The 172983-nt window shown below is 50.0% G+C and carries 164 protein-coding genes, 3 tRNA genes and 2 pseudogenes; 63 read left to right on the forward strand and 106 right to left on the reverse strand.

Annotated features, from left to right (window positions below; translation table 11 throughout):
- Window positions 1-35: 35 nt before the first annotated feature.
- Together OGX98_RS09860 and OGX98_RS09865 are read right to left on the reverse strand one after the other, a co-directional pair.
- Window positions 36-752, reverse strand: coding sequence for a YebC/PmpR family DNA-binding transcriptional regulator (locus OGX98_RS09860; RefSeq protein WP_045441888.1), 717 nt, complete (start codon window positions 750-752; stop codon window positions 36-38).
- 312 nt (window positions 753-1064) lie between these two features.
- Complete coding sequence (locus tag OGX98_RS09865) at window positions 1065-2006, reverse strand: LysR family transcriptional regulator (RefSeq protein WP_045441878.1); 942 nt, start codon at window positions 2004-2006, stop codon at window positions 1065-1067.
- 136 nt (window positions 2007-2142) lie between these two features.
- Here OGX98_RS09865 and OGX98_RS09870 point away from each other — a divergent pair, with 136 nt between their 5' ends.
- Window positions 2143-3573, forward strand: coding sequence for an aspartate ammonia-lyase (locus OGX98_RS09870; RefSeq protein ID WP_286595223.1), 1431 nt, complete (start codon window positions 2143-2145; stop codon window positions 3571-3573).
- A gap of 107 nt (window positions 3574-3680) precedes the next feature.
- Window positions 3681-4979, forward strand: coding sequence for an anaerobic C4-dicarboxylate transporter (locus OGX98_RS09875; RefSeq protein WP_286595224.1), 1299 nt, complete (start codon window positions 3681-3683; stop codon window positions 4977-4979).
- Window positions 4980-5311: 332 nt separating this feature from the next.
- Here the strand turns inward: OGX98_RS09875 and OGX98_RS24060 are convergent.
- Both OGX98_RS24060 and OGX98_RS09885 read right to left on the reverse strand, forming a co-directional pair.
- Window positions 5312-5467, reverse strand: a pseudogene (locus tag OGX98_RS24060) (NADP-dependent isocitrate dehydrogenase); the annotation flags it as partial.
- Between the two features lie 404 nt (window positions 5468-5871).
- Entirely contained in the window at window positions 5872-6852 is a 981-nt protein-coding gene (locus tag OGX98_RS09885) for a Rossmann-fold NAD(P)-binding domain-containing protein (protein ID WP_286595225.1), read from the reverse strand.
- Window positions 6853-6950: 98 nt separating this feature from the next.
- Here OGX98_RS09885 and OGX98_RS09890 point away from each other — a divergent pair, with 98 nt between their 5' ends.
- Window positions 6951-7838 (forward strand): LysR family transcriptional regulator, encoded by an 888-nt coding sequence (locus OGX98_RS09890; protein WP_045441863.1) that lies wholly within the window; start codon window positions 6951-6953, stop codon window positions 7836-7838.
- Between the two features lie 308 nt (window positions 7839-8146).
- Here OGX98_RS09890 and icd read toward each other — a convergent pair whose 3' ends face one another.
- Window positions 8147-9397: an NADP-dependent isocitrate dehydrogenase gene (icd, locus tag OGX98_RS09895; RefSeq protein ID WP_198904455.1), complete on the reverse strand. Its 1251-nt coding sequence runs from the start codon at window positions 9395-9397 to the stop codon at window positions 8147-8149.
- Between the two features lie 201 nt (window positions 9398-9598).
- Here icd and rluE point away from each other — a divergent pair, with 201 nt between their 5' ends.
- The 9 genes from rluE (at window position 9599) to roxA (ending at window position 18404) form a co-directional block, all read left to right on the forward strand.
- A complete protein-coding gene (gene rluE, locus OGX98_RS09900; protein ID WP_225760776.1) occupies window positions 9599-10222 on the forward strand; it encodes a 23S rRNA pseudouridine(2457) synthase RluE in 624 nt (207 codons plus the stop codon).
- A 43-nt stretch (window positions 10223-10265) separates the two neighbouring features.
- Entirely contained in the window at window positions 10266-11195 is a 930-nt protein-coding gene (locus OGX98_RS09905) for a lysozyme family protein (protein ID WP_286595226.1), read from the forward strand.
- Between the two features lie 10 nt (window positions 11196-11205).
- Window positions 11206-11667 carry an NUDIX hydrolase gene (locus OGX98_RS09910; RefSeq protein ID WP_225760774.1) on the forward strand — a complete coding sequence of 154 codons (462 nt, stop codon included), beginning with the start codon at window positions 11206-11208 and terminating at the stop codon, window positions 11665-11667.
- Window positions 11668-11720: 53 nt separating this feature from the next.
- Window positions 11721-12827, forward strand: a complete 1107-nt coding sequence (gene mnmA, locus OGX98_RS09915) for a tRNA 2-thiouridine(34) synthase MnmA (protein WP_045441850.1) — start codon at window positions 11721-11723, stop codon at window positions 12825-12827.
- Between the two features lie 35 nt (window positions 12828-12862).
- A complete protein-coding gene (gene hflD, locus OGX98_RS09920) occupies window positions 12863-13504 on the forward strand; it encodes a high frequency lysogenization protein HflD (protein WP_045449571.1) in 642 nt (213 codons plus the stop codon).
- 3 nt (window positions 13505-13507) lie between these two features.
- Window positions 13508-14878 carry an adenylosuccinate lyase gene (gene purB / locus OGX98_RS09925; protein ID WP_045441847.1) on the forward strand — a complete coding sequence of 457 codons (1371 nt, stop codon included), beginning with the start codon at window positions 13508-13510 and terminating at the stop codon, window positions 14876-14878.
- 181 nt (window positions 14879-15059) lie between these two features.
- Complete coding sequence (gene phoP, locus OGX98_RS09930; protein WP_045449570.1) at window positions 15060-15731, forward strand: two-component system response regulator PhoP; 672 nt, start codon at window positions 15060-15062, stop codon at window positions 15729-15731.
- The gene (phoQ, locus tag OGX98_RS09935) at window positions 15731-17194 is read left to right on the forward strand and encodes a two-component system sensor histidine kinase PhoQ (RefSeq protein ID WP_045441845.1); all 1464 of its coding nucleotides are present in this window, start codon (window positions 15731-15733) and stop codon (window positions 17192-17194) included. Before phoP ends, phoQ begins: the two co-directional genes overlap by 1 nt.
- 88 nt (window positions 17195-17282) lie before the next feature.
- Window positions 17283-18404 (forward strand): [50S ribosomal protein L16]-arginine 3-hydroxylase, encoded by a 1122-nt coding sequence (roxA, locus tag OGX98_RS09940; RefSeq protein WP_045441843.1) that lies wholly within the window; start codon window positions 17283-17285, stop codon window positions 18402-18404.
- 56 nt (window positions 18405-18460) lie between these two features.
- On the opposite strand, the gene pepT is transcribed toward roxA, so the two are convergent.
- Complete coding sequence (pepT, locus tag OGX98_RS09945) at window positions 18461-19687, reverse strand: peptidase T (protein ID WP_048221637.1); 1227 nt, start codon at window positions 19685-19687, stop codon at window positions 18461-18463.
- Window positions 19688-19936: 249 nt separating this feature from the next.
- Between pepT and potA the strand changes: the two genes are divergently transcribed.
- From potA to OGX98_RS09970, 5 genes are all read left to right on the forward strand, one after another.
- Window positions 19937-21073, forward strand: a complete 1137-nt coding sequence (potA, locus tag OGX98_RS09950) for a spermidine/putrescine ABC transporter ATP-binding protein PotA (RefSeq protein WP_045441837.1) — start codon at window positions 19937-19939, stop codon at window positions 21071-21073.
- Window positions 21057-21914 carry a spermidine/putrescine ABC transporter permease PotB gene (potB, locus tag OGX98_RS09955; RefSeq protein ID WP_045441829.1) on the forward strand — a complete coding sequence of 286 codons (858 nt, stop codon included), beginning with the start codon at window positions 21057-21059 and terminating at the stop codon, window positions 21912-21914. Before potA ends, potB begins: the two co-directional genes overlap by 17 nt.
- A complete protein-coding gene (gene potC, locus OGX98_RS09960) occupies window positions 21911-22690 on the forward strand; it encodes a spermidine/putrescine ABC transporter permease PotC (protein WP_003030794.1) in 780 nt (259 codons plus the stop codon). The genes potB and potC overlap by 4 nt, the downstream gene beginning before the upstream one ends.
- A 23-nt stretch (window positions 22691-22713) precedes the next feature.
- Window positions 22714-23760, forward strand: a complete 1047-nt coding sequence (gene potD / locus OGX98_RS09965) for a spermidine/putrescine ABC transporter substrate-binding protein PotD (RefSeq protein ID WP_045441827.1) — start codon at window positions 22714-22716, stop codon at window positions 23758-23760.
- 139 nt (window positions 23761-23899) lie between these two features.
- The gene (locus tag OGX98_RS09970) at window positions 23900-24406 is read left to right on the forward strand and encodes a methyltransferase (RefSeq protein ID WP_286595227.1); all 507 of its coding nucleotides are present in this window, start codon (window positions 23900-23902) and stop codon (window positions 24404-24406) included.
- 37 nt (window positions 24407-24443) lie between these two features.
- Here OGX98_RS09970 and cobB read toward each other — a convergent pair whose 3' ends face one another.
- From cobB to lolC, 5 genes are read right to left on the reverse strand one after another with little or no spacing between them, the layout of a single operon-like run.
- Window positions 24444-25265, reverse strand: a complete 822-nt coding sequence (cobB, locus tag OGX98_RS09975; RefSeq protein WP_286595228.1) for a Sir2 family NAD+-dependent deacetylase — start codon at window positions 25263-25265, stop codon at window positions 24444-24446.
- Between the two features lie 15 nt (window positions 25266-25280).
- Complete coding sequence (nagK, locus tag OGX98_RS09980; protein WP_286595229.1) at window positions 25281-26192, reverse strand: N-acetylglucosamine kinase; 912 nt, start codon at window positions 26190-26192, stop codon at window positions 25281-25283.
- An 18-nt stretch (window positions 26193-26210) separates the two neighbouring features.
- Entirely contained in the window at window positions 26211-27455 is a 1245-nt protein-coding gene (lolE, locus tag OGX98_RS09985) for a lipoprotein-releasing ABC transporter permease subunit LolE (protein ID WP_045441808.1), read from the reverse strand.
- Window positions 27455-28156, reverse strand: a complete 702-nt coding sequence (lolD, locus tag OGX98_RS09990) for a lipoprotein-releasing ABC transporter ATP-binding protein LolD (RefSeq protein WP_045441805.1) — start codon at window positions 28154-28156, stop codon at window positions 27455-27457. Before lolD ends, lolE begins: the two co-directional genes overlap by 1 nt.
- A complete protein-coding gene (lolC, locus tag OGX98_RS09995; RefSeq protein ID WP_045441803.1) occupies window positions 28149-29348 on the reverse strand; it encodes a lipoprotein-releasing ABC transporter permease subunit LolC in 1200 nt (399 codons plus the stop codon). The genes lolD and lolC overlap by 8 nt, the downstream gene beginning before the upstream one ends.
- A 260-nt stretch (window positions 29349-29608) precedes the next feature.
- On the opposite strand from lolC, the gene OGX98_RS10000 reads away from it, so the two are divergent.
- From OGX98_RS10000 to ldtC, 3 genes are all read left to right on the forward strand, one after another.
- Window positions 29609-30673 carry an acyltransferase family protein gene (locus OGX98_RS10000; RefSeq protein ID WP_286595230.1) on the forward strand — a complete coding sequence of 355 codons (1065 nt, stop codon included), beginning with the start codon at window positions 29609-29611 and terminating at the stop codon, window positions 30671-30673.
- A gap of 117 nt (window positions 30674-30790) precedes the next feature.
- On the forward strand, window positions 30791-34237 hold the full coding sequence (mfd, locus tag OGX98_RS10005; RefSeq protein WP_048221643.1) for a transcription-repair coupling factor: 3447 nt from the start codon (window positions 30791-30793) through the stop codon (window positions 34235-34237).
- Between the two features lie 147 nt (window positions 34238-34384).
- Complete coding sequence (gene ldtC / locus OGX98_RS10010; protein ID WP_286493696.1) at window positions 34385-35350, forward strand: L,D-transpeptidase LdtC; 966 nt, start codon at window positions 34385-34387, stop codon at window positions 35348-35350.
- Between the two features lie 85 nt (window positions 35351-35435).
- Here ldtC and bhsA read toward each other — a convergent pair whose 3' ends face one another.
- On the reverse strand, window positions 35436-35693 hold the full coding sequence (gene bhsA, locus OGX98_RS10015; protein ID WP_045449568.1) for a multiple stress resistance protein BhsA: 258 nt from the start codon (window positions 35691-35693) through the stop codon (window positions 35436-35438).
- A gap of 242 nt (window positions 35694-35935) precedes the next feature.
- Here bhsA and comR point away from each other — a divergent pair, with 242 nt between their 5' ends.
- Entirely contained in the window at window positions 35936-36571 is a 636-nt protein-coding gene (gene comR / locus OGX98_RS10020; RefSeq protein ID WP_045441792.1) for a TetR family copper-responsive transcriptional repressor ComR, read from the forward strand.
- A 249-nt stretch (window positions 36572-36820) separates the two neighbouring features.
- Complete coding sequence (locus OGX98_RS10025) at window positions 36821-39007, forward strand: TonB-dependent siderophore receptor (protein WP_286595231.1); 2187 nt, start codon at window positions 36821-36823, stop codon at window positions 39005-39007.
- Between the two features lie 61 nt (window positions 39008-39068).
- On the opposite strand, the gene OGX98_RS10030 is transcribed toward OGX98_RS10025, so the two are convergent.
- The 9 genes from OGX98_RS10030 to OGX98_RS10070 form a co-directional block, all read right to left on the reverse strand.
- Window positions 39069-39608 (reverse strand): glycine zipper 2TM domain-containing protein, encoded by a 540-nt coding sequence (locus tag OGX98_RS10030; protein ID WP_045441787.1) that lies wholly within the window; start codon window positions 39606-39608, stop codon window positions 39069-39071.
- Between the two features lie 392 nt (window positions 39609-40000).
- Window positions 40001-41305: an NADH-quinone dehydrogenase gene (gene ndh, locus OGX98_RS10035; protein WP_045441784.1), complete on the reverse strand. Its 1305-nt coding sequence runs from the start codon at window positions 41303-41305 to the stop codon at window positions 40001-40003.
- 237 nt (window positions 41306-41542) lie between these two features.
- Window positions 41543-42085, reverse strand: a complete 543-nt coding sequence (gene ycfP, locus OGX98_RS10040; RefSeq protein ID WP_003030817.1) for an alpha/beta hydrolase YcfP — start codon at window positions 42083-42085, stop codon at window positions 41543-41545.
- Between the two features lie 21 nt (window positions 42086-42106).
- Window positions 42107-43132 (reverse strand): beta-N-acetylhexosaminidase, encoded by a 1026-nt coding sequence (gene nagZ, locus OGX98_RS10045; RefSeq protein ID WP_045441780.1) that lies wholly within the window; start codon window positions 43130-43132, stop codon window positions 42107-42109.
- A 10-nt stretch (window positions 43133-43142) separates the two neighbouring features.
- Window positions 43143-43967 (reverse strand): thiamine kinase, encoded by an 825-nt coding sequence (thiK, locus tag OGX98_RS10050; protein ID WP_225760768.1) that lies wholly within the window; start codon window positions 43965-43967, stop codon window positions 43143-43145.
- Entirely contained in the window at window positions 43948-44589 is a 642-nt protein-coding gene (gene lpoB, locus OGX98_RS10055) for a penicillin-binding protein activator LpoB (RefSeq protein WP_045441778.1), read from the reverse strand. Before lpoB ends, thiK begins: the two co-directional genes overlap by 20 nt.
- A gap of 13 nt (window positions 44590-44602) precedes the next feature.
- Window positions 44603-44977, reverse strand: a complete 375-nt coding sequence (locus tag OGX98_RS10060; RefSeq protein ID WP_045441772.1) for a YcfL family putative periplasmic lipoprotein — start codon at window positions 44975-44977, stop codon at window positions 44603-44605.
- 2 nt (window positions 44978-44979) lie between these two features.
- Window positions 44980-45339: a purine nucleoside phosphoramidase gene (hinT, locus tag OGX98_RS10065; protein ID WP_045449566.1), complete on the reverse strand. Its 360-nt coding sequence runs from the start codon at window positions 45337-45339 to the stop codon at window positions 44980-44982.
- A gap of 354 nt (window positions 45340-45693) precedes the next feature.
- Window positions 45694-45769, reverse strand: a tRNA-Asn gene (locus OGX98_RS10070).
- Window positions 45770-45929: 160 nt separating this feature from the next.
- Between OGX98_RS10070 and OGX98_RS10075 the strand changes: the two genes are divergently transcribed.
- The 5 genes from OGX98_RS10075 to OGX98_RS10095 all read left to right on the forward strand — a co-directional run bounded on the left by OGX98_RS10075 (window position 45930) and on the right by OGX98_RS10095 (window position 52493).
- Window positions 45930-47417: an EmmdR/YeeO family multidrug/toxin efflux MATE transporter gene (locus OGX98_RS10075; protein ID WP_286595232.1), complete on the forward strand. Its 1488-nt coding sequence runs from the start codon at window positions 45930-45932 to the stop codon at window positions 47415-47417.
- Window positions 47418-47516: 99 nt separating this feature from the next.
- Window positions 47517-47592: transfer RNA gene (locus OGX98_RS10080), tRNA-Asn, on the forward strand.
- Between the two features lie 217 nt (window positions 47593-47809).
- A complete protein-coding gene (shiA, locus tag OGX98_RS10085; RefSeq protein WP_286595233.1) occupies window positions 47810-49126 on the forward strand; it encodes a shikimate transporter in 1317 nt (438 codons plus the stop codon).
- Window positions 49127-49244: 118 nt separating this feature from the next.
- The gene (locus tag OGX98_RS10090; RefSeq protein ID WP_045441737.1) at window positions 49245-50699 is read left to right on the forward strand and encodes an AMP nucleosidase; all 1455 of its coding nucleotides are present in this window, start codon (window positions 49245-49247) and stop codon (window positions 50697-50699) included.
- A gap of 15 nt (window positions 50700-50714) precedes the next feature.
- Window positions 50715-52493, forward strand: coding sequence for an aminopeptidase P family protein (locus tag OGX98_RS10095; protein ID WP_200011875.1), 1779 nt, complete (start codon window positions 50715-50717; stop codon window positions 52491-52493).
- A 52-nt stretch (window positions 52494-52545) separates the two neighbouring features.
- On the opposite strand, the gene ptsG is transcribed toward OGX98_RS10095, so the two are convergent.
- From ptsG to yceD, 14 genes are all read right to left on the reverse strand, one after another.
- Complete coding sequence (ptsG, locus tag OGX98_RS10100; RefSeq protein WP_045441733.1) at window positions 52546-53979, reverse strand: PTS glucose transporter subunit IIBC; 1434 nt, start codon at window positions 53977-53979, stop codon at window positions 52546-52548.
- Between the two features lie 293 nt (window positions 53980-54272).
- On the reverse strand, window positions 54273-55070 hold the full coding sequence (locus OGX98_RS10105) for a metal-dependent hydrolase (RefSeq protein WP_225760765.1): 798 nt from the start codon (window positions 55068-55070) through the stop codon (window positions 54273-54275).
- Between the two features lie 10 nt (window positions 55071-55080).
- Window positions 55081-56085 (reverse strand): DNA polymerase III subunit delta', encoded by a 1005-nt coding sequence (gene holB / locus OGX98_RS10110; protein ID WP_045441728.1) that lies wholly within the window; start codon window positions 56083-56085, stop codon window positions 55081-55083.
- Window positions 56082-56723, reverse strand: coding sequence for a dTMP kinase (gene tmk, locus OGX98_RS10115; RefSeq protein ID WP_045441726.1), 642 nt, complete (start codon window positions 56721-56723; stop codon window positions 56082-56084). Before tmk ends, holB begins: the two co-directional genes overlap by 4 nt.
- On the reverse strand, window positions 56713-57735 hold the full coding sequence (gene yceG / locus OGX98_RS10120; RefSeq protein ID WP_048221652.1) for a cell division protein YceG: 1023 nt from the start codon (window positions 57733-57735) through the stop codon (window positions 56713-56715). The genes tmk and yceG overlap by 11 nt, the downstream gene beginning before the upstream one ends.
- Before the next feature lie 2 nt (window positions 57736-57737).
- Window positions 57738-58547 carry an aminodeoxychorismate lyase gene (gene pabC / locus OGX98_RS10125; RefSeq protein ID WP_048221653.1) on the reverse strand — a complete coding sequence of 270 codons (810 nt, stop codon included), beginning with the start codon at window positions 58545-58547 and terminating at the stop codon, window positions 57738-57740.
- Window positions 58548-58685: 138 nt separating this feature from the next.
- A complete protein-coding gene (gene fabF / locus OGX98_RS10130) occupies window positions 58686-59927 on the reverse strand; it encodes a beta-ketoacyl-ACP synthase II (RefSeq protein ID WP_045441718.1) in 1242 nt (413 codons plus the stop codon).
- 86 nt (window positions 59928-60013) lie between these two features.
- The gene (gene acpP / locus OGX98_RS10135; protein ID WP_000103754.1) at window positions 60014-60250 is read right to left on the reverse strand and encodes an acyl carrier protein; all 237 of its coding nucleotides are present in this window, start codon (window positions 60248-60250) and stop codon (window positions 60014-60016) included.
- Window positions 60251-60404: 154 nt separating this feature from the next.
- Window positions 60405-61139 (reverse strand): 3-oxoacyl-ACP reductase FabG, encoded by a 735-nt coding sequence (gene fabG, locus OGX98_RS10140; protein WP_005129017.1) that lies wholly within the window; start codon window positions 61137-61139, stop codon window positions 60405-60407.
- Window positions 61140-61151: 12 nt separating this feature from the next.
- On the reverse strand, window positions 61152-62081 hold the full coding sequence (fabD, locus tag OGX98_RS10145; RefSeq protein ID WP_045441712.1) for an ACP S-malonyltransferase: 930 nt from the start codon (window positions 62079-62081) through the stop codon (window positions 61152-61154).
- A 15-nt stretch (window positions 62082-62096) separates the two neighbouring features.
- Entirely contained in the window at window positions 62097-63050 is a 954-nt protein-coding gene (fabH, locus tag OGX98_RS10150) for a beta-ketoacyl-ACP synthase III (protein WP_045441710.1), read from the reverse strand.
- Window positions 63051-63127: 77 nt separating this feature from the next.
- Window positions 63128-64207: a phosphate acyltransferase PlsX gene (gene plsX / locus OGX98_RS10155; RefSeq protein ID WP_071828916.1), complete on the reverse strand. Its 1080-nt coding sequence runs from the start codon at window positions 64205-64207 to the stop codon at window positions 63128-63130.
- A 123-nt stretch (window positions 64208-64330) separates the two neighbouring features.
- Window positions 64331-64504, reverse strand: a complete 174-nt coding sequence (rpmF, locus tag OGX98_RS10160) for a 50S ribosomal protein L32 (RefSeq protein ID WP_003036242.1) — start codon at window positions 64502-64504, stop codon at window positions 64331-64333.
- A 16-nt stretch (window positions 64505-64520) separates the two neighbouring features.
- Window positions 64521-65042: a 23S rRNA accumulation protein YceD gene (yceD, locus tag OGX98_RS10165; RefSeq protein ID WP_003036239.1), complete on the reverse strand. Its 522-nt coding sequence runs from the start codon at window positions 65040-65042 to the stop codon at window positions 64521-64523.
- A 197-nt stretch (window positions 65043-65239) separates the two neighbouring features.
- Here yceD and OGX98_RS10170 point away from each other — a divergent pair, with 197 nt between their 5' ends.
- Window positions 65240-65824, forward strand: coding sequence for a Maf family protein (locus OGX98_RS10170; RefSeq protein ID WP_045441703.1), 585 nt, complete (start codon window positions 65240-65242; stop codon window positions 65822-65824).
- A gap of 80 nt (window positions 65825-65904) precedes the next feature.
- On the opposite strand, the gene rluC is transcribed toward OGX98_RS10170, so the two are convergent.
- Window positions 65905-66858, reverse strand: coding sequence for a 23S rRNA pseudouridine(955/2504/2580) synthase RluC (rluC, locus tag OGX98_RS10175; protein WP_167493963.1), 954 nt, complete (start codon window positions 66856-66858; stop codon window positions 65905-65907).
- Window positions 66859-67430: 572 nt separating this feature from the next.
- Here rluC and rne point away from each other — a divergent pair.
- Window positions 67431-70679 (forward strand): ribonuclease E, encoded by a 3249-nt coding sequence (gene rne, locus OGX98_RS10180; RefSeq protein WP_286595236.1) that lies wholly within the window; start codon window positions 67431-67433, stop codon window positions 70677-70679.
- 40 nt (window positions 70680-70719) lie between these two features.
- On the opposite strand, the gene OGX98_RS10185 is transcribed toward rne, so the two are convergent.
- Window positions 70720-71745, reverse strand: coding sequence for a LysR family transcriptional regulator (locus tag OGX98_RS10185; RefSeq protein ID WP_045441694.1), 1026 nt, complete (start codon window positions 71743-71745; stop codon window positions 70720-70722).
- Between the two features lie 21 nt (window positions 71746-71766).
- On the opposite strand from OGX98_RS10185, the gene OGX98_RS10190 reads away from it, so the two are divergent.
- Entirely contained in the window at window positions 71767-72966 is a 1200-nt protein-coding gene (locus tag OGX98_RS10190; RefSeq protein WP_286595237.1) for an MFS transporter, read from the forward strand.
- Between the two features lie 78 nt (window positions 72967-73044).
- Here OGX98_RS10190 and flgL read toward each other — a convergent pair whose 3' ends face one another.
- The 11 genes from flgL to flgB all read right to left on the reverse strand — a co-directional run bounded on the left by flgL (window position 73045) and on the right by flgB (window position 82971).
- On the reverse strand, window positions 73045-73998 hold the full coding sequence (gene flgL, locus OGX98_RS10195) for a flagellar hook-associated protein FlgL (RefSeq protein WP_200011892.1): 954 nt from the start codon (window positions 73996-73998) through the stop codon (window positions 73045-73047).
- Between the two features lie 14 nt (window positions 73999-74012).
- On the reverse strand, window positions 74013-75671 hold the full coding sequence (flgK, locus tag OGX98_RS10200) for a flagellar hook-associated protein FlgK (RefSeq protein WP_048221657.1): 1659 nt from the start codon (window positions 75669-75671) through the stop codon (window positions 74013-74015).
- Window positions 75672-75735: 64 nt separating this feature from the next.
- Window positions 75736-76686 carry a flagellar assembly peptidoglycan hydrolase FlgJ gene (flgJ, locus tag OGX98_RS10205; protein ID WP_045441680.1) on the reverse strand — a complete coding sequence of 317 codons (951 nt, stop codon included), beginning with the start codon at window positions 76684-76686 and terminating at the stop codon, window positions 75736-75738.
- Window positions 76686-77762, reverse strand: coding sequence for a flagellar basal body P-ring protein FlgI (locus OGX98_RS10210; protein WP_233617170.1), 1077 nt, complete (start codon window positions 77760-77762; stop codon window positions 76686-76688). The genes flgJ and OGX98_RS10210 overlap by 1 nt, the downstream gene beginning before the upstream one ends.
- Window positions 77763-77795: 33 nt before the next feature.
- A complete protein-coding gene (gene flgH / locus OGX98_RS10215; protein ID WP_032939885.1) occupies window positions 77796-78494 on the reverse strand; it encodes a flagellar basal body L-ring protein FlgH in 699 nt (232 codons plus the stop codon).
- 57 nt (window positions 78495-78551) lie between these two features.
- The gene (gene flgG / locus OGX98_RS10220) at window positions 78552-79334 is read right to left on the reverse strand and encodes a flagellar basal-body rod protein FlgG (protein WP_045441663.1); all 783 of its coding nucleotides are present in this window, start codon (window positions 79332-79334) and stop codon (window positions 78552-78554) included.
- Between the two features lie 13 nt (window positions 79335-79347).
- A complete protein-coding gene (locus OGX98_RS10225; protein WP_048211227.1) occupies window positions 79348-80103 on the reverse strand; it encodes a flagellar basal body rod protein FlgF in 756 nt (251 codons plus the stop codon).
- Between the two features lie 20 nt (window positions 80104-80123).
- Window positions 80124-81410, reverse strand: coding sequence for a flagellar hook protein FlgE (gene flgE, locus OGX98_RS10230; RefSeq protein WP_045441659.1), 1287 nt, complete (start codon window positions 81408-81410; stop codon window positions 80124-80126).
- Between the two features lie 26 nt (window positions 81411-81436).
- Complete coding sequence (gene flgD, locus OGX98_RS10235) at window positions 81437-82135, reverse strand: flagellar hook assembly protein FlgD (RefSeq protein ID WP_045441657.1); 699 nt, start codon at window positions 82133-82135, stop codon at window positions 81437-81439.
- An 11-nt stretch (window positions 82136-82146) separates the two neighbouring features.
- Complete coding sequence (gene flgC, locus OGX98_RS10240; RefSeq protein WP_045441655.1) at window positions 82147-82551, reverse strand: flagellar basal body rod protein FlgC; 405 nt, start codon at window positions 82549-82551, stop codon at window positions 82147-82149.
- A 3-nt stretch (window positions 82552-82554) separates the two neighbouring features.
- The gene (flgB, locus tag OGX98_RS10245; RefSeq protein ID WP_048221659.1) at window positions 82555-82971 is read right to left on the reverse strand and encodes a flagellar basal body rod protein FlgB; all 417 of its coding nucleotides are present in this window, start codon (window positions 82969-82971) and stop codon (window positions 82555-82557) included.
- Between the two features lie 157 nt (window positions 82972-83128).
- On the opposite strand from flgB, the gene flgA reads away from it, so the two are divergent.
- The 3 genes from flgA to flgN all read left to right on the forward strand — a co-directional run bounded on the left by flgA (window position 83129) and on the right by flgN (window position 84600).
- Complete coding sequence (gene flgA / locus OGX98_RS10250) at window positions 83129-83788, forward strand: flagellar basal body P-ring formation chaperone FlgA (RefSeq protein ID WP_045449563.1); 660 nt, start codon at window positions 83129-83131, stop codon at window positions 83786-83788.
- A 92-nt stretch (window positions 83789-83880) separates the two neighbouring features.
- Window positions 83881-84174 carry a flagellar biosynthesis anti-sigma factor FlgM gene (gene flgM, locus OGX98_RS10255; RefSeq protein WP_045441651.1) on the forward strand — a complete coding sequence of 98 codons (294 nt, stop codon included), beginning with the start codon at window positions 83881-83883 and terminating at the stop codon, window positions 84172-84174.
- 3 nt (window positions 84175-84177) lie between these two features.
- Window positions 84178-84600, forward strand: coding sequence for a flagella biosynthesis chaperone FlgN (flgN, locus tag OGX98_RS10260; protein ID WP_045441649.1), 423 nt, complete (start codon window positions 84178-84180; stop codon window positions 84598-84600).
- Between the two features lie 44 nt (window positions 84601-84644).
- On the opposite strand, the gene murJ is transcribed toward flgN, so the two are convergent.
- The 4 genes from murJ to rimJ all read right to left on the reverse strand — a co-directional run bounded on the left by murJ (window position 84645) and on the right by rimJ (window position 88612).
- Window positions 84645-86180: a murein biosynthesis integral membrane protein MurJ gene (gene murJ, locus OGX98_RS10265; protein WP_048221661.1), complete on the reverse strand. Its 1536-nt coding sequence runs from the start codon at window positions 86178-86180 to the stop codon at window positions 84645-84647.
- A 239-nt stretch (window positions 86181-86419) separates the two neighbouring features.
- Window positions 86420-87343 (reverse strand): Gfo/Idh/MocA family protein, encoded by a 924-nt coding sequence (locus OGX98_RS10270; protein ID WP_048221662.1) that lies wholly within the window; start codon window positions 87341-87343, stop codon window positions 86420-86422.
- A 1-nt stretch (window position 87344) separates the two neighbouring features.
- On the reverse strand, window positions 87345-87992 hold the full coding sequence (locus tag OGX98_RS10275; RefSeq protein WP_200011897.1) for a YceH family protein: 648 nt from the start codon (window positions 87990-87992) through the stop codon (window positions 87345-87347).
- A gap of 35 nt (window positions 87993-88027) precedes the next feature.
- Window positions 88028-88612 carry a ribosomal protein S5-alanine N-acetyltransferase gene (rimJ, locus tag OGX98_RS10280; protein WP_045441640.1) on the reverse strand — a complete coding sequence of 195 codons (585 nt, stop codon included), beginning with the start codon at window positions 88610-88612 and terminating at the stop codon, window positions 88028-88030.
- A gap of 259 nt (window positions 88613-88871) precedes the next feature.
- Here rimJ and mdtH point away from each other — a divergent pair, with 259 nt between their 5' ends.
- The 9 genes from mdtH to OGX98_RS10325 all read left to right on the forward strand — a co-directional run bounded on the left by mdtH (window position 88872) and on the right by OGX98_RS10325 (window position 95626).
- A complete protein-coding gene (gene mdtH, locus OGX98_RS10285; protein ID WP_045441637.1) occupies window positions 88872-90080 on the forward strand; it encodes a multidrug efflux MFS transporter MdtH in 1209 nt (402 codons plus the stop codon).
- Between the two features lie 115 nt (window positions 90081-90195).
- A complete protein-coding gene (locus tag OGX98_RS10290; protein WP_045441634.1) occupies window positions 90196-90756 on the forward strand; it encodes a lipoprotein in 561 nt (186 codons plus the stop codon).
- 104 nt (window positions 90757-90860) lie between these two features.
- Window positions 90861-91907, forward strand: a complete 1047-nt coding sequence (gene pyrC, locus OGX98_RS10295; protein WP_286595238.1) for a dihydroorotase — start codon at window positions 90861-90863, stop codon at window positions 91905-91907.
- A 75-nt stretch (window positions 91908-91982) separates the two neighbouring features.
- Window positions 91983-92228: a DNA damage-inducible protein I gene (gene dinI, locus OGX98_RS10300; RefSeq protein ID WP_048221665.1), complete on the forward strand. Its 246-nt coding sequence runs from the start codon at window positions 91983-91985 to the stop codon at window positions 92226-92228.
- Between the two features lie 340 nt (window positions 92229-92568).
- A complete protein-coding gene (bssS, locus tag OGX98_RS10305) occupies window positions 92569-92823 on the forward strand; it encodes a biofilm formation regulator BssS (RefSeq protein ID WP_003036154.1) in 255 nt (84 codons plus the stop codon).
- Window positions 92824-92937: 114 nt separating this feature from the next.
- Window positions 92938-94056 carry an N-methyl-L-tryptophan oxidase gene (gene solA / locus OGX98_RS10310; protein ID WP_045441622.1) on the forward strand — a complete coding sequence of 373 codons (1119 nt, stop codon included), beginning with the start codon at window positions 92938-92940 and terminating at the stop codon, window positions 94054-94056.
- 50 nt (window positions 94057-94106) lie between these two features.
- Window positions 94107-94220, forward strand: a complete 114-nt coding sequence (locus tag OGX98_RS10315; protein ID WP_003846814.1) for a YceO family protein — start codon at window positions 94107-94109, stop codon at window positions 94218-94220.
- Window positions 94221-94482: 262 nt separating this feature from the next.
- Window positions 94483-95049, forward strand: coding sequence for a cytochrome b (locus tag OGX98_RS10320; RefSeq protein ID WP_048221666.1), 567 nt, complete (start codon window positions 94483-94485; stop codon window positions 95047-95049).
- A gap of 1 nt (window position 95050) precedes the next feature.
- Window positions 95051-95626, forward strand: coding sequence for a YceI family protein (locus tag OGX98_RS10325; protein ID WP_048221667.1), 576 nt, complete (start codon window positions 95051-95053; stop codon window positions 95624-95626).
- A gap of 28 nt (window positions 95627-95654) precedes the next feature.
- Here OGX98_RS10325 and trhO read toward each other — a convergent pair whose 3' ends face one another.
- On the reverse strand, window positions 95655-96707 hold the full coding sequence (trhO, locus tag OGX98_RS10330; RefSeq protein ID WP_286595240.1) for an oxygen-dependent tRNA uridine(34) hydroxylase TrhO: 1053 nt from the start codon (window positions 96705-96707) through the stop codon (window positions 95655-95657).
- A 220-nt stretch (window positions 96708-96927) separates the two neighbouring features.
- On the opposite strand from trhO, the gene OGX98_RS10335 reads away from it, so the two are divergent.
- The 3 genes and pseudogenes from OGX98_RS10335 to OGX98_RS10345 all read left to right on the forward strand — a co-directional run bounded on the left by OGX98_RS10335 (window position 96928) and on the right by OGX98_RS10345 (window position 99682).
- The gene (locus OGX98_RS10335) at window positions 96928-97848 is read left to right on the forward strand and encodes a Kdo(2)-lipid IV(A) acyltransferase (protein WP_045441601.1); all 921 of its coding nucleotides are present in this window, start codon (window positions 96928-96930) and stop codon (window positions 97846-97848) included.
- 155 nt (window positions 97849-98003) lie between these two features.
- Window positions 98004-99223: pseudogene (mdtG, locus tag OGX98_RS10340) on the forward strand (multidrug efflux MFS transporter MdtG).
- Between the two features lie 81 nt (window positions 99224-99304).
- Complete coding sequence (locus OGX98_RS10345) at window positions 99305-99682, forward strand: MysB family protein (protein ID WP_048221668.1); 378 nt, start codon at window positions 99305-99307, stop codon at window positions 99680-99682.
- Here OGX98_RS10345 and OGX98_RS10350 read toward each other — a convergent pair whose 3' ends face one another.
- The 3 genes from OGX98_RS10350 to mdoG all read right to left on the reverse strand — a co-directional run bounded on the left by OGX98_RS10350 (window position 99683) and on the right by mdoG (window position 104041).
- Complete coding sequence (locus OGX98_RS10350; protein ID WP_045449561.1) at window positions 99683-99910, reverse strand: YceK/YidQ family lipoprotein; 228 nt, start codon at window positions 99908-99910, stop codon at window positions 99683-99685. It abuts the gene before it with no gap.
- 74 nt (window positions 99911-99984) lie between these two features.
- Window positions 99985-102513 carry a glucans biosynthesis glucosyltransferase MdoH gene (gene mdoH / locus OGX98_RS10355; RefSeq protein WP_286595241.1) on the reverse strand — a complete coding sequence of 843 codons (2529 nt, stop codon included), beginning with the start codon at window positions 102511-102513 and terminating at the stop codon, window positions 99985-99987.
- A complete protein-coding gene (mdoG, locus tag OGX98_RS10360) occupies window positions 102506-104041 on the reverse strand; it encodes a glucans biosynthesis protein MdoG (protein WP_136345533.1) in 1536 nt (511 codons plus the stop codon). Before mdoG ends, mdoH begins: the two co-directional genes overlap by 8 nt.
- 271 nt (window positions 104042-104312) lie before the next feature.
- On the opposite strand from mdoG, the gene mdoC reads away from it, so the two are divergent.
- Window positions 104313-105473: a glucans biosynthesis protein MdoC gene (gene mdoC / locus OGX98_RS10365; protein WP_200011903.1), complete on the forward strand. Its 1161-nt coding sequence runs from the start codon at window positions 104313-104315 to the stop codon at window positions 105471-105473.
- Window positions 105474-105488: 15 nt separating this feature from the next.
- Here mdoC and OGX98_RS10370 read toward each other — a convergent pair whose 3' ends face one another.
- The 6 genes from OGX98_RS10370 to csgB all read right to left on the reverse strand — a co-directional run bounded on the left by OGX98_RS10370 (window position 105489) and on the right by csgB (window position 109367).
- Window positions 105489-106979, reverse strand: coding sequence for a phospholipase D family protein (locus OGX98_RS10370; protein ID WP_413814566.1), 1491 nt, complete (start codon window positions 106977-106979; stop codon window positions 105489-105491).
- Window positions 106912-107454: an O-acetyl-ADP-ribose deacetylase gene (ymdB, locus tag OGX98_RS10375; RefSeq protein ID WP_200011908.1), complete on the reverse strand. Its 543-nt coding sequence runs from the start codon at window positions 107452-107454 to the stop codon at window positions 106912-106914. The genes OGX98_RS10370 and ymdB overlap by 68 nt, the downstream gene beginning before the upstream one ends.
- A gap of 100 nt (window positions 107455-107554) precedes the next feature.
- Window positions 107555-107875, reverse strand: a complete 321-nt coding sequence (locus tag OGX98_RS10380; protein ID WP_045441579.1) for a YmdA family protein — start codon at window positions 107873-107875, stop codon at window positions 107555-107557.
- Between the two features lie 150 nt (window positions 107876-108025).
- Window positions 108026-108358: a curli assembly chaperone CsgC gene (gene csgC / locus OGX98_RS10385; protein ID WP_075261783.1), complete on the reverse strand. Its 333-nt coding sequence runs from the start codon at window positions 108356-108358 to the stop codon at window positions 108026-108028.
- Window positions 108359-108418: 60 nt separating this feature from the next.
- Window positions 108419-108871, reverse strand: a complete 453-nt coding sequence (csgA, locus tag OGX98_RS10390; protein WP_045441577.1) for a curli major subunit CsgA — start codon at window positions 108869-108871, stop codon at window positions 108419-108421.
- A gap of 40 nt (window positions 108872-108911) precedes the next feature.
- Window positions 108912-109367 (reverse strand): curli minor subunit CsgB, encoded by a 456-nt coding sequence (gene csgB, locus OGX98_RS10395; protein WP_045441574.1) that lies wholly within the window; start codon window positions 109365-109367, stop codon window positions 108912-108914.
- A gap of 761 nt (window positions 109368-110128) precedes the next feature.
- On the opposite strand from csgB, the gene csgD reads away from it, so the two are divergent.
- The 4 genes from csgD to csgG are packed head-to-tail and all read left to right on the forward strand — an operon-like array spanning window position 110129 to window position 112474.
- A complete protein-coding gene (gene csgD / locus OGX98_RS10400) occupies window positions 110129-110779 on the forward strand; it encodes a biofilm master transcriptional regulator CsgD (protein ID WP_045441572.1) in 651 nt (216 codons plus the stop codon).
- 4 nt (window positions 110780-110783) lie between these two features.
- Complete coding sequence (gene csgE, locus OGX98_RS10405) at window positions 110784-111176, forward strand: curli production assembly/transport protein CsgE (protein ID WP_045441570.1); 393 nt, start codon at window positions 110784-110786, stop codon at window positions 111174-111176.
- 25 nt (window positions 111177-111201) lie between these two features.
- The gene (csgF, locus tag OGX98_RS10410; RefSeq protein WP_048221671.1) at window positions 111202-111615 is read left to right on the forward strand and encodes a curli production assembly/transport protein CsgF; all 414 of its coding nucleotides are present in this window, start codon (window positions 111202-111204) and stop codon (window positions 111613-111615) included.
- A 25-nt stretch (window positions 111616-111640) separates the two neighbouring features.
- Window positions 111641-112474, forward strand: a complete 834-nt coding sequence (gene csgG / locus OGX98_RS10415; protein WP_045441566.1) for a curli production assembly/transport protein CsgG — start codon at window positions 111641-111643, stop codon at window positions 112472-112474.
- A 45-nt stretch (window positions 112475-112519) separates the two neighbouring features.
- Here the strand turns inward: csgG and OGX98_RS10420 are convergent, their stop codons facing one another.
- The 4 genes from OGX98_RS10420 to ghrA all read right to left on the reverse strand — a co-directional run bounded on the left by OGX98_RS10420 (window position 112520) and on the right by ghrA (window position 115638).
- The gene (locus tag OGX98_RS10420; RefSeq protein ID WP_045441564.1) at window positions 112520-113002 is read right to left on the reverse strand and encodes a DUF1097 domain-containing protein; all 483 of its coding nucleotides are present in this window, start codon (window positions 113000-113002) and stop codon (window positions 112520-112522) included.
- A gap of 101 nt (window positions 113003-113103) precedes the next feature.
- Complete coding sequence (locus OGX98_RS10425; protein WP_045441562.1) at window positions 113104-113658, reverse strand: TorD/DmsD family molecular chaperone; 555 nt, start codon at window positions 113656-113658, stop codon at window positions 113104-113106.
- Between the two features lie 22 nt (window positions 113659-113680).
- Window positions 113681-114418, reverse strand: a complete 738-nt coding sequence (locus OGX98_RS10430; protein WP_045441550.1) for a phosphatase — start codon at window positions 114416-114418, stop codon at window positions 113681-113683.
- Window positions 114419-114699: 281 nt separating this feature from the next.
- Window positions 114700-115638 carry a glyoxylate/hydroxypyruvate reductase GhrA gene (ghrA, locus tag OGX98_RS10435; protein WP_200042082.1) on the reverse strand — a complete coding sequence of 313 codons (939 nt, stop codon included), beginning with the start codon at window positions 115636-115638 and terminating at the stop codon, window positions 114700-114702.
- Between the two features lie 236 nt (window positions 115639-115874).
- On the opposite strand from ghrA, the gene OGX98_RS10440 reads away from it, so the two are divergent.
- A tRNA-Ser gene (locus OGX98_RS10440) sits at window positions 115875-115962 on the forward strand.
- A gap of 105 nt (window positions 115963-116067) precedes the next feature.
- Here OGX98_RS10440 and torD read toward each other — a convergent pair.
- From torD to torC, 3 genes are read right to left on the reverse strand one after another with little or no spacing between them, the layout of a single operon-like run.
- Window positions 116068-116679: a molecular chaperone TorD gene (gene torD / locus OGX98_RS10445; RefSeq protein ID WP_045441544.1), complete on the reverse strand. Its 612-nt coding sequence runs from the start codon at window positions 116677-116679 to the stop codon at window positions 116068-116070.
- Window positions 116680-119223: a trimethylamine-N-oxide reductase TorA gene (torA, locus tag OGX98_RS10450; protein WP_286595243.1), complete on the reverse strand. Its 2544-nt coding sequence runs from the start codon at window positions 119221-119223 to the stop codon at window positions 116680-116682.
- Window positions 119213-120391 (reverse strand): pentaheme c-type cytochrome TorC, encoded by a 1179-nt coding sequence (torC, locus tag OGX98_RS10455; protein WP_225760754.1) that lies wholly within the window; start codon window positions 120389-120391, stop codon window positions 119213-119215. Before torC ends, torA begins: the two co-directional genes overlap by 11 nt.
- Window positions 120392-120520: 129 nt before the next feature.
- Between torC and torR the strand changes: the two genes are divergently transcribed.
- Window positions 120521-121213, forward strand: a complete 693-nt coding sequence (gene torR / locus OGX98_RS10460) for a two-component system response regulator TorR (protein ID WP_045441535.1) — start codon at window positions 120521-120523, stop codon at window positions 121211-121213.
- Here torR and torT read toward each other — a convergent pair.
- Window positions 121186-122199, reverse strand: coding sequence for a TMAO reductase system periplasmic protein TorT (gene torT / locus OGX98_RS10465; protein WP_370637139.1), 1014 nt, complete (start codon window positions 122197-122199; stop codon window positions 121186-121188). The two genes, torR and torT, sit on opposite strands and share 28 nt — an antisense overlap.
- 105 nt (window positions 122200-122304) lie before the next feature.
- On the opposite strand from torT, the gene torS reads away from it, so the two are divergent.
- Both torS and OGX98_RS10475 read left to right on the forward strand, forming a co-directional pair.
- Window positions 122305-125061: a TMAO reductase system sensor histidine kinase/response regulator TorS gene (gene torS, locus OGX98_RS10470; protein ID WP_286595244.1), complete on the forward strand. Its 2757-nt coding sequence runs from the start codon at window positions 122305-122307 to the stop codon at window positions 125059-125061.
- A gap of 139 nt (window positions 125062-125200) precedes the next feature.
- Window positions 125201-125494 carry a YciI family protein gene (locus OGX98_RS10475; protein WP_045449557.1) on the forward strand — a complete coding sequence of 98 codons (294 nt, stop codon included), beginning with the start codon at window positions 125201-125203 and terminating at the stop codon, window positions 125492-125494.
- A 51-nt stretch (window positions 125495-125545) separates the two neighbouring features.
- On the opposite strand, the gene phoH is transcribed toward OGX98_RS10475, so the two are convergent.
- The 8 genes from phoH to putP form a co-directional block, all read right to left on the reverse strand.
- Window positions 125546-126334: a phosphate starvation-inducible protein PhoH gene (phoH, locus tag OGX98_RS10480; RefSeq protein ID WP_045441531.1), complete on the reverse strand. Its 789-nt coding sequence runs from the start codon at window positions 126332-126334 to the stop codon at window positions 125546-125548.
- Window positions 126313-126609, reverse strand: coding sequence for a hypothetical protein (locus OGX98_RS10485; RefSeq protein WP_045441528.1), 297 nt, complete (start codon window positions 126607-126609; stop codon window positions 126313-126315). Before OGX98_RS10485 ends, phoH begins: the two co-directional genes overlap by 22 nt.
- Window positions 126610-126855: 246 nt before the next feature.
- The gene (gene efeB / locus OGX98_RS10490) at window positions 126856-128139 is read right to left on the reverse strand and encodes an iron uptake transporter deferrochelatase/peroxidase subunit (RefSeq protein WP_286595246.1); all 1284 of its coding nucleotides are present in this window, start codon (window positions 128137-128139) and stop codon (window positions 126856-126858) included.
- Window positions 128140-128144: 5 nt separating this feature from the next.
- A complete protein-coding gene (gene efeO, locus OGX98_RS10495) occupies window positions 128145-129272 on the reverse strand; it encodes an iron uptake system protein EfeO (RefSeq protein ID WP_286595247.1) in 1128 nt (375 codons plus the stop codon).
- Between the two features lie 57 nt (window positions 129273-129329).
- Window positions 129330-130163, reverse strand: coding sequence for an iron uptake transporter permease EfeU (gene efeU / locus OGX98_RS10500; protein WP_045441522.1), 834 nt, complete (start codon window positions 130161-130163; stop codon window positions 129330-129332).
- Window positions 130164-130582: 419 nt separating this feature from the next.
- A complete protein-coding gene (locus OGX98_RS10505) occupies window positions 130583-131443 on the reverse strand; it encodes a DUF2920 family protein (RefSeq protein WP_353622279.1) in 861 nt (286 codons plus the stop codon).
- Complete coding sequence (locus OGX98_RS23980; RefSeq protein ID WP_353622278.1) at window positions 131404-131757, reverse strand: DUF2920 family protein; 354 nt, start codon at window positions 131755-131757, stop codon at window positions 131404-131406. The genes OGX98_RS10505 and OGX98_RS23980 overlap by 40 nt, the downstream gene beginning before the upstream one ends.
- Window positions 131758-132092: 335 nt before the next feature.
- Window positions 132093-133601, reverse strand: coding sequence for a sodium/proline symporter PutP (putP, locus tag OGX98_RS10510; protein WP_045441517.1), 1509 nt, complete (start codon window positions 133599-133601; stop codon window positions 132093-132095).
- A 422-nt stretch (window positions 133602-134023) separates the two neighbouring features.
- Here putP and putA point away from each other — a divergent pair, with 422 nt between their 5' ends.
- Together putA and OGX98_RS10520 are read left to right on the forward strand one after the other, a co-directional pair.
- Window positions 134024-137986, forward strand: coding sequence for a trifunctional transcriptional regulator/proline dehydrogenase/L-glutamate gamma-semialdehyde dehydrogenase (gene putA, locus OGX98_RS10515; protein ID WP_286595248.1), 3963 nt, complete (start codon window positions 134024-134026; stop codon window positions 137984-137986).
- Between the two features lie 756 nt (window positions 137987-138742).
- Window positions 138743-139138, forward strand: a complete 396-nt coding sequence (locus tag OGX98_RS10520) for a lysozyme inhibitor LprI family protein (RefSeq protein ID WP_045449555.1) — start codon at window positions 138743-138745, stop codon at window positions 139136-139138.
- Here OGX98_RS10520 and rutR read toward each other — a convergent pair.
- The 3 genes from rutR to OGX98_RS10535 all read right to left on the reverse strand — a co-directional run bounded on the left by rutR (window position 139135) and on the right by OGX98_RS10535 (window position 141080).
- Entirely contained in the window at window positions 139135-139773 is a 639-nt protein-coding gene (gene rutR / locus OGX98_RS10525) for an HTH-type transcriptional regulator RutR (protein ID WP_045441513.1), read from the reverse strand. The genes OGX98_RS10520 and rutR overlap by 4 nt on opposite strands.
- A 58-nt stretch (window positions 139774-139831) precedes the next feature.
- Complete coding sequence (locus tag OGX98_RS10530) at window positions 139832-140746, reverse strand: DMT family transporter (protein ID WP_045441512.1); 915 nt, start codon at window positions 140744-140746, stop codon at window positions 139832-139834.
- A gap of 160 nt (window positions 140747-140906) precedes the next feature.
- On the reverse strand, window positions 140907-141080 hold the full coding sequence (locus OGX98_RS10535; RefSeq protein WP_045441510.1) for a con-10 family general stress protein: 174 nt from the start codon (window positions 141078-141080) through the stop codon (window positions 140907-140909).
- Window positions 141081-141465: 385 nt separating this feature from the next.
- Between OGX98_RS10535 and wrbA the strand changes: the two genes are divergently transcribed.
- Together wrbA and OGX98_RS10545 are read left to right on the forward strand one after the other, a co-directional pair.
- Window positions 141466-142062, forward strand: coding sequence for an NAD(P)H:quinone oxidoreductase (gene wrbA / locus OGX98_RS10540; RefSeq protein WP_045441508.1), 597 nt, complete (start codon window positions 141466-141468; stop codon window positions 142060-142062).
- Between the two features lie 20 nt (window positions 142063-142082).
- A complete protein-coding gene (locus OGX98_RS10545; RefSeq protein ID WP_003036015.1) occupies window positions 142083-142310 on the forward strand; it encodes a YccJ family protein in 228 nt (75 codons plus the stop codon).
- A 36-nt stretch (window positions 142311-142346) separates the two neighbouring features.
- On the opposite strand, the gene agp is transcribed toward OGX98_RS10545, so the two are convergent.
- From agp to OGX98_RS10625, 16 genes are all read right to left on the reverse strand, one after another.
- A complete protein-coding gene (gene agp, locus OGX98_RS10550) occupies window positions 142347-143588 on the reverse strand; it encodes a bifunctional glucose-1-phosphatase/inositol phosphatase (RefSeq protein WP_045441506.1) in 1242 nt (413 codons plus the stop codon).
- 87 nt (window positions 143589-143675) lie between these two features.
- Window positions 143676-144383 carry an ArsR/SmtB family transcription factor gene (locus OGX98_RS10555; protein ID WP_284096470.1) on the reverse strand — a complete coding sequence of 236 codons (708 nt, stop codon included), beginning with the start codon at window positions 144381-144383 and terminating at the stop codon, window positions 143676-143678.
- Window positions 144384-144451: 68 nt separating this feature from the next.
- On the reverse strand, window positions 144452-145207 hold the full coding sequence (locus OGX98_RS10560) for a sulfite exporter TauE/SafE family protein (RefSeq protein ID WP_286595249.1): 756 nt from the start codon (window positions 145205-145207) through the stop codon (window positions 144452-144454).
- Window positions 145208-145293: 86 nt separating this feature from the next.
- Window positions 145294-145782 carry a hypothetical protein gene (locus OGX98_RS10565; RefSeq protein WP_045441500.1) on the reverse strand — a complete coding sequence of 163 codons (489 nt, stop codon included), beginning with the start codon at window positions 145780-145782 and terminating at the stop codon, window positions 145294-145296.
- Between the two features lie 24 nt (window positions 145783-145806).
- A complete protein-coding gene (locus tag OGX98_RS10570; protein WP_048221684.1) occupies window positions 145807-146292 on the reverse strand; it encodes a TlpA family protein disulfide reductase in 486 nt (161 codons plus the stop codon).
- On the reverse strand, window positions 146279-146974 hold the full coding sequence (locus tag OGX98_RS10575; protein WP_045441496.1) for an ABC transporter ATP-binding protein: 696 nt from the start codon (window positions 146972-146974) through the stop codon (window positions 146279-146281). Before OGX98_RS10575 ends, OGX98_RS10570 begins: the two co-directional genes overlap by 14 nt.
- Before the next feature lie 4 nt (window positions 146975-146978).
- Entirely contained in the window at window positions 146979-148109 is a 1131-nt protein-coding gene (locus OGX98_RS10580) for an ABC transporter permease (protein ID WP_045441495.1), read from the reverse strand.
- Complete coding sequence (locus OGX98_RS10585; RefSeq protein WP_200011931.1) at window positions 148099-149382, reverse strand: ABC transporter permease; 1284 nt, start codon at window positions 149380-149382, stop codon at window positions 148099-148101. Before OGX98_RS10585 ends, OGX98_RS10580 begins: the two co-directional genes overlap by 11 nt.
- A gap of 2 nt (window positions 149383-149384) precedes the next feature.
- The gene (locus tag OGX98_RS10590; RefSeq protein WP_048221686.1) at window positions 149385-150764 is read right to left on the reverse strand and encodes a Fe-S-containing protein; all 1380 of its coding nucleotides are present in this window, start codon (window positions 150762-150764) and stop codon (window positions 149385-149387) included.
- Window positions 150765-150965: 201 nt separating this feature from the next.
- Window positions 150966-151493: an iron transporter gene (locus OGX98_RS10595; protein ID WP_045441492.1), complete on the reverse strand. Its 528-nt coding sequence runs from the start codon at window positions 151491-151493 to the stop codon at window positions 150966-150968.
- Window positions 151494-151522: 29 nt separating this feature from the next.
- Entirely contained in the window at window positions 151523-153472 is a 1950-nt protein-coding gene (locus tag OGX98_RS10600) for an FTR1 family iron permease (RefSeq protein WP_370637075.1), read from the reverse strand.
- A 272-nt stretch (window positions 153473-153744) separates the two neighbouring features.
- Window positions 153745-154497 (reverse strand): NADH:ubiquinone reductase (Na(+)-transporting) subunit C, encoded by a 753-nt coding sequence (nqrC, locus tag OGX98_RS10605; RefSeq protein ID WP_200042075.1) that lies wholly within the window; start codon window positions 154495-154497, stop codon window positions 153745-153747.
- A 195-nt stretch (window positions 154498-154692) separates the two neighbouring features.
- Window positions 154693-155199 carry a protein disulfide oxidoreductase gene (locus OGX98_RS10610; RefSeq protein WP_045441489.1) on the reverse strand — a complete coding sequence of 169 codons (507 nt, stop codon included), beginning with the start codon at window positions 155197-155199 and terminating at the stop codon, window positions 154693-154695.
- Complete coding sequence (locus OGX98_RS10615) at window positions 155189-155812, reverse strand: DsbA family protein (protein WP_286595250.1); 624 nt, start codon at window positions 155810-155812, stop codon at window positions 155189-155191. The genes OGX98_RS10610 and OGX98_RS10615 overlap by 11 nt, the downstream gene beginning before the upstream one ends.
- The gene (locus OGX98_RS10620) at window positions 155809-157689 is read right to left on the reverse strand and encodes a protein-disulfide reductase DsbD family protein (protein ID WP_048221689.1); all 1881 of its coding nucleotides are present in this window, start codon (window positions 157687-157689) and stop codon (window positions 155809-155811) included. The genes OGX98_RS10615 and OGX98_RS10620 overlap by 4 nt, the downstream gene beginning before the upstream one ends.
- A gap of 48 nt (window positions 157690-157737) precedes the next feature.
- The gene (locus OGX98_RS10625; protein WP_286595251.1) at window positions 157738-158100 is read right to left on the reverse strand and encodes a copper resistance protein; all 363 of its coding nucleotides are present in this window, start codon (window positions 158098-158100) and stop codon (window positions 157738-157740) included.
- 412 nt (window positions 158101-158512) lie between these two features.
- Here OGX98_RS10625 and dsbA point away from each other — a divergent pair, with 412 nt between their 5' ends.
- The 4 genes from dsbA to OGX98_RS10645 all read left to right on the forward strand — a co-directional run bounded on the left by dsbA (window position 158513) and on the right by OGX98_RS10645 (window position 161407).
- Window positions 158513-159136: a thiol:disulfide interchange protein DsbA gene (gene dsbA / locus OGX98_RS10630; RefSeq protein ID WP_286595252.1), complete on the forward strand. Its 624-nt coding sequence runs from the start codon at window positions 158513-158515 to the stop codon at window positions 159134-159136.
- Window positions 159137-159352: 216 nt separating this feature from the next.
- Window positions 159353-160273: a curved DNA-binding protein gene (gene cbpA, locus OGX98_RS10635; RefSeq protein ID WP_048221691.1), complete on the forward strand. Its 921-nt coding sequence runs from the start codon at window positions 159353-159355 to the stop codon at window positions 160271-160273.
- Window positions 160273-160578: a chaperone modulator CbpM gene (gene cbpM, locus OGX98_RS10640; RefSeq protein ID WP_045441483.1), complete on the forward strand. Its 306-nt coding sequence runs from the start codon at window positions 160273-160275 to the stop codon at window positions 160576-160578. The genes cbpA and cbpM overlap by 1 nt, the downstream gene beginning before the upstream one ends.
- Before the next feature lie 142 nt (window positions 160579-160720).
- Window positions 160721-161407, forward strand: coding sequence for a Crp/Fnr family transcriptional regulator (locus OGX98_RS10645; RefSeq protein ID WP_045441482.1), 687 nt, complete (start codon window positions 160721-160723; stop codon window positions 161405-161407).
- Window positions 161408-161453: 46 nt separating this feature from the next.
- On the opposite strand, the gene OGX98_RS10650 is transcribed toward OGX98_RS10645, so the two are convergent.
- The 5 genes from OGX98_RS10650 to OGX98_RS10670 all read right to left on the reverse strand — a co-directional run bounded on the left by OGX98_RS10650 (window position 161454) and on the right by OGX98_RS10670 (window position 165564).
- Window positions 161454-162290: a nucleoside-specific channel-forming Tsx family protein gene (locus tag OGX98_RS10650; protein WP_045441481.1), complete on the reverse strand. Its 837-nt coding sequence runs from the start codon at window positions 162288-162290 to the stop codon at window positions 161454-161456.
- Between the two features lie 95 nt (window positions 162291-162385).
- Window positions 162386-163540, reverse strand: a complete 1155-nt coding sequence (gene tsgA, locus OGX98_RS10655; protein ID WP_045441480.1) for an MFS transporter TsgA — start codon at window positions 163538-163540, stop codon at window positions 162386-162388.
- A gap of 38 nt (window positions 163541-163578) precedes the next feature.
- A complete protein-coding gene (gene deoD, locus OGX98_RS10660) occupies window positions 163579-164286 on the reverse strand; it encodes a purine-nucleoside phosphorylase (RefSeq protein ID WP_286595253.1) in 708 nt (235 codons plus the stop codon).
- A gap of 186 nt (window positions 164287-164472) precedes the next feature.
- Entirely contained in the window at window positions 164473-164829 is a 357-nt protein-coding gene (locus OGX98_RS10665; protein ID WP_045441478.1) for a YcgJ family protein, read from the reverse strand.
- Between the two features lie 78 nt (window positions 164830-164907).
- Window positions 164908-165564 carry a FadR/GntR family transcriptional regulator gene (locus OGX98_RS10670; RefSeq protein ID WP_048221693.1) on the reverse strand — a complete coding sequence of 219 codons (657 nt, stop codon included), beginning with the start codon at window positions 165562-165564 and terminating at the stop codon, window positions 164908-164910.
- Window positions 165565-165709: 145 nt separating this feature from the next.
- On the opposite strand from OGX98_RS10670, the gene OGX98_RS10675 reads away from it, so the two are divergent.
- Entirely contained in the window at window positions 165710-167026 is a 1317-nt protein-coding gene (locus OGX98_RS10675) for an anaerobic C4-dicarboxylate transporter family protein (protein WP_081918197.1), read from the forward strand.
- Between the two features lie 89 nt (window positions 167027-167115).
- On the opposite strand, the gene OGX98_RS10680 is transcribed toward OGX98_RS10675, so the two are convergent.
- The 4 genes from OGX98_RS10680 to OGX98_RS10695 all read right to left on the reverse strand — a co-directional run.
- The gene (locus OGX98_RS10680) at window positions 167116-168432 is read right to left on the reverse strand and encodes an anaerobic C4-dicarboxylate transporter family protein (protein WP_045441476.1); all 1317 of its coding nucleotides are present in this window, start codon (window positions 168430-168432) and stop codon (window positions 167116-167118) included.
- Window positions 168433-168494: 62 nt separating this feature from the next.
- Window positions 168495-169871, reverse strand: a complete 1377-nt coding sequence (argH, locus tag OGX98_RS10685) for an argininosuccinate lyase (RefSeq protein ID WP_286595255.1) — start codon at window positions 169869-169871, stop codon at window positions 168495-168497.
- Window positions 169872-170544: 673 nt separating this feature from the next.
- The gene (locus tag OGX98_RS10690) at window positions 170545-171792 is read right to left on the reverse strand and encodes a VasL domain-containing protein (protein ID WP_286595256.1); all 1248 of its coding nucleotides are present in this window, start codon (window positions 171790-171792) and stop codon (window positions 170545-170547) included.
- A 220-nt stretch (window positions 171793-172012) separates the two neighbouring features.
- On the reverse strand, window positions 172013-172983 hold a 971-nt coding region (locus OGX98_RS10695; RefSeq protein ID WP_286595257.1), incomplete at its 5' end, for a putative type VI secretion system effector.

Genomic DNA, 172983 nt, shown 5'->3' on the forward strand with positions numbered 1-172983 from the left:
AATCTGCCAGAATGACAGATTCCTTTAATTTATAATTAGAGATTTGCAACGTTATGGTATACTTTTTGTACATCATCGTCATCTTCAAGGGCATCAACAAGTCCTGCAAAGATTTCTAAATCTTCTGGTGAAAGCTCAACTTCTGATTGAGCAATCATTTCTAATTCTGTTGTTGAGAATTCAGTAATTCCAGCTGCTTTTAGAGCTGCAATTCCTTTGTGAAGATCTGTAGGTTCAGTATAAATAACGATGTTTCCTTCTTCTTCGGTTACATCACGAACATCAACTTCAGCATCAAGCAAAATTTCAAAAATATGGTCAGGGTCTGTGCCTTCAAATACAATCACGCCAGTATTGTCAAACATATAGCTGACAGCACCTGCCGCTCCGATATTCCCGCCTTTTTTATTGAAAATAGTGCGGACATTAGCAATCGTACGGTTAACATTTGATGTCAAGGTTTCAGCGATAATCATTGAACCATTTGGCCCAAAGCCTTCATAACGCCCTTGCACGAACGTTTCATCTCCGCCACCTTTGGCTTTATCAATTGCTTTATCAATAACATGCTTTGGAACTTGTGCTTGTTTTGCACGTTCAATAACGAATTTTAAAGATGAGTTTGATTCTGGATCTGGTTCGCCTTGTTTAGCAGCAGCATAGATTTCCACACCGAACTTTGCATATACTTTTGACGTTGCACCGTCTTTAGCCGTTTTTTTAGCAACAATATTGGCCCATTTACGTCCCACTGGAATGCTCTCCTCGACAATTTATTTACATTACTGGCAGGTTAATAACCTGCCAGTTTTTTCCGTCATATTATATCATAATATGTAAATACTCGTCTATGAGAAATAAAACATCCAAACTTTACGAAATGTTACTTTGATTTTATCAATAGCTAATATTGTAGATAAGCTACTTCCGAACTTCCTTCTGGTTCTTTTGTTTTTTCTTAATAATTGATCTGCAGCAATAATACATAAGGCAAGAGAAACAAAAGTGATAATCCAGACAAAAACACCTACTGTGTCGGAGAGATGCTATGTTCGTATACATATTTATGATGGCAAATTAGCATCCAAATCCACCTGGTTATAAAACTCCTGCTCCAGTTTCGTTTCCAGTATCGAACGAATCTCAAATGCCAGATTTTTATAAAAAACCGAAAACTCGTCATTTTTGCACAACAGAACAATTTTGCGACGCTCTTTACGTTTTTTGATCCGGATGATCTTTAGCGAGTCAGAAAAAGCTGGAATAGTAGTAATAAACAGCGGCGTAGTTAACGTCCACCCGTAACCACAGGCTATCAGTTTCAAAATCTCATCAGCATTGTCCATTTCAAACTGAATGGCAGGAGAAAAGTTTTGCCATTTTAGCCAGTTGAGTGTCTGGATTCCCGTTGGCGTATTTTGGGTATAAGCAATGTAGTTCCGCTGCTTACATAATTCTTCCAACTCTGTTTCCGGCCATGTTTTGGGACAAATACATAGAAACTCTTCCTCAATCAACGGGTACATTCTAACATTGGGCGGCATTTCAGTATGTAACATGGTTACAGCCAGATTAATATCCCCCTTATTAAGCGCCTGGAGCAATCCAGATGCTGTGCCTGTCACCTGAAAAATATGCTTCACCTGTGGTTGCAGAAACTTTAGGATATCCAGGCCAACGGTTTTACTAATTGAATCCACAAAACCAATTTTCAGATTCGAAATATGTCCGTCGCTTATTGCATTGATATGTTCTTGCAGGTGAACACCGTTATCAATAATTTTTTTTCCTAGCGGGTAGAGTGCTTGCCCGGCAATTGTCATCTGGATTGGTCGCTGTGAACGGTTGACCAGAGCAGTATTTAATCCTACCTCCAGGTTTGCAACCTGCTGCGAAATTGATGACTGAGTCACGTTGAGTTTCCTGGCTGCAGCTGTAAATGAGCCTGTGTCTATCACGGCTAAAAATGCCTGTAATTGCTTAAAATCGAAGTTAATATCCTTCATTCTCATCCCTTAGCATTACATTTTTTAATAGTATCTATCTAACTTTTAAATGGTATTTTTTCTTTGAGCTACTTCAAACTATCTGTCATATCACTAAATTAAGGTATAACCACCTTAATACACAAGAGAAACAGAAATGCGTGAAGAAAAGGATTTATTAGGAACTTTAATGGTGCCAGATGAAGCTTACTACGGTATTCAAACACAACGTGCGATGCTGAATTTCTCAGTGTCGGGCAAAACAGCAGGAGAAATCCCACACTTTTTATGGTCTATCGCCGCAATCAAGCAAGCGGCAGCACAGGCGAACAGACAAATTGGTGCGCTGGATCAGCAGAAAGCGTCGGCCATCGTTACAGCATTGAAGGAGGTAATGGCCGGTGATTTTGATGCCCATTTCCCCATTGATGTTTTTCAGGGAGGCGGCGGCACTTCAACCAACATGAACATGAATGAAGTGGTCGCAAACCGTGCTAATGAGCTAATTACCGGCAAACGTGGATATGATGAGATTCACCCGAATACCCACGTTAATATGGGACAGTCAACGAATGACGTCATCCCTGCGGCGATGAAAATGACCAGCCGCATGAATATAGATCAATTGTTAGTCCAATTGGAAAAACTGGAAGCAGTGTTAACAGAAAAAAGTTGCCTGTTTGCTGACAAGGTGAAATTAGGGAGAACCTGCTTACAAGATGCAGTGCCGATGACGTTTGGCCAGCAATTTGGCGCTTATCGCACGCAGGTAAGCAGACTTAAAGCAAAAATGGTGGAAGTCAGAGAAGAAGCATTATTTTTACCGTTGGGAGCGACAGCTATAGGTACGGGATTGTCCACTCACGAAGGATATATCCCGGCAGTTTATCAGTGGCTGGAAATTATTACTGGTGATAAATATACCCCGGAAGCAGATTTCTTTGATGGTCTCCAGCACGGTGACTTTTATATTGAATTTTCCGCACAGCTTAAAAAAATAGCTGCGTTTCTCTCCAAAATGGCTACCGATTTTCGTATTCAGGGTTCAGGGCCAAGAGCTGGCTTTAATGAAATTATTGTCCCTGCGGTGCAACCGGGCTCTTCAATTATGCCAGGCAAAATTAATCCTGTAATGCCCGAACTGATAAATCAAATTGCGTATCAGGTGATTGGCAATGACCTAACTGTGACGATGGCTGTTGAGGGTGGTGAACTTGATCTGAACGTGTGGGAACCGGTGCTGTTGAAAGCGCTCTTTGAATCCTGCTCGTTATTGACTAAAGGGATACCTTTATTTATTGACAAGTGCCTGAAGGATATCGCGATCAATGAAGAAGTGAGCGCTCGTTATGCAGAGGAAAGTACAGCGCTTGCGACCATTATCGCAACACTGTTTGGCTATCAGGTTGGCTCTCGAATTGCCAAGACTGCGTTTCAGCAACGGACCAGTGTAAAGCAGGTCGTGTTAGCAGAAAAGCTGCTGACGCCAGTACAGGCAGATTATTTGCTTGATCCAATGAATATGACCGATCCACAAAAAAGTACAGCAGTGATTAAACGCTATCAAAAAGAAATGAATATTTCGTAGTTTATCAATTAAATAAATAATCAGTTTTAACCGGGGGTAATGAATATTTATATTCATTACCTAACCATCCCTTTTGTGAGAATTATAAATAAAAACAGGTCAATTTTATGGTGATGTTACATATCGTGTTATTGCTGGGAACTATCATGCTTGCCGCCCGTTGGGGGGGAATTGGCGTAGGGTTTGCTGGCGGGATCGGATTAGCAATTTCAGTTTTTATTTTTGATGTTCCGGCTGGTACTCCACCTGTCGACGTCATGCTCATTATTCTATCTACTATTGTTGCGCTCTCTGCAATGCAACAGGCTGGTGGAATGGATTATTTAGTAACTCTGACAGAGAAATTATTACGCAATAACCCAGGTTACCTAAATATTCTCGCGCCAACAGTGACCTTTATCCTGACTGTACTTTCCGGTACGGGATATACCGCCATGTCGGTCATGAATGTGATTCAGGAAGTTGCAAAAGATAACGGCATTAGACCCAGCCAACCATTAAGCTCTGCCGTTGTAGCTTCACAGCTAGGTATTACAGCCTCACCAATCTCTGCAGCCACGGCAATTATGTATGGCACCGTGGAGATAATGGGAGTCAGTTTTGGTGATGCTATGTTGATTGTTTTTCCCACCGCTTTTTTTGCTATGTTGATCGCAGCTTTCATCGCCAGCAGACAAGGTGAAAGTCTGGCTAACGATCCCGTTTGCCTAAAAATCATGCAGGAAAATAAAGTCGTTATAAATAAACATACCAGCTGTAAAATCCCCGCCAGTGCTAAATCCTCGGTAGTAATATTCCTGGTAGGTGTTGTATTTGTTGTTTGCATGTTGATGTTTAAATCGGTTATCGGACATACAATTAACTCCCGTGATCTAATAATCATTACTATGTTTATAGTTTCCACGCTAATTATTTTTATCTGTAAACTAGACATGAAAGAACTGAAGAACTCACCTATATTTAAATCTGGTGCTGAATCACTGGTTGTGGTGTTAGGTATTGTATGGTTAAGCAGCACACTTATTGGCGCCCATATCGACGAGATAAAAATACAAGCTAGTGATATGTTACGTATGTATCCAGGACTACTGGCGGTAGTTTTTTTCTGTACCAGCGCAATGTTGTTCAGCCAGGGTGCTACATGTGCTTTATTAATGCCTATTGCTGCTTCTATTGGCATTAGCGCTGACGCAATATTAGCTAGTTTCGTCGCTGTTAGCGCGCTTTATCTCACTAATATTTACCCAACAACTGCATTTGCAATTGCAACTGATGATACAGGATCTTTTTTAAGTAATCGGTGGAATGGATCTAAGATAATTAATCATCCATTCTTTTTGCCAGGTTGCATTTCTATATTGACTGCAGTCCCAGTAGGTTTCGCTTTGGCAAAAGTTATTCTTTAATTTATAACATTACTAAGTAAGTATAGGAAATAGTAAGAAACAACCCAAAATATGTTGTCATTCACAGATAAATGACAATTAATTTCTTGCAAAACTATCAAAAACAACGTCCGCTCCAGGCAAGAATGGAGCTGAATATTAACGAACATCCACCAGTAATAACCGCAAAAAAAATTGAGGTATATCTAACTGAAACCTGACGGTATAACTACCATCTGACCATCCAACCTCCCCCAAACTACTGCGGGGGTTTGATAACTTATTTTGATAACCTTTGGCAGCCTAACCCAAAACAACGGGAGCGTTACGCTCCCGTTAGTAAATTTAACAAATTATCGCATTACATGTTTTTCGATGATCGCGTCACCAAACTCGAACATTTCAGCAGCTTAGCTGCCGTCCATCAGACATTCGAAATTATAGGTTATAGATTTCGCGTTAATCGCGCCTTCCATATCCTTAACGATCAGGTCAGCCACTTCTACCCATATGTCGGTGAAGTAGTTAGATTGTTCAATCACAACAATATGATATTAAAGTATAATTTAACCAATTTTCATATATCTCACTGACTATTGGGACTCTCATAACCCACTGATGATCAATATATGTTTTAGGGTTTTGATAACCGTTTTTGGGTAAATACAACCACCCGACCATTCAAAATGGTTACCGCTAATGGCAACTCTCAATGCCTACCATGCTAAAGCCATACAGCCGTATAGATCCGCTATGAGCGAGAAGCATACGTTGAATAAAGTCCTATCGAGGGATATAAGTTACTTCTGGTAAGTACGACTTACTTGAAGTGTTTTTACTGGCATCAATCCCCGTAGGTATGAGTTTGTCTTTGTACGAATCAAAACTCATAAATGACGAGTACGAAAACTGGTTAGGCCGTAATCAATACGACACCTGCATCCTGCATCGCTGTGAAGGCCGCCTCTTGATCCATTATTTGCTCTGGCAACATAAAACCGGTCAATGGGCTTTTGAGTAGCGCTTCGATGACGATAGTAACGCCAAGGGCTGTGAAATGCGCCTGTCCTTGTGGGTCTGAAGCGATAATTCGTTTGGACTCTGAAGCGCCTGACACGTTAACACCCTGTATATCAACATACAGTTCTACCGACGCTTGAGTGGCATTTCTCTTACCCTCTGAAGTCCCCACGGCGACATCCAGCCTGATATTGTCAGCACGAGTCATTGCCGCAATAGCGCTGACATCCAGGATACCAAACGGCGTAGTCTCGACACATTCACCACTGATAAGGCAAATGTTACTCTGCTCAGCGGTATAACCCCAGATACCATCTTCCCGTACAAATGCAGGAGCTATCGCCTGATTAAGCTCTTTTTCAGTGACTTTACCTATAGGATCTTCTGGGTCGTGCACTGCGGTCAGCTGTACACGTTTAACAGAATTAAACTGGCTGGCAAGTTTATCAACCAGCGGTAAAAACATTCCCGCCTCATAGTAACCTAATGGTACGATCGGCGAAGTCGCATGATGGAGCAGCGCCATGTTCAGTAGAGGTGCATAGCCGTCGGCAGTCCCTACCGTAATATCAATAAAAGCAATATTGTTGCGAATAGCGTATTCACCTAGCGTATGTTTTGGATCGGGTACGGCGCTGATAATAAGCTGTGAAGTCGATACAAGCGGCGGAAGCTCCCCGCTCATCAAATCAAGACAAACAGTCATGGCGTTTCCCAACTGGGCCGCAAGTTTTTCGCCATTTTGCGGCGAGCGGCCTGCCAGGATTAATTTCGCATCCGGAAAACGCGTCCGCAGCTGGGTGGCCAGATTACTGCCTATCATCCCATATCCGCCGGCAATAAAAATCTGCTGTGTCAGTTTGAAATTCATCATATTTCCTCATTTAACGTTGCTGATGAGGTGACTTTAGAACACAAATAAACTTTAATTAAGCTCATTAATTTTTATGAGTTAGTGAGTTTAAATCAGCAATGAATGTTAAAATTTCCGATTTTGAACCCTTTATCGCAGTAGCAACTTTTCGTAGTTTCCGGTTGGCAGCAGAAGCCGCAGGCGTGACATCTTCGGCAATGAGTCATTCGATCCGCCAGCTCGAGGAACGATTAAAGGTACGATTATTTAATCGCACGACTCGCAGCGTATCTCTAACGGATGCCGGGCATAAATTATTTGAATCGCTTTCCCCACTTTTCAATCATGCGATGGATGCCATTGAAGCAATAAATGATTATCGTGCCACACCCATAGGCACGCTACGCATTAACGCGGTCAGGCTGGGGGGGCGTTACCGACTCGCCCCTTTGGTTGCTGGGTTTAACAAGGACTATCCCGACGTCAGAGTGGAAATAATTCAGGACGATAATCTGGTTGATATTGTGAGTAGTGAATACGACGCCGGAGTGAGGCTGAGTGATATCATCGAAAAAGACATGATTTCTATCCCACTTGGTCAGCCTGTTCGTTACGCCGTTGTGGCAAGCCCAGAATACCTCCAAACGCATACCAGCCCAAAGCAGCCTCAGGATCTTCTGAATCACTCCTGTATCCAGTTTCGCTATCCTGGTGGGCGCAGCTATCAGTGGCAATTTGGTCGAGATAACGAGCGCATTGAGATTAATGTGAAGGGAATGCTTGAGGTAAATGACCTCGATGTTGCACTAAGTCTCGCACTGAATGGCGCTGGTATCAGCTACGTGTTGTATGAAATGGCTGAACCCCATATACACAGTCGCAAACTCGTTTCATTACTTGAGGATTGGCTGACAGATCTTCCCGGCTTCTATCTTTATTATTCCAATCGAAAATATGCCTCCGCAGCATTTCAGGCTTTTGTTGAGTATATAAAAAATCATCACTAATACCTGCAACGTCAGGGGAATGCCCGTAATAAGTACTCCTCGTTTTATAGAACATATGAATGTCATTAACGTCCGCAACTGGCACAGAACGGACCTAAATATTAACGAGCGTGCACCAGAAATAATAAAAAGCTGAGGAATGCCTAATGGGAACCTGGCAATAGAACTTCCATCTGACCGACCAACCTCCCCCAAACTACCAGGAAGTTTTGATAACTTATTTTGATAAAATTTTGATAACCGTTAGCAGCCTAACAAAAACAACGGGAGCATTAAGCTCCCGTTAATGAATTTAACAAATTACCGCATTACATGTTTTCGATGATCGCGTCACCAAACTCTGAACATTTCAGCAGCTTAGCGCCGTCCATCAGACGTTCGAAGTCATAGGTCACGGTCTTGGCGTTAATCGCGCCTTCCATACCTTTAACGATCAGGTCGGCCGCTTCTACCCAACCCATGTGGCGCAGCATCATTTCAGCAGACAGGATGATTGAACCTGGGTTCACTTTATCCTGGCCTGCATACTTCGGAGCGGTACCATGGGTTGCTTCGAACAGTGCGCATTCGTCACCGATGTTTGCACCCGGAGCGATACCGATACCACCAACCTGTGCAGCCAGTGCATCGGAGATATAGTCACCATTCAGGTTCATACAGGCGATAACGTCATACTCAGCCGGACGCAGCAGGATCTGTTGCAGGAACGCATCTGCGATAACGTCCTTAACCACGATCTCTTTACCAGTTTTCGGGTTCTTAATTTTAACCCACGGGCCACCGTCGATCAGTTCACCACCGAACTCTTCACGCGCTAACTGGTAACCCCAGTCTTTGAACGCGCCTTCGGTGAACTTCATAATGTTACCTTTGTGTACCAGGGTAACAGAATCACGGTCGTTAGCGATGGCGTATTCAATCGCTGCACGAACCAGACGTTTGGTTCCTTCTTCAGAACACGGCTTGATACCAATGCCGCAATGTTCCGGGAAGCGAATTTTCTTCACGCCCATCTCTTCGCGCAGGAATTTAATCACTTTCTCAGCATCAGCCGAGTCAGCTTTCCACTCGATACCTGCGTAGATGTCTTCAGAGTTTTCACGGAAAATGACCATATCGGTCAGTTCAGGATGCTTAACCGGGCTTGGGGTGCCCTGGTAGTAACGTACCGGACGCAGACAAACGTACAGGTCAAGTTCCTGGCGCAGTGCTACGTTCAGAGAGCGAATACCGCCGCCAACTGGCGTAGTCAGTGGGCCTTTGATGGCAACACGGTAGTCACGAATCAGATCAAGGGTTTCAGCAGGCAGCCAGACATCCTGGCCGTAGACTTGGGTGGATTTCTCGCCGGTGTAGATTTCCATCCACGAGATTTTACGCTCGCCTTTATAGGCTTTCTCGACAGCAGCATCGACTACTTTAATCATCGGTGGGGTTACATCAACGCCGATACCGTCGCCTTCAATGAACGGGATAATCGGATTTTCAGGAACGTTGAGTTTGCCGTTTTGCAGGGTGATCTTCTTACCTTCCGCCGGAACAACTACTTTGCTTTCCATTCACCTCTCCTTCGAGCGCTTCTGGTTCTGCTCGTCTGTCATCACGCTGCATGTGCGTTTGCGTCCTGCTACACGGATGCGTTAGAGCAACTTTTGTTAATGATTTGTAATGAGCGTGTCAATACTACCCTATTGTTCGCCGCCATGAAAGACACTCGTTCTTAGGCTATAATGCGGCAATTGATATAATCTGAAAATACCATGCAAAAAACTTCTTTTAGAAATCACCGGGTTGAGCGATTCAGCTCACGACAAGTCACTAAACAGCGTAAAGAAAACCAGCCAAAACGCGTGGTTTTGTTCAATAAACCCTACGATGTTTTGCCGCAATTTACTGACGAAGCGGGCCGAAGAACGTTAAAAGATTTTATTCCTGTACAGGGTGTCTATGCCGCTGGCCGTTTAGATCGGGACAGCGAAGGACTTTTAGTGCTAACTAATGATGGAGCACTACAGACCCGTCTGACACAACCGGGCAAGCGCACCGGAAAAATCTATTACGTCCAGGTAGAAGGTGAACCAACACCGGAAGCCCTGGAGGCCCTGCGCAATGGTGTGACGCTCAACGATGGCCCAACGCTACCAGCGGGCATTGAGATTGTTGAAGAACCAGAGTGGTTGTGGCCAAGAAATCCGCCTATACGCGAACGGAAAAATATTCCCACCAGTTGGTTGAAAATCACTTTGTATGAAGGTCGTAACCGCCAGGTGAGGCGTATGACGGCGCACGTTGGTTTCCCTACGCTGCGTCTGATCCGTTATGCGATGGGCAACTACACCCTGGAAAGCCTTGCTAACGGTGAATGGCGGGAAGTGCAGCCATAGCATCGTCTCTTAATGCAACCATTAACAGGGAAGAAACAACATCATGGATAAACGGATCATTGCAACGTTGATGCTGTGCGGCATATCACCATTTTGCTATGCAAAGCAGGATTGTGAAGGAATAGCCGGAATCGCGGCAGGAGAGGCAAATTATCTTTACGCCTCTGCTAAAGTGGACACTGGGTCCAGGCTGCATTTCTACTCCGCTCCAGCCAGCAAATGCCAGCTTCCCGCTTTTTTGGTCAATAGCGACACAGTAGAGGTGCTGAGAAGTTCGCAGCGTTATGAAAGCACAGGCATGCTTTCCAAAGACGAACCCTTTCGTTATGTCCGTTATCGGGACACAAACGGCACCTTCGCTACCGGTTGGGTCACAGTAGATGGGCTCGCACCGTTAACTAATCCGCTACCTGTGAGCCCAGCATGTGAGGCGTGGGCAAATAAAGCGATGTCACAGCGCGAAAAGATGCCCCCAGCCGCAAGTAACCTTTATCAGATAAACGGCAGCACGCGCGCAGGATTCTATTCGATGCCGGATGAGCAGTGTCGGAGCCGCTCCACCTTCCTGATTCCCGGCGACATCGTTTCTGCTCAGGAAGAGTCAAAAGATGATTTTATTGAAGTAGTCTACTACACCGCCGATCGCCATATCGTACGCGGCTGGTTAAAAAAATCACAGCTGCAACCTTTAAACAAGGGTGACCGCTATCGTGACGACATTAATCCATTATCTACGGATAAAGCGACACGAGTCGCTACCCTCGATTTGCGCCATGACTATCAATGTGTTTTTTATGAGAGCTGGAATGCTAAGAACGCAATTGAGATTATCGTTCGCGAAGACCATCAAACGGAGTTATGCCGAGGTGCAGCCGATCCACAAACATCCCCTCCGATGGCCTATATCAGTATCGATAAAGCCACTGGCGAAATTAGCTGGCCAGATGTAGCTGAAGGCTTTAAAGAAGAATAAGAGGTGAACCATGTTTAAACCGCACGTCACCGTAGCCTGTATTGTGCATGCAGAAGATAAATTTTTAGTCGTTGAGGAGACCATCAACGGTAAAGCGTTGTGGAACCAACCAGCCGGACATCTGGAGGCGGATGAAACCCTGGTACAAGCTGCCGCGCGCGAGCTGTGGGAGGAAACCGGCATTCAGGCACAGCCGCAACACTTCATTCGCATGCATCAGTGGATCGCGCCTGACAAAACACCCTTTTTGCGTTTTCTGTTCGCTATTGAGCTTGCCAATATGTGCGCTACTGAACCTCATGACAGCGATATAGACTGCTGTCGCTGGGTGAGCGCGGAAGAGATCATCACTGCGCCAAACCTGCGGTCTCCGTTGGTTGCTGAGAGTATCCGCTGTTATCAGAGCGGACAACGGTACCCACTAACAATGATCGGTGAATTTAACTGGCCGTTTACAGAGGGTGTCAAGTAAAGGGCTGCGTGCTAGAATATGCCGCCTTGAAGTTCAATGTCGTGAGTATTCCTATGTCTGAAAGCCCAAAAAAAGTGATCGTCGGCATGTCCGGCGGTGTCGACTCCTCCGTTTCTGCCTGGCTGTTGCAACAACAGGGTTATCAGGTAGAAGGCCTGTTCATGAAGAACTGGGAAGAGGACGATGGTGAGGAATACTGTACAGCGGCCGCCGATCTTGCGGATGCACAGGCTGTCTGTGACAAACTCGGCATTGAGCTGCATACCGTAAACTTTGCTGCAGAATATTGGGACAACGTCTTTGAGTTGTTTCTTGAGGAGTACAAAGCGGGTCGTACACCGAATCCGGATATTCTGTGCAACAAAGAAATTAAGTTTAAAGCCTTCCTTGAATTTGCCGCTGAAGATTTAGGTGCTGACTACATCGCCACCGGTCACTACGTTCGCCGCGCGGATGTGGACGGCAAAAGCCGCCTGCTGCGTGGCCTCGACGGTAATAAAGACCAGAGCTATTTCCTCTATACTCTCGGTTATGAGCAAATTGCACAAAGCCTGTTCCCGGTTGGAGAACTGTCCAAGCCGCAGGTGCGTAAAATTGCCGAAGATCTCGGTTTGATTACCGCGAAGAAAAAAGACTCTACTGGTATCTGTTTTATCGGCGAACGTAAATTCCGCGAATTTCTCGGTCGTTACCTTCCTGCTCAGCCAGGAAAAATCATCACCGTTGATGGCGAAGAAATTGGCCAGCACCAGGGGCTGATGTACCACACCCTGGGTCAGCGTAAAGGTCTCGGCATCGGCGGTACGAAAGAAGGTACAGAAGATCCATGGTATGTGGTCGACAAAGACGTTGAGAACAATATCCTCATTGTCGCGCAGGGCCATGAACACCCACGTCTGATGTCCGTTGGCCTTATCGCACAGCAATTACACTGGGTCGACCGCGAACCGTTTACCGGCACAATGCGCTGTACGGTGAAAACCCGCTATCGCCAGACAGACATTCCGTGCACCGTTAAAGCACTGGATGACGAACGTATTGAAGTTATTTTTGATGAGCCGGTAGCAGCGGTAACCCCGGGTCAGTCAGCCGTCTTTTACAACGGTGAAGTGTGCCTCGGCGGCGGTATTATCGAGCAGCGCTTGCCTCTGCCGGTATAATTATTTTATTGGTTTAATACAAGGAAGCAGTGAACGTGGCAAAGAATTATTATGACATCACCCTCGCCCTGGCAGGCATTTGCCAGTCAGCACGCCTGGTGCAACAACTGGCACACCAGGGGCACTGTGATGCCGATGCCCTACACGTTTCACTGAACAGTGTTATCGATATGAACCCCAGCTCTACGCTGGGCGTATTTGGTGGTAGCGAAGCCAATTTACGTCTCGGACTGGAAACACTGCTTGGCGTACTTAATGCCAGCAGCCGTCAGGGGCTGAATGCGGAACTCACTCGCTACACACTAAGCCTGATGGTGCTGGAGCGTAAGCTGTCAGCAGCCAAAGGCGCAATGGACACGCTGGGAGACCGTATCAACGGCTTGCAACGCCAGTTAGACCATTTTGATTTGCAGTCAGAAACGTTAATGAGTGCAATGGCGGGTATCTACGTTGACGTCATCAGCCCACTCGGTCCGCGTATTCAGGTAACAGGTTCGCCAGCCATCCTCCAGAGCCCGCAGGTACAGGCAAAAGTACGCGCTTCGCTTCTGGCTGGCATTCGTGCCGCTGTGCTCTGGCATCAGGTTGGTGGAGGCCGTCTGCAACTCATGTTTTCTCGTAATCGCCTGACCACTCAGGCAAAACAAATTCTTGCTCATTTAACCCCGGAGTTGTGATCTATGGAATTATCCTCACTGACCGCCGTTTCCCCTGTCGATGGACGCTACGGCGATAAAGTCAGCGCGCTGCGCGGGATTTTCAGCGAATACGGTTTGCTGAAATTCCGTGTACAAGTTGAAGTACGCTGGCTGCAAAAACTGGCCGCGCACGCAGCGATCAAGGAAGTTCCTGCTTTTGCTGCCGACGCAATCGGTTTCCTTGATACGATCGTCGCTAACTTCAATGAAGAAGATGCCGCGCGTATCAAAACCATTGAGCGTACGACCAACCACGATGTGAAGGCAGTTGAGTATTTCCTGAAAGAAAAAGTGGCTGATATCCCGGAACTGCACGCAGTTGCCGAATTTATCCACTTCGCCTGTACTTCTGAAGACATCAATAACCTGTCTCATGCGCTGATGCTAAAAACCGCTCGCGACGAAGTGATCCTGCCTTACTGGCGCAAACTTATCGACGCAGTGAAAGATCTCGCAGTGCAGTATCGCGACATTCCCCTGCTCTCCCGTACCCACGGTCAGCCCGCCACACCATCTACGCTGGGCAAAGAAATGGCTAACGTGGCCTACCGTATGGAACGCCAGTATCGCCAGTTAAATCAGGTGGAAATTCTCGGTAAAATCAACGGTGCAGTCGGCAACTATAACGCCCACATCGCCGCCTACCCGGAAGTTGACTGGCATCAGTTCAGTGAAGAATTTGTCACCTCTCTGGGCATTCAGTGGAACCCGTATACCACACAGATTGAACCGCACGACTACATTGCCGAACTGTTCGATTGCGTGGCGCGATTTAACACCATCCTGATCGATTTTGATCGTGACGTCTGGGGCTATGTCGCGCTGAACCACTTCAAACAGAAAACCATCGCTGGCGAAATTGGTTCATCCACCATGCCACACAAGGTTAACCCAATCGACTTCGAAAACTCCGAAGGAAATCTGGGCCTGTCTAATGCGGTGCTACAGCATCTGGCCAGTAAACTGCCGGTTTCCCGCTGGCAGCGTGATCTGACGGACTCAACCGTCCTGCGTAATCTGGGTGTGGGTATTGGCTATGCGCTCATCGCTTATCAGTCCACGCTGAAGGGTGTGAGTAAACTCGAAGTGAACCGTGACCATCTGCTGGACGAACTGGATCATAACTGGGAAGTACTGGCAGAGCCAATTCAGACCGTAATGCGCCGCTACGGTATTGAAAAACCATACGAAAAACTGAAAGAATTGACCCGAGGCAAGCGTGTTGACGCCGAAGGCATGAAACAGTTTATTGATGGTCTGGCACTGCCAGAAGAAGAGAAAACTCGTCTGAAAGCGATGACGCCTGCCAACTATATTGGTCGCGCTATCACCATGGTTGATGAGCTGAAATAATCTCTCCTGCGCCGGATGACGCTTATGTTTATCCGGCCTGTCTGCCTCCCCCGGATGCCGGATAAGCTTTCCCTGCCGCCATCCGGCGCTTCACATCCCTTCTGGTTTATTAAATGTTTATCCCCACAGCACCATAATCAGCGTTAAACTATTCATACCGTTAATTAATGGAGCAGCGATGATGCGCGTACTGGTTGTTGAGGATAATGCATTATTACGTCACCACCTGAAAGTTCAGTTACAGGATTTAGGCCACCAGGTTGATGACGCAGAGGATGCAAAGGAAGCAGACTATTATCTTAACGAGCACCTGCCAGATATTGCGATCGTCGATTTAGGACTTCCTGATGAAGATGGCTTGTCGCTGATCCGCCGCTGGCGCAGCAGTGAAGTCTCCCTTCCCATTCTTGTATTAACCGCCCGGGAAGGCTGGCAGGACAAAGTGGAAGTGCTCAGCGCAGGCGCTGACGACTATGTGACCAAGCCATTTCACATTGAAGAGGTAATGGCGCGAATGCAGGCGTTGATGCGCCGCAACAGCGGTCTGGCGTCACAAATTATCTCCCTTCCGCCTTTTCAGGTTGATCTCTCACGTCGTGAATTGTCTGTCAATGACGAAGTCATTAAGCTCACGGCTTTCGAATACACCATTATGGAAACGCTGATCCGTAATAACGGCAAAGTGGTCAGTAAAGATTCGCTGATGTTGCAGCTTTATCCGGATGCCGAGCTGCGCGAGAGCCACACCATCGATGTTTTGATGGGACGTCTGCGCAAAAAAATTCAGGCTCAATATCCGAATGAAGTGATCACCACCGTACGTGGTCAGGGATACCTTTTCGAACTGCGCTAATGAATAAATTCTTGCGACATTTTTTCCCGCTATCGCTGCGTGTACGCTTTTTGCTGGCTACTGCAGGCGTGGTACTGGTGCTCTCTCTGGCCTATGGCATGGTCGCTTTAGTTGGTTACAGCCTGAGCTTTGATAAGACAACCTTCCGCCTGTTGCGCGGTGAAAGTAACCTGTTCTACACCCTTGCGAAATGGGAAAACGGTAAGATAAACGTCGAACTGCCTGAAAATCTCGATATGCAAAGCCCTACAATGTCGCTGATTTATAATGAAAACGGCAAGTTGCTATGGGCGCAACGCGATGTCCCCTGGCTGATACAAAGCATTCGTCCTGACTGGTTAAAAACCAATGGCTTCCATGAGATTGAAGCCAACGTCAATGCTACCAGCACGTTACTCAGCGAGGATCATTCAGCACAGCAGCAGCTTAAAGAAGTCCGGGAAGATGACGACGACGCCGAAATGACCCACTCCGTCGCAGTAAACGTTTATCCTGCCACGGCCAGAATGCCCCAGCTTACTATTGTCGTTGTCGATACCATCCCTATTGAGCTGAAGCGCTCGTATATGGTCTGGAGTTGGTTTATCTACGTACTGGTAGCCAACCTGTTATTAGTCATACCGCTATTATGGGTCGCCGCCTGGTGGAGCTTACGTCCCATTGAATCACTGGCCCGCGAGGTCCGTGAACTCGAAGAGCACCATCGTGAGATGCTTAACCCCGCAACCACGCGCGAGCTTACCAGTCTGGTACGCAACCTCAATCGGTTGCTGAAAAGCGAACGTGAACGTTACGATAAGTACCGCACTACCTTAACCGACCTCACGCATAGTCTGAAAACACCGCTGGCCGTATTGCAAAGTACATTGCGCTCTATGCGCAGTGAAAAGATGAGCATGAGTGATGCGGAACCCCTTATGCTGGAACAGATCAGCCGTATTTCTCAGCAAATTGGCTATTACCTGCATCGCGCCAGTATGCGAGGCAGTAGCGCTCTCCTCAGCCGCGAACTGCACCCTGTTGCCCCTTTACTGGATAAACTGACATCCGCCCTCAATAAGGTGTATCAGCGCAAAGGCGTCAATATCAGTCTCGATATCTCACCCGAAATCAGCTTTGTTGGCGAGCAGAATGATTTTGTCGAAGTGATGGGTAACGTCCTGGATAACGCCTGTAAATACTGCCTGGAGTTCGTCGAAATTTCAGCGCAACTGTCGGAGGACCGCCTGCATATTCTGGTTGAAGACGACGGTCCAGGAATACCACAAAGCAAGCGTGAAATCGTATTTGATCGCGGTCAGCGTGTTGATACGTTACGACCAGGTCAGGGCGTGGGGCTGGCGGTAGCCCGTGAAATTACCGAACAATATGACGGACAAATTATCGCCGGTGACAGCCTGTTAGGCGGTGCACGAATGGAAGTTATTTTTGGCCGTCAGCATCCGGGGCAAAACGACGAGTAAGCTGTTTGTAATATTTATGTGCAGACATCACTTATCTGGTTAAGCATCCGTTATAATCGGAGCAACTAACAGCCTGCGGATGCTCATTATGGAATACCAATTAAACCTCAACTGGCCCGATTTTCTTGAACGCCACTGGCAAAAGCGCCCTGTGGTCTTAAAGCGTGGTTTTAACAATTTTATTGATCCGCTCTCCCCTGACGAACTGGCTGGCCTGGCAATGGAAAGCGAAGTAGACAGTCGACTTGTCAGCCATCAGGATGGTAAATGGCAGGTTAGCCACGGTCCTTTTGAGAGCTATGACCACCTTGGCGAAAACAACTGGTCGCTACTGGTGCAGGCTGTCAATCACTGGCACGAACCCACCGCTGCGCTAATGCGCCCTTTCCGGGAGTTACCGGACTGGCGTATCGACGATCTGATGATCTCCTTTTCGGTACCTGGTGGCGGCGTGGGCCCGCACCTGGATCAGTATGATGTATTTATTATTCAGGGTACTGGTCGCCGTCGCTGGCGTGTAGGTGAAAAACTCCAGCTCAAGCAACATTGTCCGCACCCGGACCTGCTACAGGTCGACCCGTTTGAAGCCATTATTGATGAAGAGCTGGAGCCTGGCGATATTCTGTATATTCCACCAGGATTCCCGCACGAAGGTTATGCGCTGGAAAACGCGATGAATTATTCGGTAGGTTTTCGCGCGCCCAATACCCGGGAGCTTATCAGCGGATTTGCTGATTACGTTCTGCAACGCGAGCTGGGTAGCACTTACTACAGCGACCCGGATCTGCCAGCCCGTGATCATCCGGCGGATGTTCTGCCGCAGGAAATGGACAAACTGCGCGAAATGATGCTTGGGCTGATTAACCAGCCTGAACATTTTAAACAGTGGTTTGGCGAGTTTATTTCCCAGTCTCGTCACGAGCTGGATATCGCCCCACCAGAGCCGCCTTATCAGCCAGACGAAATCTATGATGCCCTGAAACAGGGTGATGTGCTGGTGCGTCTCGGTGGATTGCGCGTATTACGTGTAGGTGATGATGTCTACGCTAACGGTGAAAAAATTGACTCTCCGCATCGACCTGCCCTTGAGGCGCTGGCCAACCATATTGTGCTGACAGCCGAAAACTTCGATGATGCGCTGGAAGATCCCTCTTTCCTTGCAATGCTTGCTGCACTGGTAAACAGCGGGTACTGGTTCTTCGAAGGATAATTGTTGTCGTCATGCCGGATGAGGCGTCAGCCGTCATCCGGCATCTACAGATAAACTTACTGCTGTTTTGCGGTCAATTCCGCAATACGCACGATCACCTGCACTGCTTTTTCCATTCCCTCCAGCGTCACAAACTCATGTTTACCATGATAGTTGTAGCCGCCAGTAAACAGATTCGGACATGGTAATCCCATAAACGACAGCTGCGCGCCGTCGGTGCCGCCACGAATGGGTTTCAACACCGGCTGAATATCACAATCACGCATCGCCTGCTGTGCAATATCCAGAACATGTGGATGTTCAACGACTTTTTCGCGCATATTGTAGTAACTGTCTTCTATCACCAGTTCAATATAGCAATCCGGGTGTAACCCCTTGCCGACTTTTTTGGCGATATCCATAATTTTACGTTTACGTGCTTCAAACTGTTTGCGGTCGAAATCACGGATGATGTAGTGCATATCCGCCCGATCAACCGTACCTTTCATGCTTGCCAGGTGATAAAAACCTTCATAACCCTCAGTGGTTTCCGGGCTTTCATCGGCTGGAACTTCAGCATGAATGCGGGCTGCCAGCGACAGCGCATTCACCATTACCCCTTTTGCCGTGCCAGGATGCACATTATTGCCGACGATCTTGATATTGACCGATGCCGCATTGAAGTTTTCAAACTCCAGCTCACCCACGCCACCACCGTCAACGGTATAAGCCCATTTCGCATCAAAGGCTGCAACATCAAAATGCTTTGCTCCTTTGCCAACCTCTTCGTCAGGCGTAAAGGCCACGCGAATATCACCATGCGGAATGTTTTTCTGTATCAGTACGGCCAGCGCGGTCATGATTTCCGCCACGCCCGCTTTGTCATCAGCTCCCAGTAACGTTTTGCCGTCTGTGGTAATCAACGTCTGCCCCAGAAGTTGATGCAGCACCGGGAACATCACCGGCGACAGAACCTCATCACCAATACCTAGCGCAATATCGCCGCCACGGTAGTTTTCAACGATTTGCGGATTGACGTTTTTGCCACTGAAATCCGGTGAGGTATCCACATGGGAAATGAAACCGATAGCGGGAATATTACCTGCCACGTTAGCGGGCAACGTTGCCATCAACGTTCCCTTGTCGCTCAATGCAACGTTAATCAGCCCCATCTCTTCGAGTTGCTGCTTAAGCAACTGCAATAACTTCCACTGTCCTTCGGTGCTGGGAACCTGCCGCACGCCCGATTTTGATTGGGTGTCCAGCGACACGTAGTGTAAAAAACGCTCAAGTAGTTTATCCATGCAGTCACCCTCACTTTTTGTGACAACATTATCAATAAGCAACAAAAGACAAATATTGCGTCAGGTCACTTTTATCCCCGCAAATGAGAATATTTCGCCATGACATCCTTCTGAATATAAAGCTAAGTCAGTAATTCGCAACAAGGATTGGCGATTACAATGGTTTGCCGTAGAATAACGGCCCTCATTAAGAGACATCAAGGTGGTCAACCACAAACCCCGCAATGGTCAGAAATCCGTTGCGTTTACATGGGACAGAGTAAAAAATTGAATAAACAACCGCGTTCGCTTTCTCCACTGGTGCAATTAGCGGGAATTCGCAAAAGTTTCGATGGTAAAGAGGTGATTTCTAACCTGGATTTGACCATCAACAATGGCGAATTCCTCACGCTGCTTGGCCCCTCTGGCTGCGGTAAAACGACCGTTCTTCGCCTGATTGCGGGTCTGGAAACGGTTGATTCCGGTCATATCATGCTAGACAACCAGGACATCACTCACGTTCCTGCGGAAAACCGCTACGTGAACACCGTATTCCAAAGCTATGCGTTATTCCCCCACATGACCGTTTTCGAAAATGTGGCTTTCGGTTTACGTATGCAGAAGACCCCCGCAGCTGACATTCCTCCTCGCGTCACCGAAGCCTTACGTATGGTGCAACTGGAAGAGTTTGCCCAGCGCAAACCACATCAACTCTCCGGTGGGCAGCAACAGCGTGTGGCGATTGCCCGTGCGGTAGTCAACAAACCTCGTTTGCTGTTGTTGGATGAATCACTCTCTGCGCTGGACTACAAACTGCGCAAGCAGATGCAGAACGAACTGAAAGCACTGCAACGTAAGCTCGGCATTACTTTTGTTTTTGTCACTCACGACCAGGAAGAAGCTCTGACGATGTCAGACCGCATCGTAGTGATGCGTGATGGCCGTATAGAACAGGACGGTACGCCGCGTGAAATCTACGAAGAGCCAAAAAATCTGTTCGTTGCCGGATTCATCGGTGAGATCAATATGTTTAATGCGACCGTTATTGAACGTCTGGACGAACAGCGCGTTCGCGCTAACGTTGAGGGTCGCGAGTGCAACATTTATGTGAATTTCGCGGTTGTTCCAGGACAGAAATTAAACGTCCTGCTGCGTCCGGAAGATTTGCGCGTTGATGAGATCAATGATGATAATCATATCGAAGGACTTATCGGCTACGTGCGCGAGCGCAACTACAAAGGCATGACGCTGGAGTCAGTTGTCGAACTGGAAAATGGCAAGATGGTGATGGTCAGTGAATTCTTCAACGAAGACGACCCTGACTTCGATCACTCTCTCGACCAGAAAATGGCCATTAACTGGGTAGAAAGCTGGGAGGTCGTGCTGGCTGATGAAGAACACAAGTAAATTCCAGAGTGTGGTGATCGTCACCATTGTCGGTTGGCTTGTGTTATTTGTCTTTCTGCCCAACCTGATGATCATTGGCACCAGCTTTTTGACCCGAGACGATGCAAATTTCGTCAAAATGGTCTTTACGCTGGAAAACTACGCTCGTCTACTCGATCCGCTCTATTTTGAGGTACTGGTTCACTCCCTCAATATGGCGCTAATTGCCACACTTGCTTGTCTTGTGCTCGGCTATCCTTTTGCCTGGTTTTTAGTAAAGCTGCCAGAAAAAGTTCGGCCACTGCTACTGTTCCTGCTGATTGTTCCATTCTGGACCAACTCGTTAATTCGCATCTATGGACTCAAAATTTTTCTCAGCACCAAAGGCTATCTCAACGAGTTTCTTCTATGGCTCGGTGTGATTGACACGCCAATTCGCATCATGTTTACCCCCAGTGCAGTAATTATCGGTCTGGTTTACATCCTGCTGCCGTTTATGGTGATGCCGCTCTACTCCAGCATTGAGAAGCTGGACAAGCCACTACTGGAAGCGGCACGCGATCTGGGAGCAAGCAAATTTCAGACCTTTACCCGCATCATTATTCCGCTGACCATGCCGGGGATTATCGCTGGTTGTCTGCTGGTTATGCTGCCCGCGATGGGACTGTTTTACGTTTCCGATCTAATGGGCGGCGCGAAAAACCTGTTAATTGGTAACGTGATTAAAGTTCAGTTCCTGAATATCCGCGACTGGCCATTTGGTGCAGCTACCAGCATTACTCTGACCATCGTGATGGGGCTGATGCTATTGATATACTGGCGTGCTTCCCGCCTACTGAACAAGAAGGTGGAACTCGAATGATCGGTCGACTGCTTCGCGGCGGTTTTATGACCGCAATCTACGCGTATCTGTACATTCCAATCATTATTTTGATTGTGAACTCTTTCAACAGCTCGCGCTTTGGCATCAACTGGCAAGGTTTTACCACCAAATGGTATGGCCTGTTGATGAATAATGACAGCCTGTTGCAGGCAGCGCAGCATTCACTGACCATGGCCGTGTTATCTGCAACATTTGCGACCCTGATTGGTTCACTGACGGCAGTTGCACTTTATCGCTATCGTTTTCGCGGCAAACCGTTTGTCAGCGGCATGCTGTTTGTGGTGATGATGTCACCAGATATCGTAATGGCGATTTCACTGCTGGTGCTGTTTATGCTGATCGGGATCCAACTCGGCTTCTGGTCACTGCTGTTCTCGCATATCACCTTCTGCCTGCCTTTTGTGGTAGTGACAGTTTACTCGCGCCTGAAAGGATTTGACGTGCGTATGCTTGAGGCAGCGAAGGATCTGGGGGCCAGTGAAGTGACTATTTTGCGCAAAATTATTCTACCACTGGCCATGCCTGCGGTAGCTGCAGGCTGGTTACTGAGCTTTACCCTGTCGATGGATGATGTCGTTGTCTCATCATTCGTTACCGGACCTGGCTATGAAATTCTGCCACTAAAAATCTACTCAATGGTTAAAGTAGGCGTTTCACCGGAAGTTAACGCGCTGGCTACCATTTTGTTGGTTCTGTCGCTGGTTATGGTTATCGCCAGCCAGCTTATTGCACGTGATAAAACCAAGGGCCGCTAAGGCCGATACTCAGGGGACGTTAAATGAAAAAATGGTCACGCCACCTGCTCGCGGCGGGTGCTCTGGCACTGGGCATGAACACTGCCACAGCTTCCGATAGCAATACACTCTATTTCTATAACTGGACCGAGTACGTTCCACCAGGACTGCTGGAACAGTTTACAAAAGAGACTGGTATTAAGGTTATTTATTCAACCTACGAGTCGAATGAAACCATGTATGCCAAGCTCAAAACCTATAAAGAAGGCGCCTACGACCTGGTGGTACCTTCCACCTATTACGTGGATAAGATGCGCAAAGAGGGCATGATCCAGAAAATTGACAAGTCGAAGTTAACCAACTTCAACAACCTCGATCCGGAAATGCTCAACAAGCCGTTTGACCCGAACAATGACTTCTCAATTCCGTACATCTGGGGGGCAACGGCGATTGGCGTCAATAGTGATGCCATTGATCCGAAAACCGTAACCAGCTGGGCAGACCTGTGGAAACCTGAATACAAAGGCAGTCTGCTGTTAACTGATGATGCCCGTGAAGTATTCCAGATGGCACTACGTAAACTGGGCTATTCCGGCAATACCACCGATCCGAAAGAGATTGAAGCCGCCTATAACGAGTTGAAAAAGCTAATGCCCAACGTAGCCGCATTTAACTCCGATAACCCGGCGAACCCCTATATGGAAGGTGAAGTGAACCTGGGCATGGTGTGGAACGGATCCGCATTTGTCGCGCGTCAGGCTGGCACACCACTGGAAGTCGTGTGGCCGAAAGAAGGAGGTATTTTCTGGATGGATAGCTTGTCTATTCCGGCGAACGCCAAAAATAAAGAAGGTGCGCTGAAACTGATTAATTTCCTGCTGCGCCCGGACGTGGCGAAAGAAGTAGCAGAAACCATTGGTTATCCAACACCTAACCTGGCGGCGCGTAAGCTGCTAAGCCCGGCCGTGGCGAATGATAAAACGCTCTACCCTGACGCGGAAACTATCAGCAAAGGCGAATGGCAAAACGATGTCGGTTCAGCCAGCGCTATTTATGAAGAGTATTATCAGAAGCTGAAAGCAGGACGCTAATACTCTTGCAACCCGGCGAAACATGGCAACGCCGGGTTGCTAGCTGCAATCCCCGAAGTTGATTACGTCTTTCGACTGATTTATTTACCCCCGCCACCAGCTACGCTTACTCTATTCCGACTCTGCTGTGAGGCTCCCAATGGCAACGCTATGGATGCTACTTGAGCTGGTTAACCTCATTGTTTTCACTCTTTTTATTCTCCCTCGCCCTCAACCGGTAGGCGCTCGTCCTTTGCTGCCGATAGCAGCAACCCGACTATTGCGCCTGACCTTCTTACTGCCGATTCTGGCTTTTGGCTACAGTCTGTTTTTTGATCATCAGATTAATCCAGCGGACTGGGGGTACCTGGCGATAGCGATCATCGGTAACGCGCTGGTTATCAAGGGGAAATGGGATCTTGGCGGCAGCCACACCTGGACAGGATATTATTTACCCAACGCTAAACGAGTTACACGCGGCATTTTTGCCTGGATTGCGCACCCTATGTACACCGGGATTATTTTAGTGATTATCTCGTGCAGCCTGGTTTACATTACCCGACTGCCCATATGGCTGAGCGCGTTGGCACTGATCTGTTGTTTTTACATTACAGGATTTTTGATTCTGGCGGCCCTGCGCGAGAGCCGCCAGCTTGTACAGGCTTAAAGAACGTTGCCGGTAAGGGCTTTGGCACAAAAGACGCTTACAGTCCTTTCAGTAACTTCTCAACAAACTCAGGTACTACCTGACTTGCCGGACCGTAATACTTCTCTTCAAACTCGCTTCCCACCTGGCTCGGTTCAAGATTTAACTCCACCGTATGAGCCCCATGCAGTCGGGCTTCGTGCACAAAACCCGCAGCCGGATAGACATGGCCCGATGTGCCAATGGCAATGAAAACATCCGCCATTGCCAGCGCCATATAGATTTCATCCATACCCAGAGGCATTTCACCAAACCACACGACATGCGGGCGAAGCTGTGCCGGAAACTGGCAGCAATGACATTTATCTTCCGGAGTGACATCCTCCGTCCAGTCTAAAATCTGCCCGCTTTGCGAACAGCGTACCTTGAGCAGCTCGCCATGCATATGGATAACATTCCGGCTACCCGCACGTTCATGCAGATTATCGATGTTCTGCGTCACCAGCAAAAAACGGTCGCCAAGCTCTTCTTCGAGTTTCGCCAGCGCGATATGCGCAGCGTTTGGTTGGATCTCGGGCTGCTGAAGTTGTTGGCGGCGAGCGTTATAAAACGACTGAACAAGCCCTGGATTACGACTAAATCCTTCCGGGGTCGCAACATCCTCAACCCGATGTTCTTCCCAAAGGCCATCCGCAGCGCGGAAGGTACGAATACCTGACTCGGCAGAAATCCCCGCTCCCGTCAGGACTAATACTCTTGGTTTTTCCATCAATTCAGGCACCACTCCGTCTCTGAAAAAGATCCGTTGACGCAGGCGATCGCGCATATGGCGTTTATTTTTACGAAAACGGCTTAACCAATGACCCCGACGCGACAGCATAACAACCTCTTTGTATTAATCGGTAAGATGTAGGAAAGCGGCCCCGCGCATCCCACCCGCATCACCGTGTCGTGCCCGCTCAATACGTGGCACACGGGCAACTGGCAGCAGATGGCGTGGCAGTCGGTCTGCCAGTTGCGTTGTTATCGCGGTAAAATTCGACAAACCACCACCAATCACCACTAAATCAGGATCGACGATAGTCAGGATATTCCCCAGGCAAACCGCCAGCAAATCCAGATAGCGTTCGACGTGCGCGCGCGCATGCTCATCACCCTGCTCCCAGAGCGAGATAATTTCGCGGGCATCCAGCGGTTGATGGTAGTAATGCTGATACAGCCACGCAAATCCGCCACCGGATAGATAGCTCTCGATACATCCCAGTTGACCACAACCACAGCGACGCAACGGGAAGTCAAACCCCATCAGCGTCAGCGCATCTACTGGTAAACGGATATGACCGAACTCACCGGTGATATAACTGCGTCCAGTGATGGATTTCCCATTAAGGATCAGGCCTCCACCAACGCCCGTGCCGAGGATTAATCCCATCACTAAGGGATACTGGGTGAACTCATCGTCCCAGGCTTCGGAGAGTGCAAAACAGTTGGCATCATTATCCAGGCGAACATCACGATCCAGCCGAGCACTGAGGTCGGCGCGGAGCGGTTTGCCACTGGCGGCAGGAACGTTAGCCGCGTACAGCGTACCGTCTTCAGTTTCCGGCATACCGGGGATACCAATACCCACCGAACCTTTGACACCAAATCGCTGATCGGCTTCCGTCACCAGATTACAAACTGCATCCAGGAAAGCCTCATAGCTGTCGCGTGGCGTAGGGACACGAATTTCCCACTGCAAACGACGTTGGTTATCAAAAACGCCTAGCGCAATTTTAGTCCCGCCGATGTCAAATCCGTAATACATCACCGCTCCTTATTATTTTTACTGGCCGCTAAGTACTCTCGCAGGATCAATATTACTGGCGCGCCGCGCCGGATACCAACTCGCTAAAAGACTCAGCAATAATGCTGTAACCAGCACGTAAATAACATCCAGCCAGTGTAATTCGGATGGCAGGAAGTCAATAAAATAGATATCACCAGAGAGGAACTGATGACCGATAATTGCTTCAATCCCGTTAATAATCGGCGTCAGCTGCAGCGAGACAACAACCCCGATAACGACGCCTGTCAGGCTACCAAACAGACCCGCCAGCAATCCATACCAGACAAAAATGGCGCGAATCAATCCATCTTTAGCGCCCAGCGTTCTTAATACCGCAATATCGCCACTCTTGTCTTTTACCGCCATCACTAACGTCGAAACGATATTAAAACAGGCGACGCCTATCACCAGGACCATTGCCAGATACATAATGGCGCGGATCATCTGTATGTCGCGATACATATAGCCGTAGGTGCCAATCCAACTCTTAATGTAGACATAGTTATTGGTTACTTCACCGGCATCTCTGACCAGTTTATTGGCATTAAAGACATCGTTAACCTTGAGGGCGATCCCGGAAACGCTGGATCCCATATCCAGATACTGCTGCGCATCTTCCATTGGGATCATAGCGAAGCTGTGATCGAGCTGACCACTCAGTTGCAGAATGCCTGTGACATGTAATCGCACGCGCTTAGGTTGCTGTAACTTGTGATCGGCACTGGCGTTAGGGATCATAATCGACACCCAGTCACCCTGTTTCACCTTCAACGCATCGGCAATACCTTTGCCAATAATGACCTGTTGCTCACCGGCTTTGAAATTGTCCCAGGCGTGGTTTTGCACAAACGAAGGCAGCGCACTCAGACGCTGTTCCTGTTTGGGGTCAACACCTTTCACTTGTACGGCGCGTAAATTCGCCCCACTCTCCACCAGTCCGGTAAAGTTGATGTAGGGTGCTGCTGCCGCAATACCCGGCACTTTCTGCACGTTGTCCAGTGCTTCCTGCCAGTTGTTCCAGGGCTGATTAACCGCTTCAATCTCACCGTGCGGAACAACCGCCAGAATGCGGTTATTCAGCTCGCGCTCAAAGCCGTTCATGGCGCTCAAACCAACGATCAATACCGCTACACCTAATGCGATACCAATGGTAGAAATAACGGAAATCAGCGAGACCATGCCACCGCGCCGCCGACCACGGCTAAAGCGCAGCCCAATCAATAACGATAAAGGCGAAGCCATTACTCTGCTCCCATCAGGCTCAGTTCAGCCGTCAGACGACCATCGCGCATTTCAAGCTGACGACTCATTCGCTTCGCCAGTTGCAGATCGTGCGTCACCACCAGAAATGCCGTGCCCTGAGAACGATTCAGTTCTCCCAGAAGCTCGAAAATACTGTCCGCGTTGCGCGCATCAAGGTTACCCGTCGGCTCATCCGCGAGGACCAGACGCGGGTTATTCACCAATGCGCGAGCAATAGCCACACGCTGGCGCTCGCCGCCCGAAAGTTCAGAAGGACGGTGGCTGGCACGGTGATCCAGCCCAACCGCTTTCAGCATATCGCGCGCACGCTCGGTAATTTCAGCCGGTTTTTTCTTACCGATTAACAAAGGCATCGCCACGTTTTCCAGCGCGGTAAAATCCGGTAACAGATGGTGGAACTGGTAAATAAAACCGAGCTTCTGATTACGTAACTCCGCTTTTGCCGCAGACGAAAGTTTGCTCATTGGCTGGCCGCTAAAAATCACATCGCCTGACGTCGGCGTATCCAAGCCACCCAGCAGATGCAGCAAGGTACTTTTGCCGGAGCCTGAGCTGCCGACAATCGCCATCATTTCACCCTCGCCGACGCAAAAACTGACATCGTGCAACACATCAGTTTGTACGGAGCCTTCCTGATAGCGTTTGCACAGGTTGTCGCATTGCAACAGGATCTTATTCATAACGTAAAGCCTCAGCGGGTTGAGTGGCGGCAGCGCGCCAGGAAGGATAAAGCGTAGACAGCAGCGCGATGGCCATTGCCACCAGCGCAATGACGATAACCTGTAGTGGTTCAATAGCGACCGGCAACGCTGCGCCATCCAGGAGCGTCCCGATAATTGGCATCAGGTTATTCAACTGGCTGGCAAGCAACGCTCCCAGCACAGCGCCCAGCAGCGCGCCAATAATACCTGCGCTGGCCCCCTGAACCATAAACACCATCATTATTTGTCGCGGCGTTAGCCCCTGGGTTTGTAAAATTGCCACTTCCCCTTGCTTCTCCATCACCATCAGGCCCAGCGAAGTAATAATATTGAACGCCGCGACAGCCACGATCAGGCTCAACAGCAGTCCCATCATGTTTTTTTCCATCCGCACAGCCTGGAACAGCTCGCCTTTGCGCTCACGCCAGTCCTGCCACTTAGTCCCCTGCGGCAGCGTTTGCTGACTCAGTGTATCGACCTTCAATGGTTCGTTCAGCCACAGACGCCAGCCTGTGATATTGCCCGCTGGATAGCGCATCAGACGTGATGCGTCCTGGATATTGGTCAGCATCTGGTAGCCATCGACTTCGCTGTTGGCGGCAAAAGTGCCAATCACATTGAACAAACGCTGACTTGGCAGACGTCCCATTGGCGTGAACTGGCTGGCTGACGGCACCATAACGCGGACTTGATCACCCCGGTTCACGCCCAACTGCCCGGCAAGCTGTTCACCGAGGATGACATTATACTTGCCCGGTGCGAGATCTGTTTGCTTCACATTGACCAGATACGGCGTCAGCGGATCTTTTTGCGCCGGGTCAATGCCCAGCATAACGCCAACAGCAACGCTGCGCGCACTTTGCAGGACGACATCCCCCGTCGTCAGCGGTGCAACACGATTGACGCCATTCAATACCACGGCTTTTTCAGGCAGCTGTTGCGGGTTAACGGAGCCCTGTTCAGAAGAGAGAATGGCCTGAGGCATCAGACCAAGAATGTTATTTTGCAGCTCGCGCTCGAAACCGTTCATTACCGACAATACCGTGACCAGTGCCATTACCCCGAGAGTAATGCCTATGGTTGAGAGCCAGGAAACGAAGCGACCGAAGCGATCAGCTGCACGCCCACGCATATAACGCAGGCCGATGAATAGAGCGACAGGTTGATACATGAAATCCGTCTGGTTGCTGTAGCAAAGCCACGAGTATATAAGCGAAAGCGGAATGGGTAAATGACTGAACCGTAAGTGTTCGTCAGCTTTAATCTGAAAAGCATAAACAAATCAATTCACTATAGTTATCTCTCCTCGCATCGTTCTTTGTCCCTGATCTTAATCTGAAAAAAATAAAAAGCAGACGGTTACGCATTACAGCGTTCCCCTGTATCCGCAGGATGACAGACTATCTCACTCAATATGGATACGCCGTCGCAATGAACCAAAAAGAATTATGGATTAATCAAATCAAAGGGTTATGTATATGTCTGGTGGTTATTTACCACTCAGTTATTACCTTTTACCCTCATCTCACCACTTTTCAGCATCCTCTTGCAGAAATGCTGGCCAAAAGCTGGATTTACCTCAACCTGTATCTGGCACCGTTTCGGATGCCAGTATTTTTCTTTATTTCGGGTTATCTCATTCGTCGTTATATCGACAGCGTCTCCTGGACCACCTGTGTGGATAAGCGGATCTGGAATATTGTCTGGGTACTGGTACTGTGGGGAATAGTGCAATGGCTCGCATTAACGACGCTCAATGGCTGGCTGGCCCCGGAACGCGACCTGGCCCATGCAGCCAATGCTGCTTATGCCGATTCCGCGCGTGACTTTACGCGTGGCATGCTTACTGCCAGCACCAGCCTGTGGTATCTGTACGCACTGGTGGTCTACTTTATCCTGTGTAAAACTTTCAACCGCTGGGCATTTCCGCTGCTGCCGCTGTTGATGTTGCTCAGTATAGCGATAAACTTCTTCCCAACGCCGTGGTGGGGAATGAACAGCGTATTACGCAATCTGCCGTATTACAGCCTCGGTGCCTGGTCTGGCGCAACGCTGATGGCGTGGATTAAAGAAGTTCCCCTGGGCCGCCACGCTCTGATATTTACATTTACCGCCTTACTGTCCGTCATGGCCTGGCTGGCAAATGTTTCGCTGCTACTGTCACTGCTCTCCATTGTGCTTATTATGAAAATGTTTTATCAGTTCGAGCAGCGCTTTGGCATGCGGGCCAACAGTCTATTAAGTGTGATTGGCGCGAACACCATCGCTATCTACACCACGCACCGTATCCTGGTCGAGGCGTTCAGCTTAACGCTAATCCCCAAACTGAATCACGCCGCATGGCCTGCAAAAGCGGAACTGGCTGTGTTACTCATTTATCCGTTTGCCAGTTTGTTATTGTGCACCCTCGCCGGACTTATAGTGCAAAAGTTTTCGCAGAAAGCCGTGGCCGATCTGCTTTTTTCCCCGCCGACTTTGGCGACCGTCACCCGCTAACCTCACCGTTTTTTGCCCCCATTTGGGGGCGATTCAATTTGCTTATGAGAAACGATCACGGATAATAAAGAACATTGCTTATCAGACGTATATCTAAACGAGATCCTGACAACCGTTATGCCTGAACAACATCGTTATACGCTCCCAGCGAAAGCTGGCGATCAGCGCCAGTTAGGTGAACTTACCGGTGCCGCCTGCGCTACGCTGGTGGCAGAAATCGCCGAGCACCACGCTGGTCCGGTGGTGCTCATCGCGCCGGACATGCAAAATGCCCTGCGCCTGCATGATGAAATTCGTCAGTTCACCGACCAGATGGTGATGAACCTTGCAGACTGGGAAACACTCCCATACGACAGTTTTTCCCCTCATCAGGAAATCATCTCCTCACGGCTCTCTACATTGTATCAACTGCCTTCCATGCAGCGCGGTGTACTGATTGTGCCGGTAAACACTCTGATGCAGCGCGTGTGCCCACACAGCTATCTGCACGGCCATGCACTGGTGATGAAAAAAGGCCAACGCCTGTCGCGCGATGCCCTGCGTGAGCAACTGGACAGCGCAGGTTATCGCCACGTTGACCAGGTCATGGAACACGGCGAATATGCCACACGCGGCGCGTTACTGGACCTGTTTCCGATGGGCAGTGAACTGCCTTACCGCCTTGATTTCTTTGATGATGAAATTGACAGTTTGCGTCTGTTTGATACAGATACTCAACGCACACTGGAAGAAGTCGACGCTATTAACTTATTACCCGCACACGAATTCCCTACGGATAAAACGGCCATCGAGCTGTTCCGTAGCCAGTGGCGCGATACTTTTGAAGTTAAACGCGATGCGGAGCATATTTACCAGCAGGTCAGTAAAGGCACGCTGCCTGCCGGGATCGAATACTGGCAGCCGCTGTTTTTCAGCGAACCGCTGCCGCCGCTTTTCAGCTACTTCCCCGCAAATACGCTGCTGGTGAATACTGGCGATTTAGAGACCAGCGCAGAACGCTTTCAGGTCGATACGCTATCGCGCTTCGAAAACCGGGGCGTCGATCCGATGCGCCCTCTTCTGCCGCCGGAATCATTGTGGTTACGCGTGGATGAGCTGTTCTCTGAGCTTAAACGCTGGCCACGCGTTCAGCTCAAAACTGAGAGCTTGCCGAAAAAAGCTGCAAATACCAACCTGGGATTCAAGAAGCTCCCGGACCTGGCGGTACAAGCGCAGCAAAAAGCACCACTGGATGCGTTACGTAAATTTCTCGAATCATTTGATGGCCCGGTGATTTTCTCGGTTGAAAGTGAAGGACGCCGTGAAGCGCTTGGCGACCTTCTCGCCCGCATCAAGATTGCTCCGAAACGTATTTTACGCCTCGATGAAGCGGTCGATGCCGGTCGCTATCTGATGATTGGCTCAGCGGAACACGGGTTCATCGACAGCAACCGGAATCTGGCGCTGATCTGCGAAAGCGATCTTCTCGGTGAGCGAGTGGCGCGTCGCCGTCAGGACTCGCGCCGCACCATCAATCCGGACACATTAATCCGTAACCTCGCTGAACTGCACCCAGGTCAGCCGGTGGTGCATCTTGAACACGGCGTGGGACGCTATGCCGGTATGACCACCCTGGAAGCCGGCGGTATCACTGGTGAGTATCTGATGCTCACCTACGCCAATGACGCCAAACTGTATGTGCCGGTGTCGTCGTTACATCTTATTAGCCGCTACGCCGGTGGTGCGGAAGAGAATGCGCCACTGCATAAACTTGGCGGCGATGCCTGGTCGCGTGCCCGTCAGAAAGCCGCCGAGAAAGTTCGCGATGTCGCAGCAGAACTGCTGGATATCTACGCCCAACGCGCCGCAAAAGAAGGTTTTGCCTTTAAGCATGATCGTGAACAGTATCAGTTGTTCTGTGACAGCTTCCCGTTTGAGACCACACCGGATCAGGCCCAGGCCATTAACGCTGTACTCAGCGACATGTGTCAGCCACTGGCAATGGACAGACTGGTCTGTGGCGATGTGGGCTTTGGTAAAACCGAAGTGGCGATGCGTGCTGCATTCCTTGCCGTAGAGAACCACAAACAGGTCGCCGTGCTGGTACCGACCACCCTGCTCGCCCAGCAGCACTTTGACAACTTCCGCGATCGCTTTGCCAACTGGCCAGTACGCATTGAGATGCTATCCCGTTTCCGCAGTGCCAAAGAGCAGGCGCAAATTCTCGAACAGGTCGCTGAGGGGAAAATCGATATCCTGATTGGTACTCACAAACTGCTGCAAAGTGATGTGAAGCTAAAAGATTTGGGCCTGCTTATCGTCGATGAAGAGCACCGGTTCGGCGTACGACATAAAGAGCGCATTAAAGCGATGCGCGCTGACGTAGATATTCTGACGCTGACGGCAACACCCATCCCGCGAACCCTCAATATGGCAATGAGCGGCATGCGCGATCTGTCGATTATCGCTACACCTCCTGCCCGTCGCCTGGCGGTTAAAACCTTTGTTCGTGAGTATGACAATCTGGTGGTACGTGAAGCAATCCTGCGTGAGGTTCTGCGCGGTGGTCAGGTCTATTATTTGTTCAACGATGTCGAGAATATCCAGAAAACTGCCGATCGGCTGGCGGAGCTGGTGCCTGAAGCGCGCATTGCCATTGGACACGGACAAATGCGCGAACGGGAACTGGAACGCGTGATGAACGATTTCCATCACCAGCGCTTTAACGTGCTGGTGTGCACCACCATTATTGAAACCGGAATCGACATCCCAACCGCCAACACCATTATTATCGAGCGCGCAGACCATTTTGGGCTGGCACAGTTACACCAGTTACGCGGTCGCGTCGGGCGTTCGCACCACCAGGCTTACGCCTGGCTGTTGACACCGCATCCGAAAGCAATGACGACTGATGCCCAAAAACGCCTTGAAGCTATCGCCTCGCTGGAAGATCTGGGTGCCGGATTTGCGCTGGCAACTCACGACCTCGAAATTCGCGGTGCGGGTGAACTGCTGGGTGAAGACCAGAGTGGCTCAATGGAAACCATCGGCTTCTCGCTGTACATGGAACTACTGGAAAACGCTGTCGATGCTCTGAAAGAAGGCCGGGAACCGTCGCTGGAAGATCTCACCAGTCAGCAAACTGAAGTGGAATTACGGGTACCGTCGCTGCTACCAGATGACTACATTCCCGATGTTAATACACGACTGTCGTTCTATAAACGCATCGCCAGTGCGAAGAACGAAAATGAGCTGGAAGAGATCAAGGTCGAGCTGATCGACCGTTTCGGTCTGCTGCCCGATCCGGCCAGGACATTGCTGGATGTCGCCCGTTTACGCCAGCAGGCACAGAAACTGGGTATCAGAAAGCTCGAGGGAAATGAAAAAGGTGGCACGATTGAGTTTGCAGAGAAAAACCACGTCAACCCGGTCTGGTTGATTGGACTATTGCAAAAACAGCCGCAACATTTCCGTCTGGATGGCCCTACCCGTCTGAAATTCATGCAGGAACTGAGCGAGCGAAAAAAACGCATCGAATGGGTGCGTCAGTTTATGCGCCAGCTTGAAGAGAACGCGGTAGCGTAAACGGCGGGTCGGGTGAGAACAACGCTCACCCGACCCGGTATTTACAAACTCTTTGCACTTCCCTGCACTTCCCGACAGAGCAAACCGCCATAATTCCTGTTTACTTTTACATAACAATAACCACGTAAAAACAATGGATTTATGGTGATGTTAAACAATATATCTATCTCTCGCTGGTTCACATTTGTTACGCTCGCCGCAACCATGGTTTTGGCCCTTCCGGCTCAGGCAAATACCTGGCCGCTACCTCCTCCCGGAAGCAAGGTGGTTGGTAAAAACGCCGTTCACGTTGTCGAAAATAATGGCGGTTCACTGGAAGCTATTGCGAAAAAATACAACGTTGGTTTTTTAGCTCTGCTACAGGCGAATCCTGGCGTTGATCCTTTCGTACCTCGGGCGGGCAGTGTGCTGACTATTCCGTTGCAGACCTTGCTGCCGGATGCACCGCGCGAAGGCATTGTGATTAACCTCGCTGAGCTGCGTCTTTATTACTATCATCCGGGTAAAAATTCGGTGACCGTGTATCCCATTGGCATCGGTCAGTTGGGCGGAGACACACTGACACCAACAATGGTTACCACCATTTCAGATAAACGAGCCAACCCAACCTGGACGCCAACCACTAATATTCGCGCACGTTATAAAGCGCAGGGGATCGACCTACCGGCTGTGGTACCTGCTGGCCCGGACAACCCCATGGGCCACCATGCCATTCGCTTAGCGGCATACGGTGGTGTTTATCTGCTGCATGGCACAAACGCTGATTTTGGTATCGGTATGCGCGTCAGCTCTGGTTGTATTCGCCTGCGCGATGGCGATATTGAGACCTTATTCCGCCAGGTAACTCCTGGAACAAAGGTCAATATCATTAACACGCCAATTAAAGCGTCTGTTGAACCAAACGGTATGCGTCTGGTTGAAGTGCACCAACCGCTGTCGAAAAATATAGATGACGACCCGCAGGTACTGCCGATCGTACTGAATACGTCAATGCAGAACTTTAAAAATGCAGTGCAAACGGACCAGACCGTCATGGAGCATGCGATGGAGCTACGCTCAGGGATGCCGGTCGACGTGACACGCCATCACGACGTTACTCAGCAGACACTGTAAAACACAACCCATGAAAAAACCCCGCTGGACGTTGTTCAGCGGGGTTTTTTATTTAAATCGCAGTGGCATTACGATGGGTTAAAACTTATTTATAAATAACCGCAGTCCCGTGGAGGGTGTTAGGACCGGTAACGGAAGTAATGCGGAACGACTTCGCGCCCATTTCATCCGCTTTCTGTGCCAGTTGATCTTCCAGAGAACCTAAGTTGGTACCTGCATTAGCAGAAATAGTCCCAACTTTCTGTTGGTCTGCAGGCGTTGCCTGAACCTCAACAGCAGCAAAGCTGGCGAATGAAAGTGAACTCAGAACGGTAGCAAGAAGGAGTGTTTGTACGTTTTTCATAATTGTGACCTTTAGCAGATGAATGTGCGTCGCAAAGATTAACTTAACGATCGATAGGTAAATCATAGATGTGATCCAGGTCACACGTCAACAATTTTTTATAATGATCGTTATACAAATCATAAAGGCCTTATCTTTCATGCTAATAGCCATGAATTATTTTTATCGTGAATCTGCTGGAGAGTGTGGTCGAATATTTTTATAATGGTTATTCAACAAACCCAATCAGGTACGACGGCACCATGACAACTGAAACAACGAGTTGTACAAAGAAAAGCCGTGGCCGACCAAAAGTGTTCGACAGGGAAGCCGCGCTTGATAAGGCCATGACACTCTTCTGGCAGCACGGGTATGAAGCGACATCGCTCTCCGATCTCGTGGAAGCAACCGGTGCTAAAGCGCCCACGCTGTATGCGGAATTTACCAATAAAGAAGGATTATTTCGCGCCGTGCTGGACCGCTACATCAGCCGTTTTGCGGCAAAACATGAAGCTCAGCTTTTTTGCGAAGAAAAAAGTCTTGAGTCTGCACTGGAAGACTATTTCACAGCCATAGCCACCTGTTTCACCAGCAAGGACACACCTGCGGGATGTTTTATGATTAATACCTCCGCAACGCTTGCTGCTTCCTCCCGTGACATTGCACACACGGTTAAAACCCGCCACGCTATGCAGGAACAGACGCTTGCCCGGTTTCTTTGCCAACGCCAGGAACATGGTGAAATTCCTGCCCACTGCGATCCGCAGAAACTGGCCGAATTTCTGAACTGTATTTTACAAGGGATGTCGATCAGTGCCCGTGAAGGCGCAACGTTCGAAAAACTGATGCAGATAACACATACTACCTTGCGGCTGTGGCCAGAATTACTCAAAGAGTAATGCTTTACCGTGACAAATTTTCATTTCTAAGATTATCGGGAGTTTATCTCGCTCCCGACCCCCTCTGAATCACCCTACTTTTATCATTGTTTTCATAACCTTAATGCTACATTTTTGTAAAAACAATTGATAATCACAATCAATATCAGCAATATTCGCATTTGTTTTAACATCCATTTCCCAATGTAACTATCGGTTTCTACGCCGCAATAAAAAAAACAGACCGACTCTTTTTTAAAAGGAATGCGAATGAATAAGCGTCTTTGGGTGCTCAATCCAATCTTATTATCTTTAACCCTGCCGGTAATGGCGGCACAGAATGAAGAAGAAAATCTCATCGTCAGCGCCAACCGTAGCCAGCGAACTGTGGCTGAAATGGCGCAAACCACCTGGGTCATTGAAGGCAGCGAGATTGAACAGCAGGTTCAGGGTGGTAAAGAGTTCAAAGATGTGCTGGCTCAGTTAATCCCTGGAATTGACGTCAGCAGTCAGGGACGGACGAACTACGGGATGAACATGCGTGGACGCGCCATCGTTGTGTTGATTGACGGTGTTCGCCTGAACTCCTCCCGTACCGACAGCCGCCAACTGGATTCCATTGACCCCTTTAATATTGCGCATATCGAGGTTATCTCTGGTGCAACGTCGTTGTATGGCGGTGGAAGTACCGGTGGGTTGATCAATATTGTCACCAAAAAAGGCCAGCCAGAACGCGAAGTTGAACTCGAACTGGGAAGCAAAAGCGGCTTCAACAACAGTAACGATCATGACGAACGTGTCGCCGCAGCTGTCAGCGGAGGAACCGATCACGCTTCCGGACGCATGTCCGTCGCTTATCAACGATTTGGCGGCTGGTATGACGGCAACAACGATGCCTTAATGCTGGATAACACTCAAACCGGCCTTCAGCATTCCGATCGTCTCGACATCATGGGCACCGGGACAATAGAGATTGATGACAACCGTCAACTACAACTGGTAACCCAGTACTATAAAAACCAGGGGGATGATGATTACGGATTATATCTGGGCGAGAATATGTCGGCGGTGACGGGAACGGGGAAAGCCTACACCAGCAGCGGTCTGAGTTCCGATCGCATTCCCGGCACGGAGCGTCATCTTATCAGCCTGCAATATTCCGATGCTGACTTCTTCGGCCAGAATTTGGTCAGTCAGGTTTACTACCGTGATGAATCTCTGACATTCTACCCCTTCCCTACACTGAGCAAAGGCAAAGTCACCAGTTTCTCCGCATCACAGCAGGATACCGATCAATTTGGCGCAAAAATTACCCTTAATAGCCAACTGATGGAGAACTGGGAGCTGACATGGGGTATCGATGCGGACCATGAAACCTTCGACTCCAACCAGAAATTCTTTGATCTTGCCTGGTCCCTGCCCTCTGGCGGCATGGATAACCGCACCGCCTATACCACCGGGCGTTATCCTGGTTACAGCATTACCAACTTCGCGCCTTTCCTGCAAAACAGCTATGACATAAACGACATCTTCACGTTAAGTGCCGGCGTTCGCTATCAATGGACCGAAAACCGGGTTGATGATTTTGTCGGCTATGCGCAGCAACAAGGGATTGCTAATGGGCTGGCACACTCTGCAGATGTGATTCCTGGCGGGAAAACTGATTACGATAATTTCCTGTTTAATGCGGGCATTCTTGCACATCTGACTGACCGTCAGCAGACATGGTTTAATTTCTCTCAGGGTGTGGAGCTTCCCGATCCGGGGAAATACTACGAGAACGGTACTTACTCACTTGTCGGTGACCATTATCAACTCCAGCGTAGTGTCAATGTGGCAGATTCTCGGCTGGAAGGCATAAAGGTAAACTCTTTCGAACTGGGTTGGCGCTACACCGGTGATAGCCTGCGCACTCAACTGGCGGCCTACTACTCTACCTCGGATAAGTCGATTGTCATTAACCGCAGCGATATGACCATTAACGTACAACCAGACGATCGCCGGATATATGGCCTCGAAGGTGCCGTGGATTATTTCATTGCTGACACTGACTGGAGCCTGGGAAGTAACTCCAATATCATCAAATCGGAAGTCAAACAGAACGGCAAATGGCAGAAGTGGGACGTCACACTGGCCTCGCCATCAAAAGCAACCGCCTGGGTCGGCTGGGCGCCTGAACCGTGGTCGTTACGTATACAGAGTCAGCAGACATTTGACCTGAGCGACGCCAGCGGCAACAAGCTGGACGGGTATAACACCATGGATTTCATAGGCAGCTATCAGCTCCCGCTGGGTAAACTGACCTTCAGCGTTGAAAACCTGCTGAATGAAGAATACACCACACTTTGGGGACAACGTGCACCGTTACTTTACAGCCCAACCTACGGTAGCCCTTCACTCTATGAATACAAAGGCCGCGGTCGCACCTTTGGTCTGAACTATGCCTTAACCTTCTGATAAAAAAAGCCCCCCAGCCTGAGCGATTGGGGGGCTAATTGATGTGCAGAGTAAAGCTTTTTTACGCTTTGTTATTCAGAACCAACTGGCCATTGTTATCCAGTGGAATTTGCGAACCAGGATCTTTATCCATCCGGATTTTGCCCTGCTGATCGCCAATTTTGTACGTTACGTCGTAACCAAGCATTTTTTCCGACTTGTCATACACCGTTTTACAACGTTGCTGTGTGGTGGTGTATGTATCGTTTTCCTGCATTGAACCCTGGATCTGGTTACCAGCATAACCGCCACCTAAAGCACCAGCGACGGTCGCAATGTCTTTACCTCGTCCACCACCAAACTGATGACCGATAACACCACCCGCAACAGCGCCCAGTACCGAACCGGCAATACGATTCTCATCCTGCACAGGTTTACGATGGGTAACGGTAACGTTACGGCACTCCTGACGCGGCGTTTTTACCGTTTCTTTTATCGGCGTCGCAGAGACGACGTGTGCATATTGTGGGCCACGTTCAAAAACGTTCAGACTGGCTACCGCCGCCACGCCCAGCGCAGCCGCCACGCCAATCCCTATACCCGCCAACATTGATTTATTCACGGGACATCCTCCTTTTTTGCTATTAGCAACAACTTTGCAACAGGATGTAAGGAATGCCAATCAGAATGGGGATGAAAATAGCGAGGGTAAGCGCGAAAGCAGCGTGATTCAGACGGTTCTGAATCACGCAGAACAGGATGTCATATAATGCTGTTCGAATAAAAACCTGCAGCCACTACCATTCCGGTTGGTACATTGCTTAACCCGGTGATCGGTATCTGCCAGAATACAAACTGCATACTTAGCACTTCAGTGGAGAGACTCATCGACTCGCGCGGCTCATCGGTCAGGTTCACTATTGGATCTCAAGGAAGGCCATGTTTCGATATAGTAGGAGGGCAGGAGCTGAAAAACGTCTACCGGGCCACTGTGTGGCCCGGTTATTTGATATTTTAATGCAATTTCAGACGTGGACGAATCACACGGTTAATACTGCCAACCAGCATCATCAGACCGGTTTTGAAGTAACCATGCAACGCAATCTGGTGCATACGGTACAGTGAGATATACACAAAGCGCGCAATACGCCCTTCCACCATCATCGAACCGCGCGTCAGGTTCCCCATCAGGCTACCCACGGTAGAGAAGTTGGAGAGGGAAACCAGAGAGCCGTGGTCTTTGTATTGATACGCTTTCAGCGGCTTGCCATTCATCTGCGCCAGAATATTGTTCATCGCGCAGGAAGCCATCTGATGAGCAGCCTGAGCGCGCGGTGGAACAAAGCCACCTTCCGGGCGGGCGCAGGAAGCACAGTCACCAATAGCATAAACATCCGGATCGCGTGTGGTTTGCAGAGTAGGCTCCACCACCAGTTGGTTGATGCGGTTAGTTTCCAGACCACCAATGTCTTTCATAAAGTCTGGCGCTTTGATACCTGCCGCCCACACCATCAGATCGGCTTCAATGTACTCGCCATCTTTAGTATGTAACCCGCCCTCATCAGCGCTGGTCACCATCGTCTGAGTCAATACACGCACGCCCAGCTTGGTCAGTTCATTATGCGCAGCACTGGAAATCCGCGGCGGCAATGCTGGCAGAATTCTTTCACCGGCCTCCACCAGAGTCACATTCAGCGCTTCGTTGGTCAGCCCCTTGTACCCATAGCTATGCAGTTGTTTTACCGCATTGTGCAACTCGGCGGAGAGTTCTACACCTGTTGCACCACCTCCCACAATGGCGATATTCACTTTGCCATTCGCGCCCAGATTCGCGGAGTATTTCAGGAACAGATTCAACATTTCCTGGTGGAAACGACGCGCCTGATGCGGGTTATCGAGGAAGATGCAATTATCTTTGACACCCGGCGTGTTGAAATCGTTGGACGTACTGCCAAGCGCCATCACCAACGTGTCGTAAGGCACTTTACGCTCAGGAACCAGTAGATCACCCTTCTCATCGCGCAGCTCAGCAATAGTGATGGTCTTCGCTTCACGATCGATATCTACAACCGAGCCAAGCTGAAACTGGAAGCCGTGGTTACGCGCATGTGCCAGATAGCTCAGCGCATCAACGCCTTCATCCAGGGATCCCGTCGCCACTTCGTGCAGTAAGGGTTTCCACAAATGGCTGTGGTTTCTGTCTACCAGCGTGATTTTTGCCTTTTTCTTACGCCCCAGTTTTTTTCCCAGCTGCGTCGCCATTTCCAGTCCACCAGCACCACCGCCGACAATAACGATTCTTTTTAATGGTGTAGTCAACGTGACCCCCTTAAATTTATTAACCAATTGTTAATTAAAAGTTATTAACATAGCCTTTAATTAACAACAAGTTACGATAATGAAAATCTTCTTCGAGACTGAGAATAACACGAACGGTGCATTGGTCATACCAAAATTGATATGTATCAAGTTTTGATGATGAAAAGATAGACAACCCTAGCTTTAACAACAAAAAAACCAGCCCGAAGGCTGGCTTTGTTCAACGTAAATCGGCGACTAACCTAACGTCTTGAACGCTTTGATTCGCTGCAAATGAGGAGAGATATTTTTGAATTTATGGGTTTGTTCTTCATCCCATACAATTTCATAGAAGTGGTGCAGCTCCTCAGAGGAACGTTGACTGTTCAGTGCTTCGTCATGGCGTGAAAGGATAACCAGGCACCGATCGCGATTCTTTTCACGGAAATTAGTCACGCATTTTGTGGCGATGTCCGCATACTCTTCGGGCCTGTCGATTTTCCCTTCCATATTCTCATACGGAAACAAGTTGGGATTAAACACGACTTGCCGAATATCACACAGAAAACCAATTCGTTCAGCCCAGTAACCACCCAACCCCACGCCGCAAATCAACGGGCGATCGTCCACATTAAGCTGCAACATTTTGTCCACTTCTTTCAGCAGATGCTGCATATCATGCTTAGGATGCCGTGTACTGTAGCTGATCAGTCTGACATCCGGGTCAATGAACTGCAGCTGTAACACTTTCTCGTGGTTTCCCGGACTGTTAGAGTCAAAACCGTGTAAATAGATAATCATCGCATCCTCACCAAACGTGCGTTAATGACCTGCTTTTTCTTCCTGCCAGCGCTCATGAAGCTGGTTGAGCTGGGCGCTAATCGTTTTCCAGCGTGCCGAATCCATCAGTTCCTGACGCGAAAATGAACCTTTATGATACAAACGTGTAACACGTTCCGCATTGATCGGCGACAGATTATCTAACACACTGACCGCTCCCTTACGATTATTGCAGACCAGGATCATATCGCAACCTGCATCAAGCGATGCCTGCCCACGCTCTGCGTAGCTCCCCATGATAGCTGCGCCTTCCATCGACAGATCGTCGGAGAAGATCACCCCATCAAAACCAAGCTCCTGACGCAGCACCGTTTTTAACCAGTGGGGGGAACCACTCGCCGGACGCGGATCGACTTCACTATAGATCACGTGTGCCGGCATAATGGCATCAAGTTTATTTTCCGTAATTAACGTCTTAAACACCGACATGTCTTTGGCGCGAATTTCCGCTTCCGGTCGCGGATCGGTTGGTGTCTCTTTGTGCGAATCCGCCGTCACCGCCCCATGCCCGGGGAAATGTTTACCGGTGGTTTTCATGCCCGCGGCATGCATGCCATCAATAAAGCGGGTTGCCATTGCCAGCGCCTTTATTGGATCGGCATGGTAAGAACGCTCGCCAATCGCCGCGCTAATATGGCCCACATCCAGGACGGGGGCAAAGCTGATGTCGATGTCCATCGCAATCATTTCACTGGCCATGAGCCATCCGGCATCCTGAGCCAGCTTGCCTCCCTCTTCCAGTCCGTGCAGTGCAGCAAAAGATTGCGCCGCCGGCAGGCGGGTAAACCCTTCACGAAAACGCTGTACACGCCCCCCTTCCTGATCCACTGCCACCACCAGATGATTACGTGATGCCTCACGGATTTGGCGAACAAGTTCACGCAACTGTTCCGGGTCGTGGTAATTTCGGGTAAAGAGGATCAACCCACCCACCAGCGGATGCGCCAGAATCTCACGCTCTTCAGCGTCCAGCTCATACCCTTCGACATCCAACATTACTGGACCCACACTGCTCTCCTTATCCTTTCATTGTTAGCTGCCGCCAGGTTTCATCGGCCAGCCTGATAAATTGTCGATCGCTGGTTTGCTGCCAGCGATACTCGAACCACCCCGCCTTCAGCACCATCACCCACGGTTGCCACTGTCTGACCTGCCGCCAGAGGGCATCCGGATCAATGTGCGCATGCTGAGCATAGGCGTTCACCAGTTGCCGGTGCTGAGATTCATCAACGGTCCACACCGCAGCCAGCTCCAGCGCAATATCACCGTCTCCGGCATATTCCCAGTCAATCAACCGCAGCCCCGACGCTGTGCGCACTATGTTGTCGCCGTGGACATCCATATGTAACGGCCCGAGACGTATCGGGCGAGGTTCGCGTTGTTTTCTTAACCGCTTTAGCACGCGCAACCAACCAGGCGTCCGGCGCGCCGGATCACAACACTGCCAGTACTGTTCAAGTAATGGCAGCACTCTGATTTGCCAGCCCAGACGAGGTTGTTGGTGAAGATGATACAGTAAGCCTGCAAGTTCGTCGGCTTCCGGTAATCTGGATTCTACCTTACCGTGAAAATAGTCTACTGCCATCCACCCTTGTGTATAAAAACAGGGTTTGGGAGCAAGACTTTCGGGCAGTTTTTTCAGCGCATGATAGTGCCGTAAAAAATGGGACTCGGGCGCGTGAGGATCATGATGGCAGCGCAGCACTAAACGATGGGGATGATTTTCGATGATACAGCTCCCGCCGCTCAAGCCGCTTTGGCTGCCCGCGACGGGATGATACTGCGGGAAATAGCGCGACAAAACCTCGTCGCGCGTCAGTCTGTTATTGTTGCTGAACAGCACCTTTACCTGACCAGATTATCTCGCCAGTTTGTACCAGCATTAATTGCATTTGCAGTGCCGGCGTATTGACGTTGCCGGAAGCGCTGGAATACAGCACATACTGCGCTCCTACATTACGGGCAATACCAATGGCTTTACTGCGCGTACCCAGGCTGTCGTGTGGTGATAAACCTAATTGTTGCTTCGCCAGCGACAATTGTTGTGCCGAGACCAGGGTAAATTTGCCGTTATTCGCCAGCGCATTACGCAATGTTTCGGTTGCGTCACCAGAGTTGAGAGAACCATTGGTGCGATTATTCACGCTGTCGACCAGCAAGACACCTCCAGCTTTGACGCCATCAGCCTGCAGCATTTTCGCCACCATCGGTTGCATTGCGCCATTCCAGTCATAATGACGTTCCCGGGGCGTCGGCTGCGCCGTTTGATCCTCATGTTCAATCGGACCAGGCTGCTGCGGTATGGTTGGCACCGTTGGGACAACCGGTACCGGCTGTTGCGGTTGCTCGGGCTGCTCCGGCACCGGTTTGACTTCATCTACCGGCGCTGGCTCTCGTTGCGCCACACAACCAGAGAGAAATATCGCCAGCGCGGCAATCAATGCGTAGCGATTCATTTTGATCATCAAGATTCACCCCTTACAAATAAAGATAAAGTCTAACCTTGTGCGCCCCCAGAAAATTGGCGCTGCCGTACAGAGTCACCGACGAACGTGCCGGGATAGTGACGCTGCGTGGCGCTTCCAGAGGGTGCATCTCCAGCCCTCTGGCGTCATACCAGTAAAACCGATAATGAACGGTAACGGGTTCTTGTCTTTCGTTATAGAGTCGTGAGGATGCAGAGGGCTGAATATCAGACGTGGTTAACGCAGGCTGTTCTGCTGTTATACCTGCAGCCAGTATCGTTGATTCCATCACCAGCGACTGTTCATCACTCACCGGAATTTCAGGATGTGAACGACAGCCTGCCAGTAACAGCACCCCCAGTGACAGCACTAAGCATCCTCTGGTCATTATTAAAGACCTTTATGCGCAAGCATTGGACCAAGAGTACGCCCACCCAGTAGATGCATATGAATGTGATACACCTCCTGACCCCCGTGGCGGTTGGTATTCATGATCAAACGATATCCATCTTCGGCAATGCCTTCCTGCTCAGCGATCTTCGCCGCGACCGTGATCATTCTCCCCAACGCCTGCTCATGTTCAGCCGTAACATCATTAACGGTTGGGATCAGGACATTTGGAATAATCAGGATATGCGTAGGCGCCTGAGGTGCAATATCGCGAAACGCTGTGACCAGTTCGTCCTGGTACACGATATCTGAGGGGATTTCACGACGAATAATTTTGCTGAATATAGTTTCTTCTGCCACGACGTTTTCCTTTTTCATTAAGAGCCCTTCGTTGTGCCATGCTACGCCGAGCTACTCTGCGAGTATAGAGTATGAGTGAGTTACTCACGCTCTTTCAACTTTAACCCTCGATTTTTTAAGCAAAAAGTTTTCCTTATGCTGCTCTTATAACCATTTCCCGTTGCTATTGCTCAGACATAGTACTGAAACAATATTTCATACTGGCAAAAATTCCACCTGCTCATCGGGTGGATTTTGCACTCATAGCCAAAATACGGGGGACTAAAGCTGACGTTAACGCTTACCCAGGCAGAGAAATGTAAACGCTAAAAAAACAAAAAGCCTGCTTAGTTTCCTAAGCAGGCTTCTTAAATATGGCTCCTCTGACTGGACTCGAACCAGTGACATACGGATTAACAGTCCGCCGTTCTACCGACTGAACTACAGAGGAATCGTTGTGGAGGCTTATCTTAGCGGCGAAAAATCTTTTGTCAAACCCCATTTCCTTCATTGAGTATCAATTGGTGCTTCTCTCGACAGTTTGTTGCATTTACAGACATTTTATATGGAAAAAACTTTGCAGCTTTTTTGATTCTCCCTCATCATTTGAAATGAGGTTTCAACTTTCTTCATTAAGGTCCACTTTGAACGTGTCCGCTGCCTTACGTCAGGTCGTTTCCCGTACGCCCTGGTATGCCAAACGCAAGAGTTACAAAGTACTCTTTTGGCGTGAAATCACTCCTTTAGCCATTCCCATTTTTCTGGAAAATACCTGCGTATTATTGATGGGAGTACTGAGTACTTTCCTTGTTAGCTGGTTGGGTAAGGAAGCAATGGCGGGTGTCGGACTCGCCGACAGTTTCAATATGGTTATCATGGCGTTTTTCGCCGCTATCGATCTTGGCACGACGGTGGTCGTTGCTTTTAGCCTTGGGAAACGCGATCGCCGACGGGCCAGAGCTGCCGCCAGACAGTCACTGGTAATCATGACGATTTTTGCCATCGTGCTGGCAGCGGTGATTCACTATTTTGGCGAGCAGATTATTAATGTTGTCGCCGGTGAAGCGACTCCCGAAGTAAAGGCACTGGCGCTGACCTATCTGGAATTAACGGTGCTCAGTTATCCGGCAGCAGCCATTGCATTGATCGGTAGCGGAGCACTGCGTGGGGCCGGGAATACCAAGATACCGCTGTTGATTAACGGCGGCATGAATATACTGAATATCATCATCAGTAGCATCCTGATCTACGGCATTTTTTCCTGGCAAGGGCTGGGATTTGTAGGCGCAGGTCTTGGGTTAACGATTTCCCGCTACATTGGTGCTATCGCCATTATCTGGGTGCTGAAGATTGGTTTTAACCCAGCGCTGCGTATTTCACTGAAAAGTTATTTTAAGCCGTTAAATCTCGCCATTATCTGGGAGGTGATGGGGATAGGTATTCCTGCAAGTATCGAATCCGTTTTGTTTAACGGTGGCAAGCTATTAACTCAGATGTTTGTCTCGGGTATGGGTACCAGCGTTATTGCCGGTAACTTCATCGCATTTTCTATTGCGGCTCTGATTAACCTGCCGGGAAACGCATTAGGATCCGCATCCACCATCATTACCGGCAGACGCCTGGGTAATGGGCAGATTGCCCAGGCAGAAATTCAGTTGCGACACGTATTTTGGTTATCCACAATCGGTTTAACTGCCATCGCCTGGCTGACTGCACCGTTTGCCGGTGTCATGGCCTCGTTTTATACCCACGATCAGGACGTAAAAGAGGTCATAGTCATACTGATTTGGCTCAATGCGGCATTTATGCCGATATGGGCAGCATCCTGGGTCCTTCCCGCTGGTTTTAAGGGAGCGCGTGATGCACGTTTTGCTATGTGGGTTTCCATGCTGGGTATGTGGGGCTGCCGTGTTGTAGCAGGTTATACCCTAGGGATCGTATTAGGATGGGGAGTGGTCGGCGTCTGGATGGGGATGTTCTTCGACTGGGCGGTCCGCGCCGCGCTATTTTACTGGCGAATGGTCACCGGTCGATGGCTGTGGAAATATCCACGCCAGGAACGTGAAAAGTGTATAAAACAACCCGTTGCGTCTGAATAAACGGCGAAATGAAGAATATTTCAGCAAACGATCGCGTTTCTACATTCAGGCTTTGACAACGCTGACCGGCATCGCTAATATTCGCCCCGTTCACACGATTCCTCTGTAGTTCAGTCGGTAGAACGGCGGACTGTTAATCCGTATGTCACTGGTTCGAGTCCAGTCAGAGGAGCCAAATTTAGAAAAGCCCGCTTAAGGAAACTTAAGCGGGCTTTTTGTTTTTCTGTTTTTCCTTTCGTCTTATTTTTCATCTTGCCCCGTTATAAGGGATAAAATCGTTTTCTCTTCCCGTCTGTCGCGGTAGTCTCATAACAGTCGTTAATATATCGACTGCAATGTGCGTAACCTTATTCCAATACTAATAATTAGAAATCAGTACAGACAGGATAACTATGGATTCCACCCTCATCTCCACGGGTCCCCAGGAGGACACATCTTCGCTTAGCCGCGCCCGACGCGCAGCACTCGGTAGCTTCGCTGGTGCCGTGGTCGACTGGTATGATTTTCTGCTTTATGGCATCACTGCCGCACTGGTCTTCAATCGCGAGTTTTTCCCGCAGATAAGTCCCGCGATGGGTACGCTCGCCGCGTTCGCCACCTTTGGTGTCGGATTTCTGTTCCGCCCATTGGGTGGAATAATATTCGGGCACTTCGGCGATCGCCTTGGCCGTAAGCGCATGCTGATGCTCACTGTCTGGATGATGGGGATTGCCACTGCGTTGATTGGCATTATCCCCTCTTTTGACACCATCGGCTGGTGGGCCCCCATCTTACTGGTGACACTGCGCGCCGTTCAGGGATTCGCCGTCGGCGGTGAATGGAGCGGCGCGGCATTACTTTCCGTCGAAAGTGCCCCAAAAAATAAAAAAGCGTTCTACAGCAGCGGCGTTCAGGTGGGTTACGGTGTCGGCTTGCTGCTCTCTACAGGGTTAGTCTCGCTGATTAGCTCGCAAACGACTGATGAACAGTTCCTGAGCTGGGGCTGGCGTATTCCGTTCCTGTTCAGCATCGTATTAGTTCTGGGCGCATTGTGGATGCGTAACAGAATGGAAGAGTCCGCAGAGTTCGAGCTGCAAAAACAAGAACCACCGCAGGCGAAAAAACGACTACCGGTCATCGAAGCGCTAACCCGCCACCCGGGGGCATTTTTAAAAATTATTGCCCTGCGCCTTTGTGAACTGCTGACGATGTATATAGTCACCGCTTTTGCACTCAACTACTCCACCCAAAATCTGGGACTACCACGCGAATTGTTTCTCAATATCGGGCTGCTGGTAGGTGGGCTAAGTTGTCTGACTATCCCCTGCTTTGCCTGGCTTGCCGACCGCTTTGGTCGTCGCCGGGTCTACATTACCGGGGCGCTGGTCGGCACACTCAGCGCATTCCCGTTCTTTATGGCCCTGGAAGCACAGTCAATCTTCTGGATCGTATTTTTCGCGATTATGCTGGCAAACATCGCCCACGACATGGTGGTCTGTGTCCAGCAACCCATGTTTACCGGCTTGTTTGGCGCAAGCTACCGCTACAGTGGCGCAGGAGTTGGCTATCAGGTCGCCAGCGTGGTTGGCGGCGGCTTTACCCCGTTTATTGCTGCAGCACTGGTCACGTTCTCCGGCGGAGACTGGCACAGTGTAGCCATTTACCTGATGGCGGGTTGTCTGATTTCTGCTGCCACAGCAATAATGATGAGAGATAAGCAGCACGGTTAAGTCTTTTCGCGAAGACCATCTGGTCTTCGCATTTTCTTCCTCAACGTCTGACTTTTGTTTCACATTCCTGTGACATACTATCGGGAGAGCAGCACATCTGTGGAACAAGGAGACAGACATGAACAATAAGGGCTCCAGCCTGACCCCGGCTCAGGCGCTGGATAAACTGGACGCATTGTATGAGCAATCAGTTAAGGCTCTGCGTAGCGCCATTGGCAAGTACATTGATACCGGGACACTTCCTGATGTAATCGCCCGAGATAAAGGTCTTTTTGTTTACCCTTCACTTTCTGTAACCTGGGATGGCAGCGCCACCAATCCACCAAAAACTCGCGCTTACGGACGTTTTACTCATGCTGGTTGCTATACCACGACCATTACCCGCCCGTCGCTCTTTCGCCCTTATCTTGAAGAACAGCTGACGCTGCTGTATCAAGATTATGATGCTCACATCTCCGTCGAGCCATCGCAGCACGAAATCCCCTATCCCTATGTGATTGACGGTTCTGAACTGACACTTGATCGATCTATGAGTGCCGGATTAACGCGTCATTTCCCTACCACCGAGCTGTCACAGATTGGCGATGAAACCGCAGACGGGACTTATCATCCGGCGGAATTCTCCCCACTGTCACATTTCGACGCCCGACGGGTAGATTTTTCACTGGCACGACTGCGTCACTACACGGGCACGCCGGTTGAACATTTCCAACCCTTTGTACTGTTCACCAATTACACCCGTTATGTTGATGAATTCGTACGCTGGGGATGCAGCCAGATCCTCGATCCTGACAGTCCATATATCGCGCTCTCCTGTGCGGGAGGGATTTGGATCACCGCTGAAACAGAAGCCCCGGAAGAGGCTATCTCCGACCTTGCCTGGAAAAAACACCAGATGCCTGCCTGGCATTTAATCACCGCCGACGGCCAGGGGATCACGCTGGTAAATATTGGCGTAGGCCCGTCTAACGCTAAAACCATTTGTGATCATCTGGCGGTCCTTCGCCCTGATGTCTGGTTGATGATTGGGCACTGTGGTGGTCTGCGCGAAAGCCAGGCAATTGGTGATTATGTTCTTGCCCACGCCTATCTGCGTGACGACCATGTGCTTGATGCCGTACTGCCTCCTGACATTCCTATTCCGAGCATAGCGGAAGTTCAGCGCGCACTGTATGACGCCACCAAAGAGGTCAGCGGTATGCCCGGTGAAGAGGTGAAGCAACGGTTGCGTACCGGCACTGTCGTTACGACCGACGATCGCAACTGGGAATTACGCTACTCCGCTTCTGCGCTGCGCTTTAACCTCAGCCGCGCCGTAGCTATCGATATGGAAAGCGCCACTATCGCTGCTCAGGGCTACAGATTCCGCGTCCCTTACGGCACTCTGCTTTGTGTTTCCGACAAACCGCTGCACGGTGAAATTAAGCTTCCTGGTCAGGCTAACCGATTTTATGAAGGTGCGATTTCTGAGCACCTGCAGATTGGCATCCGGGCTATCGACCGCCTTCGTGCTGAAGGTGACCGACTGCACTCCCGCAAATTACGTACGTTCAACGAACCGCCGTTCCGTTAAGGCCTGAAGGTAACTATGCACAACTCAACTCCCCTTTCCGCTCTGCGCAATCTACTGTTGGCCCTGGGGCTTGACGGTATGATTGTTCCACGCGCTGATGCGCACCAGAGCGAGGATTGCACGCCACACGACAATAAACTGGCCTGGCTCACAGGCTTTAGCGGCTCAGCAGGCCTGGCGTTAGTCCTTCGCGATCGCGCCTTAATGTTTGTCGATGGACGCTATCAGGTTCAGGTACGTAACGAAGTCTCCCTTGATGATTTTGAAATTCATCATCTGCACGATGAGCCGCTGGCGGACTATTTACAGGCACACGTCGCACCAGGCACTCGTATTGGCTTTGAACCCCTGTTGATGGTTAACAGCCAGTTTGAATCCCTGTCGGCCACCCATTGCGAACTGGTGGCTCTGGAAACCGATCCTTTCGACCAGGTATGGCTCGATCGTCCTGCGGCACCGTGCGGCATCATCCGGGAAATGCCTGTTGAAATCAGCGGTGAAAGCAGTACACAAAAACGTGCACGGATCGTAGACCAACTTGCCCGGCATCAGGCTGATACTCTGGCTATTACCCTTCCTGATAATATTGCCTGGCTGCTCAATGTGCGTGGTTCAGATCTTGATATGGTCCCCGTCCCTTTTTCATTTGCCCTGCTGCACCGCACCGGCGAACTGGAGTGGTTTGTTGATACCAACAAAACAAAGCAGTTACCCGAAGCCCTGCTGAGCACGTTGACCCTTGCACCACAAGAGGGTTTTCTCTCTCGCTGCCAGCAACTGGCACAGGGAAAACGTTTTCTGGTTGATAAGGACTATGCCCCGGTTGCTTTGCGTTTTGCGATTGAACAGAACGGAGGTGAAGTTCTTTGGGCCCCGGATCCAATCACATTGATTAAAGCTCATAAGAATGACACTGAACTGGCAGGCTATCGTGAATGCCATGAACAGGATGGTGCTGCATGGGTTAACTTCCTCGCCTGGCTGGCGCATGAGGTACCACTACGTGAGGCGGCCGGTAATCCGGTAACCGAGCTGGAAGCACAAGCCAAACAGTTGGCGTTTCGCCAGCAACAACCCGGGTTTATTGAGCAAAGTTTTGGCACTATTTCAGCTTCAGCCAGTAATGCGGCGATGTGTCATTATCATTCCAGTGAAAAGACAGATACGCCGATTACCTCACAGGCCATGTATCTGAATGACTCCGGTGGTCAGTATCAAAACGGTACCACAGATACGACGCGTACCCTCGCCTTTGGCCCACAGGATCCGCAGCGCCGACTGCACTATACGGCAGTACTGAAAGGCTTTATATCGCTGATCACGCTACAATTCCCCAGCGGCACTCAGGGTCATCAACTGGATGCGTTTAGTCGTCGGGCTCTTTGGGAGCTGGGGCTGGATTACGATCATGGCACCGGACATGGCGTGGGCCACCAGCTACTGATTCATGAGCAGCCCCACCGTATTGCCAAAAAAGTAAATCCTTGGCCTCTGGTCGCAGGCAATATTATTACTATCGAGCCGGGATATTATCTGGCAGGTCAATATGGGATCCGCATCGAGAATCAGGTAGAGATTATCGAGAGTCGTCCAGGCTTTTGCCGGTTCGCCTCACTGACGCAGGTCCCTATCGATTTGAACCTGGTTGAGTTACATCTGTTGAGCGAAACAGAAAAGCAGTGGATTGATGACTACCACCAGCAGGTAAGAGAAACACTGTCGCCACGCGTGGACAGTGACGCACGTCCATGGCTATTTGCAGCCACAGCACCGATTCGTGTTCAGGCCAATTAACGTAAAAAAGGCAGCCCTCAGGCTGCCTTAGTTCTCCCCAACGTCTTACTGCTTAGCTGTTACGGATGTATTCATCCATTTCAGTTTTCAGGTTATCGGACTTAGTCCCGAAGATAGCCTGAACACCGGAACCAGCAACCACGACGCCCGCAGCACCCAGTTTCTTCAGGCCAGCCTGATCAACTTTGGCAACGTCAGCAACGCTGACACGCAGACGAGTGATGCACGCATCCAGGTTAGTGATGTTTTCTTTACCACCAAACGCAGCAACCAGAGCCGGAGCCATTTCACCTGTCGCGCCAGCTTTGCTGTCTTCGGTGGCGTCTTCACGACCCGGAGTTTTCAGGTCCAGCGCTTTGATCAGTACACGGAAAATGGTGTAGTAGACGATTGCATAGCCGAGGCCGACAATCGGGAACAGCCACAGTTTGCTGCTGTTACCGGACAGTACGATAAAGTCGATCAGACCGTGGGAGAACGATGTACCGTCACGCATACCCAGCAGGATACAGATTGGGAATGCCAGACCTGCCAGAATCGCGTGGATGATGTACAGGATCGGCGCCACGAACATGAAGGAGAACTCGATCGGCTCGGTAATACCGGTCAGGAACGAGGTCAGCGCCGCGGAGATCATGATACCGCCCACTTTCGCGCGGTTTTCCGGTTTTGCAGAGTGCCAGATTGCAATAGCAGCAGCCGGCAGACCGTACATTTTAAACAGGAAGCCACCGGACAGTTTGCCCGCAGTCGGGTCACCTGCCATATAACGAGGAATATCACCGTGGAACACCTGGCCTGCAGCATTGGTGTACTCACCGATCTGCATCTGGAAAGGAACGTTCCAGATATGGTGCAGACCAAACGGTACCAGGCAGCGTTCAACGAAGCCGTAGATACCGAATGCCACTACCGGGTTCTGATACGCAGCCCACTGGGAGAACGTCTGAATAGCAGTACCGATTGGCGGCCAAATGAAGGACAGAACCACACCCGTGAAGATGGCAGCCAGACCAGAAATGATAGGAACAAAGCGCTTACCGGCAAAGAAGCCCAGATACTCAGGCAGTTTGATACGGTAGAAGCGGTTGAACATATACGCTGCGATCGCACCGGAGATAATCCCCCCGAGAACACCGGTATCAGCCAGGTGTTTAGCGGCGATTTCTTCTGCAGGTAAATGCAGAACCAGCGGCGCAACCACAGCCATGGTCTTAACCATGATGCCATAGGCGACGACTGAAGCCAGGGCGGATACACCGTCATTGTTGGTGAAGCCTAACGCAACACCGATGGCGAAAATCAGCGGCATGTTTGCAAAAACAGATCCGCCTGCTTCTGCCATCACATGCGATACAACGGCTGGCAGCCAGCTGAAGTTAGCGGAACCGACACCCAGCAGGATACCTGCAATAGGGAGTACGGATACCGGCAGCATCAGCGATTTACCGACCTTTTGCAGGTTAGCAAATGCATTCTTAAACATAATTAGGAGTGCTCCTGAGTATTTGTGCTTTTCTACGTTCTCACGCATTGGCGAGGGGGGAGAACCTCGCCGTGGACAGGGCATCTAAGTACCCTTTATTTATTACACAGAGTAAAATAATTCAGTTCGTTTTTGTTTGACGGCTATCACAATTCAGTTGTGGGTGGCCGCAAAATTCGCACATTCCGATAAAATGAGTATCTGAATGTTTCCAACTGGTTACTCACCGCCCATTCTGGGGCGGTGAACTTTACTCGCTTTACTTATTAATTACGAGCTTTAAAAAAACTCAGTTAACAGGCAGATTGCAGGCGAGATGCGTCGATGTGAAACAGGCGGGCAAAGTTATCGGTGGTGATCTGCGCCAGTTCTTCAACGGCAACACCTTTCAAGACAGCCATGTACTCTGCAACATCACGAACCATTGCCGGTTGGTTCTCTTTTCCACGATGCGGCACCGGCGCAAGGTAGGGAGAATCGGTCTCAACTAACAAACGGTCCAGAGGTACATAGCGTGCAGCATCGCGTAGTTGTTCGGCGTTACGGAACGTGACGATGCCAGAGAAGGAAATATAGAATCCGAGATCCAGCAATTTGCCCGCAGTTTCCCTGTCCTCTGTAAAACAGTGTAGTACGCCGCCACAATCCGTCACTTTTTCTTCGCGCAGAATCGACAGCGTATCCGCTCGCGCATCGCGGGTATGAACAATCACCGGTTTCTGTAACTCGCGACCAATCTGGATGTGGTGAATGAATGATTCCTGCTGGCGAACCTTCGTTTCTGGCGTATAAAAATAGTCCAGCCCGGTTTCGCCCATCGCCACCACGCCCTCCTCGGCGGCAAAACGACGCAGCTCTTCAACATCATATGGCTCATCCTGATTTAACGGATGCACGCCACAGGAGAAAACCACATTGTCACGCACACCAACCAGTTCACGCATGCTGCGGTATCCTGGTAACGTGGTCGCAACGGCAAGACAGAACTTCACATCACGCGCGGCCGCTTTCGCCAGCACGTCATCCACGTTCTTATGCAAAGATTGATAATCCAGGCCATCAAGATGGCAGTGTGAGTCGACTAAAAACATAATGTCTCTCTCAAATATGGGGAACAGGCAGCACAGTGCCTGGTTGCAGATAATGCTCTATGCGGAGGATAAGATCGGTTAATACCAGCTCACGGTTTACGCCCGTCACATTTAGCAACTGCTGACGGCAATGACAAACATCACCAAGTATTGCCTGTATCTGTGCGGCAGTGAAGCGTTCAGCGATTGATGATATCAATGCCAGAGCATCGGGATTAGTCAGATGGGAAACACCATATGGACGTTTAAGAGCATCCGTAAGCAGCGTCGCCAGCCAGTGTAAGCGGACAGCAGCCTGCTCATGATTTAGCACGGCCATCAGCATATACCAGTCGCCAGAGTGCAATGTATTGGCCAGCGCCGCACAGAAATCAGTACGGTGCGTCCAGCTTTCTGCCTGTAACAGCGCTAATGCCGCACCAGGCGAGCCTGCGCTCAAGCGTAATGCGCTAAGAAGTGCGTCCTGTGAGGCCGTCACCTCACGGGCAAGCCAGGAAATTGCGTACGATTCTGCCGGGGGAGCAAGGTGATGCAAGCGACAACGGCTACGTAATGTAGCCAATAAACGTGCAGGTTCCGTACTGGCGAGGAAAAACCAGGTCTGTGCCGGTGGCTCTTCCAGAGTCTTCAACAGAGCGTTGGCAGCGGCATCGGTCAACTGGGCTGCATCAGGGATCCACACCACCTTCGCACCACTCAAACGAGAATGCTCATACAGTTTCTCACTGACTTCGCGAACCGCATCAACGCCCAGTGTACTTTTGCCTTTTTCCGGGAGCAGCGAATAGTAGTCAGGATGTGTTCCCGCCTGCATCAACTGGCATCCGCGACAGTGTCCACAGCTTTTATGACCTTCAGGTTGCTGGCACATCAGATAGCGGCTGAGGGCGTAAATCAGCGCGTCATCCCCCATGCCTGGTAACGCCTGAATCAGTAACGCATGGTGACCACGACCCGCCTGATAACTGGCTACCAGTTTTTCAAAATCCGGTCGTAACCATGGATACCATTTCATGCGCCCTGCTCCTGCACCCAGTGGGTGATGGTATTACGGATATCACTCATCACAGCCTCAAGGGGTTGCGTCGCATCAATAGTCCGAATACTGGAATCTTTAGCGGCCAGTTCAAGGTAGCGGGCACGCGTGCGATTGAAGAAATCAAACGATTCCTGTTCAATGCGATCCAGTTCGCCACGAGCGCGGGCACGTTTTAAACCTACCTCGGGTGTCACATCCAGATAAATTGTCAGGTCAGGGCGAAAATCCCCCAGTACCGCATCACGCAACGTTGCCAGCATAGTCTGGTCAATTCCGCGTCCGCCGCCCTGATAAGCCTGGGTCGACAGATCATGACGATCGCCAATCACCCAACTGCCTTTTGCCAGCGCAGGTTTAATAACGGTTTCCACCAGTTGTACGCGTGCGGCGTAAAACATCAGGACTTCCGCTTTATCGGTAATAATCTCATCACCGACCGATTTGATGTCCAGCACCAGACTTCTTAATTTCTCTGCGAGCTGGGTGCCGCCAGGCTCGCGGGTAAAAACCATGTCGCGAATACCGAGTTGCTCAAGTGTCTCCACTACCACATCGCGCGCAGTGGTTTTTCCGGCGCCTTCCAGGCCCTCAATGACGATGTAATTACTGCCCATTTTTTTCCTTAAGCACTTTCAGATAATCCTGTACCGACCGGTTGTGGCTGGCAAGATTAGTGTTAAACGTGTGACCACCTTTTCCATCAGCCACAAAATAGAGATACGGCGTTTTTGCCGGATGTGCAGCAGCCTGCAACGAGGCTTCTCCAGGCATGGCAATCGGCCCCGGTGGCAGCCCCGTAATGGTATAGGTGTTATAGGCGGTCGGGGTTTCTAAATCCACACGCGACAATTTGCCATTATAACGTGTCCCCATCCCGTAAATCACGGTTGGATCGGTCTGCAGACGCATGCCAATACGTAACCGGTTTATAAATACCGAGGCTACCTGGTCGCGCTCACTGGCAACCGCCGTTTCTTTTTCAATGATAGAGGCCATCGTCACCAGTTGATTTTTATCTTTGTAAGGCAGACCTTCAGCACGACCTTCCCAGACGGTATCCACAGCCTTAACCATTTTTTGATACGCGCGTTTCAACAGCGCGACATCTGTGGTATTGGCGGTATACATCCAGGTATCAGGCCAGAACCAACCTTCCACCCACTCAGGGTTTTCCAGTTTCAACGCCTTAGCAACGGTCTCGTAGTTATCATCGCTGAGCGTATGTTTAATAAATGGCGCATCACGCAGTTGTTTGAGGTAATCGCTCAGGCGCATCCCCTCTACCAGACGTAGCGGGAACTGCGCTTCTTTACCGCTTTCCAGCAGTTTCAGCATATCCCGCACGGTCATGTCAGGTGTAAAGCGATAGGTTCCCGCTTTAAAATGCGAAAGATCCGGCTCAATACGCAACAACCACTGAAACACGCGCGGACGATTGATAACCTTGTCTGCATACAACTGTTCGCCTAACGCCAGTCGACCAGTGCCGGCTTTAAGCGTAAAAATCGTTTCTTCTTTGATCAATAATTTACTATCCGCCAGATGGCGAACTTTCCACATTCCCACTCCCGCGGCAATGCCCAGCACAACCAGCAATAAAACGACAACGAGTAACAATTTTTTCATGACTAATTTGGGTGCTCACAAAGTGGGGCTAAAAAATCGAATAATAAACGTGAAGACAACTGTATGTCGCCACATGCACGCACGGGAATAACAGGCATTAACGCATTGCAAATGATCATCTCATCAGCCTGCATAACCTCCTCCTTCCGGGCATTTACTTCGACAATCTGGAAAGGAGATTGTGCCAGCACTCGCATACAGAATTGTCGCATAATGCCATCTACACCTGCCTGATCCAGGCGGGGAGTGTAAACCACATTATCTTTACGCCAGAATAAATTAGCCGCACAGCATTCCGTAACCCATCCCTCGCTGTCAAGGACCAGAGCCTCATCGGCGTTTGTCTGCTCAAGATGAGACCTAATCAGCACCTGTTCCAGACGGTTTAGGTGCTTCAGTCCGGCAAGCATTGGATTGCGCCCCAGACGGACGGGGCTTAACGCGAGGGTGATTCCTTGCTCTCGCCAGCAATCATAATGTGCAGGCCAGGCAGAAACAGAGAGGATACGGCTGGCACTATGGCAGTTGGCGCCACTGTAGCCCCGACCTCCGCTGCCACGACTGATGATCACCTTCAGTACACCACGGGCATGGGCCACTGCTAACATTTCCATTTCCCGTTGCAGTTCGGGCCATTTCTCGAAGGAGATCAGCAATTTTTGGCAGGTGTCTTGTAAACGCTGGAGATGCGCCGCAAGGAGGCTAACTTTACCGTCGATAATTCGCGCCGTGGTGAAACAGCCATCACCAAACTGCGTCGCCCGATCGCTCGCAGCCAGCATATCTTGCTGACAGCCATTAATTAAGAACATGGTGGCTCCTTATTCGTGGTCCGCTAGTTTGGCAGGATGAGTAACCCAGGACAAGGGCAGAAAATCGAATAAAAAAAGGTCCGACAAGCGGACCTTTTTTTCATCTGGCAAGGACGCTAACGCATCACCTGCAGGCACTTAGATCTTTTTAAAGATCAAGGAACCGTTGGTACCACCGAAACCAAAGGAGTTACAGAGCGCATATTCCATACCGCTAACCTGACGCGCTTCGTGCGGCACGAAGTCCAGGTCACAACCTTCATCCGGGTTATCCAGGTTGATGGTTGGTGGAACAACCTGATCGCGCAGCGCCAGAATAGAGAAAATTGACTCTACAGCACCCGCCGCACCTAACAGGTGTCCGGTCATGGATTTGGTCGAACTGACCATTACGCTACGTGCAGCATCGCCAAAGACAGATTTTACTGCCTGGGTTTCAGCTTTATCGCCTGCCGGTGTGGATGTGCCATGTGCGTTAACATAGGCAATCTGACCAGGTTCAATAGCCGCATCACGCAATGCGTTAACCATCGCCAGTGCAGCACCTGCACCGTTTTCCGGTGGTGACGTCATATGGTAAGCATCGCTGCTCATCCCAAAGCCGACCACTTCAGCATAAATTTTTGCGCCGCGCGCTTTTGCATGCTCATACTCTTCGAGTACAACCATGCCCGCACCGTCACCCAGCACAAATCCGTCACGCTCTTTGTCCCACGGACGGCTCGCCGCTTGCGGGTTATCATTACGCGTAGACAGCGCACGTGCTGCGCCAAAACCACCGACACCCAGCGGCGTACTGGCTTTTTCTGCACCACCCGCGACCATCGCGTCTGCGTCGCCGTATGCAATGATACGTGCAGCATGACCGATGTTATGCACGCCTGAAGTACAGGCGGTCGCGATAGAGATGCTTGGTCCTTGCAGACCATACATGATGGTCAGATGACCAGCCACCATGTTAACAATCGTCGACGGAACGAAGAACGGGCTAATCTTACGCGGTCCACCGTTTACCAGTGAGGTATGGTTTTCTTCGATAAGACCGAGACCGCCAATACCGGAGCCAATAGCGGCGCCAATACGGTGAGCGTTCTCTTCCGTAATCTCGAGGCCAGAATCCTGCATGGCCTGAACGCCAGCGACAATTCCATATTGAATGAAGGCATCCATCTTGCGCTGTTCTTTGCGCGAGATAATGTCATCACAGTTAAAATCCTTTACTAAGCCAGCAAATTTCGTTGCATAGGCGCTAGTATCGAAATGGTCGATCAGGCTGATGCCACTCTGACCGGCAAGGAGAGCTTTCCAGGTAGACTCTACGGTATTGCCGACAGGAGACAACATGCCCAGTCCGGTCACAACTACACGACGCTTAGACACGGTTGTCCTCCAGGGAGGGAAAAATGATTCAAGTGGGATAAAAAGATAAAACTCAGGCGGTCGAATGACCGCCTGGAGATGTTCACTTACGCCTGGTGGCCGTTGATGTAATCAATGGCAGCCTGAACGGTAGTGATTTTCTCAGCTTCTTCGTCCGGAATCTCAGTATCAAACTCTTCTTCCAGGGCCATTACCAGCTCAACGGTGTCAAGAGAATCCGCGCCCAGGTCTTCAACGAAGGAAGCATTGTTGGTAACTTCTTCCTGCTTAACGCCCAGCTGTTCGCCGATAATTTTCTTAACGCGTTCTTCGATAGTGCTCATACTCTTAAATTTCCTATCAAAACTCGCTTTCGCGATGGTTTTCGTAGTGTATAAAATGTTGAAAAATTTGCAACTAAATCCCGGCAGTTCTTACCACGATTTTACGTTATTTTGAGGCTAATCCCTAGAATAACGCAAATCTTTTTCATCGTGGTTAAACCATGTACATCCCGCCGTTGACGTGCAAAGTCTCACCAGTGATGTAACTTGCTTCGTCAGAAGCTAAAAATGCAACCGCACTGGCAATTTCCTGAGCGCCACCAAGGCGACCCGCAGGAACCTGTGCCAGAATACCCGCACGCTGATCATCAGACAGCGCACGCGTCATGTCCGTTTCAATAAAGCCCGGAGCAACAACGTTTACAGTAATACCACGGGACGCAACTTCACGCGCCAATGATTTACTGAAGCCGATCAGACCCGCTTTCGCCGCAGCGTAGTTAGCCTGACCCGCATTTCCCATGGTACCAACCACAGAACCGATAGTGATAATACGACCATGACGCTTTTTCATCATAGCGCGCATTACCGCTTTTGACAGACGGAAAACAGATGACAGGTTGGTTTCGATGATATCGTTCCACTCGTCATCTTTCATGCGCATTAACAGGTTATCACGAGTAATCCCGGCATTATTGACCAGAATATCGACTTCACCAAATTCTGCGCGGATATTTCCCAGAACAGATTCGATAGATGCAGGATCGGTCACATTCAACATCAGACCCTTACCGTTTGCACCTAAGTAATCGCTAATGGCCTGCGCACCACTTTCGCTGGTTGCAGTACCGATAACTTTCGCGCCACGGGCAACAAGTGTTTCAGCAATTGCGCGGCCAATGCCACGGCTTGCACCGGTTACCAGCGCGATTTTTCCTTCAAAACTCATGATATTCCTCTTTTATTGCGAAAGTGCCGCAGACAGCGCCGCCGGCTCATTCAGTGCCGAAGCCGTCAGGGTGTCAACAATACGTTTCGTCAGGCCGGTGAGGACTTTACCCGGGCCAACTTCATACAGGTGTTCTACGCCCTGGGATGCCATAAACTCAACAGTTTTGGTCCACTGAACTGGGCTATATAACTGACGAACAAGCGCGTCGCGGATGGCATCTGCTGTTGTTTCGCATTTCACGTCAACGTTGTTAACAACCGGTACAGTCGGTGCGTTGAAAGTGATTTTCTGCAGCTCAACGGCCAGTTTATCAGCCGCAGGCTTCATTAGCGCACAGTGAGATGGCACGCTAACCGGCAACGGCAGTGCACGCTTAGCGCCAGCAGCTTTACAGGCGGCACCTGCACGTTCAACAGCTTCTTTATGCCCGGCAATAACCACCTGACCCGGTGAGTTAAAGTTTACCGGAGAAACGACCTGACCGTCGGCTGACTCTTCACACGCTTTCGCAATGGATGCGTCATCCAGACCGATGATAGCAGACATGCCGCCAGTGCCTTCCGGTACAGCTTCCTGCATGAATTTACCACGCAGTTCAACCAGACGTACGGCATCAGCAAAATTGATGACACCCGCACACACCAGTGCAGAGTATTCACCCAGGCTATGCCCTGCCATCAGTGCAGGCGTTTTACCGCCCTGCTGCTGCCAAACGCGATACAGCGCGACAGAGGCGGTTAACAGTGCCGGCTGTGTCTGCCAGGTTTTATTCAGTTCTTCCGCCGGCCCCTGTTGAGTCAGTGCCCATAAATCATAGCCCAGCGCTGCTGAAGCTTCAGCGAAAGTTTCTTCTACGCATGGGTAAGCTGCTGCCATTTCAGACAACATCCCAACGGTTTGAGAACCCTGTCCCGGGAACACAAATGCAAATTGCGTCATGATTAAATCCTTATACTAGAAACGAACCAGCGCGGAACCCCAGGTGAATCCACCACCAAAGGCCTCAAGCAATATCAGTTGCCCTGCTTTAATGCGCCCGTCACGGACAGCTTCGTCCAGTGCGCACGGTACGGAAGCAGCGGACGTATTGCCATGTCTGTCCAGCGTTACCACGACATTATCCATCGACATACCCAGCTTTTTCGCTGTTGCGCTGATAATGCGGAGGTTTGCCTGATGTGGTACCAGCCAGTCCAGCGCAGAACGGTCAAGATTATTTGCTTCCAGCGTTTCATCAACGATGTGAGCAAGCTCGGTAACTGCGACTTTAAATACTTCGTTACCCGCCATCGTCAGATGAATCGAGTTTTCCGGGTTCACACGATCGGCATTGGGCAGCGTCAGCAGTTCTCCGTAACGCCCATCAGCATGCAGATGTGTAGAGAGGATGCCTGGCTCTTCTGAGGCGCTCAGTACCACTGCGCCCGCACCATCACCAAAAATGATGATCGTCCCACGATCGGTTGGATCGCAAGTACGCGCCAGCACATCAGAACCGACTACCAGAGCGTGTTTCACCGCGCCTGACTTAACATATTGATCGGCAACGCTCAGCGCGTAGGTAAAGCCAGCGCATGCCGCAGCGACATCAAACGCCGGGCAGCCTTTAATTCCCAGCATACTTTGAATCTGGCACGCTGCACTTGGAAATGCGTGCGTTGATGACGTGGTAGCTACCACGATCAAACCAATTTGTTCTTTATCGATGCCGGCCATTTCAATAGCGCGGTTTGCGGCGGCAAAGCCCATCGTCGCAACTGTTTCGTTTGGCCCTGCAATATGGCGTTCACGGATACCTGTACGAGTGACGATCCACTCATCAGATGTCTCGACCATTTTTTCCAAATCGGCGTTAGTACGCACTTGTTCAGGCAGATAGCTGCCGGTACCAATAATCTTCGTATACATGTACGCTCAGTCACTTTTTGGTTATATACCGCCACGAGCAAATCACTGGTACGTTGACTTCATTCACGACCACACTGTTATCTGTGCACCCGCGAATTTGTGCTTTCGTCACCGTCCAGCAGTTCGAATCCAGCTGGGTATACCGATTCCAGGCGAGCGGCAATTCGCTGAGGAACTTGTCGCTGCACCGCCTGCACTGCCTGTTCTATCGCGACTTCAAATGCTCGCTGATTGGCCGCACCATGACTTTTAATCACCGTGCCGCGTAATCCTAACAGACAGGCGCCATTATACTGGTCGGGGTTGAGGTGACTGAATCGCCTCGTCAGGCTTTTTTGTAACCAACGTTTTAATAACAGCAGCCACCACGACCGTTTTTTGCCCTCACCCTGAGACTTCAGCAGTGAAAGGAACATTCTTACAACACCTTCCATCGTCTTTAATGTGACATTACCTGTAAAGCCGTCACAAACCAGCACATCAGTTTTGCCGGTCAGCAACTCATTGGCTTCAAGATAGCCGATATAGTTGATAGAAGGGATTGTTTTTAGCACAGCAGAAGCGTCCCGAATGCTATCGAGACCCTTGGTTTCTTCTTCGCCAATGTTGAGCAATGCGACCCGAGGATTGGCAATCCCAACCACCTCTTCTGCCAACACGGAACCCATGACGGCAAATTGCACCAACATATTACTGTCGCAATCCACGTTGGCACCTAAATCCAGTACCACCGTTTTGCCCTTTTGCTGATGAGGTAATACCGTCACCAGCGCAGGACGCTCAATCCCCTCAAGGGGTTTGAGTAATAACTTCGCAAGTCCCATAAGTGCGCCCGTATTACCGGCGCTCACACAGGCTTGTGCTCGACCTTCTTTCACGAGCTCCAGGGCAACACGCATTGAGCTTCCACGACTGGCGCGGATAGCCTGCGAGGGCCGGGCATCACTGGCAATAACTGACTGAGCAGGAATCATCTGCAGACGTGAACGTTGTTCGAAGTCAGCTTTGGCAAGTAATGGCGTGATTGTATCGGGATCCCCGACTAAAAGAAGTGTGAGTTGCGAATTAGAATTCAGTGCCTGCAGTGCTGCAGGCACTGTCACGGTAGGGCCAAAATCTCCCCCCATGACATCTAACGCCAGGGTTAGACGTGTCAAGGTATCGTCGCTGCCCGGTTAGGTGTTTCCCCAGTTACCCGGGGAAAGCCTCACTAAGCTTCATCACGCTTGTACTCTTCATCTTTCTCACAGAAGTGCGAAGTCCGTCGAGCAATAGCGTGATTACTTAGCGATTACCTTACGGCCACGGTAGAAACCGTCGGCAGTGATGTGGTGACGCAGGTGTTGTTCACCAGAAGTTTTGTCTACAGACAGGCTGGTGACTGCGGTCAGAGCGTCATGAGAACGACGCATGCCACGTTTGGAACGGGTTGGTTTATTCTGTTGTACGGCCATGGACCTTACTCCTCAATTACTTACGCTTTAAGCTGGCTAATACGGCAAATGGGTTTGGTTTTTGCGCTTCATCAGGCAATTCGCCAAAGACCATGTCCGCCTCGGACACTTCACAGTGTTCAGAATCATGCACCGGAACTACCGGCAAGGAGAGGATAATCTCATCTTCAACCATTGCAAGCAGATCGATTTCACCGAATTCGTTAACCTCAATCGGCTCATACGCTTCCGGGAGTGCTTCAGCCTGCTCGTCTGAACGGACAGGACTAAAACAATATGTTGTGTGAACATGAAGTGGGAACGGTTTCCCGCAACGCTGACATTCGAGCGTAACCGATACCTTTGCATCGCCGGTTATAACCGCAAGGCGTTGGTTGTCGATCGCGAACGACATGGAGCATTCCACATCACTGTCCACACTGACTACAGAATCGGCGACGCGCTCAACCAGATCAGAAGTATAGATACCTTCATAATCGAGGCGTTTTTGAGCCGTACGAACCGGATCAAGAGTCAGGGGTAATTTTACCTTTTGCATAGGGCGCGCATATTAACTTTGTAACGTCATATAGTCAAAGAAAAAGGCAGCCTGAGGTTGCCTTTTGCCAATAATTCGCACACATTGCGGGTCATCGACTTAAAATCGATCAAGACAAGCCATCGCAGCCAGCTTGAAGGACGAAGTCCATAGTTTAAAATGGCTCTCATCATTACGCTATATGCGGGGGAAAAAATATGCCTCAACTGATTCTTGCGTCTACCTCTCCCTGGCGTCGCGCATTGCTCGAAAAACTGGCTATCCCATTCGAATGTGCAGCACCTGAGGTTGATGAAACACCGTTACCCGGCGAAACACCTCGACACCTGGTATTACGCCTGGCACAGGAGAAAGCGCAATCCCTTGCCCACCGTTTTTCTTCGCACCTGATTATTGGTTCAGATCAGATTTGTGTGCTTGATGGAGAAATAACCGGAAAGCCGTTAACAGAAGAAAAAGCGAGACTACAATTAGCTAAAGCCAGTGGCAATATTGTCACTTTTTATACCGGGCTGGCACTTTATAATTCCGCGAACGGACATTTACAAACCGAAGTCGAACCGTTTGATGTCCACTTTCGTCATTTAAGCGAAACAGAAATAGAAGATTATGTGCGCAAAGAGCGTCCTCTGCATTGTGCCGGAAGTTTTAAAAGTGAAGGGCTAGGTATTGCTCTCTTCGAGCGTCTGGAAGGTCGCGACCCTAACACGCTGATTGGTCTGCCTCTGATAGCGCTGTGCCAGATGTTGCGCCGGGAAGAAATGAACCCACTGAAGGCCTAGTTGACGGGCCGGATGACGCTAAAGCGTCTTATCAGGCCCACAACGAAACACTCCCCACAGGCCTGATAAGCAAAGCTCTATCAGGCTTTATTACGTAACACCTCAAGGCAGCGTTTCAGCTGTTTATCCATCGGCGCTTCAATTCTCATAACTTCACCAGTGCCTGGATGGGTAAATTTCAATGCTGCAGCGTGCAGAAAGAGTCGGGACAACCCCGTGCCAGCCAATTGTTTATCGAACTCACGGTCGCCATAGCGATCGTCAAACGCAATCGGATGCCCTGCATGCTGTGTATGTACACGAATCTGGTGCGTACGCCCGGTCACAGGGCTACAGCGTACAAGAGTGGCAAACGCATAGCGCTCCTCTACTTTAAAGCGCGTTTCCGATGGCTTGCCTTCCTGATTAACTCGCACAATACGCTCACCGCTTTGTAAAATATTCTTTAACAGCGGTGCCTGCACGGCTTTGACATGCGACTGCCACTGACCTCTTACCAGCGCCAGATAGTCTTTCTGCATCCCTTTTTCCCGCAGTTGCTCATGCAGCGAACGCAACGCTGAACGCTTTTTGGCAACCAACAGCACGCCTGAGGTATCACGGTCGAGGCGATGCACCAGCTCGAGGAAACGCGCTTCGGGACGTAGCGCACGTAAGCCTTCAATCACGCCAAAGCTTAACCCACTGCCGCCATGCACAGCAGTGCCTGAGGGCTTGTTGAGCACCAGAATATGGTCATCTTCATATAAAATGACATCAGTAAGCGCCGCAACTTTTTGCAGATGCGGTGAAATAGCTTCTTCTTCACGCTCAGCCACGCGCACAGGTGGTATACGCACAATATCCCCGTCTTCGAGCTTATATTCGGGTTTGATGCGTTTTTTGTTCACCCGCACTTCGCCTTTACGCAAAATGCGATAAATCATACTTTTCGGCACACCTTTGAGCTGGGTGCGTAAAAAGTTGTCGATGCGTTGCCCTGCTTCATCGGCAGTAATGGCAACTATTTTTACGGCTGGAGTCTCTGTTTTCATGGGGGCCGATTTTAAATAGCCATCAAGATTCGCGCCACACATTTTTCTATGCTTATATTAACTGCTATACCCTATTACTTAAGTTTGACAGTTCCAATTTGATGGTTATTAAACCAATCACTCTGCGGAAGTGCAAAAACTGTGAGTAACCGGGTGATAAATGGCAAAAGTCATCTTGCTATAACAAGGTTAGCAGTGGAATAATGTGGTCGTCTCCGTGTTGAATCTTGTTAAAACAAGAACTTTTCCGGAATGACCCAATTTTGCCCGACCGATCATCAACGCAGCAATGGCGTAAGACGTATTGATCTTTCAGGCAGTTAGCGGGCTGCGGGTTGCAGTCCTTACCGGTAAAAGGAAGCTTCTCTGGAGAGTTTTCCCAGACTGTTCCCCTGATAATTGCGCTGTGTTTCCGTATGAAATACAGGCAACCGACACTCTGCGCCTCTTTGAGCTGACGATAACCGTGAGGTTGGCGACGCGAATAGACACGAGGCCATCGGTTCACACCCGGAAAGGCATTACTCTGCCCGCAGCTTAGTCGTCAATGTAAGAATAATGAGTAAGTTACGATGAAAAGAATGTTAATTAACGCAACTCAGCAGGAAGAGTTGCGTGTCGCCCTTGTAGATGGGCAGCGTCTGTACGATCTGGATATCGAAAGTCCTGGACACGAGCAGAAAAAAGCAAACATCTATAAAGGCAAAATTACCCGTATTGAACCGAGCCTGGAAGCTGCTTTTGTTGATTACGGCGCTGAACGTCACGGTTTCCTCCCGTTAAAAGAAATTGCCCGCGAATACTTTCCCGCAAACTACAACTCCCATGGTCGTCCAAACATTAAAGATGTGTTGCGCGAAGGCCAGGAAGTAATTGTTCAGATTGATAAAGAAGAACGCGGCAATAAAGGTGCTGCGCTGACCACTTTTATCAGTCTGGCTGGCAGCTATCTGGTTCTGATGCCGAATAACCCGCGCGCGGGTGGTATCTCTCGTCGCATTGAAGGCGATGACCGTACCGAATTAAAAGAAGCGCTGGCAAGCCTGGAACTACCTGATGGTATGGGGCTTATCGTGCGTACCGCAGGCGTCGGCAAATCCGCCGAAGCGCTGCAGTGGGACCTGAGTTTCCGCCTGAAACACTGGGAAGCGATTCAAAAAGCCGCTGAAAGCCGCCCTGCTCCGTTCCTGATCCACCAGGAAAGCAACGTAATTGTTCGCGCATTCCGCGACTATTTACGTCAGGATATTGGTGAAATTCTCATCGATAACCCGAAAGTGATGGAGATGGCACGTCAGCATATCGCTGCGTTAGGTCGTCCGGATTTCAGCAGCAAGATTAAGCTCTACACCGGTGAAATTCCGCTGTTCAGCCATTATCAAATCGAGTCTCAGATTGAATCTGCATTCCAGCGTGAAGTCCGCCTGCCTTCCGGTGGTTCTATCGTTATTGATAGCACCGAAGCACTGACCGCCATCGACATCAACTCCGCACGCGCAACACGCGGTGGCGATATCGAAGAGACCGCATTTAACACCAACCTCGAAGCCGCCGATGAGATTGCTCGTCAGTTACGTCTGCGCGACCTGGGCGGTCTGATCGTCATCGACTTCATCGATATGACTCCGGTTCGTCACCAGCGTGCGGTAGAAAACCGTCTGCGTGAAGCCGTACGTCAGGATAGAGCTCGTATTCAGATCAGCCATATTTCCCGTTTCGGCCTGCTGGAGATGTCTCGCCAGCGTCTGAGTCCGTCACTGGGTGAATCCAGTCATCACGTATGCCCGCGCTGTAGCGGCACTGGCACCGTGCGTGATAACGAATCGCTGTCACTCTCTATTTTGCGTCTGATTGAAGAAGAAGCGCTGAAAGAGAATACTCAGGAAGTTCACGCAATTGTTCCTGTGCCAATTGCGTCTTACCTGCTCAACGAAAAACGTACTGCGGTCAATGCCATTGAAACCCGCCAGAACGGCGTGCGCTGTGTGATCGTGCCAAACGATCAGATGGAAACCCCGCACTATTCCGTACTGCGCGTGCGTAAAGGGGAAGAGACTCCAACCCTGAGTTACCTGCTGCCGAAACTGCACGAAGAAGCGATGGCATTGCCGACAGAAGAAGAATATGTCGAGCGTAAACAGCCTGAACAACCGGCACTTGCGACCTTCGCAATGCCAGATGTTCCGCCTGCGCCGGCTCTGCAGGAGCCGGCCGTTAAAGCGGCTACCGCACCAAAAGCCACGGCAACCGCAACTGAAGCCGCACAGCCTGGTTTGTTTAGCCGTTTCCTCGGCGCGCTGAAGTCTATCTTCGGTGGCAATGACGAAGTGAAACCTGTTGAGCAACCAGCTCCGAAAGCTGAAGAGAAATCCGAACGCCAGCAGGATCGTCGCAAACCACGTCAAAACAATCGTCGCGACCGTAACGATCGCCGTGATAATCGCGATAACCGTGGCGATCGTGATAACCGCAATGAGCGCGCTGAAAGCAGCGAGAACCGTGATGAAAATCGCCGTAACCGTCGCCAGGCGCAGCAGCAAAATGCTGAAACACGTGATAACCGCCAGCAGTCTAACGATGCCGCTGATAAAGCGAAATCAGGTGACGAGCAGCAGGCTCCGCGCCGTGAACGCAATCGCCGTCGTAACGATGATAAACGTCAGGCACAGCAGGAAGTTAAAGAACTGAATCTGGCTGAACAACCGGCACAGGATACGGAACAGGAAGAGCGTGTACGCCAGCCTCAGACCCGCCGTAAACAGCGTCAGTTAAACCAGAAAGTCCGTTTCACTGATAGTGCGCCGGTCGAAGCTGAAGTGGTTGCCGCAGCGATAGCTGCTGAAGCCCCAGTTGTTCAGCAGGTTGCGCCAGTTGTACCAGCCCAACGTACCGAACTGGCGAAAGTTGATTTACCAGCTGTCGTTGCACCGGAGCAGGAAGACAACAGCGAAGCGCGCGATTCCAACGGTATGCCGCGTCGTTCCCGCCGTTCTCCTCGCCATCTGCGTGTAAGCGGACAACGTCGCCGTCGTTATCGTGACGAGCGTTATCCGGTTCAGTCACCGATGCCGTTAACTGTTGCATGTGCTTCTCCGGAATTAGCGTCCGGTAAAGTGTGGATCAGCTACCCTGTCGCGCGTCCTCAGGATATGCATGTTGAAGAGCAGCGCGAGCAGGAAGTTACACCTGTCCAACCGGTTGTCGCTGAACAGCAAGCCATTGCTGCTGTCGTTGAAACCGTAGCTGAACCTGTGGTTGAAGCAGTAGCGGAAGCACCGGTTGTGACTGAAGCCATTGTTGCTGAACCTCAGGCTACCGTTGTTGAAACTACGCATCCTGAAGTTATTGCTGCGCCGGTCGAGGAACAACCGCAGATCATCGCTGAATCCGACGAACCTGTTGCTGAAAAAATTGCTTCAGAAGCCGAACCTGTTACAGAAGTCGCTGAAGTGGCTGAAACGCCAGTTGTCGAAGAGCCTGTTGAAGTCGCGGTCTCCCAGCCAGAAGTGGTTGAAGAGACTGTTGATGAAACACCGGTTGCGCAAGCACCAAAAGATGACGTTGACGTTATTGCCCCCGTCGTGGTGGCTGAAGAAACCGCTACAGCAAGCGCTCCTGCTACTGTGGAAATCCTGGCGGCCCACAGCCATGCAACCGCACCAATGACCCGCGCACCTGCGCCGGAATATGTGCCGGAAGCGCCGCGTCAAAGCGACTGGCAGCGCCCTGCTTTCGCCTTTGATGGTAAAGGTGCAGCAGGCGGGCATAGCGCCACACATCAGGCCACAGCGCCAGCAACGCGCCCACAGCCTGTTGAGTAAGACATAATCGTCACAAAAGCCGACCTTCGGGTCGGCTTTTTTATATCTCGTCTACGCGCTTCATTCCCGCCAGTCGTGGCATTACATCCTTCATCAGCGCCAAAAATTTACGCAATCGGGTAGGATAATAGCGCGCCCAGGGGTACACCAAATGAACCGGCAGTGGCGCTGCATGCCAGTCTGGTAACAGCTCTACCAGGCGCCCATGAACAATATCCTCTTCTACCATCCAGCTTGAAACAATCGCCACTCCCAGCCCTGCAAGGGCTGCATTTCTTGCAACATAAATACTGTCCGTGCTTAACCTGGGAGAAATATTTACCGTAAAGGGTTCATTGTTCTGTTGGTGAAGCAACGACACGCTACGTTGATAAAATGTGCTTAGCGCGATCCAGGGCAGCGATGATAACTGCTCAGGATGCGTAATCTCGTGATACTGCATCAGCAGTTTCGGACTGATCACCATGCTACGGGGAACTTCAGCCAGTAATACCGAGACCGTTGCCGGATCGACCTCGGCCCCGACTCTGATGGCGCAATCTATATTATCGCTGAGAAAATCAACCGTTTTGTCATTGAGCATCCACTCCACCGAGAGCTGCGGGTAGCGTGAAAGAAACTGTAATAGCGGCTCAAGGAGCTGCTGCTGGCCGAACGCATGTGGTGCCCGTACCCGAAGCGTACCTACCGGGTCGTCTTCCTTAACATTGAGACCATCTTCCAGCGCCAGCCAGGCATCAATAATATGCCTGGCGTGATGATATCCACGCTCACCGTCATCAGTTAATTTCATCGCATGAGTGGTGCGTAAAATCAGTTTAACGCCCAGCAATGTTTCAAGAGACTGCAGTCTCCGGCTTATAGTCGCCTGGGTTGTACCCATCTGTTTTGCCGCCGAAGATAGCGATCCCGCTTCAACGATACGTACAAATGTCCGCATCAGCTCAACCCTGTCTATACGTTCTGTTTTAATCATTCCCGCAGTCACCATACGCCAAACGTATAACTGTTTTACCACCACACTCGCTACCGAACCACCCACTGAAAGATAAAAATAGCCGTACATCTTGTGATTGAGGAATCATTCGTGAACACACATACCGCACTCTCCCGTTGGATCATTTTTGTTATGGCATTGGGCGCTGGGTTCAGCGTTGCTGCTATCTACTATGCCCAGCCTCTATTGCCATTGATGGGCCAGGATCTGGCCTTGAGTATCACCGGGATGGGACTGATTCCGACGCTGACCCAGGCGGGATATGCACTCGGCATTCTATTTTTATTACCACTGGGCGATCGCTATGACCGGCGGACATTAATCCTGCTGAAAAGTCTCTCTCTGGCCGTACTTCTTTTGGCATGCAGCTTTGCCGGACAGCTTCATTCGCTGCTACCAATCAGTCTGCTGATGGGGATGGCAGCCACAATGGCCCAGGATATTGTTCCCGCCGCGGCTATCCTTGCGTCTGAAGGAAAACAGGGTAAAACAGTGGGTACCGTTATGACCGGTCTTCTGTTGGGTATTCTGCTTTCGCGTACCGTCAGTGGCCTGGTGGGCGAGGCATTTGGCTGGAGAGAAATGTATCAACTCTCAGCCGTCAGTATTGCAGTAATTACCGCAATCATGTGGAGAATGCTGCCCCGCTTTACGGTGCATTCCACACTGAACTATCCATCATTAATGCTTTCAATGGCACAGCTCTGGCAACGTTACCCCGCACTGCGCCGTGCTGCGCTGGCACAAGGTTTCCTGTCGATAGCCTTCAGCGCTTTCTGGTCGACACTGGCGGTCATGTTATCCGAACATTACCAAATGGGCAGTGCAGTAGCAGGGGCTTTTGGCGTCGCTGGCGCCGCTGGTGCGCTTGCAGCACCAGTGGCCGGTCACCTCGCAGATAAAGTCGGCGCCGAAAAAGTCACTCAACTTGGTGCTTTGTTAGTTATGTTATCTTTTGCGCTTATGTTCTTTTTACCTGTCTTACCTGTGCCAGGTCAGTGGTTGCTGATTGCCTTTGCTGCGGTAGGCTTTGATCTCGGATTACAGTCAAGTCTGGTGGCCCATCAGAATCTGGTTTATAGCCTGGAACCACAGGCCCGGGGTCGCCTGAATGCTCTGCTGTTTACTATAGTGTTTATCGGTATGGCGCTGGGCTCAGTTCTCGGAAGTCAAGTCTACGCGCTGGCGAACTGGCAAGGCGTGGTGGGGCTAGCGACCCTCAGTAGCGCTATTGCGCTGGTGATAAGAATGACTGGTAAAGTGCCGGTTAGTCGGACGGAAACAGCCTAAAAAAATGCCCGCGCCGGGGTGTGAATGGAGCGGGCAGACAAACATATCCAGTTTCATGATATGTTTCAAAAATGGTTGTTACCGATTTATCTGGAACAGCGACATGCCCTGCATATCAGTAAACGCTTTGTAAGAAGCCTGTAATGCCGCCTGCTGCATTACATAGGAAGAGATTGCCGCATTCCAGTCAACATCTACCAGATTACTCATCTGCTGGGTTTGCCCTAATGCACGATCTGCTCCCAGCGAATCCAGTGAACTCAGTTCACTGAGTTGGGTACCTAATTCTGCGCGAACGGACAGGACGTTATTGAGCGAGTTTTTCAGGCCACGGTTGGTTTTATCAATCGCTTCAGCAGCCTTGGCTTTGGCTACATCATCGCCTGCGATAGGTGTTTTGAGGGCATCAATAGCGGTATCCAGCATTTTGAACAGGTTCTTTTCCTGAGTGCTACCCGCCGGCTCCGGTACGGCATTGCTGGTCACATTGGCAAAAATTTTATCGCCTGTATGGCCAATTACCATGGTACGGGCCGCATCCACCTGCTGAGTCACATTTTGGGTTCCGCCTGTATATGTACCATCAGCCTGAGTAAATGGTGCGGACTCTGTTTTATATCCGCCGAAAATGTAACGGCCATTGCCATCTGTGCTGTTCGCCAGGTTCATTAGCTGATCGCGAATCCCCTGCAAATCGGTTGCCAGCGATGCGCGATCATCATCGCTTAGCGTGCCGTTACCTGCATGGACAATTTTTTCCTGCGCAGTCTGAATTGCCGTCGTTACCTGCCCCAGCACGTTCTCTTCCAGCGATACTTTCTGCGTCGCGAAAGTACGCGCCAGCGTATACTGGCTGTTCTGCGCTTGTGCCTGAGACAACACGATAGCCTGTGACGCAGCAATTGGATCGTCAGACGGATTAATTACGCGTTTGCCTGTCGACATCTGCTCGCCGAACTTCATCCATTCGGCCTGAGAGTTAGTGATGCCACGCATGTTCTGCTGGTACATCATCTGGGTACTGATACGCATTGAGTCCCTCTCCCTTAGCGAATATTCAGAAGTGCATCAAAGAGTGAGTTCGCAGTTTGCAGGACCTGGGCGTTAGCCAGATAATACTGCTGAAAGCGCTGCAAGTTACCGTACTCTTCGTCGAGGTTAACCCCGGAAATAGACTGCTGCTGATTAGAGAGCTGCGTAACCACATTGTTCTGTGTGGTGCTGCTGGTTTTAAGCGTGGCAGTTTTGTTGCCAACATCGCTCACCAGCGTAGCGTACGCGTCGTTAAAGGTTTTATTCCCAACGGTGGATTTAGTTTGCAGATCCAACAGTTTCTGACCGTTGCGGTTATCGCTTTTTCCCTTGTCCTTATCTGGATCCAGGTCATTTTTGGAGACTTCGGCCATGGCGATTTTCGACTCATCGGTCACCATAACTTTCATATCAACGATGGCATTGCTCACAGGTTTCAGAGTAAAGCTATCATTCGCCTTCGCGCCAGCACCTACCGTTATCTCCATCCCGTCAAAGGACATTTTCCCGCCGGTAACAGTAGCTTTAAAGCTGGTATTGTCTGCCAGACGGGTGACCTGCCAGTCTGTACCATCAAAAACGATTTTATAATCAGTAGCCTGAACAGCGGAGCTGTCAGTAATTTTTGCAGTTAACGAGCCTGTACCGGTGTTTTTGGCATTACTGAATGTAGACGGGCTGCCGATGGCAAAGAAATCTTTGCCCGCATCACCGTTGGCATCAAATCCCTCTTTGTGCTGCGTATTAAACGCATCTGCAAAGGCGAGTGCCAGTTGGCCCAGGGTATTACGCGTCTGGTCCAGCTCCTCAGAGCGAAACGTCAACAGTCCACCCAGCGAACCGGTATTCAATAGTTTCTCTGGAATTTCAATATTTCCGGCAACGCTGTCAACATACGCTACAGTGGTACGGGAAGGATCGGCGCTGGAAGGTACCGCCGCGAGCTGACGGGCATTGCTACCCTGCACCAGCGAATAACCATTCGCCATGTTCACGTTGTAAGTGCCACCGTCCTGAACGCTGACTTCCACACCCACAATCTTGTTCAACTCGCTCACGAGCTGATCACGCTGATCAAGCAGGTCGTTAGGTGATGCACCTGCGCCAACGCCGGTCAAACGGGAGATTTGATCGTTGAGACTGGCGATTTGCTTCGAATAGTTATTGATCTGGTCAACGCTGGCGTTGATAGCGATATTTACCTGTTTATCCTGATCGCGCAGGTACTGGTCAGTCGTTTTAAACTGATTGACTAAACCATCGGCTTTGCCAATCAGCGCCTGGCGTGCCGCCGGATCTTCTGCGTTACTGACCAGTGTTTGCAGGCTGGTGAAAAAACCCTGCATTGAAGTCGAAATTGAGCTGGTTTTACTGGAAAGCAGATTGTCAATTTTCGACATTTGTTCATAACGTGTCGTCAGACCGCTACTCTGATTCTGCGCTGCACGTAACTGATTAGTGATGAATGAATCATACTCACGCTGCACGCCAGAAACATAAACACCATTGCCAACCCAGCCCCCCGCCCCCAGCGTGCTGTTCAATTGCGCCATAATTGTCGTTTGCCGAGTGTAACCGGCGACGTTATAGCTGTTGATGTTATTACTGGTCGTGTTCAACGCGGCCTGCGCTGCGCTGAGTCCACTCATGGCGTTATTGATCAAGCTGGACATGGAGGTTCCTTGTAATCCTTCAATACTCGTTATTATCGGCAGCGGTTTTGTAGACTTGAGCTATTTAAAAGAGATTGTCGAGATTCGTACTGTAGGTTTTACTCACTTTCTCACTCATTGATTTCAACTGCTGGATCATACTGGTTAATTTACGCGCATAATTAGGGTCGGTGGCGTAACCTGCGTTCTGCAGCGCCTGTGCCCCCTGCTCTGCGGTTGCGGCAACGGTCACCGCCGCGTAGCGCGGATTACGCGAGATTAACCCGACATAATCCGACAACGCCTCAAGATAAGAGCTATAGACGCGGAATCTGGCTTTCACCTTTTTCGCCTCACCGTTTTCATATTCGGTAGTGGTGATTTCGGTTGTCGGTCCTTTCCAACTTCCCGAGGCCTTCACGCCAAAAATGTTAAAGCTTGGCTCACCGTTCTCACGACGAATTTGTCGCTGTCCCCATCCAGATTCCAGCGCGGCCTGCGCCAGAATCAGATGATGGGGTACACCGCTCTGCTGACTTGCCAGTTTTGCCGGCAGCGAAAGCTGGGCCAGGAAGTCTTTGCTGTCGCCCGACAGCGGCTCATCGTTGCTTTCTGTCGTTCTGGGGATCGCTTTACGGACCAGTTGGGTCAGTGCCTGATTTTGATAGCTGGTCACCGTTTCCAGTGAGAACTTCATTGGCACCTGCGGCGCATCATCAGCAGGCTGCGCCTGACCCTCTGTCATTTGCTTAACCATCATTTCCGCCAGCCCCAGTCCTTTACCTGCAGTCATCTGCTGGGCAATTTGCTGGTCATACATGCTGGTGTACAAACGCGTGGAGTCGCTGCTAAACACACCGTCTTTCGGCAGCGCCTCACGCATACTTTTCAGCATCATCTGCACGAACATCCCTTCCACCTGGCGAGCAACCGGACGGATATTCGCCGCCGGATCCTGGCCCGCTTTCGCTTTCAGTTCGTTCAGCGACTGTGCATCCCAGGCAGCACTGGTGAGCAGTTTGCTATCGCCAATCATCAGATGATTTCCAGTTTGGCACGCAGGCAACCTGCGCTCTGCATTGACTGCAGAATGGACATCAGATCCATTGGCGTTGCGCCGAGGGCATTAAGCGCGCGTACAACGTTGTTCAGATTGGCGCTGGAACGCACACTTTGCAACGAACCACTGCTCTGGCGCAGATCGATCTGGGTTTGCGGCGTCACCACGGTTTGGCCACCGCCAAACGGCGTATCTGGCTGGCTGACGTTAGCCTGACGATTAACTGTAATCGACAGATTACCCTGCGCAACAGCACAGCTGTCCAGCGTGACTTCGCGGTTCATCACCACGGACCCCGTACGCGAGTTAATAATCACTTTCGCATCCTGCGGCGTAACGTTTACCTCAATATTCTGAATGTCGGCCAGGAAGCGTACCTGTGAACTATTACCGCTGGGCACACGCACCTGAATCGTCCGCGCATCCAGCGCGGTGGCGCTACCAAAACCACGAGAGCGGTTGATGGTGTCGGTAATCTGTTGCGCCATAGTGAAATCTTCATTATTGAGCTGCAGATTGATGGTGTTGCCGCCACCAAACTGGCTGGGCAATTCACGTTCAATGATGGCCCCGTTGGTAATACGCCCACCATTAAGCTGGTTAACCTGTACGCTACTGCCTCCTGCTGAAGCCCCCGCGCCACCAACCAGAATATTCCCCTGCGCCAGCGCATAGACCTGACTATCGACTCCTTTCAAAGGGGTCATCAGCAGCGTGCCACCGCGCAGGCTTTTGGCGTTACCCATTGAAGAGACCACTACATCAATGGTTTGTCCCTGACGTCCAAATGCCGGGAATGATGCCGTAACCATCACCGCCGCCACGTTTTTCAATTGCATGTTAGTTCCGGTCGGAACGGTGATCCCCAATTGGGAGAGCATGTTATTGAGCGTTTGCGTGGTGAATGGCGTCTGAGTTGTCTGGTCACCCGTACCGTCCAGCCCCACCACCAACCCATAGCCAATCAGTGAGTTTTCACGTACACCCTGAACGCTGGTCAGATCACGTATACGATCTGCATGAGCAAACGTGGCTGACAGCACCAGTACCATTCCAACAAGAGCTTTAATCACTGGATACCCCGCTTACATCGGCGACAAATTAAGGAAGAAACGCTGCAACCAGCCCATATTCTGCGCTTCGTTGATATAGCCGTTACCGACATATTCAATACGCGCATCCGCAACCTGAGTTGACGGAACGGAGTTGCTGCCACTGATGGTGCGCGGGTTAACGACCCCGGAGAAACGGATAAATTCAGTGCCCTGATTGATGGCGATCTGTTTTTCACCCACAACGTGTAAATTGCCATTCACCAGAACCTGGTCAACGGTCACCGTCAATGTGCCGCTAAAGGTGTTACTGGCGTTCGCGCCACCTTTTCCATTGAAGGTATTGCCGCCAGAAGCTTCCACGTCGGCACGCTCGTTGCCAAACAATCCCTGCAGATAACGTGGCACCGTGTCAAAGCCGAAGTTAGTCTTGCCATCACGGCTGGCGTTAGCGGAAGAGCTTTTGCTCGCGCTGACATTTTCCTGCAATACGATGGTCAGCGTATCGCCAATATTACGTGGACGGCGGTCTTCAAATAGCGGTTGATAGCCATAGTTAATCGGCTGTGCCGACTGGAATATAGAGCCGTTCGCGACCGGCGTCGGGCCAGGGATCGGTTGGGCAGACGTCGCGCCCTGCACGAGCGGAGTGGCCGGGATCCAGGCGCATCCTGTCAGCGATACCACCAACAGGGCTAAAATCGGGTAAGGGTGAAGCGCGTATTTTCGCATTGCCTTCATCTTCAAAATCAGTGTGCCGGCGAGACACCCGCCCCGCCGGACAACACTTTAGAGTTGCGTCAGTTTCTGCAGCATCTGATCGGTGGTAGATACCGCTTTACTGTTGATTTCATAAGCGCGCTGAACCTGGATCATATTCACCAGCTCTTCCGCCACATTCACGTTAGAGGTTTCAACATAGCCCTGATAAAGTAGCCCCGCGCCGTTAAGCCCCGGTGTACTCTCATTCGGCGCGCCGGAGGATTGCGTTTCGGTGTACAGATTCTCACCAATGCTTTCCAGACCGGTATCGTTCATAAAAGTGGTCAGGTTGAGCTGTCCTACCTGAACAGGTGCAGCTTGCCCCTGCTGCGTAACGCTGACGATGCCGTCTCGCCCAATGGTGATGCTCAGCGAGTTTGCAGGGATGGTGATAGCAGGCTGAACCTGAAAACCACCCGCCGTCACCAGCTGACCATTCTGATCTACCTGGAAAGAACCATCACGGGTATAAGCTGAGGTACCATCCGGCAGCATGACCTGGAAAAATCCCTGACCTTTAATAGCAACGTCTTTGCTGTTGTTGGTCTGTGACAGGTTGCCCTGGCTGTGTAAACGCTCAGTCGCAACCGGACGCACACCGGTACCGATTTGCAGGCCTGAAGGCAGTACGGTCTGTTCCGAAGACTGCGCGCCAGGTTGACGAATCGTCTGGTACAGCAGATCTTCAAACACCGCACGTTGACGTTTAAAACCATTGGTACTGACGTTTGCCAGGTTGTTGGCAATCACATCCATGTTGGTTTGCTGCGCATCCAGGCCGGTTTTGGCGATCCATAATGAACTGATCATAAAATGTCCTGTATTAACTCATCGACAGCAGTTGGTTGGCACGACCCGCGTTATCATCCACGCTACTGATAATCTTCATCTGCATTTCGAAGCGGCGAGCGCTGGCGATCATGTCGCTCATCGCGGCAACCGGTTTGACGTTACTGCCTTCCAGCACACCCGACATTACGCGGATGCTTGGGTCAGCCTGCAACGTCGGTCCACGGGTCGCCTGTGCAGCCGCGCTCAGACGAAACATACCGTCATCACCACGTTGCACTTCACTCCCTGTTGCCTTCACCAGCTTCAAACGCCCCACTGGTGCTACCGTATTCGCCGGATCGCCTGGGTTGAGTGCGGAAATCGTCCCATCAGCAGCGATGGTCACTTCCGACCCTTCCGGAACCGCTATTGGCCCGGCTTCGCCAATCACCGGATGTCCCTGAATCGTCAGTTCACCGGTCGGGCTCACCTGAATTGCGCCATTGCGGGTATACCCTTCGCTACCGTCAGCGGTCTGCACCGCCAGCCAGCCATCCTGTTGCAACGCCACGTCCAGTGGACGAGAGGTGTAGTCCATCTGGCCAGGCGTCATATCGGCCCCCGGCGTTGAAGCCACCACCAGCGTACGCGTTGGCAAAGAGAGTCCTTCAACAGGTACCGCACGCAGCGCGTTAAGCTGCGCGCGGAAACCCGGCGTGGAGGCATTTGCCAGGTTGCTGGCCGTCACCGCCTGCTGATTTAGCGTCTGACTGGCCGCGCCCATGGCGGTATATATTGCGTGATCCATTAAGCCATCCCGTCAGGCGCTTAGCGCAGGTTGACCAGCGTGTTGAGGATCTGATCCTGGGTTTTGATAGTCTGCGCATTCGACTGATAGTTGCGCTGCGCGACGATCATGTTCACCAGTTCTTTACTCAAATCTACGTTTGATGATTCCAGCGCACCGTTAGTCAGTTTGCCGAAGTTACCAGTACCTGCAGTACCGAGCAGTGCCACGCCAGAGGACTGTGTCGCGGCCCAGACGTTATCGCCCTGAGAAGCCAGACCTTCATTATTGGCAAAGTTAGCCAGCACGATCTGCCCCAGAACCTGTTTCTGTTCGTTGGAGTAGTTACCCACCACGGTACCGTCGTTGTTAATCTGATAGCTCACCAGATCGCCCGGTTTGTAACCATTCTGGTTGGTGGCAACGATGTTGTTGGCGCCCGTATTTTGCTGCATGGAGTTCAGGAAGCTGAGAGAGAACCCAGCCGGAACCGCGCCATTGATGGCACCGGTAGTGATCTGAATCTGCGGTTGAGCGTTAGCAGGACCTTCAACCAGGTGTTTAGGGCCAGTTGGATCTAGCGGGTCTACTGGTTCTTCAACATAGTTATTCACTGAGGCCAGCGTGCCGTTAGCACTAAAATTCATCACAGCATTTTTAGTGGCGACTGACCCGGCAACGCTGGCATCCTGGGTATAGACATCCCATTTGTTATCCGTAGTTTTGACATAAAAAATATTCATGTCATGGGCATTACCCTGGCTATCGAAAACGGTAACGGTGCCTTTTTTGTTGTACGAATCCGCATCACTCGGGTTGAATGGTGCTTTTGACGGGACCTTGTCAGTTGAGTTCAGGTTGATCTGCATTGACGCAGTGGTCGTGGCTTTTGCCGCCATCAGGGTATTCGGGATGGTGATCGGTGCCGGGTTAGCGCCCTGTTGAACTGTTGGCGGTGTCCCGGTGGCCGGATAACCTGTCAATTGCAGCCCCTGCATGTTGACGATATTGCGGTTTTCATCGAGCTTGAACTGGCCGTTACGGCTGTAAAACACTGAACCGTTGCTGTCGACCATGCGGAAGAAACCGTTTTGGCTGATGGCAACATCCAGACCACGTCCGGTGTTAGTCGTAGTGCCATCGGTAAAGTCCTGGGTTATACCCGCAACTTTAACACCCAGACCCACTTTAGAGCCGGCAAACATATCCGCAAATGAGGCCGTACCGGATTTAAAACCATAGGTGGCGGAGTTGGCGATGTTATTACCAATGACATCGAGGTTGGTCGCTGCAGCGTTCAGACCGCTGACCGCTTGAGAAAAGGCCATGACTTACTCCTGATAAGTGTGAAGGCTTAGATTATTTGCCGTACTTCGTCGAGGGTGGTGGTTCCATAGGTGCCCAGGTCCAGCGTATTACCGCCATTACTGCGAATAACCCCCTGCACCAGCGCAAACTGAAGAGGCTGCGCCACGAGTTGCGTACCACCATTGCTGGCGGAAATCGCGACGTTGTAAGAGCCGTTCGGCGCAGCCGTGCCATCTGTCATGGTGCCGTCCCAGCTAAAGGTATGCACACCCGCCTTCAACCCACCGATCTCAATGGTGCGAATGACCTTACCGTCCTTATCGGTAATGGTCGCGGTGACCTTATCTGCTGGCTGCTGCAGTTCAACGCCAAACGGCGTAGTGGTGGTCGTTGCTCCCTCTTCCGTTCCTTTGCCGGTAAGGATAGTGGTCCCCGGGATCATGACACCGTGGCCGATAAGGGTACTGGCCTGCAGCGACTGACTGTTGTCGATTTGTCCGGAGATCGAGCCCAGCGTGGTGTTCAGCTTCTCAATACCGCTCACGGTGCTAATCTGCGCCAGCTGGGTGGTCAGCTCATTGTTTTGCATAGGATTGGTCGGATCCTGGTTTTTCAGCTGTGCAACCAGGAGCGTCAGAAAGCTGCTTTGCAGATCGGCAGCATTGCTGCCTGTCAGCGAACTTTTGCTACTGGCAGCATTAACGCCCGTACTGCTCGGGTCATTCATTTTTACAGCAATTGACATGTGCGCCTCCTTTACTGGCCTAGCGTCAGCGTTTTAAGCATCAAGCTTTTCACTGTGTTGAGCACTTCAACGTTTGCCTGATAGCTACGCGAGGCTGACATGGTGTTGACCATCTCCCCGACCACGTCCACATTCGGCATTTTTACGTAACCATTTGCATCGGCCAGCGGATTGCCAGGTTCATAAACCAGCTTATCTGGCGCCTGACTTTCAATGACGTCAGCGACTTTTACGCCGCCGGTAGCCGCACCCGGCGCTGCATCGACCTGAAAAACAACCTGCTTCGCGCGATACGGCTGGCCATCGGGTCCGGTCACGCTGTCCGCATTCGCCATGTTGCTGGCCGCGACGTTCAGGCGCTGGGATTGCGCCGTCAGCGCGGAGCCTGCGATATCAAAAATATTTAACAGCGCCACGAATTAGTTCCCTCCTTGCAGCACGTTCATCATGCCTTTGATTTGTCCACCCAATGCGGTAAGCCCCATCTGATACTTGAGACTGTTGTCCGCAAACTGTGTGCGTTCCCGATCCATATCAACCGTGTTGCCATCCAGGGACGGTTGGTCTGGGATGCGATAGAGCAACTCCGTGGAGGGAGCCGAGGTGGTCTGGGCCGGAATATGTTGTGCAGAGGTCAGCGTCAACGAGACACCGCCGGTTTCTTCCCGTCCTCGCACCATGACTTTTTTTAACTCACTGGCGAAATCCAGGTCACGCGCCTGGTACCCTGGCGTGTCGGCATTGGCAATGTTGGCCGCTAATACTTCCTGGCGTTGGGCGCGCAGATTCAGCGCTTCTTGTTGAAAACGTAAGGCGGCGTCGAGCTTATCGAGCATATCTCCTCCGCAAATGACAAAATTCAGCCGACAGCTTAAATCCCATCACGCGCGCGTTATCGTCGGAATAAACGCAAAATGCGTCGCTATTTGTTGCGTTGATGACTGCCTCACACAGGTAAAATCCCGTCACTACCTGAAAAAGCATGAGGTTTTGATGCAAACGTTTAAACGAGGAATAGCCGTGGCAGCGCTGCTGTTCAGTCCCCTGACGCTGGCGCAAGACCTCAATTCGCAGTTAACGGCATGGTTTTCAGAACGGCTGTCGGGGTTCAGTGATGAAGTGGTTGTCACTGTTCGCACACCGCCTAACCTGCGACCGGGCTGTGAGCAGCCGACGTTGAGCGTAGCTGGAAGCGCGAAGTTATGGGGCAATGTGAACGTCCTGGCCAGGTGTCCCAATGAAAAACGCTACCTGCAGGTGAATGTACAAGCCACGGGCAACTACGTAGTCGCCGCCGCTCCCATTGCACGAGGCAGCGCGCTTAACGCATCCAGCGTGACCTTAAAACGCGGTCGGCTGGACCAACTTCCGCCACGAACCGTTCTGGATATTAATCAGGTCCAGGATGCCGTAAGCCTACGCGACCTGGTCTCTGGCCAGCCGCTACAGCTGACGATGTTGCGTCAGGCATGGCGGATAAAAGCCGGCCAGCGCGTTCTGGTTATCGCAAACGGCGAGGGCTTTCGCGTGAATGCAGAAGGTAAAGCGCTGAATAATGCGGCCGTCGCGCAAAACGCGAGAGTGCGGATGCTTTCAGGACAGGTGGTGAGCGGAGTCGTCGATTCTGATGGGAATATTCTTATTAACCTATAATAGGTTAAAGATTTTTTAGCGGATGCCGATAGATAATCAACCAATGATTAAAGCGGGTCGCTATAGCGTAACCCCTCGATGAGGATAAAAAAATGAGCATTGATCGTACCTCACCATTGAAGCCAGTAAGCACTGTCCAACCACGCGAAACCAGCGACACGCCGGTACAAAAAGCGCGGAAGGAAAAAACATCAGCGACCAACAGCACCAGTGTGATGTTAAGCGACGCTCAGGCCAAGCTGATGCAACCCGGTACCAATGACATCAATATGGAGCGTGTTGAAGCATTGAAAATCGCGATCCGTAACGGTGAGCTGAAAATGGACACTGGGAAAATTGCAGACTCGCTGATCCGCGAGGCACAGAGCTACCTACAGAGTAAATAAAGTATGACTCGCTTGTCAGAAATACTTGATCAGATGACGACCGTCCTCAATGACCTGAAAACAGTGATGGATGCTGAACAGCAGCAGCTTTCCGCGGGCCATATCAACGGTAGCCAGCTACAGCGTATTACAGAAGAAAAAAGCTCTTTACTGGCGACCCTGGATTATCTGGAACAGCAGCGACGTCTCGAGCACGACTCGACGCGCAGCGCCAACGATGAGATAGCCGAGCGCTGGCAGACCATCACGAATAAAACACAGCATTTACGCGATCTCAACCAACATAATGGTTGGCTCCTGGAAGGGCAGATCGAGCGTAATCAACAGGCGATCAAGGTGCTGAAACCGCACCAGGAACCGACTCTGTATGGCGCTAATGGCCAAACCTCTGCGACGCATCGCGGCGGGAAAAAAATCTCTATCTGATATTGCGATAAGGGGAGCCACCTGACGGCAACTCCCCCTTTCTGTTACGCCGTCCGGCGTACAAACTCTTTCACTTTAAAGCCCAGAACGGCCAGCGCAGCAAAGTAGGCTGTAATACCAACAACGACAACAGCCATCAGACGCAGCAGACGCCACAGCATCGTTCCCTGCGACCACTCCGGCATGATGTAAAGCATGCCTACGAGCGCCGCAGACATGACCAGTACAGAAATCACCAGACGCGCCAGGAACCAGCCCCAGCCAGGTTGAGGGGTGAAAATTTTCTGTTTACGCAGTTGCCAATACAGCAGTGAGGCGTTCAGACATGCCGCCAGACCAATCGAGAGCGACAGTCCGGCATGTTTTAACGGGCCGATAAACGCCAGGTTCATCACCTGAGTCATAATCAGCGTCACAATGGCGATTTTCACCGGAGTTTTAATGTCCTGACGCGAGTAAAACCCAGGCGCAAGCACTTTCACTACGATCAATCCAATGAGACCAACCGAGTACGCCACCAGAGCGCGCTGGGTCATCAAAGCATCAAATGCAGTAAATTTACCGTACTGGAACAGGGAAACCGTCAGCGGCTTTGCCAGGATCCCCAACGCCACAGCACTGGGTAGTGCCAACAGAAAGCACAGGCGCAGCCCCCAGTCCATCAGTCGGCAATATTCATCATGATTTCCGCTGGAAAAACTCTTGGACAGCGATGGCAGCAGAATGGTCCCCAGAGCAACGCCCAGGACGCCTGACGGGAACTCCATCAGGCGGTCAGCATAGTACATCCATGAAACCGATCCTGAAGCCAGGAATGAGGCGAAAATTGTGTTGATGATCAGGGAAATCTGGCTGACAGATACGCCCAGGATTGCCGGGCCCATCTGCTTTACGACGCGCATCGCACCGGCATCGTGAAAGTTCACGCGCGGCAGCACCAGCATACCAATTTTTTTCAAATGCGGGAGCTGGTAAACCAGTTGTAATACCCCACCTACGGTGACGGCCCAGGCCAGCGCCAGTACCGGCGGGTTAAAATAAGGTGCAGCAAACAGCGCGAAACCGATCATGCTGATGTTCAGAAACGTCGGTGCAAACGCCGGAATGGAGAAACGGTTCCAGGTGTTAAGAATAGCGCCCACCAGCGAGGCTAGCGAAATTAACAGAATATAGGGAAAGGTTATCCGCAGCAGTTGAGTGGTAAGCGCAAACTTGTCGGCCGTATCGGCAAAGCCAGGCGCGGTGACCATAATCACCCACGGCGCTGCGAGCATTCCGACAACCGTGACCACCGCCAACGCCAGCGTCAACAGCCCAGAAACGTAAGCGACGAACACACGGGTGGCATCTTCACCCTGCTTACTTTTGTACTCTGCAAGAATTGGCACGAACGCCTGAGAAAACGCGCCTTCAGCAAAAATTCGACGCAGCAGGTTAGGAAGTTTGAATGCCACAAAAAAGGCATCTGTCGCCATCCCTGCGCCAAAAATTCTGGCGACAATCGCATCACGCGCAAAACCCAGCACGCGTGAAAACATCGTCATCGAGCTGACGGCCGCCAGCGACTTTAATAAATTCATCTATTTTATATTCCAGACCCTGGAGCAAAACCCCGCATGGCGAAACCGTAGACCAGATAACGCATTTAAGCGGTCATCCGGCAACATCACCGCACCCGATGGAGACGCATAAAAGTCTTATCAGGCAAACAGTTCACCCCACAGGTTGCCATCATTCACTGTTAGAAAGAGGAGTTATTTTGAGTGGGCATATAGTACCTGGATTACGATGAATTACTACCGCCAGATGTTACAGGGGGTTATTCAGCCATGGCATCCCGCCACAGCTTTTCGACCACGCGCTGAGCCAGAATCGCCTGTTCACCCGCCGTCTCAGGAACCGTCTGATTTTGCACGCATTCAATAAAGTGACGCGCGCATCCGGCAAAGCCACGTTGTTCCAGGGTTGTTTGCCAGCCTGGAACCGGCTTGTGTACTACGCCCTGTCCACGCTCCTCACGCCATTCCCGCATATCAGTAACGTCTATTAATCCTCCGTTCATCACCACCTGTACACTTTCTCGTTGGCTGCCCGCCCGACGATGCATACTGGTGGTTACTTGCACCTGACCCGCAGAAAAATGGTGTTCGGCATAAAGCATCGCCCCGGATTCGTTGGTCAACAGCGTACCGCTATTTATCAAAGCCTCTCCCCCGGACAGCCACAGCGCGGTGTCCACGACGTGCAGATAATCATCCAACAGCGTAAAACGCAGATCGTGCGGCCCAACACTATCCGTACGATGCTTGTCCATTCTGACAGAAGCAGCATCACCTAACTGCGCTTTTAAATCCCGGTAAAGCGGCGCAAACCGGCGATTGAAACCCACCATCAGCGTCAGTTTTTTCCGCGCCGCGAGTGCCACCAGTTGTTCAGCATCGCGCAAATTTTCCGCCAGGGGTTTATCCACGCAAACATGGATCCCGGCATTAAGCAATTCACTCACCACAGCATAATGTGTTGCGGTACTGGAATGGACAAAAACGGCATCGCAGGTTGCTGCCAGATTCGCCAGTGAATCAACGTATGGCATCCGCCAGGTTTCGCAAATACGCTCTGCTTTTTCCCGCGAAGGTGACCAGGCTCCCTGTAGTGTCCACTCCGGAGCCGCGCCAAGGACGGGTAACCAGGCTTTTTGCGCAATGCCGCCCAGCCCGACAACACCGATACGTAATTTTTTCACATTAGTCTCCCAGATGCGCCAGTAGCGAATCGAGCCGCTGTTTTAGCTCTGCCACTTCAGTTTCCAGCGCCTCGACGCGCGCCTGCAAACCACCAGAAGCAGCCGGAGATTCATCTGCCGTTGCGATCGGCTCATCAACTTCACCGCAAAACAGGTGCATATAACGGCTTTCGCGCTTACCGGGTTCACGTGCCAGACGGACAACATAAGGACCATCTTCACGGGTGGCCAGTGTCTCCAGAGTCGATTCAACTTCTGCCATGTCACTGAATTCATACATACGGGATGCTCGACTACGCAACTCTCCGGGCGTTTGTGCGCCGCGCAATAATAACGTCGTAATTAACGCCACTTCTCCTGCACTGAGCTTCAGATTGCCAAACTCTGAGTTACAAAAGCGTTGCTCGTATTTGGTTACGCGATTACCAAACCCGCTTACAGTACGCAGAAAATGCCGTTTAACCAGGTTATCCAGTTGGTCCTGCACTTCCGATTCCGACAGGTTCATCACCGGTTCACGATTGGTTTTTTGATTGCAGGCGGTCACAACGCCATTCACGGAGAGCGGATACTGTTCTGGCGTTGTTACCTGCTTTTCCAGCAGACAGCCAATCACGCGGGCTTCGGTGGCGGTTAATTCGTATTTCATCGTCTTCTCCATTAATCAGCCAATACAGCTGAAACTTAGCGACCCGGGGTCCATTCTGATGTTGTCAACGCCGTTAGCACGTGATCGCGCCACTGCCCGTCAATCAGCAGGTAGTCTTTTGCATACCCTTCTTTTTCAAAACCAAGCCGCGCCAGCAAATCGCCGCTACGTTTATTATGTGGCATGTAATTCGCCATAATGCGGTGAATATGCTGTGAGCGCTGCATATAACGAATGGCCGCGGTTAAGGCTTCATACATCAGCCCCTGTCCCTGCCACTTCTGCGCAATGGAATAACCGAGATAACATGCATGAAAAGATCCACGCACGACGTTAGAGAAGTTCGCGACGCCGATGATCTCTTTCTCTTCTGGATCGAGCAACGCAAAATAATAAGCAGACCCTTGTTTATGAAATTCAGAGATCATACTCAGACGCGCCTGCCAGCCAGAAGGATAACAATGGCTTTCATCGCGAACAGGTTCCCAGGGTTTTAAGAAATGACGATTTTCTGCGTAATAATCTGCCAGACGCCAGGCATCACGCTCATGCACTAAACGCACGACCAGGCGGTCCGTGGTTAAGCGCACTTTTGGCACGTTACTGCGATAGCCAAACATTCTATACCTACTCCTTCCCGTAACGTCTTCAATACGCTATTTGCGATACTATACCTGTGCAAATACACCCTGTGAAAAGAGCAAAACATCATTTTTTGAATTATTCACACATTTTGATGAAAACTCTCTATCAAGACTGGCTTTTGATAAAAAAATATTGTTTCCCCAGGGGTGGGAAAAGATCAGACGACACCGCAGAATAGGAGGTGCTTATCTTTTAAACTCTAATCAGAGTGACGAGTTTTTCCCTGGAGGGGAAATGTCGCAAGTTTCGCAGGCGAGGAACCTGGGTAAATATTTCCTGCTCATCGATAATATGTTGGTCGTACTGGGTTTCTTCGTCGTATTCCCGTTGATCTCTATTCGTTTCGTCGACCAAATGGGCTGGGCTGCCGTAATGGTTGGTATTGCGCTTGGATTACGCCAATTTATTCAGCAAGGGCTGGGTATTTTTGGCGGAGCGATTGCAGACCGTTTTGGTGCAAAACCGATGATTGTCACCGGCATGCTGATGCGCGCCGCCGGATTCGCCACTATGGGTATTGCCCATGAACCCTGGCTGCTGTGGTTTTCCTGTTTTCTCTCCGGATTAGGCGGCACACTGTTCGATCCTCCCCGCTCCGCGCTGGTGGTCAAACTGATCCGCCCGGAAAAACGTGGGCGTTTCTTCTCTATCCTGATGATGCAGGATAGTGCCGGCGCGGTCGTTGGTGCGTTACTCGGAAGCTGGCTGCTACAGTACGACTTCCGACTGGTATGCGCCACGGGCGCGATTTTGTTTGTCCTGTGCGCTGCCTTTAATGCCTGGCTTCTCCCCGCGTGGAAACTGTCGACGGTGAAAATTCCGGTACGCGAAGGGATGAGTCACGTGATGCATGACAAGCGATTTGTCACCTATGTCCTGACATTAGCGGGTTATTACATGCTGGCGGTGCAGGTCATGCTGATGCTACCGATTATGGTTAACGATATTGCGGGTTCACCGTCCGCCGTGAAATGGATGTATGCCATTGAAGCATGCCTCTCCTTAACGCTGCTCTACCCGATTGCTCGCTGGAGTGAAAAGCGTTTTCGCCTGGAACACCGCCTGATGGCCGGTTTGTTGGTGATGTCTCTCAGTATGATGCCCATTGGTCTGGTCGGTAATTTACAGCAGCTTTTCACTCTGATCTGTACGTTCTATATCGGTTCCATTATTGCGGAACCAGCGCGGGAAACGCTCAGCGCATCGCTGGCGAATGCGCGGGCACGGGGGAGTTACATGGGCTTTAGTCGGCTGGGATTAGCTATCGGCGGCGCAATAGGTTACATCGGCGGCGGCTGGTTGTTTGACATGGGCAAAGCGTTGTCGCAACCCGAACTGCCATGGATGATGCTCGGGGTTATCGGCCTTATCACTTTTCTGGCTCTGGGCTGGCAGTTCAGCCACAAACGCACATCACGCGGTATGCTGGAGCCAGGTGCCTGATATTTAGCCAGCCGCATGGACACATTTTCAGTTTTTTCTGCTGGTGTCCGGCGTGCTGGTACTAGATGCTGCTTTGTGTCACGATTACGCCACAAGCATCATGTTGAGGAACCCCATGAAAAAGTTTTTTTTTGCCGCTGCACTAATTGTCGGCGGCCTGTTGGTTGGTTGTAATCAACTCACGCAATACACGGTTAGCGAGCAAGAAATTAATCAGGCGCTGGCGAAACACAATAACTTTTCTAAAGACATTGGCTTGCCCGGTGTTGCTGAAGCACATATTGTTCTGAGCAATCTCGCCAGTCAGATCGGTCGTGAAGAGCCGAATAAAGTGACCCTGACCGGGGATGCCAATCTGGATATGAACTCCCTGTTTGGCAGTCAGAAAGCGACCATGAAGCTGAAGTTAAAAGCATTGCCGGTCTTCAACAAAGAAAAAGGCGCTATCTATCTGCAAGAGATGGAAGTTGTTGATGCAACCGTCACACCGGAAAAAATGCAATCGGTTCTGCAAACCCTGATGCCTTATTTAAACCAGTCGCTGCGGAATTATTTCAATCAGCAACCGGCTTATATCCTGCGAGAAGATAGCAGTAACGGCGAAGCGCTGGCGAAAAAGCTGGCCAAAGGTATTGAGGTGAAACCGGGAGAAATAATCATTCCGTTTACTGATTAATAAAAATGAGGGTGCATCAGCACCCTTTTTTTCGTGCAAACGAAAACGTTTCCGCTTATCCTTTGTTTCCGGCAAAAATGACTATCCTCAGCCGGAGCATATTGATGACTGCACCATCCCAGGTTTTAAAGATCCGCCGCCCAGACGACTGGCATCTTCACTTTCGCGATGGCGACATGTTAAAAACTGTCGTGCCCTATACCAGTGAAATTTATGGGCGCGCGATTGTCATGCCCAACCTGGCACCGCCTGTCACTACGGTTGACGCCGCTATCGCGTACCGTCAGCGCATTCTTGACGCGGTGCCTGCCGGTCACGATTTCACCCCATTAATGACCTGCTACTTAACGGATACGCTGGATCCCAATGAGCTGGAGCGCGGATTCAAAGAAGGTGTATTCACTGCAGCCAAACTCTATCCGGCGAATGCCACCACCAACTCCACACACGGCGTGACATCTATTGATGCCATCATGCCAGTGCTGGAGCGGATGGAAAAACTCGGCATGCCATTGCTGGTACATGGCGAAGTGACCCATGCGGACATCGATATTTTTGATCGCGAAGCGCGCTTTATTGAAACTGTGATGGAGCCATTGCGTCAGCGCCTGACCGCGCAGAAAGTCGTGTTTGAACATATCACCACCAAAGATGCAGCAGAGTACGTGCGTGACGGGAATGAATTCCTCGCAGCAACGATAACGCCACAGCATTTAATGTTTAACCGCAACCATATGCTGGTAGGCGGAATTCGCCCGCATCTGTATTGCTTACCGATCCTCAAGCGTAACATCCACCAGCAGGCGCTGCGTGAACTGGTCGCCAGCGGTTTTACCCGCGCATTCCTTGGCACTGACTCGGCACCACATGCACGTCATCGCAAAGAGTCCAGTTGCGGCTGCGCGGGTTGTTTTAACGCACCGACCGCGCTGGGCAGTTATGCCACCGTATTCGAAGAGATGAATGCTCTGGCCCATTTTGAAGCCTTCTGCTCGCTTAATGGCCCTCGATTCTACGGACTGCCGGTTAACGAAACCTTTATTGAACTGGTTAGAATTGAACAGCAGGTACCGGAGAGCATCGCGCTTGAAGATGACACACTGGTCCCCTTCCTCGGCGGAGAAACGGTACGCTGGTCTGTAAAAAGATAAAAAAAATATAGCCAACTGTTGTCAATTACTGAAGTTAACTGTATAAATAACCAGTATATTCAACAGGGGGCTATTATGCGTATTGAAGTCACTATTGCTAAAACTTCACCTTTGCCTGCCGGTGCGATTGACGCCCTGGCAGGTGAACTCTCCCGCCGTATTAACCATCATTTCCCGGATAACGAAGGTAATGTCACCGTTCGTTATGCCACCGCAAACAATCTGGCGGTCATTGGCGCGACCAAAGAGGACAAAGAACGCATCAGCGAGATCCTGCAGGAAACATGGGAAAGCGCAGATGACTGGTTCATCAATGAATAATAAATGATATGCAGTGATGTTTATTTGCCGGGTCGCCCCGGCTTTTTTACACACATTGCCTTTTAATCAATAGCGTAATCCTGCTACCAAAACGGGTAACGTTTATTTACGCAACTGATTATCTTTTAGCCTGAGCATCAAAATAACTGCATAACATGCCAAAAAAATATGAATAAGGTGCCGATTTATTGTTCGGATAACACTTAAAACATAAAATTTATGCGTCTCCCTCTTTAAATTTCCAGTGAATACCCATATTTATTGATATACTGAAGTTGCTTCAGAAAAAACGCATTGAACCTCGAAAACCGTTGTCTAGTAACACGAATTAGGGGGCATGATGGAAAAGAATAATGAAGTCATTCAGACTCATCCGCTTGTAGGATGGGACATCAGCACCGTTGATAGCTATGATGCGCTGATGCTGCGTTTGCACTACCAGACCCCGAATCGTCCGGACCCGGATGGGACTGAAGTTGGTCAAACGCTCTGGTTAACCACTGATGTTGCCAGGCAATTTATTTCGATATTAGAAGCAGGAATCGCCAAAATTGAATCAGGCGATTACCAGGTGAATGAGTATCAGCGTCATTAAATCTGATGCACCCAACCATCAAAAGGCACCTTAACGGTGCCTTTCTTATTTCCTGGTTGAATAATGCTGGTCATTTATTTACCCTGCAACTATCGCGATTGCAGAGAGAAGCGGATGAAATACGACTTAATCATTATTGGCAGCGGTTCCGTGGGTGCCGCAGCTGGATACTATGCCACTCGCGCCGGTCTGAATGTTCTGATGATCGATGCACATATGCCACCACATCAACAGGGCAGCCACCACGGCGACACACGATTAATTCGTCATGCGTATGGCGAAGGCGAAAAATACGTTCCGCTGGTACTGCGTGCGCAGACATTGTGGGATGAACTCTCCACGCAAAATGAAGAACCCGTGTTTGTCCGTTCAGGTGTTATCAACCTCGGCCCGGCAGATTCAACCTTCTTATCTAACGTGGCGCAAAGCGCAAAACAGTGGCAGCTAAACGTTGAGCAACTGGACGCAGCCGCGATTATGGCGCGCTGGCCCGAAATCCGTGTACCTGAAAACTATATTGGCTTGTTTGAAGCAGAGTCAGGTTTTTTACGCAGTGAGCTAGCCATTAAAACCTGGATCCGTCTGGCTGAGGAAGCAGGCTGTGCACAGCTATTTAAATGTCCTGTCACCGCAATTCATCATCATGATGATGGCGTCACGGTTGAAACAGCGGACGGAGACTACCATGCTAAAAAAGCGCTGATTAGCACCGGAACCTGGGTTCAGGCACTGGTGCCCGAACTGCCAATACAACCGGTGCGCAAAGTGTTTGCATGGTACCAGGCAGACGGGCGCTACAGCATTAAAAACAAATTCCCGGCATTTACCGGTGAGTTGCCGAATGGCGATCAGTATTACGGTTTCCCGGCTGAAAATGACGAGCTGAAGATTGGTAAACATAACGGCGGGCAGATCATCCATTCCGCCGAAGAGCGTAAACCGTTTGCCGCAGTTGCCAGCGATGGTTCCGAAGCTTTCCCATTCCTGCGTACTATTCTGCCCGGTGTTGGATGTTGCCTGCATGGTGCGTCCTGCACTTACGATAACTCTCCGGACGAAGACTTTATTATCGATACGCTGCCAGAGCATGACAATACGCTAATCATTACCGGGTTGAGCGGTCATGGCTTCAAATTTGCCTCCGTGTTGGGGGAGATCGCTGCGGATTTCGCCCAGGACAAACCGTCAGCCTTTGACCTGTCCCCGTTCAAACTTACCCGTTTTAAACAATAATCACTAAATGGCCTCTCTGTGAGGCCATTTCTATTTAAGGAATACTTTTGATGCGTCGCATCTTTCATTACCTGGTTAATAATATTCGCGAGCATTTTATGCTCTACATTATTTTATGGTCACTGCTGGCCATTATGGACGTTATATACATTATGTTTTTCTGACCAAAGAATACTGACAGTAATTGACAAAAATTTAGAATTTCTTAATTTTCATTGCAATAAACTGAATAACAAACAAACCAACAAACACCCTTAAATTAAGCCATAATCTGCCCACTCACACTAATCCGCTGATGTTTACCTTGTAAATAAATCAAATTTATTGAATTAAAAATAAATATCATCACCATTGTTATTTATTAGTTGCATTAATGTCTTTTTCACGCCATTTTCATTCACTCCTGTAATATCTATCGGTGTGTTTATGCAATTCAATAATAGTCCACAGCGCTATGGCGTCGTATCTGCGACATTACACTGGGTGATTGCTATTGCCGTGTATGGCATGTTTGGTTTGGGTTTATGGATGGTAACACTCAGCTATTACGATGGCTGGTACCACCAGGCCCCGGAACTGCATAAAAGCATCGGTGTACTGCTCATGATGGGGTTGGTCATCCGCATTGCCTGGCGGATTTTCTCCCCTCCGCCCCCGGCGCTGAAAAGCTATTCCCGTTTAACTCGCCTCGCTGCGGCACTGGGCCACCTCGCGTTATATATCCTGCTGTTTTCTATTGTGATCAGCGGTTATCTGATTTCTACCGCTGACGGTAAAGCTATCAGTGTTTTTGGCTGGTTTGAAATTCCCGCCACGCTCGCTAACGCGGGAGCACAGGCCGATCTTGCCGGTAGTCTGCATCTTTGGCTGGCCTGGAGCGTAGTGGTTTTATCCCTTCTGCATGGCCTGATGGCCTTGAAACATCACTTTATCGATAACGACGATACCCTTAATCGCATGTTGGGAAGATCGTCATCTGACTCTGGAGCATAAAATGAAGAAAAGCCTGCTGGGGCTCGCCCTCACCTCTCTGTTATTCACCACCGGTTCTGCAATCGCGGCAGATTACAAAATCGACAAAGAGGGACAACATGCCTTTGTTAATTTCCGTATTCAGCATCTGGGATACAGCTGGCTGTACGGCACATTTAAAGACTTCGATGGCTCGTTTACCTTCGACGAGAAAAATCCTGCCGCCGATAAAGTAAATGTCACCATTAACACCAACAGCGTTGACACCAATCACGCTGAACGTGATAAACACCTGCGAAGCGCAGATTTCCTCAATGTCGCTAAATTTCCACAGGCGACCTTCACCTCTACCAGCGTGAAGAAAGAGGGTAACGAGCTTGATATCACCGGGAATCTGACCCTTAACGGCGTGACCAAACCGGTAACGCTGGATGCGAAGCTGACAGGGCAAGGTGGCGATCCGTGGGGTGGTACGCGCGCAGGTTTTGAAGCACAAGGAAAAATTAAGCTGAAAGATTTCAACATCACCACCGATCTCGGCCCTGCTTCGCAGGAAGTCGATTTAATCATTTCGGTGGAAGGCGTACAGCAGAAGTAATTGTTCGCGCGTCTTATCCGGCACAATGTTATGACGCTGGATCCGGAATACCCAGTTTCGTATTCAGGCGACCACGAGATTTATTGAAGATTTTATTGCCATTTTCGCGACCAGCACGACGGCGGCGTTGTTCTTCTTCTGGCAATTCACTTTCTTCACAGCACAGTTCGCTGCAGCAGCCTTTATACTTGCCTGCACATGCCGGGCACTGAATAAACAGCAAATGGCAGCCATCATTTTTACAATTAGTATGGCTGTCGCATGCCACACCACATTGATGACAATGCGCGATCACATCTTCAGAGATTCGCTCTCCCATACGTTCATCAAATACAAAATTTTTGCCGATAAAACGCACGGGTAGCCCCTGCTCACGCGCTCTACGCGCATATTCAATAATGCCACCCTCAATGTGCCATACTTTGCTGAATCCGTTGTGTTTCATCCAGGCACTGGCCTTCTCACAACGAATTCCACCTGTGCAGTACATCACTATTTTTTTATCTTTATGTTCCTGCATCATTTCGACGGCTTTCGGCAGTTGATCGCGGAAAGTGTCTGCAGGAATTTCCAGCGCATTATCGAAGTGGCCAACCTCGTATTCATAGTGGTTGCGCATATCAATAAATACCGCGTCTGGATCGTCGAGCATGGCGTTCACTTCTGCAGCTTTCAGGTAATCACCAACATTGCTGGCGTCAAAGCCAGGATCATCGATACCATCAGCCACAATTCGATCACGGACCTTCATGCGCAGTACCCAGAATGATTTTCCGTCATCATCCAGTGCAATATTCAGACGAAGTCCGGCAAATGCAGGATCAAAAGCGTAAAGTTGATCGCGGAATCTCTCAACATTACTTTGCGGCACGCTGATTTGTGCGTTAATCCCTTCATGCGCAAGATAAACCCGTCCGAAGACATTTAACGCGGTGAACATCTGGTACAGCGCATCACGCGTGTGCTGAGGCTCGACGATATTGAAGTATTTATAGAACGAGATTGTCGTTCGCGGCTCAGACTCTGCCAGCATCCTGGCTTTGAGCGCGTCATTCGAAATGCGGTTGTGTAACACTGGCATGGTGTACGTATCCTGCAGGAAGTAAAAATTGAAAATCGGCCGGCATCATAAAGCAAACATCGCCAATTTACATCCACACATTTTACGCTACATTTCATACTTCACGATAAAAACACAACAACAAATGATGATTTAATGACCGTTCCTGCGTCACAAATTTTTGATACGCGCGAAAAAATGCGACAATACAGGGAATTGGTCGTTTAAAGACAGGATAGACATGACGAATTTACCCAAGTTCTCGACTGCATTATTGCATCCACGTTATTGGTTAACCTGGGCAGGTATTGGTATCCTTTGGTTGATCGTGCAGTTACCCTATCCGCTCCTCTATAAGTTAGGCTGTGCATTAGGTCACCTGGCATTACGTGTAATGAAGCGTCGGGCAAAGATTGTTTCCCGGAATCTTGAGCTGTGCTTCCCGCAGATGAGTGAACAGGAACGCCAGCAGATGGTGGTAAAAAACTTCGAATCTGTAGGTATGGGCGTGATAGAAACCGGAATGGCCTGGTTTTGGTCCGATCGCCGAATTTCACGCTGGACTGAAGTTATCGGAATGGAACATATCCGTGACGTTCAGGCGCAGAAGCGAGGGATCCTGCTTGTCGGACTGCACTTTCTGACGCTTGAGCTAGGTGCTCGTCAGTTTGGCTTACAGGAACCCGGGATCGGCGTTTATCGCCCCAATGACAACCCGCTTCTCGACTGGCTACAAACCTGGGGGCGTATGCGCTCCAATAAATCAATGCTCGATCGCAAAGACCTGAAAGGGATGATCAAAGCGCTGAAAAAAGGTGAAGTGGTCTGGTATGCGCCGGATCATGACTACGGTCCGCGATCCAGCGTATTTGTTCCTCTGTTTGCCGTTGAACAAGCCGCAACGACCTCCGGGACCTGGATGCTTTCACGTCTGTCCAATGCATGTCTGGTACCGTTTGTTCCCCGCCGTAAACCCGACGGCAAAGGGTACCAACTGATTATGCTGCCTCCGGAATGTTCCCCACCTCTGGACGACGCAGAGACCACTGCTGCCTGGATGAATACAATTGTTGAGAAGTGCATCATGATGGCACCGGAGCAATATATGTGGCTACACCGTCGCTTTAAAACACGTCCTGAAGGTGCCCCTTCCCTTTACTGAGACGCCTTGCAGCCCGCCGGGCTGCAACACCTCAGATAACCTCTTTAGGTTTAACTGCTATCCGCATTGCAGCGCCTATAAACCAGGCGCATAATTAGCCTGCTTACTTAATATTCAAACAATAGCGCAAACAGCGCGCCACACTGCGGATCGCTATGTCACCCTCTGATGTCCCCATAAACTGGAAACGCAATCTCACTGTTGCCTGGCTGGGTTGTTTCCTGACCGGCGCGGCATTTAGCCTGGTCATGCCCTTCTTACCGCTCTATGTCGAAAATCTGGGCGTGACGGGTCATAGCGCCTTAAATATGTGGTCAGGCCTGGTCTTTAGCATCACTTTTCTCTTTTCTGCTATCGCCTCACCTTTCTGGGGGGGCTTGCTGACAGAAAGGGCAGAAAAATAATGCTATTGCGTTCAGCGCTGGGCATGGCGATCGTGATGCTGTTAATGGGGCTGGCGCAAAATATCTGGCAGTTCCTTGTCCTGCGCGCCCTGCTCGGACTTCTGGGGGGATTCATTCCCAACGCCAATGCCCTGATCGCCACGCAGGTTCCGCGCAATAAAAGCGGTTGGGCGCTGGGTACACTTTCCACCGGGGGCGTCAGTGGCGCCCTGCTTGGCCCACTGGCTGGCGGGTTACTCGCCGACCATTTTGGGCTGCGTCCAGTTTTCTTCATTACCGCCAGCGTACTGCTGCTTTGTTTTATTCTGACGTTATTTTTTATCCGTGAGAATTTCCGGCCGGTGAGTAAGAAAGAAATACTGCATATGCGGGAGGTCGTCGCTTCATTAAAGAATCCTAAGCTGGTATTGAGCCTGTTTGTCACGACGTTGATCATTCAGGTAGCGACTGGCTCTATTGCACCTATTCTGACGTTGTATGTACGCGAACTTGCCGGTAACGTCAGCAACATCGCCTTTATCAGCGGGATGATTGCCTCAGTTCCTGGCGTGGCGGCCCTGCTTAGTGCACCCAGGCTCGGCAAGTTAGGCGACAGAATTGGCCCGGAGAAAATCCTGATTGTCGCATTGGTTATTTCAGTGCTGCTACTGATCCCAATGTCATTAGTACAGACGCCGTGGCAGCTTGGCGTTCTGCGCTTTTTACTCGGCGCTGCCGACGGTGCTCTGCTACCTGCCGTACAAACCCTGCTGGTCTATAACTCAACTAACCAGATAGCCGGGCGAATATTCAGCTATAACCAGTCATTTCGGGATATTGGCAACGTGACAGGGCCACTGATGGGGGCCGCCATATCGGCAAACTATGGTTTCCGTGCCGTTTTCTGTGTGACTGCGGGCATCGTATTATTCAACGCTATCTATTCGTGGAACAGTCTGCGCCGCCGCCGAGATGCTCAGGTCCCAGGATGATTTTTACGCATTAATACTTGCTATATCAGAGAATCAACTATTATTTCCCTGAATACCTCATTAAATCAAAGGGAGACTCTGATGACTATGTATGCCACGCTGGAAGAAGCCATTGATGCAGCCCGTGAAGAGTTTCTGGCTGATAACCCCGATCTTGAACCTGACGAAGCCAGTGTTCAGCAACTGAACGTACAAAAATACGTACTACAGGACGGCGACATCATGTGGCAGGCCGAATTTTTCGCCGACGAAGATGACGAAGGTGGCGAATGTCTGCCAATGCTGAGCGGCGAAGCGGCGCAAAGCGTTTTTGATGGCGATTATGATGAGATTGAAATTCGCCAGGAATGGCAGGAAGAAAATACCCTCCACGAATGGGATGAGGGGGAATTCCAGCTTGAACCGCCCCTTGATACAGAAGAAGGTCAGACAGCAGCAGATGAATGGGATGAGCGATAATTACTCATAAGGCCCATGGTGGATATCGAGTGGCAGCAGCAGCGTATCAAACACCAGCGAAAATGGCAGGTCGAGGATGGTGACGTAACGCCACGCCGAGTCCCGGACATCCCACTGGACGCCAGGATAGTATTGATTGCCGTGCCCCTGCCCCGGGATCGTCCGGCTAATAATGCTGCCACATCCGCTCAGGAGTAAGACCATTATTCCAACAACCAGTATTCGCACCTGATACCTCATGACCTTTTGTATTCAGTATAAAAAAATACCGGCCCGGGGCCGGTATTTTCACGTCAGAACGTTTATTTTTTCCTGAGCGCCAGTGGGTTCAGGGTGATCCCCTGGTAATAATTGACCCACGAAGAATACCTGTCCGGTGAGTTCCAGACACGATAATGCAAACGTGCCATGGTCACCGGATCGCTCAACAGCACAAGGCGGCGATCGCGATTCAGTTTCTCCGGCGTTTCGTTCAGCGCTTGCTCCACGTGACGGTCTCGTGCAATTTCAAGCACATTACTGGCACGATGGCGTGCGGTGGCCATCGCCGTTACCAGCGCGTTAAATGACGGGTTAAACACTGCATGCATAAAGCCGTCATCCAGCGAACGATTACGATTCATCACCAGATAATTGTCAGTATCCACCAGCACTTTAGGCGGAGAATACTCTTCCGGGATCAGGAAAAGCTTCCAGCGTTTAGTTCGTAACCCCACCGTTGAACGGCTGGATATCACGGAAACAAACGGCGACAGGATCAGCGAAAAGACAATCGGTGCCAGCCAGAACAGGAAGCGCAGATCCAGCCACGCCATACCCACAGCCCATACCAGACCCAGCAACAATTGAGATCCGTGACGCATAAACGCTTCGCCCCACGGGGTGGAGTTGTCATCGCGCTGCGGTGAGTTCCAGACCACTTCCCAGCCAAGAAATGCGCTCACTACGAAGACCGTGTGGAACAGCATACGCACCGGCGCCAGCAGCACGGAGAACAGAACCTCCAGCAGCAATGACAGTGTTACACGGATAAATCCGCCGTACTCTTTCGTCCCTTTACACCAGATGAGTAAAATACTCAGCAGCTTCGGCAGGAATAACAGCACCATCGTTGAGGCAAACAGCGCGATCGCCAGCTCCGGACGCCACTGCGGCCAGACCGGGAACAGTTGGCGCGGTTGCAGGAAGTATTGTGGTTCCGTCAGCGCATGAACCACCTGCAGTGCAGTTGAGAGCGCGAGGAACATAAACCACAGCGGAGCCGACAGATAGGACATGACGCCGGTCAGGAATACCGCACGGTGAACCGGGTGCATCCCTTTAACCAGGAACAAACGGAAGTTCATCAGGTTACCGTGACACCAGCGTCGGTCACGCTTGAGTTCATCCAGCAGGTTCGGTGGCAGCTCTTCATAAGAACCCGGCAGATCGTAAGCAATCCACACGCCCCACCCTGCACGACGCATCAATGCAGCTTCCACGAAGTCATGGGAGAGAATCGAGCCTGCAAACGAGCCTTCACCCGGTAACGGTGCAAGCGCACAGTGCTCGATAAACGGCTTCACGCGAATAATCGCGTTGTGACCCCAGTAGTGCGACTCACCCAACTGCCAGAAGTGAAGTCCTGCGGTAAACAGCGGGCCATACACGCGAGTAGCAAACTGTTGGCAGCGCGCATACAGCGTGTCCATCCCGGATGCTTTTGGCGAAGACTGGATAATCCCGGCGTTTGGATTCGCCTCCATTAGACGCACCAGGCCGGTCAGGCAGTCGCCACTCATCACCGAGTCCGCATCCAGCACCACCATGTAGCTGTACTGATTCCCCCAACGACGACAGAAATCATCAATGTTACCGCTTTTACGCTTCACACGACGCCGACGACGGCGATAGAAAATCTGCCCTTCACCCTGCACTTCAGCAATCAACTCCATCCACGCTTTTTGTTCCGCTACGCAGATATCAGGGTTGTAGCTGTCACTCAGAATGTAGACATCGAAATGCTCGGCATTGCCCGTGGCTTTAACCGACTCCCACGTGGCACGCAGACCCGCAAATACACGGTCAACGTCCTCGTTACAGATAGGCATAATCAGCGCAGTACGATGCTCAGGATTAAGAGGTTCATCCCCTACCGTTGAGGCTGAAATACTGTACTTATCACGCCCAATCAATAGTTGCAGGAAGCCCATCAAAGCAGTCCAGAACCCCGCAGATACCCAGCAGAAAAGGACGGCAAACAGAATAAGTATCCCACTCTGGAGCACATAGGGCAGCAACTGCATAAAGGAAACCCACAGGTTCTGCCCCATCATGTCTGCAGGATTAATGAACGCCCAGCCCTGATACGGAAGAATTGTCTTCATATACCAGGTCGCAACGACCGTTTGCGCCAATGTTAAGATCAGCAGAATGTAACGGCGGATCGTCCCAACGGTACGCCATTTCTGTTCATTCTCTTGTTCTTCTTTCGTCAGACGTGAAAGATAACGCGGTGTCACATCCCGTCCACGCAGACGATCCCAAAAACGGCCTACCGGGTTAGTACGCCAGGGGTCGGGAAACATCGAAGTGCGTGTTGCCTTTGGCATGGCCTGCAACTGGTCACGCCCTTCATCGTCCTTAATCAACTGCTCTTTGGCCAGAGAGTCCGGCCAGGCTTGCTCAAGGCGAGCTTTAACAGACCCCTGCGGTGAATCATCTTCGCGCGCGTAAGTACGGTGCTCGGCATCCAGCGCCTGATGAACGGCGCGGATGTCAGTTTTCGGCAGTGCCGCTTTCTCGGTATCCGAAAGCGGCATTGCGTCAATATACTCAGTTGTCTTATTCATTGGCAGGTAACTGGTAGCTCCAGGTTTCACTCAACGTCTGATCGGCATTGGCCAACGCAGCACGCATTTCAGTGGGTTTCTTCGCATCTTTCACTTTCACGCGCAGCATCAAACGCCAACCCTTAGTGACCGGGTTATAACGCACTGTGCTTTCAACGATCTCACCGTTGTCGCCAATGCTGGTTTGCGCGGTGACAGGGGTGTCCTGAGGCAGTTTTTTCATATCTGCACCGGCGAAATCCACCACAAATGCAATGGTGCCGTCAGGCTGGCGAATAAGATTTGACTGTTTGACATCACCTGTTGAGCGGCGAGTCTGCTGTACCCAGGCACTTTCCGGGGCATGAAGCTTATCTTCATCGCGAGTGAACGTCAGGGTGTACTTGAAGTTCATCTCTTTGCCTGCTTCAGGCAGTTGATCCGGCGTCCAGTAGGCAACGATGTTATCGTTCGTTTCATCGTTGGTTGGAATTTCAACTAACTCAATTTTACCCTTACCCCAGTCGCCTTTTGGTGTGATCCAGGCGCTCGGACGCAAGTCGTAGCGGTCGTCGATATCTTCAAAACGGGAGAACTGACGACCACGCTGCAGCAGACCGAATCCTTGCGGATTTTCCATCGCAAAGCTACTCACTGCGAGGTGTTTCGGGTTATTCAGCGGACGCCAAATCCACTCGCCATTGCCAGCATGGATAGACAAACCGTTAGAGTCATGCAGTTCCGGACGATAGTTAGTCGTCGGAGACGGCTGGTTCGGCCCGAACAGGAACATACTGGTTAGCGGTGCTACGCCCAGCTTGCCCACTTTATCGCGCAGGTAAACTTTGGACTGAACATCCACAACCGTGTCACGCCCAGGAATAATCACAAAGCGATACGCTCCGGTCGCACGCGGAGAGTCCAGCAAGGCATAAATGGTTAAACGTTTATCAGTTGGTTTTGGACGTTCGATCCAAAACTCACGAAAGCGGGGAAACTCTTCGCCCGAAGGCAGAGCGGTATCAATAGCGAGACCTCGCGCAGACAGGCCATAAACCTGACCTGCACCCAGGACGCGGAAATAGCTGGCACCGAGCATGCTGACGATTTCATCGTTTTTATCTTTGCTGTTGATCGGATACAGCACTTTGAACCCGGCGAAACCGAGATCTTTTACCGTGTCTTTATCATGCTGGACATCGCCAAAATTAAAATAATCCGGGCTGTATTTGATTTTTTTTACCGCTGTGGCGGTAACTTCATTGATTCTGACCGGCGTGTCGAAATACATACCCTGGTGGTAGAATTCGAGCTTAAATGGGGTCTTAAGGTTACTCCAGTAGGCTTTATCGCGATTAAACTGGATCTGCTGATAATCCGCATATTTCATATCGCGGAAAACGGAGGGCAAGTTACTTTTTGGCGCCTCATAGCCTTTATCGGCTAAGGATTGAGCTTGTTTAGCAACATCATCAATGCTGAATGCCCAGCTCGATGATGTGTACAGCGTTAACATGACTGCTGCACCCAACCAACGCATTTTCATCATTTGTAGTTTATGTTTCATAATTAGTAAGCACTTCCCCCTTTGTGTGCTTATATTGATCCGATCCATTTTAATGGATAATCGGGTAATCCGACAACTGAATCCCTGTATTGTTCGCGCGCTGGCTCATGGTTTAATCAGGTTCGTATGCCTGTTTTCACTTTGCGTGCTTATCCTGGAGACAGGTTGTAAGACTTCGTGTAGGGTTGGCCTCGAATGTAACCATTATTCGCCTTAGGGATAAGACGAAAAGTCTGAGAATACGTAACTGTCTATGAGCTCTGTATCTCCACCGCGTGAATACTTTCTTGACTCCATCCGCGCCTGGCTGATGTTGTTGGGTATTCCCTTTCATATCTCATTGATCTACTCCACACATACCTGGCATGTGAACAGTGCAGAGCCATCGTGGTGGCTGACCCTTTTTAACGACTTCATCCATGCGTTTCGCATGCAGGTTTTCTTCGTTATTTCGGGTTATTTTTCATACATGCTTTTTTTGCGTTACCCATTAAAACGCTGGTGGAAAGTACGTGTTGAACGTGTGGGGATCCCTATGTTAACCGCGATTCCGTTGCTTACGCTGCCGCAATTTATCATGCTGCAATTTGTGAAGGGAAAAGCAGACAGCTGGCATACTCTCAGCGGGTACGATAAATACAACGCGCTTGCGTGGGAGCTTATTTCACATCTGTGGTTTTTACTGGTCCTTGTCGTTTTAACGACCGTAAGCATGTGGGTATTCAGCCAAATGAAAAAACGGCTGACAAGCGCAGATGACTCGAGCTCAGCACCTGCTTCAATGACTAAGCTAACACTAGTTTTTTTGTTGCTTGGCGTGGGATATGCCGTTATCAGACGGACAATTTTTATCCTCTATCCTTCTATTCTCAGTGACGGCATGTTTAATTTCATCATCATGCAAACGCTGTTTTATGTGCCTTTCTTTATGCTTGGCGCCCTGGCGTTTATCAATCCCAGGTTAAAAGCGCTGTTTACTACGCCATCGCGTGGCTGCACGTTAGCCGCAGGATCCGCGTTCGTCGCCTATCTGCTTAATCAGCGTTACGGAAACGGCGATGCCTGGATGTACGAAACCGAATATGTGATAACCATGGTCATGGGCCTGTGGATGGTTAACGTTGTCTTTTCACTCGGCTACCGCTTGTTGAATTTCCAGTCAGCCCGCGTCACCTATTTCGTAAACGCGTCGTTGTTTATCTACCTGGTACACCATCCGTTAACGCTGTTTTTCGGCGCCTATATCACGCCGCATATCTCATCGAATATTCTGGGCTTTTTGTGTGGGCTGCTATTTGTGGTCGGAATTGCGCTGATACTGTACGAAATCCATTTACGTATTCCGGTTCTGAAATTTCTCTTCTCGGGTAAACCGCCTGTTAAGCAGGATAAAAGCAAAGCCGTTGCCGGTTAGCTGACATTGCGTGGTTCAAAGTAACCACTCAATAGGTAGCAGTGACGCAAGTCTCACCAGAACCCGCTTCCAGAATCCTGTGGCGGGTTCCTTTTTTAGCACCACTTCCGTGTCGTGCTGGCGATCGACCCAGTTAATCCGGCCCCAGCGATCAAGGCGCAATTGCCAGGCGACATCACGCTGGCTTTGCATAAAACGCTTATGAATCAGTGCGGCCAGCACTTCGCTCTCAATGACAAACCCCATTTCGGTATTGAGTAACGTTGAACGTGGATCAAAATTTAGCGAGCCGATAAAGACTTTTCGACCATCAATACTGAAGGTTTTCGCATGCAGGCTTGAGCCTGAGTTACCAGTTAACCCGCGATCGTGTAACACAGTGGCCCGATCGCGGGTTGGTTTAAGTTCGTACAACTCCACACCATAGCGCAACAGTTTCTTTCGCCAGCGCGCATAACCAGCATGGACGACAGCAACATCATTCGCCGCCAGTGAATTCGTTAAAATAGCAATCCTGACCCCTTTCCTGACCAGACGCAGAAGCTGCGCCACGCCAGCCCGGGTCGGCACAAAATAGGCGGAAATAATATCAATGCGCTCAGTAGGCGATCCCATGACATCAAATAAACGCTGGGGCAACAACGAATGACGCGGCGCCTTCCCTTCACCTTTAACCGGGTCGTCACTGAGCAGGCGCGTTTTTGCCCAAATCAGCGGCAAGGCCCCCTGGTCCAGACTGGTCATAAACTGGCTGGTTTCCAGCTTATGCAGGTAGCGACGAGTAATATCATCATTGTACCAGGATTCAGGCAATTCAATACGCTGGGTCGGCTCAGGTTCAGACAGCTCCAGTACTTTCTGTAACGTTGAAACAGAACGGCACTGCCAGTAACGCTCAAAATCATCCGCGACCTCTTTAACTACGGGGCCGATGGCCATCACGTCGAGATCGGAAAACAGCGGTTGTTCGCCTGCGCCAAAATAAGCATCACCAATATTGCGCCCCCCGACGAGAGTCACGACGCCGTCAGCGGTATAGCTTTTATTGTGCATGCGGCGATTAAGTCGGGCAAAGTCGGTTAAATAGCCCAGAGCGCGCAGTATCCGAAACGAAAAGGGATTAAACAGGCGAACTTCAATATTAGGATGGTTATCAAGCAGGCGCAGCGTATCATCCAGACCCGGTGTGTTGTTGTCATCCAGCAGCAAACGAACGCGCACACCTCTTTTCGCCGCAGCTAACAGAACCGAAAACAGCAATAGCCCGGACATGTCGTTTTCCCAGATGTAATACTGTACATCCAGTGAGCGTTCCGCCATTTCAGTTAACCGATAGCGAGCCGCGAAAGCATCCAGGCTATCATCCAGCGTAAGAATACCGCATCGTTCAGGATGGTTTGCACAAAGAGGGGTAATGGCACGCTCTAGTCGCGTCATATCAGGCCGTGTGATCATCGCCTTGTTGGGTGAGTAATCTGTTATAAAGCCGGGTGTTTTCATCGTCAAAGCAAACAAAGTAAATTTGCTCAGGTAACGCCCGACGAGTGATAAATTTCAGTATCGTATTCACCGCTATCTCCGCCGCTGCTGCGCGCGGATAACCATACGCTCCCGTGCTGATTGCCGGAAAAGCAATGGACTGATACCCATTGGCCAATGCCAGTTGAAGGGTATTTAAATAGGCCTCTTCAAGGCGTTCGGCTTCGTGATGACCGCCCCCTTGCCAGACAGGTCCCACAGTATGGATCACCGCCTTTGCGGGCAGAGATCCGGCCAGGGTAATCACTGCATGTCCGGTTGGACATTCTCCCTGTTGCTGTATTACTTGTTTGCAGGCTTCCAACAATGCAGGCCCGGCTGCGCGATGAATTGCCCCATCCACGCCTCCACCACCCAGCAGAGAAGAGTTGGCGGCATTGACGATCACATCAACAGCTATAGTCGTAATGTCGCCATGTAACACATGAACACGCGATTGCATAAGATTCCCCTGACAAAACACTCTCTACTAAGTGTACAGCAGGGTTTTCCATGAAATCTTACTTTTTAACAAAACGGCTGCATATCTACGCCAGAACGGTTCATTTATATTCAATGCTAAGAATAGCCAGACTTTTCTGCGTATTGAGGTAATGCATTTTCACCGAGGCTAGTTGCTTAAAACTCTGAGGAGCCATCGTCACCTGCTGTCCGCTAAAGCGACTATTGTACATTTCGCCGTCACGTATGCATGACAATTCAATCTGCTGTTGATGGGTGTTTACCTCACAAGGCGGTTCAACTATTTCACCACGGAAGTGAATAACCCCGCCAGATGTGATTTGCTGGGCGATTGCGGAGACCGTATAAAGAGAAAAAACACACAAGCTGGTACCTAAAATACTTTTTGCTAATGTATGCATATGGGTTCCTCAATGATTAACCATCCTTGAGGTATCGGTGTGGTCCTTCACCGCTGCGGTTAACGGACAAATAAAAACGTATTAACGTTTCTATATTCATAGAACAGCAGCGCATTACCAGCCACACCCATTATGCAAATACATCAAAAATCATGAGTGACTGGTTGAGTCAGGCCACTGTTGCGAGAGATGCAGAGATTGTCCGTCCGAAACGGTAACAACGATTTTAACCGAATCCTCAGTTGATATATTTAAACTAAGTTTTGTTAAATCGATCGGTTGATTAGCGGGTATAGAAAGGGTTGTTTTCTGCTGAGTTTGACTTTGTCCACTTTTCCCTTCCCGTAAAGCGAGAACTTGTACCTGGCACACACACGGCTGCGATAGCGTTACCTGAGGAACGATGGTGTACATTTCGCCTTGCTGGGTTGTATTGAACGTAATTTGATTTGAGAGCGCGGCAATAAGTAATAGCGTATGCATAATATTCTCCCGAAAAAAAACAGGGCTTTCGCCCTGTTTATTCTCAGTCAGAAGACTGAATTAATGTTGGTTTGCGGTGGCGTTGTTGCCGTAACCAACCTGGCGAACCAGAACATTGGAGTCAGACGCTGTCTGATTAACCACTGCACCGTTGCGGCCACCGTATTGGGTCACGCTGATATCAGCATGCTTAGCATTCCACTGATTGATGTCAGCGCTGTTACTGAAGCCTGTTTGTTTCAGACTAATGGTACTGTCATCAGCACCTTGTCCAACGGTTGCCCCGTTACCACGACCATGCTGGGTGATGGTCACATCGGACTTACGTGCATCACTTTGCAGCGCATTCGCAATGTTGCCAGAACCATACTGGTAAATACTCATTGATGAGTCCGGACCATTGTTATTACCACCGTTATGATGACCACTACCGCCCCATTGCGGAACAACACCAGCCAGAGCACTACCAGAAACAACGATTGCTGCGAATGCTGCCACTTTTAAAAATTTCATGGTAAACCCCCATCGGATTGATTTAAACGTCGTTAATGGATTAGCGTTGAGTCACGCGAATGGCCATTTGCGACTGTCTCTGCACCACAACTGCTGTTTTTTGTGTACCGTACTGGGTAATATTTGCTTTATTACCAGAACCTTTCTGGATAATAACAGCCGTATTACCGTAAGAACCTTGTTTTATACTCGCATCATTAGAACTACCCGCCTGATCAATATAAGAAAGATTATATGATCCTGTCTGGTCTATTTTAGCCCGGTTACCTGAACCGTCTTGAGAAATGACCGACAATAACTTTGAGCCCCCCTGTCGAGTATTTGCACTGTTCGCAGTGCCAACTTGACCAATAATGGCTGCCTGATTAAATGAAGACTTGCTTAATTCATTTACCGCAAAGTTATATTCTGAATTAGCCAGATCATAACTTGTTGCGGATGCAATCCCAGGCACACCCAGCATTGTAAACATCATAAATAACAACTTGTTTTTCATGTTGTCACCCTGGACCTGGTCGTACATGAAGTTAAATTATTTACCACTCAATTTTGTTGTTAACATGACTTTGTTTTGTTAACGCCACGTTACGATGAAGAGTATGTCCGTTGAAACATTTTAAATAACTCACCCGCGAGTGGTATTTTTATATTTAGATTCACACCAAAGTACTAATTAAGAGCCAACAACGCTGTTATATGTATCGATTTTATTTTTGGACAATCGCTGGTTATGCATTTCTATGCAATGGTAGAAAAAAGCTGCATTCAACGATTTCAGGGCCTCGCAGCGCGGCCTCGCGATAGCTGCAGGTACAAGTCGTGACAAACATCATTTTTTTCTATCTAAAATTGTTCAACGTAAAGCGAGGCAAAATAATCGAAATTCATTAGAATGATAAAACTTACTAAGTATAAATTAAAACCATATAAATCAATCAATTAATATAATTTGTATGATTTTTTAAATCTGTGCAATAACAGTGAAATGTACAACTTTACTATCAAATCTAAACTCAATAAAAACCACAAAATCACATTTTAATATATAATTTTACATTTTGTAACAAGTTTAACACTTGCTTTAAGATTTGTAATAGCTAGATTGAAATCAGTTGAAGTCCATTTGTTTTAATATTTTCACCCCTGTGGGTCGATATTTTATTTCTACACAGCAGTGCAACATCTGTCAGTACTTCTGGTGCCTCTATTTTAGTAGAGACAGCTGTCGGGTGTGCGACTAAAAAGTGGAGTTTCATCATGTTTAATGAAGTCCATAGTATTCATGGTCATACATTATTGTTGATCACTAAACCCTCTCTGCAGGCAACTGCATTATTACAGCATTTAAAACAATCGTTGGCGTTATCTGGAAAACTACATAATATTCAACGTTCTCTGGATGATATATCCGCTAGCTGCATTGTTTTACTGGATATGATGGAGGCAGATAAAAAACTGATCCATTACTGGCAAGATAATTTAAGCCGTAAAAACAACAATATAAAGACGTTATTGTTGAATACACCCGATGATTATCCTTACCGGGATATCGAAAACTGGCCGCATATCAATGGTGTGTTTTACGCAGCAGAAGATGAACAGCGTGTCGTTAGCGGGTTGCAAGGTGTCTTGCGAGGCGAATGCTACTTTTCGCAGAAATTGGCCAGTTACTTAATCACTCATTCTGGAAACTACCGTTATAACAGCACGGAGTCGGCACTACTCACTCATCGTGAAAAAGAGATCCTTAATAAACTGCGTATCGGCGCCTCAAATATTGAGATCGCACGCTCACTGTTTATCAGTGAGAATACGGTAAAAACGCATCTTTATAATCTTTTCAAAAAGATAGCTGTCAAAAATCGTACGCAGGCGGTCTCATGGGCCAATGATAACCTCAGGCGATAAAGCCATGAAACGCTATTTGACCTGGATTGTGGCAGCAAATTTATTCCTGGCTGCCGGGAATCTACACGCGGCTGTAGAAGTGGAGGTACCCGGACTGTTAACTGACCACACTGTCTCCTCAATTGGGCATGATTTTTATCGTGCATTTAGTGACAAGTGGGAAAGCGAGTACACAGGAAATTTAACCATCAATGAAAGGCCCAGTGCACGTTGGGGAAGTTGGATCACAATAACGGTTAATCAGGACGTTATCTTCCAGACTTTTTTATTCCCAACGAAAAGAGACTTCGAAAAAACAGTGGTCTTCGCATTGGCACAAACTGAGGAAGCATTAAGTCGCCGGCAAATAGATCAGACCCTATTAAGCACGAGCGATTTAGCGCGCGATGAATTCTAAAACATGATTTTGTCCGGAGGCTTTCATGCGTGTCAAACATGCAGTCGTTTTGCTCATGCTGATTTCACCATTAAGTTGGGCCGGAAACATGACTTTCCAGTTCCGCAACCCGAACTTTGGTGGCAACCCTAACAACGGTGCTTTTTTATTGAATAGCGCCCAGGCACAAAACTCTTATAAAGATCCGAGTGGTGATGATTTTGGGTTTGAAACCCCTTCAGCACTGGATAACTTTACCCAGGCTATCCAGTCACAAATACTCGGCGGCTTGCTGACCAATATTAATACTGGTCAGCCGGGGAGGATGGTAACCAATGATTTTATCATCGATATCGCCAACCGGGATGGACAACTGCAATTGAATGTCACGGACAGAAAAACGGGGAAAACTTCGACTATCGAAGTGTCGGGTTTGCAAACACAGTCAACCGATTTCTAAGACTTAGCCACGAAAGGAAAAAATCATGCAGCGCTTACTTATTTTGGTTGCCATGTTTTTACTCAGCGGTTGCTTAACATCCCCACCCCAGGAAGCCGCTAAACCAACATTAATGCCTCGGGCCCAAAGCTATAAAGATTTAACGCATCTGCCAATGCCGACAGGTAAGATCTTTGTCTCAGTTTACAATATTCAGGATGAGACGGGTCAGTTTAAACCTTACCCGGCAAGTAACTTCTCAACCGCCGTCCCGCAAAGCGCCACGGCAATGTTGGTTACTGCACTGAAAGATTCGCGCTGGTTTATTCCGCTGGAACGCCAGGGATTGCAGAACTTACTGAATGAACGGAAAATCATACGTGCGGCACAAGAGAATGGCACTGTTGCCATTAATAACCGCATTCCACTCCAGTCGCTGACCGCTGCGAATATTATGGTAGAAGGGTCAATTATCGGTTATGAAAGTAACGTTAAATCGGGTGGTGTAGGTGCGCGCTATTTCGGTATTGGTGCAGATACTCAGTATCAACTCGATCAGATAGCGGTAAACCTGCGTGTAGTTAACGTCAGTACTGGTGAGATCCTTTCTTCGGTCAATACCAGCAAAACTATTCTGTCTTATGAAGTTCAGGCTGGGGTATTCCGCTTTATTGACTACCAGCGTCTTCTGGAAGGAGAAATTGGTTATACCTCTAACGAGCCGGTTATGCTTTGTCTGATGTCAGCCATTGAAACTGGTGTAATCTTCCTGATTAATGACGGGATTGATCGCGGGTTGTGGGATTTGCAGGATAAGAAACAAGTTGATAACGATATCCTGGTTAAATACCGCCATATGTCCGTGCCGCCGGAATCCTGATTATCGATATAACACAGGAAGCGTGAGGGAAACCTCACGCTTCTATTATTTACTGGTCAGCGATTGTGATATCCGATTTTCACGACGTGACGCCAGCCACAGACCACTGTTTTTCATTGCATAACCGAATACAAGTCCTAACGCCAGAGAAGGCAAAACCAGTTGCCAGTTCCCCTGCCCTGCAAATGTTGCACATGCGCCGATAAAAGTACCTGGCACAAATGAAAGCAACCATTGTTTTGCCTGAATGCACATCAAAAACGCGACAATGCCGGTAATGACATAGCCGATGATGTCCATATGCGGAGCAAGCGCACTACCATTAATAATCACCAACGCCCACACCACACCACTTAGTAGCGTGCACGCTGAAATCCCCAGCCCTTTCAGCCCGCCCTGCGGACAGGCGAAATAGGCCGTGCAACCGAGGAAGCCAGCCCAACTGAGTAAACCAAGAGAAACGGCCACCCATCCCCAGATCCCAGAGAGAATGCCCGTCGTGATTGCAATAGAGATAAGTATATTCATGCCGCGCATCTTAGCAGAAAAACGGCATATTAATGAGATCGTGCACACAATTTATGCAAGATGATAAATCAAGTTGCATAGCATAGTGATCTAAATCACGTTTATTCTTCTGTATCTTCCTGCAACTCATCCCACATTGCGCCAATTGCATCGCGCGTCAGAGGTGCCATGGTACGCCAGAATGGCGAGCTCGCGTGTGCTTCAACCTTACCAAGGAAAGTGCCGCACCACGGAAGCAGATACTCAACAAACAGTGTTTCCAGCGCTTCACTTTCATCTTCAGCAGACTGGTCTTCCAGCCAGGAAGCAGCCAGCAACAGTGTGCCAATATGATCGGCTGGCGTATCGGCCAGCGGCATACCACGCGCAGATAGGAATGTGCGCACCTCAGATTCAGTTGCACCTTCTACCCAGGCGCTGCGATAAGGTGGTACCGCACACTCTTCACCAACAAACAACGCGTTATAATCTGCGGCCACTTGTGACATGTCGCAGCTTTTCTGTAGACGAGCCAGCAGCTCGTCTTGCTCCAGCGGCCAGTTTGCTGACAGTTTACCTTCACCGATCATGGTATACAGGGGAACCAGTAAAGGGTCCTGCGGTTGGCGGTAAAACAGCGAGCCCAGGACACGACACAGGATAGAAAACTCGTTCATCGATATATTCCAGTTAGTAACATTAAAGATCAGCAAATTCCGCGATTGGCTCCATGCCTCGCGATTCCAGAAACGCCAGTAAGCGTTTTGGCGATACGTTCAAGATTCGGTCTTCGGGGAAGTTTACGTCATCCAGAATCTTGCGACACTCGCCGAACTCCCCAAGGGTGAAAGCGGTGTGAGAATCCGAACCTAATGCAACCCAACCCCCGGCATCACGCACAGCCGCAGCAACCAAGCGACAATTGGCTTCACTGCCTTTACGCGAATGCAGAAATGAGGAGTTATTGATTTCCAGCGCAACATGGTACTTCGCTGCTGCCTGCGCAACTGCGGTAAAATCAATCGGGTATTTCGGGTTTCCGGGATGGCTGATCATGTGAACATGTCCGCTCGCCATCGCGGCAATCATGGCCTGAGTATTGGTGTCTTTATCATGCGGGGCAAAAACCGGCTCATGAAAACCAGCAATAATCAGATCCAGGGAGTCGAACATCGGACCGGAGCAGTCGATCTCCCCCTCAATATTCTTAATGTTCGCTTCAATACCGCGGAGAATTCCCACCCCGTCCACCATACGCGGCCAGATACGCATATTAATAAAGTGCCAGTGGTGTGGAGCATCTGCCATATCCGGCCCATGATCGGTGATTGCAAACAACTTAACACCTTTGCGTTTGGCTTCAGCGATGTAGTCACTCAAGGTGCTGTAGGCGTGGGTACTGGCGACGGTATGCATATGCAGGTCAACGGGATACATAACTCTCTCCTGTAGTCATTTTTGGTCAAGGATAGCAGGAATCGACGCCATTAATACCCTAAATAATTCGAGTTGTAGGCAGGCGGCAAGGGTGTGACAAATTCGTCAGGAATGAATTTGGCCAGCCGGAGACTGGCCTACGGTAAGGGACAGAGATGTCCCTTTTAATCCCAATAAACATACTGTGGTCAGTAATTCGGGCGAGCAACCGTAGCTAACGCACATCCAACCTGGAGTATGACGGGTATTTAAATCGAAACCCGGCCAGCGCCGGGTTGTTATCAGTATCCCCGAACGCGATCGACCTGACCTGTTACGGCTTCACCGTTCTCCAGATTCAAAATCGTGCGGGAAATATAATCCACCGCTTCTGCCGGACGTGTTACCGCAGCAATATGCGGCGTCATCGCCACACGTGGATGTTTCCACAATGGGCTATTCTCCGGCAGTGGTTCGCGGCTATAGACATCAAGCATGGCGCCCTTGAGTTTTCCGCTATTCAGCGACGCCAGAAGATCGTCTTCATTAAGATGAACTCCGCGCGCCAGGTTCAGTACATACGCGCCATCCTGCAATTGATCCAGCACCCCGGCGTTAATAATTCCCACCGTTTCAGCCGTATTAGGCAGTAGGTTAATCAGCACCCGCGTTTGACTTAAAAATGCGCCTAACTCTTCAGTGCCGGCGAAGCTTTCCACGCCAGGCCAGGATTTACGGGTACGACTCCAGCAACGCAGTGGGAACCCCCATGATTGCAGACTCTCAGCGACTTTCGCCCCTAGCACCCCTGCTCCCATAATCCCGATCGAAAACTCCTCACGGGTATATTCCTGCAACGGCTGCCATTTTGCCTGAGTTTTGAGAGCCTGATAATCATCAAAGCGGCGAAACCAGTGCAACACCTGGCTAACGGCGTATTCCTGCATTTGCAGCCCCATGCCGGTATCTTCCAGACGGAACAACGGGATCGACTCGTCCAGCATTTCCGGATGGGCTTTCAACTTGCTTAGAATGGAATCCACCCCCGCACCCAACGCAAATACGGCTTTTAACTTTCTTCCGGCCAACATTTCAACTGGTGGATGCCAGACAAGCGCATAGTCTGCATGCGCATTATCACCCGATTTCCACTCACGGACATTAGCGCCAGGGATTGCCTTAGCCAGCGCGTTCAGCCACCAGGCTGTATCAAATGTCGGGTGATAGAAAATTATTTCCATATTGCCTCCTGAATATTGTTGTGCGGAACTTTCTCGCACTTATTATCATCATTTCTTAAGGAAACATCAGAATAACAAATTTTAGTGTGCTGGCAAAAAAAGCAATTCCCGCTCACTTAAGCTTCATGTTGATTGAAGTTTGTGTAAATGAACGTTTTTTTCAAAAAGAAGATTGACGTCGGGGAGGCATTTCCCCTACATTAGCGCCCGTTCCGGTAACGCAGGAACAACAATATGGTGAGGTGTCCGAGTGGCTGAAGGAGCACGCCTGGAAAGTGTGTATACGGCAACGTATCCGGGGTTCGAATCCCCGCCTCACCGCCATATTTAAAGAAGAGCTCGTACGCAAGTACGGGCTTTTTTTTCGCCTGTGACCCGCCCTGAATAGCGTGGTATCGCTGCACCTTTGCAGCGATACCAACACACTCATCACCGGTTATCGAGTTGCACAAGCGCCAGCCCCAGTTGACTCAGAGCAGCGTAGAACCCAAAAGCGTCATATTTACAACAATTGGCTGAAAACTCCGGCAGCCATCGTAGTAACACTGATACGGTTTTTCTGCGTAATGCATTGATGCGCAGATGGTTAAGGTTCTCCTCCCCCAACGAAAAATGCAAATGACTCAGTAACTCGAGAAAAATAGCCAGATGATCGCCGGGTTCGTTAAAAGTCTCACTCGTCTGCATTCCCGCTTCAAACAACAGGTGTTTGATCTCGCTGTCACCCGACTCGCACTGCTCATAAACTGAGGCATATGGCAAAGCGGCCTGAGTATCCGACATAAGAAACAGGCCACAAAAGTCTGCGGCAAGTTCCAGTTGCCCCTCTTCACGTAGCTTAAGCGCGGCGATTTTTTCTTCCAGAATCGTCACCGGTTGATTCAACGACGGTTCGCGTTTTAACAGCGAATACCAGTCCTGCATGTCCGAGGCGTGAAGTTGCAGCAAACTTTCACTATCCAGTTCACGGGAGAACAGTCGCGCCAGCCACGCGTAAACGCAGGCAATTTGTTCCTCCGTCAGATGTTTTTGGCTATCCATTTATTTTACCTGCTGCGCTGGGACATACTCACATTGCGCCACCATTTCCAGTGGGCCATTGAATGCAGTCACGCGATCCACTTGACCATTGTATTTCTCGATCTCCACCAGCGTGGTATGCGCACTGGTTGCCTGAGCCAACTGAGAAGTACCGATATCCAGCGTTAAGACGTTAGGGTTACCGTATTTACACAGCGCATTGATCTCTCCACCTTTATCGGGATCGTACCAGGCGCCTTCATGGATACGGACCACGCCAGGCTTATAAAAATCAGAAACAACCGCACCGGCTAATACTTGTCCACGACCATTGAAGACCCTGACAATATCACCGTTTTGGATACCACGAGCTTGTGCATCCTGTGGGCTGATAAAAACAGGTTCTTTACCGCTAACAGCATAGTGCTGCCGCAACGTTTCCGATTCGCAGAGCTGCGAATGCAGGCGAAAATCCGGATGTACTGACTGTAAATGTAATGGCCAGCGCTGTGAGCCCGGCCCGCCATGTGAACGCTCGATTTTTTCGAACCACATCGGATAGCCCTGACAGTCGTCATAGTGCATTTCGGCAATCGTTTTAGAGTAAATTTCAATCAAACCACTCGGCGTTCCCAGCGGTTCAAGATCGGGATCTTCGCGAAATGCCTGGTGACGTACAAACATTTGCGGATGCTCGAACTCGATATACTCCTGTTGATTCCAGAACACATCAAATGCTGGTAAGTGGACACCGCGTCCTTTCCCCTGCTGGCTGCCTTCCTGCCAGATGCGCTTCAACCAGCCCATTTCATCCAGACCTTCGGTGAAAGCTTCCTCACGGTTAAAACGACGGCAGAGATCGCGGAAAATATCAAAATCATTACGCGCTTCAAATTGCGGTGCTACCAGTTGTTTCATAGCAATAATTCCGCGATTGGAATGGTTGCCATATTGGTCAAGATCGTTACGTTCAAACTGGGTTGTCGCAGGCAAGACGATATCAGCAAAACGACATGTAGAAGTCCACTGGTTATCAATCGCAATGACTGTTTCCAGCTTGCGCCAGCCTTCCATGATCCGGTTGATCTGCTGATGGCGGTGGAACGGGTTGGTTCCCGCAAATACGCACATTTTTAGCGGCGGTAGTTTTACTGTTTTGCCGTTCCAGTTAATGGTTTTCCCTGGCTCCAGAATTGCGTCGATGAAACGCGCGATAGGGATAGTGCTGCTATATCCTTTGTAATCAGTGCTGTCATGCACTGGAGGCACCGTCGTCGAGCCGGAAAAACCGCTTAAAATAATACCTTTGCGACTGGGCGTTCCCGCACCATTATAGTGCCAGCCAAACCCAAAGCCTCCCCCTGGCAAACCAATTTGACCCAGCATTGAGGCCAGTACCACTACCATCCACGCCCATTGCTCGCCATGCTGCATACGCTGTACGCACCACCCTGCAATAATCTGCGTTCTTCCTGAGGCCATTTGTCGTGCCAGAGCACGGATTGTTTCGGCATCAATACCACACAATTTCTCTGCCCACTGGGCATCTTTTGGCTGACCATCGCTCTCCCCCAGCAAATAAGGGAGAAACTGTTCAAAACCGACGCAATAGTTACTAATGAAATTTTTATCGTACAGATTTTCGGTATATAGCGTATGCGCCAACGCCAGCTGTAGCGGAACATCAGCCTGTGGATTGACGGCTATATGCTTAACCTTGTCGCGACCCAGGTAGTCATGCGTTGACGTCACTACCGGATCCACACTAATTACCGAGATCTCATCCCGTGCGACTTTCTCTTTCAGTTGCTCGTAATAACCATAAACATCATGATCCGGACACCACCAGTTGGCCTGCTGGTTTTTGATCAGATCGGCCCCCCACAACACGATGGTTTTGCTATTTTGCAGAACCAGCGGCCATGAAGTTTGCTGCTCGTAGACTTCCATGGATCCGACCACGCGCGGCAAAATCACCTGCGCCGCCCCGGTGGAGTAGTCTCCGCCGGTGCTGACGCTATTGCCATGCAGCGCAATGGCTCGGGCCAACATACCGGAGGCGTTATGGAACATACCCGTCGATTGCCAGCCGCTCGCCGTCAGCAGTGCACTGGGGCCGTAGGTTTTCTGGATACGCTCCAGTTCCTGATAAAAAAAGTCCAGCGCTTCATCCCATGAGACACGAACAAAACGGTTATCTCCACGTTGCGTAGTATCGCTTTGGTGGCGTTTACGCATCCAGTCCACGCGTACCATTGGATAACGAATGCGCGCTGCACCATGAACATGGTCCGGCAGACCTGCAATCATTTTCGATGGATATCTGTCACGTTCAAAAGGTTTAACCGCAATAAATCGTCCATCTACGACCGTGGCGCGGATTGCCCCCCAGTGGGAGCCAGTAAGGATCCCCTCTTTTACCACAGCGCCTTGTTCACCCATGGCGGCCGCAGTTGCACTACGGGGAGTCAGTAACGAAGGCCCTAACATACCTGCAACGGTCATTCCCCCCAGTTGCAGAAGAAAGCGCCGACGTGATACCTGCAATGTGTCTTTACTTTTCATTGTTCTCTCCCTTATCACTATGGGGCTTATCCGTGGTGTCTGACGCGTTCAACTGGAGGTATTTCAACAAGGTACGTTCTTCTCGTTTATCCAGACTGGTAAAGCCAATCATGCCATTGAGCGTGCCAATCCAGCCGTTCGCATCAAAGTGCGATTTTTCCGGCGCGCCGTGGCACTGGTTACAGGTACCGTTATATAGCGAGTCGGCATAAGCCCAGATCGGCTTGATGTCATTCACCATGTCGCTCTTTTGCATCCACGCAGTGGCCTGCAACTTACTCCACTCAGTGTTAGTCGCAGTGACGGTGGTTTTTTCCAGCGTTTTCACATGTTGCTGAACATCGCCACGGATGGATGCCACAAAAATTCGCTTACCTGGAAGTTGAGTCAGAACGCGTTGACGTCCCTGGCTTTCCGTCCAGCCGGTAATTTGTACCTGCAGCCATTCACCGTCACGTTTCAACACCGTCACTTCTGAAGCTGGCAGTAACGAGCCTGCAGGTTCTTTATCACCTTTAGACGCATAAATAGGTTTGATATCAAGAGAGTACAGAGTATCGCCGTCGCTGTTAGCATTGGCGCGTAATTCATCAAATTGCTTGCGGAAACCGCTGCTCATATCGGGTAACTGGTGGGCAATACCTTTATGACAGTCAATACAGGATTGGTTATCTTTGGCGGCAATTTTCATCTGACGTGCGGCTTCAGGATGTTGCTTAGCATGATCCATCGCATCATAGTTATGGCAGGAGCGGCAGGTTGAGGAGTTATTTTCCTTCATCCTCGCCCACTCCCTTTCCGCCAGCTCAGCACGCTTGGCTTCGAATTTTTCAGGTGTGTCAATCGAGTGAGCGATAAACGTCTGGTAAATATCGTTGCTGGCTTCAAGTTTACGTTTCACCATCCCGGGAATATCCGATGGAATATGACAGTCGTGACATTCAGCGCGAACCCCGGAGGCATTCTGGAAATGCGCCGACTGCTTATATTCCTGATAGACCGGCTGCATACTGTGGCAACTGACACAAAACTCTGTCGAACTGGTTAACTTGATTCCAACGTGTGGGAGTACAATCAGTGCGATACCGATCAGTATCCCAACAATCACCAGCGCCAGTATTGACCAGCGCGCACTTGGCCTGAGTAACGCTCTCCATAGTCTCCGCATAATAGCCCCTGTAAATATATGGTTTAGTTACGGGAGATCTTATTCAGCAAATGTGAACAGCGACACTGGTCAGGATGAACGACTTACTGCAAAATATGAACGAATATGAACAGAGAGACAGAACACAGGATGTCACATCACATTGTCATTGTTGAAGATGAGCCAGTGACCCAGGCACGGCTGCAGGCTTATTTTGAGCAGGAAGGTTATCAAGTCTCGGCTGTTGCTAGCGGCGCTGGTCTGCGCGACATTATGGACCAACAGTCTGTTGATCTTGTCCTGCTGGATATTAATCTTCCGGATGAAAATGGTTTGATGCTGACCCGATCGCTACGAGAGCGCTCAACGGTTGGGATCATTCTCGTAACGGGACGATGCGATCAAATTGACCGAATTGTCGGACTGGAGATGGGTGCCGATGATTATGTGACCAAACCGCTGGAATTGCGCGAACTCGTCGTGCGGGTGAAAAACCTGCTCTGGCGCATCGATCTTGCCCGCCAGGCACAACCTGCTGCGAAAGATAATTGCTACCAATTTGCGGGATACTGTCTGAATGTTTCTCGCCACACGCTGGAAAAAGAAGAGGAAACGATTAAGCTCACCCGCGCTGAGTACGAAATGCTGGTGGCATTTGTGACTAATCCGGGTGAAATCCTCAGCCGCGAAAGGCTACTCCGCATGCTTACGGCACGCAGAGTGGAAGACCCCGATCTGCGTACCGTCGATGTGTTGATCCGTCGTTTGCGCCATAAACTGAGTCCCGACCTGTTCGTTACCCAGCATGGCGAAGGCTATTTTTTAGCCTCCGACGTATGCTGATACAAATATACTGGCCGGAATCCCCCCGGAGATAGCGAGCTACGGCTATGTTTGCTGTCCGCATTTTCTGGGGTCAGTACTAAAATCGGCGGGCTGACGTTATCGGGAACGTTACGTCCCTGCAATACATTGATCGCTTGTTCGACCGCCAGTTGACCTTGCCAAACCATTTGGTCACTGGCAGCCATCAGTACCCGTCCACGCTTGAGACCGCGATAAACCTGATGTGACAGGTAAAATGAGACCACCGTGAGAGGGGTCGCCAGATTGCGTCTTTCCCCCATTGCCGCTTCCGCTGCAATGGCCGTCCCGGCAACCACATCAATATCCGGATGGCGTTCCAGCATCTCCTGCAACAGATTGCGCTGTACTTCTATATCATTGTCCCCAAGGGCGACATCCACAATTTGCACCTGGCTTCCGGCGATCGCATCGCGGAACCCGGCGACCATTTCCCTACTGCCTCCGGCATCATCAGGTCCTGGCATTAAAAGCAACTTCAGTGGTTTTCCCCCACTCCACTTCACCAGGTAACGACCCGGTTGATAGCCCATTTGAAACCAGGGAACCCCGACTCGCGTTCGGGTTGTCGCGTCATGAATGGCATTCACCACCTCAATAACCGGCAACGTGCCGACCTGTTTTTTGAGATCAGGAAATGATGTGGTGCTGCTGCCTAGTAAAATGGCATCTGCGCCCCACTCTTTACACTGGGCAATTTGCGTTTTCTGCGTCGAAAGCTGCCGATACCCTCCAGCTTCCTGCACTTTCAGGCTGACGCCGTAACGCCGTGCCGCTTGTTGCATGCCGTAGTTAACCGAGAGCCAATAGGAATCTTTGAGACTAGGGTAGAGCGCACAAAGTTTCCAGACCTGATGCGCTGTGACCGTTTCCTGCTGCTGAGGGGAAAAGTGTTGCTCGTCGTGCCAACGGATCAGAGACTCTCCTGCTCCGGCCGCCAGACCTTGTACAGAAAAGAAAGTCATCACCCAAAAAACGCATGCTCGCATGATAGCCTCATTATCAATAAGGCTTTATCCTAGTTGCTTTCCGCTTTTGGACTCAACCTTTTTAATCTGTGGCGACACTCCGTGAATTTATCTCTGACCAGAAGACTGTGGATGGGCTTCGCGCTGATGGCGGCACTGACCCTCATGAGTACACTTGTAGGTTGGTACAGTCTGCGTTTTGTCAGCCAGGTTGAGCAAGCCAATACACAAGAACTAATCCCGACAATGAACATGGCGCGTCAATTGAGCGAAGCCAGTGCCTGGGAGCTTTTTTCCGCGCAGAACCTGACCATCGCCGACAGTGAAAATATGTGGCTGGCACAGGGCCGAATGTTAACAGCACAAAGTCTCAAAATTACCGCATTGCTTAAAACGCTACGTCAGCAAGGTTTTGACACCACGGCGATAGAACTGCAGGAGCAGGAAATCGCACAGTCGTTAAGTCAGCAGGGAGAGTTGGTTGGACAACGGCTGAGACTCCGCGATCAGCAGCAACAACTCAGTCAACGTATTGTCACCGCCGCAGGCGATATCGCTGAAATGGCTCACGGTCAGGCGAATAATGCGGCGACTTCCGCAGGTGCGACACAAGCGGGAATATATGATTTGATTGAAAATAATCAGCGTCGGGAGGCTGAACAGGCACTGGATCGTCTCATTGATACCGATCTGGAATACGTTAATCAGATGAACGAGGTGCGTCTGAGCGCACTACGCGTGCAACAAATGATTATGAATCTGAGTGCCGATCAGGCGCAATATAACGCCGCAGCGATGGATAACCGATTGAATGCCGCAGTCAGAATTCTGCATCGTCGACAAATACGCATTGAAGATCCAGTGGTGCGCGAACAGGTTGCGGAGTCAGTGAATACGGTAGGACGTTATGTCGAGCTGCTGGCGCTATACCAGCAGGATAATGACATCAGCACCCGGCTACAGATCCTGTCGCAGAATAACATTTATCAGTTTACCCGTTTCAGCAGTGAAGTCAGCCAGTTAGTCAACACTATCGAAGAACGTAACCGTGCAGGGTTAACTTCACTGAAACAAGCCAGCGAGCGCGGACAAACCTGGCTGCTGTTGCTCGGCGCTGTTTCGCTGATATCGCTGATCCTAATCCTCTGGCGCGTGGTTTACCGTTCAGTGACGCGCCCTCTGGCCCAGCAAACACAGGCATTGCAGGAACTGCTTGAAGGTAACATTGACTCCCCCTTTCCAGAAACCGCAGGCGTTCGGGAACTGGATACTATTGGACGTTTAATGGATGCGTTTCGTGCCAGCGTCCACGCCCTCAATAATCATCGGCAGCAGTTGGCTACGCAGGTAAAATCGCGTACCGCCGAGCTTCACGCGCTGGTCATTGAACACCGTCAGGCGCGGGCTGAAGCTGAAAAAGCAAATCAGGCAAAATCAGCATTTCTTGCGGCAATGAGCCATGAAATACGCACCCCACTTTACGGGATCCTCGGCACTGCGCAGTTGCTTTCAGAAAACCAGGCACTGGCTCAACATCAGGAAAACCTGCGTGCAATCACCGATTCCGGCGAATCACTACTGACTATTCTCAACGATATTCTGGATTACTCAGCAATTGAGGCCGGTGGAAAGAATGTCTCTGTTAGTGATGAGCCCTTTGAGCCCAGACCTTTGCTGGAAAGTACACTCCAGTTGATGAACAGTCGCATCAACGGGCGGCCTGTTACACTTGTTGCGGACTTTTCCAGCGCTCTCCCCCTCGCACTACAGGGCGATCCTCGCCGTATTCGTCAGATAATCACTAATTTATTAAGCAATGCACTGCGATTTACCGATCGTGGTCTTATTACGCTACGCAGCTTCACTGAAGGTGAACAGTTGTGTATCGAGGTTGAGGATACGGGCAGTGGTATCGAAGCCTCTCGCCTGGCTGACATTTTTAAGCCCTTTGTTCAGGTAAGCGGCAAACGTGGCGGGACAGGACTGGGGTTAACGATCAGTAGCAGCCTTGCACAGGCTATGGGTGGTGAACTGACCGTGACCAGCACACCTGGTGTTGGGAGTTGCTTTCAGTTGCGACTTCCTTTACGTCCCGCTTCGCGCCCTACCCCTAAATGTCCCCATCGCCCGGTCAATTTACAGGGGATACGTTTACTGTTGATTGAGGACAATCCCCTCACCCAGCGTATTACCGTGGAGATGTTAACCACCAGCGGAGCCCTGGTGATGGTAGCAAGTTGTGCCGCCGACGCACTACATGTCCTGCAAGGTAATGAGCACTATGATGCCGTGCTGGTTGATTTTGATCTCCCGGATACCGACGGTATTACGCTCGCCCAACAACTGACACAGATTTATCCAACCCTGCCTCTGATTGGGTTCAGCGCTCACGTGATTGATGAGACCCTAAGCCGTCGTACCAGTACGTTGTTTCGCGGTATTATTCAAAAACCGGTGCCGCGAGACGCCCTGGGTCAACTCATCACACACTATATTTCAGGTACAGAATCCCCTTACGTCGCTGAACCACTTAGCGAGTGTCTTCTGGATACGCATCAATTATCAGAAGATGCCCGCATCATGGGACATAGCAAAATTGGTGAATGGCTGCGTTTATTTACCCAACATACACTGCCTTTACTCGACGAAATTGATACCGCTCGCTCGCAAAAAGACGTTGAGAAGATCAGACGTCTTGCACACCAGTTAAAAAGTAGCTGCGCCAGCATGGGGATGGTTACCGCCCGCCGCGCATGCGAGGCTGTTGAACAACATCCGGAAGATAACTGCGCCCTCAGAGAAGAGATATTAAAAGGCCTGCGTGCAGTTGCATCCTGGCTGGAGAACGAAATGAAATAATCAAAATGGGCCAGGGGAAACGGCTTCCATCTGTACACAACCGTTAACAGAATATCTTTCAGCCGGGCCAACAAATCTATTCTGTCCTTAGTCAACCACATGCTAACGTAATCTCCCCTCCAGGATTATGGATAATAAAATGAGCGTTATTGGTGTTGTCGTTTTAACTTATATAAAACCGTTAAATGAAGTCGATAATTTACTTCCCGCGCATGTGGAATGGCTGAAAAAAGGGTACGCGAAGGGTTTATTCCTCGCCTCAGGACGCAAAATCCCGCGCTCAGGAGGCGTAATACTGGCAAAATGCGATGATGAAGAAGCGTTAAAAAGTTATCTCAGCCAGGATCCCTTTCAACAATCAGGGGTTGTAAAAGTCGAGCTGATCCCTTTTGAAGCAACAATGATGGCTGCTGAGCTAAAAGATATTCTGTAAGCGTAATAAAAACAAAGCCCGGTTTCCCGGGCCTTGAAGACGAAGAGCATATCAGTTGTAAGCATTAAGCGTCCGCTGACAGAGCGCCGAACGAACGCAATCATCTTTATTGAAACGAACGATCCCAATCATCTCATCTTCTTCGAAGCGGGCCAGCGCATCGCTTAACCCGGATCGAACATGCGCCGGTAAGTCACACTGGGTAACATCCCCGTTCACAATTACCGTCACATTCTCTCCAAGGCGAGTTAAAAACATTTTCATTTGCGCAGCAGTCACATTCTGAGCCTCGTCGAGAATAACAACTGCATTTTCAAAGGTACGTCCGCGCATATAAGCGAACGGCGCGATTTCCACCTTACCAATCTCAGGTCGCAGGCAATATTGCATGAAGGAGGCTCCCAGTCGTTTTACCAGCACGTCGTACACGGGTCGAAAATAGGGAGCAAACTTCTCGGAAACATCTCCAGGTAAGAAGCCGAGATCTTCATCAGCTTGCAGAACTGGACGGGTTACAATGATCCGGTCCACATCTTTGTGGATCAGGGCCTCTGCTGCTTTTGCCGCGCTGATCCAGGTTTTACCACACCCGGCTTCACCCGTGGCGAAGATCAGCTGTTTACTCTCGATAGCATTCAGGTACTGCGCCTGAGCTTCATTTCGCGCCATGATAGGTGTGGCGTCGCGACTGTCACGCGCCATACCGATCGCTTCTACGCCGCCCATCTGCACAAGCGAGGTGACCGATTCATCTTCACGTTGCTTATGGCTACGCGAATCCCGTCTCAGCACACGTTTTGCTTCACGACGAGCTTTGATCACTGCTTTTTGTCTTCCCATGGATAGCACCTTGAGTTGTAGGTATACATCACACGCACCGCTTGCGGCACGATTATGCGCACGAACATCTGAGGTTTGGCTTCCTTGTAAGCCATTGCTTGCCTTCGAATAAGACACCACGCACGGCTACGCGCACCGTACAGGGCGTCGGTAACAAGGATAAGATATGGAAGGGAGAGGAATTTAGCGGTGACGAGATGGCTGGCGGAAGAGAAACGTCCGCATAACATGGTATTGCTGCTGTGAAAAGCGAGTCCATTACAGGACATTACCATTCGCGATCTCCATAGTGAATGACCATCACCGCCGGGAACTACCGCTGTTACCTATAATTACAACAGAATTTATTGTCAGCGCAACAATATTTTTACTTATTGTTAACTAAATTACATCCTGCCGCTGAGAACAGTCTCTTACAGAGAGATGACAAAATTATTTCAACGCTGCAGACATCACGAAAAATAATTGGTCCATTCATCAAGTTGTCAGGAAATACCCCGCGGGAGTGCGGGGCTCAGGTTTCAGGCCTCAAGAAGAGATTGCCCAAGATAACGATCAGGGTCTTTGACACCAGGCAAGGCAAAGAAATATCCGCCACCAATCGGCTTCACATACTCTTCCAGCGCTTCACCATTCAGGCGTTTCTGCACGGTCAAAAAACCTTTTTCCAGATCGTGCTGATAGCAAACAAACAGTAAACCCATATCCAGTTGACCAGAATTGGTGACGCCAAGCGAATAGCTGTAACCACGACGCATCATCAGGCTGGACTCCGACTCCCGGGTTCGCGGGTTTGCCAGACGGATATGGCTGTCGAGCGCAATCACCTCACCTTCAGGATCGCTGGCGTAGTCAGGTACATCGTGCTCGTGCTGCATACCTAATGGTGCACCAGTCTGTTTGTCTCGCCCGAAAATAGTCTGTTGCTCTTTAAGCGGTGTACGATCCCAGAACTCAACGCGAAACTGAATAAGCCTTACCGCCTGATAACTCCCGCCTTCCGCCCATTTCGGCTCGTCTTGATCGGACGTCACCCACACCACATTTTGCATCAGCTTTTTATCTGTGCCATCCGGGTTAGCGGTCCCGTCTTTAAAACCAAGCAGATTGACTGGTGTCTCTTTGCCTTTACTGCGTGCAGCATGATCAGAGATAAACCCTTCGCGCTTCCAGCGAACGCTGAGGAGATCCGGTGTGTGCTTAATGATATCGCGCAGCGCATGTATGACGGTGTCTTGCGTGTTGGCGCAAATCTGTAACAACAAATCGCCATGACACAACGCTGCATCCAGCGAATCATTCGGAAAGCGCGTCATTTTTTGCAGTTTTTTCGGCATGCTGGTGCTAAGACCATAGCGCTCGTCGAACAGCGAATGCCCCACCGACAGCGTCATCGTCAGGTTATCCGGCGCAATGTAGGCACCGAGAATGCCGGAATCCATTGGCGGTAAACGCGGGTTTGGCGTCTCGGGCGCGGGCCCGCCGGTCGTCAGGAACGCAAAACGACGGGTCAGTAACCGGAACAGACGCTCAAGGTCAGCTTTATCGCTGGCGAGAACATCAAACGCCACCAGCATCATGGATGCCTGCTGTGGCGTCAGGATCCCAGCCTGATGCGGGCCATAAAATGGCTGTGCTTCACCGCGAGCATCCGGCGATAGCGTTCCCGGCGCACTCTGCGGTTTTTGCGCATGCGCAACCGGGCAGCCGCCAGCCAGTGCCAGTACGCCACCCAGCGCGCCCATCCCTTTCAGTAAACGTCGGCGCGACGGCTCGCTCACGCCGTTTTCATTATCATGCTGCATGATGCTCAATCCAGACCCAGTACACCGCGTAATTGAGACAAATCTTCCGCCAGCGTAGTAATTGGCCCTTTCAGCGCATTGCGGTCAGCATTGGTCAGTTTGTCATAGGTTTCAAAACCGTCTTTGGTACGATATTTCGCCATGATAGCATCGACTTTTTTGAAGTTTGCATCCACTTTTGCCAGCAGTTCAGCATTGGATTTTTGCAACTGAGGACGCAGGATATCGACAATTTTCTGTGCGCCATCAACGTTGGCCTGGAAGTCCCACAGGTCGGTGTGACTATAGCGATCTTCTTCACCACTAATTTTGCTGGCAGCAACTTCTTCAATCAGCCCGGCAGCTCCACCAACCACTTTTGATGGTGGGAACGCCAGCTCGCTAATGCGCGTTTGCAGGTCAATAACGTCGCTGTTCAACTGCTCAGCATACTTATCCATGCCTTTGGTGGTATTGTCGCCAAACAGCGCTTTTTCCAGGCGATGGAAGCCGGTAAATTTCGGATCGGCGGCTTTTTGCTCGTAATCATCTTCACGCGCATCAATGCTGCCATCAAGGTCGGAGAACAGTTCCGCAATTGGCTCAATGCGCTCGTAGTGCTGACGTGTCGGTGCATACAGGGATTTGGCTTTCTCCAGATCGCCAGCTTTAATGGCATCAGTGAATGCTTTGGTACCCGCAACCAGCTGTGCGGTTTCTGCCGTCACATAGGCTTTATATTCGGTAATCGCGCCGCTCAGGCTCAGCAAGGCATCACTTTGCGCTGCATCCGCCGTAGCATTCCCCTTCACAATCAGCTTCCCTTTCGGGTTTGTCAGCAGACCGCAGGTCATATCATATTCACCTGGTTGCAGGTTGGCGGTCATTTTCTGGCTAAAGCCTGGCGCAATATTTTCACGCTCTTCCACCACCATCACACCTTTGAGGATCTCCCACTCCAGCGCTTTCTGGCTGTGGTTCTGGATGATGAACTGTGTTTTCCCGGCATTAACAGTGATCGTCATCGGTTCACACTGTTTGTCATTTACCGTGACTTTGACCTGTGGAATATCTGCAGCCTGTGCGGCAAATGCGGAAGTAAACAACGCGGCAATACCCAGCTGCAGCGCACTACGGCGAAAATTAATCGTCATGACCCATCCCTACAAATAAGTATGTTGTAACTAAATGATATTCTGCATCGCGTTTTTTTAAGGTGCGGTACGAGATGCCGTAGTGCCTGAACGCGGCGGCAGTGCAAACAAAATCAGCGCCGGAATCAGGTAGATAAACCAGACTGCAACCTCACTGACGCTTGGCGCTTCCTGATACCCAAAGATCCCTTCCATTAACGTGCCGAACAGAGAGTGCGTTGAAAGAACGTTACTTATGTCAAACGCTACATCCTGGAAATGATTCCATAATCCGGCCTCGTGGAACGCACGAATGGCCCCTGCAGCAAGCCCTGCAGCCACCAGCAGAATAAACAGGCTGGTCCATTTGAAGAATGCACCGAGATTCAGTCGGATCCCACCCAGATAAATCAGGTATCCCAACACAACAGCCGTTGCCAGTCCCAGCATCGCACCTACCGGCGGCCAAATACCGACATCCTGCTGAAAAGCCGCCAGCAAGAAAAAGACCGATTCCAGCCCTTCACGGGCAACAGCAAAAAAGACCATCATCACCAGCGCCCAGCCGTGATGGTTGCTGCGCTGTAATGCGTTATCGACAGCCTGCTCCAGTTGAACTTTGACGTTACGTGAGACTTTACGCATCCAGAAGACCATCCAGGTAAGGATCACAACGGCAATGACCGCCACAATACCTTCAAATAACTCCTGTTCTTTTTGCGGAAATTCACCCGTGGTTTCATTGATGAAAATCCCCAACGCCAGACATAACGCCGCCGCCAGCAATACACCAATCCACATCACGCCAATCCAGCGGCCTCGCTGAGTTCGTTTCAGGTAACTGGCTATCAGGCTGACAATCAGCGCGGCCTCTAACCCTTCGCGCAACATAATTAGAAATGGAACGAACATGCGAAGTACCCTTAAACGTTATTCTCAGTCAACTGATGCAAAGAAAAGTAAATTACAGTGATAGTGATTATCATTACAGCAACAAAAAACTCAAGCAGAATGTTTTGAGAATGATGACTGAATGTAAACGGTTAGGAGAGCAACGGTTACTGCCTCTTTGCAAGGACAGCAAATAAAACAGCCCGCACGCAGTTAACACCACAGGGTTAAGCAAAATGAGCGGTTGAACGATCCGACGGGTAGACGACAATGCCTCATCAATTTCCTGATGGTGCTTTTTTATGCTTTCTTCCTGGCTCGACAATAACCAGATCCAGGCCGAGCCCGCTTCACTTTCCTGCTTCCAGCGGTCACTACATCTCGAATGGATTTTCCAGATGATTGAATCTTATAGTTTATGACGAAGGTTGTTCTAATAATTAAACACTCACCTTATTTGAGCGACTTTGTATGGTTACTGTTACCGGTAATGTTGAGTTATTAAATAAATATATTAAATCATCACACAAGTATTGTGTTTTTAATGTCCGATGTTGATTTTTGATTTGATCTTTTATTAATGGGAAATGTTTTTTGAATAATTCAACCATAGACATACCAAGTCCATGCTCAAGAGATTTAATCAATACGCCATCTATGTCATTTTTATTTTTTAATATTCTACATGTTGTTTTGTCTTTATTGTGTTGTTGAAGTAGAAGAATCATTTCTAATTTATCTTTTGCCGGCGCAATATTATCATTTATATAATGATAAAAAACATATAAACATTGCCCTCCACCTTGATTAATCATCTGGGATAATTGATCAGGATCAAATAACCGTATTTGTATTCTACTTTTTGATAGAGTGTTTGGTAATCCTTTAGTCAGGGTCCATGGAGACTTAACATACAGGTCCATAATTATATTGCTGCTAAGTTGTTGTCGGAACTCAGTGTTGTTAAGCTCTCTGCCTATTAAGTACTTCATGTTTGGAGAGCTCCATGATGAGTTGTCGATAATGGCATTAACTAAACCTGGTGCTATTTTTTCAACCATGTTTGCAATATAGCCACCATATGAAGATCCAATTAATATTATTTTGCTATTTTCCATTTCAAAATTCAATATAGCATCGTTAATTGCATTTATTATATCAAGCGCAGGTAGCAATCCGAAATTTTGATATTCATTATTTTTTGGCTCAATCATCGCAAAAATTTGAGATGTAGTGTTATTTTTTTTTGCGCTTTCATTTATTAGTGATATTTTTTTATTGATAGATTCAGATTCATCAATAAAAAATGTCGTGCAAGACTGTTTATGTGAGCTATATCAAATGCGGAAAATGATATTTTTCCACCGACATTTGGTCTTGAATGATAGCAAAAATACTCTACAGTCATTGTTGTTATGTCATATGTTTCAGCTATTTTTTCGCATAATCCATGAGAGTAATTACCTAGATCCCCTCCGAACCCTGGTATATAAACAAGGATTAAGTTGTCTTTTTTAGGGTTACATATATGGTAAGAGCAAGTTCTAGTTCCTGTTTGTGAAGATAATTCTATATCAGCATTTGAAATGAACGTTTTATTTATGTTTTGCACCATCGTTTGTAAAATCTCCTTTGTTTGATTCCAACAACATAAGCGACTTTTTTTTTATAAACTTAAGAAAGGGGATGTGGGAGTGTTGCTTTTAATGGGGTCCGCTTGGAAAACGATAGTTTCCCGCGTTAGGAGAATTGAGCTTAACGGGTGGTTTCATTCCAGTGAGCGGAAGCCCCTGGCTGTAAGAAATGATCAGGCTGTCCGCTAGTTTTTTGCTTACTTACACTTCTACTGCGTGGCGTACGTCATACGTCAACACCCAGTATCCCGTTCACTCAAAGCATCTTAAGTGAACGGTGTTACGCACGCAGCGAGCTTTAGAGATGTTGGGCAGGTTATTCTACCTGTAAACGTGACGGCGGCGCTGAGTGATAGTGGGCATCCGCCTCGGCAAAACGTTTCTGCATTGCCGCAGATGGCGCTTTACCCAACAGGCTGAAGACGACGATCCCAATGCTGCCGAAAATGAAGCCAGGGATGATTTCATACAGACCCAACCACGCGAACTGCTTCCAGACGATAACCGTCACCGCACCGATGATCATCCCTGCCAACGCGCCGTTACGGGTCATACGCGACCACATGACGGAGAACAACACGACCGGGCCAAACGCCGCACCAAAACCAGCCCAGGCGTAGCTCACCAGACCAAGTACGCGGTTTTCCGGGTTTGCCGCCAGCGCAATAGAGATTAGCGCGACAACCAGCACCATGATGCGCCCAATCCACACCAGTTCTTTCTGGCTGGCATTTTTACGCAGGAACGCTTTGTATAAATCTTCAGTAATAGCGCTGGAACACACCAACAGCTGGCAGCTCAGCGTCGACATCACTGCCGCAAGGATGGCAGACAGCAGAATACCGGCAATCCATGGGTTAAACAGGATTTGCGCCAGTTCAATAAACACACGCTCGGCGTTCTGATTGACCGCCCCCGCCAGAGACGGGTTGTTATTGAAGTAAGCGATACCAAAGAAACCAACTGCGACCGCGCCCGCCAGACACAAGATCATCCAGGTCATACTGATGCGGCGTGCGTGAACAATACTATGGTGGGAATCGGCTGCCATAAAGCGCGCCAGAATGTGCGGCTGGCCGAAGTAGCCCAGACCCCAGCCCATCAGGGAAATGATGGCAACAAAGTTCAGTCCTTTGAGCATATCCACGTTCTCAATGCTCTTTTGTTTGATCACTTCCAGCGAGTCTTCAAATCCGCCCACGCCAATAATGACCATCACCGGCGTCAGGATCAGAGCAAAGATCATCAGGCTGGCCTGCACGGTATCGGTCCAGCTTACCGCGAGGAAACCACCAATAAAGGTATAAATGATTGTCGCTGCCGCACCGGCCCACAGAGCAGTTTCATAGCTCATGCCAAAGGTGCTCTCGAACAGACGCGCCCCTGCCACAATACCTGAAGCACAATAGATGGTGAAAAACAGCAGAATAACCAGCGCGGAGATAATACGCAGAATACGGCTTTTATCTTCGAAACGACCGGTAAAGTAATCCGGTAGCGTCAGGGCGTTGTTATTGTATTCAGTGTGAACACGTAGGCGACCCGCCACCAGCTTCCAGTTGATCCACGCGCCTAATGTCAGGCCGATAGCAATCCAGCTTTCTGAAATACCCGACAGGAAAATCGCGCCTGGCAGCCCCATCAGCAGCCAGCCGCTCATATCAGATGCCCCGGCGGATAACGCGGTTACAAATGGCCCCAGACTGCGCCCACCGAGAATATAGTCATCAAAGTTTTTGGTCGAACGCCATGCAATAAACCCTATCAATATCATGCCAAAAATATAGACACAGAATGTCACTAACATCGGTGTGCTAATAGCCATCAAAACTCTCCAAAATTATGTATCGGCAATGTCGTGACTTGCCGTTTTATTACCCTGCCGGAACGTGGCGAAGATATCTATGTTTACCAGGGCGACCGTATCCTGCCGGAAGCGATGGTCATTCACAATCGATTTAACACATCATTTACATCAAATTTGATCCAGATTGGATAGCATTTTTCTGGAGGTTGCACTCCCTCACATTTTTTTCGGTTGCACCTTTAAAAAGTGTTAACTACCGCAGAGAAAAAGATTTCGTTATTTTTACAACGCTCATCATAAGAACAATATTTATTAACATTTCATTCATTTTCAAGCTTGCAAACCAGGTCACATTTAACACGGTTGCACAAAGTTGCAACATGGTAGATATTTCTCGGTAACTATCAGACCCGTATTTCAGTACAACAGGAGTAAACGGCATGGGAACCACCACGATGGGGGTTAAGCTGGACGACGCCACACGCGAGCGTATTAAAACAGCAGCATCACGAATCGATCGCACACCGCACTGGCTGATTAAGCAAGCCATCTTTAATTATCTCGAAAGACTGGAAAATGACGATGCCCTTCCTGAGCTACCTGCCCTGCTGGCTGGTGCAGCGAACGAGAGCGAGGAAACCACCGCGCATCAGAATGAAACACACCAGCCTTTCCTGGAGTTTGCCGAACAGATCCTGCCTCAGTCTGTCTCACGTGCGGCCATCACCGCCGCGTATCGCCGCGCTGAAACTGACGCAGTACCGATGCTGATGGAGCAGGCTCGTCTGCCGCAGCCGATCGCGGAACAGGCTCATAAGCTGGCGTATCAACTCGCTGACAAACTGCGTAACCAGAAAACCGCCAGCGGCCGTGCCGGCATGGTACAGGGATTATTGCAGGAGTTCTCTCTCTCTTCACAGGAGGGCGTTGCGTTGATGTGCCTGGCGGAAGCGCTGCTGCGTATTCCTGACAAAGCCACTCGTGATGCGTTAATTCGCGACAAAATCAGCAACGGCAACTGGCAGTCGCACATTGGCCGCAGCCCGTCCCTGTTCGTGAACGCCGCAACCTGGGGGCTGCTGTTTACCGGGCGCCTGGTCTCCACGCATAACGAAGCCAGCCTCTCACGCTCGCTAAACCGCATCATCGGCAAGAGCGGCGAACCATTGGTGCGTAAAGGCGTCGATATGGCGATGCGCTTAATGGGCGAGCAGTTTGTCACCGGGGAAACCATCGCAGAAGCGCTGGCGAATGCGCGCAAGCTGGAAGATAAAGGCTTCCGCTACTCCTATGACATGCTGGGAGAAGCCGCGCTGACCGCCGCCGATGCGCAGGCCTATATGGTCTCTTATCAGCAGGCGATCCACGCCATTGGTAAAGCCTCTAACGGTCGTGGGATTTATGAAGGTCCGGGAATTTCGATCAAGCTGTCAGCGCTGCACCCGCGCTATAGCCGCGCACAGTACGATCGCGTGATGGATGAGCTGTATCCGCGCCTGAAGTCGCTAACCCTGCTGGCGCGCCAGTACGACATCGGCATCAATATTGATGCTGAAGAAGCGGATCGTCTGGAAATCTCCCTCGACCTGCTGGAAAAACTCTGCTTTGAACCTGAACTGGCAGGCTGGAACGGTATAGGTTTTGTTATCCAGGCCTATCAGAAGCGCTGTCCGTTTGTTATCGACTACCTGATTGATCTGGCAACACGCAGCCGCCGTCGCCTGATGATCCGTCTGGTTAAAGGTGCGTACTGGGACAGCGAAATCAAGCGCGCCCAGATGGACGGACTGGAAGGTTATCCGGTCTATACCCGCAAGGTTTACACCGACGTTTCCTATCTGGCCTGTGCGAAAAAACTGCTCGCCGTACCGAACCTGATCTACCCTCAGTTCGCGACCCATAACGCGCATACGCTGGCAGCGATTTATCAGCTGGCGGGTCAGAACTACTACCCTGGACAGTACGAATTCCAGTGCTTGCATGGTATGGGTGAGCCGTTGTACGAACAGGTCACAGGCAAAGTGGCGGACGGCAAACTAAACCGCCCATGTCGTATTTATGCACCGGTGGGGACCCATGAAACGCTGCTGGCGTACCTGGTGCGTCGTCTGCTGGAGAACGGGGCTAACACCTCGTTCGTTAACCGTATTGCAGACACCACCTTGCCACTGGATGAACTGGTTGCCGATCCGGTCGAAGCCGTTGAAAAAATGGCACAACAGGAAGGCCAGGCGGGTCTGCCACATCCGAAGATTGCGCTACCACGCGACCTGTACGGCAAGGGGCGCGATAACTCAGCCGGGCTGGATCTTGCGAACGAACATCGTCTGGCCTCGCTGTCCTCTGCTCTGCTCAATAGTGCCCTGCAAAAATGGCATGCCAAACCAATACTGGAGCATTCAGTAGCAGACGGAGAAATGATCCCCGTCATTAACCCGGCAGAGCCCAAAGATATTGTGGGTTATGTACGCGAAGCCACCCATGCTGAAGTGGAGCTGGCGTTACAGAGCGCGGTAAATAATGCCCCGATCTGGTTCGCAACACCGCCACAGGAACGTGCCGCTATTCTGCAGCGTGCCGCCATTCTGATGGAAGGCCAGATGCAACAACTGATTGGTATTCTGGTGCGTGAAGCGGGTAAAACCTTTAGCAACGCCATTGCTGAGGTGCGCGAAGCCGTAGACTTCCTGCACTATTACGCAGGTCAGGTTCGTGATGATTTTGACAACGAAACGCATCGTCCGTTAGGCCCGGTCGTCTGCATCAGCCCATGGAACTTCCCGCTGGCAATTTTCACCGGACAGATTGCTGCCGCATTGGCGGCAGGTAACAGCGTGTTGGCAAAACCTGCGGAACAAACCCCGCTGATTGCCGCCCAGGGCATCGCCATCTTACTGGAGGCCGGTGTGCCGCCGGGCGTGGTGCAGTTGTTGCCTGGTCAGGGTGAAACCGTCGGGGCGCAACTCACATCCGATGAACGCGTACGCGGCGTGATGTTCACTGGCTCCACGGAAGTCGCCGCGTTGTTACAACGCAATATCGCCACCCGTCTTGATGCTCAGGGTCGCCCGCTCCCACTTATCGCTGAAACCGGTGGAATGAACGCGATGATCGTGGACTCCTCTGCGCTGACAGAACAGGTTGTTGTGGATGTGGTGGCCTCCGCCTTTGACAGCGCAGGACAGCGTTGCTCGGCGCTACGGGTACTGTGTCTGCAGGATGATATCGCCGATCACACGTTGAAAATGCTGCGCGGCGCAATGGCGGAATGCCGGATGGGCAATCCGGGTCGCCTGACGACCGATATTGGGCCGGTTATCGATGCTGAAGCCAAAGCGAATATTGAGCGCCATATTCAGGCGATGCGCGCCAAAGGTCGCCCGGTATTCCAGGCCGTGCGTGAAAACAGTGATGATGCGCGTGAATGGCAAACCGGAACCTTTGTTGCCCCCACGCTTATCGAACTGGAAAGCTTCGACGAGTTGCAAAAAGAGGTGTTCGGTCCGGTACTGCACGTCGTGCGCTACACCCGTAACAATCTGGGCAGCCTGATTGAGCAGATTAATGCCTCCGGCTACGGTCTGACGCTGGGCGTGCATACCCGTATTGATGAAACCATCGCCCAGGTCACCGGTACGGCGCATGTAGGTAACCTCTACGTCAACCGCAATATGGTTGGCGCAGTAGTCGGCGTACAGCCATTTGGTGGTGAAGGTTTATCAGGAACCGGCCCAAAAGCAGGTGGCCCGCTCTATCTGTATCGCCTGCTGGCAAACCGCCCAGAAAATGCGCTGGGCGTAACGCTTGCCCGCCAGGATGCAGATTATCCTGTTGATGCTCAGCTCAAAGCGGCGCTTATTCAGCCTCTTGATGCGCTCACCGGGTGGGCAGCCGACCGCCCATCACTGCATGCGCTCTGTCAGCAATTTTCCGAACTGGCGCAGGCCGGGACTCAGCGTCTGCTGCCGGGTCCTACCGGGGAGCGCAACACCTGGACGCTGCTGCCACGTGAACGCGTACTGTGTATTGCGGATGACGAGCAGGATGCGCTGGTGCAGGTTGCCGCCGTGACATCTGTTGGCAGTTTGATCCTGTGGCCAGACGATGCTTTCCACCGTGAGCTGGCAAAGCGTCTGCCTGCGGCTGTTTCCGGGCGCATTCAGTTTGCCAAAACCGATAACCTTACCGCGCAACCGTTCGATGCGGTTATCTTCCACGGCGATTCCGACCAGTTGCGTGCGCTGTGTGAAGCAGTCGCCGCGCGGGAAGGGGCGATTGTCTCGGTACAAGGGTTTGCCCGTGGCGAAAGCAACATTCTGCTGGAGAGGCTGTATATTGAACGCTCGCTGAGCGTCAATACCGCCGCCGCCGGGGGTAATGCCAGTCTGATGACAATCGGCTAAGGCGGTGGTTATGGGGTATACGCTTCAGATCTGTCAGTAAAGCGTCGCCAGATGACAATGAATATATTGCCTCTGGCGCCTTGTTACGTTCACCTTGAATGCTTCACCACTCTGAAGCCGTTATGCCTGTGAACGTGTAAAGGGCGTTCTCCGCCACGCCCTTTACAATCCCGGCTCCCGGCAGGAAAATTGTTGCTTCGCAATCCCCTCCGCTAATTCCTCCAGGCTACCGGGCCGGGCGCGAGGTAGCGTCCCTGCAAAACGCGCCCTGAGCCAGCATCCATGCTGGCTCTCCCGGCCTTTCGGAAACGCGTCGGCAATTTTCAGCCGGACCAGTCCACACCTGACCTCCTGCATTTTTTGTTTAAACAGCAAAAAGGAAATACCTGAAAGCCAGAGCGCTGAAGCGGCCCCCTTAGTCCGGCTGAAAATCGATGAGGCGTTGACGGCTGACCGGGGCAGCCCGCAGGGAAGCGGGCTGAGGGGACGGCCTGCAGGGATGCAGGCTCGGCACCGACCCGACAGGCAGACGGAATAAGACGAATAAATCGCGCAGCGACGATTTTCCTTGCCGGGAGCCAGGGTTGCAAGGGAGGCGGCGGTGAGCCTCCCTTGCACGTTCACAGGGGCAGAGGCCTCAGAAAAGTCATGAACATAAAGTGAACGGAACCCTGTTCCAGAGTAAAATGTTCTTCTAATACTTAACAAACAAGCATTACTGGTAACGGAACCTTATTTATGCAGCCAGAGGGAAGCATGAAACGAATAATACTGACATGTGCGGCACTGTTGCTCAGCAGCCAGGCACTGGCTGATGACTGTGCCAACGCCAATAACCAAATTGAAATGAATACCTGTGCTGCCGAGCAGTTCAAAGCGGCTGACGCAAAACTAAATGATACTTATCAGAATGCACTTAAGCGCGCCGCGCCTGCTCAGCGTGATCTGCTAAAAAAAGCGCAAGTGGCGTGGATAACTCTGCGGGATGCTGACTGCGCGTTAATCAGTTCCGGTGCGGAAGGCGGCAGCGTACAGTCGATGATTTCCAGCCAGTGTCTGATGGATAAAACCAACGAACGCGAAGCATTTCTCGCCTCGCTCCTGCAGTGTGAAGAAGGTGATTTAAGCTGCCCGTTACCGCCCGCCGGTTAACGCACGCGGATCCCCTCGATTATCATCCGCTGTACACTTTCAACCGTTTGGTTAAAAAAAGCGTCATCACGCAGCGTTGCGCCGGTCACTGCCTCTACCTGTGGGGCAAAATCAGCGTAATGCTGTGTTGAAGCCCAAATCATAAAGATCAGATGATGCGGATCGACCGGAGCCAGCTTCCCACTCTTTACCCATCCGGCAATCAGTGCGGATTTCTCATCAATCAGCGTTTTAAGATCGCCCGTCAACTCAGTCATCAGCAGCGGCGCTCCCGCCAGCATCTCCATACAAAACAGTCGGGAAGCCTGAGGATAATCGCGGGAAACTTCCAGTTTGAGACGGATATACTCTTTAATTGCCACCAGCGGCGCAAAGTCTTCACGAAAAGCCTTCAACGGTGCCAGCCAGATGTCGAGGATCTGCCGCAGAACGGCAATATACAGCACCTCTTTAGACGGGTAGTAATAGAGCAAATTGGTTTTTGACACGCCCGCCTGCTCTGCCACCTGCTCCAGACGCGTGCCATGGATCCCGTACTGGGAGAAGATATTTAATGCAGCGGTTAAAATGGCCTGACGTTTAGCACTGACGGCCTGCGAGCGTTTACCTGTTTTTTTCTCTGCGCGTTGAGCCATGCGCCCTCTCCTTGTTTTGAGGGCGTCAGCATAACAAATCACGCGGTGAATGGTTACATTAAAGCGACTCCGGCGGCGCGTCTTGCGGTATGGCTTTTTTCTTATTGAACTTCAGTTCACTTACCAGGACGCCAACAATAATAAAAGCAGCGCCTAACAAAGCCAGTAGCGGTAAGCGTTCACCGGCAAGGCGACCAAAGATCCCCGCCCACACAGGTTCTCCGGTATAGATAACCGTGGCGCGTGTCGGAGATACGCTGCGCTGTGCCCAGTTCATCGTTACCTGAATAATCGCGCTAAAAATACCCAGCCCCAGAGCAACGACCAGTAACCCTGTCGACGCTGGCGGTACGGACTCTCCCGCCGGAACCATAGCAATAAACGCCACCACTGAAGCGGTTGCCAGTTGCACCACCGTGACTCGCCGCACATCCACTTTCCCAGCCCATGCGCTGATCAGAATAATTTCTGCGGCTATCGCCACCGCGCTGGCGAGCGTGATCCACTCCCCTTCACCGAGAGCGAGTAAATTACCGCCAGGTCCGGCAAGGAATATCAGCCCAATAAATGCCAGTACAATCCCGACGCACGGCATCAGTCCCGGCATACGGCCCAGGCACAGCCACTGTAAAAGCGGCACCAGTGGTACATACATGGCGGTAATAAATGCAGACTTACTGCTGGGAATATACTGTAGCCCCCAGGTTTGCAGGCTGTAACCCAGCGCAATGGATACACCGATCGCCACACCCGCTTTTACTTCCAGCCATGTCAACCCACGTAATGTGCGTAACGACAGTAGTGCCACCGCAAGCGCCGCTGTAGCAAAGCGCACGCCAACAAAGAAGAAGGGACCACTCATCGTGACGGCATACTGCACCGCCAAAAACGTTCCACCCCAGAACATGGTGATCACAATGAGGATCGCTTCCTGGGGTTTAACGGAGAAGGAATAACGAGAAAGTAATGACATGAGACACCCAATTAACCGAATGTCATTAGTCTGCGTTGTGTTTTGTTACAGTTCAACCTTGCATACAAAAAAACCGCCGGAAGAACCGGCGGCGGTGGCGATGTAACGTCTGGCAATGAAAGCTCAGCCGTCACGATATATCTAACAGACAGCACGGCAATTACGGTTTCGTGTTGCCGTGGCTATTTTTGCCCCCTTTTTTGCCTGCCTCTGAAGCGCGTTGCGGGTCATTCTTGAAGTTGCCCCCGCTGTGCTGGCCACCTTTTCGACCTGCTTCTGATGCTCTTTCGCGGTCTTCCGCAAAATTACCGGAACCGCCTCGATGGTTTGCCATTACTGACCTCCGTCATTGATTAGACATCATATTGCATAGGTGCTGAGGAGTGATACCTCACGCAGCGTTTGGGCATTGCCCTGATTATCACTGCGTGGGATTAAGCATAGTGAAGCCTGACCAGACGACCTGCTAACGGTAATATTCTGCAACAGGATCTGTAGTAATACGAAGATAATCACAGAGCGAAATCAATAAGTCTTTCTTATGACAGCTAAAATCCACCAGCTTAAAAATGTATCATTTTGCAACAAAAACCCGTGTTATAAAAATTGTTATAAATCAAAGAAATGATTGTGAAATTTGCACTCCTGGCAGTACGTCATATCTTTAAAGGTAGGTAGCGAATCGCTACGGACACGGTTAAATCGAGGAGTAGTGTAAAATGGCAAAAGTTCTGGTGCTCTATTATTCCATGTATGGACACATTGAAACCATGGCCCATGCAGTCGCAGAAGGCGCAAACAAAGTGGATGGCGCAGAAGTTATTATTAAGCGTGTGCCAGAAACTATGCAGCCGGAAATCTTCGCTAAGGCGGGCGGTAAAACACAAAACGCACCAGTCGCAACCCCGCAGGAACTGGCTGATTACGACGCCATCATTTTCGGTACCCCCACACGCTTTGGCAACATGTCCGGTCAGATGCGTACCTTCCTGGATCAGACCGGTGGACTGTGGGCTTCTGGCGGGCTTTACGGCAAACTTGCCAGCGTATTCAGCTCGACAGGAACCGGCGGCGGTCAGGAACAAACCATTACATCGACCTGGACTACGCTTGCCCACCACGGAATGGTGATTGTTCCTATTGGATACGCCGCGCAAGAACTGTTTGATGTCTCACAAGTACGCGGCGGAACTCCGTACGGTGCCACCACGATTGCCGGAGCGGATGGCTCACGGCAGCCAAGCCAGGAAGAATTATCTATTGCCCGTTACCAGGGGGAATATGTCGCAGGCCTGGCAGTAAAACTCAACGGCTAATCTTCAACAGGAGGATTCGAATGCCAACTCAAGAAGCGAAAGCCCATCGCGTCGGCGAATGGGCAAGTCTGCGCAATACATCGCCGGAAATAGCCGAAGCCATTTTTGAAGTCGCCCACTATGACGAGAAACTGGCGGAAAAAATTTGGGAAGAAGGTAGCGACGAAGTGCTAATCAAAGCCTTTGAGAAAACTGACAAAGATTCACTCTTTTGGGGTGAACAGACTATCGAACGTAAAAACGTCTAGCGCTCTGACTCCCCCGCTTCCACGGGGGAGTTTTCTTTACTTAGCCGCCTCATTCAGCACGCTATCGAATTTATCGATGGGGCAAAATCCATTGGTATCAACCGGACAACCTTTCAGTTCCAGCGTCACGCGCTGTGCCGGGGATTTTAGCGTCAGAACTTCCGCATTACGCAACTGTTGCGAACTCTGATACACATACTCAATTTTCATCAGGTCACGGTTAGCATTGCTGTCGTGCCAGCGTTGAAAGACGATTTTCCCGCCGATCGGCGTACGTTCGTTCTGGTCGTGTAACTGGTAGGGTTTGAAATCCAGCGCCGTTAGCAGCGAGGCAATGTTTGAATCATGCCCCACCAGCACGGTAATTTTCGGCGCTTTCGTCCGTTCAGTCACCAGCGCATTGTCGATATATTTCACCAGCGGTTTAGCGACGTTCTGTGCAACCTCCGGCGAGGTGAACAGACTGTCCTGATAGCCGTTTTTCAGTTTCGACAGCACCTTCCACTGTTGGTCGGATTTAATCTCACCCCAGGCCACATCGTCCATCGGGAAGCCTTCGTAATATTGCAAAGTGAACGCATCCACCAGCGAATTACCCACCTTCAACGGTCCTGAAACACCGGGCTCCTGTTGATACTTCGCGCTGAACGTGTCTTTGGCGTCGATCAGGGAGCATTGCTGTTTTTCTTTACAGGACGGTGAGTCCTTATAGTTTGTCATTTGCTCAAGCAACTTGTAGCTGTCATTAAGCTGCATTTTGCTGCGCTCTTTTTCCATAGCCTGAACGGCCTGCTGACTAAAAGCGGCGGAATCATCAGTGATAACCGGATTGAAGGTTGGGTCCATGGTGCCCATTTTTTCCTGATGATGCACCGGAACATCACACCCAGGGAAAGCACCGGTCACGAAGAATTGTGCGGTCGCGACCGTACGCTGCAAGCTGTTAGCATAGGTATACACCGTATCAGGGGCCGGACATTCACCGGATTTCACCATCCCCTGCTCTGCCAGCCATTCACGCATGTAATGACCCATGTAGATTTCCAGCACGCCGCCTTTAGTGGTGAGTTGGCCACCCGGAACCTCCCATTGTGGCCATTGCTTTGGCGTAGACTGCTCAAGAACGCTGCCATTATTGGCTAAAGGTGCACGTAAGTTATGTCGACTCATCATCAATACTTGCTGAAGCTGATAGCCTTCCGGCGTTGTCTGCGCCTGTGCGGCGGATGACAATAAGACAACACCTGCCACGGCGGCGGCAATTAACGACTTTTTCATCCCTACGACCTCTTGTTGTTATCAATTCCTCAAGAGTGTGACAGAAATATGTCATTTTTCCGGGAACGCTTTCGCAAAACAGGAGATCTACCGCACAACTTTGATGCCAAATTCCGTCTGGAGTTTGCGGATCCCAAGCGGAGTGAACGTGACATGGCGACTGCCCGACTGCGTTTTAATCCACTTCTGTTCGGAAAACCAACGCAGAAGCGTTGCGCCGAGCACACCGCCTGGATGGTAGCGTCGCTCACTCCAGTCCAGACAGCCGCAGCTGAATTTTCGCCGGGATGAACCCGCAGCCAGGACAATCCCCATCTCCGTCAGCATTTCCTGCCCAAGTTTGGTCAGCGTTTCGCCATCAGACGTTAGCCATTGCCGGGCAACCAGCGTATCAAAAAGCATTACCGCAACTTCACCGGCCAGATGGTCATAACAGGTTCGGGCATGCCGCAAACTCAGCGGCGTGGTAATTTTTCGTGGCGTTGATGTTGCCCATGCCACCCCCATCAAACGTTCCAGCAGTTCGGCGATCTCCGTTCCTGCGAGGCGAAAATAACGATGCCGGCCCTGAGCGAGCGCAACAACGAATCGCTGCTCGCACAGACGTGCCAGGTGCGCACTGGCGGTGGAAGCTGACACATCAGCCACAGCGCTAAGTTCGGTTGCGGTCCAGGCTCGGCCATCCATCAGGGCGCACAACATGCGCGAGCGCGATTTATCGGCCATCACTGCCGCAGTAAGCGCCATCCGCGACTCCAGCTCGCCCTCTTCATCATTGAGCATTACCGATGCCATTACTTCTCCCCACCGCCTGATCGTTGGAATTAACATGCCATGAAATCACCATAAAGTCATAGCTGGACTCACGCCGCGCGCAGCATCATTTCCACACCCAGCCCTACCAGGCAGAACAGAAAACAGTGTTTGAACACCACAGGAGAAATCAGCCGCCGCACACGGGTTCCAACCCACTGGCCCAGCAGCGCAGGAATAATGGCAAACGCCGATAAGCTCAGCGACTGAATGGGCAATGCATTGTGCCACCACAAACCCAACGCGAGAGCCAGCGTCGAAAAGGTAAAAGAGATCCCGAGCGCCTGCACCAGCTCATCTTTTTCAAACCCCAAAGACTGGATCCATGGCACAGCAGGCATAACAAAGACACCAGTGCCACCGGTCAATAAACCGGTCACAAATCCAATGACGAGGGAAAGCGGTTTTTCACGTTGCGGATCCACGGCGATTTTCTTTCCCGCCAGCGTCCAGACGGCATAGACAACCAGCGCCACGCCAAGCGCAAACTGAGTTCGGGTCGTGTTGCCCGCGGTGATCCAGACACTGGCAAGCAGAGTGGATATGACGACCATCAACAACATTGGCCACAGCCGTTGCAGCAACCTGCCTGTATTACCCCCGCCGCCAAACTGAAACACATTGCTTATCAGAGAAGGCAACAGCAGCATTGCCGCAGCGGCAACCGGAGAGATGAGCGAGCCGAGGATCCCCATAGCCACCGTGGGCAACCCCATGCCGGTTACGCCTTTCACCATGCCCGCCAGCACAAACGTAGCAGCAACCATTATTACCAGGGAGGGGTCATTCGCATATACATTGGCCATTCTTCACTTTCCCGCAATAGAAGATAAGCCAGTTTGTACGCTAATAGTAATGCTTGCTTCGTCGGGCGACGAAATATGCCATCCGGTTATTCGGAAATAATCACTTCGCGACGGATATTACGCACACAATATAAGGTCCCGTCGGTAAGGTACAATTGATGAAAGCGCGTGTTATCTGGAATGTTGTGTAAAAGGGAACGCTCAGTATCAATGAACTCTTTTTGTATCCGATAATGAACTGCGTCATCAGTTTCAAAGGAGACATATTCCCGTGTGGTATACGGTTTACTTTTTAATTTTACATACACAATGTATTGCACCGTACTGAACGTCAGCCCGGTTTTTGCAGCAATCTCTTTCAGATTTAATGGTTCAGAAGACGCATAGAGAGCTTGTACCTGTTCAATGCGTTTTTGATTGTAAGCCGACACCCGCAGGCCGATTTTCAGTCGATACGCCATATTACGCACAACCGTAATATTGGTGCAAAGCATCTGCGCAATCTGCTCCGTTGTGAGAACTCCTGCGTTTTCACGCAGGACGGTCAGACTCTCTTCATTCCACCTAAATGCCATTTAGCGCTTCTCCCTGTATCGCGTTTATAGGGCTGCCAGACGCGCAAACGTAGCCTCTAACTCAGGCGGTTTCCGCATCCCCTGGTGTAATTCCAGCACGCGACCTTCCCGATCAATCAACACAGAGGTTGGCGTACCGATGACCTGATAACGCTCCTGGGAAATCTTAAGCTGATCGCGAAGTACCGGATAAGAAACCTGATGTTTCGCCAGTAAGCCATCAATCATCACCGTCGCCGGATCGGTATTCACCGCCACGACCACCACCTTATCGCCCCACTTTTTACTCAGCGCTTCCAGCGCGTCCATTTCGGCAAGACAGCCGCCGCACCCCGCCGACCAAAAGTTAAGATAAACAGCCTTCCCACGCCAGTGTTCAAGCCCGGATTCTCTTCCCTGCATGTCAAACGTTGCCAGCGCCGGGGCTTGCTGCCCAACCGCCAGTTTCTCTTCTTTACATCCGCTCATCAGAACCAAAACGGCGAGAATTAATACGTTAGTCCAGCGCATGTTGATTAGCCTCCTCGCCCTGATATTTGCCATGTTGCAGACGGATAATACGATCGGCAAACAACCCAAGCGCCGGATTATGTGTCACCATCACAATCGTGCGCCCCTGGCGATGCAGGTCGGTGAGCAGATCCAGTACCCGCTGTTCATTCTCCTCATCGAGGTTACCCGTGGGCTCATCGGCAAAAATCACCGGCGGCTCATTGACCAGCGCCCGGGCAATGCACACCCGTTGCTGCTCTCCTCCGGAAAGCTGACTCGGCAGGTGCGTCACGCGATGCCCAAGCCCCACCTGTTCCAGAACCTTTCTGGCCGCCGCTTCATCGACCACGCTGTGGTAGTGCTGTGCCAGCATGATATTCTCCAGCGCGGTTAAAAACGGGATCAGATGAAACTGCTGGAACACCAGCCCTATTTTTTCAGCGCGAAAACGGCGCCGCCCCTCTTCATCCAGTGCTGCGGCATCAATCCCATCTAAAAACACCTGACCTTCTGTCGCGGTGTCCAGGCAGGTAAGAATATTCATCAATGTCGTTTTACCTGAACCAGACGCGCCCATAATAGCGACAAACTCGCCCTGCACTATTTGCAGGTTGATGTCATCTAAGGCGGTAACATCACCGAACCGTTTATATAAATGGCGGGTTTCAATCGCCATTGGTGGGGTCTGCATAACGGACATGGCGTTACTCTCCTTTCAACACTTTTGCGGGTTCGACACTGACCGCGCGCCGGACCGGAACAATCGCCGCCAGAATGGCGACCAGTAAAGATAACGTCAGGGTGACAGGCAGCACTGGCCAGCGTAGCGAAATTGCAGCATTGAATACGGTCAGCCCCAGCAATTGGGCCAACAGATACCCTAAGATCCACCCGCAAACCACCGCAGCCAGCGCGATAATGCAGGTTTCCAGGAGAATTTGCCGGACAATATCACCGTTGCTGGCACCCAACGCTTTTTGCAGAGCAAACTCACGGGCGCGTTCACCAACAATGGCCATCAGAGTGGTGTTCACACACAAAGAGGACAATGCAAGGATCACCACCGATACCAGCCCCATTAACCCTTTTATCTTATCCAGTACCTGTCCTTCTGAAGCAGAGACTTTCCGTATTGGACGGATCTCCAGATCCGGGTATTGAGCCTGCAAGCGGTTAGCATAGTTTTCCACCTGACCGACATCGTTGCTGACACTCATCAGCCCATGGCTGATTTTACCGGGCTGATGCAGCCACGCCTGCGCCACGTCAAGACTCACAATCAGCATGTTATCTGTCGCATCACCGGCTTCAACAATGCCTTTAATCTGTAGGTTTTTACGTTGATTGTGATCCACCAGGGTGATGCTATCGCCCGGCTGGACACTAAGACGTTCCGCCAGTTTGACGCCAATCATCGCATTGCGATCATCAAAGCTGACACCAATCCAACTCCCCTGTACCTGCCAGTACGGCACCAGCCTTTGCAAGGATTCAAACCACACGCCGACAATAACCACCTTCTCCAGTTCAGTGCGCGCCATACCGTATAGCCATGGGCTGGCTCCGTGAACCAGACCTTGTGGTGCCTGATCCAGAATGGTCTGCAACTCTTGCTGTGTCATGCTGGAGCCGTGGCCTGGCCCGATGTAGAAATTCGCGCCAAAGGTACGCAATTCTTCACTCATTTTGGTATTGATATCGAACCACACCGCAGATAGCGCGGTCACGATGGTCGCCCCCACCATCAATGCGGCAAATACCACGCTAACCCGCTGAAAGCGCAGACGCAGAGCCCGCCATACCAGTAGCCAGAGCATTGTGCGTTTAGCGGCCATACAGCACCTCCACAGGATACAGACGAGCAATGCGCCGAGCCGGGAACCACGTGCCAATCAGGGCAATTAGTACCGCAATCACCAATACACAGGGCACTACAATCCAGGCAAAATTCAATGGCGCATCAAATAGCATCAAGCCAATCGCTTTCGCCATTCCCCATCCGGCTACGCATCCCAATGCCCCTCCGGCCAGTCCACTGGAAGCCGCTTCAAGATAGAACAACAGCATGATTTGCCACTGATGTGCTCCAAGCGCCTTCATCAGGCCGATCTCTTTAGCGCGTTCCATAATGGTGCTGGTCATCAGTGACGCAATCCCCATTGCCGAAGCTGCCAGTGCTGCGACGGTTACAACCCCCATCAGCAACTGAATTTTATCGATAACGACACCTTCAGATGCGGCAACCTGCCACACAGGACGGACTTCTGCCCCGGAAATAGCCTCCTCCAGTTGATGCGCAATAGACGAGACATAGGCCGTGCAGTACCAAAGGTCGTACTCTTCAGCATTCAATGCGTCGAGATTTTCACGCGCCCGGCGCGAAAGCTCGTTTTCCGGCACCGTCAATGCCGAGACGCGAATGGCCTGCACTTTGCCTGGTAAACCGAGAAGCGTTTGCACCGTGCTCAACGGCATAACCAGTTGGTTATCTTCATCTCCGCCGCTGGAGAGGATTCCGCTGACTGTCACGGTCAATGTTGTTTTACCGTTACGTATTACCAGTTGATCGCCCGGCTTCCAGCCCGTTTGTCGTGCCAGGGCATGTCCCACCAGAGTTTGAGGGGCATCGCCTGCGGGCTCCTGAGGCCAGTCGCCAGTAACCTGCCAGAACGGGCTCACTGTTTTCTGCCCCGTCTCAAACCCTTCTTCATCTGGAATATCCACCGGCTGGCTGAAGAAGGTGCCAAGAATACGTACCTCTTTGCCATCAACGTCGACTTCACCACCGAGCATAGGGGCAAAGCCGACAATGTTGTTACGCCAGAAGATATCCTTAATGTTTGGCAGTTCCGCTTCATCAAGGAAATCCTGCCCCGATAGTGGGTTACTGTTTTCACTGAAAAGCGCAGGCAACGCCGCCTGCCCGGCGGGTTCAATCAAAATATTGGCACCGTAAGACTTCAGCTCTCTGGACATTTTATCGCCAATATCAATCGACACCGCCAGCAGTGCAGAGATCAGGCTGGATGCGAGAAATACCGTCACAATAGCCAGTCCCTTGCGCCGGAGATTGCGCCCCCAGGATTGTCGTAACATTCGCCACAGCATTGTTACTCCTCCCTCAGTTCGGCAGGTACGAACTGTTCCGGAGTGTTACGGAAGCGGTCGTAGTTTGCTTCAGACGAGAAGAACCAGGTTTTGCCACCATAGCTGTATTTGTAGTCAGCCGAGGTATTCGTCAACCGGGAACCATCAACCGGATCGGTCACATTAATGGTCATGACCGTCGAGAAGTAATTCACGCCCGCTGCCAGCTCTTTACCCGGGATCACCAGCTCTTTCTCATCATTACGCCAGTTTTCAATCGGCACCGGGTTACAACCGCCAGGTTTACCAATCGAAGGAATGAAAATGTGTACCCCGCAGGCCACGCAGATAACCTGATTCCCTTCCATCACGTAGCCCTGATCGCCGCAAAGCAGACAGGCGTCAAAAACCACGCCCAAACGCAATTTGTCGGGATAGCGGTTAATCACGAAAAAACGTACAGCTTTTCCGTCGTCTGCCACCCAGACAAAGCGGTGCAACTTGCCATCACGGAGTTGTTCTATCGGCAGATGTACCATGCCATCGCTGGCAAGTTGTACCGGAACTGCTTCTGATAACTGCGGCGGCTGAGATGCGACTTTTTCCCACCACAGTTGTCCGGCGATCACAACCACCGCGCATCCCAGCGTCACCAGCCAGAGACGGAACGCATTTCGACGATGCGCCAGTGCCAGTCGATGAGCAATCGGCTCATCGGTTTCACGCGTCAGGCGGATAGCACGCAGCAGCGCCGGTACCCAGCACAGCGCCAGAACAAGCAATAGAGCCGCTCCCAACCAGTTATATAACGCCGCGTTGTTTGTCACTTTGGCCACGAAGCTCAATAGCGATTTTGCCAGCGGTAGCACCTGCAGCTTCATTAACAACAGCAGTAGATTGCCGCTTAATGGCAGCCAAATCATGACCATCAGGATCAGTGTTAACGGCCAGTAGAGCCCGCGAATACGCCGTAACAGCATGGCGCAAAGTACTCCCGCCAGGCAGAGGATCGCAAAAGCCAATAGCATTGCCGTCAGATTCAGCAGCAGGTCGGTATTTAGCACATGGGTACTGGTTAATCCGCCAAGGTTAGGATCCAGCGCCCAGTGTCGAGCAGCGCCAAACACAAGGATACCCTGCCACAGGTAGCGAATGCGGTTTGATACCCACCAGAAGCTCAACACAAACAACAGCGTGATCATCACTTCGGTGCCGACCAGCAGCAATTGCACCGGCTGCGTGCCACGGAGTGTGAGTCCCGCCAGCACGCCAACGATCAAGCCTGTGAATAAGGTCCAGACGAGTGGGCGTAAAGAAGGAGGATCGTTGCGACTCCACAGAACCCCGGAGAGCAGCGCAATGCAGAAAAAAACCTGTAGCGTCGTGACAAAAAAATAACTCATAACATCGACTCTGTACGGCGGATTGAATGATGTAACTATCCAGGTACATCGATAATGTAGAGCCTGCCCATCAAACGTTCAGGCTTGCGGTCAGTTGGGAGATGAGCAGCGCAGAACAAACCGTGGGTACATGTCGTACTTAGGGATGTGAGCACTGCCCGGTCCAAAATGGCAAATAAAGCAGCCTGATGGGAAAAGCGCTTAGTTCAGGCCAACGTATTTAAATTCATAGCTCACATCAAATGGCTTCCACCAGCGACCAACACCCGTATCACTGTCTGTGTGACGGTGCATACCTGCTTTTGACGGTGGTTCGATGTGATAGGTCACTTTGTAGTTACCCACACCCATCATTTTGATGTTCGCGCCGTAATGAGGACCATCGCTGGCGACCATCGGCATGAAGGTACCTTCTTGTTTTTCACCTGTATCACTGTTAATTAAGGTGTAACTGATGGTCAGATAAGGGATCCATTCGCCTGCGCCGAAACCATTTTTACTGCCTTCCACTGCGTGAATATCCGCCTCAAGGTGAATATCGGCTTTTGCTGCCGGTAACCCCATGCCGCGCGGCTCCATATCGATCGGCTGCAGATAGACAGCAGCCAGTTCCATCTCATTCATGGTGACAGGCTCGCCTGCCGGATACTCCTTAAAGGCAAACGCAGCCGGAGCAGTGAAAATACTGGCCATCACTGCACTGGCAATCAGGGTTTTCTTCATGGTCATCAGACATATCCTCTCGTCTTAAATAACAGCTATAGATTATTTTTTATCGTTTCCCCAGGGACTGTGCTTTTCCGCCGCATCACCCACAGCGCCACCAGCGCTGCAAGCAGCAATACGGCCTGCGGTAATAACGTTTCCATGTAGGGATAAATTCCCAACCAGCTGATTTCAGGGAAGCCGTTAATCAACGTCGGCTGGAACAGTTTGCCTTCCACCAGTTCCAGAACCCCTTTGCCCGCAAACACAAAGGCCATCAGGTACATAAAACTGCCGGTAAACATAAAGAACGGCTTCAACGGCAGGCGTACTACCGAGTAGCGCATGAGCAGCCACGCGGCCAGCAGAACAACACAGCCGATAACAAAACCTGCAGCAATCGCCATATGCCCGGAAACATCATTCGCATCCCCGACCAGGGCGTAGTAAAACAGCACGGTTTCCGCCCCTTCGCGATAAACAGCCAGGAAGCTGGTCAGCCACAGTCCAACCAGTGAACCACGGGAAAGTGAGTGGGACAGCTTTCCTTCCAGCCAGGCTTTCCAGTGGCGTGCTTCGACCTTAGACAGTAACCAGTAGCTCATGAAGAACAGCATGACGACGGCAATCAGCATCGTTATGCCTTCGAGCAATTCACGACTGGCGCCAGAATTAGTGAACAGAAGCTGGAATATCACAGCGGTAATGACGCTGGCGATCAGCGCGACAATCACCGACTGACGAATAAGCGGTAACTTATCCTGGTGATTGTTTTTCACCATATAGGCCACGATAGCCGCCACAATAAGCAGTGCTTCCAGCCCTTCGCGAACAATGATCATCAGGCTATAGAGCAGCAGGCTCCACTGGGTCTCTTCGCCTTCTCCCAACATCGCCACCGCTTTTTGTAGATCCTGCTCCAGTGCGCTGGCTTCTGCGTTGAGCCTTTCCACTGGCTGACCCGCTTTCATCAGGCTAACCAGACGCGTAAAGTAAGCCTCCAGCGTGGTTTTAAACGCTGAGTCACGGGAGCCTATTTTGTTTTCCATACCGCTGGCTTCAAAGCGGTCAAAGTAACTGTCCTGCACATCCAGAATGGCATTCTTCGCATCGCCCCCTTGATAGCGGGCAATCGCTTCCTGAATACTTTGATTGATACCCATCGACACCGCAGTCCAGTCTGCGCGTGCTTTGTCATCCTCTGCCGCTGGAGCGTTACCCGTATTTTGCGACGCTGCAACCTGCTGTTCGTCACGGGTAGTGGGCAGACCGGGCAGAAGATCCTCAATATCCTGTAACAACGTTGTGACCTGATAAGAAACATCATTGAGGTGATCCGGCTGCGCGGTGAGCGCAATCAGCGCAGAAAATTGCTGATTAATCGCTGCTGCGTCTTTTGCCGATCGATTCTGTCTGATCGACATTTCCATCTCTGAGTTTTTAAAACCCTGATAGTGCGCCTGTTGAACGTGCTGGCTGGCAACGCTGAGATTCCCGGCCTGATAGTTATTTACTGCCTGGGCCAGCAAATCGTCGATAGTGCGGAAACTCTCTTGCCAGTGTACGGCGATATCGGTTCTGGAAAACGCATTGTGCTGCTCTTCGGCAACCAGGCGATGCCCGCCATCCAGCACAGGTTCAACTTCACGCAGCGATGCCTTCAGCCAGTCGATTTTAGCCTGCACGTCAGAGAGAGATTTTTTTTCGCCAATCATGCGACGGATCTCACCGAAAGCACTTTCCATCTCATAACTCTTGCTGGCGGAAATGTTGATACGAATCGGACCTTCAAGGTTTTCGAATACCTCAAAGTAGGCCATTTGCACCGTGCGACGCGCTTCATCAGTTTGCTGTTGAGAGTAAAGTTCTGCCGTTTTATCAAGACGTTGCTCGATATCCTCAATAAACGGGGCATAGTTTGTTGCAGCCCATACGTGAAGGCTTACAAGCAAGCCACACAAAGTGAACAGCAGGAAAGAGCAGAACTTACGCACGGTACGCATCCCGTAAAATACAAATGATAATTATTATCATTATCGATTTTTGACTGCGTTGTACATGACCTGGATCATAAAAATGTCAACGGGTGACAAGTTATGTAAATTTATTTCATGAAAATGTGATGGATACGAAGTTGAGGCTGGCAGGATTTATTAATGAAGCCGTTAATTCAGGAGTATTTATACACCGTGCAGAATAGCGTTCCCCCATACTCGCTGACACAAATGAAGCCGACAGCGGGCATGAGGGAAAACGTTATTTAAAACAAAAAATGTCAGGGCATCATTATATCAGGATCACGAGTAATACGTTGTAGAAAACGACCATAACCCTGTTCGCCTGTCCAGTAGTTAATACTTTTCTCTACCCCCGTCGATGTCAGAGTCGCACCAGAAATACCATCTACCGTATATTCATCGATATGCTCTGGTTTTTCCTGAATTATTCTCAGCGCCGGCTTCCCGTTATTATCAACCACTTTTTTACCCAGCCATTGTTTACGCCAGTTCTCATCTTCCACTCTGGCCCCCAAAAAAGGAGTTTCCCGCTGCTGGTAGTAATACAGGTTTTTAACTGTACGCCCGTCAAGGTCAAGAGCAAGGAAGGCGTGCATCATAGACTTCGCCCCTTTACCGAAAACAGGAATTATAATTTGTTGAATTTTATTGTTTTTATTTTTCACCAGATAAACATCTGCAATTACGCAGCGCTGGTGGATCCTGGCGGGATCATGCTCCGGAGCGAGCTTCTTACATCCTTGCGTTATGGCATCGTCAGCTACCCACTCCCCGGAATCCAGATTGACCTTTCGCGCTAAAATATAACGTTGAAATAAATTATTTATAGTTTTTTCATCCTGTGCATCTGATTTTAGCAAGCCCGCAGCATGCAGAATGGCGGCATTTTTCTCTTCACTGGTCGGTTCGGTGACTTCCCCCTGGAACACCATAAACCAGGCAATAGCGGCAATAAAAATAAGGACACAAAACACCATCATTGATGCAACAATAACTTTACCCTTGTGCATTATTCTATAATCCCTGTAAGAAATAAGATATTTAAAACGCCTTCAGGTATGCCATTACCTTTGTAGATTTGCAACTACAGAAGCGATGAAAACTATATAATTATTTCGATATAGCTTTGGGCTTTAATATCAGAACAACATGTTTTTACTGCCATTTTATCGTATAAAAAATGCCGGGTTTCCCCGGCACAAAAATCACCACGTTTTCGCCCACCACAGCCGTATCTTCATCCCCCAGTAGCTGGTCCAGCCACTGGTTGTCGATACCACACGACCTTGCGACATCACCACTAGCGTGGGAGTGACGCTAATATCCCAACTGCGGGATATTGTGCCCTCAGCATCGTTAATAACCGGAAATGCCACACCTTTGCGCGACAGCCAGTGAGCAACATCCGCTTCGCTGCCGGAACGTAGCGCGATGGTCATAATGTTTTCCCCTTCTGATCGCAGCCTGGCGACTTCCGGCGTGGTGAAGCGACACACACCACACCAGCTTGCCCAGAAATAGATCAGCACCGGCTCCTCATTACTGAGTGCGGCGAGGGTGACTGTTTCGCCATCCAGCGTCTGCAAAGGCGTACTGTCAAACGATGCTGGCAGTTGAGGCGCGCGCCATACATCCATCAGCAGCATCGCCCCGGCTAACAACGCCAGTAAGATCAGCCCTTCGCGCAGCCAACGACGCAGTTTACCGCTCATTGGCAGCCGCCAGTTTTTCTTTGACCACTTCTTCAAGCGTTTCCCACGACACAGCGCCTGGTATAAGCTCATCACCAATTATCGTAGCCGGCGTTCCCCGCACACCCACCAGCCGCGCCAGTTGCAGGTTAGTGCTCAGTGTCTCTGAACTTTTATCATCCAGATTTACCGGAGTGGCTGCGGCTTTTTCCTGCGCCTGCTTAATACTGGCAGCCGTGTGGTAGCCCCTCTTCTGCATCAGTTTTTCATGCAGCGCCAGAAACTGCTGCGGATGCTCGCGCCACGTTGTCAGCGCAGTCCGCGCCGACAGTACGGAGCTTTCCCCTTTAAACGGCAGCGGTTTAATCACCACCGCCACGTCAGGATACTTTTGCACAATTTTTACCAGCATAGGATCCAGTTGCTTGCAGTACGGACAGTTGTAATCGGTGAAGTTTATCAGCGTCAGTTTCGCCTGCTTTGTACCAATATGCGGGCTGTCAGGATCGTTAAACAGCGCTTCCTGAATGAGCGCTTCAATTTGCTTTTCCTGTTCCGGTGTAAACGGTGCAGGCTCTTTCGCTACGCTGACGGTTGAAAACAAGGCTAACAGCAAAACAATCAGGATCTTCATGGATTGACTCCTTTGGCATCTGCCAGTGTTTTTAACACCGCCTCGCGGGTTAACAATGTTGGCAACGCCTGACCTTCCGGCAGACCGGGGCCATAAATTTGGTTAAACGGCACAGCAACCTGGCCACGTTTTTTCAGAAATGCGGTGATGGCTTCAGAAGGCAGCGTCCAGTCGCCGCGTAACGCCACTACATCAGGCTGTTGCAGTGCGGCCTGGACGTCTTCTTTATGCAATACGTTGTATTTATTTACCTTACAGGTAATGCACCAGTCGGCGGTTACATCAACGACTACGCGCTTATGTTGGGCAAGCGCATCGTCGATGGCCTGCTCGCTAAGCGGTTGCCAGTTCACACTCTCTTTCACTGCACTTTGTGTGAAAACACCCAGATGCGGGAGCAGTAACGTTGCCAGCCAGATAGCAGAGCCGAGCATCATCACCCCCAGAAGACGTCGCAGGATGTTCATCCAGCGCCCCGGACGTGGTAACCGCAATGCCAGACCCGGTCGGAGAGCCACCAACAGCCATGGCAAGCTCATGCCCAGCCCCAGTGCGAGAAAAAGTCCCCATAGCGTTGGAAGTGAAGCCGTAAGCGCCACCGCTACCGCGGTCCCGAGAAACGGTGCACTGCACGGCGTGGCGAGCAGCGTAGCAAAAGCGCCCTGCCAGAAATGCCCTGCCAGACCGTTGCCACCGCGAGTAGCCAGCGTGGTTGTCATTGTGGAAGGAAGCCGGAATTCAAACAATCCGAACAGACTGGCGCTAAACGCCAGCATTACCAGCACCATAACGCCAATAAACCACGGGCTCTGGAACTGGATCCCCCAGCCGAGTGCCTGATTGGTCATACGCAGCACCGTCATCAGCAATGCCAGGGCCATAAATGAGACCAGAATTCCGGCCACCGACGCCAGAAACTGACGGCGAACCTGACGACGACTTTTCTCTTCGACAAGCAAAATTGAACCCAGCTTCATGCCCAAAACCGGTAGCACACAGGGCATCAGGTTCAGGATCAGACCACCCAGCAGCGCCATCGCAACCACCTGCCACATCGCAGGTGCGGCGGTATCCGCAGCCGGAGCATCTCCTATAGCAAGTCGACTTTCCTGCGCAACGCCATTATCAGCCAGGACCAGCGTGACCCGCTTGCCGCGTAAATCCGGTGCGCCTTCTCCCCAACTGTCATGGACAGGTACTGTCGCCAGCAGCGTGTCTCCATCAATGCGGATTTGCGGCATACCGAAATCCACATCATCGACGGTATCCAGATAAAGTCCGGGCGTAGACCAGCCTCCCGCGCGGTGCGCTTCGACCACCAACTCTCCAGCCCGCGCCCCTGCGCTGAGCGTATCTGTCAGGCCGCTGGCAAGCGGGATCTGCCCCATTGCCTGGGCATAATCATGCGCAAATGTCGGATCCTGAACAGAAGGTGTTACGGAAAAAGGAAAATCCGTCAGCAGGCAGACATTGCTGCACGTTGATAGCGTCAATACGCCATTGATCGTGGCTGGCAGCGTGCCGTGTACCACCATCGGGAATGTCACCTTATCGTGATACCCCTGGGTAGTGATATTGGCGACCTCAAAGCGCGCAGGCGTTGGCCAGAACCAATCCACTGCGGGCATTTCACCTTTCCAGGTGACAGACGGCGCGACACCCCCCTCTCCCGGCGAACGCCAGTAGGTTTTCCAGCCATCTTCCAGCTTCACATCCAGCAGTAGACGGGCTTGCCCTTCAGCAGATGTATCGGCACGCAGCCGGACGCTGGCATGGTCGTTATCGGGTGAACGCAGCCAGCCGATGTCAGCCGCCCAGGATACGGGCAGCCATAGCAATAACAGGCAGAACAGCGCCTGCCTGAAAACAGTCATCATATTTTTTCTCCGTGAATGATTATCTAACAGTCAGCAACAACGGTTTGGTCATTCACGGAAGACACAGAATCTGAGATGAACCCTAAGCGTGGGCGGCGAGATGGCTCGCGGTGGGAAAAAAGGCAGACGAAAAGCCCGCACTGGCGCTAACAGCGACAGAAGCAGGCATAGCACCAGGATCGCCCCTTCAAACAGCACAGGCGGCGACGCCAGTAACGACTTCGCGCTCAATTCACAAGGGGTAACGGGTGAGGCGTCATCGGTATCCGTTTGCGCGCTCGCGACGACAGCAGTGGCGGCGGTATTCATCTGCAACGCATGCAGACCCGCTATGCGTTGCGCGGTGCAAACTATCACCACAACACATGCCAGGCAGAGGAACCACCATCCCATCCGTTGACGTTTCGCCATTATACCCTCACTGATTGACGCGAGTTATCTTAGCCACTGGTGAGGTTTTGGCAACCTTTACGCTGTAAAGTTATGTCGGTACCGGAGATTAACATCTGCTGTTCATTATCACACCCGGCCACGAAATAATAATCAATGCCAGCAATAATTTCACAATCAAAAATGGCACCTCTAATGAAACAACATGAAAATATCACCACAGGTATTATTCATTATTTTCGAGGCATCTCCGAGAAAACCCCGTGATAGATTATAAGAAAATATTAAAAATGTACTTTCGCGTATTGATGCGTAAATGAAAGTAAGGACTAGAGCATTTCCTCAATAAAAACAATATTATAATCAAACGGACTAATATCTTGTCCATTATAAAAACGCTTTGTTTGTTAAATGTTATTCAGAGTATATGGAAATGAAAAAATATTTATTACCCCTGATCGGCTTACTTTTTACCGTTAGCACTCAAGCCGCATCATTTACCGATGGCAAGCAGTTCATCTCACTGGAGAAACCCGTACCTGCAGCACCAGCAGCACTGAAGTTTTTCTCCTTCTATTGTCCCTCCTGCTATCAGTATGATGAAGTTTTCAAAGTGACTGATAACGTGAAAAAAGTCTTGCCCGCTGATGTCACACTCACCGAGTATCATGTCGACTTTTTAGGTCCTCTGGGACCAGACATGACGCATGCCTGGTCAGTTGCCATGTTGTTAAACGTGGAAGATAAAGTCAAACCTTTACTGTTTGATGCCGTTCAGAAAAAACAAACCATTAAAACAGCGGACGATATTCGCAATATATTTATCAACGCCGGTGTGAGTGCCAGTGATTATGACGCAGCATGGAATAGTTTTGCCGTGAAATCATTGACAGCCAAACAACAAGAGCTGGCTAAAACTGTAGATTTAAAAGGCGTACCCGCAATCTTTATCAAGGGTAAATATATGATTAATCCTAAAGGATTAAATTCAGATGACGTAAATTCTTTTGTGCAGAGCTACGCTGACACTGTCCAGTATCTTATTTCCCGCCCCTGATGTTGAGTTAATACCGTTATACGCACCACACAACAGGATCCAGCCCCTCTCTGGTGACTGTTGGTGGTGTAATGCCTGTTCCTTGTCATATCGTCTTCTCCTCCTTTCATGTCATGGTTGGCATTCACCCTTATGAGGATTACCCTAAACTTATTGGTAGATGCCTTTCCCCAGAGGTATCCTTCTTCTATGTGTTGATTTACACGAGAGAGCGCTATGGAATTAAAGGATTATTACGCCATCATGGGCGTGAAACCGACGGACGATCTCAAGACAATCAAGACCGCCTATCGTCGACTCGCCCGCAAATACCATCCCGATGTCAGTAAAGAATCCGATGCCGAAGCCCGTTTTAAAGAAGTTGCTGAAGCATGGGAAGTACTGAGCGATGAACAACGCAGAGCCGAGTACGATCAGTTGTGGCAGCACCGCAACGACCCGCAGTTCAACCGTCAGTTCCAGCAGGGCGATGGACAGAATTACAATGCTGAAGACTTCGACGACATTTTCTCCTCTATTTTTGGCAAGCATGCTCACCATTCACGGCAGCGTCATGCCAGTCGGGGTCACGATATCGAAATTGAAGTTGCCGTTTTTCTCGAAGAAACGCTTACTGAGCATAGCCGTACCATCAGTTACAGCCTGCCGGTATACAATGCTTTTGGTCTGGTAGAGCGCGAAATTCCGAAAACGCTGAACGTGAAAATTCCGGCCGGCGTGGGTAACGGCCAACGCATTCGTTTGAAAGGCCAGGGTACTCCCGGTGAGAACGGTGGACCGAACGGCGATTTATGGCTGGTCATTCATATTGCGCCTCATCCGCTGTTTGACATTGTTAATCAGGATCTGGAAATTGTCGTTCCCCTCGCCCCGTGGGAAGCCGCTTTGGGCGCGAAAGTTACCGTACCCACCCTCAAAGAGAGCATTCTGCTGACTATCCCACCTGGTAGCCAGGCCGGGCAGCGTTTACGAATTAAGGGCAAGGGGTTGGTAAGCAAAAAACATACCGGCGACCTGTATGCAGTGATCAAAATCGTGATGCCACCAAAACCTGACGACAACAGCGCCGCACTGTGGCAACAGCTGGCAGAGGCACAGAAGTCCTTTGATCCGCGCAAAGAGTGGGGGAAAGCATAATGGCTAACGTTACCGTCACCTTTACTATTACCGAGTTTTGTCTGCACACCGGCGTTTCTGCAGAGGAACTTAATGAGATTGTCGGTTTAGGGGTAATAGAACCCCGTGAAGACGAGACTGCCCACTGGCAGTTTGACGATCATGCCCTGGCCGTTGTGCAGCGCGCTTTGCGCCTGCGCCAGGAGCTGGAGCTTGACTGGCCAGGAATAGCCGTTGCGTTGACATTACTGGAAGAGAACGCACATTTACGACAGGAAAACCGCTTGCTGAGACAGCGTCTGTCCCGCTTTATCTCTCATCCATGACGCATTTATTGCCAGTCACCGGGGGCAGCATCGCTCTGCCCCTTTTTTCTCCCGTCAGTCCCACCCCAGCGTTAATGACATTAACCGGCAGATAGCATACATTCTGAGGTAAGAATTATCCTAAAGCATAAGACGTTGAGCCATGCAGCTTAAACCACTCACAAAAGGCCGTTTTCATAACATCTGGCAGCAAGATGATGCCTTTATCGAGAAGACATTCCAGGAACTGCTATCAGAGACACAGCTCATTCATGAGGATGAGTATCTCTATCATCAGGGGCAGGTTGTCGACCGTCTGATTATGGTGCAATCAGGAAGAATCTCTCTGCGTTACAGCGCTGAGAATGGTCGCCGTTTTCAACTTGGCGCGATGGAGTGTGACGAACAACTTTTTGGTGAGATGGAGTTCTTTACGGGCTATCGCTGCCAGCTTGATATTGTGGCCGAAGAGCCGCTCACCGTTGCGGTATGTAGTTGCGATCGGCTGGAAGAAGCGTTAAATCAGCACCCCAGACTGGCAATCTTCTTCGCCAGCGCAATGGCTGTCGACTACCAGGATATGCTGGAAATTTTCCTGCACCGGATGCTCTATCCGATCGTGCATAACGTGGCTTACGATCTTTATCGACAGCATCAAAACAAGCAACCCATGGATGGTTTCAGTAAAAAATATCAGGAAGCTGAGCGATTCGGCACTACCGACCGGGTCTACCGACGGGCGGTTAAAGCGCTTACTGATGCAGGCCTGGTAACGCAAACAAAGCAAGGCCTGGAAATCAAAGATCTGGATGGGCTACGGCAATTTCTGGGAAACGACATCATCGACTGACACACCAACACCGGGTCCGGAATGTTGGCGTGTCCGTCAACAACAATTAGAACTTATAGGTAAGGCTGAAGTAATGGCCGATACCCGTTGTACGCCCTGCTCCGCCGTGATTTTCCATCAATGCCATATTACGGAAATACTTCAATCCGTAACCCACTGCGTAGTGCTCTGAATGCCAGTAAATGCCGTTATACCATTCAATCGCGTTGTTGCTGTACAACGCCTGATCAGCAATCTTATTGGCAGCAAACTGGTAGTCAAAGTACCCCTGATAGTTTAAATAGCTGCCATTGGCGAAATGATAAAACGGCGTCGACCAGTTTGTTGAAAACATGTAGCCATCCCACTTACCTTCGTTATCTGCACCATAGTTTTCACGAACGTAGTGAGCGTAGAGATTCATCCCCACCATACCGAACCACGGTACCTTAACATCTGTTCCCAGGCCGATATAATGTTCGAATAATTCCCGGTCACCAATGTTGTTCACGGTTGAGATATAGAATTCGTTAAACGGGCCAACAGATAAATCTCTGTTAAAGATGGCATCAAGTGAAAAACGCGGTGATATTTTGGCAAAAAAGTTATCACCACCGTGACGATCGTCATGCTTGCTATCAAAAACATCAAAGAAATCAACGTAACCATAAAGATCGACAATACCAGAGCGAGCACCAAATTCCAGTTCAAGATACGTGTCGTTGCGAATGCCATAAGGAACCTTAGCATCAACGCTTTGCATTAAATTCATCTGCATCCAGTTGAAATCATTCTTCCGAATATTGCCATCAGTATAATCAGCAGCAACAGCATGGGCACACCCCATACTCATAACAGCGCCAACCACCAGATTTTTAATCATTGATATATTTTTCCGCAACATATTCAATTCCTTTGAGAAAGATTGAACGGCGCCACACACAGAATAGTTGTGTGGCGATAGTTCTTAATTAGAGGAAGGTAAGTGTTTTGCAATAATTATTGACGTTTGAGCTTCAGTGTTCCCAGCAACATGATAAAAATAACCAAATACAATACTGGTATTGCGTACATAATTTTTTGCAATCCCATCGTTTTTTCCATTACCGCGCTGATTGCCGGGCTAAACATTGCTCCTGCACTACCGCTAATTAAAATGTAAGAAACGTTCTGGCTACTTGCACGCTTCACAAAAGAAACACCGTAAGCAATAAAGGAGTTATACAGTGCGGCGCACACAAAGCCATAACTGTAGGCCAGATAATCTAACCCTGAAATATCTTTCTTCGTTACAATGATCGTAGTGATAATACAAGCCAGCAAAATAATACTTAACAGGAAATAATGTATCTTCACGCGGGCAACAATCCCGGTTGACACTAACGCGCCGACCAGTGCGGCCCCCCAATACTGAGTAATAATATTTCCGGCTTCTTCAAATGGAATACCAAATTTATTCTTAACAAACAGAGGTGCCCATGTCAGGAAGGTATAAAGCGCCAACATACCTAAAAACAGACCAATCCCACCGCTGATAATCCCAGGATTCCACTCTGACTTCACCGCTTCTGTCTGGCCAGAAACATGTGTTGTTTCGCAAGCTGCAAAGCGAGTTAGTGCCACAATCCCAAGGGTCAGTAAGGCCACCATACCAACGCTAAGGTAGCTGTAACTCCATGACATATTGTGGGTTAGCGCGAAGGTCGTAATCAACGGGAAAACCACCCCCGCAACGTTAAACGTAGCATCCTGCACCACCAGCATCGTACTCTGAATACGATCCTGCCAGACAGAAACCACGATCGTACCTGCCACGCATAGGCCAATACCGCCACAAAAACCGACGAGGGTCATAGCGACCATCACTGGCCATAAACCACTACTTAAATGCATTGTCAGTGCGCACAGGAAAACTATCGAATAGATAATTAACGTCATACGTTTTACACCGACTTTTTCAATCAGGAAAAAAGCGGCGATCGTGCCCGCTAATGCCCCTCCGTTCAGTAACGAAAAAATAGATGCGACAGCATTCACATCGGCATTGTAACGCATTGCAATCGGTTCAATCAGCATACCAAACTGACTGGCAAACCCTGCCATAATAAAATTTGCCAGAAAACTAATCAGCGTAAGTGCTATTTTATTCTTCATATAAAGACATCCCTGATTGGTTCAATAAAATTTCTTCGCTAAGCTGTAACTGCTGTATTCAGTGCCAGCTCAATCATATTATTAAAGGTTAATTGCCGTTCCTCCGCAGTCGTTTCTTCTCCCGTCAGGCAGTGATCAGACACTGTTAAAATCGCCAGCGCCTCAATCCCAAACTGATGTGCTAAGGCATACAATCCAGCCACTTCCATATCGACTCCCAGAACACCAAACTTCTCCAGTGCAGGAATTAAATTATCATCAGGATCGTAATAAAGATCGCCACTGAAAACATTTCCGACTTTGATATCAATGCCCGCTTTTTGCGCCAGAACCCATGCTTGTTGTAATAATGGGAAGTGTGCCGACGTTGCCATTGTATAGCCAGAACTACGTTTCAGATTCGTGACTGAGTCCGTGCCGGCTGCGACGGCAAGAATAATATCGCGCATTTTAATATGATGCTGTGTTGCCCCCAGACTACCCACCCGAATAATTCTCTGGACACCAAAATCATGTACCAGCTCATGTGCATATAACGTCATCGACGGTATTCCCATACCGTGACCCATTACTGAAACAGGTTGTCCGGAATAGTATCCGGTATAACCCAGCATATTGCGCACGTTGGTAACTTCCCGATAATCTACCAGGTAATTTTCAGCAATAAACTTAGCGCGTAACGGATCACCAGGCATAATAACAGTTGAAGCAAAATCACCCGGTTTGGCATTAATATGTGCAGTCATAACAATTCCTGAATCAGTTATATTGAAGATATGCAGGGATTGTAACCAGACGTATGCAGAGAATTGAGGACAAAAGTCCTGCTGAGAGGATCGGCCTCTCATTTTTGAGAGTTATTGTTGTTGCGTTGCCGTCCGGGGAAAACACCGCCACCCCGCGCGACAGTCACGGGGGGAAATCATGTCATATCAGGGCTTATCAGCGTGACCAAACAGTAACGCGGTATAATGGGGGTTCACTTTTCCGCTACGCTTACCGTCCGGACCAAAATAGCGATCGTCCCGGCACAGACGCTCATTGGTGTCACAAAACAGACCGCCCCGGAATGTAAAAGCGGTTGTATCAAATTGCCCGGCCGCTGCCAGTTTTTCGCCCTGCTTCTTGCCGACATACCTGGTGGTCAGCGCCACCGATATACCGTGCTTATTGGCACAGATCGATTTATCACACAGCACGCCCGGGGCCGGACTGTATGGCTCAACTGTCGCTGCGTTCACTGGCAATGACAGAACACTCACTGCCAGCAGGCCCAACACTTTTATCATCTTTCTCTCCTTATATTCTTCGCCAGCCGCTTTTGCCTGCTTCTCTCATCCGAACGGAATGACACCCGGGCGTAATATTTACAGTCGCTTTTCCAGTAAATGCGCTCTCATCAACTCCGAGGCGGCCTGTGCATCACCCTTTTTAATATGCGCCAGGATCTCTCTTTGTTTCGTCGCTGTATCAATGAAATACTGGCGGTCGTTGGCGGGTAATGACTCTCTGGTTTTTTCAAAGTAGGTAATCAGAACGTCAGAAAAAACCTGCAGGACACGATTGCCACTCGCCTGTAGCAGGAGTAAATGAAAATCCCTGTCATGACGGTCAGCTTCCTGCGGATTGTCAGCGTTTTCCTCAATAAGCCGGAGTTCGTTTTCAAGTTTTGACAGCATTGCTGGAAAAATTCTTCGCGTTGCCAGAGGAATGATAGCGCACTCGATTAAGATCCTTGCCTCAGTAAACTCTGAGATATCAAACCCGGACAGGTCAAACTGCATCAACAGTTGGTTATTTATGTTATGAGAACCCACATTTTTTAACACACTACCCCGTCGGGGAGCGCGCTCAAGCATTCCCATTTGCACAAGCGTCCCGAGCGCCTGGCGAACTTTATATCTTGATGTATTAAAACGAATTGCAAGTTCAGTTTCTGTTTCGATACGTCCATCAGCATCTCGGTTTGCATCATCAAGCAGATAATTTTTAATATTTTCAAATAGTTCGTTTTTCTTATCCATATACACTCTCAGATTAAGGTACCGAAACAATCGTAAGTATAAATAATACAATAAGTTGAGTTAATTATTTTATTGTTATGATAAGATTATAACCCCTTATTATTCAAATTATATTAAGCTATTTGTTAATAAAAAGGAATTAATTATGATGTTATTCGTAACTCAGTTTGCGATAGTTCTTACATGTATTGGTATAGGCGGGCGTTTTGGCGGGATTGGTTTGGGTGCTGCGGGTGGGTTAGGACTGGCAATCCTGACTTTTGGATTTGGACTCCCCCCCGATTCTCCTCCGATAACAGTCATCTCCATCATTCTGGCTGTTATCACGTGTATCACTATTCTTCAGGCAGCTGGCGGTCTTGATTTATTTGTTACTATGGCGGAGCGGATCCTAAGGAAATGGCCAGGTGCAATAACCTTTCTGGGCCCTGCTGTTGCTTACCTTTTTACCGCTATTTGCGGGACAGGATATGTCGCTTTTTCCGTTTATCCGGTGATTGCAGAAATTGCAGCCGATGCCAGGGTTCGGCCAGAGCGAGCAATGTCGATGTCAGTTATTGCCGCTAATTTCGGTCTCATTGCCAGCCCGGTAAGTGCAGTCGTTACCGGAACAATCGCCGTTCTTGCCGGATTACATGTATCGGCTTTGGATATCCTGTCTGTCACAGTCCCCGGCACATTTCTTGGCTGTCTTGTTGGCTGTTTGTTTGTCTTTAAACGAGGTCATGAACTCGAAGATGATCCTGAATTTCAGCGCAGGATTGCGGAAGGTGAGTTTGAGTCAATAAAGGCTGAAGAACGCACTGCCAGCATGGTGACAAAAGAGGCAAAGAGAGGGTTGCTGATTTTCCTTACCGGTATCATCCTGGTTGTCGTTATGGGGTCAATTCCTGAATTACGTCCGGTGTGGAATAACGGTACCGGGATGGAGCGCATGAGCATCCCGACAACGTTGCAGATAATTATGCTGACAACAGCATGTATTATTATGATGGTGTGCCGAATTTCGCCTTCAAAACTCGACTCAGGATCTGTATTTAAAGCAGGACTGGTGGGAGTGGTCGCCATATTTGGTCTGTCATGGATGATGAACTCCTTCTTTGAGGCATGGCACGAATTATTTAACACCGCTTTCCACGGTTTTCATAATCCGGTGCTGTTTGGCATTATTGTGTTCGGTCTTTCCGCTGTGATTTACAGTCCGGCAGCGACGGCTGTGGCATTACTGCCTGCGGGTGTGTTAATGGGATATCCGGCAGAAACATTAATTGCCTTGCTTCCGGTAACCTGCGGATCATTCATTATTCCGGGGGGAGCGCAGATTGGCTGTGTTGCTTTCGACCGTACAGGAACAACACGTATTGGTAAGTATGTAGTGAATCACAGCTATATGTTACCAGGTCTGGTTACCGTTCTCGCCTCAACCATTTTCTGCTTTCTCATTTCTAATTTACTGGCGTAGCGCCGAAGCGACTGGAGAAAGTCTGCAAGGCATCCCCTTCTGATGAAGCACAGAAGAGGATGCCTGTAATTAGATTTACTACGCAAACTTTAAAGGACAACCTGAGCAATCAGGTAGGCAAAAATAACCTGAGAAATGACCATAACAAAACCCGGGCGAATGTAGCTGTGGTTGATAACAAACCGCCCTATTTTAGTCGTACCTGTCCTGTCAAACGCAACACAACCAATTTGGTTGGCACCTGGAATAATGAAGTCTCCACATGTACAGGCAAGTATTGCGATTAGAAACGGCGCGGGAATATTTAGCGTAACACCTAACGGCATAATAGCAGCAACCGTTGCAGCAGGGCTCATAATAACCAGGGAGAACAAGAAAACAACCACGCCAAAGAGCATCGGAGCACCACTAACAATCCCCCCAAACACTTTTATCAGTTCTGGTTGGTAGGCATCAAAAAAGGTCGCTGTCATCCATGAAACACCGAGGATTGCTACCACCCCCATTAGACCTGCGCGGAAGACAGACCCCGTATTGAACGTATTACTGGGGACTTTGCTGACAATCATAATAAACAGCGCGGCTGTCAGCATGATCATCTGAATAACCATTGGCGTTGATAGCCTTTTCCCATCCCATGAAGGCAGAAGTCCGGTAAAAGATCCCAGGATGAGCACCAACATCACGCCAACTGCAAATATCGCGACGCCTTTTTTGGCACCTGGCGTAGCAACATACTCTTTTTTCTGCTCATTATGCATGAACTCATATTCACCAGCAGCAACACGGCGCTGAAACTCTGGATCATCTTCCAGCTCTTTACCGCGTTTGTAGACAGAAAAACTGGTAACAATTGCCGCCATAAAAAATGAAGGGAGAGCAATTGTCAGTATCTGTCCAAGAGTAATGCCGGCATATTCATGCAAAATAGCAAGCATCCCTGCGGTAGCTGCGCTCATCGGGCTGGCTGCGACCGCAACACTGGCAGCAATAACAGTTGCAGATAACGCTCGTTCTGGACGAACCTTCGCCTCCGCCGCAACTTCAGCAACAACAGGATACAATGAGAATGCAACGTACGTGGTACCGCAGAATAGTGTAAATATGGAAGTTAATATTGGCGCAACAAACGTAATAGCCTGAGGTTTTTTACGCAGTAATTTTTCAGCCACACGCACAAGATAATCAAGCCCACCTGCGGCCTGCAATATACTCACTGCCCCAATAACACAAATAATAATTAACATGGCCGTAATTGATGGTGCGGAGGGTTTTAGTCCAAAACCTAAAACTAATATTGTTACACCAAGCCCACCACCCGCACCGAGCCCCATTCCGCCATAGCGCCCACCGATACCAATACAGGCGAGCACAATAAATAATTGTATAAAGAATAAAGCGTCCATTTTTCACCTTAAAGCACCTCCCGAATATTGCACCCGGGAGGCATTGATTATTATGACAGGGATTACTTTAAATAAGACTTGGCATTTTCAATTTGTTTTTTAACTGCATCAGGTCCGGTTCCGCCATAAGACATTCTCGCTTTAATACAGGATTCTAAGGAGATGCTATCGTAAATATCGTTCTCAATTTTATCATCAAAAGAATGGAACTCTTCTAATGTGAGTTCTTCTAGCATCTTTTTATGTTTAATACAGTAATTCACTGCACTACCAACAATATGATGGGCTTCCCTGAATGGGATCCCTTTGCGGACAAGATAATCTGCCATATCAGTCGCATTAGAGAATCCTCTGGCAGCGGCATCGCGAGTATTCTCCGAAAGAACAGTCATTTTCTCGAGCATAGGAGCCATAATTTTCAGGCTGGTTTGCAGAGTATCCATAGAATCATAGACCTGCTCTTTATCCTCACTCATATCAGTATTATAGGCGAGAGGGATCCCTTTCATGATGGTCAGCATTGCCATCAGATTTCCGTACATACGGCCACCTTTACCCCGCATTTTCTCAGCAACATCAGGATTTTTTTTCTGTGGCATGATGCTGGAACCCGTACAAAAATCATCAGAAAGCTCAATAAATTTGAAGTCCTGGCTGGAGAATAAAACCAGTTCTTCTGAAAGACGGGTGAGATGCATAAAACATACAGCTGCGGCTGCGGTAAACTCGACCATATGATCGCGGTCACTTACGGAATCAATACTGTTTTCTGTTGGCTTATCAAAACCCAATTCATGAGCGGTAAACTCACGATCAATTGGGAAAGTGGTACCTGCGAGGGCCGCCGCACCTAACGGACACTCACCCATGCGTTGATAGAGATCTTCGAATCGCGTCCAGTCACGGCGTAACATCCAGTAATACGCCATAATCCAGTGTGAAAGAAGAATAGGCTGACCTGTTTGTAAGTGGGTATAACCAGGCATTATCGCATTAATATTATTTTCAGCTTTGGCGATGATAATTTTTTGAAGATTGACAATATCCTGCTGAATTTCCCGAATTGTTGCTCTCATATGCATTTTAGAGTCAACGGTAGTTTGGTCGTTACGACTGCGCCCGGTATGCAACTTCCCACCAACAGGACCAATAATTTCTGTCATTCGTCTCTCAATAGCCATATGAATATCTTCATCAGCCGTATCGAAAACAAATTGCCCATCTTCAATCTCTTTATCTACCTGCCTCAGGCCACCAATGATGGTATTTGCTTCACTCTCAGTAATAATTCCCTGACGGCCCAACATTGTGGCGTGCGCAATACTCCCTTTAATATCAAAAGGGCAAAGACGCTGCTCCAGCATAATGGTCGCGTTATATGATTCGACTAGTTTATTTGTCGGCATATCAAAACGCCCACCCCATAACTTCGTAGACATAAAAACCTCCAGTATAAGTGTTGCAGAATGGTTAAATTTGGATTTAATCAGTTTTAATTCGTCCTCAGATTACAAAAGCACCATCTTAATTGTCAACAAATGAAGGCATTAAATCAATTTATACAGATATTAAATATATTTATTAAGCTTTATTACTTTCGCATTTATGGCTAAAAAATAAGATGTAGATCACATTTAAATGCAACTTGATTCAAAGTTGCATTTATTAAAGGCGCAAAAATGGAATAGAGATTATTTTATTTGGCGACAATTGAGGGGGGTATGTTTATTTTGGAGGGGGCAGCAGAAACGAATTTGCCCATCAGCAGGCTGGCCTTCGGTGAGAGACATGGATGTCTCTCATTAATCCCGATGAGCTTACTCTGGTAAGTGACTTGGGTAAGCGAACGTAGTCAACGCCGAGGAAGCGTGAAGGATGACGTGTATATCAACGTGGGATACCTGGATCATGAGTGATCTGGGTGGCAGGTAACGGATAAAAAACTCGGGCAAGAGAATCCCATACAAAGAGAGGTCCAACTCCCTCTTTTATCTGGCGGCAGATGGTGCGCTACGCGATGGCGATTATTACTGATACTAAAGCAAAAAATCGCCCCCCCGGCGACAAACAGCTCCCGCGCGCAGCGGTCGTTGGACACTCATAACCCTTCTTTTAGGGCTTTACTGTCTGTTGTTTTATCAGCATGTAACGGTTAATTAGCTGATGCAGATGCATATCCGTTTGCAGCATCAAGGCTTCTGGCGATTGTGCTCCAGCATCCATCAGACTCAGTTGGTACAGTTGTTCTTCAACTGGCACCGCCCGACTAAAATTCTGTGTGATGGCAAAGACCATCGATTTCAGTTCTGAGCCGGTCAGGTATTTCCCTTTGCGCTCATCCAGTGCATTCAGGCGCTGAGTTAATACCTGCAGACCACCCATGCCCTCATGCCAGCCAGAAAGCGATGATGCAGGCAAAGCGTTACTGCTGATGTAACGCTGCCATTGCACTTTCAATTTTTCAGCTTCAGTTGGTTGAGCAGTAGCAGCAAGCACAAAGCCGTAGTTTTGCAGCCACAGTGGTGATAGCTGCGCCAGCTCTGTCAGGGCGGCCTCATTTGCCACTATGGGTAACGGGCTGCTGGTTGGCGGATTTATTTGCTGCCAGCCCCACAGCCCTGCTGAACCCAGCACCAGCGTGGTCAGCACTCCCCCCACAAAACTTTTCCACGAACAGCCCGTTCCCGGCTCAGAAGATTCAGGCACAATGCGTGGTGTGGCGAGGTCCTCACGGACAATGTAAATCAGAGGTTCAGACGGAACAGCAGATACCGGACTCACTGAGCTAACAGATGACGCGGGTATGGTCACAGCTCCCGTGTCACCACTGCCTGCATCAATATTTTCGAGGCGTATCACCGCATTATGCATAAAGGCGCACAGCTCCCCTATCTGACTGGCGTTTTTTAACTCCAGACGCTGCAAATGCTTACACAAAGCATCAAGGTGCTCTTCCGCCCTGTAAACCTGTGGCAGGTCAACATAATTCAGATCCAGCGTCCGCAACACTGAGTGCAGGCGCTGGGTGAATCCAGCGAGGATCTCCATCCTGGCATGGACCGGTTGCGGCCAGAGCGTTCCCCATTGATGCATCAACAAGGCTTCCAGAACAGCCAGCCCTTCATTAAGCCCCACCAGCCCCGCCATCCGTGTGCGTGCCAGCGTATACCAGCACGCCGTTTGCAGTTCGACGCCGTTCTGGCGAAACAATGCCAGACTCAGTTGCTCAACACGTCCCCAGTCAACATCAGGCCGCGCCGGGTGTGAGAGTTTGGCAAGCTCATCACGCAGAGCAGCATAATCCGCCAGCAGGCGCGGATCGCCGCCAGTTTTAACTTTACGAGAGTGAATGTCATTCATGACCAGATATCCATTTAACCTGTATGCTGCATCGAAGGGGTATTCTCAGCCGCTATAGCTCCTTGCGCGCATGAACAAGCGCCCCGGTGAGGTAACGCGTTCTCCGACATGGCGACTCATCTCCATGCCTCCGTCACACCCAGACCGTACAAAAATATCGGCATAAATTTTATTACCCGATTTTTGTCACGCAGAACGATAGCGCAGAGATCAAAAGTGATTACGTGCGGGTAGTCGTATCGAGGTAGTAAAACCAACTTTCTCCTGAGTAAATAAATTTACTACTGGGGCACACAGGCCTGCTCTTATCACCAGGGTCATGCCACTTACCTTTGGCTATTAATTCTTGCTCGCATTCTTTTGTTATCTTATTAAGATTAACTCTGAAGACGTTTTTCATACCCAGCAGAACAAGTATTTCCTCCGCCAGTTTGCAACAGGTTGGCGCACAGGCTTTGTAAGCATAAAATGCTATTAACCCACTAAAAGGTAGTGCCAGCCCAAGCATCATTAATAAAAAAACAGAATACTTCTCCCAAAAATCATCCCCACCCCACCCTACATCAATTATAGATTTAATCAGACAAACACATATAAACATAAACATAAATACACATATCAAAATCATCATATTTTTAATTCGCCACTGCATATGAGCAATATGCCCCATATCGCATTTCGGACAAATTGAAACTATTCGCTCTTCAGGAAGGGCAATGGCATATACTTCATAATGGTCATGCTGCCACTCTGCAATCATGTCCACATTGTCTCCAGCCTTAAGACGGGTTGTTCCCACCCAGCCCCGAAAGGGTTTGCCGTTAATTGTGCCTTGAACATATTCAGCCGTGTCATTTGATGATTCACTCTCGGCCATAATTACCGCCCCAACGCCAGGACTCCCTGCTGCAATAGCAATTGCTGCGGCTGCACCACGCTGGCCACCGGATGTATCCGGCAGACTGCTGGTCCGGTACGCCTTGACGTCAAAATATTCCCGAAAACATTCGCTACTGAAGGACTCCAGGCGGCCACTAATTTTTTCCAGGGGACCATATGGCGGTAATACCGGCGGTGGCGGTAGCTCCCTTGTCCACGGTCTGCCGTTCATCAGTTCGATTTCTTGCTTAGTCCGTAAATCAGCTAATTTTTCAGGCTTGATAAACCGAGAACATATCTGCTTCTGTTCAA

The sequence above is a fragment of the Citrobacter sp. Cm046 genome (genome assembly GCF_030333065.1).
Taxonomy (GTDB): Bacteria; Pseudomonadota; Gammaproteobacteria; order Enterobacterales; family Enterobacteriaceae; genus Citrobacter; species Citrobacter murliniae.

Coding starts and splice junctions, on each gene's coding strand:
- lolD (WP_045441805.1), bottom strand. CDS start 28,156: ATGAATAAGATCCTGTTGCAATGCGACAACCTGTGCAAACGCTATCAG.
- lolE (WP_045441808.1), bottom strand. CDS start 27,455: ATGGCTTCGCCTTTATCGTTATTGATTGGGCTGCGCTTTAGCCGTGGT.
- tmk (WP_045441726.1), bottom strand. CDS start 56,723: ATGGGCAGTAATTACATCGTCATTGAGGGCCTGGAAGGCGCCGGAAAA.
- OGX98_RS10425 (WP_045441562.1), bottom strand. CDS start 113,658: ATGAACGAGTTTTCTATCCTGTGTCGTGTCCTGGGCTCGCTGTTTTAC.
- acpP (WP_000103754.1), bottom strand. CDS start 60,250: ATGAGCACTATCGAAGAACGCGTTAAGAAAATTATCGGCGAACAGCTG.
- putA (WP_286595248.1), top strand. CDS start 134,024: ATGGGAACCACCACGATGGGGGTTAAGCTGGACGACGCCACACGCGAG.
- rutR (WP_045441513.1), bottom strand. CDS start 139,773: ATGGCTCAACGCGCAGAGAAAAAAACAGGTAAACGCTCGCAGGCCGTC.
- phoP (WP_045449570.1), top strand. CDS start 15,060: ATGCGCGTACTGGTTGTTGAGGATAATGCATTATTACGTCACCACCTG.
- OGX98_RS10590 (WP_048221686.1), bottom strand. CDS start 150,764: ATGAGTTATTTTTTTGTCACGACGCTACAGGTTTTTTTCTGCATTGCG.
- OGX98_RS10595 (WP_045441492.1), bottom strand. CDS start 151,493: ATGACCATGAAGAAAACCCTGATTGCCAGTGCAGTGATGGCCAGTATT.
- OGX98_RS09865 (WP_045441878.1), bottom strand. CDS start 2,006: ATGAAGGATATTAACTTCGATTTTAAGCAATTACAGGCATTTTTAGCC.
- torC (WP_225760754.1), bottom strand. CDS start 120,391: ATGCGGAGACTATGGAGAGCGTTACTCAGGCCAAGTGCGCGCTGGTCA.
- OGX98_RS10000 (WP_286595230.1), top strand. CDS start 29,609: ATGAACCAAAAAGAATTATGGATTAATCAAATCAAAGGGTTATGTATA.
- ghrA (WP_200042082.1), bottom strand. CDS start 115,638: ATGGAAATAATTTTCTATCACCCGACATTTGATACAGCCTGGTGGCTG.
- cbpM (WP_045441483.1), top strand. CDS start 160,273: ATGGCTAACGTTACCGTCACCTTTACTATTACCGAGTTTTGTCTGCAC.
- OGX98_RS10580 (WP_045441495.1), bottom strand. CDS start 148,109: ATGGCCGCTAAACGCACAATGCTCTGGCTACTGGTATGGCGGGCTCTG.
- OGX98_RS10105 (WP_225760765.1), bottom strand. CDS start 55,070: ATGTTTTTAGTCGACTCACACTGCCATCTTGATGGCCTGGATTATCAA.
- csgE (WP_045441570.1), top strand. CDS start 110,784: ATGAAACGCTATTTGACCTGGATTGTGGCAGCAAATTTATTCCTGGCT.
- flgD (WP_045441657.1), bottom strand. CDS start 82,135: ATGTCAATTGCTGTAAAAATGAATGACCCGAGCAGTACGGGCGTTAAT.
- efeB (WP_286595246.1), bottom strand. CDS start 128,139: ATGCAGCATGATAATGAAAACGGCGTGAGCGAGCCGTCGCGCCGACGT.
- yceD (WP_003036239.1), bottom strand. CDS start 65,042: ATGCAAAAGGTAAAATTACCCCTGACTCTTGATCCGGTTCGTACGGCT.
- solA (WP_045441622.1), top strand. CDS start 92,938: ATGAAATACGACTTAATCATTATTGGCAGCGGTTCCGTGGGTGCCGCA.
- agp (WP_045441506.1), bottom strand. CDS start 143,588: ATGAAAAAGTCGTTAATTGCCGCCGCCGTGGCAGGTGTTGTCTTATTG.
- roxA (WP_045441843.1), top strand. CDS start 17,283: ATGGAATACCAATTAAACCTCAACTGGCCCGATTTTCTTGAACGCCAC.
- yceG (WP_048221652.1), bottom strand. CDS start 57,735: ATGAAAAAATTGTTACTCGTTGTCGTTTTATTGCTGGTTGTGCTGGGC.
- OGX98_RS10335 (WP_045441601.1), top strand. CDS start 96,928: ATGACGAATTTACCCAAGTTCTCGACTGCATTATTGCATCCACGTTAT.
- fabH (WP_045441710.1), bottom strand. CDS start 63,050: ATGTATACGAAGATTATTGGTACCGGCAGCTATCTGCCTGAACAAGTG.
- OGX98_RS10275 (WP_200011897.1), bottom strand. CDS start 87,992: ATGAAATACGAATTAACCGCCACCGAAGCCCGCGTGATTGGCTGTCTG.
- OGX98_RS10565 (WP_045441500.1), bottom strand. CDS start 145,782: ATGGCATTTAGGTGGAATGAAGAGAGTCTGACCGTCCTGCGTGAAAAC.
- nagK (WP_286595229.1), bottom strand. CDS start 26,192: ATGTATTACGGATTTGACATCGGCGGGACTAAAATTGCGCTAGGCGTT.
- OGX98_RS10650 (WP_045441481.1), bottom strand. CDS start 162,290: ATGTTGCGGAAAAATATATCAATGATTAAAAATCTGGTGGTTGGCGCT.
- dinI (WP_048221665.1), top strand. CDS start 91,983: ATGCGTATTGAAGTCACTATTGCTAAAACTTCACCTTTGCCTGCCGGT.
- mfd (WP_048221643.1), top strand. CDS start 30,791: ATGCCTGAACAACATCGTTATACGCTCCCAGCGAAAGCTGGCGATCAG.
- csgB (WP_045441574.1), bottom strand. CDS start 109,367: ATGAAAAACAAGTTGTTATTTATGATGTTTACAATGCTGGGTGTGCCT.
- OGX98_RS10570 (WP_048221684.1), bottom strand. CDS start 146,292: ATGCGCTGGACTAACGTATTAATTCTCGCCGTTTTGGTTCTGATGAGC.
- bssS (WP_003036154.1), top strand. CDS start 92,569: ATGGAAAAGAATAATGAAGTCATTCAGACTCATCCGCTTGTAGGATGG.
- csgG (WP_045441566.1), top strand. CDS start 111,641: ATGCAGCGCTTACTTATTTTGGTTGCCATGTTTTTACTCAGCGGTTGC.
- OGX98_RS10690 (WP_286595256.1), bottom strand. CDS start 171,792: ATGAATGACATTCACTCTCGTAAAGTTAAAACTGGCGGCGATCCGCGC.
- flgA (WP_045449563.1), top strand. CDS start 83,129: ATGCAAACGTTTAAACGAGGAATAGCCGTGGCAGCGCTGCTGTTCAGT.
- holB (WP_045441728.1), bottom strand. CDS start 56,085: ATGAAATGGTATCCATGGTTACGACCGGATTTTGAAAAACTGGTAGCC.
- flgM (WP_045441651.1), top strand. CDS start 83,881: ATGAGCATTGATCGTACCTCACCATTGAAGCCAGTAAGCACTGTCCAA.
- OGX98_RS10560 (WP_286595249.1), bottom strand. CDS start 145,207: ATGGCCAATGTATATGCGAATGACCCCTCCCTGGTAATAATGGTTGCT.
- cbpA (WP_048221691.1), top strand. CDS start 159,353: ATGGAATTAAAGGATTATTACGCCATCATGGGCGTGAAACCGACGGAC.
- ldtC (WP_286493696.1), top strand. CDS start 34,385: ATGTTAAACAATATATCTATCTCTCGCTGGTTCACATTTGTTACGCTC.
- OGX98_RS09905 (WP_286595226.1), top strand. CDS start 10,266: ATGGATAAACGGATCATTGCAACGTTGATGCTGTGCGGCATATCACCA.
- phoH (WP_045441531.1), bottom strand. CDS start 126,334: ATGGGAAGACAAAAAGCAGTGATCAAAGCTCGTCGTGAAGCAAAACGT.
- rne (WP_286595236.1), top strand. CDS start 67,431: ATGAAAAGAATGTTAATTAACGCAACTCAGCAGGAAGAGTTGCGTGTC.
- purB (WP_045441847.1), top strand. CDS start 13,508: ATGGAATTATCCTCACTGACCGCCGTTTCCCCTGTCGATGGACGCTAC.
- putP (WP_045441517.1), bottom strand. CDS start 133,601: ATGGCTATTAGCACACCGATGTTAGTGACATTCTGTGTCTATATTTTT.
- ymdB (WP_200011908.1), bottom strand. CDS start 107,454: ATGCAATCGCGTGTTCATGTGTTACATGGCGACATTACGACTATAGCT.
- OGX98_RS10535 (WP_045441510.1), bottom strand. CDS start 141,080: ATGGCAAACCATCGAGGCGGTTCCGGTAATTTTGCGGAAGACCGCGAA.
- mnmA (WP_045441850.1), top strand. CDS start 11,721: ATGTCTGAAAGCCCAAAAAAAGTGATCGTCGGCATGTCCGGCGGTGTC.
- csgA (WP_045441577.1), bottom strand. CDS start 108,871: ATGAAATTTTTAAAAGTGGCAGCATTCGCAGCAATCGTTGTTTCTGGT.
- potD (WP_045441827.1), top strand. CDS start 22,714: ATGAAAAAATGGTCACGCCACCTGCTCGCGGCGGGTGCTCTGGCACTG.
- OGX98_RS09890 (WP_045441863.1), top strand. CDS start 6,951: ATGAATGTTAAAATTTCCGATTTTGAACCCTTTATCGCAGTAGCAACT.
- OGX98_RS10625 (WP_286595251.1), bottom strand. CDS start 158,100: ATGGCGAAACGTCAACGGATGGGATGGTGGTTCCTCTGCCTGGCATGT.
- pyrC (WP_286595238.1), top strand. CDS start 90,861: ATGACTGCACCATCCCAGGTTTTAAAGATCCGCCGCCCAGACGACTGG.
- potC (WP_003030794.1), top strand. CDS start 21,911: ATGATCGGTCGACTGCTTCGCGGCGGTTTTATGACCGCAATCTACGCG.
- flgN (WP_045441649.1), top strand. CDS start 84,178: ATGACTCGCTTGTCAGAAATACTTGATCAGATGACGACCGTCCTCAAT.
- OGX98_RS10645 (WP_045441482.1), top strand. CDS start 160,721: ATGCAGCTTAAACCACTCACAAAAGGCCGTTTTCATAACATCTGGCAG.
- dsbA (WP_286595252.1), top strand. CDS start 158,513: ATGAAAAAATATTTATTACCCCTGATCGGCTTACTTTTTACCGTTAGC.
- nqrC (WP_200042075.1), bottom strand. CDS start 154,497: ATGCACAAGGGTAAAGTTATTGTTGCATCAATGATGGTGTTTTGTGTC.
- OGX98_RS10675 (WP_081918197.1), top strand. CDS start 165,710: ATGATGTTATTCGTAACTCAGTTTGCGATAGTTCTTACATGTATTGGT.
- OGX98_RS09885 (WP_286595225.1), bottom strand. CDS start 6,852: ATGATGAATTTCAAACTGACACAGCAGATTTTTATTGCCGGCGGATAT.
- flgJ (WP_045441680.1), bottom strand. CDS start 76,686: ATGATTGGCGATAGCAAACTGCTCACCAGTGCTGCCTGGGATGCACAG.
- OGX98_RS10290 (WP_045441634.1), top strand. CDS start 90,196: ATGAAAAAGTTTTTTTTTGCCGCTGCACTAATTGTCGGCGGCCTGTTG.
- cobB (WP_286595228.1), bottom strand. CDS start 25,265: ATGCTGTCGCGTCGGGGTCATTGGTTAAGCCGTTTTCGTAAAAATAAA.
- OGX98_RS10575 (WP_045441496.1), bottom strand. CDS start 146,974: ATGTCCGTTATGCAGACCCCACCAATGGCGATTGAAACCCGCCATTTA.
- torT (WP_370637139.1), bottom strand. CDS start 122,199: ATGACTTTCTTTTCTGTACAAGGTCTGGCGGCCGGAGCAGGAGAGTCT.
- OGX98_RS10345 (WP_048221668.1), top strand. CDS start 99,305: ATGACTATGTATGCCACGCTGGAAGAAGCCATTGATGCAGCCCGTGAA.
- torR (WP_045441535.1), top strand. CDS start 120,521: ATGTCACATCACATTGTCATTGTTGAAGATGAGCCAGTGACCCAGGCA.
- OGX98_RS10420 (WP_045441564.1), bottom strand. CDS start 113,002: ATGAATATACTTATCTCTATTGCAATCACGACGGGCATTCTCTCTGGG.
- murJ (WP_048221661.1), bottom strand. CDS start 86,180: ATGAATTTATTAAAGTCGCTGGCGGCCGTCAGCTCGATGACGATGTTT.
- OGX98_RS10325 (WP_048221667.1), top strand. CDS start 95,051: ATGAAGAAAAGCCTGCTGGGGCTCGCCCTCACCTCTCTGTTATTCACC.
- ptsG (WP_045441733.1), bottom strand. CDS start 53,979: ATGTTTAAGAATGCATTTGCTAACCTGCAAAAGGTCGGTAAATCGCTG.
- OGX98_RS10185 (WP_045441694.1), bottom strand. CDS start 71,745: ATGTACGGCTATTTTTATCTTTCAGTGGGTGGTTCGGTAGCGAGTGTG.
- efeO (WP_286595247.1), bottom strand. CDS start 129,272: ATGACGATTAATTTTCGCCGTAGTGCGCTGCAGCTGGGTATTGCCGCG.
- csgF (WP_048221671.1), top strand. CDS start 111,202: ATGCGTGTCAAACATGCAGTCGTTTTGCTCATGCTGATTTCACCATTA.
- flgK (WP_048221657.1), bottom strand. CDS start 75,671: ATGTCCAGCTTGATCAATAACGCCATGAGTGGACTCAGCGCAGCGCAG.
- OGX98_RS10380 (WP_045441579.1), bottom strand. CDS start 107,875: ATGCATACATTAGCAAAAAGTATTTTAGGTACCAGCTTGTGTGTTTTT.
- argH (WP_286595255.1), bottom strand. CDS start 169,871: ATGTCTACGAAGTTATGGGGTGGGCGTTTTGATATGCCGACAAATAAA.
- OGX98_RS10075 (WP_286595232.1), top strand. CDS start 45,930: ATGAGGTTTCAACTTTCTTCATTAAGGTCCACTTTGAACGTGTCCGCT.
- rimJ (WP_045441640.1), bottom strand. CDS start 88,612: ATGTTTGGCTATCGCAGTAACGTGCCAAAAGTGCGCTTAACCACGGAC.
- OGX98_RS10060 (WP_045441772.1), bottom strand. CDS start 44,977: ATGACCAGAGGATGCTTAGTGCTGTCACTGGGGGTGCTGTTACTGGCA.
- phoQ (WP_045441845.1), top strand. CDS start 15,731: ATGAATAAATTCTTGCGACATTTTTTCCCGCTATCGCTGCGTGTACGC.
- potA (WP_045441837.1), top strand. CDS start 19,937: ATGGGACAGAGTAAAAAATTGAATAAACAACCGCGTTCGCTTTCTCCA.
- OGX98_RS09910 (WP_225760774.1), top strand. CDS start 11,206: ATGTTTAAACCGCACGTCACCGTAGCCTGTATTGTGCATGCAGAAGAT.
- OGX98_RS10095 (WP_200011875.1), top strand. CDS start 50,715: ATGCACAACTCAACTCCCCTTTCCGCTCTGCGCAATCTACTGTTGGCC.
- comR (WP_045441792.1), top strand. CDS start 35,936: ATGACAACTGAAACAACGAGTTGTACAAAGAAAAGCCGTGGCCGACCA.
- tsgA (WP_045441480.1), bottom strand. CDS start 163,540: ATGAAGAATAAAATAGCACTTACGCTGATTAGTTTTCTGGCAAATTTT.
- pabC (WP_048221653.1), bottom strand. CDS start 58,547: ATGTTCTTAATTAATGGCTGTCAGCAAGATATGCTGGCTGCGAGCGAT.
- csgD (WP_045441572.1), top strand. CDS start 110,129: ATGTTTAATGAAGTCCATAGTATTCATGGTCATACATTATTGTTGATC.
- shiA (WP_286595233.1), top strand. CDS start 47,810: ATGGATTCCACCCTCATCTCCACGGGTCCCCAGGAGGACACATCTTCG.
- fabD (WP_045441712.1), bottom strand. CDS start 62,081: ATGACGCAATTTGCATTTGTGTTCCCGGGACAGGGTTCTCAAACCGTT.
- mdtH (WP_045441637.1), top strand. CDS start 88,872: ATGTCGCAAGTTTCGCAGGCGAGGAACCTGGGTAAATATTTCCTGCTC.
- OGX98_RS10430 (WP_045441550.1), bottom strand. CDS start 114,418: ATGTATCCCGTTGACCTGCATATGCATACCGTCGCCAGTACCCACGCC.
- OGX98_RS10680 (WP_045441476.1), bottom strand. CDS start 168,432: ATGGACGCTTTATTCTTTATACAATTATTTATTGTGCTCGCCTGTATT.
- ycfP (WP_003030817.1), bottom strand. CDS start 42,085: ATGATTATCTATTTACACGGTTTTGACTCTAACAGTCCGGGAAACCAC.
- csgC (WP_075261783.1), bottom strand. CDS start 108,358: ATGCATACGCTATTACTTATTGCCGCGCTCTCAAATCAAATTACGTTC.
- efeU (WP_045441522.1), bottom strand. CDS start 130,163: ATGTTCGTTCCATTTCTAATTATGTTGCGCGAAGGGTTAGAGGCCGCG.
- OGX98_RS10585 (WP_200011931.1), bottom strand. CDS start 149,382: ATGCTGTGGCGAATGTTACGACAATCCTGGGGGCGCAATCTCCGGCGC.
- rluC (WP_167493963.1), bottom strand. CDS start 66,858: ATGAAAACAGAGACTCCAGCCGTAAAAATAGTTGCCATTACTGCCGAT.
- icd (WP_198904455.1), bottom strand. CDS start 9,397: ATGGAAAGCAAAGTAGTTGTTCCGGCGGAAGGTAAGAAGATCACCCTG.
- torA (WP_286595243.1), bottom strand. CDS start 119,223: ATGAAAAGTAAAGACACATTGCAGGTATCACGTCGGCGCTTTCTTCTG.
- trhO (WP_286595240.1), bottom strand. CDS start 96,707: ATGCCAGTGTTACACAACCGCATTTCGAATGACGCGCTCAAAGCCAGG.
- flgH (WP_032939885.1), bottom strand. CDS start 78,494: ATGCGAAAATACGCGCTTCACCCTTACCCGATTTTAGCCCTGTTGGTG.
- rluE (WP_225760776.1), top strand. CDS start 9,599: ATGCAAAAAACTTCTTTTAGAAATCACCGGGTTGAGCGATTCAGCTCA.
- mdoH (WP_286595241.1), bottom strand. CDS start 102,513: ATGAATAAGACAACTGAGTATATTGACGCAATGCCGCTTTCGGATACC.
- OGX98_RS10090 (WP_045441737.1), top strand. CDS start 49,245: ATGAACAATAAGGGCTCCAGCCTGACCCCGGCTCAGGCGCTGGATAAA.
- OGX98_RS10210 (WP_233617170.1), bottom strand. CDS start 77,762: ATGGTACTGGTGCTGTCAGCCACGTTTGCTCATGCAGATCGTATACGT.
- OGX98_RS10615 (WP_286595250.1), bottom strand. CDS start 155,812: ATGAAGATCCTGATTGTTTTGCTGTTAGCCTTGTTTTCAACCGTCAGC.
- lolC (WP_045441803.1), bottom strand. CDS start 29,348: ATGTATCAACCTGTCGCTCTATTCATCGGCCTGCGTTATATGCGTGGG.
- OGX98_RS10225 (WP_048211227.1), bottom strand. CDS start 80,103: ATGGATCACGCAATATATACCGCCATGGGCGCGGCCAGTCAGACGCTA.
- OGX98_RS10320 (WP_048221666.1), top strand. CDS start 94,483: ATGCAATTCAATAATAGTCCACAGCGCTATGGCGTCGTATCTGCGACA.
- OGX98_RS10485 (WP_045441528.1), bottom strand. CDS start 126,609: ATGGTAATGTCCTGTAATGGACTCGCTTTTCACAGCAGCAATACCATG.
- rpmF (WP_003036242.1), bottom strand. CDS start 64,504: ATGGCCGTACAACAGAATAAACCAACCCGTTCCAAACGTGGCATGCGT.
- flgL (WP_200011892.1), bottom strand. CDS start 73,998: ATGCGTATCAGTACCCAGATGATGTACCAGCAGAACATGCGTGGCATC.
- flgE (WP_045441659.1), bottom strand. CDS start 81,410: ATGGCCTTTTCTCAAGCGGTCAGCGGTCTGAACGCTGCAGCGACCAAC.
- OGX98_RS10530 (WP_045441512.1), bottom strand. CDS start 140,746: ATGTCATTACTTTCTCGTTATTCCTTCTCCGTTAAACCCCAGGAAGCG.
- OGX98_RS10610 (WP_045441489.1), bottom strand. CDS start 155,199: ATGAGCGGTAAACTGCGTCGTTGGCTGCGCGAAGGGCTGATCTTACTG.
- mdoC (WP_200011903.1), top strand. CDS start 104,313: ATGAGCTCTGTATCTCCACCGCGTGAATACTTTCTTGACTCCATCCGC.
- OGX98_RS10475 (WP_045449557.1), top strand. CDS start 125,201: ATGAGCGTTATTGGTGTTGTCGTTTTAACTTATATAAAACCGTTAAAT.
- fabG (WP_005129017.1), bottom strand. CDS start 61,139: ATGAGTTTTGAAGGAAAAATCGCGCTGGTAACCGGTGCAAGCCGTGGC.
- bhsA (WP_045449568.1), bottom strand. CDS start 35,693: ATGAAAAACGTACAAACACTCCTTCTTGCTACCGTTCTGAGTTCACTT.
- OGX98_RS09875 (WP_286595224.1), top strand. CDS start 3,681: ATGGTGATGTTACATATCGTGTTATTGCTGGGAACTATCATGCTTGCC.
- OGX98_RS10620 (WP_048221689.1), bottom strand. CDS start 157,689: ATGATGACTGTTTTCAGGCAGGCGCTGTTCTGCCTGTTATTGCTATGG.
- OGX98_RS23980 (WP_353622278.1), bottom strand. CDS start 131,757: ATGGTGCAAAACATAAATAAAACGTTCATTTCAAATGCTGATATAGAA.
- OGX98_RS10520 (WP_045449555.1), top strand. CDS start 138,743: ATGAAACGAATAATACTGACATGTGCGGCACTGTTGCTCAGCAGCCAG.
- OGX98_RS10315 (WP_003846814.1), top strand. CDS start 94,107: ATGCGTCGCATCTTTCATTACCTGGTTAATAATATTCGCGAGCATTTT.
- OGX98_RS10665 (WP_045441478.1), bottom strand. CDS start 164,829: ATGATAAAAGTGTTGGGCCTGCTGGCAGTGAGTGTTCTGTCATTGCCA.
- OGX98_RS10025 (WP_286595231.1), top strand. CDS start 36,821: ATGAATAAGCGTCTTTGGGTGCTCAATCCAATCTTATTATCTTTAACC.
- flgB (WP_048221659.1), bottom strand. CDS start 82,971: ATGCTCGATAAGCTCGACGCCGCCTTACGTTTTCAACAAGAAGCGCTG.
- potB (WP_045441829.1), top strand. CDS start 21,057: ATGAAGAACACAAGTAAATTCCAGAGTGTGGTGATCGTCACCATTGTC.
- mdoG (WP_136345533.1), bottom strand. CDS start 104,041: ATGATGAAAATGCGTTGGTTGGGTGCAGCAGTCATGTTAACGCTGTAC.
- OGX98_RS10600 (WP_370637075.1), bottom strand. CDS start 153,472: ATGCGTACCGTGCGTAAGTTCTGCTCTTTCCTGCTGTTCACTTTGTGT.
- flgG (WP_045441663.1), bottom strand. CDS start 79,334: ATGATCAGTTCATTATGGATCGCCAAAACCGGCCTGGATGCGCAGCAA.
- OGX98_RS10545 (WP_003036015.1), top strand. CDS start 142,083: ATGCCAACTCAAGAAGCGAAAGCCCATCGCGTCGGCGAATGGGCAAGT.
- pepT (WP_048221637.1), bottom strand. CDS start 19,687: ATGGATAAACTACTTGAGCGTTTTTTACACTACGTGTCGCTGGACACC.
- OGX98_RS10555 (WP_284096470.1), bottom strand. CDS start 144,383: ATGGCATCGGTAATGCTCAATGATGAAGAGGGCGAGCTGGAGTCGCGG.
- lpoB (WP_045441778.1), bottom strand. CDS start 44,589: ATGATCAAAATGAATCGCTACGCATTGATTGCCGCGCTGGCGATATTT.
- OGX98_RS10170 (WP_045441703.1), top strand. CDS start 65,240: ATGCCTCAACTGATTCTTGCGTCTACCTCTCCCTGGCGTCGCGCATTG.
- deoD (WP_286595253.1), bottom strand. CDS start 164,286: ATGACTGCACATATTAATGCCAAACCGGGTGATTTTGCTTCAACTGTT.
- torD (WP_045441544.1), bottom strand. CDS start 116,679: ATGGATAGCCAAAAACATCTGACGGAGGAACAAATTGCCTGCGTTTAC.
- OGX98_RS09970 (WP_286595227.1), top strand. CDS start 23,900: ATGGCAACGCTATGGATGCTACTTGAGCTGGTTAACCTCATTGTTTTC.
- wrbA (WP_045441508.1), top strand. CDS start 141,466: ATGGCAAAAGTTCTGGTGCTCTATTATTCCATGTATGGACACATTGAA.
- OGX98_RS10670 (WP_048221693.1), bottom strand. CDS start 165,564: ATGGATAAGAAAAACGAACTATTTGAAAATATTAAAAATTATCTGCTT.
- OGX98_RS09870 (WP_286595223.1), top strand. CDS start 2,143: ATGCGTGAAGAAAAGGATTTATTAGGAACTTTAATGGTGCCAGATGAA.